The organism is Burkholderia sp. IDO3 (assembly GCF_003366075.1).
In the GTDB taxonomy this organism is placed as follows: domain Bacteria; phylum Pseudomonadota; class Gammaproteobacteria; order Burkholderiales; family Burkholderiaceae; genus Burkholderia; species Burkholderia anthina.
The window spans coordinates 1,194,779-1,425,464 of the sequence record NZ_CP028962.1; the positions used below are offsets into that span (position 1 = coordinate 1,194,779).

General features: G+C 68.0%; 200 protein-coding genes and 1 pseudogene (2 of these 201 cut by a window edge). 123 read left to right on the forward strand and 78 right to left on the reverse strand.

Annotated elements, in window-relative coordinates; all coding sequences use genetic code 11:
- Together DCN14_RS05560 and DCN14_RS05565 are read left to right on the forward strand one after the other, a co-directional pair.
- Window positions 1-814, forward strand: partial view of a LysR substrate-binding domain-containing protein gene (locus DCN14_RS05560; RefSeq protein WP_096499282.1) — the 3' portion only. It extends 83 nt beyond the left edge of the window; 814 of the gene's 897 nt are visible here — the last part of the coding sequence; its start codon lies beyond the left edge, outside the window; the stop codon is at window positions 812-814.
- Window positions 815-1,251: 437 nt separating this feature from the next.
- Complete coding sequence (locus tag DCN14_RS05565; RefSeq protein WP_096499280.1) at window positions 1,252-3,504, forward strand: EAL domain-containing protein; 2,253 nt, start codon at window positions 1,252-1,254, stop codon at window positions 3,502-3,504.
- 58 nt (window positions 3,505-3,562) lie between these two features.
- Here the strand turns inward: DCN14_RS05565 and DCN14_RS05570 are convergent, their stop codons facing one another.
- The 3 genes from DCN14_RS05570 to DCN14_RS05580 all read right to left on the reverse strand — a co-directional run bounded on the left by DCN14_RS05570 (window position 3,563) and on the right by DCN14_RS05580 (window position 6,351).
- Window positions 3,563-4,663 (reverse strand): diguanylate cyclase, encoded by a 1,101-nt coding sequence (locus tag DCN14_RS05570; RefSeq protein ID WP_096499278.1) that lies wholly within the window; start codon window positions 4,661-4,663, stop codon window positions 3,563-3,565.
- A 54-nt stretch (window positions 4,664-4,717) separates the two neighbouring features.
- Complete coding sequence (locus DCN14_RS05575) at window positions 4,718-5,722, reverse strand: chemotaxis response regulator protein-glutamate methylesterase (protein WP_096499276.1); 1,005 nt, start codon at window positions 5,720-5,722, stop codon at window positions 4,718-4,720.
- A 404-nt stretch (window positions 5,723-6,126) separates the two neighbouring features.
- Window positions 6,127-6,351, reverse strand: coding sequence for a hypothetical protein (locus DCN14_RS05580; protein ID WP_011355611.1), 225 nt, complete (start codon window positions 6,349-6,351; stop codon window positions 6,127-6,129).
- Between the two features lie 326 nt (window positions 6,352-6,677).
- On the opposite strand from DCN14_RS05580, the gene DCN14_RS05585 reads away from it, so the two are divergent.
- From DCN14_RS05585 to DCN14_RS05605, 5 genes are all read left to right on the forward strand, one after another.
- On the forward strand, window positions 6,678-7,367 hold the full coding sequence (locus DCN14_RS05585) for a DUF969 domain-containing protein (RefSeq protein ID WP_096499274.1): 690 nt from the start codon (window positions 6,678-6,680) through the stop codon (window positions 7,365-7,367).
- On the forward strand, window positions 7,364-8,314 hold the full coding sequence (locus tag DCN14_RS05590) for a DUF979 domain-containing protein (RefSeq protein ID WP_096499272.1): 951 nt from the start codon (window positions 7,364-7,366) through the stop codon (window positions 8,312-8,314). Before DCN14_RS05585 ends, DCN14_RS05590 begins: the two co-directional genes overlap by 4 nt.
- A gap of 10 nt (window positions 8,315-8,324) precedes the next feature.
- On the forward strand, window positions 8,325-9,347 hold the full coding sequence (locus DCN14_RS05595) for a DUF2891 domain-containing protein (RefSeq protein WP_096499270.1): 1,023 nt from the start codon (window positions 8,325-8,327) through the stop codon (window positions 9,345-9,347).
- Window positions 9,348-9,507: 160 nt separating this feature from the next.
- Window positions 9,508-9,831, forward strand: a complete 324-nt coding sequence (locus DCN14_RS05600) for a hypothetical protein (protein ID WP_096499268.1) — start codon at window positions 9,508-9,510, stop codon at window positions 9,829-9,831.
- 152 nt (window positions 9,832-9,983) lie between these two features.
- Window positions 9,984-11,048: an asparaginase gene (locus DCN14_RS05605; protein ID WP_096499266.1), complete on the forward strand. Its 1,065-nt coding sequence runs from the start codon at window positions 9,984-9,986 to the stop codon at window positions 11,046-11,048.
- 119 nt (window positions 11,049-11,167) lie between these two features.
- Here DCN14_RS05605 and DCN14_RS05610 read toward each other — a convergent pair whose 3' ends face one another.
- A complete protein-coding gene (locus DCN14_RS05610; protein WP_096499264.1) occupies window positions 11,168-12,142 on the reverse strand; it encodes a LysR family transcriptional regulator in 975 nt (324 codons plus the stop codon).
- A gap of 154 nt (window positions 12,143-12,296) precedes the next feature.
- Between DCN14_RS05610 and aspA the strand changes: the two genes are divergently transcribed.
- Both aspA and DCN14_RS05620 read left to right on the forward strand, forming a co-directional pair.
- Window positions 12,297-13,703, forward strand: a complete 1,407-nt coding sequence (gene aspA / locus DCN14_RS05615; RefSeq protein WP_096499262.1) for an aspartate ammonia-lyase — start codon at window positions 12,297-12,299, stop codon at window positions 13,701-13,703.
- Between the two features lie 103 nt (window positions 13,704-13,806).
- A complete protein-coding gene (locus DCN14_RS05620; protein ID WP_096499260.1) occupies window positions 13,807-15,300 on the forward strand; it encodes an amino acid permease in 1,494 nt (497 codons plus the stop codon).
- A 52-nt stretch (window positions 15,301-15,352) separates the two neighbouring features.
- On the opposite strand, the gene DCN14_RS05625 is transcribed toward DCN14_RS05620, so the two are convergent.
- A complete protein-coding gene (locus tag DCN14_RS05625) occupies window positions 15,353-16,042 on the reverse strand; it encodes a phospholipase (RefSeq protein ID WP_096499258.1) in 690 nt (229 codons plus the stop codon).
- Between the two features lie 265 nt (window positions 16,043-16,307).
- Here DCN14_RS05625 and vapB point away from each other — a divergent pair, with 265 nt between their 5' ends.
- Window positions 16,308-16,550 (forward strand): type II toxin-antitoxin system VapB family antitoxin, encoded by a 243-nt coding sequence (gene vapB / locus DCN14_RS05630; RefSeq protein WP_096499256.1) that lies wholly within the window; start codon window positions 16,308-16,310, stop codon window positions 16,548-16,550.
- Window positions 16,547-16,954 carry a type II toxin-antitoxin system VapC family toxin gene (locus DCN14_RS05635; RefSeq protein ID WP_096499254.1) on the forward strand — a complete coding sequence of 136 codons (408 nt, stop codon included), beginning with the start codon at window positions 16,547-16,549 and terminating at the stop codon, window positions 16,952-16,954. The genes vapB and DCN14_RS05635 overlap by 4 nt, the downstream gene beginning before the upstream one ends.
- A 96-nt stretch (window positions 16,955-17,050) precedes the next feature.
- On the opposite strand, the gene DCN14_RS05640 is transcribed toward DCN14_RS05635, so the two are convergent.
- A complete protein-coding gene (locus tag DCN14_RS05640) occupies window positions 17,051-18,538 on the reverse strand; it encodes an aldehyde dehydrogenase (RefSeq protein ID WP_096499251.1) in 1,488 nt (495 codons plus the stop codon).
- A gap of 28 nt (window positions 18,539-18,566) precedes the next feature.
- The gene (locus DCN14_RS05645; protein WP_096499249.1) at window positions 18,567-19,145 is read right to left on the reverse strand and encodes a thioesterase family protein; all 579 of its coding nucleotides are present in this window, start codon (window positions 19,143-19,145) and stop codon (window positions 18,567-18,569) included.
- Between the two features lie 262 nt (window positions 19,146-19,407).
- Between DCN14_RS05645 and DCN14_RS05650 the strand changes: the two genes are divergently transcribed.
- Window positions 19,408-20,538 (forward strand): porin, encoded by a 1,131-nt coding sequence (locus DCN14_RS05650; protein WP_096499353.1) that lies wholly within the window; start codon window positions 19,408-19,410, stop codon window positions 20,536-20,538.
- Between the two features lie 43 nt (window positions 20,539-20,581).
- Window positions 20,582-21,973, forward strand: coding sequence for an FAD-binding oxidoreductase (locus tag DCN14_RS05655; protein ID WP_096499247.1), 1,392 nt, complete (start codon window positions 20,582-20,584; stop codon window positions 21,971-21,973).
- 81 nt (window positions 21,974-22,054) lie between these two features.
- Here DCN14_RS05655 and DCN14_RS05660 read toward each other — a convergent pair whose 3' ends face one another.
- Genes DCN14_RS05660 through DCN14_RS05670 form a run of 3 tightly spaced genes read right to left on the reverse strand, consistent with a single transcriptional unit; the run spans window position 22,055 to window position 26,184 of the window.
- Window positions 22,055-24,184, reverse strand: coding sequence for an acetate--CoA ligase family protein (locus DCN14_RS05660; RefSeq protein WP_096499245.1), 2,130 nt, complete (start codon window positions 24,182-24,184; stop codon window positions 22,055-22,057).
- A 50-nt stretch (window positions 24,185-24,234) separates the two neighbouring features.
- The gene (locus DCN14_RS05665; protein ID WP_096499243.1) at window positions 24,235-25,392 is read right to left on the reverse strand and encodes an acyl-CoA dehydrogenase family protein; all 1,158 of its coding nucleotides are present in this window, start codon (window positions 25,390-25,392) and stop codon (window positions 24,235-24,237) included.
- Window positions 25,393-25,395: 3 nt separating this feature from the next.
- Entirely contained in the window at window positions 25,396-26,184 is a 789-nt protein-coding gene (locus DCN14_RS05670) for an enoyl-CoA hydratase-related protein (RefSeq protein ID WP_096499241.1), read from the reverse strand.
- Window positions 26,185-26,330: 146 nt separating this feature from the next.
- Here DCN14_RS05670 and DCN14_RS05675 point away from each other — a divergent pair, with 146 nt between their 5' ends.
- The 7 genes from DCN14_RS05675 to DCN14_RS05705 all read left to right on the forward strand — a co-directional run bounded on the left by DCN14_RS05675 (window position 26,331) and on the right by DCN14_RS05705 (window position 33,579).
- Window positions 26,331-27,497: an ABC transporter ATP-binding protein gene (locus tag DCN14_RS05675; protein WP_096499239.1), complete on the forward strand. Its 1,167-nt coding sequence runs from the start codon at window positions 26,331-26,333 to the stop codon at window positions 27,495-27,497.
- 115 nt (window positions 27,498-27,612) lie between these two features.
- Window positions 27,613-28,722, forward strand: a complete 1,110-nt coding sequence (locus tag DCN14_RS05680) for an ABC transporter substrate-binding protein (protein ID WP_096499237.1) — start codon at window positions 27,613-27,615, stop codon at window positions 28,720-28,722.
- A 25-nt stretch (window positions 28,723-28,747) separates the two neighbouring features.
- On the forward strand, window positions 28,748-29,623 hold the full coding sequence (locus tag DCN14_RS05685; RefSeq protein WP_096499235.1) for an ABC transporter permease: 876 nt from the start codon (window positions 28,748-28,750) through the stop codon (window positions 29,621-29,623).
- A 20-nt stretch (window positions 29,624-29,643) separates the two neighbouring features.
- Window positions 29,644-30,438, forward strand: a complete 795-nt coding sequence (locus DCN14_RS05690; protein WP_096499233.1) for an ABC transporter permease — start codon at window positions 29,644-29,646, stop codon at window positions 30,436-30,438.
- A gap of 40 nt (window positions 30,439-30,478) precedes the next feature.
- A complete protein-coding gene (locus tag DCN14_RS05695) occupies window positions 30,479-31,207 on the forward strand; it encodes an NAD(P)H-dependent oxidoreductase (protein ID WP_096499231.1) in 729 nt (242 codons plus the stop codon).
- A 76-nt stretch (window positions 31,208-31,283) separates the two neighbouring features.
- Window positions 31,284-31,922 carry a MarC family protein gene (locus DCN14_RS05700; RefSeq protein WP_096499229.1) on the forward strand — a complete coding sequence of 213 codons (639 nt, stop codon included), beginning with the start codon at window positions 31,284-31,286 and terminating at the stop codon, window positions 31,920-31,922.
- 55 nt (window positions 31,923-31,977) lie between these two features.
- Window positions 31,978-33,579: a 5-guanidino-2-oxopentanoate decarboxylase gene (locus DCN14_RS05705; RefSeq protein ID WP_096499227.1), complete on the forward strand. Its 1,602-nt coding sequence runs from the start codon at window positions 31,978-31,980 to the stop codon at window positions 33,577-33,579.
- Between the two features lie 72 nt (window positions 33,580-33,651).
- Here the strand turns inward: DCN14_RS05705 and DCN14_RS05710 are convergent, their stop codons facing one another.
- Window positions 33,652-34,308 carry a TetR family transcriptional regulator C-terminal domain-containing protein gene (locus DCN14_RS05710; protein ID WP_240327274.1) on the reverse strand — a complete coding sequence of 219 codons (657 nt, stop codon included), beginning with the start codon at window positions 34,306-34,308 and terminating at the stop codon, window positions 33,652-33,654.
- 227 nt (window positions 34,309-34,535) lie between these two features.
- Between DCN14_RS05710 and DCN14_RS05715 the strand changes: the two genes are divergently transcribed.
- The 11 genes from DCN14_RS05715 to DCN14_RS05765 all read left to right on the forward strand — a co-directional run bounded on the left by DCN14_RS05715 (window position 34,536) and on the right by DCN14_RS05765 (window position 45,533).
- On the forward strand, window positions 34,536-35,342 hold the full coding sequence (locus DCN14_RS05715) for an ATP-binding cassette domain-containing protein (RefSeq protein WP_096499225.1): 807 nt from the start codon (window positions 34,536-34,538) through the stop codon (window positions 35,340-35,342).
- A gap of 104 nt (window positions 35,343-35,446) precedes the next feature.
- The gene (locus DCN14_RS05720) at window positions 35,447-36,244 is read left to right on the forward strand and encodes a transporter substrate-binding domain-containing protein (protein ID WP_096499223.1); all 798 of its coding nucleotides are present in this window, start codon (window positions 35,447-35,449) and stop codon (window positions 36,242-36,244) included.
- Between the two features lie 48 nt (window positions 36,245-36,292).
- The gene (locus DCN14_RS05725) at window positions 36,293-37,009 is read left to right on the forward strand and encodes an ABC transporter permease subunit (RefSeq protein ID WP_096499221.1); all 717 of its coding nucleotides are present in this window, start codon (window positions 36,293-36,295) and stop codon (window positions 37,007-37,009) included.
- A gap of 49 nt (window positions 37,010-37,058) precedes the next feature.
- Window positions 37,059-37,754, forward strand: coding sequence for an ABC transporter permease subunit (locus DCN14_RS05730; protein WP_096499219.1), 696 nt, complete (start codon window positions 37,059-37,061; stop codon window positions 37,752-37,754).
- Between the two features lie 52 nt (window positions 37,755-37,806).
- Window positions 37,807-38,988, forward strand: a complete 1,182-nt coding sequence (locus tag DCN14_RS05735; protein ID WP_096499217.1) for an aminotransferase class I/II-fold pyridoxal phosphate-dependent enzyme — start codon at window positions 37,807-37,809, stop codon at window positions 38,986-38,988.
- A 31-nt stretch (window positions 38,989-39,019) separates the two neighbouring features.
- Window positions 39,020-40,030: a succinylglutamate desuccinylase/aspartoacylase family protein gene (locus tag DCN14_RS05740; RefSeq protein WP_096499215.1), complete on the forward strand. Its 1,011-nt coding sequence runs from the start codon at window positions 39,020-39,022 to the stop codon at window positions 40,028-40,030.
- Window positions 40,031-40,425: 395 nt separating this feature from the next.
- A complete protein-coding gene (locus DCN14_RS05745) occupies window positions 40,426-42,813 on the forward strand; it encodes an MCP four helix bundle domain-containing protein (RefSeq protein WP_096499213.1) in 2,388 nt (795 codons plus the stop codon).
- A gap of 2 nt (window positions 42,814-42,815) precedes the next feature.
- Entirely contained in the window at window positions 42,816-43,556 is a 741-nt protein-coding gene (locus DCN14_RS05750; protein WP_240327276.1) for a methyl-accepting chemotaxis protein, read from the forward strand.
- Entirely contained in the window at window positions 43,553-44,137 is a 585-nt protein-coding gene (locus tag DCN14_RS05755; protein ID WP_096499211.1) for a hypothetical protein, read from the forward strand. Before DCN14_RS05750 ends, DCN14_RS05755 begins: the two co-directional genes overlap by 4 nt.
- A 22-nt stretch (window positions 44,138-44,159) precedes the next feature.
- On the forward strand, window positions 44,160-45,131 hold the full coding sequence (locus DCN14_RS05760) for a chemotaxis protein CheX (RefSeq protein ID WP_096499209.1): 972 nt from the start codon (window positions 44,160-44,162) through the stop codon (window positions 45,129-45,131).
- Window positions 45,132-45,167: 36 nt separating this feature from the next.
- A complete protein-coding gene (locus tag DCN14_RS05765) occupies window positions 45,168-45,533 on the forward strand; it encodes a response regulator (protein ID WP_060238818.1) in 366 nt (121 codons plus the stop codon).
- 245 nt (window positions 45,534-45,778) lie between these two features.
- Here the strand turns inward: DCN14_RS05765 and DCN14_RS05770 are convergent, their stop codons facing one another.
- Complete coding sequence (locus DCN14_RS05770; protein ID WP_172441854.1) at window positions 45,779-46,660, reverse strand: LysR family transcriptional regulator; 882 nt, start codon at window positions 46,658-46,660, stop codon at window positions 45,779-45,781.
- Between the two features lie 118 nt (window positions 46,661-46,778).
- On the opposite strand from DCN14_RS05770, the gene DCN14_RS05775 reads away from it, so the two are divergent.
- Complete coding sequence (locus tag DCN14_RS05775; protein ID WP_096499205.1) at window positions 46,779-48,227, forward strand: MFS transporter; 1,449 nt, start codon at window positions 46,779-46,781, stop codon at window positions 48,225-48,227.
- A gap of 172 nt (window positions 48,228-48,399) precedes the next feature.
- Window positions 48,400-49,194, forward strand: a complete 795-nt coding sequence (locus DCN14_RS05780) for an enoyl-CoA hydratase (RefSeq protein ID WP_096499203.1) — start codon at window positions 48,400-48,402, stop codon at window positions 49,192-49,194.
- Between the two features lie 201 nt (window positions 49,195-49,395).
- Here DCN14_RS05780 and alr read toward each other — a convergent pair whose 3' ends face one another.
- Window positions 49,396-50,517 (reverse strand): alanine racemase, encoded by a 1,122-nt coding sequence (alr, locus tag DCN14_RS05785; protein ID WP_096499201.1) that lies wholly within the window; start codon window positions 50,515-50,517, stop codon window positions 49,396-49,398.
- Between the two features lie 302 nt (window positions 50,518-50,819).
- Between alr and DCN14_RS05790 the strand changes: the two genes are divergently transcribed.
- Window positions 50,820-51,191 (forward strand): MAPEG family protein, encoded by a 372-nt coding sequence (locus DCN14_RS05790; RefSeq protein ID WP_096499199.1) that lies wholly within the window; start codon window positions 50,820-50,822, stop codon window positions 51,189-51,191.
- Between the two features lie 42 nt (window positions 51,192-51,233).
- Here the strand turns inward: DCN14_RS05790 and DCN14_RS05795 are convergent, their stop codons facing one another.
- Window positions 51,234-52,187 (reverse strand): LysR family transcriptional regulator, encoded by a 954-nt coding sequence (locus tag DCN14_RS05795; protein WP_096499197.1) that lies wholly within the window; start codon window positions 52,185-52,187, stop codon window positions 51,234-51,236.
- A gap of 119 nt (window positions 52,188-52,306) precedes the next feature.
- On the opposite strand from DCN14_RS05795, the gene DCN14_RS05800 reads away from it, so the two are divergent.
- The 9 genes from DCN14_RS05800 to DCN14_RS05840 all read left to right on the forward strand — a co-directional run bounded on the left by DCN14_RS05800 (window position 52,307) and on the right by DCN14_RS05840 (window position 63,441).
- The gene (locus DCN14_RS05800; RefSeq protein ID WP_096499195.1) at window positions 52,307-55,849 is read left to right on the forward strand and encodes an ABC transporter ATP-binding protein; all 3,543 of its coding nucleotides are present in this window, start codon (window positions 52,307-52,309) and stop codon (window positions 55,847-55,849) included.
- A 345-nt stretch (window positions 55,850-56,194) separates the two neighbouring features.
- Entirely contained in the window at window positions 56,195-56,947 is a 753-nt protein-coding gene (gene glnH, locus DCN14_RS05805; protein WP_096499193.1) for a glutamine ABC transporter substrate-binding protein GlnH, read from the forward strand.
- A gap of 15 nt (window positions 56,948-56,962) precedes the next feature.
- Window positions 56,963-57,670, forward strand: a complete 708-nt coding sequence (gene glnP, locus DCN14_RS05810; RefSeq protein ID WP_172441851.1) for a glutamine ABC transporter permease GlnP — start codon at window positions 56,963-56,965, stop codon at window positions 57,668-57,670.
- Window positions 57,667-58,395 carry a glutamine ABC transporter ATP-binding protein GlnQ gene (gene glnQ / locus DCN14_RS05815; RefSeq protein ID WP_014899691.1) on the forward strand — a complete coding sequence of 243 codons (729 nt, stop codon included), beginning with the start codon at window positions 57,667-57,669 and terminating at the stop codon, window positions 58,393-58,395. Before glnP ends, glnQ begins: the two co-directional genes overlap by 4 nt.
- Before the next feature lie 20 nt (window positions 58,396-58,415).
- Window positions 58,416-59,465, forward strand: a complete 1,050-nt coding sequence (locus tag DCN14_RS05820) for a C45 family peptidase (RefSeq protein WP_096499189.1) — start codon at window positions 58,416-58,418, stop codon at window positions 59,463-59,465.
- A gap of 15 nt (window positions 59,466-59,480) precedes the next feature.
- On the forward strand, window positions 59,481-60,815 hold the full coding sequence (locus tag DCN14_RS05825; protein ID WP_096499187.1) for an aspartate aminotransferase family protein: 1,335 nt from the start codon (window positions 59,481-59,483) through the stop codon (window positions 60,813-60,815).
- A gap of 25 nt (window positions 60,816-60,840) precedes the next feature.
- On the forward strand, window positions 60,841-61,395 hold the full coding sequence (locus DCN14_RS05830; RefSeq protein WP_096499184.1) for a carboxymuconolactone decarboxylase family protein: 555 nt from the start codon (window positions 60,841-60,843) through the stop codon (window positions 61,393-61,395).
- A gap of 209 nt (window positions 61,396-61,604) precedes the next feature.
- The gene (gene lpxO / locus DCN14_RS05835; RefSeq protein WP_096499182.1) at window positions 61,605-62,504 is read left to right on the forward strand and encodes a lipid A hydroxylase LpxO; all 900 of its coding nucleotides are present in this window, start codon (window positions 61,605-61,607) and stop codon (window positions 62,502-62,504) included.
- A 169-nt stretch (window positions 62,505-62,673) separates the two neighbouring features.
- Window positions 62,674-63,441: an extensin gene (locus DCN14_RS05840; RefSeq protein ID WP_096499180.1), complete on the forward strand. Its 768-nt coding sequence runs from the start codon at window positions 62,674-62,676 to the stop codon at window positions 63,439-63,441.
- Between the two features lie 135 nt (window positions 63,442-63,576).
- Here the strand turns inward: DCN14_RS05840 and ahpF are convergent, their stop codons facing one another.
- The 6 genes from ahpF to DCN14_RS05870 all read right to left on the reverse strand — a co-directional run bounded on the left by ahpF (window position 63,577) and on the right by DCN14_RS05870 (window position 68,151).
- Window positions 63,577-65,175 carry an alkyl hydroperoxide reductase subunit F gene (gene ahpF, locus DCN14_RS05845; protein WP_096499178.1) on the reverse strand — a complete coding sequence of 533 codons (1,599 nt, stop codon included), beginning with the start codon at window positions 65,173-65,175 and terminating at the stop codon, window positions 63,577-63,579.
- Window positions 65,176-65,298: 123 nt separating this feature from the next.
- Window positions 65,299-65,862, reverse strand: a complete 564-nt coding sequence (gene ahpC / locus DCN14_RS05850) for an alkyl hydroperoxide reductase subunit C (protein ID WP_096499176.1) — start codon at window positions 65,860-65,862, stop codon at window positions 65,299-65,301.
- 535 nt (window positions 65,863-66,397) lie between these two features.
- Window positions 66,398-66,763 (reverse strand): type II toxin-antitoxin system VapC family toxin, encoded by a 366-nt coding sequence (locus DCN14_RS05860; protein WP_096499174.1) that lies wholly within the window; start codon window positions 66,761-66,763, stop codon window positions 66,398-66,400.
- Window positions 66,757-66,933 carry a hypothetical protein gene (locus DCN14_RS38380; protein WP_172441850.1) on the reverse strand — a complete coding sequence of 59 codons (177 nt, stop codon included), beginning with the start codon at window positions 66,931-66,933 and terminating at the stop codon, window positions 66,757-66,759. Before DCN14_RS38380 ends, DCN14_RS05860 begins: the two co-directional genes overlap by 7 nt.
- Complete coding sequence (locus tag DCN14_RS05865) at window positions 66,927-67,145, reverse strand: ribbon-helix-helix protein, CopG family (protein WP_096499172.1); 219 nt, start codon at window positions 67,143-67,145, stop codon at window positions 66,927-66,929. The genes DCN14_RS38380 and DCN14_RS05865 overlap by 7 nt, the downstream gene beginning before the upstream one ends.
- 112 nt (window positions 67,146-67,257) lie before the next feature.
- Entirely contained in the window at window positions 67,258-68,151 is an 894-nt protein-coding gene (locus DCN14_RS05870) for a LysR substrate-binding domain-containing protein (protein WP_096499170.1), read from the reverse strand.
- 177 nt (window positions 68,152-68,328) lie between these two features.
- Between DCN14_RS05870 and DCN14_RS05875 the strand changes: the two genes are divergently transcribed.
- Genes DCN14_RS05875 through DCN14_RS05885 form a run of 3 tightly spaced genes read left to right on the forward strand, consistent with a single transcriptional unit; the run spans window position 68,329 to window position 71,303 of the window.
- Entirely contained in the window at window positions 68,329-69,495 is a 1,167-nt protein-coding gene (locus DCN14_RS05875) for a branched-chain amino acid ABC transporter substrate-binding protein (RefSeq protein WP_096499168.1), read from the forward strand.
- A 16-nt stretch (window positions 69,496-69,511) separates the two neighbouring features.
- Complete coding sequence (locus DCN14_RS05880) at window positions 69,512-70,054, forward strand: L-2-amino-thiazoline-4-carboxylic acid hydrolase (RefSeq protein ID WP_096499166.1); 543 nt, start codon at window positions 69,512-69,514, stop codon at window positions 70,052-70,054.
- Window positions 70,047-71,303 carry a Zn-dependent hydrolase gene (locus DCN14_RS05885; RefSeq protein WP_096499164.1) on the forward strand — a complete coding sequence of 419 codons (1,257 nt, stop codon included), beginning with the start codon at window positions 70,047-70,049 and terminating at the stop codon, window positions 71,301-71,303. Before DCN14_RS05880 ends, DCN14_RS05885 begins: the two co-directional genes overlap by 8 nt.
- An 18-nt stretch (window positions 71,304-71,321) precedes the next feature.
- Here DCN14_RS05885 and DCN14_RS05890 read toward each other — a convergent pair whose 3' ends face one another.
- Together DCN14_RS05890 and DCN14_RS05895 are read right to left on the reverse strand one after the other, a co-directional pair.
- The gene (locus DCN14_RS05890) at window positions 71,322-72,158 is read right to left on the reverse strand and encodes a cytochrome c (protein ID WP_096499162.1); all 837 of its coding nucleotides are present in this window, start codon (window positions 72,156-72,158) and stop codon (window positions 71,322-71,324) included.
- Window positions 72,159-72,348: 190 nt separating this feature from the next.
- Complete coding sequence (locus DCN14_RS05895; RefSeq protein WP_096499160.1) at window positions 72,349-73,344, reverse strand: LysR substrate-binding domain-containing protein; 996 nt, start codon at window positions 73,342-73,344, stop codon at window positions 72,349-72,351.
- A gap of 631 nt (window positions 73,345-73,975) precedes the next feature.
- Between DCN14_RS05895 and DCN14_RS05900 the strand changes: the two genes are divergently transcribed.
- From DCN14_RS05900 to DCN14_RS05930, 7 genes are all read left to right on the forward strand, one after another.
- Complete coding sequence (locus DCN14_RS05900) at window positions 73,976-75,391, forward strand: circularly permuted type 2 ATP-grasp protein (RefSeq protein WP_096499347.1); 1,416 nt, start codon at window positions 73,976-73,978, stop codon at window positions 75,389-75,391.
- A gap of 64 nt (window positions 75,392-75,455) precedes the next feature.
- Window positions 75,456-76,397: an alpha-E domain-containing protein gene (locus DCN14_RS05905; protein WP_096499158.1), complete on the forward strand. Its 942-nt coding sequence runs from the start codon at window positions 75,456-75,458 to the stop codon at window positions 76,395-76,397.
- An 8-nt stretch (window positions 76,398-76,405) separates the two neighbouring features.
- Window positions 76,406-77,383 (forward strand): transglutaminase family protein, encoded by a 978-nt coding sequence (locus DCN14_RS05910; RefSeq protein WP_096499156.1) that lies wholly within the window; start codon window positions 76,406-76,408, stop codon window positions 77,381-77,383.
- 93 nt (window positions 77,384-77,476) lie between these two features.
- Window positions 77,477-80,896, forward strand: coding sequence for a transglutaminase family protein (locus DCN14_RS05915; protein ID WP_096499154.1), 3,420 nt, complete (start codon window positions 77,477-77,479; stop codon window positions 80,894-80,896).
- Window positions 80,897-81,120: 224 nt separating this feature from the next.
- Entirely contained in the window at window positions 81,121-83,727 is a 2,607-nt protein-coding gene (locus DCN14_RS05920; protein WP_096499345.1) for a circularly permuted type 2 ATP-grasp protein, read from the forward strand.
- On the forward strand, window positions 83,721-84,818 hold the full coding sequence (locus DCN14_RS05925) for a transglutaminase family protein (protein ID WP_096499152.1): 1,098 nt from the start codon (window positions 83,721-83,723) through the stop codon (window positions 84,816-84,818). The genes DCN14_RS05920 and DCN14_RS05925 overlap by 7 nt, the downstream gene beginning before the upstream one ends.
- 175 nt (window positions 84,819-84,993) lie before the next feature.
- A complete protein-coding gene (locus tag DCN14_RS05930) occupies window positions 84,994-85,266 on the forward strand; it encodes a hypothetical protein (RefSeq protein ID WP_096499343.1) in 273 nt (90 codons plus the stop codon).
- 63 nt (window positions 85,267-85,329) lie between these two features.
- Here DCN14_RS05930 and pip read toward each other — a convergent pair whose 3' ends face one another.
- Entirely contained in the window at window positions 85,330-86,262 is a 933-nt protein-coding gene (gene pip, locus DCN14_RS05935) for a prolyl aminopeptidase (protein WP_096499341.1), read from the reverse strand.
- Between the two features lie 357 nt (window positions 86,263-86,619).
- On the opposite strand from pip, the gene DCN14_RS05940 reads away from it, so the two are divergent.
- Window positions 86,620-87,771, forward strand: a complete 1,152-nt coding sequence (locus DCN14_RS05940; RefSeq protein ID WP_096499150.1) for an acyltransferase — start codon at window positions 86,620-86,622, stop codon at window positions 87,769-87,771.
- 25 nt (window positions 87,772-87,796) lie between these two features.
- Here the strand turns inward: DCN14_RS05940 and DCN14_RS05945 are convergent, their stop codons facing one another.
- Window positions 87,797-88,615 carry a multidrug ABC transporter ATPase gene (locus DCN14_RS05945; protein ID WP_096499148.1) on the reverse strand — a complete coding sequence of 273 codons (819 nt, stop codon included), beginning with the start codon at window positions 88,613-88,615 and terminating at the stop codon, window positions 87,797-87,799.
- Here DCN14_RS05945 and DCN14_RS37865 point away from each other — a divergent pair.
- Both DCN14_RS37865 and DCN14_RS05950 read left to right on the forward strand, forming a co-directional pair.
- Window positions 88,614-88,865, forward strand: coding sequence for a hypothetical protein (locus DCN14_RS37865; protein WP_143331622.1), 252 nt, complete (start codon window positions 88,614-88,616; stop codon window positions 88,863-88,865). The genes DCN14_RS05945 and DCN14_RS37865 overlap by 2 nt on opposite strands.
- A 144-nt stretch (window positions 88,866-89,009) precedes the next feature.
- Window positions 89,010-89,654: a flagellar biosynthesis protein gene (locus tag DCN14_RS05950; RefSeq protein WP_096499146.1), complete on the forward strand. Its 645-nt coding sequence runs from the start codon at window positions 89,010-89,012 to the stop codon at window positions 89,652-89,654.
- A 328-nt stretch (window positions 89,655-89,982) separates the two neighbouring features.
- Here DCN14_RS05950 and DCN14_RS05955 read toward each other — a convergent pair whose 3' ends face one another.
- Genes DCN14_RS05955 through DCN14_RS05985 form a run of 7 tightly spaced genes read right to left on the reverse strand, consistent with a single transcriptional unit; the run spans window position 89,983 to window position 97,204 of the window.
- Window positions 89,983-91,047, reverse strand: a complete 1,065-nt coding sequence (locus tag DCN14_RS05955) for a 2-aminoethylphosphonate aminotransferase (protein WP_096499144.1) — start codon at window positions 91,045-91,047, stop codon at window positions 89,983-89,985.
- Entirely contained in the window at window positions 91,047-92,234 is a 1,188-nt protein-coding gene (aepY, locus tag DCN14_RS05960) for a phosphonopyruvate decarboxylase (protein ID WP_096499142.1), read from the reverse strand. The genes DCN14_RS05955 and aepY overlap by 1 nt, the downstream gene beginning before the upstream one ends.
- Entirely contained in the window at window positions 92,231-93,904 is a 1,674-nt protein-coding gene (gene aepX, locus DCN14_RS05965) for a phosphoenolpyruvate mutase (RefSeq protein ID WP_096499140.1), read from the reverse strand. The genes aepY and aepX overlap by 4 nt, the downstream gene beginning before the upstream one ends.
- Window positions 93,901-94,668 carry a phosphocholine cytidylyltransferase family protein gene (locus tag DCN14_RS05970; RefSeq protein WP_096499138.1) on the reverse strand — a complete coding sequence of 256 codons (768 nt, stop codon included), beginning with the start codon at window positions 94,666-94,668 and terminating at the stop codon, window positions 93,901-93,903. The genes aepX and DCN14_RS05970 overlap by 4 nt, the downstream gene beginning before the upstream one ends.
- A gap of 36 nt (window positions 94,669-94,704) precedes the next feature.
- Window positions 94,705-95,706, reverse strand: a complete 1,002-nt coding sequence (locus DCN14_RS05975; protein ID WP_096499136.1) for an HpnL family protein — start codon at window positions 95,704-95,706, stop codon at window positions 94,705-94,707.
- Window positions 95,703-96,512, reverse strand: a complete 810-nt coding sequence (locus DCN14_RS05980; RefSeq protein WP_096499134.1) for a 2OG-Fe(II) oxygenase — start codon at window positions 96,510-96,512, stop codon at window positions 95,703-95,705. The genes DCN14_RS05975 and DCN14_RS05980 overlap by 4 nt, the downstream gene beginning before the upstream one ends.
- Window positions 96,509-97,204 carry a CDP-alcohol phosphatidyltransferase family protein gene (locus DCN14_RS05985; RefSeq protein WP_096499132.1) on the reverse strand — a complete coding sequence of 232 codons (696 nt, stop codon included), beginning with the start codon at window positions 97,202-97,204 and terminating at the stop codon, window positions 96,509-96,511. The genes DCN14_RS05980 and DCN14_RS05985 overlap by 4 nt, the downstream gene beginning before the upstream one ends.
- A 683-nt stretch (window positions 97,205-97,887) precedes the next feature.
- On the opposite strand from DCN14_RS05985, the gene DCN14_RS05990 reads away from it, so the two are divergent.
- A complete protein-coding gene (locus DCN14_RS05990; RefSeq protein ID WP_096499130.1) occupies window positions 97,888-99,402 on the forward strand; it encodes an acetyl-CoA hydrolase/transferase family protein in 1,515 nt (504 codons plus the stop codon).
- 53 nt (window positions 99,403-99,455) lie between these two features.
- On the opposite strand, the gene DCN14_RS05995 is transcribed toward DCN14_RS05990, so the two are convergent.
- Window positions 99,456-100,937: a DHA2 family efflux MFS transporter permease subunit gene (locus DCN14_RS05995; protein ID WP_096499339.1), complete on the reverse strand. Its 1,482-nt coding sequence runs from the start codon at window positions 100,935-100,937 to the stop codon at window positions 99,456-99,458.
- Between the two features lie 189 nt (window positions 100,938-101,126).
- Here DCN14_RS05995 and DCN14_RS06000 point away from each other — a divergent pair, with 189 nt between their 5' ends.
- Together DCN14_RS06000 and DCN14_RS06005 are read left to right on the forward strand one after the other, a co-directional pair.
- The gene (locus DCN14_RS06000) at window positions 101,127-101,567 is read left to right on the forward strand and encodes a MarR family transcriptional regulator (RefSeq protein ID WP_096499128.1); all 441 of its coding nucleotides are present in this window, start codon (window positions 101,127-101,129) and stop codon (window positions 101,565-101,567) included.
- Between the two features lie 56 nt (window positions 101,568-101,623).
- Window positions 101,624-102,697: a tetratricopeptide repeat protein gene (locus DCN14_RS06005; RefSeq protein ID WP_096499126.1), complete on the forward strand. Its 1,074-nt coding sequence runs from the start codon at window positions 101,624-101,626 to the stop codon at window positions 102,695-102,697.
- An 87-nt stretch (window positions 102,698-102,784) separates the two neighbouring features.
- Here the strand turns inward: DCN14_RS06005 and DCN14_RS06010 are convergent, their stop codons facing one another.
- Window positions 102,785-103,282 (reverse strand): DUF2938 domain-containing protein, encoded by a 498-nt coding sequence (locus DCN14_RS06010; protein ID WP_096499124.1) that lies wholly within the window; start codon window positions 103,280-103,282, stop codon window positions 102,785-102,787.
- Window positions 103,283-103,422: 140 nt separating this feature from the next.
- Between DCN14_RS06010 and DCN14_RS06015 the strand changes: the two genes are divergently transcribed.
- Complete coding sequence (locus tag DCN14_RS06015) at window positions 103,423-103,848, forward strand: helix-turn-helix domain-containing protein (protein WP_096499122.1); 426 nt, start codon at window positions 103,423-103,425, stop codon at window positions 103,846-103,848.
- 61 nt (window positions 103,849-103,909) lie between these two features.
- Here DCN14_RS06015 and DCN14_RS06020 read toward each other — a convergent pair whose 3' ends face one another.
- Window positions 103,910-104,788, reverse strand: coding sequence for a helix-hairpin-helix domain-containing protein (locus tag DCN14_RS06020; protein ID WP_096499120.1), 879 nt, complete (start codon window positions 104,786-104,788; stop codon window positions 103,910-103,912).
- A gap of 209 nt (window positions 104,789-104,997) precedes the next feature.
- Window positions 104,998-106,560, reverse strand: coding sequence for a sigma-70 family RNA polymerase sigma factor (locus DCN14_RS06025; protein ID WP_096499118.1), 1,563 nt, complete (start codon window positions 106,558-106,560; stop codon window positions 104,998-105,000).
- Between the two features lie 305 nt (window positions 106,561-106,865).
- Between DCN14_RS06025 and DCN14_RS06035 the strand changes: the two genes are divergently transcribed.
- Together DCN14_RS06035 and DCN14_RS06040 are read left to right on the forward strand one after the other, a co-directional pair.
- A complete protein-coding gene (locus DCN14_RS06035; protein WP_096499116.1) occupies window positions 106,866-107,303 on the forward strand; it encodes a hypothetical protein in 438 nt (145 codons plus the stop codon).
- Window positions 107,304-107,336: 33 nt separating this feature from the next.
- Window positions 107,337-108,098, forward strand: a complete 762-nt coding sequence (locus DCN14_RS06040; protein WP_096499114.1) for an SH3 domain-containing protein — start codon at window positions 107,337-107,339, stop codon at window positions 108,096-108,098.
- Window positions 108,099-108,207: 109 nt separating this feature from the next.
- On the opposite strand, the gene ilvD is transcribed toward DCN14_RS06040, so the two are convergent.
- The 4 genes from ilvD to DCN14_RS06060 all read right to left on the reverse strand — a co-directional run bounded on the left by ilvD (window position 108,208) and on the right by DCN14_RS06060 (window position 114,655).
- Window positions 108,208-110,067 (reverse strand): dihydroxy-acid dehydratase, encoded by a 1,860-nt coding sequence (gene ilvD / locus DCN14_RS06045; protein ID WP_096499112.1) that lies wholly within the window; start codon window positions 110,065-110,067, stop codon window positions 108,208-108,210.
- Between the two features lie 284 nt (window positions 110,068-110,351).
- Window positions 110,352-111,374, reverse strand: a complete 1,023-nt coding sequence (locus tag DCN14_RS06050) for an Ldh family oxidoreductase (RefSeq protein WP_096499110.1) — start codon at window positions 111,372-111,374, stop codon at window positions 110,352-110,354.
- Complete coding sequence (locus DCN14_RS06055) at window positions 111,367-112,959, reverse strand: aldehyde dehydrogenase (NADP(+)) (RefSeq protein WP_096499108.1); 1,593 nt, start codon at window positions 112,957-112,959, stop codon at window positions 111,367-111,369. The genes DCN14_RS06050 and DCN14_RS06055 overlap by 8 nt, the downstream gene beginning before the upstream one ends.
- 70 nt (window positions 112,960-113,029) lie before the next feature.
- Window positions 113,030-114,655, reverse strand: a complete 1,626-nt coding sequence (locus DCN14_RS06060; protein ID WP_096499106.1) for an APC family permease — start codon at window positions 114,653-114,655, stop codon at window positions 113,030-113,032.
- Window positions 114,656-115,275: 620 nt separating this feature from the next.
- On the opposite strand from DCN14_RS06060, the gene DCN14_RS06070 reads away from it, so the two are divergent.
- From DCN14_RS06070 to DCN14_RS06085, 4 genes are all read left to right on the forward strand, one after another.
- Complete coding sequence (locus DCN14_RS06070) at window positions 115,276-116,208, forward strand: 4-hydroxyproline epimerase (protein ID WP_096499337.1); 933 nt, start codon at window positions 115,276-115,278, stop codon at window positions 116,206-116,208.
- Window positions 116,205-117,332, forward strand: coding sequence for an FAD-dependent oxidoreductase (locus tag DCN14_RS06075; RefSeq protein ID WP_096499105.1), 1,128 nt, complete (start codon window positions 116,205-116,207; stop codon window positions 117,330-117,332). Before DCN14_RS06070 ends, DCN14_RS06075 begins: the two co-directional genes overlap by 4 nt.
- 287 nt (window positions 117,333-117,619) lie before the next feature.
- A complete protein-coding gene (locus DCN14_RS06080) occupies window positions 117,620-117,853 on the forward strand; it encodes a 2Fe-2S iron-sulfur cluster-binding protein (RefSeq protein WP_096499103.1) in 234 nt (77 codons plus the stop codon).
- A complete protein-coding gene (locus DCN14_RS06085; RefSeq protein WP_096499101.1) occupies window positions 117,850-119,118 on the forward strand; it encodes an FAD/NAD(P)-binding oxidoreductase in 1,269 nt (422 codons plus the stop codon). Before DCN14_RS06080 ends, DCN14_RS06085 begins: the two co-directional genes overlap by 4 nt.
- A gap of 45 nt (window positions 119,119-119,163) precedes the next feature.
- On the opposite strand, the gene DCN14_RS06090 is transcribed toward DCN14_RS06085, so the two are convergent.
- Window positions 119,164-120,108 (reverse strand): LysR substrate-binding domain-containing protein, encoded by a 945-nt coding sequence (locus tag DCN14_RS06090; RefSeq protein WP_096499099.1) that lies wholly within the window; start codon window positions 120,106-120,108, stop codon window positions 119,164-119,166.
- A 164-nt stretch (window positions 120,109-120,272) separates the two neighbouring features.
- Between DCN14_RS06090 and gtdA the strand changes: the two genes are divergently transcribed.
- From gtdA to DCN14_RS06130, 8 genes are all read left to right on the forward strand, one after another.
- Window positions 120,273-121,319, forward strand: coding sequence for a gentisate 1,2-dioxygenase (gtdA, locus tag DCN14_RS06095; RefSeq protein ID WP_096499097.1), 1,047 nt, complete (start codon window positions 120,273-120,275; stop codon window positions 121,317-121,319).
- Between the two features lie 90 nt (window positions 121,320-121,409).
- The gene (locus DCN14_RS06100) at window positions 121,410-122,108 is read left to right on the forward strand and encodes a fumarylacetoacetate hydrolase family protein (protein WP_096499095.1); all 699 of its coding nucleotides are present in this window, start codon (window positions 121,410-121,412) and stop codon (window positions 122,106-122,108) included.
- 34 nt (window positions 122,109-122,142) lie between these two features.
- Complete coding sequence (gene maiA, locus DCN14_RS06105) at window positions 122,143-122,784, forward strand: maleylacetoacetate isomerase (protein WP_096499093.1); 642 nt, start codon at window positions 122,143-122,145, stop codon at window positions 122,782-122,784.
- Window positions 122,785-122,805: 21 nt separating this feature from the next.
- Entirely contained in the window at window positions 122,806-124,014 is a 1,209-nt protein-coding gene (locus tag DCN14_RS06110) for a 3-hydroxybenzoate 6-monooxygenase (protein WP_096499091.1), read from the forward strand.
- A gap of 78 nt (window positions 124,015-124,092) precedes the next feature.
- Window positions 124,093-125,451, forward strand: coding sequence for an aromatic acid/H+ symport family MFS transporter (locus DCN14_RS06115; RefSeq protein WP_096499089.1), 1,359 nt, complete (start codon window positions 124,093-124,095; stop codon window positions 125,449-125,451).
- 112 nt (window positions 125,452-125,563) lie between these two features.
- On the forward strand, window positions 125,564-125,917 hold the full coding sequence (locus DCN14_RS06120) for a metalloregulator ArsR/SmtB family transcription factor (RefSeq protein WP_096499086.1): 354 nt from the start codon (window positions 125,564-125,566) through the stop codon (window positions 125,915-125,917).
- Entirely contained in the window at window positions 125,907-126,341 is a 435-nt protein-coding gene (locus DCN14_RS06125; RefSeq protein ID WP_096499084.1) for a YeeE/YedE family protein, read from the forward strand. Before DCN14_RS06120 ends, DCN14_RS06125 begins: the two co-directional genes overlap by 11 nt.
- A 1-nt stretch (window position 126,342) precedes the next feature.
- Complete coding sequence (locus DCN14_RS06130) at window positions 126,343-126,765, forward strand: DUF6691 family protein (protein ID WP_096499082.1); 423 nt, start codon at window positions 126,343-126,345, stop codon at window positions 126,763-126,765.
- 179 nt (window positions 126,766-126,944) lie between these two features.
- Here DCN14_RS06130 and DCN14_RS06135 read toward each other — a convergent pair whose 3' ends face one another.
- Window positions 126,945-127,295, reverse strand: coding sequence for a hypothetical protein (locus DCN14_RS06135; protein ID WP_096499080.1), 351 nt, complete (start codon window positions 127,293-127,295; stop codon window positions 126,945-126,947).
- 203 nt (window positions 127,296-127,498) lie between these two features.
- Between DCN14_RS06135 and DCN14_RS06140 the strand changes: the two genes are divergently transcribed.
- Window positions 127,499-128,983, forward strand: a complete 1,485-nt coding sequence (locus DCN14_RS06140; protein ID WP_172441849.1) for a PLP-dependent aminotransferase family protein — start codon at window positions 127,499-127,501, stop codon at window positions 128,981-128,983.
- Between the two features lie 144 nt (window positions 128,984-129,127).
- Here the strand turns inward: DCN14_RS06140 and DCN14_RS06145 are convergent, their stop codons facing one another.
- The 3 genes from DCN14_RS06145 to DCN14_RS06155 form a co-directional block, all read right to left on the reverse strand.
- Entirely contained in the window at window positions 129,128-129,403 is a 276-nt protein-coding gene (locus tag DCN14_RS06145) for a hypothetical protein (protein ID WP_096499076.1), read from the reverse strand.
- 97 nt (window positions 129,404-129,500) lie between these two features.
- Window positions 129,501-130,814 (reverse strand): cytochrome c peroxidase, encoded by a 1,314-nt coding sequence (locus DCN14_RS06150; RefSeq protein WP_096499335.1) that lies wholly within the window; start codon window positions 130,812-130,814, stop codon window positions 129,501-129,503.
- 173 nt (window positions 130,815-130,987) lie between these two features.
- On the reverse strand, window positions 130,988-132,460 hold the full coding sequence (locus DCN14_RS06155; protein ID WP_096499074.1) for a metallophosphoesterase: 1,473 nt from the start codon (window positions 132,458-132,460) through the stop codon (window positions 130,988-130,990).
- A gap of 160 nt (window positions 132,461-132,620) precedes the next feature.
- Between DCN14_RS06155 and DCN14_RS06160 the strand changes: the two genes are divergently transcribed.
- Window positions 132,621-133,469, forward strand: coding sequence for a class I SAM-dependent methyltransferase (locus DCN14_RS06160; protein WP_096499072.1), 849 nt, complete (start codon window positions 132,621-132,623; stop codon window positions 133,467-133,469).
- A gap of 86 nt (window positions 133,470-133,555) precedes the next feature.
- Here the strand turns inward: DCN14_RS06160 and DCN14_RS06165 are convergent, their stop codons facing one another.
- From DCN14_RS06165 to DCN14_RS06185, 5 genes are all read right to left on the reverse strand, one after another.
- Window positions 133,556-133,867, reverse strand: coding sequence for a hypothetical protein (locus tag DCN14_RS06165; protein ID WP_096499070.1), 312 nt, complete (start codon window positions 133,865-133,867; stop codon window positions 133,556-133,558).
- Entirely contained in the window at window positions 133,864-134,190 is a 327-nt protein-coding gene (locus DCN14_RS06170) for a hypothetical protein (RefSeq protein WP_143331621.1), read from the reverse strand. Before DCN14_RS06170 ends, DCN14_RS06165 begins: the two co-directional genes overlap by 4 nt.
- Window positions 134,191-134,452: 262 nt before the next feature.
- Window positions 134,453-135,640, reverse strand: a complete 1,188-nt coding sequence (locus tag DCN14_RS06175; protein WP_096499333.1) for a porin — start codon at window positions 135,638-135,640, stop codon at window positions 134,453-134,455.
- A 111-nt stretch (window positions 135,641-135,751) separates the two neighbouring features.
- Window positions 135,752-138,172 carry a glycoside hydrolase family 31 protein gene (locus DCN14_RS06180; RefSeq protein ID WP_096499066.1) on the reverse strand — a complete coding sequence of 807 codons (2,421 nt, stop codon included), beginning with the start codon at window positions 138,170-138,172 and terminating at the stop codon, window positions 135,752-135,754.
- A gap of 27 nt (window positions 138,173-138,199) precedes the next feature.
- A complete protein-coding gene (locus tag DCN14_RS06185) occupies window positions 138,200-139,471 on the reverse strand; it encodes an MFS transporter (RefSeq protein ID WP_096499064.1) in 1,272 nt (423 codons plus the stop codon).
- A 455-nt stretch (window positions 139,472-139,926) separates the two neighbouring features.
- On the opposite strand from DCN14_RS06185, the gene DCN14_RS06190 reads away from it, so the two are divergent.
- From DCN14_RS06190 to DCN14_RS06225, 8 genes are all read left to right on the forward strand, one after another.
- A complete protein-coding gene (locus DCN14_RS06190) occupies window positions 139,927-140,871 on the forward strand; it encodes a MurR/RpiR family transcriptional regulator (RefSeq protein ID WP_096499061.1) in 945 nt (314 codons plus the stop codon).
- Complete coding sequence (locus tag DCN14_RS06195; RefSeq protein WP_096499059.1) at window positions 140,868-141,857, forward strand: isoaspartyl peptidase/L-asparaginase; 990 nt, start codon at window positions 140,868-140,870, stop codon at window positions 141,855-141,857. Before DCN14_RS06190 ends, DCN14_RS06195 begins: the two co-directional genes overlap by 4 nt.
- 27 nt (window positions 141,858-141,884) lie before the next feature.
- Entirely contained in the window at window positions 141,885-143,783 is a 1,899-nt protein-coding gene (locus DCN14_RS06200; RefSeq protein ID WP_096499057.1) for a dipeptide ABC transporter ATP-binding protein, read from the forward strand.
- 122 nt (window positions 143,784-143,905) lie between these two features.
- Window positions 143,906-145,468 carry a glutathione ABC transporter substrate-binding protein GsiB gene (gsiB, locus tag DCN14_RS06205; RefSeq protein WP_096499055.1) on the forward strand — a complete coding sequence of 521 codons (1,563 nt, stop codon included), beginning with the start codon at window positions 143,906-143,908 and terminating at the stop codon, window positions 145,466-145,468.
- 70 nt (window positions 145,469-145,538) lie between these two features.
- The gene (gsiC, locus tag DCN14_RS06210; protein WP_096499053.1) at window positions 145,539-146,459 is read left to right on the forward strand and encodes a glutathione ABC transporter permease GsiC; all 921 of its coding nucleotides are present in this window, start codon (window positions 145,539-145,541) and stop codon (window positions 146,457-146,459) included.
- A gap of 7 nt (window positions 146,460-146,466) precedes the next feature.
- Complete coding sequence (gene gsiD, locus DCN14_RS06215) at window positions 146,467-147,360, forward strand: glutathione ABC transporter permease GsiD (protein WP_096499052.1); 894 nt, start codon at window positions 146,467-146,469, stop codon at window positions 147,358-147,360.
- Window positions 147,360-148,442: a P1 family peptidase gene (locus tag DCN14_RS06220; RefSeq protein WP_096499050.1), complete on the forward strand. Its 1,083-nt coding sequence runs from the start codon at window positions 147,360-147,362 to the stop codon at window positions 148,440-148,442. The genes gsiD and DCN14_RS06220 overlap by 1 nt, the downstream gene beginning before the upstream one ends.
- The gene (locus DCN14_RS06225; RefSeq protein ID WP_096499048.1) at window positions 148,439-149,266 is read left to right on the forward strand and encodes a M55 family metallopeptidase; all 828 of its coding nucleotides are present in this window, start codon (window positions 148,439-148,441) and stop codon (window positions 149,264-149,266) included. The genes DCN14_RS06220 and DCN14_RS06225 overlap by 4 nt, the downstream gene beginning before the upstream one ends.
- Window positions 149,267-149,301: 35 nt before the next feature.
- On the opposite strand, the gene DCN14_RS06230 is transcribed toward DCN14_RS06225, so the two are convergent.
- Window positions 149,302-150,090, reverse strand: coding sequence for an alpha/beta hydrolase (locus tag DCN14_RS06230; protein ID WP_096499046.1), 789 nt, complete (start codon window positions 150,088-150,090; stop codon window positions 149,302-149,304).
- 142 nt (window positions 150,091-150,232) lie between these two features.
- Here DCN14_RS06230 and DCN14_RS06235 point away from each other — a divergent pair, with 142 nt between their 5' ends.
- Window positions 150,233-151,012, forward strand: a complete 780-nt coding sequence (locus tag DCN14_RS06235; RefSeq protein WP_096499044.1) for a helix-turn-helix transcriptional regulator — start codon at window positions 150,233-150,235, stop codon at window positions 151,010-151,012.
- A 462-nt stretch (window positions 151,013-151,474) separates the two neighbouring features.
- Here DCN14_RS06235 and pcaG read toward each other — a convergent pair whose 3' ends face one another.
- The 3 genes from pcaG to DCN14_RS06250 form a co-directional block, all read right to left on the reverse strand.
- Entirely contained in the window at window positions 151,475-152,068 is a 594-nt protein-coding gene (gene pcaG / locus DCN14_RS06240; protein ID WP_096499042.1) for a protocatechuate 3,4-dioxygenase subunit alpha, read from the reverse strand.
- A gap of 3 nt (window positions 152,069-152,071) precedes the next feature.
- On the reverse strand, window positions 152,072-152,779 hold the full coding sequence (pcaH, locus tag DCN14_RS06245) for a protocatechuate 3,4-dioxygenase subunit beta (protein ID WP_096499040.1): 708 nt from the start codon (window positions 152,777-152,779) through the stop codon (window positions 152,072-152,074).
- 285 nt (window positions 152,780-153,064) lie between these two features.
- Window positions 153,065-153,625: a YiiX/YebB-like N1pC/P60 family cysteine hydrolase gene (locus tag DCN14_RS06250; protein ID WP_096499038.1), complete on the reverse strand. Its 561-nt coding sequence runs from the start codon at window positions 153,623-153,625 to the stop codon at window positions 153,065-153,067.
- Between the two features lie 120 nt (window positions 153,626-153,745).
- On the opposite strand from DCN14_RS06250, the gene DCN14_RS06255 reads away from it, so the two are divergent.
- From DCN14_RS06255 to DCN14_RS06270, 4 genes are all read left to right on the forward strand, one after another.
- On the forward strand, window positions 153,746-154,483 hold the full coding sequence (locus DCN14_RS06255; protein ID WP_096499036.1) for a helix-turn-helix transcriptional regulator: 738 nt from the start codon (window positions 153,746-153,748) through the stop codon (window positions 154,481-154,483).
- A gap of 77 nt (window positions 154,484-154,560) precedes the next feature.
- Window positions 154,561-155,544: a pca operon transcription factor PcaQ gene (pcaQ, locus tag DCN14_RS06260; protein ID WP_096499034.1), complete on the forward strand. Its 984-nt coding sequence runs from the start codon at window positions 154,561-154,563 to the stop codon at window positions 155,542-155,544.
- A gap of 147 nt (window positions 155,545-155,691) precedes the next feature.
- Complete coding sequence (locus DCN14_RS06265) at window positions 155,692-156,051, forward strand: type II toxin-antitoxin system RelE/ParE family toxin (protein WP_096499030.1); 360 nt, start codon at window positions 155,692-155,694, stop codon at window positions 156,049-156,051.
- A gap of 58 nt (window positions 156,052-156,109) precedes the next feature.
- Window positions 156,110-156,406, forward strand: coding sequence for an XRE family transcriptional regulator (locus DCN14_RS06270; RefSeq protein WP_096499028.1), 297 nt, complete (start codon window positions 156,110-156,112; stop codon window positions 156,404-156,406).
- A 119-nt stretch (window positions 156,407-156,525) separates the two neighbouring features.
- Here DCN14_RS06270 and DCN14_RS06275 read toward each other — a convergent pair whose 3' ends face one another.
- From DCN14_RS06275 to DCN14_RS06285, 3 genes are all read right to left on the reverse strand, one after another.
- Window positions 156,526-157,800, reverse strand: a complete 1,275-nt coding sequence (locus DCN14_RS06275; RefSeq protein ID WP_096499026.1) for an amino acid permease — start codon at window positions 157,798-157,800, stop codon at window positions 156,526-156,528.
- Window positions 157,801-157,931: 131 nt separating this feature from the next.
- A complete protein-coding gene (locus DCN14_RS06280; protein WP_096499024.1) occupies window positions 157,932-162,458 on the reverse strand; it encodes a DEAD/DEAH box helicase in 4,527 nt (1,508 codons plus the stop codon).
- A gap of 325 nt (window positions 162,459-162,783) precedes the next feature.
- Complete coding sequence (locus tag DCN14_RS06285; RefSeq protein WP_096499022.1) at window positions 162,784-163,308, reverse strand: metal-dependent hydrolase; 525 nt, start codon at window positions 163,306-163,308, stop codon at window positions 162,784-162,786.
- Window positions 163,309-163,704: 396 nt separating this feature from the next.
- On the opposite strand from DCN14_RS06285, the gene ggt reads away from it, so the two are divergent.
- A complete protein-coding gene (ggt, locus tag DCN14_RS06290; protein ID WP_096499020.1) occupies window positions 163,705-165,426 on the forward strand; it encodes a gamma-glutamyltransferase in 1,722 nt (573 codons plus the stop codon).
- Between the two features lie 135 nt (window positions 165,427-165,561).
- On the opposite strand, the pseudogene DCN14_RS38600 reads toward ggt, so the two are convergent.
- From DCN14_RS38600 to DCN14_RS06330, 7 genes and pseudogenes are all read right to left on the reverse strand, one after another.
- A pseudogene (locus tag DCN14_RS38600) lies at window positions 165,562-165,783 on the reverse strand (alpha/beta hydrolase); the annotation flags it as partial.
- A gap of 170 nt (window positions 165,784-165,953) precedes the next feature.
- Complete coding sequence (locus DCN14_RS06305) at window positions 165,954-166,565, reverse strand: ANTAR domain-containing protein (RefSeq protein ID WP_096499018.1); 612 nt, start codon at window positions 166,563-166,565, stop codon at window positions 165,954-165,956.
- A 6-nt stretch (window positions 166,566-166,571) separates the two neighbouring features.
- Window positions 166,572-167,714, reverse strand: a complete 1,143-nt coding sequence (locus DCN14_RS06310) for a transporter substrate-binding domain-containing protein (RefSeq protein WP_096499016.1) — start codon at window positions 167,712-167,714, stop codon at window positions 166,572-166,574.
- Window positions 167,715-167,746: 32 nt separating this feature from the next.
- Window positions 167,747-169,303, reverse strand: a complete 1,557-nt coding sequence (locus DCN14_RS06315; protein WP_096499331.1) for a nitric oxide reductase activation protein — start codon at window positions 169,301-169,303, stop codon at window positions 167,747-167,749.
- Window positions 169,304-169,311: 8 nt separating this feature from the next.
- Entirely contained in the window at window positions 169,312-170,145 is an 834-nt protein-coding gene (locus tag DCN14_RS06320; protein WP_096499014.1) for a CbbQ/NirQ/NorQ/GpvN family protein, read from the reverse strand.
- Window positions 170,145-170,627 (reverse strand): AmiS/UreI family transporter, encoded by a 483-nt coding sequence (locus tag DCN14_RS06325; RefSeq protein ID WP_096499012.1) that lies wholly within the window; start codon window positions 170,625-170,627, stop codon window positions 170,145-170,147. Before DCN14_RS06325 ends, DCN14_RS06320 begins: the two co-directional genes overlap by 1 nt.
- A gap of 70 nt (window positions 170,628-170,697) precedes the next feature.
- Window positions 170,698-171,735 (reverse strand): aliphatic amidase, encoded by a 1,038-nt coding sequence (locus tag DCN14_RS06330; RefSeq protein WP_096499010.1) that lies wholly within the window; start codon window positions 171,733-171,735, stop codon window positions 170,698-170,700.
- Window positions 171,736-172,840: 1,105 nt separating this feature from the next.
- Between DCN14_RS06330 and ppk2 the strand changes: the two genes are divergently transcribed.
- Window positions 172,841-173,791, forward strand: a complete 951-nt coding sequence (ppk2, locus tag DCN14_RS06340; RefSeq protein WP_096499008.1) for a polyphosphate kinase 2 — start codon at window positions 172,841-172,843, stop codon at window positions 173,789-173,791.
- A gap of 118 nt (window positions 173,792-173,909) precedes the next feature.
- On the opposite strand, the gene DCN14_RS06345 is transcribed toward ppk2, so the two are convergent.
- On the reverse strand, window positions 173,910-174,497 hold the full coding sequence (locus DCN14_RS06345; RefSeq protein ID WP_096499006.1) for a YigZ family protein: 588 nt from the start codon (window positions 174,495-174,497) through the stop codon (window positions 173,910-173,912).
- 433 nt (window positions 174,498-174,930) lie between these two features.
- On the opposite strand from DCN14_RS06345, the gene DCN14_RS06350 reads away from it, so the two are divergent.
- From DCN14_RS06350 to DCN14_RS06435, 18 genes are read left to right on the forward strand one after another with little or no spacing between them, the layout of a single operon-like run.
- The gene (locus tag DCN14_RS06350; protein WP_096499004.1) at window positions 174,931-175,617 is read left to right on the forward strand and encodes a beta-ketoacyl synthase chain length factor; all 687 of its coding nucleotides are present in this window, start codon (window positions 174,931-174,933) and stop codon (window positions 175,615-175,617) included.
- A complete protein-coding gene (locus DCN14_RS06355) occupies window positions 175,601-176,395 on the forward strand; it encodes a 1-acyl-sn-glycerol-3-phosphate acyltransferase (RefSeq protein WP_096499002.1) in 795 nt (264 codons plus the stop codon). The genes DCN14_RS06350 and DCN14_RS06355 overlap by 17 nt, the downstream gene beginning before the upstream one ends.
- Entirely contained in the window at window positions 176,370-176,675 is a 306-nt protein-coding gene (locus DCN14_RS06360) for a phosphopantetheine-binding protein (protein WP_096499000.1), read from the forward strand. Before DCN14_RS06355 ends, DCN14_RS06360 begins: the two co-directional genes overlap by 26 nt.
- A complete protein-coding gene (locus tag DCN14_RS06365) occupies window positions 176,672-176,920 on the forward strand; it encodes an acyl carrier protein (RefSeq protein ID WP_096498997.1) in 249 nt (82 codons plus the stop codon). Before DCN14_RS06360 ends, DCN14_RS06365 begins: the two co-directional genes overlap by 4 nt.
- Window positions 176,921-176,931: 11 nt before the next feature.
- Window positions 176,932-177,552, forward strand: coding sequence for a hypothetical protein (locus DCN14_RS06370; protein WP_096499329.1), 621 nt, complete (start codon window positions 176,932-176,934; stop codon window positions 177,550-177,552).
- Window positions 177,549-179,240: an AMP-binding protein gene (locus DCN14_RS06375; protein WP_096498995.1), complete on the forward strand. Its 1,692-nt coding sequence runs from the start codon at window positions 177,549-177,551 to the stop codon at window positions 179,238-179,240. Before DCN14_RS06370 ends, DCN14_RS06375 begins: the two co-directional genes overlap by 4 nt.
- The gene (locus DCN14_RS06380; protein WP_096498993.1) at window positions 179,237-180,943 is read left to right on the forward strand and encodes a glycosyltransferase family 2 protein; all 1,707 of its coding nucleotides are present in this window, start codon (window positions 179,237-179,239) and stop codon (window positions 180,941-180,943) included. The genes DCN14_RS06375 and DCN14_RS06380 overlap by 4 nt, the downstream gene beginning before the upstream one ends.
- A complete protein-coding gene (locus DCN14_RS06385; RefSeq protein ID WP_096498991.1) occupies window positions 180,930-182,540 on the forward strand; it encodes an aromatic amino acid ammonia-lyase in 1,611 nt (536 codons plus the stop codon). Before DCN14_RS06380 ends, DCN14_RS06385 begins: the two co-directional genes overlap by 14 nt.
- Window positions 182,537-182,965, forward strand: coding sequence for a thioesterase family protein (locus DCN14_RS06390; protein WP_096498989.1), 429 nt, complete (start codon window positions 182,537-182,539; stop codon window positions 182,963-182,965). Before DCN14_RS06385 ends, DCN14_RS06390 begins: the two co-directional genes overlap by 4 nt.
- The gene (locus tag DCN14_RS06395) at window positions 182,956-183,624 is read left to right on the forward strand and encodes an outer membrane lipoprotein carrier protein LolA (protein WP_096498987.1); all 669 of its coding nucleotides are present in this window, start codon (window positions 182,956-182,958) and stop codon (window positions 183,622-183,624) included. Before DCN14_RS06390 ends, DCN14_RS06395 begins: the two co-directional genes overlap by 10 nt.
- A complete protein-coding gene (locus DCN14_RS06400) occupies window positions 183,624-186,032 on the forward strand; it encodes an MMPL family transporter (protein WP_096499327.1) in 2,409 nt (802 codons plus the stop codon). Before DCN14_RS06395 ends, DCN14_RS06400 begins: the two co-directional genes overlap by 1 nt.
- Window positions 186,029-187,216 (forward strand): beta-ketoacyl-[acyl-carrier-protein] synthase family protein, encoded by a 1,188-nt coding sequence (locus DCN14_RS06405; RefSeq protein ID WP_096498985.1) that lies wholly within the window; start codon window positions 186,029-186,031, stop codon window positions 187,214-187,216. Before DCN14_RS06400 ends, DCN14_RS06405 begins: the two co-directional genes overlap by 4 nt.
- A gap of 1 nt (window position 187,217) precedes the next feature.
- Window positions 187,218-187,721 carry a hotdog family protein gene (locus DCN14_RS06410; RefSeq protein WP_096498983.1) on the forward strand — a complete coding sequence of 168 codons (504 nt, stop codon included), beginning with the start codon at window positions 187,218-187,220 and terminating at the stop codon, window positions 187,719-187,721.
- Window positions 187,718-188,443 (forward strand): 3-ketoacyl-ACP reductase FabG2, encoded by a 726-nt coding sequence (locus tag DCN14_RS06415; protein ID WP_096498981.1) that lies wholly within the window; start codon window positions 187,718-187,720, stop codon window positions 188,441-188,443. Before DCN14_RS06410 ends, DCN14_RS06415 begins: the two co-directional genes overlap by 4 nt.
- Window positions 188,443-189,672: a beta-ketoacyl-ACP synthase gene (locus DCN14_RS06420; RefSeq protein WP_096498979.1), complete on the forward strand. Its 1,230-nt coding sequence runs from the start codon at window positions 188,443-188,445 to the stop codon at window positions 189,670-189,672. Before DCN14_RS06415 ends, DCN14_RS06420 begins: the two co-directional genes overlap by 1 nt.
- A complete protein-coding gene (locus tag DCN14_RS06425; protein ID WP_096498977.1) occupies window positions 189,669-190,907 on the forward strand; it encodes a beta-ketoacyl-[acyl-carrier-protein] synthase family protein in 1,239 nt (412 codons plus the stop codon). Before DCN14_RS06420 ends, DCN14_RS06425 begins: the two co-directional genes overlap by 4 nt.
- A gap of 32 nt (window positions 190,908-190,939) precedes the next feature.
- Window positions 190,940-191,362, forward strand: a complete 423-nt coding sequence (locus tag DCN14_RS06430; protein ID WP_096498975.1) for a signal peptidase — start codon at window positions 190,940-190,942, stop codon at window positions 191,360-191,362.
- 11 nt (window positions 191,363-191,373) lie between these two features.
- Window positions 191,374-191,808 carry an excinuclease ABC subunit A gene (locus DCN14_RS06435; protein WP_096498973.1) on the forward strand — a complete coding sequence of 145 codons (435 nt, stop codon included), beginning with the start codon at window positions 191,374-191,376 and terminating at the stop codon, window positions 191,806-191,808.
- A 44-nt stretch (window positions 191,809-191,852) separates the two neighbouring features.
- Here the strand turns inward: DCN14_RS06435 and DCN14_RS06440 are convergent, their stop codons facing one another.
- Window positions 191,853-192,572 carry a methyltransferase domain-containing protein gene (locus DCN14_RS06440; protein ID WP_096498971.1) on the reverse strand — a complete coding sequence of 240 codons (720 nt, stop codon included), beginning with the start codon at window positions 192,570-192,572 and terminating at the stop codon, window positions 191,853-191,855.
- Between the two features lie 110 nt (window positions 192,573-192,682).
- On the opposite strand from DCN14_RS06440, the gene DCN14_RS06445 reads away from it, so the two are divergent.
- Window positions 192,683-193,930, forward strand: a complete 1,248-nt coding sequence (locus tag DCN14_RS06445; protein ID WP_096498969.1) for an NAD(P)/FAD-dependent oxidoreductase — start codon at window positions 192,683-192,685, stop codon at window positions 193,928-193,930.
- Between the two features lie 77 nt (window positions 193,931-194,007).
- Here the strand turns inward: DCN14_RS06445 and DCN14_RS06450 are convergent, their stop codons facing one another.
- Together DCN14_RS06450 and DCN14_RS06455 are read right to left on the reverse strand one after the other, a co-directional pair.
- Complete coding sequence (locus tag DCN14_RS06450) at window positions 194,008-196,209, reverse strand: glycoside hydrolase family 3 C-terminal domain-containing protein (RefSeq protein WP_096499325.1); 2,202 nt, start codon at window positions 196,207-196,209, stop codon at window positions 194,008-194,010.
- A 491-nt stretch (window positions 196,210-196,700) separates the two neighbouring features.
- Window positions 196,701-197,960 (reverse strand): oligosaccharide flippase family protein, encoded by a 1,260-nt coding sequence (locus DCN14_RS06455; RefSeq protein ID WP_096499323.1) that lies wholly within the window; start codon window positions 197,958-197,960, stop codon window positions 196,701-196,703.
- 595 nt (window positions 197,961-198,555) lie between these two features.
- Between DCN14_RS06455 and DCN14_RS06460 the strand changes: the two genes are divergently transcribed.
- Window positions 198,556-200,412: an alpha/beta hydrolase gene (locus tag DCN14_RS06460; protein ID WP_096498967.1), complete on the forward strand. Its 1,857-nt coding sequence runs from the start codon at window positions 198,556-198,558 to the stop codon at window positions 200,410-200,412.
- Window positions 200,413-200,543: 131 nt separating this feature from the next.
- Here DCN14_RS06460 and DCN14_RS06465 read toward each other — a convergent pair whose 3' ends face one another.
- Window positions 200,544-201,038, reverse strand: coding sequence for a hypothetical protein (locus DCN14_RS06465; RefSeq protein WP_240327277.1), 495 nt, complete (start codon window positions 201,036-201,038; stop codon window positions 200,544-200,546).
- A gap of 59 nt (window positions 201,039-201,097) precedes the next feature.
- Here DCN14_RS06465 and DCN14_RS06470 point away from each other — a divergent pair, with 59 nt between their 5' ends.
- The 4 genes from DCN14_RS06470 to DCN14_RS06485 all read left to right on the forward strand — a co-directional run bounded on the left by DCN14_RS06470 (window position 201,098) and on the right by DCN14_RS06485 (window position 207,261).
- Entirely contained in the window at window positions 201,098-202,336 is a 1,239-nt protein-coding gene (locus DCN14_RS06470; RefSeq protein ID WP_096498963.1) for a polysaccharide biosynthesis/export family protein, read from the forward strand.
- A gap of 58 nt (window positions 202,337-202,394) precedes the next feature.
- Entirely contained in the window at window positions 202,395-204,677 is a 2,283-nt protein-coding gene (locus tag DCN14_RS06475) for a polysaccharide biosynthesis tyrosine autokinase (protein WP_096498961.1), read from the forward strand.
- Between the two features lie 64 nt (window positions 204,678-204,741).
- Entirely contained in the window at window positions 204,742-206,106 is a 1,365-nt protein-coding gene (locus DCN14_RS06480) for an oligosaccharide repeat unit polymerase (protein ID WP_096498959.1), read from the forward strand.
- A gap of 102 nt (window positions 206,107-206,208) precedes the next feature.
- Window positions 206,209-207,261 (forward strand): acyltransferase, encoded by a 1,053-nt coding sequence (locus tag DCN14_RS06485; RefSeq protein ID WP_096498957.1) that lies wholly within the window; start codon window positions 206,209-206,211, stop codon window positions 207,259-207,261.
- A gap of 58 nt (window positions 207,262-207,319) precedes the next feature.
- On the opposite strand, the gene DCN14_RS06490 is transcribed toward DCN14_RS06485, so the two are convergent.
- Window positions 207,320-208,378, reverse strand: coding sequence for a glycosyltransferase family A protein (locus DCN14_RS06490; protein ID WP_096498956.1), 1,059 nt, complete (start codon window positions 208,376-208,378; stop codon window positions 207,320-207,322).
- Window positions 208,379-208,976: 598 nt separating this feature from the next.
- Here DCN14_RS06490 and DCN14_RS06495 point away from each other — a divergent pair.
- Window positions 208,977-210,239: a right-handed parallel beta-helix repeat-containing protein gene (locus DCN14_RS06495; RefSeq protein ID WP_096498954.1), complete on the forward strand. Its 1,263-nt coding sequence runs from the start codon at window positions 208,977-208,979 to the stop codon at window positions 210,237-210,239.
- Window positions 210,240-210,288: 49 nt separating this feature from the next.
- Here the strand turns inward: DCN14_RS06495 and DCN14_RS06500 are convergent, their stop codons facing one another.
- Together DCN14_RS06500 and DCN14_RS06505 are read right to left on the reverse strand one after the other, a co-directional pair.
- Complete coding sequence (locus DCN14_RS06500) at window positions 210,289-211,869, reverse strand: mannose-1-phosphate guanylyltransferase/mannose-6-phosphate isomerase (protein WP_096498952.1); 1,581 nt, start codon at window positions 211,867-211,869, stop codon at window positions 210,289-210,291.
- A complete protein-coding gene (locus DCN14_RS06505) occupies window positions 211,866-212,450 on the reverse strand; it encodes a drug:proton antiporter (protein WP_240327279.1) in 585 nt (194 codons plus the stop codon). The genes DCN14_RS06500 and DCN14_RS06505 overlap by 4 nt, the downstream gene beginning before the upstream one ends.
- Before the next feature lie 302 nt (window positions 212,451-212,752).
- Here DCN14_RS06505 and DCN14_RS06510 point away from each other — a divergent pair, with 302 nt between their 5' ends.
- A complete protein-coding gene (locus DCN14_RS06510) occupies window positions 212,753-213,976 on the forward strand; it encodes a glycosyltransferase family 4 protein (RefSeq protein ID WP_096498948.1) in 1,224 nt (407 codons plus the stop codon).
- Window positions 213,977-214,666: 690 nt separating this feature from the next.
- Window positions 214,667-216,058, forward strand: coding sequence for a sigma-54 dependent transcriptional regulator (locus tag DCN14_RS06515; protein ID WP_162826177.1), 1,392 nt, complete (start codon window positions 214,667-214,669; stop codon window positions 216,056-216,058).
- A gap of 48 nt (window positions 216,059-216,106) precedes the next feature.
- Here the strand turns inward: DCN14_RS06515 and DCN14_RS06520 are convergent, their stop codons facing one another.
- The 6 genes from DCN14_RS06520 to DCN14_RS06545 all read right to left on the reverse strand — a co-directional run bounded on the left by DCN14_RS06520 (window position 216,107) and on the right by DCN14_RS06545 (window position 223,000).
- The gene (locus DCN14_RS06520) at window positions 216,107-218,584 is read right to left on the reverse strand and encodes a beta-mannosidase (RefSeq protein ID WP_096498944.1); all 2,478 of its coding nucleotides are present in this window, start codon (window positions 218,582-218,584) and stop codon (window positions 216,107-216,109) included.
- Window positions 218,581-219,636: a DUF1839 family protein gene (locus DCN14_RS06525; protein WP_096499321.1), complete on the reverse strand. Its 1,056-nt coding sequence runs from the start codon at window positions 219,634-219,636 to the stop codon at window positions 218,581-218,583. The genes DCN14_RS06520 and DCN14_RS06525 overlap by 4 nt, the downstream gene beginning before the upstream one ends.
- Window positions 219,633-220,607 (reverse strand): amino acid--[acyl-carrier-protein] ligase, encoded by a 975-nt coding sequence (locus tag DCN14_RS06530; protein ID WP_096498942.1) that lies wholly within the window; start codon window positions 220,605-220,607, stop codon window positions 219,633-219,635. Before DCN14_RS06530 ends, DCN14_RS06525 begins: the two co-directional genes overlap by 4 nt.
- Window positions 220,604-221,800: an acyl-CoA dehydrogenase family protein gene (locus tag DCN14_RS06535; protein WP_096498940.1), complete on the reverse strand. Its 1,197-nt coding sequence runs from the start codon at window positions 221,798-221,800 to the stop codon at window positions 220,604-220,606. The genes DCN14_RS06530 and DCN14_RS06535 overlap by 4 nt, the downstream gene beginning before the upstream one ends.
- Window positions 221,797-222,048 (reverse strand): acyl carrier protein, encoded by a 252-nt coding sequence (locus tag DCN14_RS06540; protein WP_096498938.1) that lies wholly within the window; start codon window positions 222,046-222,048, stop codon window positions 221,797-221,799. Before DCN14_RS06540 ends, DCN14_RS06535 begins: the two co-directional genes overlap by 4 nt.
- A 169-nt stretch (window positions 222,049-222,217) precedes the next feature.
- Entirely contained in the window at window positions 222,218-223,000 is a 783-nt protein-coding gene (locus DCN14_RS06545; protein ID WP_172441848.1) for a Crp/Fnr family transcriptional regulator, read from the reverse strand.
- Window positions 223,001-223,916: 916 nt separating this feature from the next.
- Here DCN14_RS06545 and DCN14_RS06550 point away from each other — a divergent pair.
- The 5 genes from DCN14_RS06550 to polX all read left to right on the forward strand — a co-directional run bounded on the left by DCN14_RS06550 (window position 223,917) and on the right by polX (window position 230,074).
- A complete protein-coding gene (locus DCN14_RS06550) occupies window positions 223,917-224,699 on the forward strand; it encodes a Crp/Fnr family transcriptional regulator (RefSeq protein ID WP_096498936.1) in 783 nt (260 codons plus the stop codon).
- Between the two features lie 32 nt (window positions 224,700-224,731).
- Complete coding sequence (locus DCN14_RS06555; RefSeq protein ID WP_172441847.1) at window positions 224,732-226,123, forward strand: undecaprenyl-phosphate glucose phosphotransferase; 1,392 nt, start codon at window positions 224,732-224,734, stop codon at window positions 226,121-226,123.
- A gap of 278 nt (window positions 226,124-226,401) precedes the next feature.
- Window positions 226,402-227,442, forward strand: a complete 1,041-nt coding sequence (locus DCN14_RS06560) for a glycosyltransferase family 1 protein (RefSeq protein ID WP_239007859.1) — start codon at window positions 226,402-226,404, stop codon at window positions 227,440-227,442.
- Between the two features lie 299 nt (window positions 227,443-227,741).
- Window positions 227,742-228,134, forward strand: coding sequence for a TraR/DksA family transcriptional regulator (locus tag DCN14_RS06565; protein ID WP_096498932.1), 393 nt, complete (start codon window positions 227,742-227,744; stop codon window positions 228,132-228,134).
- Window positions 228,135-228,298: 164 nt separating this feature from the next.
- Window positions 228,299-230,074 (forward strand): DNA polymerase/3'-5' exonuclease PolX, encoded by a 1,776-nt coding sequence (gene polX / locus DCN14_RS06570; protein WP_096498930.1) that lies wholly within the window; start codon window positions 228,299-228,301, stop codon window positions 230,072-230,074.
- A gap of 21 nt (window positions 230,075-230,095) precedes the next feature.
- Here polX and ald read toward each other — a convergent pair whose 3' ends face one another.
- On the reverse strand, window positions 230,096-230,686 hold the 3' portion of the coding sequence (gene ald / locus DCN14_RS06575) for an alanine dehydrogenase (RefSeq protein ID WP_096499315.1). It continues 525 nt past the right edge of the window; only the last 591 of its 1,116 coding nucleotides appear in the window; the start codon falls outside the window, past its right edge; its stop codon occupies window positions 230,096-230,098.

The following is a 230,686-nucleotide window of genomic DNA, read 5'->3' on the forward strand; positions in this document are numbered from 1 at the left end:
CCCGAAGTCGACGCTGAGCCGGCGCATCGCCGCGCTGGAGGCGCAATACGACGTGCGGCTGCTGCAGCGGACGACGCGTCATTTCACGGTCACGGAAACGGGCCGCGAATTCTACGAGCGCTGTCTCGCGGTGCTCGTCGAAGCCGATGCGGCGCGCGAGGTGATCGAGCGTCAGCACGCGGAGCCGCGCGGCATCGTGCGCGTGAGTTGCCCGACCGCGCTGCTCGAATATCGCGTGAGCGAGCTCATCGCGCGTTTCATGGCGCTTCATCCGCGGGTGCACGTGCATCTCGAAGCGACCAACCGTCGCGTCGACCTGCTGAGCGAAGGCTTCGACCTCGCGCTGCGCGTACGCTTTCCGCCGCTGGAGGACAGCGATCTCGTGATGCGCATTCTCGGCGACAGCCCGCAGCGGCTGGTGGCCGCGCCGCAATGGCTGGCCAGGCGCGGGGCGCCGCTGACGGATCCGGCCGGGCTGGCGGGCGAACCGAGCCTCGACTGGGGGCCGGCGCGGCATCACGTGTGGCAACTGGTCGGGCCGAACGGCGAGCACGCGCAACTGCGTCACCACCCGCGCTATATCTCCGACGACATGCACGCGCTGCGCGACGCGGCGATTCACGGCGTCGGCATCGTGCAACTGCCGTGCATGGCGATCGACGACGACCTGCGCGACGGCACGCTGATCGACGTGCTGCCGGGATGGGCGCCGAAAGGCGGCGTGATTCACGCGGTGTTTCCGTCGCGGCGCGGGCTGCTGCCGCGCGTGCGGTTGCTGATCGATTTCCTCGCCCAACATATTCGCAAGGATTGACGGCGGCGGCGCGGGCCGCCGCTTTTACCGCCGCCCGTTCGGCCCGCTCGGCGGTGCTTGCGGATCGTCGGGCACGCCTTTTCGCCGCAGCGTGGGCAATTCCCCGGGCATCCGCGCGCTGCCGCAGCAGGGCGGCATCGTGTCGTTGAACAGCGTGGCGGCGCGCGCGTAACCCGGCGACGCCGAATGATGCGGCGCGGCGCAACCATCGGACGAATCGGGGGTTCGGCGCGTGCGGTTGCGACCGCGCGTAAGCCCTGATGCGCGCGGATGCGCCGGTGCGCACGGATTGGTGTTAAATGTACGTTCGCGCATCAGCTGGGCGCGCGATCGGGGGTGCACCGGGACTCGGCGTAAACCCGGAGGGGCACACGGCACGAAGGATTTCTAACGAATCGGGCGCAACAGACCCGGTCGGATTGACGGCAGGATTCATCTTGAATACCGAACCGCAAAGTTCTCGCTACAGCCTGGGGCTCGCCGCGGAAGTCCTCGCGTCCGAGCAGAGCGTGCTGAGACTGATCACGCGCAATACCCCGCTGCCGGAGTTGCTCGTCGAGGTCTGCCGGCGCGCCGAGGCGTTGCTCGGCGATGGCGCGTCCTGCACGATCCTGCTGCTCGACCCGGACGGCGCGCACGTGCGGGTGGGCGCCGCGCCGTCCTTGCCTGCCCAGTACAGCACCGCGATCGACGGCGCGCCGATCGGCCCCGCCGCGGGCTCGTGCGGCACGGCGATGTACCGGCGCCGGATGGTCGCCGTCGAAGACATCGAAACCGATCCGCTGTGGGCCGACTACCGCTCGTTCGCGTTGCCGCTCGGGCTGCGCGCGTGCTGGTCGGTGCCGTTCGAGGACGAAGCCGGCAGCGTGCTCGGCGCGTTCGCCGTCTATTACCGCACGCCGCGCCGGCCGAGCGACGAGGAAACCGACCTGCTGCGCGACATCGGCAACAGCGTCGGCCTCGCCGTGCATCAGGACCGGATCGCGCGGCAGCTCGCACTGAGCGAGGAACATCACCGTCTGGTCGTCAACAGCCTGAGCGAAGGCATTCTCGTCGTGTCGCGCAACGGCATGGTGGTCGCGAGCAATCCGAGCGCGAACCGGATGATGCGCACGCAGGGCGACCTCGTCGGCCGGCGGCTGTCGACGGTGATCCTGTACAAGCTGCGCGAGGACGGCACGCCGATCCCGCCCGACGACTGGCCGAGCCGGCGCGTGTTGGCGACGGCCGCGCCGCTGCTCGACTACACGGTCGGCTTCGGGCTCGCGGACGGCGACGTCATCTGGGTGCGCGGCAACGCGGTGCCGATCGTGAAGCCGGGCGAGACGCAGCCCGAATCGGTGCTCGTGTCGTTCCACGACATCGGCCCCGTGCGCGAAGCGCAGCAGCAGTTGCGCTACATGGCGACGCGCGATGCGCTGACGGGCCTGTACAACCGGCGCTGGCTGTCCGACCGGATGCGCGAATTGTTCGGCAAGCGCGACGCCGCGGCCGGGCCCGCGCGGGTCGCGATCCTGTTCATCGATCTGGTCGGTTTCAAGAAGGTCAACGACACGGCCGGCCACGACGCGGGCGACGCGCTGCTGCGCAGCGTCGCCGCGCGGCTCGCGGCATGCGCGGGCGGCCGGTATTCGCTCACGCGCGTCGGCGGCGACGAGTTCGTGATCCTGGTCGACGACTGCGACGATCCGGACGGGCTCGCCGTGCTCGCGCGCGAGGTGATCGATACGATCGCGAAGCCGTTCGCGATCGCGAACAACGAGTACTGGCTCGGCGTGTCGATCGGGATCAGCGTCGCGCCGCGCGACGGGGACGACGCCGTCACGCTGATGCGCAACGCCGACTCGGCGATGTACGACGCGAAGCAGCGCGGCCGCAACCATTTCACGTTCTTCACCGCGCAACTGAACCTGCGCCTGCAGCGCCGCTTCGCGATCGAGCAGTCGCTGCGGCGCGCGCTCGCGTCGGACACGCTGCGGCTCGCCTACCAGCCGGTCGTCGACGCGCGCAGCGGCCGCACGGTCGGCGCCGAAGCGCTGCTGCGCTGGACGAGCCCGGAACTCGGGCCGATGTCGCCGGCGGAGTTCATCCCGGTCGCGGAAGATACCGGGCTCATCGTCGCGATCGGCCAGTGGGTGCTCGAAACCGCGTGCCGGCAGGCCGCCGAATGGCGCCGCACGATCGCGCCGGACCTGATGCTGGCGGTCAACCTGTCGCCTCGGCAATTCCACGAAGGGCTCGTCGAGTCGGTCGACCGCTGCCTCGCGCAGACGCAGCTCGACCCGGGTGCGCTCGAACTCGAGATTACCGAGGGCGTATTGATGAACGACACGGATACCGTGCTGCCGATGCTCGAGGCGCTCACCGACATGAACGTGCGGATCTCGGTCGACGACTTCGGCACCGGCTATTCGTCGCTCGCATACCTGAAGCGCTTTCCGCTGCACAACCTGAAGGTCGACCGCTCGTTCGTGTCGGGCGTGCCCGATCATCGCGATTCCGTCGCGATCACGCAGGCGGTGGTCGCGATGGCGCACTCGCTCGGGATGAAGGTCACCGCGGAAGGCGTGGAGACCGAAGCGCAGTCGTGGTTCCTGCAGCAGATCGGCTGCGACATGCAGCAGGGCTACCTGTTCAGCCGGCCGCTCGACCCGACCGACTACGCGCGCCGGCTCGCGGCCGCCGCTTAGGTCGCCGCTTAGGTCGCCGCTTAGGTCGCCGCTTAGGTCGCGCGGGCCGCGCGGGCGTTCAGACGAAACCGCCGGTGCCCGGCGGGAAGGGCGGGAAAGGGGGCGCCGGCGTCGCATCGACCGCCACGCGGTTCTTGCCGTCGTGTTTCGCGCGATACAGCGCGCGATCGGCCGCTTCGATCAGCGACGTCGTCGGCACGTCGGGCGCCGGCACGACGGTCGCGCCGCCGATGCTGATCGTCACGTAGCGGCCCGTCGACGAATGCACGTGTTCGAGCCGCAGCGCCTGGACCGCGAGGCGGATCTTCTCGCCGAGCAGCCGCGCGGCGCCCGGCGACGTCGACGGCATCACGACCGCGAATTCCTCGCCGCCGAAGCGCGCGGCCAGATCGCCGGACTGCCCGAGACAGCGCTCGATGGTGGCCGCGATCTGCTTGAGCACGCTGTCGCCCGATACGTGTCCGTACGTGTCGTTGTACAGCTTGAAATTGTCGACGTCGATCATCAGCAGCGACAGCTCGCCGCGTTCCTGCGCGACGCGTCGCCATTCGGCGGCCAGGTATTCGTCGAGGTAGCGCCGGTTCGACAGCCCGGTCAGCCCGTCCGAATGCGTGAGCCGCCGCAGTTCGAGATTGGCTTCGAGCAGTTGCTGCTGCGATTGCCGCAGCGCGCGATAGGCCTCGTCGCGTTGCAGCAGGTTGATGTACGAGCGCGAGTGGTAGCGGATCCGCGCGACGAGCTCGATGCGGTCGGGCAGCTTCACGAGGTAGTCGTTCGCGCCGGCCGCGAACGCGGCGCTCTTGATCACCGGCTCTTCCTGCGTCGACAGCACGATGATCGGCACGTCGCGCGTCGCCGGATTCGCGCGGTACGCCCTCACGAGGCTCAACCCGTCGGTGCCCGGCATCACGAGATCCTGCAGGATCACGGTCGGCCGCGTCTCGATCGCGGTGGCCATCGCGTCGTCCGAGCGCGGGCAGTAGTGGAAGTCGATGCTGTCCTCGTCGACGAGCGCGCGCCGCACGGCTTCCGCGACGATCGTCTGGTCGTCGACGAGCAGGACCATCGCCGGGACGTCGGCGGCCGGCGCATGGCGTGCGTGCGCGGCGTCGGCTGCCGCATGCGGGTCGCCCGGCGGGCGGGTCGGGTCGCGGGTCATGACCGGGGCCGCGTTGCGCAGCGGCTGCGGTGGAGGAGGCGGGGCGTCATCGGTTCAGATCCGCGCGAGTGCAGTCAGCTCGCCCGCGATGCGTTCGAGCGGCAGGATCGCGCGCGCCGCGCCCAGTGTGGCGGCCGCCTTCGGCATGCCGTATACGGCGCTCGTCGCCTCGTCCTGCGCGATCGTGTGATAGCCCTTCATCCGCAGCGCCTTCAGGCCGATCGCGCCGTCGCGCCCCATGCCCGTCAGCAGCACGCCGATCACGCGGCCCGGCCAGTGTTCGGTCAGGCTGTTGAAGAACACGTCGACCGACGGCCGGTATGGCGTGGCGGCCGGTTCGCGCGTGTATTCGAGCGTGCCGGCGCGCGTGATGCGCAGATGATCGTCGGTCGCGGCGAGCAGCGCGACGCCCGGCTGCGGGCGGTCGCCTTCGCGCGCGACGCGCACCGCCAGCTGCGTCTGGCCGTCGAGCCATTGCGCCATGCCTTCGGCGAAGGCGCGATCGACGTGCTGCACGATCACGATCGGCGCGCGGAAGTCGGCCGGCAGGCTGCCGAGGATCGAAGCGAGCGCGCCGGGCCCGCCGGCGGATGCGCCGATCGCGATCAGCGGGCCGCCGTCCGCGCGTGCGGTCGTGCCGGTTGCGCGCACGCCGCCGGGCGCATCGAGCAGGCGGCCGATCTGGTCGATCTTCGCGAGCAGCAGCCGGGTGGTGTCGCCGGCTTCGCCTTCGCCGAGGCGCGGCGTGTCGACCGCGTCGAGCGCGCCGGCGCCCATCGCCTCGAACACGCGCCACGCGTTCGCGCCGATGCAGTTCGTCACGATCAGGATCGCGCACGGGCGCCCGGAGCGCATGATCCGCCGCGTCGCCTCGATCCCGTCGCACTTCGGCATGATCAGGTCCATCAGCACGACGTCGGGCGGCTGCAGGGCACACAGTTCGACGGCCTGCGCGCCGTCGGTCGCGACCCACAGCACACGGTGCTCGGGACGTCGCGCGATCGCGCGGCGCATCGCCTCGACGGCAAGCGGGAGGTCGTTGACGATGCCGATGTTCACAAGCGGGATACTCCGGTCGGTTCGTAGTGTTGGAGGTGGGCCGGGTTCATGGAAGGCGGTGCCGGTCCGGCGCCGGTGGCAGCATCGGCGGACGGACGGCACGGAATTCTTTTCGGTTGGCGACGCCCGCATGCTGTCATGCGCCGCGAGCGGCGGCAATCGAAAAAATTGCGCATTGCGTCGATTCCGACCCTTTCCTCTATCGACGCCGCACTTCGGGTGCCGTCCACGCGGGCAGACAGCCATGTGTAAGGTCATGCGGCGGTGCGGAAGCGGGCCATCGTTGAACGTTTCAGTGGTGATTTTCACGCTGCGGCGATGCAGGCCGAGCACGCACGCATGCGCGGGCGACCCGGCCGCACAGCCAGCGCGCCGCGAACCGCGCAATGCGCACGGTCAGCCGTTCAATGGCTGCGCGCGTACCCCTGGATCAGCGCGCGCATCATCCCTTCGACGGTCGCATCGAGCAGATCGGTTTCCTGCTCGGATTCCTCGACGAGCGCGGCGTACGCGGTGGCGAGCGTCACGCGGTCGACTTCATGGCGCTGCTCCATCAGCGTGACCATGCCGTCCTTCGCCAGATGCGCGGAGAATGCGCGGCTGCCGATGGTCTGGAATACGTCAATCATGGCGGCTCTCCCGTACGTTGCCGATGCTTTCCAGTTTAGTCGGCGTACCCGCGCTTCGCCACGGGCGGCAGGGCGGGAGCAACGACGAAACGGCGAGGAAGCGGCGAGGAAGCGGCGTCCGTCGCGCGCATCGGGATTGTTCCGACGAAACCGCTATCCGGCATGCGGCGCGTGCAATGCCGCGTCAGGTTCAACGTTTACCCGAAACATCAAATTGTCGACTTTTTATCGATAAAGTCTCGTGTTAGATTTTGCGGCCTGAATCCGGTCGAAACCGGGCAGGGGGCGCCCGTCACGGCGCCGCGCATTCGACACAAGGAGGGACAATGCTGGTGCTGATTGGGGTGCCGATCGTCGTGATCGGTTTCGCGCTGCGCTTCAACGCGCTGCTGGTGGTCACGATCGCGGGGCTCGCGACGGGGCTGGCGGGCGGGATGAATCTCGTCGACATCGTCAGCGCGTTCGGCAAGGCGTTTACCGACAACCGCTACATGGGGCTCATCTGGCTGACGCTGCCGGTGATCGCGCTGCTCGAGCGCAACGGGCTCAAGGAGCAGGCCAGGCGGATGATCTCGCGCGTGCAGGCGGCGACCACCGGCCGCGTGCTGATGCTGTATTTCGTGCTGCGTCAGCTGACCGCCGCGCTCGGCCTCACGTCGCTCGGCGGACACGCGCAGATGGTGCGTCCGCTGATCGCGCCGATGGCCGAAGCCGCCGCCGTCAGCCGGCATGGCGATCTGCCCGAATCGGTGCGCCAGCAGATCCGCGCGCATGCGTCGGGCGTCGACAACGTCGCCGTGTTCTTCGGCGAAGACATCTTCATCGCGATCCAGTCGATCCTGCTGATCAAGGGCTTTCTCGAGCAGAACGGGATCGTCATCGAGCCGCTGCACCTGTCGGTCTGGGCGATCCCGACCGCGGTCGCCGCGCTGCTGATCCACTGCGCGCGTCTCGCGCTGCTCGACCGGCGGCTCGCGCGCGGCTTCGGCATGGTCGGGCGGGAGGGCGCGCGATGATCGGCCTCGAACCGTTGTATACGCTCGCCGGGCTGATGTTCGCCGCGTTCGCGTGCTTCAACCTGATGGACCGCACGAATCCGCGCCGCGTCGTCAATTTTGCGTTCTGGGCGATCTACGCGCTCACGTTCCTGTTCGGCGCGCTGCTGCCGCACTTCGTGACGGGCTGTCTCGCGATCGCGCTCGCGGTGATCGCGGGCTCGGGCAAGCTCGGGCGCGGCAAGTCCGACGAAGCCGGCGAGGCCGCGGCCGCGCGGCGCGACGCGAAGGCGCTGCGCTTCGGCAACACGCTGTTCCTGCCCGCGCTGCTGATTCCCGTCGTCACGCTGATCGGCACGTTCGCGCTGAAGTGGGTGCCGTTCGTCGATCCGAAGAGCGTGACGCTGATCTCGCTCGTGCTCGGCACGCTCGTCGCGTTCGCCGTCGCGCTCGCGATGCTGCGCGATTCGCCGGTTCATGCGCTGAAGGAGGCGCGTCACACGATGGACGCGGTCGGCTGGGCCGCGATCCTGCCGCAGATGCTCGCGGCGCTCGGCGCGCTGTTCGCGGTCGCGGGTGTCGGCGGCGTGGTGTCGGGGCTCGTGAAGGACTGGGTGCCGATCGATTCGCCGTTCGCGGTCGTCGCCGCGTACACGGTCGGCATGGCGCTGTTCACGATGATCATGGGCAACGGCTTCGCCGCGTTTCCCGTGATGACGGCCGGCATCGGCCTGCCGCTGATCGTCCACCAGTTCCACGGCAACCCGGCGATCCTCGGCGCGATCGGGATGCTGAGCGGCTTCTGCGGTACGCTGATGACGCCGATGGCCGCGAACTTCAACATCGTGCCCGCCGCGCTGCTCGAACTGAAGGACAAGAACGGCGTGATCAAGGCGCAGTGGCCGACCGCCGTTCTGCTGCTGGCCGTCAACACGCTGCTGATGTATGCCTTCGTATTCCGCTTCTGACGAGATGCCAATGACCGACCGACTCACCCCCGAACTCGCCTCGAAATTCGCGTCGCTCGCGCTCGCGCACCTGACCCGCGAATATCCGAACAAGCTCACACATTCGCTCGAAGGCCCGCACGACGTGCAGGGGCCGCGCGCGCTGCATCCGATCTTCTACGGCAGCTACGACTGGCATTCGTGCGTGCACGGCTACTGGCTCGTGCTGCGCGTGCTCGAACGCTATCCGGCGCTGCCGGAGGCCGAGCGGATCATCGCCACCGTCGACGCGCATTTCACCGACGCGAACGTTGCCGGCGAACGCGCGTATCTCGCGCTGCCGCACAACAGCGGCTTCGAGCGGCCTTACGGCTGGGCGTGGCTGCTGGCGCTGTCCGCGCAACTGGAGCGGCTCGCGCTGAAGGGCGTGGTGCCGCAGGCCGCGCGCTGGGCGAGGACGATGGCGCCGCTCACCGACCTGTTCGTGTCGCGCTTCGAAGCCTTCCTGCCGAAAGCGACGTATCCGCTGCGCGTCGGCACGCACTTCAACACCGCGTTCGCGCTGGCGCTCGCGCTCGATTTCGCGCGCGAGACGCAGCGCGACGGGCTCGCGGCGCTGATCGTCGATACCGCGAAACGCTGGCATTCGAACGACGTCGCGTGCCAGGCGTGGGAGCCGTCGGGCGACGAGTTCCTGTCGCCCGCGCTGATGGAGGCGGAACTGATGCGGCGCGTGCTGCCGGCCGGCGAATTCGACGGCTGGTTCGCGCGCTTCCTGCCGGATCTCGCACGCGGCGAGCCGGCGACGCTGTTCGTGCCGGCGACGGTCAGCGACCGCAGCGACGGCAAGATCGCGCACCTGGACGGATTGAACCTGAGCCGCGCGTGGTGCCAGCGCTCGCTCGCCGGTGCGTTGCCCGAAGGCGATGCGCGGCGCGCGAAGCTGCTCGATGCGGCCGGCCGGCATCTGGCGAGCGCGCTCGCGCACGTGGCCGGCGACTACATGGGCGAGCACTGGCTCGCGACGTTCGCGTTGCTGGCGGTGGAGGCATGACGCGCGAAACCTGAGCGCAACCCGCGCGAAGCCCGGATGAAGCCCGGATGAAGCCCTTGCCGGCGGCAAGGTCATCCGGGCGCGGCTATACTCGCCGCTCGGGCCGCTGCGCGCATCGTGCGTTGCGCACAGCGGCCATCCGCCAGTTCTCCGCTTCGCCATGGACAAGTTGATTGCCTACGTCGCTGCGATCCACGGGCTTGCCGGCCCGGTGTCGATCGTGTCGCATGCCACGTCGCACGACCGCTGGACCGACGACGACGTCGAGGTCACGCGCGACGAAACCGAATACCGCTTCGACAACGGCGCGATCGTGCGCCGCGCGGTCGAGCAGGACCGCGCACCGTCCGACCTGCTGTGCGCCGAATGCTGGATCGACTACGACGTGATCCGCCATCCCGACGCGCAGCCGATCAGCCCGACGCGGTTCACGTTCGACAACGCGTGCCGCGAGACTTTCTGGCTGCGTTACCACCTCGCGTGAGCCCGGGCGTGATTGCCCGGGGCGACGGTTTTGCATCCGGCGCAACACGGCTTTCCACCGACCGACCGGCGCGGCGCACCGGCGAGTCGATACACTGCCGTACCGGTTGCACGGGCCCCGGCGAACAGGCCCGGACGAAGGAGACAGGATAGATGGACACCCAACGCGCAGCGGTCGTGACGCACCGCGGCAATGCGATCGAAAACACTCACGTTGCCGATGTGGCGGTGGTGGATGCCAGCGGCAGGCTGCTGTTCCGGTTCGGCGATCCGTTCCGGACGACGCTCGCGCGTTCGGCGGCGAAGCCGGCGCAGGCCCTGTCGGTGATCGAGACGGGCGCGCCGGAGCAGTTCGGTTTCGACGACGCGGACATCGCGCTGATGTGCGCGTCGCACAGCAGCGAGGAGCGGCACATCGCGCGCACGCGGGCGATGCTGGCGAAGGTCGACGCGCAGGAGTCGGATTTGCGGTGCGGCGGCCATGCGCCGTTGTCCGACGCGGTGTACCGGTCGTGGATCAAGCGCGATTACACGCCGACCGGCGTGTGCAGCAATTGTTCGGGCAAGCACGTCGGGATGCTGGCCGGCGCGCGCGCGATCGGCGCGGCGATCGCCGACTACCATCTGCCGGAGCATCCGATGCAGGTGCGCGTGAAGCACGTGGTGGCCGATGCGTGCGGGCTGCGCGACGACGAAGTCGACTGGGCGATCGACGGATGCAACCTGCCGACGCCGGCTTTCTCGCTCGATCGGCTCGCGCGCCTTTACGCGTCGCTGGCCGATGGCGCGGATACGGTGGAGGCGGGCGGCGACGCGGCGACCGACCGCGTGCGCGCGCTGGCGCGCATCCATCATGCGATGACCGCGCATCCGGAGCTGGTGGCCGGAGAAGGGCGCTACTGCACGGTGCTGATGGGCGCGTTCGACGGGCAGGTGGTCGGCAAGCTTGGTGCGGACGGCTGCTACGGGATCGGCGTGCGCGCGTCGGAACGCACGCGGCAGCTCGGTGCGCACGGCGCGCTCGGCATCTCGGTGAAGATCGGCGACGGCAACATCGACGTGCTGTACATGGTCGTGAGTGAACTGCTCGAACGGCTGCAGATCGGTACGGCGGCGCAGCGCGCGCGGCTGGCCGCGTTCCATCGCCCGCGCATGCTCAATACGCAGGGCGTCGAGATCGGGCACGCAACGTTCCCGTTCGAATTGCAGGCGGCCTGAATGGCGTGAGCGTGCCGATGCACGGCCGCGGCGCGTCGTGAGCGCGGCGTGCGTCGGCGTGCGAGTGCCGCCTGGGCCGCCGCGCAGGCAAGCGCGGCGGCGACCGCAACCGCTGCGCACTACGCGCGCGCGTCGCGAATCTTCATCAGCAGTGCGTCCGACAGCGCACCGATGTCCGCGAGCTGTTCCGCGAGAAAGTCCTTCAGCACGCGCAGCTTCGCCGAGCTGCGCCGGTTCGCCAGATACGCGATGTAGATGTACTCGCCGGTCAGCTTGTTCTGCAGCCGATAGCGCGGCAGCACGGGTTCGAGCCGGCCGCTCGCGAGCAGGTCGCGCACCAGCCAGATCTCGAACTCGGCGATGCCGAGCCCCGCACAGGTCGCCTCGAGCAGCAGCTCCGAATGGTCGGTGACGAGGTTGCCGGCCGGTAGCACGCTGTGCCGCACTCCGTCGCTCACCAGTTCCCAGCGCGGATCGCCTTCGGGATGCACGTAGCGCAGGCAGTTGTGATGCGTCAGGTCGTCCGGCGTCGCGGGCCGCCCGCAGCGTTCGAGATAGCCGGGCGTCGCGCACAGGATGCTGTCGTTGCGCGACAGCCGATGCACGACCAGGTTGTCCAGATAGTTCTCGCCCTCGTGGATGTCGAGGTCGAACCCGCCGGCGACGAGATCGTTGTGGTTGTCGGTGAGCCGCACGTCGAGCTGGATCGTCGGATAACGCATGAGAAACGGCGCGACGAGCGGCGCGAGATGACGGCGGCCGAACGCGACCGGCGCGGTGAGCTTGAGCGGCCCGCTCGGGCGCGCATTGAGCTCGGCGACGACGCGCAGCGTGTCGTCGAGATCCGCGATCAGCGTGACCGCGCGTTCGAGGTAGATGTGGCCGGCCTCGGTCAGCGTCACGCTGTGCGTCGAGCGATGCAGCAGCGCGACGCCCAGCGCTTCCTCGATCGCGGTGATCTTGCGTGCGACGGTGGACGTCGACACGTGCATCTCTTTCGCGACCGCGGAAAAACTGCCCATGTCGACGACGCGCACGAAGGTGCGCATGGCGCCGAGATGGTCGACGCCGGTGTCTCTCGCTGGTGTTTTCATTCGATTCTCGCTGTTGCGTCCCACGCAAAACCGCTTTCGATAATACAGAAGCGAGCTTCTTTATGCAAAGGCATAGAATGCGATCCCGTCGTATCGGGATGCGGTGAGCGCAGCGTGTTTGCCGCGTCGGCACGGGACATTTGAGGAGGGGACCATGACGGAACAAGGCTTCCGCGTCGAAGCGGATCTTTTAGGTAAGCGAAGTATTCCGGAGCACGTGTACTACGGCGTCCATACGTTGCGCGCGAAAGAGAACTTCGATATTTCGGGGCGCACGATCGCGTCGCTGCCGTACCTCGTGATGGCGCTCGCCGCCGTGAAGGAAGCCGCGGCCGATGCGAACTGCGAGCTCGGGCTGCTGCCGGGCGCGTATCGCGACGCGATCGCCGCCGCGTGCGTCGAGATCCGCGAAGGCCGGCTGCACGACCAGTTCGTGGTCGACATCATCCAGGGCGGGGCCGGCACGTCGACCAACATGAACGCGAACGAGGTGATCTGCAACCGCGCGCTCGAAATCATGGGCCACGCGCGCGGGCAGTACGAATACCTGCATCCCAACGAGCACGTCAATCTCGCGCAGAGCACCAACGACGTCTATCCGACCGCGATCCGGGTCGCCACGTGCTTCGCCGTCGAGCACCTGCTCGAGGCGATGGCGCGCCTGCGCGATGCGTTCGCGGAGAAGGCCGATGCCTTTTCGGGGCTGCTGAAGCTCGGCCGCACGCAGCTGCAGGACGCGGTGCCGATGACGCTCGGCCAGGAGTTCTCGACCTACGCGGTGATGGTGACGGAAGACATCGCGCGCCTGCAGGAAGCCGGCTGGCTGATGCGCGAGATCAATCTCGGCGCGACCGCGATCGGCACCGGCATCACCGCGCACCCGCAATACGCGGAGAAGGCGCTGGCCGCGCTGCGCCGCATCACCGGCCTGGATCTCAGCACCGCGCCGAACCTGATCGAGGCGACGCAGGATTGCGGCGCGTTCGTGCAGATCTCGGGCGTGCTGAAGCGGATCGCGGTGAAGCTGTCGAAGATCTGCAACGACTTGCGGCTGCTGTCGAGCGGCCCGCGCGCGGGGTTCGGCGAGATCAACCTGCCGCCGGTGCAGGCCGGCTCGTCGATCATGCCGGGCAAGGTGAACCCGGTGATTCCGGAAGTCGTGAACCAGGTCGCGTTCGAGGTGTTCGGCAACGACCTGACCGTGACCTTCGCGGCCGAAGCCGGCCAGCTTCAGCTCAACGCATTCGAGCCGGTGATCGCGAGCGCGCTGTTCCGCAGCTTCAGCCACCTGACGGCCGCCTGCACGACCCTCACGGACCGCTGCGTGAGCGGCATCACCGCGAACCCCGAGCGGCTGCGCGAAACGATGGAGCGTTCGGTCGCGCTCGCGACCGCGCTGAATCCGTACATCGGCTACAAGCGCGCGACCGCCGTGGCCGCCGAGGCGCACGAGAGCGGCAAGTCGATCCGCGAAGTCGTGCTGGCGCACCGGCTGATGACCGAGGCGCAGCTCGACGAGGCGCTGCAGCCCGAAGCGCTGATCCGCCCGCGCGCGTACTGATTCCGGCCGCGCGGCGCCGGCACGAGCCGCCGGCGCGCCGCGCGCGGCCGTTCCCGCTGCGCCCCGCCGATGGGCGCACCACATCAAGAAACGGAGACACACCATGAAGCACGCCAGCGAGCGCCCGGCCGAGACGGCCGGCGGCGCGAATCCCCGTCATGCCGACCGCGACGCGATGTTCGCGTCGCACGAAGCCGGCTATGCGAAGCAACTGAAGCCGCGGCACGTGCAGATGATCGCGATGGGCGGTGCGATCGGCACCGGCCTCTTTCTCGGCGCGGGCGGCCGCCTGCAGAGCGCGGGGCCCGCGCTGGCGGTCGTGTATCTCGTGTGCGGCGCGTTCGCATTCCTGATCATGCGCGCGCTCGGCGAGCTGGTGATGCACCGGCCGACCAGCGGCGCGTTCGTGTCGTACGCACGCGAGTTCATGGGCGAGCGCGCGTCGTTCGTCGCCGGCTGGATGTACTACCTGAACTGGGCGACCACCGGCATCGTCGACATCACCGCGGTCGCGATCTACATGAAGTACTGGACCGTGTTCACCGACGTGCCGCAATGGGTGTTCGCGCTCGGCGCGCTGGGGATCGTGTCGGTGATGAACATGATCGGCGTGAAGGTGTTCGGCGAGATGGAATTCTGGTTCTCGATCGTCAAGGTCGGCACGCTCGCGCTGTTCCTCGCGGTCGGCGCCGTGTTTCTCGCGAGCGGCCATCCGGTTGCCGGCCAGGCGCCGGGGCTGCATTTGATCGCCGGGCACGGCGGACTTTTCCCGCACGGGATCCTGCCGGCGGTGCTGATCGTGCAGGGCGTGGTGTTCGCGTATGCGAGCATCGAGCTCGTCGGCGTCGCGGCGGGCGAGACCGCCGATGCGCGCAAGGTGCTGCCGAAGGCGATCAACAGCGTGATGTGGCGTATCGCGCTGTTCTACGTGGGCTCGGTCGTGCTGCTGACGATGCTGTTGCCGTGGACCGCGTACAGCGCGCACGAAAGCCCGTTCGTCACGTTCTTCAGCAAGCTCGGCGTGCCGTATGTCGGCACGGTGATGAACATCGTGGTGCTGACCGCCGCGCTGTCGAGCCTGAACTCCGGCCTCTATTCGACCGGGCGCGTGCTGCGCTCGCTCGCGATGGGCGGCTCGGCGCCGCGCTTCGTGTCGCGGATGAATGCGCGCGGCGTGCCGTACGGCGGAATCCTCGTCACGGTCGCGATCAATGCGATCGGCGTGCCGCTGAACTACATCGTGCCGGCCCAGGCGTTCGAGATCGTGCTGAACATGGCGTCGCTCGGGATCATCTCGACCTGGGGCTTCATCGTGATGTGCCAGATCCTGTTCCGCCGCGCGGTCAATCGCGGCGAGCTGAGCCCCGTGTCGTTCCGGATGCCCGGCGCGCCGTTCACGTCGTGGCTCACGCTCGGCTTCCTCTTCAGCGTGCTGGTGCTGATGGCGTTCGATTATCCGGGCGGCACGTGGACCATCGCGATGATTCCCGTCGTCGTGCTCGCGCTGGTGATCGGCTGGAAGCTGGCGAAGCGCCGCGCCGCGCGCGAGGCCGCCGCTGCGGCGCCGGCCATCGGCGATCCGGCGCGCAACGTCTGACGAGTCTGACGAGTCTGACGATATGCACGGGCGGCCTGGCCGCCCGGTGCGCTCAGTTCAACCCGGCACGCGCGTCGACCCAGCGGCCGAAATCGCGCGCCATCTGCGCGGTCAGTTCATGGCCGGCGTCGTACAGCCGCGTGTCGTGCGCGACGCCGAGCGCGGTCAGCTTCGCGTCGGCGGTGTCGGCCCATGCGACAGGGAGCTTGTCGTCGAAGCGGCCGTGCATCACCAGCGCGTGGAGCGGGCTCAATGCGTCGCGCGGCGCGATCAGCGGATCGATTTCCGGCAGGATGCGGCCGCACAGCACGGCGAACGCGGCCACGTCGGCCGGTGACGTGAGTCCGACGCTCGCGCTCATGATGCCGCCCTGGCTGAAGCCGGCGATCACGGTGGGCAATGCGGGGGCGCTGGGTTCGACGTCCCGGGCGCTCAACGCGCGCAGCAGCGTAATCAGCTGCACGCGGCTCGCGTCCGCGCGGGCCGCATCGATTTCCGGGCCGTTCGGGCCGAAGCGCACCGGAAACCACGCATGCTGGTTCGGGCCGAACGTCAGCGGGCCGCGCACGAAGGCGATTTCGATGCGCGGGTCGATCGTGCCGGCCAGGTTCAGCAGGTTGGTTTCGTTGCCGCCGACGCCGTGCAGCAGCAACAGGCGGCCCGCGGGGCGGCCGGCGGCCGGGCGCAGCCGGTACTGGAGGCCGGATTCGGAGTCGGTGGTCAGCGGCTGGACGTCGGTCATTGCGTGGGTCCGGTTGGGGAATGATCCGACAGTCTAGAGCGCGCGGGCGGGGAGGTGAATCGCCGGATGGCGATTGATTGTTTCCTGGCTGGAATGAATTCGGCGCCCGGGTGCTGGATATCGGGGGCAGCTATTCGCGTCGTGACGCGAGAAAATCCGCCGCGCAGTGTCTGTTTTCGTCAGTCAATATGCCAACCGGATGACTCGTCACGGCGGCCCATCGTTGATAAAGTAGATACGTTTTGTAGATATACGGAGTGTAGCGATGGAGACTGCCAAGATTTTCAGGCATGGCGGATCGCAGGCCGTCCGTTTGCCGAAGGATTTCCGCTTCGACACGACGGAGGTACGGATTCGTCGGCACGGCGCGTCTGTCATTCTCGAACCCGTGCCGCAAGACTGGGCATGGCTGACGCCGTTGATCGGCCCGGTTGACGCAGATTTCGAGGCCGCTGCGACGACCGAACCCGCCGCTCAGGAGCGTCCGGGGCTGGACGTCTTCGAATGAAGTTTCTGCTGGATACCAATGCGGTGATCGCCATTCTAAAAGGCGACCCAGCCGTGCTGGCCCGATTGCATAGGCATCAACCCGCGGATTTCGGAATGCCCGCGATCGTCGCGCATGAACTCTATTACGGTGCGTACAAAAGTCAGCGAGTGGAAGCGAATCTCGCACGCGTCGCGGGGCTCCAGTTCGAGGTCGTATCGTTTGACGCGGAAGATGCTCAACATGCCGGTGAAATTCGTGCGCAACTGACTGCGGCGGGAACACCGATCGGTCCATATGATGCGTTGATCGCGGGGCAGGCGCGAGCGCGGAGACTTGTACTCGTTACGCATAACACGCGCGAATTCGAGGGGGTCACTGCGCTGGAGGTCGAGGATTGGCTCGCAGGGCCGCGCGAAAACTGACCGTCCCGCGATCCCTTCCCGACCGGAACGCATTCCGTCCAAGCTGAGGCCGGCTTGCTGCAGGCTTGCCAGGCTCGCAGATTCAGCCCCCGGACCTCACCGCAACCGAATCACCGTCGACTTCAACTCCGTGTACTTCTCCAGCGCGTGCAGCGAGTTGTCGCGCCCGTTGCCCGACTCCTTGAAGCCGCCGAACGGGAAGTTCATGTCGTCTGTTTCCTCGTAGCCGTTCACCCACACCGTGCCGGCCCGCAGGCGGCGCGCGGTTTCGTGCGCGGTCGTCAAGTTTGCCGTCCACACCGACGCAGCCAGCCCGTAGCGCGTGTCGTTCGCGAGCGCGACGGCCGTATCGAGATCGTCGAACGCCGTCACCGCCAGCACCGGCCCGAAAATCTCCTCGCGCACGATCCGCGCTTCGGCGCGCGGGCAGTCGAACACGGTCGGCTCGACGTACTGGCCGCCGCTTTCCGCGCGCGCGCGCCTGCCGCCGGCGAGCAGCGTCGCTTCGTCGCGGCCGGCGTCGACGTAGCCGAGCACGCGCTCGACCTGCGCCGCATCGATCAGGCTGCCCATCCGCGTGTCGGGCGACAGCGGATCGCCGGGCGCGTACTCGGGCGCGATCGCGAGCACGCGCGCGACGAGTTCGTCGCGGATCGCACGATGCACGAGCAACCGCGAACCGGCTGTGCACATCTGCCCGGTGTTGTAGAACACCGCGTGCGCGACGGTGCGCGCCGCGCGTTCGAGGTCGGGGCAGTCGGGCAGCACGATCTGCGGCGACTTGCCGCCGAGTTCGAGCCATACGCGCTTCAGGTTCGAATCGGCCGCGCAGCGCGCGACCTTGTGGCCGACCGCGGTCGATCCCGTGAATGCGATGCAGTCGACGTCCGGATGCCGCGCGAGCGCTTCGCCCGCATCGCCGAAGCCGGGCAGCACGTTGAGCACGCCGGCCGGCAGCCCGGCTTGCGCGGCCAGCGCGGCGAGCCGCAGCGCGCTGAGCGGCGATTTCTCCGACGGCTTCAGCACGACGCTGTTGCCGGCCGCGAGCGCGGGCGCGCATTTCCACATCGCGATCATCGCGGGGAAATTCCACGGCACGACGGCCGCGACCACGCCGATCGGCTCGCGCGTGACGAGCCCGACGAGATGCGCATCGGCCGGCGCGACTTCGCCGCCCGTCTTGTCGATCGCCTCGGCGAACCACTCGGCGCAGTACGCGGTGGACGGAATGTCGATCGTGGTCGTGTCGCCGATCGGCTTGCCGGTGTCGAGCGTTTCGAGCAGCGCGAGATCGTCCGCGTGCTCGCGGATCAGCGCGACCCAGCGCAGCAGCACGCGCTTGCGTTCGCGCGGCGACGCGTCGCGCCACGCGCCGGTTTCGAATGCACGCCGCGCGGCGGCGACCGCGATATCGGCGTCGGCCTGCCGGCAATGCGCGACTTGCGCGAGCACGCGGCCGTCGATCGGGCTCGTGCACGTGAAGGTGGCGCCGTCGTGCGCGTCGCGGAATGCGCCGTCGACGAAGGCGCGGGAATCGATGTCGAGCTGGCCGGCGCGCGTGCGCCAGGCGTCGTTCGTCTGCATGGTATGGCTCCGTCCGGGTTCGGGGTGATCAGCGTGAAGCGGCGGCCGGGTGGCGGATCGCGATCGCGCGGCTCGCGTGCGGCTCGTGCGGCGCGCGCGCATGTTCGGCGTGAATCGCGTCGAGGTGCCGGCGGATCGCATCGGGGAAGGGCGCCGAGCGTTTCGCGCGCATGTCGACGTGCGTGAGCAGTTGCTCGGCGGTCGCGAGCTGCGCGCCGGTGGTCGCGTGATGCATCGAATGGAACACGTGCAGCCGCCGGTCGTCCATGTCGAGCAGCCGCAACGTGAGCCGCAGCGGCTCGCCGAGCATCGCTTCGCGCAGGTGGCGGAGATGCGTTTCCGCCGAATAGATCGAGCAGCCGGCTTCGCGATAGTCGTCGTCGATGCCGAAGTAGCGGAAGAACGCGTCGCTGCTGTCGCCGAACACGAGCAGGTAGCACGACTCGCTCATGTGGCCGTTGTAGTCGACCCACTCGGGCTGCACGGTGCAGCGATGCAGTTCGAGCGGCGTCGCGATCGGCGCGGCCGGGTCGTACGGGCGTGACTTCTGTCCTTCGTAGGCCGAGCGCAGGCGCGGCTCGGCGGCGGGGCTGAGGGTGGTCGTCATCGAGTGCACTCCGGGGTTCGGAACGGGCCCGCACGTCGTCCGCGGGGCTGCCGGTCGATGTTATGACGGGTTGAACGTTTTTTCAATAAAGAAATCGCCGATGCGTGTAAACACCGGTACTGATTCATTCATCAATCGATTGAACATTCATTCAACGAAACCTATACTCGCCAGCGCCGCGATGCCGAAGCGAAGCAGGCGGGCGGCGTTCGATCACAACGAAAAATCGATCCGCGTCGCGCGGAAACCGGAGACACCGAAAATGAAGAAGCGCTTCCTGCTGGCCGGCATGATGTCGGTGATGGTTCATGGCTACGCACACGCCCAGAGCAGCGTGTCGCTGTATGGGATCATCGACGGCGGCATCACCTACGTGAACAATGCAGGCGGCGCGCACGCGTACCTGTTCGACGACGGCATATCTTACGGTAACCGCGTCGGGCTGATGGGCACGGAGGATCTCGGCGGCGGCAACAAGGCGGTGTTCAAGCTCGAGAACGGGTTCCGGCTCGGCACCGGCAAGCTGAACCAGGGCGGCGCGATGTTCGGGCGGCAGGCGTACGTCGGGCTCGGCAACGACTGGGGCACGCTGACGTTCGGCAATCAGTACGACTTCGCATTCGACTTCACGGCCGCATACAACGTCAGCGCGTTCGGCAGCGGCTACGGCGTGCACCTCGGCGACTTCGACCGGCAGAGCGGCGACCGGCTGCAGAACGCGGTGAAGTTCGTCAGCAACAGCTTCCACGGGCTCGTGGTCGGCGGCATGTATTCGTTCAGCAACGACGCGGGCAGCTTCCACGACGGCAGCGCGTGGAGCGTCGGCGCGACCTATACGCACGGCGATTTCTCGGCGGGCGGCAACTACACGCGGCTCAATTCGCCGCGCGGGCTCGCGGCGCTCGATCCGTATGCGCAGATGGGCGTGACGACGATGCTCGGGCAGACGGTCGCGCGCATCGATCCGGCGACGGGCGCCGTGACCGACCTGCACGATTCGACGCCGTTCTCGATCGACTCGCAATCGATCTTCGGGATCGGCGCGTCGTACACGCTCGGCAAGCTGACGCTGAACGCGGACTTCAGCAACACGACGTTCAAGGGCTACGGGCAATCGTCGACGATGCGCGTGTACGAGGCGGGCGGCGTGTATCAGGCGACCGCGCCGCTGTCGCTCGTCGCGGGCTACCAGTACACGACGTTCGAAGGCCATCACTGGCACGAAGTCGCGCTCGGCACGCACTACGCGCTGTCCAAGCGCACCGACGTGTATGCGGCGGTCGACTGGATGCGGGCGTCGAACGGCGTGGACGCGGTGATCGGCTACAGCTTCACGCCGTCGACGAGCCGCACGCAGGCCGCCGCGCGCATCGGCATGCGGCATAATTTCTGATCCTTCCACGCTCCCGGGCCGGGTACGGCCGGCCCCGTCGATCATGTCCGATTCTTCCTCGAACGGCGACGTCGTCGCCGCGCTGCGCGACGCGCTCGGTGCCGATTGCGTGAGCACAGGCGACGCGATCGGCGCGCGCCATTTCACCAACTACGGCGAGGCGGCCGGCGTACGGCCGCGCGCATTGCTGCGCCCGCGCAGCGTCGACGACGTGAGCCGCGCGCTCGCGGTCTGCACCGCGCACCGGCAGACGGTCGTGCCGCAGGGCGGGATGACGGGGCTCGCGGCCGGCGCGGAGCCGGGCGCGCGCGACGTCGTGCTGTCGCTCGAACGGCTGCAGGGCGTGGTCGAGATCGACGCGGATGCGGCCACCGTCACCGCGTGGGCCGGCACGCCGCTGGAGGCGCTGCAGCAGGCGGTGGACGACGCGGGGTTCGCGCTCGGCATCGATCTCGGCGCGCGCGGATCGTGCCAGATCGGCGGCAACGTCGCGACCAATGCGGGCGGCAATCGCGTGATCCGCTACGGCACGACGCGCGAGCAGGTGCTGGGCCTCGAGGTCGTGCTGGCCGACGGCACCGTGCTGAGTTCGCTGAACAAGATGCTGAAGAACAACGCGGGCTACGATCTGCGGCAGATCTTCGTCGGCAGCGAAGGCACGCTCGGCGTCGTCACGCGGGTCGTGTTGCGGCTGCATCCGCGGCTCGCCGCGCCGTCGACGGCGTTGTGCGCGGTGCGCGATACGGCCGCGGCGCTCGCGCTGCTGCGCGCCGCGCGCACCGCATGTTCCGACTTGCTCAGCTTCGAGGCGATGTGGCCGGCGTTCTACGGCTACGTGTGCGAGCACACGCCCGGCATGCGCGCGCCGCTGCCGGCGGACGACGGCGTCAAGGTGCTGATCGAATGCGCGAGCGGCGATGCCGCGCAGACGGCCGAGCGATTCGAAGCCGTGCTGGCCGACTGGCTCGAACGCGGGCTGATCGACGACGCGGTGCTCGCGCAGAATGCGGCCGATGCGCAGGCGTTCTGGACGGTGCGCGAGGGGCTCGCGATCGACGATCTGCCCGGCCTCGTCAATTTCGACGTCGGCGTTCCGCCGCGCGAGACGGCCGCCTTCATCGAAGCGTGCGATCGCGCGCTGAAGGCGCGCTGGCCCGGCGCGCACGTCTTCTTCTTCGGCCATCTCGGCGACAGCAATCTGCACGTGTGCGTGTCGGCGCCGTATGCGGCAGGCGAGCGCGCGCACGACGTCGACGCGGTGCTGTATCCGCTCGTGCGCGATGCGGGCGGCTCGGTATCGGCCGAGCATGGAATCGGACGCTACAAGCGCGACTGGCTCGGCTGCTCGCGCAGCGACGCCGAGATCGCCGCGATGCGACGCCTGAAGCACGCGTTCGATCCGCTCGGGCTGCTCAACCCCGGCAAGGTGATCTGAGCGGCATCGCGTTCCGTATTGCCAATAGACAGCGGCCCGCTCGCATATCGCGCGAGCGGGCCGCCGCGTTTCAGGCCGGCGTCATGCGTCGAGCCGCACCAGCGCATCGACGGCCACCGCGCCGCGTTCCATCACCAGCAGCGGATTGACGTCGAGCTCGACGAGCGTGTCGGCGTGCGCCTGCGCGAAGCGCGCGATCGCCATCACGTTCGCGACCGCCGCATCGAGATCGGCCTTCGGCCGCCCGCGATAGCCGGTCAGCAGCGGGCCGAGCTTCAACCCGAGCAGCGCGTCGCGCACGTCGCTTTCGCGCACCGGCAGCAGCAGCGTCGCGGTGTCGCGGATCAGTTCGACCAGCACGCCGCCGGTGCCGAGCACGAGCGCGAGACCGAAATTCGGCTCGCGCTTCACGCCGACGATCAGTTCGAGCAACGGCGCGTCGGCCATCTTCTCGACGAGGATGCGCTCGACGCGCACGTCGGGCGCGTATCGCGCGACCTGTTCCGTCATCCGTTCGACGGCCGCGGCCACGGCTTCCGGCGAACCGAGCTTCAGCGCGACCGCGCCGGCCTCGGTTTTGTGCGGCAGGCGATCGCTGACCACTTTCACGCAGACCGGAAAGCCGAGCCGCTGCGCGGCGGCCGGCGCATCGGCGGGCGCGACGCATTCGGCCGCCGGCACGTCGAGCCCGTGCGCGACGAGCATCCGCTTGCTCGCCCATTCGTCGTGCAGCGTCGCGGTGCCGTCTCCGCCGTCGCCCGCCCGCAGCACCGGCAGTGCGTTCAGCGCATCGGCGTCGAGCACGCGGCGGCGCGTGTCGCCGTAAGTCATCGCCGCGCCGATCGCGTCGATCCCGTCGGCGAGCCCCTGCAGCGGCGCGATGCCGGCCGCGGCCATGCGTGCCGCGTGATCGGGCGGCGTGAGGTCGGGGAACACCGAGATCACCGCGCCGACCACGCCGTGCTGGCGCGCGGACGCCGCGAACGCGTTCGCCGCGATGTCGCACAGCGGCCGTTCGCCGGTCGCTTCCTGCGGATAGTCGAGGATCATCGCGGCCGCGCCCGGGCGATCCGCGAGCAGCGCGTCGCAGCATGCGCGCATCTTGTCGGGGGCGCCCCACGGCGTCGTCGTGAAGTCGAGCGGATTCGCGATCGTCGCGTATGCGGGCAGCACGGTGCCGAGCGCATCGCGGCCTGCGTCGCCGACCGGCGGAAACGCGATGCCGCGCGCTTCGCCGAGATCCGCGACGAGCCCCGCGTCGCCGCCGGACGTCGCCAGCGCGGCGAGCGTGCGGCGCTCGGGCACGCCGGCGATCGCGAGCAGCTTCAGCGTCTCGACGAGGCCGACCGGGTCCTTCACGCGGATCACGCCGAGCCGCCGGAACAGCGCGTCGTACAGCGCGTCGGAGCCCGCGAGCGAACTCGTGTGGCTCATCGCGAGCTGCGCGCCGAGCGTCGACGTGCCGCTCTTGAGCGCGACGATCGGCACGCCGCGCGCGAGCGCGCGGGCGGCGGCTTCGCTGAACGCGCGCACGTCCTTCAGTCCTTCGAGATGCACGCCGATCGCGCGGATGCGCGGATCGTCGACGAACGCATCGACGAGGCGCGCGACGTCGACCGACGCCTGGTTGCCGACGCTGGCCAGGTAGGCGAACGGCACCGAGCGCGCGCTCATCGACAGGTTGTACGCGAGGTTGCCGCTCTGCGTGATCACCGCGACGCCCGATTCGACGCGCGGCGCACCGTGTGCGACCGGCCACAGCGCGCTGCCGTTCAGCCCGTTGATCAGCCCGTAGCAGTTCGGGCCGAGCACGGCCATGTCGCCGGCCGCGTCGACGAGCGTTTGTTGCAGCGCGGCGCCGTCGGCGCCCGTTTCGGAGAAACCCGACGCGTACACGATCGCGCCGCCCGCGCCGCGTTCGGCGAGCGCGCGCACGACGTCGATCGCCTGGCGCGCCGGCACCGCGACGAACACGGCGTCGGGCGCGGCGGGCAGGTCGGCGACGCTTGCATGGCAGCACACGCCGTCGATCTCCGCGTGATTCGGATTGACGAGCCAGATGTCGCCGGCATAGCCGTAGTCGCGACAGCGCTGCACGGCGCCCGCGATGCCGCGTCCGCCGACGAACGCGATGCTGGCCGGTTCGAGCAGCCGGCGCAGATTGGCCGCGGCGGCCGCGCGGCGGTCCCTGACTGCGGGAGAGGAGGTCATGAGCATTCCTTTCGGAAGTCGCGCCGGACGCGCCGGCGCGACGGTTCGCGTCAGCTGTAGCGGCGGAGGATTTCCTTGGACAGGATATGGCGCTGGATCTCGGACGTGCCTTCCCAGATGCGCTCGATGCGCGCATCGCGCCAGAAGCGCTCGATCGGCAGTTCGTCCATCAGCCCCATGCCGCCGTAGATCTGCACCGCGTGATCGGTCACGCGGCCGAGCGTCTCGGTCGCCAGCAGTTTCGCGAGTGCGGCATCGCCGTCGGTCATCGTGCCCTGGTCGAGCTTCTGCGCGGTGTAGAGCGTGACGAGCTCCGCCGCGCGAATCTCGGTCTGCATGTCCGCGAGCTTGAACGACGTGCCCTGGAAGTCGCCGATGCGCTTGCCGAACTGATGGCGCGTCGCGGCCCATTCGGCGGCCATCTCGAACGCACGCTGCGCGCGGCCGATGTTGTTCGCGGCGACCATCACGCGGCCGGCCGTGAGCCAGTCGTTCGCGAGCTCGAAGCCGCGATGCTCTTCGCCGAGGATCTGCGCGGCGCTCACGCGGCAGTCGCTCAGGAAGATCTCCGACTGGTGATAGCCGCGCAGGCTCGTGCAGTGCGGGCCGCGCCGCACGGTCATCCCCGGCGTGTCCTTGTCGATCAGGAAGCAGGTCACGCGCTTGCGCTTCTGGCCGCGCACCTCCTCCTCGCCGGTGACGGCGAACAGGATCACGAAGTCGGCCGTATCCGCGTGGCTGATGAAATGCTTGCTGCCGTTGATCACGTAATCGTCGCCGTCGCGCACCGCGCGCGTGCGGATGCCCATCGCATCCGAGCCGGCGCCCGGCTCGGTCAGCGCGAAGCAGTCGACGCGCTCGCCGCGCACGGCCGGTTTCAGGTAGCGCTCGATCTGGTCGCCCTTGCACGCCATCAGGATCTTGCTCGGCCGCGCGACGAACACGTGCAGCGCCCAGCTCGTGCGGCCGAGTTCGCGTTCGACGAGCGCCTGCGTCACGTAGTCGAGGCCCGGGCCGCCGGCGCTTTCCGGCATGTTGAACGCGTAGAAGCCGAGATCGAGCGACTTGCGGCGGATCGAGTCGGCGAGCTCGGGCGGCACGTCGTCCGCACGATCGACCGCGAATTCATGAGGCTGCAGTTCCTTCTCGACGAACTGACGCAGCGACGTCACCAGCATGTCCTGCTCTTGGGTCAGCGAAAAATCCATCAATCATCTCCCGACAAAATGAGGTGCGCGACCTTCGACCGACGCACGAAGCGCTTCCTGACCGTCCTCGCTGTGACCGCACGCGACGCAGGCTGCCAGCTCGCCGCGCAATTGCTCGGCAAGGGTATGGGTGAGCGACTGCGCGAGCAGCGCCTTGGTATGACCGAACGCGACGCTCGGGCCTTGCGCGAGACGCGCGGCGAATGCGGCGACGTGCGCCGCGAACGCATCGGCATCGACGACTTCGGACACGAGCCCGGCCGCGAGCGCGTCCTGTGCGTTCCAGCGTTCATTGAGAAAGATGAAGCGGCGGGCGACGTCGGGGCGCGCGATGCGCGGCAGGAACCAGCTTCCGCCCATGTCGGGGCTGTAGCCCATGCCCGTATACCCGCAGCGCAGCGACGCGGCCGTGCTCGCGATGCGGAAATCGCACGCGAAGCCGATGTCGGCGCCCGCGCCGACCGTCGAGCCGTTCAGCGCCGCGACGGTGGGGCGCGGAAACGCGGCCAGCACCTGCACGAAGCGGTGCGCGCGCTCGCTCCAGCCGTACGTGTCGAGTTCGCCGTTGCGCTCGGCCTCGGCCCATTCGTCGACGTCCGCGCCCGCGCAGAACGCGCTGCCGGTGCCGGTCAGCACGAGGCAGCGCACGGCCGGATCGTTCGCGAGCGCGTCGAGTGTCTCGCGCAGAAAGTCGAGATGCGGCCGCGCGAGCGAATTGCGTTTCGCCGGACGGTTCAGGCGAAGGGTCACGACGCCGTCGTGCCGTTCGATTCGGATGTCCTCGATGCTCATGCTGATCACTGTCTCCTGGTTGTCGTGTGTCGGGGTTGTGTCAGAGCCGGCAAGGGTCGCCGCTACTTGCGGACCGCATTTCGGCATAGTATAAGTTCTGTTAAATGAACGTTCAACCCAAATGTGAGTCGGCCAGGAGACACACGATGAGCGTGGTGATGGAGACGTCGGCAGGTGTGGAGGCGGGGCAACCCGCCGCGGAAGCGGCGCGCACGGAAGCGGCGGCGCGCAGTGCGGGCGGGGCGGGGCTGCAGATCGACCGCGTGTCGAAGCGCTACGGCAGCGTGCATGCGTTGCGCGAAACGACGATCGACATTCCGCGCGGCGAGTTCCTGACGATCCTCGGGCCGTCGGGTTCCGGCAAGACGACGCTGCTGACGATCGTCGCCGGGTTCGAGCATCCGAGCACCGGCGACCTGCGCGTCGGCGGCCGCAGCATCGTCGCGTTGCCGCCGGAGAAGCGCAACTTCGGGATGGTGTTCCAGGGCTACGCGCTGTTTCCGCACATGACGGTCGAACAGAACGTCGCGTATCCGCTGATGGTGCGCAAGCAGAAGGGGCCCGACGCGGTGAAGCGCGTGAAGGCCGCGCTCGATCTGGTGCGGCTCGGCCATCTCGCGGATCGCCTGCCGCGCCAGTTGTCGGGCGGTCAGCAGCAGCGCGTCGCGATCGCGCGCGCACTCGTGTTCGATCCCGATCTCGTGCTGCTCGACGAACCGCTCGGCGCGCTCGACCGCAAGCTGCGCGGCGAGGTGCAGGTCGAACTGAAGGCGTTGCACGAACGGCTCGGCGCGACCTTCCTGTTCGTCACGCACGACCAGGAAGAGGCGCTGTCGATGTCGGACCGGATCGCGATCATGCGCGACGGCCGGCTCGAACAGATCGGCACGCCGGACGGGCTGTACGAGCAGCCGGCCAACCGCTTCGTCGCGGACTTCCTCGGCAAGAGCAACTTCATCGAGGGCATTGCGCTCGGCGGCGATGCGACGGCGACGCATTACCGCGTCGGCGATGCGCGTTTCGTCGCGCCCGCATGCGGCGCGCGCGCCGACGACACGCTGCTGTTCGCGCTGCGCCCGGAGAAGGTCGCCGTGTCGGCGACCTCATGTGGCGGCGCGCACAACGAAGTGGCGGGGCGCATCCGTCACTGGAGTTATTTCGGTTCGTCGTACCGCTTCGAGATCGAGACGTCGGCGCTCGGTCGCATGACGGCGGACGTGCCTGCGTGGCGCGGGCTCGCGTCGCCGCGCACCGGCATGGACGTGTTCGTGCAGTGGGAGCGCGACGCGACCTGCCGGATCGCGGCCGACTGACGCGGCGAAGCTTGCATCCCGCGCGACGCGGCACCCGCCGCCGTCGGCGGCCGATTCACCGGCGCCCGGAAACGACGAGACGCGTGCGGGCGCTGTCCAGCCTGGAGGAGACACCATGACGAACCGCTATCTGCAGGACCTGCTCGACCAAGCACGCGACCTTCGACCCGCGACGTCGCAGCGCCGCCGCGATTTCCTGCGGCTGTGCGCGGCCGCCGGCATCGCGCCGACGCTGCTGTCGCTCGGCGCGAAGGACGCGCGGGCGTCGAACCCGAAGGAAATCGTGCTCAGCGCATGGGGCGGCGAAGCGCGTTCGGCGTTCCGCTCCGCGTACATGGATCCGTTCACGAAGGCGAGCGGGATCCGGATGGGCTACGACTCGTCGCCGGAGGACGGCAAGATCAAGGCGATGGTCGAGAACAAGAACGTGATCTGGGACGTGATGGATCTCGACGGCTTCGCGGCGATCAAGCTCGGCAAGCAGGGCTTCCTGCGGCCGATCGACTATTCGGTGGTCGGCCGCAACGCGCTGCCGGGGCTTGCGTCGGATTTCGGCGCGCCGTCGTATCTGCTGAGCTACGTGCTCGCGTACGACGCGCGCAAGTTCGGCGCGAATCCGCCGAAGAACTGGGCCGATTTCTGGAACATTGGCAAGTTTCCGGGCAAGCGCGGGCTGTGGAAGTGGATGGGCGGCGCGCTCGAAGCCGCGCTGATGGCCGACGGCGTCGACAAGGACAAGGTCTATCCGATCGACGTGCCGCGCGCGCTGAAGAAGCTGAAGGATCTGCGCTCGAACGTGCTGCTGTGGGATTCGGGCGCGGACAGCCTGCAACTGCTGCGCAACGGCGAAGTCAGCATGGCGTGCATCTGGCACACGCGGGCGAACGTGCTGCAGCGCGAGAGCAACGGCCGGTTCCGCTATACGTGGGAGCAGGGGCTCGCGTCGTGCGACGTGTGGGGCGTGCCGAAGAACAATCCGTCAGGCGACGCCGTCTGGCAGTTCATCAAGTTCGTGCAGGGCATCGAGCCGCAGGTGCGCCTGCTGTCGCTGCTCGGCAACGGGCCGGTGACGCCGGCCGCGACCGCCGCGGTGCCGCAGGCGCTGCGCGCCGACAATCCCGGCACGCCGGAGAACTGGGCGAAGCAGTGCAAGGTGAATCCCGAGTGGTGGGCGCAGCACTACGAAACGACGCTCGCGCAGTACACCGACCTGATGTCGTCCTGAGCCGCCGCCTCGTGAGCGTCATGCCATGAATACCCTGTCTACTCCCGTCGCGGGCGCCGTCCCGCTCGGCCGTGCGAAGGCCGATCGCTACTGGCTGCTCGTCGTGCCGCTGCTCGCGGTGCTGATCGTGCTGTACGTGTATCCGCTCGTGCGCGTGCTGTGGCTCGGCTTCACCGTGCCGGAGCCCGGCCTGCAGAACTACGCGCGGCTGCTCGACAACCACGGCGTGCATCGCGTGCTGTGGACGACGCTGCGCGTGTGCGCCGTCACGACCGTCTGCTCGGTCGCGCTCGGCTACGCGATTGCGTATGCGATGGCGCATGTCGGCCCGCGCCAGCGGATGGCGCTGATGTTCGGGCTGCTCGTGCCGTTCTGGGCGTCGGTGCTGGTGCGCGCGTTCTCGTGGCTGTTCCTGCTCGGCGAGCAGGGGCTCGTCAACACGTTGCTGATGCGCATCGGGTTGATCGATTCGCCGCTGCCGCTGATGCGCAACGAGATCGGCGTCGTGATCGGGATGATCCACTTCATGATCCCGTATGCGGTGCTGCCGCTGTACGCGAACATGAAGGGCATCGACCCGCAGCTCGCGCGCGCGTCGCAGGGGCTCGGCGCGGGCGCGCTCGTCACGTTCCGCAAGGTGTATTTCCCGCAGACGCGGCCGGGCATCGTCGGCGCGGCGATCCTCGTGTTCATCTTCTCGCTCGGCTTCTACGTGACGCCGGTGATCCTCGGCGGCGGCCGCACGGTGATGATCGCCGAATACATCAGCACGCAGATCCTGCAACTGGTGAACTGGGGCAGCGGGGCGGCGCTCGCGTCGCTGCTGCTGGCGTCGATCCTGGCCGCGCTCGCGCTGCTCGCGCGTTTCGTCGACCTGCGCGAGCTGTTCGGCGCGCGCTGACCCGACTGGAGAACGAACCGATGAAAACCCGAATGACCGCAGGACGCGCGCTGGTGGCCGGCATTGCATGGGCCGCGATCCTGTTCCTGATGTTGCCGCTGCTCGTGTCGGTGCCGGTGTCGCTGACGCCGAACGATTACCTGTCGATGCCGGACGGCACGCTGTCGCTGCGGCACTACGGCGCGCTGCTCGACGACGACGGCTGGCTGTCGAGCTTCCTGCAGAGCGGGCTGATTGCGCTGGTGTCGTCGGCGATTTCCGTCACGCTCGGCACGCTGTGCGCGATCGGGCTGTGGAAGGTCGCGTCGCGGCGCGGCGAGTTCGTGCGTGGCGTGATCCTGTTCCCGCTGATCGTGCCGCCGATCGTGTCGGCGCTCGCGTTCTACCGGTTGTGGGGCGAGCTGGGCATGCTCGACAGTTTCCCGGCCGCGATCCTGTCGCATGTCGTGCTGTCGGTGCCGTACGTGGTGGTGGCTGTTTCCGCATCGCTCGCGACCGTCGGGCTGCGGATCGAGCAGGCGTCGCGCAGCCTCGGCGCGAACGTCGCGCAGACGCTGCGTTACGTGATCCTGCCGTCGATCAAGCCGGGCGTGCTGTCGGCCGCGGTGTTCGCGTTCATCCTGTCGTGGGACGAGCTCGTGGTCACGCTGTTCATCTCGAGCCGTCACGTGTACACGCTGCCGCGCCGCATGTGGGACGGGATGCGCGAGAACGTCGATCCGGCGATCGCGTCGGTGTCCACGCTGCTGCTCGTCGCGACCTGCGTGGCGATCGGCCTGTCGCTGCTGCGCAAGCGCGCGGCCGGGTCCGTCTGAATTCCCCCTTCAACGTTACGTTGCGGAGAAAAATCGCACCATGAAAGTCCTGATCGTTCACGCCCATCCCGAACCGCAGTCGTTCACGACGTCGATGCTGCACCGCGCGGTGAGCACGCTCGAAGCGCAGGGGCATACCGTGACGGTGTCCGACCTGTACGCGATGCAGTGGAATCCGGTCGCGAGCGCGGCCGATTTCGGCGTGCGCAAGAACCCCGACTATCTCGTCTATGCGCTGGAGCAGCGCGAGAACGTCGCCGCGCACGCGATCGCGCCCGACATCGCCGCGGAACTCGACAAGCTCGCCGCATGCGACCTGCTGATCCTGAGCTTCCCGCTGTTCTGGTGCTCGGTGCCGGCGATCATGAAAGGCTGGATCGACCGCGTGCTCGTGTCGGGCAAGGTATACGGCGGCGTGCGTTTCTACGATCGCGGCGGAATGCGCGGCAAGCGCGCGCTGCTCGCCTATACCTGCGGCGGTCGCGACTACATGTTCGGCGCGGACGGCGTGCACGGCGAGATGGACCTGATGCTGCGCCACGTGCTGCGCGGCACGCTCGGCTACGCGGGCTTCGACGTGCTGCCGTCGTTCGTCGGCTATCACGTGCCGTATATCGGCGACGCGGAACGTGCGGCCGTGCTCGACCGGTACGACGCGTACCTCGCGCAGCTCGACCGGCTCGAACCGATGGCGTTTCCGACGCTCGACGATTTCGACGGCGACATGCGGCCGCGCGAACGCGCGGCGCAGGAAGCCGCGCAGGGCTGAGCGAGAGATCTGGCCGCGAGACTGGCCGCGATGGCGCCGCGTTTTTCAACCACCCGACCGCATGCGAGTTCGAACGATGACCCTGACGTCGAGCGACGTGCTGCTGTTCCTGACCGGCCTGCTGACGCTGTTCTGTCCGCCGGTCGCGATCCCGATGTACGCGGCCGTCACCGGGCATTTTCCCGACGTGACACAGCGGCAGATCGCGCTCAGGCTGTTTGCGTGGATCGCGGTGCTGATGGTCGGCGCGGTGTGGGGCGGCCAGTTCCTGCTGCGCATGCTCGGCCTCACGCTCGGCGCATTGACGCTGACCGGCGGCCTCGTGCTGTGCCTGTGGTCGATCCCGATGATGCGCGGCACGGCGAACGACGAACGCAGCGGCGGCGACACGCGGCTCGAATATGCGCAGTGGCGCAACTACATCGCGGTGCCGTTGATTTTCCCGCTGTCGATCGGTAGCGCGGTGATGTCGCTCGTGATCACGACGGCGACGCGCTTTCATACGCCGGGCGACCTGCTGGCGCTGAGCGCGGTGTGCGTGCTGCATGCCGGCGTGATCGGGCTCACGTATGCGTGCTCGGCGTCGTGGTGCCGCCGGCTCGGCGAGATCGGCAGGACGCTGGTCGAGCGGCTGTCGGGCATCGTGCTGACCGCGATCGCGTTCCAGATGCTCGCGCAGGGCGTGCGCGAATTGCTGCCGGGGCTCGCGCATTGACGGCTTCGCCGGCCGGCGCGTGATTCAGAAACCTGTCCTCAACGATGGAAGCGAAATGAAAACAGTAGGCATGTATCTCGTCGACCTGCTCGCCGCATACGGCGTCGACACGGTGTTCGGCATTCCCGGCGTGCATACGATCGAGCTGTACCGCGGGCTGGCCGGCAGCGCGTTGTGCCATGTGAGCGCGCGCCACGAGCAGGGCCTCGGCTTCATGGCGGACGGCTATGCGCGCGCGACCGGCAAGCCCGGCGTGTGTTTCGTGATCACCGGCCCCGGGATGACGAACATCGCGACGTCGATGGCGCAGGCCTATGCGGATTCGATTCCGATGCTGGTGATTTCCAGCGTCAACGCGTCCGGCGATATCGGCTCAGGCAACGGCCATCTGCACGAATTGCCGGACCAGCACGCGTTCGCGGAGAACATCGCCGCGTTCAGTTACACGGTGCCGCGCGCCGATGCGCTGCCGCAGGCGATCGCGCGCGCGTTCGCGGTGTTCTCGGGCGGCCGGCCGCGCCCGGTGCACATCCAGATTCCGCTCGACGTGCTCGCGGCGCCTGCCGACGCGTTACCGCCGGTGCCGGCCGTGCCGCCGCGCATCGCGCCGGGCCCGGCGTCGGCCGGCGGCATCGACGCGCTGCGTGCGAAGGTGGCGGCCGCGCGCGCGCCGCTGATCCTTGCGGGCGGCGGCGCGCTCGATGCGGCCGACGACGTGCGCTGGCTCGCGGAAGCGCTCGATGCGCCGGTCGTGATGACGATCAACGGACGCGGCGTGCTGCCGCCCGCGCATCCGCTCGGCATCGCATGGTCGGCGTCGAGCGACGCGGTGCGCGCGCTGATGCGCGACAGCGACCTGATCGTCGCGCTCGGCACGGAGCTCGGACCGACCGATTACGACCTGTATGCGACGCGCAGCTTCTCGATGCCCGCGCCGCTCGTGCGGATCGACATCGATCCGCAGCAGTTGTGCCGCAATGCGGTGCCGGCGCTGCCGCTGCTCGGCGACGTCGGCGAAACCCTGCGCGCGCTGCGGCGCGTGTGGCCGGGCGACGCGCATGCCCATGCGGATGGCGACGGCCTCGAACGCGCGGCGATGTGCCGTGCGGCGGCGCGGCAGGAGTTGAACGACGAGATGCGGCGCGATCTCGCGTTGCTCGACAGCGTGCGCGACGCGTTGCCCGATGCGGCGATCGTCGGCGACTCGACGCGCATCGTCTATGCGGGCAACGTCGGTTTCGCGGCGCCGCGCCCGCGCAGCTGGTTCAACGCGTCGGTCGGCTTCGGCTCGCTCGGCTACGGGTTGCCGGCCGCCGTTGGCGCGAGCCTCGGCGATGCGTCGCGGCCGGTCGTCTGCGTCGCGGGCGACGGCGGGTTCCAGTACACGCTCGCCGAACTCGGCACCGCGGTACAGCATCGCGCGCGCGTGATCGTCGTGCTGCTGAACAACGGCGGTTACGGGGAGATCAAGCAGGCCATGGTCGACGGCGGCGTCGAGCCGGTCGGCGTGGATCTGCACACGCCGGATTTCGTCGCGATCGCGCGGGCGTATGGCTGGGGTGCGCAGCGGGTCGAAGAGGGCGCGTCGCTGGCCGGGGCGCTCAGCGAAGCGGCGGCGCATGACGCGCCGTATCTGATCGAGATTCGCGCACGCTGAAAACGCGAACGGCCCCGCAATGCGAGGCCGTCGCGTGTGCCGCCGGGCTTCCGGCGGCGATGATGCGCCGCGTTACGCGCGCTTGCGGGCCGTCTTCGGCGGCGGCAGGAACGAGTCGACGACGCGCAGGCAGCTCGTCAGCGCGTCTTGCGCGGTAAACGACGTCGGGTCGCGTGCGAGTTCGAGCCAGAACCCGTCGATCACGGCTGTCAGCGTCAGCGCGGCGAGATCGCTGTCGACGGTGCCGCCGCGCACTTCGGCGATCTGGTCGAACAGCTTCTTCAACGCCTGCCGGTAGCCGGCGTACAGCTCCTTGTGCGCCTTGCGGATCACCGGATCGCTGTGCGCGACGCTCCAGAAGCCGAGCCAGACCTTCACGTTTTTCGGCGCGAACACCGGCGTGGCGAAACACACCCTGATGATCGCGTCGAGCTTGTCCTCGGGGCCCGTCGCATTCGCGGCCGCCGCGCGCGACACGTCGAGCAGGTCGGCGGCGAGCCGCTTGTAGGTCTGCGCCATCAGCTCGTCTTTCGACTGGAAGTGATGGTTGATCAGCCCGCGCGACACTTTCGCTTCCGCGCAGATGCGGTCGATCGTGGTTTCCGAATAGCTGTAGCGCGCGATGCAGCGCATCGTCGCGTCGATGATCGATTGCTGCCGCACGGCGGGCGTTTCGCGAATGCCGCGGCTGCGGGTCTGAACCGGTGCGCTGCCAGGAGTCTTTTTCACGGGGTGACCTTACGGAATCGTCATGGCACCGATTATAGGGGAGTGTCGGACGCTTGTTCAATTGCCGCGGCGGAACCCGCGAAAACCCTTGCTTCCAGATGAATGAAATCTGTTGAACCACTGTTCAACAGAGCCTATACTCGACTCCGCATGAGGTTGGTCGGCCATTCAACAAGACGCCGCGGTCCCGCACGGGACGGGCGTGAGAATTCGACACAGGAGACAGCATGTTGGCGCGGGTGGAGAGCGTGAAGACAGCCATCGAGGAACGCGTGCAGGTGACGGACCTGCACAAGCGGTTCGGCGAGCTGGAGGTGTTGAAAGGTGTGTCGCTGAGCGCGCACGAAGGCGAAGTGATCTCGCTGATCGGCGCGAGCGGCTCGGGCAAGAGCACGCTGCTCCGCTGCATCAACCTGCTGGAGACGCCGACCCGCGGACGCATCGTCGTCGACGGCGAGGAAATCGGGCTGAAAGTCGACCGCAAGGGTCGCACGGTGGCGACCGATCCGCGCCAGGTCGAGCGGATCCGTACGCGCCTCGGCATGGTGTTCCAGAGCTTCAACCTGTGGGCGCACCGCACGGTGCTCGAAAACGTGATCGAGATGCCGGTGCACGTGCTGCGCGAGCCGCGCGCCGAAGCGATCGCGCGCGCCGAGCAGCTGCTCGAGCGCGTCGGCCTTGCCGACAAGCGCAACGTCTATCCCGCATTCCTGTCCGGCGGCCAGCAGCAGCGTGTCGCGATCGCGCGCGCGCTGGCGATGCGGCCGAGAGTCATGCTGTTCGACGAGCCGACTTCCGCGCTCGATCCGGAACGCGTCGGCGAAGTGCTGAAGGTGATCCGCGATCTCGCGTGCGAAGGCCGCACGATGATTCTCGTCACGCACGAGATGGCGTTCGCGCGCGACGTGTCGAACAAGGTGCTGTTCCTGCACGAAGGGCGTGTCGAGGAGAGCGGCACGCCGCGTGAAATCTTCGATACGCCGCAGAGCGAACGCTGCCGGCAGTTCGTCAACGCACACCGGCAACGCCACTGAACCGCGGGCACGGCCCGCGCGTGCCTGCGCGGGCGGCCTGGCCGATACCGGCTGCACCGGTGCCGGTCGCACCGATCCCTATCTTTCCCGCAAGGAGTCCGACCATGAAACGTGTCGTACGCAGTCTGCTGTGCCTGTTGAGTCTCGTTCTCGCGGCGCTCGCGCCGTTCGGTTCCGCGCACGCGTCGTCGGGCGTGCTGCGCTTCGGCGTCGCCGCCGAGCCGTATCCGCCGTTCCTGATGAAGAGCCCGACCGGGCAGTGGAGCGGCTTCGAGGCCGACCTGATCCGCGCGCTGTGCGAGCAGATGAAGGCGAAGTGCGAGATCAAGGAAGTCGCGTGGGACGGCATCATCCCGGCGCTGCTCAGCGACAAGATCGACGTGATCTTCAACTCGATGTCGATCACGCCGGAGCGCCAGAAGGTGATCGCGTTCTCGCGGCCGTACTATGAGACGCCGGGCACGTTCGTCGGCGCGAAGAACCAGAAGCTCACGCTGACGCCGGACGGCCTCAAGGGCAAGGTGATCGGCGTGCAGGGCTCCACCGCGAACGCCGAATTCATCAAGATGGCCTACGGCAAGAACGCGACGGTGCGCCTGTACAACACGCAGGACGACTGCAACGCGGACCTCGTCGCGGGCCGCATCGACACGATGTACCTCGACCAGCTCGGCATCCTCGATTTCCTGAAGTCGAAGGACGGTTCCGCGTTCGAGCTGAAGGGCCCCGGCAGCGTGAAGATGGACCCGGCGATTTTCGGCTACGGCGTCGGCGCGGGCATGCGCAAGGCGGATGCGCCGCTCAAGCAGCAGATGGACCAGGCGCTCGAACAGCTGCACGCATCGGGCAAGTACGCGCAGATCGCGAAGAAGTACTTCCCGATCGACCTCTGGCCGCACTGATCGCACGGATATACGCAGACGCGCGCCACGCACGGAACGGGAGGAGGCATGGACGGTTGGGGATGGGTGAGCTACCTGGGGATGGACCCGGACGGCTGGGGCGTCGCGCTGCTGCAGGGCGCGGGCGTCACGCTCGAGATTTCGCTCGGCGCGTTCGTCGTCGGGATCGTGCTCGGGTTGCTGGGCGCGGCCGCGAAGCTGTCCGGCGTGGGCGTGCTGCAGCGGCTCGCGCAGGGTTACACGACGCTGTGCCGCGCGGTGCCCGAGCTGCTGCTGATCCTGCTGCTCTATTACGCGGGCACCGACGCGATCAACCTGCTGATGACGGCGATCGGCGTCGGTCCGGTGGCGGTCAACGGTTTTGCCGCGGCGGTGATCGTGCTCGGCATCGTGCAGGGCGCATACGCGGCCGAGATCATCCGCGGCGCGATCCTCGCGATTCCCTACGGGCAGATCGAGGCCGCGCGTGCCTTCGGCGCGCCGCCCGCGCTCGTGTTCCGGCGCGTGACGCTGCCGGCGATGGCGCCGTATGCGCTGGCCGGCTTCACGAACCTGTGGCTGATCCTCGTGAAGGACAGCGCGCTGATCAGCGTGGTCGGCTACAGCGAGCTGCTCTACACCGCGAAGCAGGCGGCCGGTTCGACGCGCGAGTACATGCATTACTACCTGATGGTCGCGGCCGTGTACTTCGCGATCACGTCGCTGTCCGGCATGCTGTTCCGCGAGATCGAGCGGCGCTTCGGCCGCTGGATGCCGGCGTCGTGAACCGCATCGCGCCTTTCCACGGATTTTTCGACCGAACCGGATCAACGTCATGGATCTGAGCGTACTGTCCTCCTACGGGTCGCTGCTGCTGCTCGGCGTGCTGACCACCGTCAAGCTGCTCGTCATCTCGGCCGTGTTCGGCTTCGCGCTCGCGATCACCGTCGCGTTCGCGCGGCTGTCGACCAATCCGGTCATCGCGCGCGTCAGCAAGGCGTTCACCGAGGTGATCCGCGGCACGCCGCTGCTCGTGCAGATCTACCTGATCTACTACGGCGTCGGCTCGCTGTTCGCCGGCTGGCCCGCATTGCGCGACAGCGTGCTGTGGCCGTTCCTGCGCGACGGCTTCTGGTATGTCGCGTTCGCGCTGGTGATCAGCGTCGGCGCCTATGTCGGCGAAGTGCTGCGCGCGGGCCTGCGCGGCGTGCCGAAGGGCGAGATCGAGGCCGCGCGTGCGATGGGGATGCGCCCGTCGATGATCGCGCGGCGCGTGTGGCTGCCGCGTGCGATCCAGATCCTGCTGCCGACGTTGGCCGGCGAAACGGTGATGCTGCTGAAATCGACCGCGCTCGCATCGACGGTCGCGGTGATGGACGTGCTCGGCGCCGCGAACTACATTCGCGCGCAGACGCTGCGGACCTACGAGCCGCTGCTGGCGATCGCGGTGATCTACGTCGTGCTGGCGTTCGTGATCGAACGCGCATTCGGCCGGCTCGAGCGGCGTGTGCCGGTGCGCATGCCCCGTTGAACGAACCACTGACGGCGCGGCCGCCGCCCGGGCACCGCGCGAGGGAGAACGCATGAACTATTCGAAGCTGGTCGATCGCCTGCAGGGCAAGCGCACGACCGCATGGGACATTCATTACGCGGCGCAGCGCGCCGTCGCGGCAGGGGAGCCGGCGATCATCCTGAGCGTCGGCGATCCGGATTTCTCGACGCCCGACGTGATCGTCGAGCGCGCGGTTGCCGCGCTGCGCGGCGGCGATACGCACTACAGCGAAGTGCGCGGGCGCGCCGAGCTGCGCGCGGCGATCGCGCGCGAGCATGCGAAGGCGTCCGGGCAGCCGGTCGGCGCCGAGCACGTGATCGTGACGGCCGGCGCGCAGAACGCGCTGTTCGCGATGGCGATGTGCCTGTGCGAAGCGGGCGACGAGGTGATCGTGCCCGAGCCGATGTACCTCACGTACGAAGCGAGCGTGCGCGCATCGGGCGCGACGCTCGTGCCGGTGCCCGTCGACGCGTCGCGCGGCTTTCATCTCGACTTCGACGCGCTCGAAGCGGCCGTGACGCCGCGCACGAAGGCGATCTTCCTGGCGACGCCGTGCAACCCGACCGGCGTCGTGATGCCGCGCGCCGATCTCGAACGGATCGCACGGCTCGCGTGCGAGCGCGATCTGTGGGTCGTGTCCGACGAGGTCTATGCGGAACTGACGTTCGAGCGCGACATGGTCGGCATCGCGGCGCTGCCCGGGATGGCGGAGCGCACGGTGACGATCGGCAGCCTGTCGAAGTCGCACGCGATGCCGGGCTGGCGGGTCGGCTGGGCGATCGGCCCGACCGAGCTGATCGAGCACGCGGAGCGGCTCGCGCTGTGCATGCTGTACGGGCTGCCGGGCTTCATCCAGCAGGCGGCCGTCGCCGCGCTCGACAACAAGGCGGCGATCGTCGCCGACATGCGCGAGCTGTACCGCCGCCGCCGCGATCTGGCCTACGCGCGCCTGCGCGACGTGCCGGGGCTGCGCTGCTTGCTGCCGGAGGCGGGGATGTTCATGATGGTCGACGTGCGCGGCACGGGGCTGGATGCCCACGCGTTCACGTGGGGGCTGTTCCGCGCGAAGCAGGTCGCGTTGCTCGATGCGAGCGCATTCGGCGATACTGCAGCCGGCTTCGTGCGCTTCGGCTTCGTCGTCGACGATGCGAAGCTGGCCGACGCGTGCGAGCGCATCGCGGCATTCGTCGCGAGCCTGCGCGCGGCGTCGTGATGCCCGGCGGGCTTCGAATGGAGGACGGACGATGATCGAAACGCTGACATGGCAGGTGCCGGGCGATGGCGGGCAGCCGCTCGCGATCCGCGCGTGGCGGCTGTCGGGCGGCGACGGGCCGCGCGTGCACCTGCAGGCCGGCGTGCATGCGGACGAGATCGCCGGCATGCTCGTGCTGCACCGGTTGCTGCCGCAACTGTGCGCGGCGCATGATCGCGGCGTGCTGCGCGGCACGGTGACGATCGTGCCGCAGGCGAACCCGCTCGGGCTTGCGCAGTTCCGGCAAGGGCGGCTGCTTGGCCGCTTCCACGATGCGACGCACCGCAATTTCAACCGGCATTTCCACGAGTCGGCTGCGATGCGCCGGCCCGCGACGACGTTCGCCGCGTGGCAGCGCACGCTGTTCGACGCCGCATGCGACGCCGACATCGTGCTCGACCTGCACACCGATTCCGACGCGCTGCCATACGTGTACTTCCACCGCGATGTGTGGCCGGCGGGCCGCGATCTCGCGGCGGCGCTCGACGCCGACGTCGCGATCCTGTGGGACGAGGACGACGACGGCGCGTTCGAAGGCGCGATCGCCTCGCACTGGGCGCGCGGCGGCCGGTTGCGCGAGCGGCTCGTCGCGACCGTCGAGCTGCGCGGGCAATCCGACGTTTCCGATGCGCTCGCCGAGCGCGACGCCGACGGCTTGCTTGCATTCCTGCGCGGCCGCGGCGTGATCGCGGAACCGGCCGGCGTACGCGAATGGCGCGGCGAGGCCGTGCCGATCGCGCACATGGAGACGGTGCTGGCGCCGGTGTCGGGCGTGCTCGTGTACGAACGCGAACTCGGCGCGACGGTCGATGCCGGCGAACGCATTGCGCGGATCGTCGCGCATCCCGGCGTGCCCGGCAGCGAGCATGTGCTGGTCGCGCCGCAGGCCGGGCGCATCGTCACGCGCAATCGCGAGCGGCTGGTCGCCCAGGGCGACGTCGCGTTGAAGCTGACGGGTTCGCGACCGTCGGCCGGGTGGTCGGGCGGCGTGCTCGATCCCTGAGCGACGAATGCGCGGGTTGGCGGCCGCCCGCGCATTCGATCCGTCGTCACGCATAAAGGCATTCGGAATGAATTCGACTTGCGGATGATGCGCAAACGTTTTACCGATATTTTCCCGGATTGAATTGGCGGATCATGAATAAAAGAATGAATATCCGCAATTCGATGCGTTCGGTCGGCCGGGAAGCCTGATGAGGGCGGCAGGCCGGAGGTTAACGGCAAATTCTCGAAAGACTTTAGCTTTTTCTCGCTGCAATTAATTATTGTGATTTTCTCAATGACCGATTGATTTTCGGTCATCGGACAGTCATACACCATCCCCGATAATTCGCCGCTCACATTCTTTCAACAGGCCAAGGGGCGATCGAAGCCGGATCGCTGCGGGGAGCTGTACTCATGACCATCCGTCATCGCATTACGTTGCTAGTCGTCCTGACGTTTTTCGCGCTGTCCGCGATCGGCGTATACGCCGTGTACCAGACGCGCAAGAGCGCGTCCGAAGTGCGTCAGGTTACCCAGGGAATCGTGCCGAGCGCGCTCGCATCGGCGGATCTCGTCGCCGACGTGAAGAACATCCAGATCGCGACGATGACGCTGATCTACGCGCCGGATGCGAACACCGCCGCGCAGGCGCGCGACGAGCTGAAGGCGAAGCAGGGCGCGCTGCGCGCAGCGCTCGACGCGCAGGCGAAATCCGCCGTCGGGCAAGCGCAGGAAGGCCTCGTCACGCAGGCGAAGGACAGCGCCGCGAACTATTTCTCGGCGATCGACGATACCGTGAAGATGAAGACGGACGGCAAGCCGGAGATGGCGCAGGCTTACCTGTTCGCGAACGTCGCGCAGTATCGCGACGAACTGGAAAGCATCGTCGACACGCTGCGTGTCGAGAAGAATCGCCAGAAGGACGACGCGATCCATGCGCTGAACGGGATGCTGTCGACCACGGCGACCGCGATCGCGGGTGTCGCCGGCACCGTCGTCGTGCTGCTGACCGCGCTCGGTTTCGTGCTGTATCGCCAGATCACGCGTCCGCTGAGCGGGATGCAGACGATGATGAGCGAGATCGCGACGAGCCAGGACTTCACGCGTCGCGTGCCGGTGGGCCGGATGGACGAGATCGGCCATTCGATCGTCGCGTTCAACGGGATGATCGAGAAGATCCAGGAGAACGCCGCGCAACTGAAGCAGAAGACGGCCGACATCCAGGCGATGCTGCAGAACATGCAGCAAGGGATCCTGACCGTCGTCGAAGGCGGCGTCGTGCATGCGGAATATTCGGCTTACCTCGAAACCATCTTCGAGACGAACGACATCGCGGGTCGCGACCTGATGGCGCTCGTGTTCGACGATTCGAGCATCGGCCCGGACGCGCGTTCGCAGGTCGAGGCGGCCGTGCATGCGTGCCTCGGCGAGGACAGCATGAACTTCGCGTTCAACGCGCATCTGCTCGTCAACGAAGTCGCGAAGCGGATGCCGGACGGCCGCGAGAAGTGGCTCGACCTGAGCTGGTCGGCGATCACCGACGAGACGGATACGGTCGCGCGCCTGATGCTGTGCGTGCGCGATGTGACCGAGATCCGCGCGCTGACCGCGCAGGCCGGCGAGCAGCAGCGCCGGCTCGAGATGATCGGCGAGATCCTGTCGATCAGCCAGGACAAGTTCCACGACTTCGTGCACAGCGCGAAGGGCTTCCTCAGCGAGAACGAGCGGATGATCCGCCAGCACGAACGCGCGGATCATTCGATCGTCGCGGCGCTGTTCCGCAACATGCACACGATCAAGGGCAATGCGCGCACGTACAGCCTCCAGCACCTGACGAACATCGTCCATGAAGCGGAGCAGGCGTACGAATCGCTGCGCCACGCGGACGGCGGCCCCGAGTGGAACCGCGATGCGCTGATGGACGATCTGTCCCGCGTGCGCGAGGCCGTCGATCACTACGCGACGATCAACGCGGTCACGCTCGGCCGCAACGGCGAACCCGCGCAGCACGGCGGCGCCGACTACCTGATGGTCGAGCGCGCGCATATCAGCGAGAGCCTGCGCATGCTCGACGGCGCGGATCCGGCGAACGCGGGCGACTGGCACGCGGCGCGCGATTCGGTGCGCCGTTTGCTGAGCCAGTTCGGCACGCTGGGCATCGGAGAAACGCTGGGCGGCGTGATCGAGTCGCTGCCGTCGCTCGCGGCGGAGCTCGGCAAGCCGGCGCCCGTCGTGCATATCGACAGCCACGGCCATCGTGTGCGCAGCGAGATCGCGGCGACGCTGAAGAACGTGTTCATGCACCTGCTGCGCAATTCGGTCGACCATGGTATCGAAACGTCCGACGAGCGTCGTGCGGCGGGGAAGGCCCCGGCCGGCACGATCGACATCGCGGTCGACGTCGGGAACGGCGCGCTGCGCTTCGTGCTCGGCGACGACGGTCGCGGCCTTGCGCTCGACCGGATTCGCGGCATCGCGCGCGAGCGCGGCTGGATCGACGACGACAACGAAACGGCGCTGTCCGACGAGGCCGTCGCGGCGCTGATTTTCCGGCCTGGCTTCTCGACCGCGCACGCGGTGACCGAAGTGTCGGGGCGTGGTGTCGGGATGGACGCGGTGCGCAACTTCCTGACGCGCGACGGCGGCGATATCGCGCTGCGCTTCACCGACGACTGCGTCGGCGCGCCGTATCGCGCATTCCAGACGGTCGTGTCGCTGCCCGAGCGCTTTGCGGCGAGCGGCAGCGCCCACGAAGCCGCGCACGTGTCGGCTGGCGTCGCGAACGCCGACGCAACGGAGTGACCGTGCAAGCGTGGATGATCCCGATCGGTGCCGCGCTGGCCGGCGGCCTGGTGGTCGCGGCGCTCGCCGCGATCGTGTGGCGGATGGCGCGCGCACGGCTCGTCGCGGCGATGACGCGTGAAGCGGACGTGTTGCGCGACGCGCTCGGCGCGGCCGCGACGCGCGCCGATGCGGCGGCGGCAGCGCACGTCGACGCGGCCGATGCATGGGCGCAGCGGGAGGCCGCGCTCGAGGCAGCGCTTGCGCACGCAACGGCCGGCGCCGGCGAGCAGCACGATGCGCTGCAGGCGGTCGCGGCCGAGCGCGCCGCGCTGTCGCAGCATGCGACCAGGCTCGCGGAAGAAGCCGCGCGGTTGCGCGGGCTGGCCGGCACGTTCGAGCGCTGGCACGAGCAGATGATCTCGCTGACCACGCAGAACCAGGACATGCGCACGAAGAACCAGGAGCTGTCGGCGATCGTCGCGCACGTGTCGATCGTGTCGCTGAACGCGTCGATCGAAGCGGCGCGCGCCGGCACGGCCGGACGCGGCTTCTCGATCGTCGCGAGCGAGGTGCGCGGGCTGGCCGCGCGCTCGCAGCAGCTGTCGAACAGCTATCGCGACAGCCTGAATCGCAACGATCTCGTGACGGCCGCGACGTTCCAGGACATCCAGGCCGGCGGCAAGATGATCACGGCCGCGCTCGCGACGGTCGAGACGCTCGCGGGGCACCTGCATGCGCGTCTCGAAGGAGCGGCGGCGTGATCAGTGCGCAGGCCCGGGCCGGCTTCGAGCGGATCTTCTTCGATGCGGCGCGCACGCGGCTCGCATCGGGCGGCGCATGCGAGATCCGGCCGGCGGCCGACGACGCACACGGCGCATCGCACGATCCGTCGCGCGCGAAGCCGCGCTCGACGCCGAACGTGCCGGAGCACGTCGCCGTGCTGACGATTTCGGCGCTGCACTTCCGGCTGCTGCTCGCGCTGCGCTTTCGCGACGACGATGCGACGCGCCGTCATTTCGCCGCCGCGACGCCGGGCGCGAGCGCGCAACGGCCGCTGCCCGAAGCCTTCATGGAAATCGCGAACCTGTGCTGCGGCGCGATCAACCAGGCGCTGATCGCGCCGTTTCCCGATCTCGGGATGTCGACGCCTTACCTGCTGAGCGGCGCGAGCATCGATTACCTGCCGGCGCTGAACCCCGGTCACGTGGCGGCGTACGACGTGACGCTCGGCGGCGACGTGCGGATCGGCGCGACGTTGTGCATATGCGCGAACGCGCCGGTCGATTTCCACGTGCCGGAAGCGGCCGCGGTGGACACGGGCGGCGAGCTCGAACTGTTTTGACCGATTCCGAGGATTGAGCGAGATGACCGAAGACCAACCCGTGAGCAAGGTGCTCGTGCTCGACGAAAGCCGCGAGCATGCCGCGACGATCAAGCGTTTCTGCGACGAGCACAACCTGGTCGGCCTGACCGTGCGGCGCAACCGGCTGCTGAAGGTGCTGCGCTCGAACATCGATCTCGGCGCGATCCTGCTCGCCGAGGATTACGGCGGCTCGCCGGCCGAGAGCGCGATCATCGCGACGCAGATCGACGCGCTGCGCCCGGAGCTGCCGATCATTCTGCGCCGCACGTCGCCCGCATCGCGCGACGCGCTGCACGACGGGCTGCCCGATGCACTCGCGCGCGTCGCCTGCGCGGCCTACGCCGGCGACGACCTGACGCCGCTCAAGCACGCGATCGACGAATACCTGTTCGGCCGCGACTACCCGAATGCGCTCGTGCGCGGCATCGCGGAGATCACCGAGGCGCGGCTCGACAGCCTGTTCCCGGGCCTCGCGATCGAGCGCGACACGCCGTGCATCGTGCGCGACCAGATCATCTTCGGCGAGGTGTTCAGCCTGATCGCGCTGGAAAGCGCGTGGTGCCGCGGCTACATGCTGCTGCAGACGAGCGAGCAGCCGCTGCTCGACATGATCGGCGGCACGCGCGACGACGGCCGCGCGCCCGATTTCCGCGACGTGAACAGCGTGCTCGGCGAGCTGACCAACCTCGTGTGGGGCGCGTTCAAGAACCGCTATCTCGGCGACGCGGAGGCGCTTGCCCGCCATCCGGTGCAGGTGCCGCTCGTCGTCAATCACAAGCAGAAGTTCATTTCGTTCGGCGGCGACTGTCCGCAGCTCTGCTTCAAGTACCGGATGACCGACCCGGCATCGGGGCGCTCGGTGCAGCTCGACCAGCGCTTCGTGTTCAGCCTGAGCTGGTCGCCGGAGGATTTCCGCGAATCGGTGCAGGACGTGGGGCCGATGGTCGAATCGGGCGAACTCGAACTGTTTTGAATATCGACGTCGGCAACGACGAAAGGGGAAGAAAGCATGGCAAAGATTCTGGTGGTCGACGATTCGGGCACGGTGCGCGACGAAGTCGCGGGTTTCCTGCGCAATCACGGGCTCGACGTCGCGACGGCGGTGGACGGCAAGGACGGGCTCGCGAAGCTCAAGGCGACGCCCGGCGTGCGCCTCGTGATCAGCGACGTGAACATGCCGAACATGGACGGCCTGACGATGGTCGAGAAGATTCGCGGCGAACTGGCGAACGCGTCGGTCAACGTCGTGATGCTGACGACCGAAAGCAGCCCGGCGATGAAGGAGCGCGGCAAGGCCGCCGGCGTGAAGGGCTGGATCGTGAAGCCGTTCAAGGGCGACGCGGTGCTCGACGCGCTGAAGAAGCTCGCGGGCTGATGCGCGCGACGAGCGCGGCCCGGCAACCGGTTCACGTTCCGCATTCAACGCTGCGGTTCGGGTTGTGCGGCCGCTGTGGCGCCTGTTGCGGCTGTTGCACCGATGCGGGCGAGTTTCTGCGGATGTCGGTCGTCGTGCCGGACTGCGTCCCCGGACTGAACGCGGGCTCATGTCATCCGGAGATCGCGTTCACGACGTGCGTGGGCCTGACCGCGCGCGAAGGCGCTGCCGCCCTTGAAGAGCCTTCAGCGCGGCGCCGGCACGGCGGACGCGAATTCGTCGACGACCGCTTCGATCACGGCCTGCACGCGCGCGGTCTTGTAGAGATCGGCATGCGCGACGAGCCATACGTCGAAATGATTGCAGCGCCGTGCCATGAGCCGCACCAGTTCCGGTTCGGCGTCGGCGCGAAAACACGGCAGCTCCGCCACGCCGAGCCCGGCAATGGCGGCTTCGACCAGCATCATTGTCGACGACGTCTGGAACATCACGCGGCCGCGTGATGTCGGTTCGCCGCACAGCGCTTCCCACATCGTCGGCACCACCGGCTGCTGGTACATCACCAGGTCGTGGCCTGCGAACGCGCTGCCCGGCGCCGGTTCGCCGCGTTCGGCCAGGTAGCCGCGCGACGCGTAGATGCCGGTTTCGAGATGCCCGAGCCGCCGGACGATCAGGTCGGGCGATTCCGGCCGCAACGTGCGAATCGCGAGATCCGCTTCGCGACGTGTGAGGTTGGCGATTTCGGCCGACGTCACGCACACGACGTCGATGCCCGCGTGCTTGCGCCGCAGGCGGGCGATGGCCGGCACCACGAAGCGCTTGCCCAGCGAGTCGGTGGTCGCGATGCGCACGGAGCCGGCCAATTGCTCGTCGAAGCCCATCACGCGCCGCTCGATGGTGAGCGACGCGCGCTCCATCGTTTCCGCCGGCTCGCGCAGCGCTTCGCCGGCGGGCGTCAGTACATAGAGGGTCGGCGTGCGCAGGAACAGGCGCGCGGACAGTTCGTCCTCGAGCGCGGCAATCCGGCGCCCGACGGTCGCCTGGTCGACGTTCAACTGCGTGGCCGCGCCGCGCAGCGTACCGGCGCGGGCCAGGGCCAAAAAGAAGCGGGCGTTGTCCCAGTTCAGGCGCATCAGCGGACTCCGTCAGGCAGGTGGATGCATTTCTGCATCACGATAATGCGAAATTACCACTTTTCTGCATGGTGTGCGGTTCCTAGACTCACGGCATCAGCCTGGAGTTCTCATGACCGATTGCACGTCCCGTTGCACTTCTGCCCGCACCCCTGTACCCGTCGCCGCGCCGACGACGGCCGGGCGGCCGACCGCGCGCGAACGCCGCTTCACGCTGGCGCTCGTCGCGATCGGGATGTTCATGGCCGTACTCGATTCGACGATCGTCAACGTCGCGCTGCCGGCGATGCGCCTGAACCTCGGCGCGACGGTCGCGGGGCTTGCATGGATCGTCGATGCGTACACACTCAGCTTCGCCGCGTTGATCCTCGCGGGCGGCGTGCTGTCCGACCGGTTCGGCGCGAAGCACGCGTATCTCGCGGGCCTCGCGCTGTTCGTCCTGGCGTCGGCGGGATGTGGCTTTGCGCCGTCCGTGACGGCGCTCGTCGCCGCGCGCTTCGTGCAGGGCGTGGGGGCGGCGCTGTTTCTGCCTGCCTCGCTCGCGATCGTGCGCAACACGTTCGACGTGCCGGCCGAGCGGGCGCGGGCGATCGCGGTCTGGGCGAGCATCGCGTCGGTGGCGGCGTCCGTCGGGCCGGTGCTGGGCGGTGTGCTGGTGGAGGATTTCGGCTGGCGCAGCGCGTTCCTCGTCAATGTGCCGACCGGCGCGCTGGCGCTGATCGGCGCGGCGATGCTGGTGCGTGGGTCGGGCCGACGCGCCGCGCGCCGCTTCGACTGGGCCGGTCAGTTCGCCAGCGTGACGGCGCTCGGTGCGCTGTGCTTCGCCGCGATCGACATGCCGACGCACGGCCCGCGCGCGACGGACGTGCTGGTCGCGCTGCTGGTTGCGGCGCTCGCTTGCGCAGTGCTGATCGTCGTCGAGCGGCGCGCCGCCGATCCGATGGTGCCGCTCGCGTGGTTTCGCAATCGCGTGTTCGTTGCGATGAATCTGATGGGCACGCTGGTCTATGTCGGCTATTTCGCGCTGCTGTTCATCCTGAGCCTGTACCTGCACGGCGGCCTCGGGCTGAATGCGCGGCAGACCGGGCTGATGCTGTTGCCGCTCGCCTTGAGCCTGTCGCTCGGCAACGTGTTGTCGGGCAGGCTGCACGGACAGGCCGGCGCGACGCAACTGATGGCCGGCGGGCTGATGCTCGCCACGTGCGCCGTGCCGGCGCTCGCGGCCGCGCTGACGATGCGCGCGCCGTGGCCCGTTGCGTGGGCGGCGATGGCGGCGTTCGGCACCGGCACCGCGTTGTCCGTGCCGCCGATGATCGCGACCGTGCTCGAACAGGTGCCGGCGGACGCGGCCGGTGTCGCATCGGGGTTTCTCAATGCGGCGCGGCAGGCAGGGAGCTTGTTCGGCGTCGCGTTCGCGGGTGCCGCGACGATGCTGTTGCCGAATCCGGCGGCGGCGCTGCGCGCGGTCGCGGTGCTCGGTTTTACCGCGTACGCGGTCGCTGCGCTGGTCGCGCTGATGGCCGGCGCACGGATCGCGAAGCCGGCGCGCGGGCAGACGTGACGCGCGAGGCGTCCGCTTCGCCATGCGGTCGCGCACAAGCGTGCTTCGGATGGCCACCGGTCGGCCCCGCTGGACGTCGCGCGCAATGTGGAGGACGATTCGTGATCGTGTGAGTCGCGAATCGGGCGGGCGCCGCCCGTTTGCGCCGATCGAACCCTGCGAGCGGAGCATCATGGAAACCCGTCACGAGACACCCGAGCCGATCCTGTTGCGTGAAGACCGCGACGGCGTCGTTACGTTGCGACTCAATCGGCCGCAGCAGTTCAACGCGTTGTCGGAGGCGATGCTGGCGAGCTTGCAGGACGCATTCGATTCGCTGGCCGCCGATCCGCGCGTGCGCTGCGTCGTGCTGGCCGCGCAAGGCAAGGCGTTCTGCGCGGGCCACGATCTGCGGCAGATGCGCAGCAAGCCCGAGCTCGATTACTACCGCGCGCTGTTCGCGCAATGCAGCCGCGTGATGCTCGCGATGCGCGCATTGCCGGTGCCGGTGATCGCACGCGTGCACGGCATCGCGACGGCGGCCGGCTGCCAGCTCGTCGCCGCGTGCGATCTCGCGATCGCGGCCGACACCGCGCGCTTCGCGGTATCGGGCATCAACGTCGGGCTGTTTTGTTCGACGCCTTCCGTCGCGTTGAGCCGCAACGTATCGGCGAAGCGCGCGTTCGACATGCTCGTCACCGGGCGTTTCGTCGATGCGGCGACGGCTGCCGCGTGGGGGCTCGTCAACGAAGCGGTGCCCGAGGATGCGCTCGACGCGGCCGTCGCGCGCAAGGTCGCGGAGATCGTCGCGAAGAGCCCGGCGGCGGTGCGTTACGGCAAGCAGATGTTCTACCGGCAGCGCGAGTTGCCGCTCGACGACGCGTACGCGTTCGCGGGCGACGTGATGGCGCGCAACATGATGGAAGAGGATGCCGGCGAGGGGATCGACGCGTTCCTGGAGAAGCGCCAGCCGACGTGGCGTTCGTGACGCGTCGCGCAGCGGCAGGGCGGATGCGCGTTCTCGTCAGAGGGGCTTGCGTCCCGCACGCTTCGTCGCATCGAGAGTCGTGAAGACAAACGGGCCGCTCGTGAACGGCGGCCCGCACATGTGTCCGGAAGATCCGGATGCGCGACGACGCGCGAGCGTGCCGCCGCATCCGCGACCTGCGTGCTTGCGTGCCTGCGGACGTTAGCGCCCGTAGCTGCCCGTGCGCAGCGCTGGCTCGGCCGTCGACGCGCCCGGCGGCACGATCACGACCGGCACGCGGCGCGCGAGCGCGCACATCAGCTCGTAGCCGATCGTGCCGCTGGCTTCCGCGACGTCGTCGACCTTCACCCGATCGCCCCACAGCTCGACGCTCGACCCGATGCCTGCCTGCGGGCACGGCGTCAGGTCGACGGTCAGCATGTCCATCGATACGCGGCCGACGACGCGCGTCATCACGCCGTCCACCGCGATCGGCGTGCCGGTCGGCGCATGGCGCGGATAGCCGTCCGCATAGCCGCACGCGACGACGCCGATCCGCATCGGCTGGTCGGCCGTGAAGCGGCGGCCGTAGCCGACGGTTTCTTCCGGCGCGAGCGTCTGCACGCCGATGATCTTGCTGGTGAGCGTCATTGCGGCCATCAGCGGCGTGTCGGCGATGTGCCGCGCCGCACCGGTCGGCGACGCGCCGTACAGGATCGTACCGGGCCGCACCCAGTCGCGATGCGCGCGCGGATGCCACAGCACGGCCGCCGAATTCGATGCCGAGCGCTCGCCCGGAATCCCGGCGGTAGCCGCATCGAACTGCTCGAGCTGCCAGTCGACTTCGCCTTCGTCGGCGTTCGCGAAGTGCATCATCAGCGTGATCTTGCCGATCGACGGCGCGCTCGCCGCGCGTTCCCATGCGGCGCGGAATGCGTGCGGCCGGTAGCCGAGCCGGTTCATCCCGGAGTTCATCTTGAGTTGAATGTCGATCGGCTGCTGCGGCTTCGCGGCGATCAGCAGGTCGAGCTGCTGGTCGCAGTGCACGGCCACCGTCAGCCGGTGGCGATCGGCGAGTTCGACGTCGGCCGGCTCGAAGATTCCTTCGAGCAGCAGCACCGGCTTGTCCCAGCCGAGCTCGCGCACGCGCACGGCTTCGTCGAGATCGAGCAGCGCGATGCCGTCGGCGGCCGCGAGGCCCGGATAGATGCGCTCGATTCCGTGACCGTATGCGTTGGCCTTGACCACGGCCCACACGCGCGACTGCGCGGCGGTGCGGCGGATGAAGTCGAGGTTGTGGCGGACGGCGTCAGGACGGATATGGGCGACGATGGGACGGGGCATGGGCGGCTCGGGTCGAAAGTCGTTCGGTGCGCGCGGCGGCGCGATTCGGGGCGGCAGGCTCGCGCGGCAACGCACCGAGCCAGTGTTGAGCGCTATCTTATTGGTGTTCGACCAGTTTTAATTAACGTATTTGTCGACGATTTGGTGGAATTTTGGGTGCCGGACCATCGCCATCGCGGCTTCCGCCGGCCGCCGGTGCCGAGTCCCCCGTCTAGAAAACCGGTGCGCGATCGGCGCGGCACAATGCTAAGCTTCCAGCGATCATGTCATTGAACAATGTAATCATAAAGGAGGAGACTTTGATGACGACGTCCCAGCTGTGCCTGTTCATCGTGGCGCTGTTGCCGTTCCCGATGACGTTCCTGGCCAAGGCCCGCAAGGGTTACGACAACCATGCGCCGCGCGAGTACCTGGCGAAGCTCGCCGGCTGGCGTGCGCGGGCACAGGCCGCGCATCAGAATGCGTGGGAAGCGCTGGCGCTGTTCACCGCTGCATTGGTCGTGGCATGGCACAACGGCGCGAACGCGCACCACGTCGACCAGCTCGCGATGGCGTTCGTCGCGACCCGCATCGTCTATGCGTTGATGTATCTGCTGAACTGGGCGTCGCTGCGCTCGCTCGTGTGGTTCGCCGGCATGGCCTGCGTCGTCGCGCTGTTCTTCGCTACGCCGTGACGCGATGACGGGCCGCCGGCACCGGCTTCGCGTGCCGGCCCGTCATGCGCCGCCCGCGCCGCGCGCATGGTTGTCGTTGGATGCGGGCGCAACGATCTTCGCGATATTGAACGGCGGTGCATCCGCTTCGCGATGCAGGAACGCGATCAACGGATCGAGCAGCCGGTGCCGCGTCGACGGATTGCGGCGCAGCACGAAGCGCCATGACGCATCGCGCGCGAGGCCCGGCACCAGCGGCACGAGGCGGCCGCTGCGCAGTTCGGGCTCGATCAGCGGCACGCGGCCGAGCGCGATGCCCGCGCCGCCGACCGCCGCGCCGATCACCTGGCTGAAGCTGCTGTAGCGGACGATCTTCGTTTCGAAATCTCCCGGCAGTCCGAACGCCGACGCCCAGTTGCGCCAGTCGATCTCGGGGCTGTCCTCGTGCATCTCCTGCAACAGCCGCGAGCGGCACACGTACCCCGATGCGTACGGGAACAGCTCGGGGCTGCAGACGGGGAACACGGTTTCCCGTATCAGGATGTCGTCGTCGGCGCGCAGCCGATGCGCGGGCACGTGCACGATCGCAAGATCGACACCGCTGCGCGCGAAGTCCGGTTCGTCGTCGACCACGACGGCGTGCAGCGGCGTTTCAGGGTGGAGCGACGAGAATTCGGCGAGACGGCGCGCGAGCCACATCGACGAAAACGGCGCGTTGGCGGACACCGTGAGCCGTTGCGTGGCGGTGCCGCGAATCTCGGCGCACGCGTCGGTCAGCTTCGACAGCGCATCGCTGACGGCCGGCAGCAGGCGCGCGCCCGCCGGGGTGAGGCCGATGCCGCCGAGCCCCGTGCTGCGTTCGAGCAGCCGTGCCCCCAGCGATTCCTCGAGCGCGCGGATCTGGTGACTGATCGCGCTGGTCGACACGTTCAGCTCGGCCGCCGCGCGCGCGAACCCGCCGAGGCGGACGGCCGCCTCGAAAGCACGCAACGCGCTGAGGGGAGGAAGGTGCGACATGCGGGGTATTGTAGTTGACTCAACACCCGTTGAAAAATCATCTTTTGCCGCGCGTCGGGCGCGCGGGTAGCCTTGGTCCGGTCAATAAAACCGCAACGAAAAACCGACCGGAGGGCTTCATGTATTTCGACCGACGACTATGGGCAATGATGGCGGGATTGCGCGGGCGGGTCGCCGCCGCGGTCGCGCTCGGGCTGCTCGCGATGGGCGTCGGCATCCTGCGTTTCGTGTTTCTCGGCCGCGTGCTGGCGCTCGTGTTTTCCGGCGCACCGGCGCGCGATATCGCCGAAACCGTCGCTGCGACGGCGGCCTGCGTGCTGCTGCGCGCATGGCTCGACCATCGCCGCACGCTGCTCGCGCAGCATACGGCCGGGCGCGTGCAGTCCGCGCTGCGCGCGCGGCTGTTCGACCGGATCGCCGCGCTCGGCCCCGCGTGGTTCAGCGGCGAGCGCACGGGCGGCGTGATGCTCGCCGTCGTCGACGGCGTCGAGCAATTGCAGACCTTCTTCGGCGTTTACCTGCCGCAGTTCGTGATCGCCGCGTGCGCGCCGGTGATGATCTTCGCGGTGCTCGCATGGTGGGACGTGCCGACGGCCGCGGTCCTGCTGGTCGCGGCACTCGTCACGCTCGCGCTGCCGCAGCTCGTGCATCGCGCGGATCGTCGCGCGGCGCTCGCGCGTTCGTCGGCGTTCAAGGCGTTCGGCGAGGAGTTTCTCGATGCGGTGCAGGGCCTGCCGACGCTGAAGGCGTTCGGCCAGAGCCGCGCGTTCGGCGCGAAGCTGGCGGAGAAGGCGCGCGCGCTGTCCGACAGCACGTTCTGGGTACTCGCGCTCGGGCTGCTGACGCGGCTCTTCACCGATCTCGGCACCGGGCTCGGCGCGGCGGCGGCCATTGCGGTCGGCGCATGGCGCGTGCGCCACGGCGACATGAGTCTCGAAGCGCTGCTGATCGTGCTGATGGCCGGCAGCGAGATCTTCCGGCCGCTGCGCGACCTGCGCGCGGTGCTGCATCAGGGGATGATCGGTCAGTCGGCGGCGAACGCGATTCACGCGCTGCTCGACGCCCGCAGCGAGACGCCGGCCACCGTGGCGCCGCGCGTGCCGCAGGTGCGGCCGGAGATCGCGTTCGACGGTGTCAGCTTCGCGTATCCGGGGCGTCGCGCGGATGCGCATGCGGCGCTGAGCTTCACGGTCCGCGAAGGCGAGACGGTCGCGATCGTCGGCCCGAGCGGCGCGGGCAAGTCGACCATCGTGCGTCTGCTGCTGCGCCAGCACGATGCGCAGGGCGGCGCGATCCGCATCGGCGGCCACGACGTGCGTGCGCTCGACGCCGACCAGGTTCGCGAAATGATTGCCGTGGTCGCGCAGGACGCGGCGCTGTTCGACGGCAGCGTCGCCGACAACCTGCGGCTCGGCCGTCCCGACGCGAGCGACGCCGACATGATCGCCGCCGCGCGTGCGGCCAACGCGCACGACTTCATCTCGGCGCTGCCCGAAGGCTACGCGACGCGCATCGGCGAGCGCGGGCTCATGCTGTCGGGCGGCCAGCGCCAGCGGATCGCCATTGCGCGGGCGCTGTTGCGCGACGCGCCGATCCTGCTGCTCGACGAGGCGCTGTCGTCGGTCGATGCGGAGAACGAGGCGCTGATCCAGCAGGCGCTCGACCGGCTCACGCGCGGCCGCACGACGCTGGTGCTCGCGCACCGGCTGTCCAGCGTGATCGGCGCGGACCGCATCCTGGTGCTCGACCAGGGGCGTGTCGTCGACGAAGGCGCGCATGCCGAACTGATCGCGCGCGACGGCCCGTATCGCCGGCTGATGGGGCCGCAGCTCGAAGCGGCGACCGAAGCCGTCGGCACGGCCGCGGCCGGCGGCGGCACGGGTGCACGTGCTGCGTCGGGCCCGCAGGTCCGGCCGCTGAACGACGACGCGGCGACGATCGGCTGGCCGGACACCCTGCGCACGCTGCTGCGGTTCGTGCGACCGTGGACGGGCAAGGTCGTGCTGACCGTGCTGTTCGGGATCGGCCGCGTGCTCGCATTCATCGGCGTCGGCGTGATCGGCGCGCTGGTGGTCGGCGGCGTGTCGACCGGGCATGCGAACGGCGCGCTCGTCACGGCGCTGCTCGTCGTCGCGCCGGTCGCGGCCGTGCTGCACTGGCTCGAATCGTGGCTCGCGCACGACATGGCGTACCGGATGCTCGCGGAAATGCGTATCGCGCTGTTCGCGACGCTCGAACGGCTCGCGCCGGCCGGGTTGCTGCGCCGTCGTTCCGGCGACCTGGTTGCGCTCGCGACGCAGGATGTCGAGACCGTCGAATACTTCTATGCGCATACGCTCGCACCCGCGTTCGTCGCGGTGCTGGTGCCGGCCGGCGTGCTGGTGCTGCTCGCGTCGATCGCATGGCCGCTTGCGCTGGTGCTGCTGCCGTTCCTGCTGTGGGCCGGGCTGGCCCCGGTGCTGGCGCGGCGCGATGTCGACCGGCTCGGCACCGGTGCGCGCGAAGCGCTCGGCCAGCTCGGCGCGCACCTGACCGAAACGATCCAGGGCCTCGCGGAGCTCACTGCGTTCCAGGCGATCGAGCGGCGTCGCGCCGCGTTCGTCGCGCAGGCCGATGCGTACCGGCGGCAGCGCGCGAAGCTGCTCGACGACCTGTCGACGCAAAGCGCCGCGCTCGAAGTCGCGAGCGGGCTCGGCGGGCTGGCCGTCGCGGCGCTGGGCGCGCTGCTCTGCGCGCGCGGTTGGTTCGCGCACGAATCGCTGCCGCTGCTGGTGCTCGTCGCGGTGGCCGCGTTCATGCCGGTTGCGGAGATCGGTCAGGTCGCGCGGCAACTGGCCGACACGATCGCGTCGACGCGCCGCTTGCGTGCGCTCGAGAAGGAGCCGGTGACGGTCGTCGACGGCACGCATGCGCTGTCCGGCAATGCGACCGTGCGGTTCGAGGAAACGGGTTTCACGTACCCGGGCCGCAGCGTGCCGGCGATCGACCGCGTGAGTTTCGAGGTGCCGCCCGGCAGCACGGTTGCGCTGGTGGGCGCATCGGGCGCGGGCAAGTCGACCGTCGCGAGCCTGCTGCTGCGCTTCTGGGATCCGCAGCACGGGCGCGTGACGCTCGGCGGCGTCGATCTGCGCGATCTGCGGCTCGACGATCTGCGCCAGCACATCGCACTCGTTGCGCAGGATACCTACTTGTTCAACGACACGCTCGAAGCGAACATCCGGCTCGCGGCAAACGATGCGTCGGCCGCCGACGTGCAGCGCGCGATCGACCAGGCGGCGCTCGGCGACTTCGTCGCGCGGCTGCCCGACGGACTCGCGACGCGCGTTGGCGAGCGCGGTGTGCAACTGTCGGGCGGGCAGCGCCAGCGGGTCGCGATCGCGCGCGCGTTCCTGAAGGATGCGCCGGTGCTGATCCTCGATGAAGCCACGTCCCATCTCGACACGATCAGCGAACAGCAGATTCGCGCGGCGCTGGAGGACCTGATGGCACAGCGCACGTCGGTCATCATCGCGCACCGGCTGTCGACCGTTCGCAATGCCGACGCGATCCTCGTGATCGAGCACGGCCGGATCATCGAGGCGGGAACGCATGCGCAACTGATCGCGCGGCAGGGCGCGTATGCGCGGCTGGTCTCGCATCAGGCGAGCGGGGTGGCGGCGTGAGCGACGCCGCTTCGAAGCCGCGTTGGCCGGTATTTCCGCTCGACGCGGCGCCGGCTCGTTAAGTGGTGCCGGCAGCGGCCGGCGCGCTCCCCAACCGAACGACCGCATGCGTCGTCGCCTCGCATCCGTTCGCGTTTTCCTTTCTTCCGACTTATCCCTCCAGCCCGGCTCGGGTTTGTCTCGATGCAATTAGCCGTTGCGGATATTTTTGTTGTCGTAGTATCGCCATTGACAACACTTGTTGCACTAAGGTCTAATTCAACATCGCATGTTGCGGTGCGACCAGATGTCGTCGTTCCCCGGCCAGCCGGCCGGTTACATCGCTCAATCATGCGGAGAAATGCCATGAGTCGTCGTTCCTTCCTGAAAGCTGTCGCGGTGGTCGCCGCGCTCGGCGCCAGCATCGCGCACGCGGATACCAAAACGCTCGTCGTCGGGACCGATACGTCGTTCATGCCGTTCGAGTTCAAGCAAGGCGACAAGTACGTCGGCTTCGATCTCGATCTGTGGGCGGAGATCGCGAAGGACCAGGGCTGGAAGTACACGATCCAGCCGATGGATTTCGCGGGTCTGATTCCGGCACTGCAGACGCAGAACATCGACGTCGCGCTGTCCGGGATGACCATCAAGGAAGAACGGAAGAAGGCGATCGACTTCTCCGCACCGTATTACGATAGCGGGCTCGCGGCGATGGTGCAGGTCGGCAACACGTCGATCAAGTCGATCGACGACCTGAACGGCAAGGTGATCGCCGCGAAAACGGGCACTGCGACGATCGACTGGATCAAGGCGCACCTGAAGCCGAAGGAGATCCGCCAGTTCCCGAACATCGACCAGGCGTATCTCGCGCTCGAGGCCGGCCGCGTCGACGCGGCAATGCATGACACGCCGAACGTGCTGTTCTTCGTGAACAACGAAGGCAAGGGCAAGGTGAGGGTCGCGGGCCAACCGGTCAGCGGCGACAAGTACGGGATCGGCTTCCCGAAGGGCAGCCCGCTCGTGCCGAAGGTCAACGCGTCGCTCGTGAAGATCAAGGCCGACGGCCGCTATGCGCAGATCTACAAGAAATGGTTCGGCGCCGAGCCGCCGAAGATGTGAGCGTGACGGCACAACATGGCGCGGCCGGGTGGCCGCGCCGGTCTTGAATCGAACGGGGAGCGACACGTGAATTTCGATTGGTCGGCGATCTGGGCGGCGTTGCCGGACCTGATGGACGGGGTTCGGTTGACGGTGTTCATCGCATTTTTCGGGCTGGTGGGCGGGTTCGTCGTCGGGATGATCGCGGGCATGTTCCGCGCATACGGACCGAAGGCGATGAACGTGCTCGCGCAGGTTTATATTGAGTTGATCCGCGGCACACCGATCGTCGTGCAGGTGATGTTCCTGTACTTCGCGCTGCCGCTGCTCGCGCATATCCGGATCGACGGCCTGACGGCCGCGATCATCGCGATCACGGTGAATTCGGGCGCGTATCTCGCGGAAGTGGTGCGCGGCGCGCTGCTGTCGATTCCGAAGGGGCTGACGGAAGCGGGGCTCGCGATGGGTCTGTCGATGCCGCGCGTGCTGCTGAAGGTGGTCGGGCCGCTCGCGTTCCGGCGGCTGATTCCACCGCTCGGCAACCAGTGCATCGTGAGCCTGAAGGATACGTCGCTGTTCATCGTGATCGGCGTCGGCGAACTGACGCGCAAGGGGCAGGAAATCATCGCGGGCAATTTCCAGGCGGTCGAGATCTGGACTGCGGTGGCCGTTCTTTACCTGCTGCTGACCGGCGCGATGACGCTGACGCTTCGGCTCGTCGAAAAGAGGATGAGGATCCTATGAGCATGATCGAATTCCAGAACGTGTCGAAGAGCTTCGGCCATGTGCCGGTGCTCAAGCATATCGACCTGAAGATCGACGCGGGCGAGGTGGTCGTCGTGATCGGCCCGTCGGGCTCGGGCAAGTCGACGATGTTGCGCTGTATCAACGCGCTCGAAAAAATCACCGGCGGCGAACTGCTGGTCGACGGCCAGAGCGTGCGCGGCAACGCATCGACGATCCGCAACATCCGCCTCGAGGCGGGCATGGTGTTCCAGCAGTTCAACCTGTTTCCGCAAATGACCGCGCTCGAGAACGTGATGTTCGGGCCGATCCAGGTGCGCGGTGCGTCGCGCGCGGATGCGCGCGACCAGGCGATGGCGTTGCTCGACAAGGTCGGTCTCGAATCGCGCGCAAATCATTATCCGTCGGAGCTGTCGGGCGGCCAGCAGCAGCGCGTCGCGATCGCGCGCGCACTGGCGATCCGGCCGCGGCTGATGCTGTTCGACGAGCCGACGTCGGCGCTCGATCCGGAATTGCGCCACGAAGTGCTGAAAGTGATGCAGGATCTCGCAACCGAAGGGATGACGATGATCGTCGTTACGCACGAGATCGGCTTCGCGAAGCGGGTCGGCACGCGGCTGCTGTTCATGGATCAGGGCGGCATCGCCGAGGACGGCCATCCAGTCGACCTGATCGACCGGCCGCCGACACCGCGCCTGAAGGAATTCCTGAAACACGTGTCCTGAACCAAACCGACTCATCCGACATGCCGCTTTCCCTTTCTCCCGTCATCGCCGGCACGCCGTTCGACATCGGCGTGCGCCTCGGCGAACTCGCGCGCCCCGTGTTCGATACGTACATGCAGCAGAGCAGCGCATGGCAGGCCGTGCGCCGCTGGCGCGGCCATCCGTTCGTCGACGCGTTGCGACAGGCCGCGCTGGCCGCGTACCCCGATCTCGTCGCGGAGCTGGACGGGATCGCGGCGGGCGTCGGCTGGCCGGCCGAGGATATCTTCCTGTGGAACTGCCGCGGCGAACTGATCCACAACGCGCCGGACGGCTGCACGACGCTCGCCGGGCGCGACGCGCACGGCACGCGCTGGATCGCGCACAACGAGGACGGCGATCCGTACCTGCGCGAGCGCTGCCTGCTCGTCGACGTGCAGCCGCATGGCAAGCCGGGCTTCATCAGTTTCTATTACCCGGGCTCGCTGCCCGGCCATACGTTCGCCGCGAACCGTGCCGGCATCGCGCAGGCGATCAACAACCTGCGCATCCGTACGCCCGCGGCCGGCGTGCCGCGGATGATCCTCGCGCGCGCGGTGCTCGATGCGCCGTCGCTCGACGCGGCCACCGACGTGCTGCGCACGCATGCGCGCGCCAGCGGTTTCCATCACACGCTCGGCGCGACCGGCGACATGCGGGTGCTCAGCATCGAGGCGAGCGTCGCGCGTTGCTCGGTCGTCGATGTCGCACGTGTCACCGGCCACGCGAACCATCTCGTGCATCCGGGTTGCGACGCGGAAGCGCAGATCGTCACGCAGTCGTCCGGCGATCGCCAGCGGCGGGTCGATGCGTTGACGCCGGACATCGACGCGATCGACGCAGCCGCGTTGCTGCGCGTGCTGGGCGATCGCGCGCCGGAAGGGTTGCCGATCTATCGCGACGACCCGGCCGATCCCGACGACGAAAACACGCTGGCGACCGCGGTGTTCGCGATTCGCGACGCGGCGATCGACTTCACCATTCATCAACACGGCACGCAGCGTTTCGCGACGCGCATCGTGCCGGTCGCGCACGCGCCGAGCGCGTCCTGAACCATGAGGCAACGCATGACGACCGTTTTTCATCGCGCTCCGCGCGCCACCTTGCCCGTTGCCGTTGCAGGCGACGGCATCGAGATCGTCGACTCGACCGGCAAACGCTATATCGACGCGTGCGGCGGTGCGGCGGTGTCGTGTCTCGGGCACAGCAACCAGCGCGTGATCGATGCGATCAAGCGGCAGGCGCAGCAACTGCCGTACGCGCATACGTCGTTTTTCACGACCGAGGTGGCCGAGGAACTGGCCGACCGGCTCGTCGATGCGGCACCGGCCGGCCTCGAGCACGTGTATTTCGTGTCGGGCGGGTCCGAGGCGATCGAGGCTGCATTGAAGCTCGCGCGCCAGTATTTCGTCGAGAAGGGCGAACCGTCGCGCCGCCATTTCATCGCGCGGCGCCAGAGCTATCACGGCAATACGCTGGGCGCGCTCGCGATCGGCGGCAACGCATGGCGGCGCGAGCCGTTCCTGCCGCTGTTGATCGAAGCACATCACGTGAGCCCGTGCTATGCGTACCGCGATCAACTGGCCGGCGAAACCGACGAAGCGTATGCGCAGCGTCTGGCCGACGAGCTCGAGCAGAAGATCGTCGCGCTCGGCGCGGAAAACGTCGCGGCGTTCGTCGCGGAAACGGTGGTTGGTGCCACGGCCGGTGCGGTGCCGCCGGTGCGCACCTACCTGAAGAAGATCCGTGCGGTGTGCGACAAGTACGGCGTGCTGCTGATTCTCGATGAAATCATGTCGGGGATGGGGCGGACGGGTTATCTGTTCGCATGCGACGAAGACGGCGTCGCGCCCGACCTGCTGACGATCGCGAAAGGGCTCGGCGCAGGCTACCAGCCGATCGGCGCGACGCTCGTCAGCGACCGCATCTACCGGACCATCGTCGACGGCTCGGGTTTCTTCCAGCACGGCCATACGTACCTCGGCCACGCGACGGCATGCGCGGCCGCGCTCGAAGTGCAGCGCGTGATCGCCGAAGAGAAACTGCTCGACAACGTGAAGGCGCGCGGCGAGCAACTGCGTGCGTCGTTGCGCGCGCATTACGGCGCGCATCCGCATGTCGGCGACGTGCGCGGCCGCGGGCTGTTCGTCGGCGTCGAACTCGTGCATGATCGCGATACCAAAGCGACGTTCGATCCCGCGTTGAAGCTGCATGCGGCAGTCAAGCGCGAGGCGATGCAGCGCGGCCTGATGGTATATCCGATGGGCGGCACGATCGACGGCGTGCATGGCGATCACATCCTGATCGCGCCGCCGTTCATCTGCACCGCGCAGCAGATCGACACGATCGTCGAGCGGCTGTCCGGCGCGATCGATGCGGCGCTCGCATCGGCCGGCGCGTAAACGACGACCTCACGGAATCCTCACCATGACGGACAGACTGCCTCCCTTCGATCCCGCATCGGCCACCGACGAGCAGAAGGCCGTGCTCGCCGAGATCCTCAGCGGCCCGCGCGGCAACCTGAACGGGCCGTTCCTCGGCTGGATCGCGAGCCCCGAGCTCGCGCAGCACGCGCAACGCCTCGGCGCGTTCTGCCGCTATCGCACGGGCTTGTCGCTGCGCCTGTCGGAGCTCGCGATTCTCGTGACCGCCGCGCGCTGGCGTTCGCAGGCCGAGTGGCACATCCACCATCCGATCGCGCTCGATGCCGGCGTGCCGGCCGCGACGGCCGACGCGATCCGGCGTGGCGTCGAGCCGGCGTTCGAATCGGACGACGATGCGCTGATCCATGCGTTCGCAACCGAGCTGTACGACACGAAGCGCGTGAGCGATGCCACCTTCGCGCGTGCGCAGGCGCGTTTCGGTCACGAGACCGTCGTGAACCTCGTCGCGCTGCTCGGCTATTACGCGCTCGTCGCGATGACGCTCAACACGTTCGGTATGCGCGCGGACGGGCAAACTGTTTTACCGTTTCCGGAATAATCGCCGCGCACACGCGCATCGGCACAGGCCGCGCGTACGTTCGGATTGCGTCGAAAAGCCCGTCTGCACGGGCTTTTCCGCATTTTTGCCCCGGCTCGATCGACAGGCTCGCCGCGTCTTGCTGACGCACATCGCGCCGTCTGCACTTTCAGCGCAGGAAATTTTCCCCGCCCCTAGAATTTCGGCAAACAGCTTACGGGGGAATAACGATGCGCTGGGTCCTGTTGATCGTGTTCATTGCGTGTGTGGTGTACACGCATCGGCGCGGCAAGGTTCGGCACAGGTTGTTCAGGCAACTATCCGATCACTCGACCTTCACTGCACCGCTGAACTGCTTTTCCTACGCGTTCTCGTCGGTGCCGACCACGCCGTTTCTCGACACGCAGCACTTTCCGGAGCTCGCGGCGCTGCAGCGCGAATGGCAGACTTTGCGCGGCGAAGCGCTCGCATTGCGCGACGCAAGCCGGATCAAGGCGTCGGGCGAGTACAACGACATCGGCTTCAATTCATTCTTTCGCAACGGCTGGAAGCGCTTCTATCTGAAGTGGTACGACGCGCCGCATCCGTCCGCGCGGGCGTTGTGTCCGCGAACGGTCGAGATCCTGTCGCGGATTCCGTCGATCAAGGCCGCGATGTTCGCGCAACTGCCGCCGGGCGGCAAGCTCGGGCTGCATCGCGATCCGTATGCGGGCTCGCTGCGCTATCACCTCGGGCTCGACACGCCGAACGACGCCGCGTGCCGGATCGTCGTCGACGGCGAGTCGTATGCATGGCGCGACGGCGAGGCCGTGATGTTCGACGAAACCTATCTGCATTGGGCCGAGAATCGCACCGGGCACGATCGCGTGATCCTGTTCTGCGATATCGACCGGCCGATGAAATATCGCTGGGCACAGCGCATCAACGATACGTTCGGACAACTGCTGATGCGCGCGGCCGCATCGCCGAACGAGACGGGCGACCGCACGGGCCCGCTCAATCGTGCCTTCAAGTACCTGTATGCGATTCGTCGTGCCGGCAAGCGGCTGAAAGCGTGGAATCGAACCATGTACTACATCGTCAAGTGGGTTCTGTTCGGCGGGATCGCGGTTGCGATCTTCTGCATCTGAAGGGCGCAAGGCACACGCAGTCGAACCATCTGACGATAGGGCGGCGCGCTGTTGCGCGGCCCCGGCGACGTGGGGTCGATATCAATGCAACCAAATGTATTCGTGCGGGATCAAGCGCGAACGCACGCGTATGATGGCTCGTTCACGTCGATAAGATCAGTGAGCAAGCATGACGAGTACCCGAAAAACCTTGATGATCGCCGGCGGATTGCTGGTTGCCGCGGCAGGCACCGGCTACGTGATGCTCCTGCGTGCGGACCACCGTGCGATCGCGGAAGCCGGCATCGGCGATTCCGCCGCGCCTGCCGCCGCCGTGGCGAGCGCGAACGACGGTCACACCGCAGAAGGCGCGATTGCACCGCCTGCGGCGGTCGCCATCCCGTCCGCGCACGTGGACGACGTCGTGCCGCAACAAACGCCTGCCGCGCGCACGAGTGCGGCGCCGGCATCCGCTGCCGTCGTGCCGGTGATCGCCGCGCATGCACCACCGGCGAAGCCGAGTGCGCCGCCACCGGCCGTCCCTGTCGTGACGGCGGAGCCGGAGGGCGCGACCCCGCCGAAGGCCGAACTCGCGCAACCGGTGCAATCCGCGCCGCCGGTCCAGGCGGCACAGGCGAGCCAGCCGAGCCAGCAGGCGTATCAGCCGCCGCAACACGCGGTGCGCAAGCGCGATGGACTCGAGCGCCACGCAGCGACAACCACGACCACGGCCAGAAATGCCGAAACGCCGGAAACGGCCGAGCTCGTGCGCGAATCCGCGAAGCTCGATCCGTCGCTGCCGCCGCCGCAATATGTGCCGCCGTCGAACTCCGGCCAGCAGCGCGCGTCGGCGGGCTCGAACGCGGTGGCTGCCGCGATGACGGATCAACTGGTTCGCCAGTCGAGCAGTTTCAAGGCACCGACTCCGGCGAACGCGGGCCCCGCCGTGGCTCGGTAAGCGTGGCTCGGCAAGACCAGCGCGGCCGGCCAGTGCACTCGCACATCGCAAACCGACGCCGGATGAAAAAGGACCCCGCACGCCGACCAGGGCATGCAGGGCCAAGAGAGACGATTCGGTGTGGTGCGTCGCGCGTTATGCGGCGATCGCTTCTTCGGCCTGCGGCGCGGCGGCCGCAGCCGGCGTCGCGTCTTGCCGGATCAGGTAGTCGAACGCGCCGAGCGATGCCTTCGCGCCTTCACCGACCGCGATCACGATCTGCTTGAACGGCACCGTCGTCACGTCGCCGGCCGCGAACACGCCCGGCACCGACGTCGCGCCGCGTGCATCGACGACGATCTCGCCGTGCTTCGACAGGTCGATCGTGCCTTTCAGCCATTCGGTGTTCGGCACGAGGCCGATCTGCACGAACACGCCTTCGAGATCGATGCGCTTCGTATCGCCCGAACGCAGATCCTTGTAGACGAGCCCGTTCAGCTTGCTGCCGTCGCCGGTCAGCTCGGTCGTCTGCGCCTGCGTGACGATCGTCACGTTCGGCAGGCTGCGCAGCTTGCGCTGCAGCACTTCGTCCGCGCGCAGTTGCGTGCCGAATTCGATCAGCGTGACTGCCTTCACGATGCCGGCCAGGTCGATCGCGGCTTCGACACCCGAGTTGCCGCCGCCCACCACCGCGACGCGCTTGCCCTTGAACAGCGGGCCGTCGCAGTGCGGGCAGTACGCGACACCGCGGTTGCGGTATTCGCGCTCGCCCGGCACGTTGATTTCGCGCCAGCGCGCGCCGGTCGCGAGAACGATCGTCTTCGCCTTCAGCACCGCGCCGTTCGCGAGGCGGATCTGGTGCACGTCGCCCGGAATCAACGCATCGGCGCGCTGCACGTCCATGATGTCGACGTCGTACTGCTTCACGTGCTGCTCGAGCGCGGTCGCGAACTTCGGCCCTTCGGTTTCCTGCACCGACACGAAATTCTCGATCGCCATCGTGTCGAGCACCTGGCCGCCGAAACGCTCGGCCACGACGCCCGTTGCGATGCCCTTGCGTGCCGAGTAGATCGCGGCCGCCGCACCGGCGGGGCCACCGCCGACGATCAGCGTGTCGAACACTTGTTTGTTCTCGAGCGACTTCGCGGCACGGGCGCTGGCGCCCGTATCGAGCTTCGCGAGGATTTCCTTCACGCTGCTGCGGCCCTGGCCGAACGATTCGCCGTTCAGGAACATCGTCGGCACGGCCATGATCTGGCGGGCTTCGACTTCGTTCTGGAACAGCGCGCCGTCGATCGCGACGTGGCGGATGCGCGGGTTGACCAGCGACATCACGTTCAGCGCCTGCACGACTTCCGGGCAGTTCTGGCACGACAGCGAGAAATACGTTTCGAACGCGTAGTCGCCGTCGAGCGCACGGATCTGTTCGATCACATCGTCGTCGAGCTTGACCGGATGGCCGCCCGTCTGCAGCAGCGCGAGCACGAGCGACGTGAATTCATGGCCCATCGGGATGCCGGCGAAGCGGATGCCGGCCGGCTTGCCGGGCTCGCCGATCGAGAACGACGGCTTGCGCTCGGCGTCGTCGCGGCGTTCGGCCACGGTCACGCTCGACGTCAGCGACGCAATCTCGTTCAGCAGCGCAAGCAGTTCCTGCGACTTCGCGCTGTCGTCGAGCGACGCGACGAGTTCGATCGGGCGCGTGATCTTTTCGAGGTACGCTTTCAGTTGGTTCTTGAGATTGGCGTCGAGCATGGCGTTTCGGATTCCGTATTGATGATTCTGGTCGGGCACGTCGTGCCGGAGGAGGGCGCGAGCCGCGCGAGGCGGCCCGTGGTGATGCTTGTCGCGCGCCCCGTGCGAGGCGCGCGGCGACCCTTAGATCTTGCCGATCAGGTCGAGCGACGGGGTCAGCGTTTCCGCACCCGGCGTCCACTTGGCCGGGCACACTTCACCCGGGTGCGCCGCGATGTATTGCGCGGCCTGCACCTTGCGCAGCAGTTCGCCTGCGTCGCGGCCGATGCCGTTGTCGTGGATTTCGCACAGCTTGATCTCGCCTTCCGGGTTGATCACGAACGTGCCGCGCAGCGCCATCCCTTCTTCCTCGATCAGCACGTCGAAGTTGCGCGACAGCGTGAGCGTCGGGTCGCCGATCATCGGATACTTGATCTTGCCGATCGTGTCCGACGTGTCGTGCCATGCCTTGTGCGTGAAGTGCGTGTCGGTCGACACGCCGTAGATTTCGACACCCAGCTTCTGGAATTCCGCGTAGCGGTCGGCGAGGTCGCCCAGCTCGGTCGGGCAGACGAACGTGAAGTCGGCCGGGTAGAACACGACGACGGACCACTTGCCCTTGAGGTTTTCTTCGGTCACGGGCACGAAATCGCCGTTGTGGTATGCGGTTGCCTTGAACGGTTTGATTTGGGTGTTGATGATCGGCATCTTGCGAGTTCCTTTTGCTTGGGTGTTGAAGAAGTGTTCCCAGTATCCGGGTTCACCCCAGGTTTGTGAAATTGCTTGTTTCAATCCGCGGCATCGGGAATTTCTATCTGCTTCCGGCCCCTGTTCGTGGCGGTCGATCCGTTCGGCGAGATCGTGCGCGCGCTGTTGCCGGTGATCGGCAGCCCGGCTGTCGTGTCGGCGCTCTGCGCGTTGCCGTCGTGCGGGTGAAGAGCAACGGCGAACAGCGTGGCGCTCGTCGGCGTATCAGGCGTATTGGGTGGGATGGATGAGGCCGCTGGCCACGGGCGACTTCATGCGCCGCGTGATTCAATTGACTTGACGCACGCACGCACGCACGCACGCACGCACGCGACGCTCACGCACCGGGTCGTCGGTATCGCGGTGATGGGCTGCACGGAAATGCCGATCGCCGCATGCGCGCTGCGTCGTTCGCGTATGCGATCGCGCCCGGCTAAGGGGCGCAGCGTGATGCGGCTGGGCATGTGTCCGTCGCGCCCGACGGACACCGCTCATGCTAGATCTGATAAGGCGCGCGGACGCCGGGCTCGGTGACGGGGAAGTCCTTCGTGTTGCGCGACACGAACAGCAGGCCGTTCACTTGCGCGGACGCCCAGATGATCGCGTCGGGCAGGCGCATGCGATGTTCCTTGCGAATCGTTACAGCGCGATTCGCGACCGTGCCATCGAGCGGGATGATGGCGAACGACGAAAGCCACGCGCGGATCGCCGCGTCGTCGCCGGCCGTCGCGCCGACCAGCACTTCCATCCAGGTAATCATGCTGATCGCCCGGTAGTCGTAGCGGGCGAGTTCCGTTCGTGCGGCCTCCACGCCACCCAGGTAGTCGATCAGGATGTTGGTGTCGAAGAGGGCCTTTACCATTCCGCGCGCAGTGCTTGCTGATAGGCGAGCCCGTCGAGCGCGCGGTTTCTCCAGAGGCCGAACACGGTGTCGGCAGATTGCCGCCGGTGCTGCGCGAGGCAGGCGTCGGCCGGATTCGGGCGGCCGGAATGCCGGGCCGCGCCATGGGTGTAGATGAGTGCTTTTACCATTCTGAGCGCAGTGCCTCCTGATAGGTGAGCCCGTCGACCGCACGATCTTTCCAGAGACCGAACACGTTGTCGGCATGCGAACGCTTGTGCTGCGCGATATACGCGTCGATCGCATCGCGAATGATCGCAGCGCGAGGGCGTTGCTCAGTCTCGACGATGGCGGCCAGCTCGTCGAGCTGGCCATTCGACAGATCAATCAGGATACGGCTCATCGCAACCTCCGATATACGATATGCATATCATATATATGCCTGCCGGCACCCGCAAGGCGCCGGCGGGGCAGCGAGGCCCGACAGGGGCGCAGGCAGCCGTCCGTCCGCGCGTTTACGCCGCCATCTTCCTCAGCCATTCGGCCAGCCGTCGTGCGCCGTCCGGCATATCCGCATCCTCGCGCGTGCACAGGTAGTAGTCGCGTCCATCGTCGAGCGCGTGATCGAACAGCTTCACGAGCGCGCCGCTGGCCAGTTCGCGCTCGACCAGCGGCGCGCGCAGCAGCGCGGCGCCGAGATCCGCGCGCGCCGCGCTCAGCGTGAGCTGCCCGTCCTCGAACATCGGCCCGACCGCGTGCGACACATGGCGCACGCCGGCGCCCTGCAGCCAGTTGACCCACGTGCTGCGATCCTCGTCGTGCACGAGCGGGGCGCGGGCGAGGTCGGCCGGCGTGCGGAACGGCCCGTGGCGCTTCAGGAACGACGGGCTGCACATCGGCACCATCGCGCCCGGCAGCAGCCGCTCGCAGCGGTAGCCGGGCCAGTCGCCGGTGCCGAAGCGGATCGACAGGTCCGACGCGTCGCTTCGGTAGTTGCGGTGGTGCGCATACAGCACGGTCACGTCCACGTCGGTGTTGTCGGCGAGGAACGCATGCAGCCGCGGAATGAACCAGCCGATGCCGAGCAGCGGGATCAGGCTGATCGTGATTTGCCGCAGCGACGAGCGATCGCGCACGAAGCGCGTCGCGCTGCGCAGTACCGAGAACGCGGCGCTGATCGAGCGGTAATAGTCGCGCCCTTCGTCGGTGAGCGCGAGCAGCCGGCCTTCGCGCACGGTCAACGGCGTCTGGATGAATGCCTCGAGCAGTTGCAGCTGGTGACTGACCGCGGACGGCGTGATGTCGAGTTCGTGCGCGGCCGCAGTGACCGAGCCGAGACGTGCGAACGCCTCGAACGCGCGGACGGCGCGCAGTGGCGGATCGTGCGGCAATTGTTCGATATTTTTCATGTATCGAATTTTATAGAAAAGTCGGGGTAAGCGATAGTATAAAAATATCCTGTATTTACAGGTAATTACGATATCGTGTTGGGAATCGTATAAGCATCCAACAATTGAATATTTGGGGTGTGGGTGCTGAGTCTTTAATATTTTTCATGTTTTGATCCGAACCGCTGATCCCCGCACATGAAAATCGCTTTCCTTCCCGCCAGCCTCGCATTCTCCGCGGCCACGCTGATCGCGTCCGTTCCCGCCTTCGCGCAATCCGCGCCGCAAACGATCCTGATCGGCCTCGCCGCGCCGCTCACCGGCCCGTCCGCACGGATCGGCAAGGACCTGCAGAACGGCGCGCAGCTCGCGATCGACGACGCCAACGCGAAGCATCCGAGCATTGGCGGCAAGCCGGTCGTCTACAAGCTCGTCGCGGCCGACGATCAGTCCGACCCGCGCACGGCCGTCGCGGTCGCGCAGCAACTCGTCGACCAGCACGTGATCGGTGTCGTCGGCCACTGGAACACGGGCTGCAGCGTGCCGGCGTCGCGTGTCTATCGCGATGCGGGCATTCCGCAGATCGCACCGGCGTCCACCGGCCACCAGTACACGCAGCAGGGCTACGCGACGGCGTTCCGGATCATGGGTCACGACGATGCGGGCGGCAACTTCACCGGCACCTATGCGGTGAAGACGCTGAAGGCGAAGCGCATCGCCGTGATCGACGATCGCACGTCGTTCGGCGCGGGGCTGGCCGACCAGTTCATCAAGGGCGTGCAGGCGAACGGCGGCACGATCGTCGATCGCCAGTACGTGAACGACAAGACCACCGACTTCAGCGGCGTGCTGACCGCGATCAAGGGCAAGCGCGCGGATCTCGTGTTCTTCGGCGGGCTCGATGCGCAAGCGGCACCGATCGCGCGCCGGATGCGCCAGCTCGGCGTGAACGCGACGCTGCTCGGCGCGGGCGGCTTCGTGAGCCAGACCTTCCTGTCGCTTGCCGGCAAGGACGGCGACGGCGTGACGGCGCTCGAACCGGGCCTGCCGCTCGACCGGATGCCGGGCGGCAAGGCGTTCGACGCGCAATACCGCGCACGCTTTCACGCGCCGATCGAGCTGCACGCGCCGTTCGCGTACGACGCGGCCGCCACGCTGATCGCCGCCGCGCAAAAGGCCGGCACGACGCAGCCGGCGAAGCTCGTCGCGGCCGTGCGTGCGATCGACCGTGCCGGCGTGACCGGCCGGATCGCGTTCGACAACGAAGGCAATCTGAAGGATCCGGCATTCACGATCTATCAAGTGCGCGGCGGCAAGTGGACCGTCGTCGACGTGCTCGGCGGCGCGCGCACCGCAGCGAAATAACGACGGAGACGACCCCATGACCGATACCACCCAGGCATCCGCCGCCGCAGCGCCCGAGGACGCGCGCCTCGGCATCCTCGCGCGGCGCCGCATCGAAGCGGAAATCATCAAGCCGATCTACGAGATCATGAAGCGCGAATTCGGCACCGAACGCGCGCAGGCCGTGATCGCGGAAGCGGTACGCGGCGCGGCCGTCGACGCGGGCCGCGCGTTCGCCGCGCAGGAACCCGACGGCACGAGCGTGCAGTCGTTCATCGCGCTGCAGGTGCTGTGGGAGAAGGACGATGCGCTCGACGTCGAAGTGCGCCGCGCGGACGACGCGCACTACGACTACGACGTGCATCGTTGCAGCTACGCGGAGATGTATCACGCGATGGGGCTCGGCGAGATCGGCCACCTGCTGAGCTGCGCACGCGACAGTTACTTCATCGACGGCTACGACCCGCGCATCGCGCTGACGCGCACGAGCACGATCATGCAGGGCGGCAAGCGCTGCGATTTCCGCTATGCGCTGCAGACCGCGCCGCGCGACAACGCACCGGAGCGCGGCAATGCGTGACGACCTCGCGCTTGCGCCGCGCGTCGACGGCGAGCGCCTGTGGGCGTCGCTCGAACGGATGGCGCAGATCGGCGCGACGCCGAAGGGCGGCGTCTGCCGTCTCGCGCTGACCGATCTCGATCGCGAGTCGCGCGACCTGTTCGCGCAGTGGGCGCGCGACGCCGGCTGCACGGTGCGCGTGGACCGGATGGGCAACGTGTTCGCGCGCCGCGCGGGCCGCAATCCCGATGCGGCGCCGGTGCTGACCGGTTCGCACGCGGATTCGCAGCCGACGGGCGGCCGCTACGACGGCATCTACGGCGTGCTCGGCGGCCTCGAAGTCGTGCGCGCGCTCAACGATGCGGGCATCGAGACCGAGCGCCCGATCGACGTCGTGATCTGGACCAACGAGGAAGGCTCGCGTTTCGCGCCGGCGATGATTTCGGCCGGCGTGTTCTCCGGCGTCTATACGCTCGAATACGGGCTGTCGCGCACCGACGGCGCGGGCAAGACGATCGGCGAGGAGCTCGAGCGGATCGGCTATGCGGGCACGGAGCCGGTCGGCGGGTATCCGCTGCATGCCGCGTACGAACTGCATATCGAGCAGGGTGCGATTCTGGAGCGCGCCGGCAAGACGATCGGCGTCGTGACGGCCGGGCAGGGGCAGCGCTGGTACGAGGTGACGCTCACGGGCGTCGATGCGCACGCGGGCACGACGCCGATGGAATTCCGCCGCGACACGCTCGTGGGTGCCGCGCGGATGATCGAATTCGTCGATGCGCTCGGCCGGCGCCATGCGCCGCACGCACGTGCGACGGTCGGGATGATCGAAGCGCGGCCGAATTCGCGCAACACGGTGCCGGGCGGCTGCTTCTTCACGGTGGAATTTCGTCATCCTGACGATGCGGTGCTCGACGCACTCGATGCCGCGTTGCGTGCGGAGCTGGCGCGCGTGGCCGATGCCGCCGGGCTCGGCGCGCAGATCGAGCAGATCTTCAAGTATCCGCCGGTGCCGTTCGCACCGGCCTGCATCGGTGCGGTGCGGGATGCGGCGCAGGCGCTCGGGCTGTCGCACATGGACATCGTGTCCGGCGCGGGCCACGACGCGTGCTATGTCGCGCGCGTCGCGCCGACCGGCATGATCTTCGTGCCGTGCGTCGACGGCTTGAGCCACAACGAGGCCGAGGCGATCACGCCGGAATGGGCGGCGGCCGGCGCCGACGTGCTGCTGCGCGCGGTGTTGCGGAGCGCGCAGGAGCCGGGCGTCTGAGCGGCGCGCCGGCGCGGCTTACTTGCCGGCTTTGCGCCGTGCCATGTAGGTGAGGTAAGCGACGATCTGGTCGAGTTCCCGGTCGCTCAACTGATCGGGCGGGAAGGCCGGCATCACGCGGCCCGGCCAGTCGCGCACCGACGCCGGATTGCGGATGTAGCGGCGCAGCGCGGCGGGCTGGAAGTAGTCGACCGGGTTCATCGGCGTGTTCAGGTCCGGGCCGGCATGGCTGCTGCCCGCGCCGTCGAGCCGGTGGCACGCGAGACATTGCGTGACGAACAGTCGCTGCCCCGCGCGGGCCGGATCGTTCGCCGGCAGCGCCGGATCGACGGCGAGCGACGGCCAGCGCGCGAGCGGCGACGATTCGATCGTGATCCGCACGATCTGATAAGGCCACTGCTCGCCGCGCACCGACGACGCGTCCGGCCCCAGCCACACGAGATAGAACGGCCCGGCGCTGACCGGCTTGCCCGGCAGCTTCGGCCACGGACGAGCGGGGTCCTCGATCGCGAGCCACGCAACGGCGCCGGCCGGCGCGCCGCGGCGCACGAGATCCAGCGGCAGTTGCGCGGCGAAGCCGTCGGCCGCACGCGTTTCGAGCACGCCGGCCGCCGGCAGCGGCATGTCGCCGAGCAGCGCGGCAAACGGCACCGCGCGGAACGTCATCGGCCGGCCGTACGCGATGTCGCGCGGCACATGAATGTCGGTTGCGTCGGGGCGGGCAAGCAGCGCCTGCCGCGTCAGGACGCGCGGCGTGCCGTCGGTATCGAGTTCGAGCGAGGACTGCGCGGATGCGCGCGCGGCGATCAGGCACATCGTCAGCAGCAACAGCGAAAACCACTGGCGCTTCGGCATTCGTTCTCCGTGGAAGGGCGTTCCGGCGGCGACGGGAAGGCGGGCGCCGCGGCCGATGGATGGAATCGGGCGACAGTCTATCCGGTACGGGCGGCGCTGGCGACTTCGGCGCGGGAGCGGCGTAGCGCCAGGGATCGGGCCGAACAGTAACGACGGATGCCGCGCTGCGGCGAAGCGTGCGCGCGCTGCGTTACCGGCTGCCGCCTGCGCTGCGACGCGCGATGCGAACGGCCGGCGCGGGCGCGCGTTCGGCGGCGATCGTGTCGGCGGCCGCGGTGCGCGGCCGGTTCATGATGTAGGTCCACAGCTGTTCGGCGGCGAGCCCGCGCTTGCGCGCCGACCGGTACAGGCGGATCTCGAGCTCGGTGATCCAGTGTTCCGAGCCTGCGCGCACGAGCGAACCTTCCGCGAGTTCCTTCGCGACGCAACTCTCCGGCAGCCAGCCGATGCCGTGCCCGGCCACGACCATGCCCTTCAGCGCTTCGGACATGTGCGTCTCGAAGCACCGATGCAGCGCATACGACTCGGACGCGTTCAGCAGCAGCATCTCCACGACGTTGCCGAGGAACGCGCCCGACGAATACGCGAGCAGCGGCAGCGGCGCGTCCGGCGTGCCCGGCAGTTCGAAGACCGGCTTGCCGCGCGCGTCGGGCGTCGACACCGGCAGGATCCGTTCGACGCCGAGCGTGACGAACGGGAAGTGGTTCGGATCGAGCACGATCGGCAGTTGCGGATGGTGATAGCCGAGCAGCAGGTCGCATTCACCTTCGACCAGCTGCTGCACGCCCTCGGGCACGTTCACCGCATTGACGCGCGCGGTCACGTGGCCGACTTCGCCGTTCAGTTGCTTGAGCCATTCGGGAAACAGCGTGAACACGAGCGTATGCGCGACCGCAAAACGCACGACCTGGTCGCTCGCCGCGAACTGGTCGTAGCCGTTCACGAGATTGCGTGCCGCATACATGCTGCGCAGGATGTCGGCGGCCAGCCCGCGGAACATCTGGCCGGCCGGCGTCAGCGCGACCGGATTGATGCTGCGGTCGACGAGCTTCGCATCCATCCACGTTTCGAGTGCGGCTATTCGTCTGCTGAATGCCGACTGCGTGAGATGCCGATGACGCGCGGCCCGGGAAAAGCTCTTGGTATCCGCGAGGCTCAGGAAATCTTCCAGCCACTTTGCTTCCATTTCGATCTTCGCTTTTTATAGTCGGGCGCCCACGGGGCGGCGGCGCCGTTTCGCTGCACGAACCTTCTAGCCTACCGCGCCTCGTGCATGCCCGGCCGATGTTTTTTTTCGATGGGTGTCAGTCGAAATATGCATGAGCGTTGTCGGCGGCATTACGGCTGCATACGTTTGAGGCGCCGGACCCGGCTAACCGGTTGGTTCATCGCGTCGAACGACGGTGCAGCCGCAGACGGTACTTCCCCAGGGCCGGCCGCGCCGGGTGCGTGGCTGGCCCGCCCTTCGCGAAACCCGTCGCGACGGGCGGGGCACGCGGGCAGGACGATGGCCGGCACGGGCCGCCGCATCGCGCAAGGGCCGCGCGACGCGCGCATTGGTGCAGTGCAGATTGCACACGCGTGACATGCGGGGAAACTATGTTCGACAGGCGCGGCGCCGGCCGCGCGATCGCGGCGCGCCGATGCGCGGGTTCGAGCCACCGTGCACCGTCGTGGTGCGGCGTGGCGCGCAGGCGTGCGCCGATGACGCGAAAAGGGGGAATCGACGGGGGGCAGGCAAGGCACGTTCCTTGCAAAGCAGTGATTACGCCGGTCCGGCATGCGCAATGCCGGGGAGAACGATGGAGAACAATTCGATGAAACCGTTCGATGAAATGTTGCAATCCGGCGAAATGGTCAGGGCGCCTTATGCGCGCCTGAAGCAGTGGCTCGACACGCAGAACCCCGCGAGCCTCGCCCAGAAAGCCCACGACGCGGAAGGCGTGTTCCGCAGGACGGGCATCACGTTCGCCGTGTACGGCGACGCCCAGGCCGCCGAGCGGCTGATTCCGTTCGATATCGTCCCGCGCATCATTTCGGGTGCCGAATGGAGCCGGCTGTCGCTCGGCATCGAGCAGCGCGTGATGGCGCTCAACGCGTTCCTCGACGACATCTACCACCGCCAGGAAATCGTGCGCGCGGGCATCGTGCCGAAGCACCTGATCGCGCACAACGAAGCATTCATCCCGGAAATGATCGATTTCCGGCCGCCTGGCAACGTTTACACGCACATCATCGGCGTCGACATCGTGCGCACCGGCGAGAACGCGTTCTATGTGCTCGAGGACAACGCGCGCACGCCGTCGGGCGTGTCGTACATGCTGGAAAACCGCGAGACGATGATGCAGCTCTTCCCGGAGCTGTTCCAGCAGGTCAAGGTGCGCCCGGTCGAGACCTATCCGCAGATGCTGCGCCAGTCGCTCGCGGCCGTATGCCCGCCGGGCGGCAACGCCGACAATCCGACCATCGCCGTGCTCACGCCCGGCATCCACAATTCCGCGTACTACGAACATTCGTTCCTCGCCGACCAGATGGGCGTGCACCTCGTCGAGGGCAGCGACCTGCAGGTGATCGACGGCCGCGTCGCGATGCGCACCACGGAAGGCTTCCGGCCGATCGACGTGCTGTATCGCCGCGTCGACGACGCATTCCTCGATCCGCTCACGTTCCGCCCCGATTCGGTGCTCGGCGTGGCCGGGATCATGGACGTCTATCGCGCCGGCAACATCACGATCGCGAACGCGCCCGGCACCGGCATCGCCGACGACAAGGCGATCTATTCGTACATGCCGGAGATCGTCGAGTTCTACACGGGCCGCAAGGCGCTGCTGGAGAACGTGCCGACCTGGCGCTGTGGCGAGGCCGACAGCCTCAAGTACGTGCTCGACCATCTCGACGAACTGGTCGTGAAGGAGGTGCACGGCTCGGGCGGCTACGGGATGCTGGTCGGCCCGTGCGCGTCGAAGGCCGAACTCGAAGCATTCGCGGCGAAGCTGCGCGCGCGGCCCGCGAACTACATCGCGCAACCCACGCTGGCGTTGTCCACGACGCCGATCCTGACCGAAGCGGGCCTTGCGCCGCGCCACGTCGACCTGCGGCCGTTCGTGCTGGTGTCGGACCGGATCCGCATCACGCCGGGCGGGCTCACGCGCGTCGCGCTGAAGGAAGGATCGCTCGTCGTCAACTCGAGCCAGGGCGGCGGCACCAAGGACACCTGGGTGCTGGCCGACTGAGCCGGGCACGACCGCGCGTGCCGCAGCCGGCACGCGAACCGAACGAAGACGGAGTGGACACGAGATGCTTCTGGGACGAACTGCGAGCGGTCTCTACTGGATGTACCGCTATATCGAGCGCGCGGAAAACATCGCGCGCATCGTCGATGCCGGGCTGCGAATGGCGCTCACGCGCACGTCCGACGCGCCGGCCGAATGGTCGTCGGTGCTGGTCAGCTCGGGCGCGGACGACGGCTATCGTCAGAAGTACGACGCCTATGCCGCCGATACCGTGACCGACTACCTGCTGCGCGACCGCGACAACCCGTCGAGCGTGCTGTCGTGCATCGAGGCCGCGCGCTCGAACGCACGGATGGTACGCACGGCGCTCACGCGCGAAGCGTGGGAGAGCGTGAACGGTGCATGGCTCGCGCTGTGCGGCGCGCTTGCGCAGCCGGTGCCGGAGAGCGCGCTGCCGGCCGTGCTCGACGAGGTGAAGCGCGAAACCGCGCTGATACTCGGCAGTTTCTACAGCACGATGCTGCGCAACGAGATCTTCGACTTCGCGCAGATCGGCGCATTCGTCGAGCGCGCGGACAACACCGCGCGCATCCTCGACGTGAAATACCACCTGCTGCTGCCGTCGGTGTCGCACGTCGGCACGATTCTCGACAACTACCAGTGGGAGACGATCCTGCGCTGCGTGGCCGCGCACCGGTCGTATCGCTGGGTGTACGACGTGCAGTACAAGCCGATGAACATCGCCGACTACCTGATCCTGAACGGCCGCATGCCGCGTTCGCTGCGCTATTGCTACGGGCGCGTCGTGTCGAGCCTGAACCTGCTCGCGAAGGATTACGGCGTGACACACCCGTGTCACGACACGGCCACGAAGATTCTGCAGATGCTGTCCGATACCACGGTCGAGCGAATCTTCAAGAGCGGCCTGCACGAGTTCCTGACCGATTTCATCGGCCGCAACAACAGCCTCGGGGCCGACATCGCCCAGGCCTACAACTTCGACTGAGACTTGCCATGCGACTCGCCATTCGACACATTTCGCGTTATCAGTTCGACGATCAAGCCACCCATGCGCTGCAACGGCTGCGGCTGCGCCCGCAATCGGGGCCCGGGCAGACGGTGCGCGCGTGGCAGGTCACGATCGACGGCGTCGAGCCGACGCTGTCGTATGCGGACGGGCTCGGCAACCAGATCGATCTCGTGCGTCACGAACGCGGCGCGAAGCACGAGATCGTCGTGGTCGCCGCCGGCGTCGTCGAAACACAGGATCGCGCGGGCATCGTCGGCAATCCGGAGGGTTATGCGCCGCCCTGGATCTTCGAGCGCGAAACCGCGCTCACGAAAGCGGGCGAACTCGTGCGCGAGCTCACGCAGGCGCTGCCGATCGAGCCGCGCAGCCTCGATGCGCTGCACTGGCTGATGACGGAAGTGCACGGCCGCATCGCATATGCGCCGAACCTGGCGGCGGATGCGCCCGTCGATGCCGAAACCGCGTTGCAAAACGGCGAGGGGACGAGCCGCGACCATGCGCATGCGTTCATCGCGGCCGCGCGTGCGCTGAAGGTGCCCGCGCGCTATATCTCCGGCTACGTGCTCGCCGACAGCGCGATGCAGCGGATCGCCGACGCGAAGCAGAGCGCCGGCGGCGAAGACGCGGAGGAAGCGCTCGCGCTGCAGAGCGGCGACGGCATGCAGCAGGTGCTCGGCGCGTCGCATGCCGCGCAGTCGCAGGGTGCGCCGCACGCGGCGCTCGCCGCGCAGCCGCAGGGCGTTGCGCTGATGCAGCAGCCCGCCGGCCATGCATGGGCCGAGGCCTATGTCGAAGGGCTCGGCTGGGTCGGCTTCGATCCGTTCATGAACCGCTGCCCGGACGAGCGTTACGTGCGCATCGCCGTCGGTCTCGACTCTCGCGATGCGCAGCCGGTGACGGGGCTCGGCGCGCGCGCCACCGGCGTCGAGATCAGCGTCGTGCAGTCGCCGGAACTGGTCTGACACGCACCTTCGCCGAACCCGTCGTGCCGTGCCGCCGCAGCAGCGGCGACGCGGCGCGCGCGGGCGGCCCAACCCGAACCGAGCGGCTTCCCCATGCCTATCCACGTCGCGCTGCATCACACCACCCGCTACCGCTACGACCGGCCCGTGAACCTCGGTCCGCAGGTCGTGCGGCTGCGGCCCGCGCCGCACTGCCGGACGCCGATCGTCGCATATTCGATGACGGTCGACCCGGCGCAGCACTTCATCAACTGGCAGCAGGATCCGTTCTCGAACTATCTCGCGCGGCTCGTGTTTCCGGAGCGCACCGAGCACTTCGAGATCACGATCGATCTGGTCGCCGAGATGTCGGTGTACAACCCGTTCGACTTCTTTCTCGAAGCGAGCGCGGAGCAATACCCGTTCAGCTATGACGACGCGCTGAAGACCGAACTCGCGCCGTATCTCGCATGCGATCCGCAAACGAGTGCGGCACCGCTGTTCCGTGCATACGTCGACGGCGTCGACCGCACGCCGGCCGGCACCGTGAACTTCCTCGTCGCGCTGAACCAGCAGCTGCAGCGCGACATCGGTTATCTCGTGCGGATGGAACCGGGTGTGCAGACGCCCGAAGAAACGCTCGAACTCGCGTCCGGATCGTGCCGCGACAGCGCATGGCTCCTCGTGCAGCTGTGCCGGCATCTCGGCATCGCCGCACGCTTCGTGTCCGGCTACCTGATCCAGCTCACGCCCGACGTGAAGGCGCTCGATGGCCCGAGCGGCACGTCGGTCGACTTCACCGACCTGCACGCGTGGTGCGAGGTCTACCTGCCGGGCGCGGGCTGGATCGGCTTCGACCCGACGTCGGGCTTGCTCGCCGGGGAAGGCCATATCCCGCTCGCGTGCACGCCGCAGCCGACCAGCGCGGCGCCGGTCGAAGGGCTGATCGACGAATGCGAAGTGTCGTTCGAGCACGCGATGACGGTGACGCGCGTGTACGAATCGCCGCGCGTGACGAAGCCGTATACGGAGCAGCAATGGGACGCGGTCCGCACGCTCGGCGCGCAGGTCGACGGCGCGCTGACGGCCGGTGACGTGCGGCTGACGCAAGGCGGCGAGCCGACCTTCGTGTCGATCGAGGATCGCGACGGCGCTGAATGGAACACCGATGCGCTCGGCCCGACCAAGCGCGGTTATGCGACCGAACTCGTGCAGCGGCTGCGCGCCGAGTACGGCGCAGGCGGCTTCCTGCATTTCGGGCAGGGCAAGTGGTATCCGGGCGAGCAGCTGCCGCGCTGGGCGCTGTCGATCTTCTGGCGCGCCGACGGGCAGCCCGTGTGGCACGATCCGTCGTTGTTCGCCGACGAGCGCGAGCCGTCCGCCTGCACGACCGGCGACGCGAAGCGTTTCATCGACGCGCTGGCCGCGCGGCTCGGGCTGACCGACGAATTCGTGCGGCCCGGTTACGAGGACGTGTGGTACTACCTGTGGCGCGAACGCCGGTTGCCGGTCAACGTCGACCCGTTCGATTCGCGTCTGGACGACGAGCTCGAACGCGCGCGGCTGCGCAAGGTGTTCGAGCAGCAGCTCGACAGCGTGGTCGGCTACGTGCTGCCGATCAAGCGCACGGAGGAGGCGAGCCTCGACGGTCCGCGCTGGCAGACGGGGCCGTGGTTCTTCCGCGACGAGCGCATGTATCTCGTGCCCGGCGATTCGCCGATGGGCTATCGGTTGCCGCTCGATTCGCTGCCGTGGGTCGGCAGCGCCGACTATCCGTACCTGGTCGAACGCGATCCGTTCGCGCCGCGCGATGCGCTGCCGGACGCGGCGGCATTGCGTGCGCGACACGCGGGCGCCGCCGATGCGCCGCGCTATCTGGCGGGCGTGCATCGTGAAACGTCTGCGCAGACCGTCATGCAGTGGCGCAACGACGGCACGGGAGCAAGTGCCGGGGCCACCGAACAGGGCACGCAGGACGCACATCGTCACCCCGAGCGCTTCGAATCGGCCGCATGGATCACGCGCACCGCGCTGTGCGCCGAAGTGCGCAACGGCATCCTGTATCTCTTCATGCCGCCGCTGGCCGCGCTCGAGGATTATCTCGACCTGCTCGCGGCGATCGAGCTGACCGCGCACGCGCTCGACGTGAAGCTCGTGCTCGAAGGCTATCCGCCGCCGCGCGATGCGCGGCTCAAGCTGCTGCAGGTCACGCCCGACCCCGGCGTGATCGAGGTGAACATTCATCCGGCCAGAAGCTTCGGCGAACTCGTCGATCAGACCGAATTCCTCTACGACGCCGCGTGGCAGTCGCGACTGTCGAGCGAGAAGTTCATGGTCGACGGCCGGCACGTCGGCACCGGCGGCGGCAACCACTTCGTGCTCGGCGGCGCGACGCCGGCCGACAGCCCGTTCCTGCGCCGTCCGGACCTGCTCGCGAGCCTGATCGCGTACTGGCACAACCATCCGTCGCTGTCGTACCTGTTCTCCGGGCTCTTCATCGGTCCGACGAGCCAGGCGCCGCGCGTCGACGAGGCGCGCAACGACCAGCTCTACGAACTCGACATCGCGTTCGCCGAGATCCAGCGCAACAAGCTGCTGTACGGGCAGGACATGCCGCCGTGGCTCGTCGACCGCGTGCTGCGCAACCTGCTGATCGACGTGACCGGCAACACGCACCGCAGCGAATTCTGCATCGACAAGCTGTATTCGCCCGATTCGCCGACCGGGCGGCTCGGCCTGCTCGAACTGCGCGCGTTCGAGATGCCGCCGCATGCGCGGATGAGCATCGTGCAGCAACTGCTGCTGCGTGCGCTGGTCGCGCGCTTCTGGGCCGCGCCGTACACGACGCCGCTCACGCGCTGGGGCACCGCGCTGCACGATCGCTTCATGCTGCCGGCGTTCCTCAAGATGGATTTCGACGACGTGCTGGCGGAGCTGCGCGACGCCGGTTTCGCGTTCGATTCCGCGTGGTTCGCGCCGCACTTCGAATTCCGCTTCCCGCTGTTCGGCCAGATCGCGGTGAACGGGATGCAACTGTCGCTGCGCGGCGCGCTGGAGCCGTGGCACGTGATGGGCGAGGAGGGGGCGCCCGGCGGCACCGTGCGCTACGTCGATTCGTCGGTCGAGCGGCTCGAGGTGCGCGTGACGGGGCTGAACGACAACCGGCACGTCGTGACCGTCAACGGCCGCGCGCTGCCGCTGCAGCCGACCGGCACCGTCGGCGAGTACGTCGCGGGCGTGCGCTACAAGGCGTGGGCGCCGCCGTCGGCGCTGCATCCGACCATCGGCGTGCATGCGCCGCTCACGTTCGACATCGTCGATACGTGGCTGCAGCGCTCGCTCGGCGGCTGCCGGTATCACGTCGCGCATCCGGGCGGGCGCAACTACGCGACGTTTCCCGTCAATGCCTACGAGGCCGAAAGCCGCCGGCTCGCGCGCTTCGTCGCGATGGGACACACGCCGGGGCGGATGACGGTCGAGGCCGCCGCGCCGAGCCGCGAATTCCCGTTCACGCTCGACCTGCGACGGCCCTGATCTCCGGATGAAAGGACGGATGCCGATGCGCGATTCGCGCCTTCCCGGCCCGCCGGCCGATGGCGGCCCCGACGGAGTGCTAGGATGCGGGCAGATTGCACCCGCTCGCCGCGCCTGCCGCGCTCGATTGCCGATGCGGCGGCGCGCGGGCGCCGCCGCATCCTGACGACGGAACGACACCCGTGCCGCCCATTCACCCCGACGATCTCGCCGCCGCCGACGCGATGCCCACGCTCTTCGATACCGGCGCGCAGCCGGACGCCGCGGAACTGGCCGCCGCGCTCGCGGCGCCTGCCGCCGCAGGCCGCTACGACGAACTGCGCGGCAGCGCCGCCGGCCTCAACGCGCCGCCGCTCGCACCGGCGTGGCGCAGCTTTTTCACGTCGATCGGCAGCGACGGCGTGGCCGACCTCGATCGCCGCGCCGAAGCGTTGCAGCGGCGCATGCGCGAGAACGGCCTGTTCTATCAACTGCACGAACAACGCGCGGGCGACGGCGCGGCCGGGCCGTGGTCGCTCGACCTGCTGCCGCTGATCGTCACGCCCGAGGACTGGGTCGCGATCGAGCGTGGCGTGCTGCAGCGCGTGCGGCTGCTGAACGCGACGATGGCCGACCTGTACGGGCCGCAGACGATCCTGCAGCGCGGGCTGCTGCCGCCCGCGCTCGTGACCGGGCATCCCGGCTACCTGCGCGCGATGCGCGGCGCACGCGTGCCGGGCGATACGTGGCTGCACGTCGTCGCGTTCGATCTCGCGCGCGGGCCCGACGGACAATGGCGGATCGTCGCGCAGCACACGCAGGGGCCAGCCGGCCTCGGCTATCTGCTCGAAAACCGGCTGATCGTGTCGCGGCTCTTTCCGCGCGGATTCCGCGGGCTGCGCGTGCAGCGGCTCGCGTCCGCGTACCGTTCGCTGCTGCAGAGCATGCAGGCGCTGAGTCCGGCCGCCCGGAAATCGCGGATCGTGCTGCTGACGCCGGGGCCGCACAGCGCGACCTATTTCGAGCATGCGTATCTCGCGCGCTACCTTGGCCTCACGCTGGTCGAGGGCGGCGACCTGACCGCGCGCGACAACCGCGTATTCCTGAAGACATTGCGCGGGCTCGAACCCGTGCACGGGATCCTGCGCCGCGTCGACGACGCGTGGCTCGATCCGCTCGAGCTGCGGCCCGATTCGCTGCTCGGCGTGCCGGGGCTGCTGCAGGCCGTGCGCGCCGGCAACGTGCTGCTCGCGAACGCGCCGGGCTCGGGCTTTCTCGAATCGCCGGGCGTGCTCGGTTTCATGCCGCGCCTGGCGGAAGGGCTGCTCGGCGAAACGCTGACGCTGCCTGCCGTGCATTCGTGGTGGTGCGGCGAGGCAGCCGCGTGCGAAGACGCACTGCCGCAACTCGCGCGCGGCATCGTGAAGCCGTCGTATCCGCCCGATGCGCAGGCGGGCGGCGCGTTCGATCCGGTGATCGGCGCGCGGCTCACGCAGGCGCAGCTCGCCGAGTGGCGCGCGCGGATTCTGGCGCGGCCCGAGCATTACACGGTGCAGGCCGACCTGCCGCTGTCGCAGGCGCCCACCTGGCCGGGGCACGACGCGCACGATGGCAATGGCGGCGCGCGCATCGTGCCGAAGCCGCTGCTGCTGCGCGTGTTCGCGCTCGCCGACGGCGCGCAGCGCTGGCGTCTCCTGCCGGGCGGACTGTCGCGGGTCGGCACGCGCGACACGTTGTTCAATGCGCCGATGCCGCGCGGCGGCAGCACCGTCGATACGTGGGTGATGACCGAAGGCATCGTCGATTCGACGACGCTGCTGCAGACGCATCTCGGCCCCGACGATCTCGTCGGGCGCCCGCGCGCGATCGCGAGCCGCGCGGCCGAGAACCTGTTCTGGCTCGGCCGCTACACCGAGCGCGCGACCAACCTGATGCGTCTCGCACGTGCCGCGCTCGAACGGCTGCGCGGCGAGGACGACGTCGACAGCCCCGCCCATCTGGAGCTGATCGACACGCTGTGCCGCGACACCGGCCTGATCGCCTCCGACGCGCCGAACGCCGTCGATGCGCCGCGCGCGTTCCAGCACGCGCTGGCGACGTCGCTGACACGCGGCGCGGACCGCACGTCCGGCATCGCATCCTGCCTGTTCGGGATGCGCGGCGCGGCCGCCGCGATTCGCGAGCGGCTGTCGAGCGATCAGTGGCGGCTGATCGACGACGCGACGCAACTCTTTGCCGACAGCGCCGATCACCCGGAAGCCGAGGAGCAGATCGGCAACGAGGCGCTGCAACTGCTGGAACGCCTCGGGCTGCTGCTCGGCGCGATTACCGGCGCGCAGACTGACAACATGACGCGCGACGACGGCTGGCGGCTGCTGTCGATCGGCCGGCAGATCGACCGGCTGGACTTCCTGTGCAGCGTGCTGAAGTTCGCGTTCGAAGAGGGCGCCGTGCACCGGCAGGACGGCTTCGAGCTCGTGCTGGAGCTGTTCGACAGCACGATCACGTTCCGCTCGCGTTTCCAGCGCGGCTTCGACGTCGCGCCGCTGTTGTCGCTCGCGGTGCTCGACACCGACAACCCGCGCTCGCTCGGCTGGGTCGTGCAGGCGCTGCGCGGCCGGCTGACGAAGGTCGAGCACAGCGAAGGCTATGCGCTGTCCGAGCTGGCCGAGACGATTCCCGACGTGCCCGCGTGGTCGCTGCACGAACTGTGCGAAACCGGCGACGACGGCCGGCACGACAAGCTGCTCGAAGCGCTCGATACGACGGTGAAGGCCGTGTGGGATCTGTCGAACCGGATCGGCGAACGTTATTTCAGTCACGTACGCGAGGCGGGCAGGACGCTATGGTGACGCCGAAACACACGGCGAAGATGCCGCCCGCATCCGGTTCCGGCAACGCCACGGCTGCGACGCCGGCGACACGCACCGTGCCGAAAACACCGGCGGCGCCGACCGTGCCGGCCACGCCGGCTGCCGTCGCGCCCGGCCGCTTGCTGCGCGTGACGCACGACACCGAATACCGTTACGCCGCGCGCGTCGAGTCCGCGCAGCATCAGGCGCGGCTGCAGCCGCTCGCGACGCTGCGCCAGCAGGTGCTGTCGTTCGCGCTGGAGATCGAACCGGTGCCCGAAGCGGTCGGCACCGAGATCGACGCATTCGGCAACGCACGGGCGTCGTTCGCGCTGAACCAGCCGCACGACACGCTGTTCGTACGCAGCCGCAGTATCGTACGCGTGACGCCCCCCGTGTGGTCGCAAGGCGCGCGCGGTGCGCCGCCGCCCGCGATCGCGAACCCCGATGCCGAGTGTGCGACGGCCTGGGAAGCCGTGCGCGAGCGCCTGCGGTTTCGTGCGGGGCAACCGTATGATGCCGCGAGCGAATTCGTGTTCGCGTCGCCGCATGTGGCGTGCGATCCCGAGCTGGCCGCATATGCGGCCGAGAGCTTCACGCCGCAGCGGCCGCTCGTGCAGGCGGCATGGGATCTGATGCGGCGGATTCACGCCGATTTCGCATACACGCCGAACAGCACCGACATCACGACGACCGCGCTCGATGCGCTCCGCTTGCGCAAGGGCGTGTGCCAGGATTTCGCGCACGTGATGATCGGCGCGCTGCGCTCGCTCGGGCTTGCCGCGCGTTATGTGAGCGGCTATCTGCTGACGCAGCCGCCGCCCGGGCAGCCGCGATTGATCGGCGCGGATGCGTCGCACGCGTGGGTCGACGTGTACGACCCTGCGTGGCCGGAGGATGGCGGCTGGCTGCAGCTCGATCCGACCAACGATCGTGCACCGGGCGACGACTACGTGATGTTGTCGATCGGCCGCGACTATGCGGACGTGACGCCGCTGCGCGGCGTGATTCGCGGCGGCGGCGCGGACCAGGAGCTGAAGGTCGGCGTGACGGTCGAGCCGCTCGACGAGGATGCGCCTGATACGGCGTGATCGGCCGGCGGCGGTGCTGTTTCGGCGTTTAAGTCTTCGTTAATACTGCACGCCTAGCATGGTCATGCCGGCGAACGGATCGGACCCCGATCCGGCGCCGGCGGCACGCGCGGGTGCGTCGACGTCACGGCGCCGCGCCGTCGCGCGTCGCCATACCCTTGCAACGGCGGCGGACATGATCAAGCACTTCGATTACACGCTCGGCAACGAGACGATTGAGCTTTGCGCGAGCTTCGGCGCGGGCCCGGCGTTCCGCCGCGTGCTCGTGAGCCGCGCGGATTCGATGGAGACGCTGGTGGTGCTCGACGCGCGTGGCTTGTCGGGCCTGCTGAAGGTGGCGACCGAAGAGCCGGAAGGATTGCTCGACGATGCGATCCGCAAGGTCGGGGACGAACAACTCGTCGAGCGCGCGATCAACGGCAGGACGATCGTCGAAGCCGCGCTTTGACCGGGCGGCGCGTGCAGGCCGGCAGGGCCGGCCGCGGCGCGCCGCGTGGTGTCGTGTTGCGGCTTATGCGGCGAACCGGTCCGTCGCCGCGAGCAGCGCTTTCAGGATGCCTGGTTCGTTGTACGCGTGCCCGGCATCCGCGACGATTTCGAACGTCGCGTCGGGCCACGCCTTGGCGAGATCCCACGCGGTGCGCGCGGGCGTCGCGACGTCGTAGCGGCCCTGCACGATCACGCCCGGAATGCCGGAGAGGCGATGCGCGTCGCGCAGCAACTGGCCTTCGTCGACGAACCCGCGATTCACGAAGTAGTGGTTTTCGATCCGCGCGAACGCGAGCGCGTAGTGGCCGTCCGCGAAGTGCGCGGCCAGCGCCGGATCGGGCAGCAGCGTGATCGTGCGGCCTTCCCAGATGCTCCATGCGCGCGCGGCTTCGAGCTTCGCGGCTTCGTCGTCGCCCGTCAGCCGGCGGTGATAGGCGGCCATCAGGTCGCCGCGCTCGGCTTCCGGAATCGGCGCGAGGAAGGCTTCCCACAGGTCGGGGAACAGCCACGACGCGCCTTCCTGGTAGTACCACAGCAATTCCGCGCGACGCATCGTGAAGATGCCGCGCACGATGAGCGCGCTCACGCGTTGCGGATGCGTTTCCGCGTAGGCGAGGGCGAGCGCGCTGCCCCACGAGCCGCCGAACACGAGCCACTGCTCCGTGCCGACCATCTCGCGCAGGCGTTCGATGTCGGCCACCAGGTCCCAGGTCGTGTTGTTGTCCAGACTCGCATGCGGCGTCGAGCGTCCGCAGCCGCGCTGATCGAACAGCAGGATGTCGTAGCGCTCGGGATCGAACAGGCGGCGATGGTCGGGGCTGCAGCCCGCGCCCGGGCCGCCATGCAGGAACACCGCGGGCTTGCCGGCCGGGTTGCCGCAGCGCTCCCAGTAGATGCGATGGCCGTCGCCGGTGTCGAGGTGGCCGTGGGCGTAGGGTTCGATCGGTGGGTACACAGGCAGGCTCCGGTTCAGGGTCGACACGAGGGCGGATGCAGGGCCGGTGTGCGGGCGCGATACGCGCCATTCGCGCCATACGGAAAGCGCATGATGCGGCGCCGCAAAATTCGTTGTGCGGGCATCGGACCGGCCGCCGCCGGACAAGGCTTGTCATTATGCCCATTCATTCCGGCCGCTGCGCGCCGATCGGCACCCGTTTTGCGGGCCGGTATTCCGCGCCGCCGCCGCTCCGGCATTTTTTCGGCAATTTCATTTCGATATTTTTCAGACAGAATCCCGGCGGCGTATCGGCGCCGCCCGTCGCGGGCGCCGGCCTTCACATCGTCCCTCCACCGTGCCAACGGAAGCCCGCCGATGAACCATCGCGTCACGCAGTTGACCGGATTGCGCGCCGTCGCGGTGACGATGGTCGTCGTCGGCCATGCCGAGCACGTGCTGCCGGGCGGCTATACCGGCTGGTATGCGCCGCTGCGGCTGGTCGCCGACGGCCGGCTCGGCGTGCTGATCTTCTTCGTGCTCAGCGGCTTCCTGATCACCAGCGTGCTGCGCGCGGAGTTCGCGCGCACCGGCGGGATCGCGTTGACGCCGTTCTACGTGCGTCGTGCGCTGCGCATCTGGCCGGCCTGCTACGTGTATCTCGCGACCGTCGGTGTTCTCGCGATCGTCGGCTGGCTCGACGTCGACCGCCGCCAGTGGCTGTATGCGGCGCTGCATCTGTGGAACTACTCGGCGTGGTTCGGGCTGACCGGCGACAACGCGCTGCATCCGGACGGCGCGTGGTATCTCGGTCATTTCTGGTCGCTCGCGCTCGAGGAGCAGTTTTACTGGTTCTGGCCGCTGCTGTTCCTGTACGGTGCGCGTCGCCGCGGCACGCGCTGGCTGGCCGCGCTGATCCTGATCGTGCCGCTGGTGCGCGCGCTTACGTATTTCGTCGCGCCGGCGCTGCGCGGGCAGCTCGGGATGATGCTGCACACCGGCGTCGATCCGATCCTGATCGGTTGCTACGCGGCGCTCAATCGCGAACGGCTCGAAGCGTGGATCCGTTCATGGCGAAGCGAGACGTACATCGTGACGGCGCTCATCGTCATCGTGCTGTTCGGGATGCCGCTTGCCGAGCATCGGCTCGGCGGTTTCTGGAATGCTACCTATGGCGTGACGCTGGAAGCCGCGCTGATTGCGGTCGTGATCGTCGTGCTGAATTTCCGCGGCGAGTTCTGGTGCGCGCGGTGGTTGCGGGCCGCACCGGTCGTGTTCGTCGGCACGATCTCGTTCAGCCTCTATCTGTGGCAGCAGCCGTTCGCGAATCCGGATCTGCCGGTCGCGCATGGCTTTCCGCTCGGGATCGTATGGGCGTTGCTGGCCGCGAGCGCCAGTTACTTCGTCGTCGAGAAGCCGTTCCTGCGGCTGAAGGATCGCTTCGCCGCGCGCGAGGCACGACGCGTGAACGACGACGCACGGCGGATGCCGGCGTCGGGCGACGCGATCGGGCCGAAGGCGGTGGAGTAGGCGGGCGGGGTGGCCCACCGCAGTTTTACTTGAAGCGCTTCATCGCGACAGGCGAATACCAGAAGTTTCGGAACATGTCGATTCCGTACGTCTTGCCGTCGTAATGGACGATCGTTCGCGCGGTGCGCTTGCCCGTATCGGCGTAATCGCCGTCCTTGCGTTGCGTCTTCGTGATGTGGGCGGTGATCGACAGGTCCGCGAAGCCGTGGCTCGAAGTCTTCTCGACGGCAATCGTCATGCGTGCCTCTTCGCTGCTCGCGTCGCCGACACCCGGGCCGCAGGCTTCACCTTCGACGGCGACCCATCCATAGCGGTTGGTGCCGAACACCGGACGGATGCGGTTGCCTTCGCGCACCCACAGCGTCAGCTCCTCGCTGGCATCGGCATCGGGGCAGCTCGGCCCGCGGGCGCTGCTCGTGAACACGACGCCGAACGCACGCACGTCGGGCGACAGCCGGTAGGGTGCCGTATCGATCTGATAGCTGTGCTCGCCGATCTCCGTCGCGGCATCTTCCTCGACCACCGACCGTTCGGCCGCCACGACCTTGCCACCCTCGACGAGCGCGACGACCTGCAGCTTGTTGCTGTCGTCCGGGTTCTTGCTCTTCGGAAGCGAGTCGAATGCGGCGGCCACGATCGTTGTTTCCGGCGCGTTCGGCATGGCCTTGCACGCCGACGCGACGACGAGCCGGTCCGTGTCGCGCGCGGCGAGGCGTGCGTTCGTGATGCCGGCCCAGCGGGCGACGGCGACGAGGGTGGCGTCGTCGCAAGTCTGGGTGTCGGCGGCTTGAGCGGCGGGGGCGGCGGCGAGCGCCAGTAGCGGGGCGAAACGCAGGATTCTCATGGTCACGTTGGAAGAGGGTTTCACTGAGTTTTGCGGGTGTCGGTTACCGGTCCGAAGTGGACTGTCGAATTACCGGAAAGCGGTCATTCCAAATCTCGACTTTCGGCGCGCAGGTTTCCGGAATTTTTCCGGTGAAGCATTCGAACGCCGCCAGACAGATACTGCTTCACTTCTTGAGCTTTATCTGCTCACGGCATTTCGTCAAGAAAACACCCCAGAAGCTGGATTGGTGGCTAGCAAAAATCCATAACACGCCCTGTGCATTGGATTGGTGAACGAGAAATACGGTATTCTCCGAATCGCGCAAAACCAGCTCGAGCGCATGCACTTTGTTGTGGGCATCGTCAAGCGTTCAGCTTGGCGACTCGAATAATCCGCTAGGGGTAAAACAATTATGCTGTTGAGTCGAATCGCCATCTATGGCCTCGCCGCGTCCATTCTTGCTGGATGCGCGGTAGGCCGCACAACTGTCGACGTCTCCGCGCCTCAAGGCACAAACCCTGCGACGGGGAAGTACGTGCGCATTGACTCTGTCCAGGACAAACGCACTTTTACCGTCAAGCCTCCCAGCGCCGACATGGCGTCACTGGATTCTGATGAAGATTCTAGCGATGCATCGAAAGCTCGCGCGATCGGTCGGAAGAGAAACAGTTATGGCAAGGCACTCGGCGATGTGGTGCTTCCTGAAGGCAAGACGGTTTCCGGCCTCGTTGAAAGCGCATTGACTACGGGCTTTCAGGAGGCAGGTTACATTGTCGTAAAGCAAGGAGACCCCAACTTTGCCGCCGCCGCTCCGGTAACTGCGCAAGTAATCGAATTCTGGGCATGGTTCCAGCCCGGCTTCTGGTCCGTCACAACCAATCAGAAATCAGAATTGCAATTGTCAGGCGACGTCGGCGCACTTCATGGTGCTCAGGCCGTGAAGACTCACGTTAGCGATTCGAAGCAGGTCGTAGTTTCCAGCGACTGGCAAGAGATCGTGGAAAAAGGCTTGTCGGCGATTACCCAGCGGACAAAGGACCTGGTAAGCGGGAAGTAGCTCCCTCCAAGAGCGAACCATGTCGCTCGTCGTGAAGATGACTGAAGCGTCTGGCTCGCCGGTCCAGAACCGCAATCGGTATTTCGATATCAGATCGACGACGTCGAGCGGGATCCGACGTCGCTCGCAAAAGCGTGAAGACGATAATGCTCCCAGCCAAACAACGAGACGCACAGCTACGAAAGCTCTTTTCGCATAATGATCTACGGCGTCACGGTGAATGCCCCAAAGTGGCCGAACCCGGACAAATGTGCCAGTTTCCCGAAAACGCGAGTTGAACAAAAAAGGCCCGTGAGGGCCTTTTTTGTTCAACGGTGCAGGCAAGAACCTACCGCGTCAACGCCGTAAACCCATCCAGCAACCGATCGACATCGGCCGCCGCAATCGCGCCCATCGTCGAGATCCGGAACAGTTCCTTCGACAGCCCGCCTTGCCCCGCATAGATCACGAAGCCACGCGCCTTCAGCCCATCGTGCAGCGTTTCGTACGTAACGCCTTGCGGCAGCCGGTAAGCACGCAGCACGACCGACGAAGCACCTTCCGGCAGCACGAGCGGCATCCCGCGCGCCGCAAGCCCGGCCTGAGCCTGATCGGCAAGCGCCTTGTAGTGCGCATGCCGCGCCCGCCAGCCACCGGCTTCATCAAACTCGCGCAGCGCCTCGACGAGCGCGTAATACGCATGCACGGACGGCGTAAACGGCGTATTCCGCTGATCCTGCAGCTTCGCGAGACGACCAAGGTCAAGATAGTAAGTACGGCTCGCGGCCTTCGCGAGCGCGCTGCGGCGCACGATCACGAACGCCGCGCCCGGCACGCCGTGCAGGCACTTGTTCGCGGTCGCGGCAACCGCGTCGATCACGCCGCCGGCGAAATCGATTGCTTCGGCGCCAAAGCTGCTGACGCCGTCGACAAGCATCTTCACGCCACGCGCACGGCACACCTCGGCAATCGCACCGAGATCGTTCAATCGGCCCGTCGTCGTTTCGTGATGAATCACCGCGACGTGCGAATAGCCGCCCGCGTCGAGCCGCGCGGCGATCTGCGCGAGATCGGGTGCCTGCATCCATTCGTGCTTCAGCACGTCGTGCGCGATGCCGTATTGCGTCGCGATCTGCGTGATGCGCTCGCCGTACACGCCGTTCTCGATCACGAGCAGCTTGCCGTCCTGCGGCACGAGCGCCGCGACCATGCTTTCGACGGCGGCGGTGCCCGAGCCCGTCATCAGCACGGCGGCCCATTCGGCCGGATCGAGTTGGTAAGCGGCGACGAGGCGCGCACGCGCTTCATCCTGCAGATCGAAGAATTCGCTTTCGCGATGACACAGGTCGGGTTGCAGCAGGCTGCGGCGTACGCGTTCGGTCAGCGTTACCGGGCCGGGGTTCAGCAGCAGCATCAATGCGCTCCTTCGGCGTGGGCTTGCGCCTGTGCGGCGCCGATATGCCGCATCAGGCGGGTCTTCACTTCGACCGGCGTCACGGTCGGGCGGGGCAGGCCGTCGGGCACGCCGGTGCGAATCGCGAGTCGCACGAAGCGCGTGCCGTCGTTCGGGTTCGATGCGCCGAGCGCGGCATCGAGCACGTCGAGCGTGTCGCCTTCGACGGCCGACGCATAGCCGCATGCGGCCGCGACGCCCGCGAACGACACATGCCGCGACACCGTCGCCTGGCCGCCCGTCGATTCGTGCGCGCCGTTGTCGAGCAGCACGTGCGTGAGGTTGGACGGCCCGTAGGTGCCGAGGGTCGCGAACACGCCCATGCGCATCAGCGCGGCGCCGTCGCCGTCGACGGCCACCACGCGCAGGTCGGGGCGCGCGAGCGCGAGACCGAGCGCGAGCGGCGTCACGCAGCCCATCGAGCCGACCATGTACAACTGGTTCGGGCGATCGTCGATCGCATAGAGTTCGCGGCCGCAGAAACCGGTTGACGCGAGCACGACGGTCGAATCGACCGGCGTGTGCGCGATCACGCGTTGCAGTGCGTCCTGGCGGGTCGGCCAGACGGCAGGCGATTCCGCGCGGGCCGCCGACTGCGCGGCGACATGCGCACGCGGCGCGGCCGCCGGGTTCGCCTTCAGCTCATACGGCGCGACACTGCCTTTCTGCATCACGAGCGCGTACGGGCGGCCCGTTTCGTCCATGTGCGCGATCGCGCGGTCGAGCGCCGGGCCGACCTGTTCGGGGTCGGTCGGGAACGTCTCCCACGGAATCTCCATCGTGTCGAGCATCGCCGGCGTGATCGGGCCCATCAGCGCGTGCTGCGGCTCGTCGGACACGCCGGGCTGGCCGCGCCACGTGACGATCAGCAACTGCGGCAGCCGGAACGTCCACGTCAGCGACGTGAGCGGGCTCACCGCGTTGCCGAGGCCGGAGTTCTGCATCATCGCGATTCCGCGCTTGCCGCCGAGCGTGGCGCCCGCGATCAGCGCGACCGCGTCGCCTTCGTTCGCGGCCGACAGATAGTGCAGCGTCGGATCTTGCAGCACGTAATTGATGAACGGCGTCAGGTACGAGCAGGGCACGCCCGCGTACCAGTCGAAACCGCGCTCGCGCGCGGCCTCGACGAACTGGGCCGCTTCGATCATTGCGCGCTCCCGTTGCCGAGCGGCGTCTGGCCGTGCGCGAAGTCGCCCGCGCGGCGGAAGTCTTCCAGATCGTTGACGCCGCGCCAGTGGCCGTGCACGTACTGCACCTCGATCTTCTCGCCGGCGGCGATCAGTTCGTTGAGGAGCGTGGGGATGTCGAGCGTGTCGAAATCGGGGCGCGCCTGCAGCGTCGCGAGCATCGCCTTCAGGCGCTCGACGCCGGCGCCGCGCACGTTCAGCAGGCCGATCCAGCGGCCGTGCGGCGTGCCCGCGGCGACGTCGCTCGACACGCGTTGCAGGTAGGTTTTCTGACCGAACAGGCCGCGGTCGTCCGCAGCCGAGCAGAGCGCGAAATCGCGCACGCTCTGGTTGGTCGGCTCGGTGAGCGACGAATCGACGACGACGCTGAACTCGGCCTCGCTCTCCGCGAGGTCGCGCACGATGTAGCTGCGGAACAGCAGGTCGCCGTACGAGATCACGGTGTCGCCGGTCAGGCGTTCGGCCGCGCACGCGAGCGACGCGAGTTCGCCCGTCTGCGCGTGGCGCTCGTTGACGACGAGCTTGATGCCCGACGTGTCGATCGCGTCGGCACGATAGCCGCCGACCACGGTGATGTCGTTCACGCCGTGCGTCTTGAAGCCGTCGACGAGCCAGCGCAGCAGCGGCTTGCCGGCGACCGGCAGCATGACCTTGGGTTTATCTTCGGTCACGGCTTCGAGGCCCTTGCCGCGGCTCGCGGCGAGCACGATCGCCGCGTTCGACGCGCGCGACGACGACGACAGGTAGATGCGCTCGGCCGCCGAGTATTCGTCGGCGTCCTGCAGGCGGAAGATCTCGTTGACCGATGCGACGCGGTCTTCGACGTTGATCAGCGTCTGGTTCTCATGGATCTCGCGTGCGACGGACTGCATCGCCGATGCCGACGCGCGGATCAGGTGGTTCGCCCAGATCACGGTGCTGATGCCGGCCTGGCGGAACACGTCGGTCGGCGTGCTGTAGTACTTGGTCGGCACGATCACGAGCGGCGCCTTGCCGCTCCATTCGCGCGCGAACTGCAGGATCTCGTCCGGGCGCGACAGCTTGCTGTGGATCAGGATCGCGTCGGCGCCGGCTTCCGCGTACGCATTCGCGCGGCGCAGCGCCTCGTCCATCCCCCAGCCCGCGATCAGTGCCTCGACACGCGCGACGATCGAGAAGTCGGGATCGCTCTGCGAGTCCTTGCCGGCCTTGATCTTGCCGCAGAATTCGTCGATTTCCGCGAGCGGCTGGCGCTCGCCGCCGATGAAGCTGTTCGTTTTCGGGAACTGCTTGTCCTCGATGCACACGCCGGCGATGCCGCGCTGCTCGAGCTTCTTCACGAGGCGGCGCACGTTGTTGAAGTTGCCGTAGCCGGTGTCGCCGTCGAGCAGGATCGGCAGGTCGCTCGCGTCGGCCATGAATTCGAGCACGTCGACGACCTGGGTCCAGCTCGCTTCGTTGTTGTCGCGCACGCCGAACTGCGCGGAGATCGCGAGGCCCGACGCCCAGATCCCCTTGAAGCCGGCCTCGCGGACGATCCGCGCGGACAGGCCGTTGTGCGCTTCCATCAGGAATTCGAGTTCGTTGCTGACGAGCATGCGGCGCAGGCGCGCGCTGCGCGATTCGGAGAAGTTGGGTTCGCGTGCATTCATCGTGCGGCTCCTGCGGTCGTGCGTTGAATCAGGGGGAGGATTTCTTGCGTCGCGCGCGCGACGTCGTTCGGGAAGTCGATTTCGATCCACGGCGAACCGGTGACGTCGGCGACGTCGAACGAATGGCCGCCTTCGAGCAGCAGGTCGCGCACGGCTTCCTCGTGCGGCATGTTCGCGCGGCCGCTGTCGACGTAGCCCGCGACGATTTTCGCGAGGCGGCGCGCGGTGCCTTCGGTGAAGCGGAAGAAGCCGACCGACTCGCCGATCGTGTCGTAGTCGAGGTCGACCGCGAGCTGCTTGCGCAGCTCGACCGGCACGCCGTTCTTCAGGCACAGCTTCACGGGCTCGTCGCCGGCCTCGAAGTCGCGGTCGATCAGCAGGCGGTCGACCGCCTTGTCCTGATCGGCCACCAGCGCGTGCAGGATGTTCTCGTCGTACAGCACGTCGGCGTCCATCAGCAGCACGTCGCCGCCGCGCGTCATCGCATCGGCGACGGTGTGCACGGTCAGCACGCTGCCGAGGTCGTAGCGCTCGTTCAGCACGATCTCGGCGGTGCGGCCGAGGCGCTTCAGCTCCTGCTCGACCTTCTCGGACTGGAAGCCGAGCCCGAGCACGATTTCGTCGACGCCCGCGGCATCGAGCACGCGCAGATGGCGCTCGAGCAGCGATACGTCGTCGAAGCGCAGCAGGCACTTCGGGAACTGCGCTTCGGGCGGTTGTTGCAGGCGCAAGCCGAGGCCTGCCGCAAGAATGATGGCTCGCATGGGTTCTCCAACCAAAAAGCCGGCGGATCTGAACGATCAGTCGGCGAGCGGCTGCGGCGCACGGCGCCGCTGCCAGTTTCTTTCACTGAAATGCAGATAGAGCAGGCCGGGCAGGCCGAGCGCGAGCTCGCGCGCGCGCTTCGCGAGCGACAGCGCGAGCGCCGCGTCGGGCGGCAGGCCGACCAGCGGGGCGAGCAGCAGGTAACCGCCTTCCTGTGCGCCGAGCGAGCCGGGAATCGCGAACGCCGCACCGCGAATCGCCTGGCCGACGCTCTCGAGCAGCAGCGCGTCGAGCCAACTGACCGGGTGCCCGAGGAAGTGCAGCGCGAGCCACACTTCGGCGGTGCCGACGATCCAGCCGACGAGGCTCAATGCGAAGGTCTTCGCGACCTTCGCGCGATCGCGGTACAGCGCACCGACCGCGTCGTCGATCGCGTCCGCGCGGGTCGCCAGCGACGACCAGTCGCGCGGGCCGAGCAGCTTCGACGCGATGCGCAGCCCGCGGCCGAACAGCCCGCGCCGCTGCGCCGCGTAGAACGCGATGGCGAGCGCGCCGAGCACGCCGGTGGCGATCAGCGCGGGCGTGCGCAGATGCGCGACCGAATCGTGCGTCGCATAGAGACTGAACGCGGCGATGCCGATCAGCGCGAACGCCATCTGCGCGAGCGCCTGCATCGTCGTGCCGACGGTGACGGCGGCGGCCGCATCGGCCATGCGCGTGCCGCGCTGCGCGAGATGGCGCACCATCAGCACCGGGCCGCCGATCTGTCCGGCGGGCAGCAGGCTGTTCACCGATTCGCCGACCCAGCGCGCGCGCAGTGCGTTGCCGAGCTCGGCGCCCGGCTGGCCGTGGCGGAACATCACGGAAATCGCCATCGCGTCGATCACGAGCGGCACGACGTGGAATAGCGCGACGAGCGCGAGCCCCCAGCCTGCCGCGAGGAACGTCGACGCGACCGCGCCGACGCCTTGCCACGCGAGCAGGGCGACGAACAGTGCCGTTCCGAGCGACAGCAGGATCAGGCCGGCGCGTGTCATGACCCGCTCGTCCGTCGCGACGCCAGTTGCTTGAACACCTGGCGGAAACCGAAATACGCGATCGCGTCCTTCATGTTCGAGATGAAGCGCTTCCACGGCCGCATGCCGGGGTTCGTCACGTATTCGAACGTGAGCGACACGCGCATCTCGTTCTGGCCGAGCGGCGTGATGCGATGGCGCAGCTTGTCGCCGTCGAACAGCACGATGCCGCCGTCGGCGATCTGCACGGAGCCCGGTTCGTCGGGCACGTCCGGGTTGCGCGTGTGCAGCTCGTAGTCGAGCCGGCACGACGATTCGTCGATCACGCCGATCAGCAGCGTGTAGCGGCGGCCGTCGTAGTACGACGTGTCGTAGTGCCAGCCGATGTGGTCGCCCGGCTTCGTGTAGTAGTACAGCGCGTAAGCGTGCGGATCGTTGTCCGGCGACAGCATCAGCTTGTCGCCGGTGACCTTCTCCAGGAAGCCGAGCAGCGCCTTCGAGCGGTACAGTTCCGCGATGTACGGCGCCTGCTCGTCGATCGTATGACGGCTCACGCTGCCGCCCTGCTTGTGGCCGGGCAGGTAATTGCGGTTCAGGCCGGGCTGCATCGCGCGCGCGGCATCCGCGAGTTTTGCGTAGGCGTCGGGCGGCAGGAACGCGTCCAGATACAGGAACGACCCCTGGCGCGTGTAGTCGCCGCGCAGATGGTCGAGGTCAAGGCGGCCGACGCAGTCGGCCACGGTGCGATCGGGATCGGCCGCAACCGCGCGCGCAGGCGCGGGGCGTGCCGGGCTCAGCACGGAGTCGTCGCGCGTGCTAGGAGTCATTTGGAAGCCTGGATTTCGGTTGGATTCTGCGCGGCCGGGTTCTGCGGGCGGTTGTCGCGCCGCACGACGCGCCACCAGTCGATCACGACCCAGGCAGCGAACAGCGGGGCGCCGATCGACGCCGCGAGCAGAAACGGCTGGACGCCGTTGGTGAGGGTCACGAGCGGCAGCAGATAGAGCACGTCTTCCGTCTCGAAGCCGCCGGCGAATGCCTGCTTGGTGCCGGCCTTGCCCGCGATCGATTCGATCCGCATGCGCAGGAAGAAGATCAGCGCGACGGCCGCGCCGGCCGCCGCGCCGAGCAGCACCGGCGACGCGACCATCCGGCCGCCCTGGGCGACGACGCCGACGCCCATGCTGACGAACAGCGCGACCGTCACGAGCGCATCGGCCGCGAGGTCGTAAAAGTGACCGATCTTGCTGGTTTTGCCGCTGATGCGCGCGAGTTCGCCGTCGGTGTGGTCGACGAAGTTCGACAGCACGATCAGGAACGCGCCTGCGTTGCTCCAGCCGAAGCCGCCGTGCGCAAGGCACCAGGCGCCGGCGAGGCCGATCAGCAGACGGACGGTGGTGAGGTGATTCGGGGTGACGGGTGTGTCGACGAGCGGTCGGACGAGCGAGCGCGCCAGCCGCGCATCCCAGGTGCGTGGCAGGGGGGGCTCGGAGCGTGTTGCGGTTTTTCTTTGGTCCATCGGCGAAATATATACGGAATTGTAATTTGTTGCTTTTTATTCGATCAATGTCCTGACATGCGGGAGTGTTACCGCGTATTCCAGACACCGGCCGGTTGCGAACCGGAGGCGCGAAACGGTGTTCGGGCAGGCGGGCCATACCTGATCCAGTGCGGTGCGTGGCGCGACCGTCAAGGGCGCTCAGGCGTGCCGCACGGGCTCGACGGCGCTTCCATGCGTGTGCGGAGGGGGGCGTTGCGCGCGAGCACGGTTTGATATTGGTCAGGCCGGAAAAAACGGTGGCAGGCGACAATTGGCCGCGGCGATCGCGGGTCGATTCTTGCAAATTCATTACGGTCGTTCGCGCGGACAATGCGCGCGGGTTTCGGGGGATTGACGGTCAGCCGTTCGCAATAAGTGTTCGACCGATTCGCCGCTCGCTTTCGTGCACCTTTCGAGTGCATTCGCTGCGTGCGCAGCGCAGCGCGTCGAGGGTTCGCGCCTGTCACAGAACGGCCGTTCGATACCCGATACATTCGGCAAGTATCTTTTGCATTCGGCGGACATTTCGCGGCGATGCCCTCTGCGATACTCCGACCGTGCCTGTGGTGCCGGCCGCTCCATGCGGCCCCAAGGGCTTCGCGTCGCTCCGGAGACACCCCCCGCGACGTCAACGACAGACCAAAAGCGTCAGATAACCAGCCATGTCTTCTTCACGCATCCTCGCTCCCGCCCTGCGTTCGCTCGTCCGCACCGCCGACGAAGCCGCCGCGCTGATCCGCCCCGGCATGACCGTCGCCATGAGCGGCTTCACCGGCTCGGGCTATCCGAAGGCCGTGCCGGCCGCGCTCGCCGCGCATATCGACGCGGCGCACGCGCGCGGCGAGGACTTCCGGATCAACGTCCTGACGGGTGCCTCGACCGCGCCGGAACTCGACGGCGCGCTCGCCCGCACCAACGGCATCTCGATGCGCCTGCCGTACCAGTCCGACCCGACGCTGCGCGACAAGATCAACAGCGGCGAAGTCGACTACCAGGACGTCCACCTGAGCCACGTCGCGCAATACGCATGGTTCGGGCTGTACGGCGAGCTCGACGTCGCGATCGTCGAAGTCGCGGGCATCCGCGAGGACGGGCTGCTGATTCCGTCCGCGTCGATCGGCAACAACAAGACGTGGCTCGAGCAGGCGAAGCACGTGATCCTCGAGGTCAACTCGCGCCAGCCGCTCGGCCTCGACGGGATGCACGACGTCTACTACGGCACCGCGCTGCCGCCGCACCGCAAGCCGATTCCGCTGACGAAAAGCGACGACCGCATCGGCGAGCCGTACCTGCGCTGCCCGGCCGACAAGATCGTCGCGATCGTCGAGACCGATGCGCCGGACCGCAGCAACGCATTCTCCGCGCCGGACGCCACGTCGAAGCAGATCGCGCATCAGCTGATCGACTTCCTGCGCCACGAAGTGAAGCGCGGCCGCCTGCCGGAAAACCTGCTGCCGCTGCAGTCGGGCGTCGGCAACATCACGAACGCGGTGCTCGCGGAACTGAGCTCGGCCGGCTTCTCGAACCTGACCGCTTACACCGAGGTGATCCAGGACGGCATGCTCGACCTGCTCGACGACGGCACGCTGAGCTTCGCGTCGGCCACGGCGCTGTCGCTGAGCCCGGCCGCCGTGCAGCGTTTCGCCGACGAGATCGCGACGTTCCGCGAAAAGATCCTGCTGCGCCCGCAGGAGATCAGCAACCATCCGGAACTCGTGCGCCGCCTCGGCTGCATCGCGATGAACGGGATGATCGAAGCCGACATCTACGGCAACGTGAATTCGACGCACGTGATGGGCACGAAGATCCAGAACGGCATCGGCGGCTCGGGCGACTTCGCGCGCAACGGCTACCTGTCGTGCTTCATGTCGGCCAGTACCGCGAAGGGCGGCGCGATCTCGCGGATCGTGCCGATGGCGAGCCACGTCGATCACACCGAGCACGATGTCGCGGTGGTCGTCACCGAACAGGGGCTCGCGGATCTGCGCGGCCTGTCGCCGAAGCAGCGCGCGCGCAAGGTCATCGCGACCTGCGCGCATCCGGATTACCGGCCGATGCTCGAGGACTACTTCGAGCGCGCGTCGCGCGAGAGCTTCGGCAAGCACACGCCGCATCTGCTCGCCGAAGCGCTGTCGTGGCACGAACGCTACGTGCGCACCGGCACGATGAAGGCCTGACGGGAGGTTTGACACGACACACCGGGCGCGCGACGCGTGCGCCCGGCGTGCCGTCAATCCATCGCCGCGTGCGAGACGTCGACGCTCGCCGTTTTCTGCGGCGGGCGGATCAGCAGCAACAGCGGGATCATCAGCAGCGTCGCGACGAACATCAGCTTGAAGTCGTTCAGGTACGCGATCATCGCGGCCTGCTGGTTGATCGTGCGGTCGAGCAGCGCGATGTCCAGATGGCTGCCGGCCATCGCCTGCACGGCCGGGTTGAACGGCGTGATGTGGGTCGCGAGGTCGGCGTGCGCGACCTGCGTGTTGCGCGTCATCAGCGTCTGCACGATCGAGATGCCGATACTGCTGCCGATGTTGCGCATCAGGCTGTAGGTTGCGGTGCCGTCCGCACGCAGCTCGGGCGTCAGCGTCGAGAACGACAGCGCGCTCAGCGGCACGAACACCAGCCCCAGCCCGAAGCCCTGGACCACGCCGGGCCACACGATGTCCGCCTCGGACAGCACGATCGTGTACTGCATCATCTGCCATAGCGCGAGCGCGGAAATCGCCAGCCCGGCGAGCAGCAACGCGCGCGCGTCCACGTATTTCAATAATCGCCCGACGAACAGCATCGCGATCATCGTGCCTGCGCCGCTCGGCGCGGTGACGAGGCCCGTCGTCGCGACCGGATAGCCCATCAGGTTCTGCAGCATCGGCGGCAACAGCGCACGCGTCGCATACAGCACCGCGCCGACGACGAAGATGAACAGCGTGCCGGTCGCGAAGTTCGGGTCGCGCAGCAATTCCGACTTGAAGAACGACGCCTTGCCGACGGTCGCCGTATGCACGAGGAAGAACGCGAAGCTGAGCGCCGCGACGAGCGCTTCGATGCGGATCTCGTACGAGCCGAACCAGTCGAGCTGTTCGCCGCGGTCGAGCATCGCCTGGAACGCACCGATCGCGAGCGCGAGCGTCGCGAAGCCGAACGCGTCGAATTTCACGTGCGGGCGCGGCGCGCGCGCGGGCAGGAAGGTCAGCACGCCGGCCAGCGCGAACGCGCCGATCGGCACGTTGATGAAGAACACCCAGCGCCAGTTGTAGCTGTCGGTGAGCCAGCCGCCGAGCGTCGGGCCGAGGATCGGGCCGACCATCACGCCCATCCCCCAGATCGCCATCGCCTGACCCTGCTTCTCGCGCGGGTTGATGTCGAGCAGGATCGATTGCGACAGCGGCACCAGCGCGGCGCCGAACACGCCCTGCAGCAACCGCGCGCCGACGATCTGCACGAGCGATTCGGACAGCCCGCACAGCGCGGACGCGATCGTGAAGCCGGCGATCGAGATCGTCAGCAGCCGCTTCATGCTGAGCCGGTCGGACAGCCAGCCGGTCAGCGGCGTCGCGATCGCCGCGGCCACGATGTACGAGGTCAGTACCCAGGTGATTTCGTCCTGCGACGCGGACATCGTGCCCTGCATGTGCGGCAGCGCGACGTTCGCGATCGTGCTGTCGAGCGTCTGGATCAGCGTCGCGAGCATGATCGACAGGGTCAGCATCGGCCGATTGAGGGCGGGCGGCGAGGCGGCAGCGTCGGCGGCGGGGGGATTCAAGCGGTGTCTCCGTGGAGCGGTCGCCGTGGGCGGCGATCCGGTATGACCAGAATTATAAGCACGCTTATTATATTCGTGCTCATCGCCGTACCTGTGTCGCGCGGGCCATGAACGGCTTGACCCTATAATCGCCCGATGGACAAGACCTACGAGAACCGGATCGGCTACCTGATTTCCGACGTGGCCCGTTTGCAAGGACGCCTGTTCGACCGGCGCGCGAAGCGCCTCGGGCTCACGCGCGCGCAAAGCCGCGTGCTCGCGTATCTCACGTGGAAAGGCGAGATGAATCAGGCGCGGCTTGCGGAATGGCTCGAGATCACGCCGATCTCGCTGACGCGGCTGCTCGACCGGATGGAAAGCTACGGCTGGATCGAGCGGATCGCGAACGACGACGATCGCCGCGCGTTCGTGATCCGGCTGACCGACAAGTCGCGCGCGATCTTTCCGCAGATGCTGGAAGTGGGCGATACCGTGTCCGACGACGGGCTGCGCGGGTTCACCCCCGACGAGCGCGACACGCTGGTGCGCCTGCTCGGGCGCGTGCGCCACAACCTGATCGACAGCGGCGGCGAATGATGCGGGCGTCCGTCTGGACGCACCGTTTGCAACGACAATAAAGAGAACACTGAGAGATGACACAGGCACGACGAATCGGCCGCAAGACCCGTATTGTCCTTTTCACCGCGCTCGCGCTGATCCTGATCCTCGGGATCGGCATCGTCTGGCTCGCGCGGGACGACGATGCGCCCGTGACGTTCGACGAGGCGATGGCGAAGGCGAAGCTCGGCGACCCGGTCGGCGAATACAACGTGGGCGTGATGTACGAGACCGGCAACGGCGTCGAGCGCAATGTCGACGAAGCCGCGAAGTGGTACAGGCGTGCGGCCGATCACGGCGATTCGTCCGCGCAGAACAATCTCGGCACGCTTTACGAAGACGGCACCGGCGTCCCGCAAAGCGCGTCGGAGGCCGTGGGCTGGTATCGGCGCTCGGCCGCGCAGGACAACGCGAGCGCGTGGGGCAATCTTGGCCGCGCGTACGAGGATGGGCGAGGCGTGCCGCAGGATCTGGCGGAGGCGGTGCGGTTCTACCGGCTTGCGGCCGAACATGGCTCGGCCAAAGGGCAATTGTTCCTCGGGATGATGTACGACGACGGCAAGGGCGTGCCGCAGGATTACGCGGAAGCCGCGAAATGGTATCGACGGGCGGCCGAGCAGGACAACCCGAAGGCGCAGAACAGCCTCGGCTATCTGTACGACGTCGGGCACGGGGTGCCTCAGAGCGATACCGACGCATTCGACTGGTATCGGCGTGCCGCGGAACAGGGCAATGCGAACGCGCAGAACAATCTCGGCCTGATGTATGAAAACGGGCAGGGCGTGCGCAAGGACGACGTCGAAGCCGTGAGCTGGTACCGGCTGGCTGCCGAGCAGGGCATCGCATCGTCGCTGTTTCGCCTTGGCCTGAGGTACTACTCGGGTGGCGGCGTCGACCACGATCCGATTGCCGCGAATGCGCTGTTCGGTCTGGCCGCAGCGGCGGGCGATACGCGTGCGCAGGCGTATCTCGATCAGGGCGCGAAACTCACGGCGCCGGCCGATATCGAGAAAGCCGCAAAGCTGAAGGCGGCAATGAGCCGGCCGGGCAAGCTGCTCGACGCGCTCGATCATTACGAGGAAACGGCGCAACGCAGCGATGGCGGGTGACGTCTCGACGGCCGCTCCGCTTCGATGGACGTGGAGCGCGCTTTCTCCGCCGGGCGGCGGTCGCGCGACCGTTTTCGGTCTGGTCCGTCAGTACCCCGGCGCGGACAGCGCGACCGCAGCCAGATAAAGCCCCGCGCCGAACACCAGATGCGTGACGATGCTGCGCCGGCGCGCGATGCCCGGCTGCGGCGTGCGCGATGCGGCGACGCCAAAGCCGAATGCCGGCTGCATCACGAAGAACGGCGCGGCGACGCTGGCCAGGCCCGCGACGAGCGCGGGCACGGGCGTCGGCGTGCCGACCCATTCCGTGCCGGCGATCGCGACGGGCAGCATCGCGAACGCGGCTCCGATCGCGTAATGCGCGACCCAGCCGAACGCCCGTTCGCCCGGCACGGGCGTCGCGGCGGCGATCGACGCGTGCCGGAACCGGCCGCGCATCATGTGGCCGAGCCAGCGGCCGACCAGCGCGTAATCGAGCGACGGAATCCCGAACATCCTGCGCCGGAACAGCGTCCACAAATCCATCAGGAGCGTCGCGCCTGCGCCGATCAGCAGGATGCGCAGCAGGAGGTCGGGCGACGTCATCGCGCGCCTTTGCAGGGAAGGGCGGCGGCTGCGTGGCGCAACGGGCGGCGGGGCGGTTTCGGCGGTGTCATGGCGGTCCGGGCTTGTGTTGAAGGATGCGAGCGACTATCTTGCAACTTCAAGTTCACTTGAGGTCAAGCATGAGTCGTCTGGACATCGCCGATGTCGCGCGCCGCTCGGGATTGCCCGCGTCGACGCTGCGTTACTACGAGGAAAAGGGCTTGATCGTGCCGATGGGGCGTCACGGGCTGCGACGCCAATACGACGAGTCGGTGCTGGAGCGCCTCGCGCTGATCGCGCTCGGCCGCGAGGCCGGTTTTTCGCTGGACGACATTCTCGCGATGTTCGGCGAGGACGGCCGGCCCGCGATCGATCGCGCGAAGCTCGACGACAAGGCCGACGAGCTCGATCGCACGATCCGCCGTCTCGGTGCGGTGCGCGACGCGTTGCGGCATGCGGCCGTCTGCCCGGCGCCGAGCCATCTCGAGTGCCCGTCGTTTCGCAAGCTGCTGCGTATCGCCGCGCATCGTCATCCGGCGCGCCGTGCAAAGGCGGAGGGGGCGTAGGCGGCCTGGCCGGGCAGCATTGCGCAACGGTCCGCCGCACCCGGCGAGTGCGCCGCGCGCGTCATCCCGCGTAATACATGCGGCATTCCATCTCGCGTCCGCGCACGATGCGCTTGCCGACGAGCGTACCGAGCGTTTCGGTGACGATCGTCCGCTGATGCTCGCATTGCAACGCATCGTAGAAGTAGAGCGCGACCCAGTCCGCCGTGCGAACGGCGTCCTGCGGGCGCGCGGGATACGGGCACAGCGCGGTGAAATGCCAGCCGCCTTTCGTCAGGTGCATCACCGGCGGCGACACGCTGACGTCCGCGTTCACGCGCCGGGGCACGAGCGTCGGCAGGATGCCGGCGGCGGCCTTGTTGCGATACAGGCGATCGATGTAAAGCAGCAGTTCGACGGGCGGTTCGGTGCCGGGGTCGGCGTTGCGCGCGTGGCCTTGCCAGCGGCGGCGCCGGGTCAGTACGTCGTCGAGCGCGGCGCGGATGCCGGCCGCGCGGCGCGGGCCGACGCCCGCGATCGCCTCGAGCTGGCCGCTGCGGGCCGCACGTTCGAGATCCTCGAGCGTATCGATATGCAACTGGTCGTGTATTCGCAGCGCGAGCGCGTGGCCGATGCCCGGCACGGCTTCGAAGGCGGATGCGCGTTCCGCTGCGCCGCGCAGCCGGTCGAGCAGGCGCCAGCGCCCGGTCACCAATAGCTCGGCGATCGCTTGCGCGACGCCCGTGCCGGTCTCCGGCAGCGCACCGAGCGCATCGACGCCGCCCGCTTCGAAGCGGGTGCGCAGGCCGTCGTCGAGCGACTCGATCGTGTCGGCCGACGCGCGGTATGCGGCAACCCGATAGGGATTGGCGCCCTGGTCGGCAAGCAGCTGCGCGGCTTCGCGCAGGCATGCCGCGATCTGCCGGTTTTCCTCGTTCGTCTCGCTGACGCTCGTCTGCATGGAGAGGGGCCCCGGAAAGCGCAAACGGAATGGACGCGGCGCGTCATGCGACGGTCTGTCTTGCATTTCAGCACATTGTCGCGGCAAGCGACGAACAAAACTTGATGCACATCAATGGCAAACGTTGCGCGGGCGGAACCGGATCGCGCGCGGCACTGTCGCGTTCGTGCCGGGGTGGGCACCAACGCGCGGCCGCGCGCCGCAACCGGTTACGCGTCGAGGAACGCGTGCGCGCCTTCGGCCTCGGCGGCCGTGCGCAGCGTCGCGAGCGCGCGTTTCTCGATCTGCCGCACGCGTTCGCGCGACATCCCCGCGTCCTGCGCGATCGCGTCGTAGGTGTCGGGCTCGGCGCCGCCGAGACCGAACCGCCGGCGCAGCACGTCGGCCTCGGCCGGCGTGACGGAGCGCAGCAGCGACGTCACGCATTCGTGCATGCGCGTGTTCGCCAGCCGCTCGAACGGACTCGCCGAAGCCTGGTCCTCGATCAGGTCGACGAGGCCGGTGTCCGTGTCGGGCATCGGCGTGTCGAGCGACAGCGGCTCCGCCGGCAGCGCGAGCACGGCGCGCAGCTTGTCCTCGGCCATTCCGGTTTCGGCGGCGAGCTCGGCCGGCGTCGCGCGACGGCCCGTGCGCTGGCGGAAACGCAATGCATGCCGCTGCACGCGCTGGTACTGGTCGCCGACGTGCACGGGCACGCGGATCGTGCGCGAGCGGTCGGCGACCGCGCGCGCGACCGCCTGCCGGATCCACCAGGTCGCGTAGGTCGAAAACTTGAAGCCGCGCCGGTATTCGAACTTCTCGATCGCACGCATCAACCCGAGGCAGCCGTCCTGCACGAGGTCCGGCAGTTCGATGCCGCGGTTCATGTACTTGCGCGCGATCGACAGCACGAGCCGCAGGTTCGCTTCCAGCATCGCGCGGGTGCCGTCGCGCACTTTCTGCTGACCGTCGCTCAGCGCGGCGCCGAGTGCCCGCCGCGCGACCGAGTCGAAGCAGGCGGTGTCGCTGCCGGCGGGCGTGTCCGGCGCATCGGCCGGCGTGGACGCGAGCGTACGCACGACGCGGCTCGCGTCGTCGACGGCCGGTGCAACCCATGCCAGCGTATCGAGCAACGCGGCGAGCCGGTTGCGCGCGTCGCGGTATTCGGTCGAGCGGCAGCCTTGCGCATGCAATGCGCCGCGCACGGCCGCGACCGCGTCGAGCAGCGTGTCGTTGCGCGCGGGGGCGGGCGTGTCGGCGTCCTTGGCGTCCTTGACGTCATCGCCTTCGTCGTCGGCCGCGCCGGTTGCGCCCGTTGCGCCGTGGCGCGCGAGCAGCACGTCGACCGCCGCCGGACAACCGGCGAGCGCATGCAGGATCTGATGGCGGCCTGTTTCGATTTCGCGCGCGAGCACGATTTCGTCTTCGCGCTTGAGCAGCGGCACCGCATGGATGCGCCGCATGTAGAGCGCGAGCGGATCGGTCGACGCGCTCGTGCCGCGGGCGAGCTCGCCGAGCAGCGCGCGGCCCTCGTCGAGCGCGTCGCGATCGACGTCGACCGGCGCCGCGCCCGCGAACGGCACCGGCGCGGCCGGCTCGTCGAGCACGGCAATGCCGATGTCCGCCAGCGCGGCGCGCACGACGTCCAGCGCGTCGGGGCTGTCGCTTTCGGGCGGCAGCGCGTCGACGAGATCGGCGTGCGTCAGATAACCCTGCTCGCCGGCAAGGGCCAGCAACTGGATGATCGGATCGAGGGGCGTGTCCGCCCGGAGTGTGGGGCGTGGCGTAGTCATGTCGATGGCGGCGCGAGCCGCGTTCCTGTCTGGGCGGGCCGAAGTCCGCGGGTTTCAGGCTGCCGGTGCCCGCGAACGCCCGTCCGCGCCGGAAGTCTGACTAGGTTCAAGTTGAGGGCATTCGCGCGAACTTCAACGTCGGCGCGGCAGACGCGAGAGCACGCGGCGTGCCCGCGGCGGCCGGAACCGTCGTTCGGTGCGGGAAACAAAAAGTAACCGATCATACCCGCGGAAATATGCAGGGGACGTAAGCTAGAGGCAGGCGCGCGCCATGCGGCGGCGCAAGGATTCCTGCGGAGCAATACATGAACGCTATCACTGCCGCGAGGCCGATCGCCATGGCACTGGCCATGCTGACGCTGAGCGGCTGCTATTACACGGGGCCGTATGGTTATGGGCCGTATTACGCACCCGTGCCTGCCACGGTGACGCAGCGGGCATTGCCGGTTGCGCCGGCGAGCCCGGCGCCGTCCGTCTCGTCGGCGCCTGCTGCGCCAACAGTGCCGGCCGCTCCGCCGCCGGCGGATGACTATGCGCAGGCCCCGGCCTATGCCGCGCCGGCCTACGTGCCGTACCCGGCCTACTATCCCGCGTATTACCCGGGCTGGTACGGCCCGCCCGTCACGATCGGCCTCGGCTTCTGGGGGCACTGGGGCGGCGGATACCGGGGCGGATACTGGCGCCGCCCGTGGGGCGGCGGCCACTGGGGGGGCGGACATTGGGGCGGTGGCCATCGACACTGACCGGCGCGCGGCGGCACCGCGCGGGAGAGCATCATGAGCAATACCATCATTCGAAGTCTGTGCGCCGTTCTCTTCGGCATCGCGGCCATACCGGGCATCGCCGACGCACAGAGCAGCGCCTACACGAACTCGGCGGCCGAACTGTATGCCGGGCCCGCGCCCGATTACCCGGTCGTCGCACAGATCCCGCCCGGCACCGCGCTGGACGTGTTCGGCTGCCTGAACGACTACTCGTGGTGCGATGTCGCGCTGCCGGGCGTGCGCGGCTGGATCGACGCGGAGCAGCTCGACTACCCGTACCAGGGCAACTACGTGCCGTTGCTTCAGTACGGCGCGATCATCGGCGTGCCGATCACCGGGTTCGCGATCGGCGCGTACTGGGATCGCTACTACCGGAACCGGCCGTGGTTCCACGACCGCGATCGCTGGGAGCATCGCCCCGAGCCGCGGGTTGGCCCGGGTGGGAGGCCGCCGGCACAGGGGCGCCCGCAGCCGGGCGGCCCGATCCTGCACGCGCCGGGCGGTGCGCAGCATGATGCACGGCCGTCGGCCACGCGCGGCGGCTGGAACGGCCCGAACCGCGCGCCGGCGCCGATGCCGATGCCGGGTGCCCCCGGCAATGCGCATGCGCCGAGCCCGCCGCCGGCTGCGCCGAGTGGCGGGCCGCGGATGATGGTGCCGCAGGGGCATCAGGGCGGCGGCGGTTATGCACGCCCGCAAGGCGGCGGAAACGGCGGCGGAAACCACGGTGGCGGTGGAGGAGGCGGTGGTGGCCACGATGAATTCCGCCATTGACTGACGCCGCCGGTGCCGCGGCCCCGCCGGCGCCGGACGAAAAAAAGCCGCTCCGGGGAGCGGCGTCCTGATCAGGCGGGCGGGCCGTTCGCACGCCCGCCGTCTTGCATCAGTCGTCGAGCAGCGACAAGTCGCGCACGGCGCCCTTGTCGGCCGACATCACGAGCTTCGCATAGGCCTTCAGCGCCGCGGACACCTTGCGCGGGCGCGGTTGCGCCGGCTTCCAGCCCTTCGCGTTCTGCTCTTCGCGGCGGCGCGCGAGTTCCTCGTCCGACACCAGCACGTCGATCGTGCGATTCGGGATGTCGATGCGGATCTTGTCGCCGTCGCGCACGAGGCCGATCGCGCCGCCCGCTGCCGCTTCCGGCGAGCAGTGGCCGATCGACAGGCCCGACGTACCGCCCGAGAAGCGGCCGTCCGTCAGCAGCGCGCACGCCTTGCCGAGACCCTTCGACTTGATGTAGCTCGTCGGGTACAGCATTTCCTGCATGCCCGGGCCGCCCTTGGGGCCTTCGTAGCGCACGATCACGATGTCGCCGGCCTTGACCTTGTCGTTCAGGATGTTCTCGACGGCTTCGTCCTGCGACTCGGTCACGTGGGCCGAGCCCTCGAACACGTGGATGCTCTCGTCGACGCCGGCCGTCTTCACCACGCAGCCGTCGAGCGCGATGTTGCCGGTCAGCACGGCGAGGCCGCCTTCCTTCGAGAACGCATGCTCGTACGAGCGGATGCAGCCTTCGGCGCGATCGACGTCGAGGCTCGGCCAGCGCGTGTTCTGGCTGAACGCGACCTGCGTCGGAATCCCGGCCGGGCCGGCGAGGTAGAACGTGCGGACCGCTTCGTCCTGCGTGCGGACGATGTCCCACTGGTCGAGCGCATCCTTCAGCGTCGGCGCGTGCACGGTCGGCACGTCGGTGTGCAGCTTGCCGGCGCGCTCGAGCTCGCCGAGGATCGCCATGATGCCGCCGGCGCGGTGCACGTCTTCGATGTGGTACTTGTTCGTGTTCGGCGCGACCTTGCACAGCTGCGGCACGGTGCGCGACAGGCGATCGATATCCTTCATCGTGAAGTCGATGCCGGCTTCCTGCGCGATTGCCAGCAGGTGCAGGATGGTGTTGGTCGAACCGCCCATCGCGATGTCGAGCGTCATCGCGTTTTCGAACGCCTTGAAGCCGACCGAGCGCGGCAGCGCGCGCATGTCGTCCTGCTCGTAGTGCTGGCGCGTGAGTTCGACGATGCGGCGGCCGGCGCGCTTGAACAGCTGCTCGCGATCGGCGTGCGTCGCGACGACCGTGCCGTTGCCGGGCAGCGACAGGCCGAGCGCTTCGGTCAGGCAGTTCATCGAGTTCGCGGTGAACATGCCCGAGCACGAACCGCAGGTCGGGCAGGCCGAGCGTTCGACTTCGGCGACGTCCGCATCCGAATACGACTGGTCGGCGGCGATCACCATCGCGTCGACGAGGTCGAGCTTCTTCAGTTCGACGGTCTTGGTCACCGGGTTCGCGAGGCGCGTCTTGCCGGCTTCCATCGGGCCGCCCGACACGAAGATCACCGGGATGTTCAGGCGCATCGCGGCCATCAGCATCCCCGGGGTGATCTTGTCGCAGTTCGAGATGCAGACCATCGCGTCCGCGCAGTGCGCGTTCACCATGTATTCGACCGAGTCGGCGATGATGTCGCGGCTCGGCAGCGAATAGAGCATGCCGTCATGGCCCATCGCGATGCCGTCGTCGACGGCGATCGTGTTGAATTCCTTCGCGACGCCGCCCGCGGCTTCGATTTCGCGCGCGACGAGCTGGCCGAGATCCTTCAGGTGCACGTGCCCCGGCACGAATTGTGTGAACGAGTTGACGACCGCGATGATCGGCTTCGAGAAATCGTCGTCTTTCATGCCGGTGGCGCGCCACAGCGAGCGCGCACCTGCCATGTTGCGGCCGGCGGTGGAGGTTTTGGAACGGTATGTGGGCATGGTGATGGCTGAAGAAATATCGCGGAAAAGGGTGGAGGCACGGGAATAAAGGCCTCTCTCGCGCCCGTGCGAACAACCTCTTGAGCTGCGCCCAGGGCAAACTCGGCGATTATCCCACAGCCGATGGGGCAGTGGCGCTCACGGGGCGGGCCATGCGCCGGGTAGGCGGCGCGCAGGCGGGACGTGAGCGGGGCATGGGCGGGGCGCAGGCATCGCCGTACGGAACGGCGGGCGGCGGCCGCACCGCCGTTCCGCCGGCAATGGCCGCCGCTGCCGCTCGCGCGTCAGTCGAGCAGCGTCAGGATTTCGTCGTACAGCGCCTGCGGAATCCGCACGCCGTTCGCGACGCTGCGCGCGCGGGCGTCGAAGCGCCGTTGCGACGGCAGCCGCGCGCCTTGCCCGGTGATCGCGCCGAACATCCGCTCGCCGCGCGCGAGGCCCGCGTCGAGATCGTCGCCGAGGAATACCGTCGGGTCGAATGCGATCACGAGTTCGCCGTGGCACGGCGTCGCGCCGACGCCTTCGTCGAAGTCCATCGACTCCCGGCTCGTCATGTCGCCGATCAGCGCGCCGCCGAGCAGCTCGACCATCGCCGCGAGCGCCGAACCCTTGTGACCGCCGAACGTGCGCATCGCGCCCTGCAGCGCGGCCTTCGGATCGGTGGTCGGCTGGCCGTCGGCGTCGATCGCCCAGTGCGGCGGGATCGCCTTGCCTTGCTTCGCGTGCAACTCGATGTCGCCGCGGGCGATCGCGCTCGTCGCGAAGTCGAACACGAACGGCACGCCGTCCGGGCGCGGCCAGGCGAACGCGATCGGGTTGGTGCCGAACACCGGCTCGCGGCCGCCTTCCGGCGCGACCCAGCTATGGCTCGGGTTCATCGCGATGCCGACCAGCCCTTCGGCGGCGATCGCTTCGACCTCGGGCCACAGCGCCGAGAAGTGGTAGCAGTGGTTGATCGCCATCGCGGCGATCCCGTGCTGCTTCGCCATCTCGACGAGCACCGGCAGGCCGGTTTCGAAGCTCAGCAGCGAGAAGCCGCGATGCGCGTCGACCGCGACGATCGACGACGACAGCCGGCGCAGCGTCGGCACCGCCTGCGGATCGACCTTGCCTTTCTTCAGCGAGCGCACGCACACGAGCAGCCGGTACACGCCGTGCGAGTGGCACTCGTCGCGCTGGCCCTGCGTGATCACGTTGGCGATCGCCTGCGCATGCGCATCGGACATCCCGTTGTGCGTCAGCACCCGCAGCGCGAGTGCATGCACCTCATCGAGCGACAGGACGACTTCGGCGAGCGGCTCAGACATCGCGCGCTTCCCGCGGCGCGGGCACGCCGTCGATGCGTTGCGGCACGTTCAGCGGATTGCCGTTGCGGATCGCGTCGGGCAGTAGGGCGTCCGGCACGTCCTGGTATGACACCGGCCGCAGGAAACGCTCGATCGCGCGTGCGCCGACCGACGTCGTGCGCGTGTCGGACGTGGCCGGGAACGGGCCGCCGTGCACCATCGCGTGACCGACCTCGACACCCGTGCCGAAGCCGTTGACGAGAATGCGGCCGGCCTTGCGCTCCAGCGTCGGGCGCAGCGCGGCGAACAGCGCGGCATCGCCGTCGGCGAGATGGGCGGCGATCGTCAACTGGCCTTCGAGCGATTTCAGCACGCGATGCAGCGTGTCGGCATCCGGGCAGCGGACGATCAGCGAGGCGGGGCCGAATACTTCGTCACGCAGTTCGGGGTGGGCGATGAACGCGTCCGCGGAGGTGGCGAACAGCGCCGCGCGCGCCTGATAGCGGCCGCCTTCGACGCCTTCGGCCAGCGACTCCACGGCTGCGTGATTGCGCAGCGCGGCAACGCCTTGCGCATAGCTCGCGTGGATGTGCGGCGTCAGCATCGTCTGCGCGGCGCTCGCCTGCACGGCGGTGGCCGCCGCGGCTTCGAAGGCGCGCAGCGCGGGGCCGTCGATCGCGAGCACGAGGCCCGGGTTCGTGCAGAACTGGCCGGCGCCGAGTGCGAGCGACGCGACGAACTGCGCTGCGATCGCGTCGTGACGCGCGTCGAGTGCGGCCGGGAACAGCAGCACCGGGTTGATCGAGCTCATTTCCGCATAAACCGGAATCGGCTCGTGGCGCGCGGCCGCGATGTTCATCAGCGCGACGCCGCCACGGCGCGAGCCGGTGAAGCCGACGGCCTTGATGCGCGGATCGGCGACGAGCGCCTGGCCGATTTCGCGCGACGCATCGAACAGCAGCGAGAACACGCCCGCCGGCAGACCGCATTCGCGCACGGCTTGCTGGATCGCGCGGCCGACGAGTTCGGACGTGCCCGGATGCGCGGAGTGCGCCTTGACGATCACCGGGCAGCCGGCCGCGAGTGCCGATGCGGTATCGCCGCCGGCGACCGAGAACGCGAGCGGGAAGTTCGATGCGCCGAACACGGCGACCGGCCCGATCGCGACGTTGCGCAGGCGCAGGTCGACGCGCGGCAGCGGCTTGCGGTCCGGGCGGGCCGGGTCGATGCGCGCATCGACGTAACCGCCGTCGCGCACGAGCGATGCGAACAGCGCGAGCTGGCCGACCGTGCGGCCGCGTTCGCCTTCGACGCGTGCGCGCGGCAGGCCCGTTTCGGTGACGCAGCGCTCGATCAGGTCGTCGCCGAGCGCCATGATGTTGCGGCCGATCGCGTCGAGAAACGCCGCGCGTTGCTCGGGGCGCGTTTCGCGGTACGTGTCGAATGCGTCGTCGGCGAGCGCGCAGGCCGTCTCCAGGTCTTGCAGGCTCGCGCCGCCGAACGCGGGTTCGAGCGTGTCGCCGGTGGCGGCGGCGATCGCGTGGAGGGTGCCGTTCTGTCCGGCGACGGCCGACTGGCCGATCAGGAGCTGACCTGTGAGTTGCATGGTTTTCCTCGGAAAATGCGGGGCCGGGCGTGATGGGCCCGGCCGGAGTGAAAAGGGGGACGCGGGGGCGTCAGCCTTCGTCGTCTTCGAGCTGGAGCTTGTCGGAACGGATGCCGGTGTTGGCGCCCCAGTAGTAGATGACGAGCGCGACGGCCGCGACGACGACCGTGTCGTACGGATGCGCGAGCTGGCCGGTGCCGCCGAAGCCGCCGAAGTACGACAGCACGATCATTGCGGCGTAGAACGCGATCAGCCATGCCGACGAGCGCACCTGCTCGGCGAGGCTCAGGTGCGCGGTCGGCACCCAGCGGCGGCACGCGAGATAGATCACGAACATCACGATCTGCAGGCCGAGCAGCCAGGACACCGTGCTCCAGCCCGACCAGTAGACGATCAGCGCGGCGATCGCGAACGATGCGGGGCCGGTGATGCCGAACGCGACCGCGCGGAACGGCCGCGGCAGGTCGGGGGCGGTGCGGCGCAGCGCGGCGACCGACACGGGCGCGACCGCGTAGCTCAGCACGAGCGCGGCCGACACGATGTTGATCAGCGCTTCCCACGACGGGAACGGCATCGTCCAGAAGATCGCGAGACCGAACGTGAGCCAGAGGCCCGCGCGCGGGATGCCCGACGCTTCGTCGACGCGCGTGAACATCTTGAAGAACGTGCCCGTCTTCGCCCAGCCGTAGACGACGCGCGGCGTCGCGTTCATGTAGATGTTGCCGCAGCCGCTCGGCGAGATCATCGCGTCGGCGACGACCATCACCGCGAGCCAGCCCACGCCGAGCGCGAGCGCGATGTCGCGGTACGGCAGCGAGAATGCCTTGCTCACGTCGTGCCAGCCGGCGGCGAGCATGTCGGTGGGAATGCTGCCGATGAACGCGAGCTGCAGCAGCACGTAGATCAGCGTCGACAGCAGGATCGACAGGATCAGCGCGATCGGGATCGTGCGCTGCGGATTGCGCACTTCGCTCGCGACCGACACGATCGGCGTGAGGCCGAGGTACGCGAAGATGATGCCGCCGGCCGACACGGCCATCTCGATGCCCGGCATGCCGAACGGCGCGAAGCCGTGCACGGTCAGGTTGGCGGGCTTGAAGAACGTGAACAGTACCGCGATCACCGACAGCGGCACGATGAACTTGAAGACGCTGATGATGTTGTTCGCCTTCGCGAACGTCTTCACGCTCGAATAGTTCAGGTAAAAGAAGAAGCAGAGCAGCCCGGCCTGCAGGAGCCAGCCGAGCGTGGTCGGATCGCTCGAGCCCGCCTGGGTCAGGCTCGGAAACCATGCGGCCGCGTACTGGCGCGCGGCGACCACTTCGATCGCGATCAGGCTCGAGAACGCGATCAGCGTGATGAAACCCATCAGGTAGCCGAGCAGCGGGCCGTGCGAGAACACCGGGTAGCGAACCACGCCGCCCGCGCGCGGCAGCGCGGCGCCGAGTTCGCAGTAGACGATGCCGAGCAGCAGCACCGAGAAGCCGCCGAGCAGCCACGAGAAGATGCCGGCCGGGCCGGCGATCGTCGACACGTGACTCGCGGCGAACAGCCAGCCCGAACCGAAAATCGCGCCGAGGCCGATGAACGTCAGGTCGGTCAGCGACAACTGCTTCTTGAACTTGCCGTGACCCGCGTCGGCGGACGCTGGACCGGAAATCGGAACGGACGAGGATGTGTTGCCTTGGCCTGGCATGGGTTTGTCTCCTGGGTAATGTCGGGGCAGGTGCGTCGGGGCAGGTGCGGTTGCGCCGCGCTCTCACGGAGCAGCGGCGCACACCTGCCGGTCGGCGTGCGACCGGTGCGGGCCGCGGGGCCGTTCATGCGCCGCCGGAGGCGGTGACGCAGCGAGCGGGCCCGTACGGGCCATGCCGGACCGGAAGTGACGGCGCGACGGGGGAAGCCGCTGCGCCGCCGGAAGAATCGACCCGCGCGATCGGCGCGGTCAGCGGTTCGCCCGGTTCTTTTCGGCGCGGTGCGTGGTGTCGCAAGCGATGGAAGAGCCCGGTGCAGCCCCGTTGCTGATGACGGGGAAAACTCCGGTCCGCTGGATGGCGTTTCGACTCACTGCAATCTCCTGCTTCGTATCGATCGACGACAGGCGCGTCGATGTGCAACCAGTATCGCCGTGCAAACACCCATCACGCTTGAGCCGTATCGCGGAGCAAAATGACGAAATCGGCATAGTGCGCGGAAGGGCCGCGAAAGGTGCTCCGCACTATGCCGATTTCGTCGCCGTCCTCATCGAAAAGCCACAAGCGGACGGACGCGCGACGGAGGAAGCTATGCTCCTTTCCCCACTTCGGACGGCTCATGATGAAGCGCATCCAGATCATCGATTCGCACACGGGCGGCGAACCCACGCGGCTCGTCGTGTCCGGTTTCCCTTCGCTCGGCAACGGCACGATGGCCGAGCGCCGCGACGTGCTCGCCCGCGAACACGATCGCTATCGCACCGCGTGCATTCTCGAGCCGCGCGGCAGCGACGTGCTGGTCGGCGCGCTGCTGTGCGAACCGGTGTCGCCGGAAGCGGCGGCCGGCGTGATCTTCTTCAACAACAGCGGTTATCTCGGGATGTGCGGGCACGGCACGATCGGCGTCGTGCGCACGCTGCATCACATGGGCCGCATCGAGCCGGGCGTCCACCGGATCGAAACGCCGGTCGGCACCGTCGAGGCGACGCTGCACGACGACCTGTCTGTCAGCGTGCGCAACGTGCTCGCGTATCGCCATGCGAAGGGCGTCGCCGTCGACGTGCCGGGTTACGGCCCGGTGAAGGGCGACATCGCGTGGGGCGGCAACTGGTTCTTCCTGATCAGCGATCACGGCCAGCGCGTGGCGGGAGACAACGTCGCCGCGCTGACCGCCTATTCGTCGGCGGTGCGTGCCGGGCTCGAACAGGGCGGCATTACGGGTGCGAACGGCGGCGAGATCGACCATATCGAACTGTTCGCCGACGATCCCGAACACGACAGCCGCAGCTTCGTGCTGTGCCCGGGCCATGCATACGACCGTTCGCCGTGCGGCACCGGCACGAGCGCGAAGCTCGCGTGCCTCGCCGCCGACGGCAAGCTCGAACCGGGCGTCGTGTGGCGGCAGGCGAGCGTGATCGGCAGCGTGTTCCAGGCGAGCTATACGCAGGCCGACGGCGGCATCGTGCCGACGATCCGCGGCAGCGCGCACCTGAGCGCGGAAGCCACGCTGCTGATCGAGGAAGACGATCCGTTCGGCTGGGGCATCGTGTCGTGAGCGAGACCAGGACCGACGTCGTCGTGATCGGCGCCGGCATCGTCGGCGCGGCATGCGCGCATGAACTCGCGCAGCGCGGGCTGCGCGTGCTCGTCGTCGACGACGCGAGCGGCGGCGCCACCGGCGCCGGCATGGGTCACCTCGTCGCGATGGACGACAACGCGGCCGAGCTCGCGCTGAGTCATTACTCGATCGCGCTGTGGCGCTCGCTCGCCGGCGAGATGCCGGACGGCTGCACGTACCGCAACTGCGGCACGCTGTGGCTCGCGGCCGATTCTCACGAGATGGACCTCGCGCGCGCCAAGCAGGCGACGCTCGCCGCGCACGGCGTGGCGGGCGACCTGATCGACGCGGCGACGCTCGCGCGACTGGAGCCGATGCTGCGTCCGGGCCTCGGCGGTGCGCTGAAGATTCCCGGCGACGCGATTCTGTACGCACCGGTTGCCGCGAGCTGGCTGCTGCAGCGCGCACCGAACATCACGTTGCGGCGCGATCGCGCGGTGGCGGTCGACGGCCCGGGCGTGACGCTCGCGAGCGGCGACACGTTGCGCGCGGAACGCGTCGTCGTCGCGAACGGCGTCGCGGCGCGCACGCTGTTGCCCGAACTGCCGCTGCGCCCGAAGAAGGGCCACTTACTGATTACCGACCGTTATCCGGGCCAGGTGTCGCACCAGCTCGTCGAGCTCGGCTATGCGGCGAGCGCGCATGCGAGCGACGGCACGTCGGTCGCGTTCAACGTGCAGCCGCGGCCGACCGGCCAGTTGCTGATCGGTTCGTCGCGCCAGTTCGACACCGAGGACGCGCGTATCGAGCCGCCCGTGCTCGCGCGCATGTTGCGCCGCGCGGTCGGCTACCTGCCGGATCTGGCCGACCTGAACGGCATTCGCTCGTGGACGGGCTTCCGCTCCGCGAGCCCCGACGGCCTGCCGCTGCTCGGCGAGCATCCGGCGCGCCCGGGCGTGTGGCTCGCGGTCGGGCACGAAGGGCTTGGCGTCACGACCGCGCCGGGCAGCGCGCGGCTCGTCGCCGCGTTGATGGCCGGCGAGCGTCCGCCCATCGACATCGAACCGTATTTGCCGGGACGTTTCCTGACGACGTCCCCCGTAGCCGGAGCGCTGACATGAAACGACCCCCACGCTCACTTCGTTCGCTTGGGAGGGCGCAGTCCCCCCATCCCTCGACGGCCGATTCCCGTACGTGCCGGGCGGCCCGGCGGAGGCTGATATGAAACGACCCCCACGCTCACTTCGTTCGCTTGGGGGGACGCAGTCCCCCCATCCCTCGATGGCCGATTCCCGTACGTGCCGGACGGCCCGGCGGAGGCTGACATGAACCGACCCCCACGCTCACTTCGTTCGCTGCCCCCCGCGGGGGCTGTCAGCCCCCTTGGGGCGGCCCGGCGGAGGCTGACATGATCATTCATCTGGACGGCCGCGCGCTGACGGTGGCCGATGGCGCGACCGTCGCGGCTGCCATCGCGGCGAGCGGCGACGACACGACGCGCGTGTCGTGCACGGGTGCGGCGCGCGCGCCGTTTTGCGGTATGGGCATCTGCCAGGAGTGCAGGATGACGATCGACGGCCGCCGCCGTCTGGCTTGCCAGACGCTGTGCCGCGACGGGATGCGGGTGGAGCGCACGCGATGAAACAGGAACGACTGAGCGTCGACGTCGCGATCGTCGGCGCGGGCCCGGCCGGGCTGTCGGCCGCACGGGCCGCCGCGCGCAGCGGCACCACGATCGCGATCATCGACGACAACCCGCGCGCGGGCGGGCAGATCTGGCGCCAGGCGGCCGCCGCCACGCCAGTGCGGGCCGCCGCCGAACGCCTTGCCGTGCTGCGGCAGCCGAACGTGACCCATCTGGCGGCCACGCGCATCGTCGCCGAAACGCAGCCGGGCACGCTGCTGCTGGAGGACGACGAGCGCGGGCTCCTGCTCGAATTCCGCACGCTGATTCTTTGCTGCGGCGCGCGCGAACTGCTGCTGCCGTTCCCGGGGTGGACGCTGCCGGGCGTCACCGGCGCGGGTGGTCTGCAGGCGCTGATCAAGTACGGCCTCGACGTGCGCGGGCAGCGCACGGTGATCGCCGGCAGCGGTCCGCTGCTGCTCGCGAGCGCGGCGACGGCCCGTCAGGCCGGCGCGCAGGTGTCTCACGTGCTCGAACAGGCGGCGTGGGGCGACGTGGCCGGTTTCGGCGCGGGGCTGTGGCGCTGGCCGTCGAAGGTCGCGCAAGCCGCGAAGCTCGTCACGGCGGCCTACCGGCCCAATGCGCACGTCGTCGAGGCGTTCGGCGACAAGCGGCTCGAACGCGTACGGATCCGGCAGGGCGAGCGCGAATTCGAGATCGACTGCGACCGGCTCGCGTGCGGCTTCGGGCTCGTGCCGAACACCGTGCTGCCGAGCCATCTCGGTTGCCGGATCGACAGCGGCGCGGTGGCGGTCGACGTGCATCAGCGCACGAGCCGCGACGGGTATTTCGCGGCAGGCGAGTGCACGGGCGTCGGCGGCAGCGAACTGGCGATGGTCGAAGGCGAAATCGCCGGCTTTGCGGCCACCGGGCAGACGGCGCCGCTGGCCGCGCTGGTCGCGCAGCGCGCGCACTGGCAGGCGTTCGCCGACGCGGTGCGCGAGCGCTTCGCGATCCGCGAGCCGATCCGCCGGCTCGCGCGGCCCGATACGCTGCTGTGCCGTTGCGAGGACGTGCGTTTCGACGCGGTTGCGCCGGCGCCCGGCTGGACGGCCGCGAAGCTGCAGACGCGCTGCGGGATGGGCGCATGCCAGGGCCGCGTATGCGGCGCGGCCGCGCAGGCGCTGTTCGGCTGGACGCCGCCGGTGCCGCGCACGCCGCTCGTGCCCGCGCGGGTCGGCACGCTGATGCTGGACGACACGGCATCCTGCGACGGCGCGTGATGCGCTACGGCGAGGCGGCCCCGTTCAGGCGGGCCGCTTCGCCGCTTACTCCTCCTTCACTTTCTCCCATCCGCCCACCTGCGGCGCCGCACAAGCGCGCAGGCATTCGATCGCGGCCGCGACGGCCGCGCGGTTCGCACTGTCCGGATGCCAGTACATCGACACCGCGCCCTGGCCTTCGAGCTGCATCGGCAGGATGCGGATCGCGTTCAATTGTTCGAAGCGGCGTGCGGCACGATGCGACGCGACGCCCAGCAGGTCGGTGTTGTTCAGCAGCGTGAGGTTCAGGATCGACGAATTCGACTCGACGCAGTGCGGCGGCTGCACGCGGCCGGCGGCCGTCAGCGCGACCTGCAGCGCGTTGTGCACCGGCGTGCCGGGCGGCCAGACGATCCACGAGTAGGCGAGCACCGCGTTCCAGCCGATGGACGCCGTGCCGACGAGCGGGTGATCGGGCCGCGCGACGAACACCACCGGATCGACATACAGCGCCTCGGCGTGCAGGTGCGGATCGACGGACGCGGACCCCGAGCGGCCCAGGACGATGTCCAGTTCGCCGCGCGCGAGCTGCGGCATCAGCTGGTTCATGGTGCTCTCGGCGAGCCGCACCTGCGCGCGCGGCATCCGCTTCAGCAACTGCGACACCGCGAGCGGCACCGTATCGGCGGCCGCGACGCCCGATGTGCCGATCGTCACGAGGCCGCTGCCGCCTTCGCGCAGCGCGGCCATGTCGTCGCGCGCGACGTCGAGCTGCGCCTCCACGCGGCGCGCGTGCTCGATCAGCGCATCGCCGTACGGCGTCGGCCGCAAGCCGCGCGCGTGCCGCTCGAACAGCGGCAGCCCGACATCCTCTTCCAGTTCCTTCAGCCATTTCGACAGCGCGGGCTGCGTGGTCGCGAGCGCCGCCGCCGACTGGCTCAGGTTGCCCGTGCTGGCGAGGCTCAGCAGCACCTGCAGGTGGCGCAATCGCAGCCGGTAGGTCCAGTCCATCGCATGCTCCGTATCGGAAGGTATATCAAAAATAATATGGATTAGATGATTTAACCATTTTACCGGGTATGTCTGCGTCGAATATAAATTCGTCAACGGGCCGCCGCACGCGGTCCTCGACCGGATACCGCGCCGACAGCGATCGGCCGCCTCAAGGAGACATCATGACCCGCCGACACCCCGATACCACGCGCGCCGAGTACTACGCACGGATCGCCGAGCAGCGCCTCGCGCCGCTGTGGGAGTCGCTGCACAACCTGGTGCCGAAGACGCCGCAGCCGGCCGCGCAGGCCGCGATCTGGAAGTACGCGCAGGTGCGCGACCTGGTGATGCAGGCCGGCAACGTGATCAGCGCGGAAGAAGCCGTGCGCCGCGTGCTGGTGCTGGAAAATCCGGGGCTGCCCGGCAAGTCGAGCATGACGCCGAGCCTGTATGCGGGCCTGCAGTTGATCCTGCCGGGCGAGATCGCGCCGAGCCACCGGCATACGCAGTCGGCGTTGCGCTTCATCGTCGAAGGCAAGGGCGCGTGGACCGCGGTGAACGGCGAGCGCACGACGATGCATCCGGGCGACTTCATCATCACGCCGTCGTGGGCCTGGCACGACCACGGCAATCCGTCCGTGGAAGACGGCGGCGAGCCGGTCGTCTGGCTCGACGGTCTCGACATCCCGCTGGTCGGCAGCCTCGACGCGGGTTTCGCGGAGAACTATCCGCAAGCCGAACAGCCCGTCAGTCGCGCGGAAGGCGACAGCTTCGCGCGCTTCGGTCACAACATGGTGCCGGTGCGGCATCGCGCGAGCGATCCGACGTCGCCGATATTCAGCTATCCGTATGCGCGTACCCGCGAGGCGCTCGACGCGCTGTACCGCAACGGCGAACTCGATGCATGGGACGGCGTGAAGCTGCGCTACGTGAACCCCGCGACGGGCGGCTGGCCGATGCCGACGATCGCCACCTTCATGCAGTTCCTGCCGGCCGGCTTCGACGGCCGCACGTATCGCAGCACCGACGCGACGATCTACTGCGTCGTCGAAGGCAGCGGCACCGCGCACATCGGCGACGACGCGTTCGCGTTCGCGCCGCACGACATCTTCGTCGCGCCGTCGTGGGCGCCGGTGCGGCTGTCGGCGTCGTCCGACAGCGTGCTGTTCAGCTATTCCGACCGGCCCGTGCTGTCCGCGCTGAACCTGCTGCGCGAGGCGCGCGACTGACGCCGCGGCTTTCCCCGCTTTTCCCGATTCGTCAGGTGCGCCGCCCGGGCGGCGCCCATTCCTTCATTCATGCCTACGCTGGAGCCGTTCATGACTTATGTTTTCCCGCCCGAAGCGCCGGTGGCGCTTCCCGTCGCCGGTAGCGACGCCCGTTTCGCCGTCCGCCGCGTGTACTGCGTCGGCCGCAACTATGCCGCCCATGCACGTGAAATGGGCTTCGATCCCGATCGCGAACCGCCGTTCTTCTTCTGCAAGCCGGCCGATTCGATCGTGCCGGTCGCGTACGGCGAAACGCTCGAGCTCGCGTATCCGTCGCAGACGCAGAACTATCACTACGAAGCTGAGCTCGTCGCGGTGATCGGCAAGGGCGGTTCGGACATTCCGCTCGAACAGGCACTCGAGCACGTGTGGGGCTACGCGGTCGGTCTCGACATGACGCGCCGCGACCTGCAGATGAAGATGCGCGAGATGGGCCGGCCGTGGGAAATCGGCAAGGCGTTCGACCGCTCCGCGCCGATCGGGCCCGTGCATCCGGCGAGCGAAGCCGGCCATTTCGAGCAGGCCGGCCTGTGGCTGACCGTCAACGGCACGACGAAGCAGAAGAGCGACGTGTCGCACCTGATCTGGTCGGTCGCGGAAACGGTCGCGGACTTGTCGAAATTCTTCCGCCTCGAACCGGGCGACGTGATCTTCACCGGCACGCCCGAAGGCGTCGGCGCGGTGGTCAAGGGCGACGAGATGAAGGTCGGCGTCGAGCGTCTCGGCGAGCTGACCGTGCGTGTGGTCTGACGCGCGTTCGTCGATTTCCTCGAAAGGTCCCATCGTGCAACTGCATAGTTTTTTCAACAGTTCGACGTCCTATCGGGTGCGTGTCGCGCTCGCGCTGAAAGGGCTGTCGTACGACACGCTGCCCGTGAACATTCGCACGGGCGAGCATCGCGATGCCGGCTACGTCGCGCGGGTGAACCCGTCGGCGTCGGTGCCCGCTTTGGTCGACGGCGATTTCCGTCTCGGCCAGTCGCTCGCGATCATCGATTACCTCGACCAGCTTCATCCGGCGCCGCGGCTCATCCCGCTCGAGCCGCAGCACCGCGCGCGCGTGCTGGAACTCGCGACGCTGATCGCGTGCGACATCCATCCGGTCAACAACCTGCGCGTGCTGCGCTACCTCGATACCGAGTTGAAGGTCACGCCGCAGCAGAAGAGCGCGTGGTATCGGCACTGGGTCGCGGAAGGGATGGCCGGCGTCGAGCGGCTGCTCGCGCGCGCGGACACCGGCCCGTGGTGTTTCGGCGCCGTGCCGACGCTCGCCGACGTGTGCCTCGTGCCGCAGGTGGCGAACGCGCTGCGGATGGACTGCGACCTGAGCGCGTATCCGCGCAGCCTCGCGATATATGAACACGCGCGGCACGAGCCGGCGTTCGACGCGGCGCAGCCGCAGCGGCAGCCGGACTACGTCGCGTAACACACGAAGAAGGAGACAGACATGGACGAGAACAACAACCCGGGCCGACGCGTGCTCGTGATCGGCGGCGGCATCGGCGGGCTCGCGACGGCGCTGGCGCTCGCGCGCCAGGGCATTCGCGTGAAGCTGCTCGAGCAGGCCGAGCAAATCGGCGAGATCGGCGCGGGCATCCAGCTCGCCGCGAATGCGTTCAACGCGCTGGACGCGCTGGGCGTGGGCGAGGCCGCGCGCGGCCGGGCGGTGTTTACCGACTGGCTGCAACTGATGGATGCCGTCGATGCGCGGGAAGTCGCGCGCATCGACACGGGCGCCGCGTATCGCGAACGCTTCGGCAACCCGTATGCGGTGATCCATCGCGCGGACATACACCTGTCGATCTACGAAGCGGTCAAGGATCATCCGCTGATCGCGTTCCGGACCGGCACGCAGGTGTGCGCGTTCGAGCAGGATGCCAATGGCGTGACCGTGACCGATCAGCGCGGCGAGCGTTATCGCGCCGATGCGGTGATCGGCTGCGACGGCGTGAAGTCCGCGATTCGTCATGCGCTGATCGGCGATGCGCATCGCGTGACGGGACACGTCGTGTACCGCGCGGTCGTCGACGTCGAGAACATGCCGAAGGATCTGCAGATCAACGCGCCGGTCGTGTGGGCCGGCCCGCATTGCCATCTCGTCCACTATCCGCTGCGCGGCGGGCGGCAATACAACCTCGTCGTCACGTTCCACAGCCGCGAGCAGGAAACCTGGGGCGTGCGCGAGGGCAGCAAGGAAGAAGTGCTGTCGTACTTCGACGGCATTCATCCGCTGCCCAAGCAGATGCTCGACCGGCCGACGTCGTGGAAGCGCTGGGCGACCGCCGACCGCGATCCGGTCGAACGCTGGAGTGCTGGGCGTGCGACGGTGCTCGGCGATGCCGCGCATCCGATGACGCAATACATCGCGCAGGGCGCGTGCCAGGCGCTCGAGGATGCGGTGACGCTCGGCGCGGCCGTCGCGCAGACCGACGGCGATTTCGAAGCCGCGTTCGCGCTGTACGAGCGTGCACGGATTCCGCGCACCGCGCGCGTGCTGTATTCGGCGCGCGAGATGGGGCGGATCTATCACGCGAAGGGCGTCGAGCGGCAGGTGCGTAACGCGCTGTGGGTCGGACGCACGCAGGCGCAGTTCTACGACTCGCTCGACTGGCTGCACGGCTGGCGTGCGGAGGATTGCCTGAAGTCCGTCGCCTGACGCGCACTTCAGCCCGAATCCGGCGGCACGCATTCCAACGACATCGCGCGCGACCGCCTTCATGGAGGAGACACCATCATGGCCGATACGCTGTCCATCGACGTCAGCGAGTGGATCGACCGGCATCGCGTTGCGCCGTTTCAGGCCGCGATCGTCGCGCTGTGCTTCCTGATCGTCGCGATCGACGGTTTCGACACGGCATCGATCGGATTCATCGCCCCCGTCATTCGAGCGGAATGGGGGCTGTCGCCCGCGCAGCTCGCGCCGGTATTCGGCGCGGGCCTCGCCGGGCTGATGGCCGGTGCGCTCGCGTTCGGGCCGTTCGGCGACCGGTTCGGCCGCAAGCGCCTGCTGCTCGCCTGCGTCGCGTGCTTCGGCATCGCGAGCGCCGCGTCGGCAAGCGCGAGCGGTTTGACCGAATTGATCGCATGGCGCTTCGTGACGGGCCTCGGGCTCGGCGGCGCGATGCCGAACGCGATCACGCTGACATCCGAATACTGTCCCGCGCGGCGGCGCTCGCTGCTCGTGACGACGATGTTCTGCGGCTTCACGATCGGCTCCGCGCTCGGCGGGCTGGTGGCTGCGTCGCTGATCGAGCGCGACGGCTGGCGCGCGGTGCTCGTCGTCGGCGGTGCCGCGCCGCTGCTGCTTCTGCCGGTGCTTGCATGGCGGCTGCCGGAATCGGTGCGTTACCTCGTCAACACCGGCGCGGCGCGCGAGCGGATCGCGGCGATGCTCGCCCGCATCGCGCCGGACCCGCATCTCGCGCACGCGTCGTTCAGCGCGCCGAGCGGCAAGCCGGCCGGCTCGCCGCTCGGCCGCCTGTTCGCCGCCGATCTTCTGCGCGGCACGCTGCTGTTGTGGCTCACGTTCTTCATGAGCCTGCTCGTCATCTACCTGCTGTCGAGCTGGCTGCCGACGCTGTTGCGCACGACCGGCGCGACGCTGCAGATGGCCGCCCGCGTGACCGCGATGTTCCAGGTCGGCGGCACGCTCGGCGCGATCGTGCTCGGCTGGCTGATGGACCGCTTCGATCCGCATCGCGTGCTGGCATGCAGCTATGCGGGCGCCGCTGTGTTCGTCGCGGCGATCGGCGTGCTGGCCGCGTCGCCGGCGGGGGCCGCGCTGGCCGTGTTCGCGGCCGGCTTCTGCGTGTCGGGCTCGCAGGTCGGCGCGAACGCGCTGTCGGCCGCGTTCTATCCGACCGAATGCCGTACCACGGGCGTGAGCTGGGCAAACGGGATCGGCCGCAGCGGCTCCGTCGTCGGCTCGATGGCGGGCGGCGCGATGCTCGCGATGGGGCTGCCGTTGCCGACCGCGTTTGTCTGTGTCGCCGTGCCTTGCGTGATCGCCGGGGGCGCGGTGTTCGTGCTCGGCGTGCAGAGGGCCGGGGCCGGGCGGACGGCGGCCGATGCGATTGCCGGCGAGCAGGCGTAGCGACGGGCGGGGTGGCGCTGCGGGTACGTTCGGACGGCGCCGGCGGCAGCGCTGAGCAACGATATATAAATTGATATAATATCGATTCATTAATCGTTGACCTTCATCCTCCATGAACATCGATCCGTCGGCCGGGCTGCCGCCCGCGCCCGAACAGATGCGCGCGGCAGCAGAATCGGCATGCGCGCTGCTCAAGGTGCTGTCGAATCCCGACCGGCTGCTGCTGCTCTGCGAACTGTCACAGGGCGAGCGCTGCGTGAGCGATCTCGAGACGCGGCTGGATATCCGTCAGCCGACGCTGTCGCAGCAACTCGGCGTGTTGCGGGACAACGCGCTGGTTCGCACGCGCCGCGACGGCAAGAACATCCACTATTCGCTCGACAGCGCGGCCGCGATCGCGGTGATGGGCGTGCTGTACGAGCAGTTCTGCGGCCCGGCCGCGCAGGGGACGCGCGATGCAGCTTGATGCGCTTCATTTCACGCCGTGGCTGTCGCTTGCCGGCGGCGTGCTGATCGGGCTCGCGGCGGCGTGGCTCGTCGCGTTCAACGGGCGCATTGCCGGGATCAGCGGCATCGTCGGCGGGCTGTTCACGGCCCGTGGCGAAGAGCGCGACTGGCGTGCCGCGTTCGTCGCCGGCTTGATTGCCGCGCCGCTGGCGATGCGCATCGCCGGGGCGGGCGTGACGCTGCGGATCGATGCGGGTTGGGGCGAACTGATGGCGGCCGGCCTGCTGGTGGGAATCGGCACGCGGTATGCGGGCGGGTGTACGAGCGGCCACGGCGTCTGCGGGCTGTCGCGCGGCGCATTCCGGTCGATCGTCGCGACGGCGGTTTTCATGGTCGCGGGCTTCGCGACCGTATTCGTGCGGCGGCACGTGCTCGGAGGCTGACATGCAGGCAGGATTCGCGTTTCTGGCGGGGCTGCTGTTCGGCGCCGGGCTCATCGTGTCCGGGATGGCCAATCCGCAGAAGGTGCTCGGTTTTCTCGACCTGGCCGGCCGCTGGGATCCGTCGCTCGCGTTCGTGATGGCCGGCGCGATCGGCGTCGCCGTGTTCGCGTTCGCATGGGCGAAACGCCGGACGCGCTCGTGGCTGGGCCTGCCGATGCAGTTGCCGGCCGCGCGGACGATTACCGTGCGGCTCGTTGCCGGCAGCGCCGTGTTCGGCATTGGCTGGGGGCTTGCGGGGTTCTGCCCGGGGCCCGCGATCGTGTCGATCGGGCTCGGGTCGGTGAAGGGCATCGCGTTCGTTGCCGCGATGCTGGTGGGGATGGCGCTGTTCGAATGGATCGAGCGTCGGCGGAAGGCGGGTTGAGCGGGTGGTGGGTAGCGCGTCGCGGGCTGCAATGGGCGGTGGTGGTCGAGTCGGTCGAACGCGCGCAGGCGTTGGGCCGCATCGCGGTCGTCGTCAGGCGAGGGCGATGCGATCGTTGCCTGGCGACATCGGCGACATCGGCGATCTCCGCGATCCTGGCTCCGGCGCGCGTCGCCGCGTCAGGACGGCTCGCGCGCATGCCGCTCGCCCGATACCCGCCCGATCAACCGGCGTAAAACCACGCGCCACCCGGCGAACACGCCGCGCCCGCCCGCAGGTTCCATGACGGTCGCGCTGGCCGGCCCGGCGCCGCTGGACGTCAACGCCACGTGAGCGCCCGTCTCGATCGTCAGGCATTCGCCTTCTTCGAGCACGCGGCGAACGTATTGCGGCGCATCGGGCAGCCAGTCGAGCCCGCCGTGGCGCAACGTGACCGCGAGTGCGCCGCCCAGCACGATGACCTGGCTACCTTTGTCGAACCACGCAAAGTGGCTTTGTCCGGCGTCGAGCCGGATGTCCTGTGTCCGCATGGCGAGTCCCTTTCCCGGTTGCGCAGCCTCGCGACGGCGAGGCGACAGCGTGTCATCAGGTTAGGGAAACGCGCGGAAGCAGGACAGATTCAGGGGACGGGAATCTGTTGCGGTGCAGCCGGCGATTTTGCATCGCTGTATCGGTGGGTTTGCCCCGAATCTGTATCTGGCGAGCATCCGCGCGCGCGGGCACGATGGCCCGCATGACGCCCATCACCGATCTGTCACGCACGCCTTTGCCGCTGTCCGGCGAGCCGCTTTACGAACGGCTCGCCGAGCATTACCGCCGCATCATCGCGGCCGGCACGCTGTCGCCCGGCGACCGGATGCCGTCGGTGCGCGCGTTCATGGCGCAACACGGCGTGAGTTTGTCGACCGCGATCCAGGCGTTCCGGCGGCTCGAGGATGCGGGCTGGTGCGAAGCCAGGCCGCGCTCGGGCTATTTCGTGCGGCGGCGCGCGGCGGCCGTGCTCGACACGCTGCCGGAAAGCGACGGGCCGCCGCTGAGCGTCGAGCCGCCGTTCGCGGGCCTGCACGAACGCGTGTCGCGCGTGATCGATCGCGCGAACGCGGCGCCCGATGCGCTGAACCTCGGCGGCGCATCCGCGCAGGCGACGCTGTATCCGGCCGAACGCCTGCAGACGCTCGCGATCCGGCTGCTGCGGCGCAAGCCGACGTTGCTGACCGACGCGGGGCCCGTCGGCGGTTCGCCCGAATTCCGGCAGACGATGGCAAAACGCGCGGTGTCGTACGGCGTGACGGTATCGCCGGACGACGTGATGTCGACGAGCGGCGGGGTCGATGCCGTGAATCTCGCGCTGCGCGCGGTGGCGCGCCCCGGCGACACGATCGCGATCGAATCGCCGGCCTTTTTCGGCCTGATCCAGTTGCTCGAGAGCCTCGGCCTGCGCGCGCTCGAGATTCCGGCCAGCCCGACCACAGGGTTATCGATCGAGGCGCTGGACGTGGCGCTGGCCGCGTATCCGGACATCCGGGCCGTGGTCGTCGTGCCGAACCTGCAAAACCCGCTCGGCAGCGTGATGCCGGACGACCGCAAGGCCGCGCTGGTCGCACTGTGCGCGCGCCGCGGCGTGGCCGTGATCGAGGACGAGCCGTATCGCGAGCTCGTCGAAGCGCCGCATGCGGTGAAGCCCGTGAAGGCATGGGACCGCGACGGCACCGTGATCTACTGCCCGTCGTTCAACAAGGTGCTGGCGCCCGGGATGCGGCTCGGCTGGATGAGCGCGGGGCGCTGGCACGCACGCGTGAAGATGCTCAAGTTCGCGCACAGCCGGCACAACGCCGCGCTGCTGCAGGCTGTCGCCGCCGAGTTCGTCGGCTCGGGCGCGTTCGATCGTCACCTGCACCGGTTTCGCGAGCAGCTTCGCGTGCAACGCGATGTGACGATCGACGCGATCGCACGCCATTTTCCGGCTGGTACGCGGATGAACCGGCCGCCGGGCGGCATGCTGCTGTGGATCGCGCTGCCGGAAGGCGTACGTTCCGAAGCGCTGTTCGACGCAGCGCTGACGCGTGGAGTAAGAATTGCGCCGGGCTCGATCTTTTCGAATTCCGATCGCTTTGACGCGTATATCCGGCTTGCCTGCACGCGCGTGTTCGACACCGCGCATGAAGCGGCAATCGAAACGCTCGGCCGGTTGATACGCGATGCAGCAGCGGCCGCGTAACCGGGCTGACCGGCAGGCGGACTGGCGACGGTGCGCCCGAGTGCTGCCGACGCAGCGGATGCGCGAGCCGGCCGATCCGGCACGCCGTCTCCACGTCGGTTTCTCGCCGTGCGACGCCGCACCGGCGATACGATTTCGGCGATTTCATCGCCCGACCGTGTGCGTGGCGAGGTGCTGGCGGATCAACGACAGGTAACGATCGCCGACCGAGAAGTCGCGGGCGGCGCGCGGCCGCTCCGCCTGACGCAGCGTGGCCGGCGCGCTCATGCCCAGATACCGGCACACCGCGGACGGAAACGGCTTGCGGGTATGCCCGAGCTGGCGCGCCGCGCGTTCGACGCGGGCGTCGCCGACCTGCGCACGCAGCCAGGCCAGCACTTGGCGATCGGTGTCGTTGACGATACGGACCAGATGTTCCATCGCGCACCTCACTGTTCATAAATACAGTACTGTAAATATAACCAGTATATGAGGCGACCGCAAGCGGATGTGCTTGCGCCTGGCCGTTCGGCCAGGGTCAGCGCGCCGGCGCGGCGGTTCGGGCTGCGGGCACGGCGGAGGCAGCAGGTACTGCAAGCCTGGCGTAGCGCGCGTCGGTAAGCGTGCCGAGGAACGCGACGATGTCGTCGATTTCCGCGTCGGTCAGTGCGGGCGGCGTGCCGGGCCGGCGGTTCATCGGCGTCGAATTGACGTTGATGTTGCCGCGATAGGCGGCCGGCACGTCGTCGAAGGTTTTTGCGCCGTGATACCAGTAGCCCGGGTCGGTCGAGCGCGTGTTGTAGAACGCGACCGCGTCGCGCAGCGTCGTGAACACGCCGTTGTGCATGAACGTCTGCTTGACTGCGACGTTGCGCAGCCCCGGCGTGCGCAGGTAGCCGCACCATTGCGTCGGTTCCGGCCAGCGCAGCCGCGTGGCGGTATCGCACAGTCCGTTGTCGAAGTGGCGCGGATCGCGGTTCGCTGGCAGCGCGCGGTTGCGCGGCACCGCGATCGCGTCGTAGCCGAAATCGGTGAACAGCGAGCGCTCCGGCCGGCTCGACGTCTCCGACAGCGTATGGCAGGTCATGCAATTGCCCTTGTCCGGATTCCGGAACAGCGCCAGGCCGCGCATCTCGGCCGGCGCGAGCGGCGTGCGCGTGCGCAGGAAGGCGTCGAAGCGCGACGTGAACGGCGCCATCTCGTCGCTCTGCAGATAGGCTTCGACGGCCGAGCCCAATGCGCGCACCAGTTGCTCGGGATCGCGCCGCACCGACGCGCCGAAGCGCGCGGCGAGATCGGGTGCGAGTTCGGTGGCGTCGACCTTGCGCAGCAGCGCGGCCGGCGACCGGTTGTTCATCTCGTTCGGATCGAACAGCGGCCCGCGGATCTGCTCGGCGAGCGTGTCCGCGCGGCCGTCGCCGAACAGTCCGCCGAACGGCGACGGCGCCGGTGCATCGTCGTCCTGGTAGAAGTGGCGGCGCGGCACGTAGCGCACGTAGAGCAGCGACGGCGCGTTGCGCTGGCTGAAGCGGCCGTGACGGCTGCCTTCCGGCACACCGGGCCCCGCCAGCGATGCCGCCGATAGCGTCGGCGCGAACGCACGGCCCGGATCGTGGCAGCCCGCGCACGACATGCCGCGCGGCTCGGACAGCCGCGGATCGAAGAAAATCCGGCGGCCAAGCGCGACGAGCGTCGGATCGGGCGCGAAGTGCGCGGTCGCCGCGTCGACCTTGCCCGTCACCTGCGGCGTGCCGTTGCCGATCGTGGCGACGATGCGCGACGGCGGCGCGCCGGGCAGCAGCGTCGTTTCGGAAGGGGCGGCGTGAGCCGCGAGCGCGACACCGGCGAGCACGGTCGCGGCGAGTACGCGTGCCGTCCGGTGGGCACGGGCTGGAACGGAAGTCGAATGCGACACCGGAAGCGCCGCGAAATCCGCCACCGACACACGCTGCCTCCTCGATCCGGCCATTCTCCGGCGACGCCTGCCCGAACCCGCCACACCGCGATTCACTCGAACTTCGTCACTCACGGCGCGATGAACCCCGTCTTGTCGCAGGCGAGCGTCGTGCCCGACTGGTCGCACGATGCGAGCAGCTTGCCGGCCGCCGAATACGCATGGAACACCCAGCCCGTCGCCGGTGCCGCGCGCCGTTCCATGATCAGGAAACCGAAGCTGTTGTTGTGCGACAGCCGTTCGATCACGGCGCCCGGCGCGGGCGTCAGGTCGGCCGGGAACGGGTCGGGCAGCGCGACGTCGAGGTTGTCGCCGCCGTTGCCGGACACGATCGTCGCCGGATGCCCGGACGCGAAATTGATCGCCTGGAAGTCGTGTACGTGCCCGTGCAGCGCGACGTGGATGCCGGGCGGGTAGTACGCCTGCGCGTTCAGGCTCGACATCACCGACTGCAGCGCGAGATTGCCCGGCGCGGGCGTGCTGCCGGCGATCGGCGCGAACGCGAGGATCGGGTGATGGTTCGTGAAGATCGTCGTCGTCATGCCGGCCTTCGACGCGAGCGACGCCACCGTCTGGAACTGCTTCTGGTAAATGCGGAATTGCGCGTCGGTCGTCTTCAGCGGATTGCGGCCGACCTTCGCGGTATCGAACACGATCACCTGCGTGCCGCCGCCGAGCGACACCGCATACGGTTCCGAATAGTTCGCGTCGTCGTCACGGGCCGGATCGTCGCACGAACGGGCCGCCGAATACGGGCGCGGATCGAGGAAGCGATACCAGCCCTGGCCCGCCCGCGCACATTCCTCGTGATTGCCGCGCACGACCACCCACGGCGCCTTCGCGAATAGCGGCGCGGCCGGGCGGAACAGGTCGGCCTGCCACGTATCCCAGCCGTAGCCCCACGGGCTGTCCTTGCAGCCCGCGATGTCGGGCGGGCACGCGTTCTCGCGGTAGTGATAGTCGCCGACGTGCAGCACCAGATCCGGCGACAGCTTCGCGACGCTCGCCGCGATCGTGTCGAACGGCCAGACCGTCGCGTCGTTGCACGCCTGCCATGCGTTGTCGGCCTTCTTCATCCGGCAGCCGGTGTCGGCGATGATCGCGATGCGCTGCGGCTGGGCCTTCGGCAGCGGCAGCGCACGGCCGGCGACGCTCGCCGTCTGCGCGTCGGCCGGCAGCGTCGCTTCGCAGACCGATACCGGGAAACTCGACGGTTTGGAGTCGGCCGGGTCGCTCGCGGTCGGTCGCTGTGCGACGGTCGCGGTGCCGGCGCGCAGCGTCATGCGCGACAGCTTGCCGTCGACGGACAGTTGCGGACACAGCGGATCGCTCGCGGAAGCCGGACTGTAGTTCGTGATCGCGCGCGCGATCGCCTGGTTCGCATCGCCGATCTCGACCCACGCGGCCTGGACGTTGATCGCGGCACTGGCCGGATCGGCGGGCGTATCGATGTGATTCGAACACGCGGACAGCGCCGCAAGGGCGGCAAGGGCGGCAAGCGGAGCGCAGCGCACGAACAGCGTGCGAGAGAGGAGTCGTCGCATGGGTGGCACCGTGGGAAAGCCGTCAACGGTACGCAACATGAATGTAAGAAATATGAAAGTGGGGCGCGGCGGGCGTGTCGTGGCAGCGCTTGACCTCAAGCCGGCTTGAAGCCGCATAGTCAGGCTCACGATCAACGATGCACACGAAGGGGAATCGACGATGGAATCGCACCAGCCCAACGAAGCGCAGTCCGCGCTATGGAACGGCCCGTCGGGGCTTGCATGGGTCGACGCACGGACGTCGCTCGACCGGATGTTCGAGCCGTTCGAGACGCTGCTCGCGGATGCCGCGGCGGCATTACCCGCGCGCAGCGTGCTCGACGTCGGCTGCGGCACGGGGGCGGTGACGCGCGCGATCGCCCGGAGGCTCGGTGCGCACGCGCACTGTACGGGCATCGACATCTCGGCGCGGATGATCGCCGTTGCGCGGGATCGCGCGGAACGCGAGGGCATCCGCGCAGGCTTCATGTGTGCCGATGCGCAGACGCATGCGTTTGCACGCGATCGTTTCGACCTGGTCGTGTCGCGTTTCGGCGTGATGTTCTTCGACGATCCGGTGCGCGCATTCGCGAACCTGCGCCGTGCGACGCACGCGAACGCGCAACTGCGATTCGTCGCATGGCGCAGCGCGGCGGACAATCGGTTCATGACGACGGCCGAGCGCGTCGCGGCGCCCTTGCTGCCGAACCTGCCGGCGCGGCAGCCGGGTGCGCCGGGACAATTCGCGTTCGGCGACCGGCAGCGGATCGCGTCAGTGTTGTCGGACAGCGGCTGGACCGACGTCGAGATCGAACCGCTCGATATCGCGTGCGCGTTGCTCGAGCCCGTGCTGCGCGACTACATCGCGCGACTGGGGCCGGTCGGACTCGCACTGCAACAGGTGGATGACGCGACACGACGGCGCGTGGTCGATACGGTGCGCGCCGCGTTCGAGCGCTACGTGCGCGGCGCGGACGTGCGTTTCGATGCGGCGTGCTGGCTCGTCACGGCGCGCGCGCCGTCTGCGTGACGCAGGGGAAGCGGGCCGGCGATCCGGCGTTCGCCGTGCGCGTTGCGGCTGGCCGGCGATGAAGCGGCACGCGTAAAGGCGTGCCGTCAGCCGCGCCTTGCACGCACCATCAGCCACGCGCAGCCCGCCGCAACGAGCACAAGCCCGAGCAGCACCGCCTCGACGCCGAGCGCGAAGCCCGACGACATTTCGCCGCTGTTCGGCACCGGCGACAGGTTGACGGTCATCGCGATCGCACCGCCGGCCAAGAGCGCGATGCAGGCGATCCAGTAGAGCTTGCCGCGCGACGCGGCAGCGCGAATTCGCCAGAGCGCGAGGCCGGCGCCGCCGAGGTAAAGCACGGCGAGCGTGACGAGCGCGACGAGGTCGCCGGCGCGATTGTGGAGGAACCCGCTCATTGCGCGGCTCCGTCGATCGTCGCGTATCGGGGCGACGGAGTGAGGGCGATGCGGTTGTTCATTCGGTCCTTGTCTCGTGCGCCGGTACGCGGCGCGCCCGCTCGGCGGTTGCCGAAGCCGTTCGCCGCAACCGGCACCCGAAATACGGCGAAGATGGCGACGGCGAGCGCGCCGGGCAGGCCGAAGCGGGCGACGTCCGATTGCGGGCCGATGAAGAACCATGTGCCGATGACGGCGAGCACCGGCAGGACGACCGGCGGTTCGAATGCGGTTCGGAACAGGAGGCGGGATTCCGGCATGACGGGCATCCAGGTGTGGGGCAACGCGGTGCGACGCCGTCCGGCCACGCGTGTCGCAGGCCGGACCCTGATACGGCGTGCGTCGAACGTACCGCGATGTCAGGATTGCACGAAGGATCGTGCAGGGATCAACCTGACGGATTGTAAGTGATCGGGAGCAAGTGTGCGTACCGCGCGGTGCGCGCACGGCGTTGCAACGGAAGCGGGGAAAGACGGCGCACCCGGGCGATGTACGGAGATGCACATCGTCCGGGGCGAATGGCGGGCAGCACGTTGCCGCCCGCGTTCAGAACGTCACGGCGATCCCGGCCATGCCGACGAACTGGCCGTGCGTGGTCGACGGCGTGAGCTGCTGCGAATCGCCGACGATCGGCGCCGCATCGACGATCTGGCCGGCACCTTGCGCACCGAGCGTCTGCCCGCTCGAATGCGTATACGCCTGCAGCGCGTAGAGCGTCGTGCGTTTCGACAGGCTGTACGACTCCTTCAGCGAATACTGCTGGTAGCGTGCCGCATCCGACACGCCGTTCGCCTTCGACGCGAGCGTGTACGAGAACGCGCCGGCCACCGAGAACGCCGGCGTGAAGCGATACGCGGCAAGCGCGCCGTAGGTGTTGAACACGGCCGTGTCGGTGAACGCGGAGCCGTTGCCGGGCAGATACTTCACGTTCGAGTAGTTCAGGCCCATCGTCAGGTTGCCGAGCGTGTAGTTGCCGGCGGCCGCGACCTGTTCGACGGCCTTGGCGGTCAGGTAGCCCTGGTTGAGCACCGACACCGCGAAGCTGCCCGACGCGGCGGTCGCCGGGTTCAGGAAGCCCGCCGACGAGCCCGAGCTGTTGATGCGCAGGTAGCCGGCCGCGATCCCGACCGGCCCGTTCGCGTAGCGCAGCGCGGCGCTGAACGTGTTGCCCTTGCCGGTCGCGCCGGCGATGCCGCCGAACGCGTACATCGCGCTCGCGGTCAGCCCGGAGAAGGTCGGCGACGTATAGGTGACGGCGTTGTTCACGCGGATCGTCGTGTCGAGGCCGTCGATGTCGCCCGGGTGCGCGCCCGTCGCGCCGGTCAGCCAGCTGCTCGACGCGTACGGGCCGACCAGCAGGAAGTACGGCGTGTACTGGCGGCCGGCCGTCACCGTGCCGTAATGGTCGTTGCGCAGCCCGACGAACGCCTCGCGGTTGAAGATCGTGCCGGCCGCCGACTGTGCGCCCGTGTTCAGGTTGAAACCCGACTGCAGATCGAAGATCGCGTGCGTGCCGCCGCCGAGATCCTCGTCGCCGCGCAGCCCGAACTTCGACGCATACAGGTTGCCGTCGCGCATGTATATGTTCGAATGGCCTTGCTGGTTGTTTACGTAGGCAAGCGAATCGTCGACCACGCCGTACAGCGTCACGCTGCTTTGCGCATGGGCGGCGGACGCGCCGAGCGACGCGGCCGAGAAAATCAGGATTGCATAACTGTTACGCGGGGCTTTCACTTTCATTGTCGATCTCCGAGTCTCTTCAACGGGGCGGGAGGTTGCGAAGCCTCCTCTGTGGTGAGTGGCGGGCCGCGCGAACGGCCCGCCGGAACAGAATGCGAGGCGCGGTCAGTCGGCGAGCGCGACGACGATGCGGCGCCATGCGCCGTCGGGTGCATCGTGCTCGACGCGTGCGCCGCGCACGGCGAGCGGGCCTTGCAGCGACGCCGGCAGCAGGATCTCGACGCGCTCGGCGGGGCGGCGCATGCGGCCGTCCCAGCGCACCGACACGCCGAGTACGCCCGACGCCTCGCGTCCGGTCTCGATGCGCCACAGTCCGTATTCGCCGTCGCGCCAGCTTTCCGTTTCGCCGTCGTCCTCGACGCATTCGCCGTGGGCGACGCCGTCCTCGATGCGCGGCGCGACGATGAAGCCGCGTGTGTCGGCGCGTGCGCCGAACCGTTGTTCGGCGACGTTCAGCGGCAGCACGCGGCCTTCGCGCAACAGCATCACCGGCGTGTCGAGCGGCGCCGGCAGCGTCACGCTCGCGCCGCCGTCGAACGACTGCGCGCTCGCGCAGCACAGCCAGCGCGCGCCGGACGGCAGGTAGACCGTGCGTTCCGTGTGGCCGGGGTCGACCACCGGGGCGACCAGCAGCGCGTCGCCGAGCATCATGTCGTCGCATTCGTCGTAGCAGTGCGCGTCGCCGGGGAAGTCGCCGAAGGTCGGGCGCAGCACGGGTTCGTAGCGCGTGGTCGACAGCCACAGCAGGTGATAGAGATACGGCAGCAGCCGGTAGCGCTGCTTGATCAGCGACGCGATCTGCGCGGTGATCTCCGGATACATCCACGGTTCATTGACGGTGCCGTCGTCGTTCCACGAATGGATGCTGAAGCGCGGCATGAAGATGCCGAACTGCACCCAGCGCAACAGCAGCTCGGGCGACGGCGCGGGGCCGGAGAAACCGCCGATGTCGTGACCGATGTTCGACACGCCCGACAGCGCGAGCCCGAGGCCCATCTTCAGGTTGTAGCGCAGCGTTTCCCACGACGTGTAGTTGTCGCCGGACCAGGTCTGTACATAGCGCTGCATGCCGGCACCGCCGGAGCGCGACACGAGGAACGGCCGCAGCGCCGGCGCGTGCGCGCGCTGCGCTTCGCGCGACGCGCGCATCATCAGCATCGTCTGCAGCACCTTCGCTTCGCGCGCGGGGAACGGCTGGCCGAAGCCGTGCGCGATCGCGTCGGGCGACCAGATCTCGTATTCGTTGTTGTCGTTCCACGTCGACTCGATCCCGTAGTCGAGCAGCGCCGACGTGACCTGCTCGCGCCACCAGCGATAGGCGTCCGGCTGCGTGAAGTCGATATACGCGCCGACTTCGTCCCAGAACTGCACCCACGCCGGCTCGCCGGACGCCGAGCGGATCAGCAGCCCGCGTTTCGCCGCGTCGTCGAATGCAGGGTGATCGCGCAGCAGGCACGGCTTGATGTTCGCGCACAGCCGGATGCCGTGATCGCGGTAGTGCTTCACGAAGCCCTTCGCGTCGGGAAACTTCTCGCGATTCCAGTTGAACACGTAGCGCTTCGCGCCGATCGACGTATAGCCCGACGACAGGTGGAACGAGTCGCACAGGATGTCGTGCGCGTCGCATTGCTCGACGAACTGGTTCATCTGCTGCTGCGCGTCCGGCGCATCGGTGTAGCGCATCGTCGAGCCCGAATAGCCGAGGCCCCATTTCGGCGTGCGCGCCGGCCGCCCGGTGAGCCACGTGAAGCGCCGCGCGGCCGCGAGCGGCGTGTCGGGCGATGCGATGAAGTAGTAGTCGAGATCGCCGTGCTCGGCGACGAAATAGCGGTACAGGCCGTGGTAGTTGTCGAGCTCGCGGCCCATGTCGAACGAGCAGTCCGACAGCGTGTCGTAGAACAGCCCGAAGCCCTGGCAGGCGTCGGGCGACCACGTGACGTAGAACGGGATGTGCTTGTAGAGCGGGTCTGTCTGCTTCGCGCTGTAGCCCATCGCGTCGATGTTGCGCATCTCGAAGCGTGCGCCGGTGCGGTCGAGCCCGCCCGCGCGCTCGCCGAGGCCGAACACCTTGTCGCCGCGCTCGCGTGCGACGTAGTGATACGCGCGCTCGTCCCACCAGCCGAAGTTGTACGCCTGCGTCGCGCGGTCGGCGAGCACCACGCGCCACGCGCCGTCGGCGCCGCGCATCGACCACGTGCAGTGGCCGCCTTGCCGCTTCACGCTGACGCGGATCTGCGCGGTTTCGATGCGCAGGGTGTCGTCGTCTTCGACGAGGTCGTAGGCCGGCAGCGTGAAGCCGCTCAGGTCGAGGCGATCGCGACCGTCGAGCGGCACGTCGTCGAGGCCCGGCGCGATCGTCCACGTGCGCGGGTTGCGCGGCATCGCGTCGGGCAGCACGCGAACGCGCACGATGTCGTCCTCGAGCACGAAGATCTCGAGCGTCGCGCCCGCATCGGACGCGAGCTGCACGCGGTTCGCATGACGGGCGGCGATGCGGAACACGGGCGGATGAAGAAGCGAAGTCATGAAGGCGATTCCTGGTAAGGGCGAAGGTCAGGCGTGCTGGGCGAGCAGGCGTTCCTGCTTCGACTGTCCGCGGATCAGCACCGCGAGCAGCGTGACGCCGATGATGTCGAACAGGCCGAGGCAGGCGAACAGCGGCGCGTAGCCGATCTTGTCGGCGAGGGCGCCGACCAGCAGCGAGAAACCGAGGCCGCCGATCCACGCGGCCATCCCGGCGAAGCCGCTCGCGGTGCCGACTTCCTCGGGATCGAACACGTCGGCCGACAGCGTGTTGACGAGCGCGGAGATCATCTGGTGCGCGAAGCCGCCGACGCAGAACAGCGCGATGGCCGTGTACGGCGACGACACGATCCCGATCGCCGCCGGCCCGATCATCAGCAGCGCGCCGAGCGCGACGCCGGCGACGCGCGACCACACGAGCGGCAGCTTGAACCGTTTTGCGAGGTAAGGCGACAGGTAGCCGCCGGCGATGCCGCCGAGGTCGGCCGCGAGAAACGGCATCCACGCGAAGATCGCGATCTGCGTGAGCGCCATGTGGCGCTCGGTCGCGAGGTACAGCGGGATCCAGAAGCTGAAGGTTTGCCACGCGGGTTCCGCGAAGAAGCGGGGCAGCGCGATCGCCCAGAAACGGCGCGCGGTGATCACGTCGCGAATGCGGCGCTTCGATACGGCCGGCATCGTGGCCTGGCCTTCGCGGATCAGCGTGCGCTCCTGCGGCGTGATGCGCGGATGGTCGGCCGGCGACCGGTATTGCGTGTACCACAGCGCGGCCCACACGAAGCCGAGCGCGCCGGTTGCCATGAACGCGGACTGCCAGCCGAAGCGCATCGACAGGAAGACGACGAGCGGCGGCGCGATCGCGGCGCCGAGCGACGTGCCGGCGTTGAAATAGCCGACCGCGACGGATTTCTCGCGATCGGGAAACCATTCGGCGACGGCCTTCATCCCCGCCGGAATCGCGGCGGCCTCGAACAGCCCGAGCAAGCCGCGCAGGACGCCGAGCGACAGCCAGCCGGACGCAAAGCCGTGCGCGACGCCCACCACCGACCACAGCATCGCGAACAGCGCGAAGCCGAGCCGCAGCCCGATCAGGTCGACGACGAACCCGCACACCGGCTGCATGATCGTGTAGCCGATCTGGAACGCGCCGACGATGTACGAGTACTGCTGCGTCGAGATCGCGAACACATGCTTGAGCTCCGGTGCGAGCACCGACAGGGAATTTCGTGCGAGGTAGTTGAGGATCGTGCCGAGACATACCAGCACGATGATCCACCAGCGCAACGCCTTGATTGTTTTCACTGCTGTCTCCTGATCCGGGCAAGCCGGCCGTCGGCGGCGGCTTGCTGCGTCTTGTTTGTACGATGTCCGATCTTGTTGGGCGTCAGCTTGTCAGCTTTTTGCCGGAATACCCGCGTTCACTCGAACATTCCGATGCGATTGAAAGCCAGTGTTATCTGACGACTGATCATTTTCGAACATCCTATGTTCGAATTCGAATCTGGTCAACGTGAATCTGTATTCGAACGAACTTGTCTGGGGTTTTCCCGGGAGCGGATGAAAACCCGGTGCGCAGCGGTGGCCGCGGGAACGCGTGCGGCATGCCCGCGTAGCGGGTACGGGCGAGGCCGGAACGATCGGTCGACGGGAAGCGGGCGCTTCAGAGGGCGTGAGTGACAACCCTAATGAAAATTTATTTTTTTCCTTGCGATAGATTGTGTAAATTTATTTTCATCTACCTTGCAACGACCCTTCGCATGACGCCTCTCGTTCCGCACGATGCCAGTCAGGATGAACCCGCGATCGCCGAGCGCATCGCGTCGGCGATGCCGTTGATGACCCCGATTCACCGCCGCATGGGCGAGTTCGTGCTCGCGAACCCGTTTCGCGCGGCGACGATGCGCATCGACGAGCTCGCGCAAGCCGTGAATGCGTCGATCGCGACCGCGAACCGCTTCGCGAAAGCGCTCGGCTTCGACGGCTATCCGGCGATGCGCGCGGCGCTCGTGCGCGGCTTCGAGGCGACGCTCGGCCCGGTCGAGCGGCTGCGTTCCGCGCAGGAGCAGGAGTCGGGCGTGCGTGGCGCCGCGTGGATCGACGCGGTGTTCGACCAGGCTGTCGCGAACATCGAGAACACGCGCGCGCAGCTGGATGCGGGCGACGTCGAAGCGGCCGTCGAGGCGATCGTCGGCGCGCGGCGCGTGCTGATCCTCGGCGCCGGTTCGAGCGCGTTTCTTGCCGGACTGATGGAACACGGGCTGTCGGTGTGCCACGACAACGTGCAGTCGCTCGCGCTGCTGGGCGGCCCGTCGCACGCGGCGCGGCGCCTGTATACGGCCGACTCGCGCGATCTCGTGATCGCGCTCGCGTTTCCGCGCTACGTGACGGACACGATCGAGCTCGCGCGCCGGGCGGCCGCGCGCGGCGCGCGCGTGCTCGGCATCACCGACGGGCCCGATTCGCCGCTTGCGCCGATCGCGTCGCTGAAGCTGTACGTGAGGGCCGAGCGGCGTTTTGCGGCGACCTCGGAAGCGGCCGTGCTGACGATGATCGAGGCGCTGATCGACGCCGTCGCGCTACGCACGCACCGTTCCGCGAAGTCGGCCGCCGAAATGACCGAATTCCTGTTGCCCTGGCTGATTCAGCCTCAAGCGGCGCAGCCGGCCGCCAACCCTTCTTCCTCCGGTCCGAAAAAATCATGACTTCACCCGCGATCGTCGCGATTCATGGCGGCGCAGGCACGATCCTGCGCGATGCAATGGATACCGACACCGAACGCCAGTACCGCGCCGAGCTGACCGCGATCCTGCAGGCCGCGCAGCAGGTGCTCGCCGACGGCGGCAGCGCGCTCGACGCCGTCACCGTCGCGGTGCGGATGCTCGAGGACTGTCCGCTGTTCAACGCCGGGCGCGGCGCCGTCTATACGGCCGAAGGCAAACACGAACTCGACGCGGCCGTGATGGACGGCGCGACGCTCGCGGCGGGCGCGATCTGCTGCGCGACGCGCGTGCGCAATCCGGTGCTCGCCGCGCGGCGCGTGATGGAGGCGAGCGAACACGTGCTGTTCGCCGGCGCGGGCGCCGACGCGTTCGCGGCCGCGCAGGGGCTCGAGCTTGCCGAACCCGGCTACTTCGACACCGACGCGCGGCACGCGCAGTGGGTGAAGGCGCGCGCGGCGGCCGGCACGATGCTCGACCACGACGCCGCGAGCTTCACGTTCGGCGGGGCCGCGCAACCCGCCGAGCCGCTCGACCCGGACCGCAAGCACGGCACGGTCGGCGCGGTCGCGTGCGACGTGCACGGCCATATCGCGGCGGCGACGTCGACGGGCGGCATCACGAACAAGCAGCCGGGGCGCGTCGGCGATTCGCCGATCATCGGCGCGGGCTGCTACGCGGACGACGCGACGTGCGCGGTATCCGCGACGGGCACCGGCGAGATGTTCATCCGGCTCGCGACCGCGCATGACGTGGCCGCGCAGATCGCGTATCGCGGCGCGTTGCTCGCCGACGCCGCGCGCGACGTCGTGATGAACAAGCTGCCGCGCCTGGCCGGCCGCGGCGGGATCATCGCGGTCGATGCGCACGGCAACGTTGCGATGCCGTTCAACACGGAAGGGATGTATCGCGGCTACGCGCGCGTCGGCGAGACGCCCGTGGTCGGCATCTACCGCGACGATGCGGCCTGATTGCGGATCGCACGAGGAGACCTTCGCATGACTTCGAGCCGAAACCCGTCCGGACTGGCGCTGCCCGAGCAGCGCGTCGTTGCCGTCGACGACCTGTCGGTGATGTTCCGCCGCGAAGGCGCGACGTTCGATGCGGTGCGCAACGTGTCGTTTCACGTCGATCGCGGCGAGACGCTCGCGATCGTCGGCGAATCGGGCTCCGGCAAGTCGGTCACGTCGCTCGCGCTGATGCGGCTCGTCGAGCATGGCGGCGGCGAGATCACGAGCGGGCGGATCGCACTGCGCCGCCGCGGCGGCGCGCTCGTCGATCTCGCGCAGGCGAGCGCGGCGGCGATGCGCGGCATTCGCGGCGCGGACGTCGCGATGATCTTCCAGGAGCCGATGACGTCGCTGAACCCGGTGTTTACGGTCGGCGACCAGATCAGCGAGGCGATCGCGCTGCACCAGTCGAAGGGCGCGACCGAAGCGCGCGCCGAAGCATTGCGACTGCTCGACCTCGTGCGTATTCCGGAGGCGCGCCGCGTGTTCGCGCGCTATCCGCACCAGTTGTCCGGCGGGATGCGCCAGCGCGTGATGATCGCGATGGCGCTGTCGTGCCGGCCCGCGCTGCTGATTGCCGACGAACCGACGACCGCGCTCGACGTGACGATCCAGGCGCAGATCCTGCAACTGATTCGCGGGCTGCAGGACGAAATGAACATGGGCGTGATCTTCATCACGCACGACATGGGCGTGGTCGCCGAAGTGGCCGACCGCGTGCTCGTGATGTATCGCGGCGAGAAGGTCGAGGAGGGCGAGTCCGGCCGGATCTTCGCGGCGCCCGCCCATCGCTACACGCAAGCACTGCTCGCGGCCGTGCCGCGGCTCGGGTCGATGCAGGGCACCGATGCGCCGGAGAAATTCCCGCTGCTGAAGGTGGACGGCACGAACGCGGCCGCACCTGCACCGGCTGCGAACGACGCCGCTGCGCAGCCGCACGTCGATCCGGCCGCGCCGCCGATCCTGCGCGTGCGCGATCTCGTCACGCGGTTTCCGGTGAAGAGCGGCGTGTTCGGCCGCGTGTCGCAGTACGTGCATGCGGTCGAGCGCGTGAGCTTCGAGCTGCGCGCGGGCGAGACGCTCGCGCTGGTCGGCGAATCGGGCTGCGGCAAGTCGACGACCGGCCGCTCGCTGCTGCGCCTCGTCGAATCGCAGCGCGGCTCGATCGAGTTCGACGGCCGCGACATCAGCGCGCTGAAGGGCGCCGATCTGCAGGCGCTGCGGCGGAACATCCAGTTCATCTTCCAGGATCCGTTCGCGTCGCTGAACCCGCGCCTGACCGTCGGCTTCTCGATCATGGAGCCGCTGCTGGTGCACGGCGTCGCGAGCGGCCGCGACGCGCAGACGCGCGTCGACTGGCTGCTGGAGAAGGTCGGCCTGCCGCCGGAGGCCGCGCGCCGCTATCCGCACGAATTCTCGGGCGGCCAGCGCCAGCGGATCGCCATCGCCCGCGCGCTCGCGCTGAATCCGAAGGTCGTGATCGCCGACGAATCGGTGTCCGCGCTCGACGTGTCGGTGCAGGCGCAGATCGTCAACCTGATGCTCGACCTGCAGCGCGAGCTCGGCGTCGCGTATCTGTTCATCTCGCACGACATGGCCGTGGTCGAGCGCATCAGCCATCGCGTCGCGGTGATGTATCTCGGCCAGATCGTCGAGATCGGCCCGCGCCGCGCGGTGTTCGAAGCGCCGCAGCATCCGTACACGAAGAAGCTGATGAGCGCGGTGCCGGTGGCCGACCCTGCTCGCCGGCACGCGCCGCGCCAGCTCGCGGCGGACGAGATTCCGAGCCCGATCCGCGCGGTGGGCGACGAGCCGTCCGTCGCGCCGCTCGTCGCGGTCGGCCCCGATCACTACGTCGCGACGCACCGCGTCGGCGGTGCGTATTGAGTGCGGCCGGCCCCGTCGTTTCGCGCGACGCTTCCGCAAGGAGCGCGCGCCATGCAGTACGCAGTCGAAACCGAAACCGAAACGCCCGCGAGGCGTCACCGATCCAACAGGAGCCCAGCAAAATGAACAAGCAGCATCCGTTCCCGATGTTTCGTCCGCGCGCAGGCTTCGCCGCGCTCGCCGGCGCGATCGCGCTGACGGTCGCACTGCCGGCGTTCGCGCAGCAGACCGCGGTGATGGCAGTGGATTCGACGTTCACGACGATGGATCCGTACGACGCGAACGACACGGTGTCGCAGGCCGTCGTCAAGTCGTTCTATCAGGGGCTGTTCGGCTTCGACAAGGACATGAAGCTCGTCAACGTGCTGGCGACGAGCTACGAAGCGAGCGCCGATGCGAAGACCTACACGATCAAGCTGCGCCAGGGCGTGAAATTCCACGACGGCACCGACTTCAACGCGGCGGCCGTGAAGGCCAACTTCGACCGCGTGACCGATCCGGCGAACCACCTGAAGCGCTACAACATGTTCCGCGTGATCGAGAAGACCGAAGTGGTCGATCCGTACACGGTGAAGATCACGCTGCGCGAGCCGTTCTCGGCGCTCATCAACACGCTCGCGCACCCGTCGGCCGTGATGATCTCGCCGGCCGCGCTGAAGAAGTGGGGGCGCGACATCGCGCTGCATCCGGTCGGCACCGGGCCGTTCGAGTTCGTCGAATGGAAGCAGACCGACGACCTGAAGGTGAAGAAGTTCGCCGGTTACTGGAAGAAGGGCTATCCGAAGATCGACGCGATCGACTGGAAGCCGGTGGTCGACAACAACACGCGCGCGGCGCTGATGAAGACGGGCGAAGCCGATTTCGCGTTCCGCATCCCGTTCGAGCAGGCGGCCGACCTGAAGGGCAACGCGAAGGTCGACGTCATCGAGCGGCCGTCGATCGTGCAGCGCTACGTGTCGCTGAACACGCTGCAAAAGCCGTTCGACAACCCGAAGGTGCGCCAGGCGCTGAACTATGCGGTGAACAAGGAAGCGCTCGCGAAGGTGGCGTTCTCCGGTTTCTCGACGCCGGCCACCGGCGTGGTGCCGCAGGGCGTCGACTATGCGACCAAGCTCGGCCCGTGGCCATACGACCCGGCGAAGGCGCGCGCGCTGCTGAAGGAGGCCGGCTATCCGAACGGCTTCGAGACGACGCTGTGGTCCGCGTATAACAACTCGACGTCGCAGAAGGCGATCCAGTTCGTGCAGCAGCAGCTCGCGCAGGTCGGCGTGAAGGTGCAGGTGCAGGCGCTGGAAGCCGGCGAGCGCGTCGCGAAGGTCGAGAGCGCGCCGGATCCGGCGAAGGCGCCGGTGCGGATGTACTACATCGGCTGGTCGTCGTCGACGGGCGAAGCGAACTGGGCGATCACGCCGCTGCTCGCCGGCGCATCGGCGCCGCCGAAGCTCGTCAACACCGCGTACTACAAGAACGACACGGTGGACGGCGATCTCGCGAAGGCACTCGAGACGGTCGACCGCGCGAAGAAGACCGAGCTCTACGCGGACGCGCAGAAGCAGATCTGGACCGACGCGCCGTGGATTTTCCTCGTGCAGGAGAAGATCGTCTATGCGCGCAGCAAGCGCTTGCAGGGCGCGTACGTGATGCCGGACGGCTCGTTCAACTTCGACGAAATCTCGCTGAAATGACGGCGACTCGCCCGCCACGCGGTGCCGGCGGCGTACGCTGCCGGCGCGCTGATTCGACCGGTGCTGCCCCATGCTGAATTTTCTCGTCAAACGCCTGTTCGGCCTGCTGCCCACGCTCGCGATCGTCGCGGTGCTGGTGTTCCTGTTCGTGCACCTGCTGCCGGGCGACCCGGCGCGGCTCGCGGCCGGCCCCGAAGCCGACGATGCGACGGTCGCGCTGGTGCGCGCCGATCTCGGGCTCGACCGGCCGCTGCCCGCGCAGTTCGCGAACTTCTTCGTGAAGATCGCGCACGGCGATTTCGGGCGGTCGACGCGCAGCAAGCGGCCGGTGTCGACCGAGATCGGCGAGCGCTTCATGCCGACGCTGCTGCTCACGCTCGTCAGCATGGGGTGGGCGACGCTGTTCGGGATGGCGATCGGGATCGCGTCGGCGGTGTGGCGCAACCGCTGGCCCGACCGCGTCGGGATGACGATCGCGGTGTCGGGCATCTCGTTTCCCGCGTTCGCGCTCGGCATGCTGCTGATGGAAATCTTCTCGGTGAAGCTCGGCTGGCTGCCGGTCGTGCCGGACGGCACGTGGAAGAGCTATGTGCTGCCGTCGCTGACGCTCGGCGCGGCGGTCGCGGCCGTGATGGCGCGCTTCACGCGCGCGTCGTTCGTCGAGGTGCTCAACGAGGACTTCGTGCGCACCGCGCGCGCGAAGGGTGTGCACGAGCCGATGGTCGTGCTCAAGCACTGCCTGCGCAACGCGATGATCCCGGTCGTCACGATGATGGGGCTGCAGTTCGGCTTCCTGCTCGGCGGCTCGATCGTCGTCGAGGTCGTGTTCAACTGGCCGGGGCTCGGGCGCCTGCTGGTCGACTCGGTGACGATGCGCGACTACCCGGTGATCCAGGCGATCGTGTTGCTGTTCTCGCTCGAGTTCATCCTGATCAACCTGACCGTCGACGTGCTGTACGCGGTCATCAACCCGACCATCCGGTTCAAGTGAGGGCCGCATGAACGCGACTGTCCAGCCCGCGGCGCCGGCCGCACCCGCCGCGATTCGCACGCCGTGGCGCGAATTCTGGCGCAAGTTTCGCAAGCAGACCGTCGCGCTGGTCGCGGCCGGCTTCGTGCTCGCGCTCGTCGTCCTGGCGTTCGTCGGCCCGCACATCGTGCCGTTCGATCCGGAAAACTACTTCGACTACGACGCGCTGAACGCGGGGCCGTCGGCCGTGCACTGGTTCGGCGTCGATTCGCTCGGCCGCGACATCTTCAGCCGGATCGTCGCGGGCACGCGCATCTCGCTCGCGGCCGGTTTCTTCTCGGTCGCGCTCGGCGCGATCATCGGCACGTTCTTCGGGTTGCTCGCCGGCTACTACGAAGGCTGGTGGGACCGCATCACGATGCGGGTGGCCGACGTGCTGTTCGCATTCCCGGGGATCCTGCTCGCGATCGGCGTGGTGGCGATCCTCGGCAACGGGATGGTCAACGTGATCTGCGCGGTCGCGATCTTCAGCATCCCGGCGTTCGCGCGGCTCGTGCGCGGCAACACGCTGATGCTCAAGCACATGACCTATGTGGAGGCCGCGCGCAGCATCGGCGCGTCCGACTGGACGATCATCATGCGGCACATCCTGCCGGGCACGGTGTCGTCGGTCGTCGTCTACTTCACGATGCGGATCGGCACGTCGATCATCACGGCCGCGAGCCTGTCGTTCCTCGGGCTCGGCGCGCAGCCGCCGATGCCGGAGTGGGGCGCGATGCTCAACGAGGCGCGCGCGGACATGGTGACCGCGCCGCACATCGCGATCTTCCCGAGCCTCGCGATCTTCCTGACGGTGCTCGCGTTCAACCTGCTCGGCGACGGGCTGCGCGACGCGCTCGATCCGAAGCTGGAGCGTCGTTGATGGGCGCGGTTTCGATGTGGACACAGACGTTGCCGGCCGGGCCGCGCGGCACGATCGCCGACGTGCCGGGCGTGACCGTCGGCCATGCCACGCTCGACGCGGGCGGCGTGCAGACGGGCGTCACCGTCGTGAAGCCGCATCCGGGCGACCTGTACCGCAGCAAGGTGCCGGCCGGCGCGGCCGTGATCAACGGCTTCGGCAAGAGCGTCGGGCTCGTGCAGGTCGACGAGCTCGGCACGCTCGACACGCCGATCGCGCTGACCAATACGTTCGGTGTCGGCATCGTTGCGCACGCGCAGATCCGCGCGGCCATCGCCGCGAATCCGCAGATCGGCCGCGACTGGTCGACGGTCAATCCGCTCGTGTTCGAGTGCAACGACGGGTATCTGAACGACATTCAGGCGTTCGCGGTGACGGCCGCGCATTACGACCACGCATGCCGCACGGCCGCGCGCGACTTCGCACGCGGCGCGGTGGGCGCCGGGCGCGGGATGTCGTGTTTCGACCTGAAGGGCGGGATCGGTTCGGCCTCGCGCGTGGCCGTCGCGGCGGGCCGGCCGTATACGGTCGGCGCGCTCGTGCTCGCGAATTTCGGCCGGCTGCCGATGCTCACGCTCGGCGGCGTGCCGGTCGGGCGCATCGTCGCGCAACGACGGGCGGAGGCGGCCGCGCATGCGGCGCCGCCCGAGCAAGGCTCGATCATCCTGCTGCTCGCGACCGATGCGCCGCTCGACGCGCGGCAGTTGTCGCGGCTCGCACGCCGCGCCGGTGCGGGGCTGGCCCGGACCGGTTCGGTCTACGGGCACGGCAGCGGCGACATCGCGCTCGCATTCTCGACCGCGTACACCGTCGCGCACGATGCATCGACCGTCGCGCTGCCGGCCCTCGTGGCCGATGCGGCGCTCGATCCGCTGTTCATGGCCGCGGCCGAAAGCGTCGAGCATGCGATCGCCGACGCGCTGCTGCAGGCCGTGACCGTTGCCGGGCGCGATGCTCACGTGCGGCAATCGCTGCGCGACGCGGTGCCCGATCTCGATCGCCTGTTCAACGAAAGCAACGAAGGACGCTCGACCCAGTCATGAAGATCCTGATCTCGACCGACATCGAGGGCGTCGCCGGCGTGTTCGCCGCCGAGCAGACGCGTGCCGGCAATCCGGAATACGAACGCGCACGCCGCTGGATGACCGCCGAGGCGAACGCGGCGATCGAAGGCGCGTTCGCGGGCGGCGCGCAGGCCGTGTGGGTCAACGACTCGCACGGCGGCTTCCGCAACCTGCTGCCCGACGGGCTCGATGCCCGCGCGCGCGTCGTGCTCGGCAAGCCGCGCGCGCTCGGGATGATGGCCGGCCTCGAACAGCAGCCGGACCTCGTATTCATGATCGGCTTTCACGCGAAATCGCAGACGCGCGGCGTGCTCGCGCATACGATCAACAGCTTTGCATTTACGCAGGTGTGGCTGAACGGTGTCGAGCTCGGCGAAGCCGGGCTGTACGGCGCGCTGGCCCGCGAATACGGCGCGCACGTCGCGCTGGCGTCGGGCGACGACGTGTTCGCCGAGGAAACGCAGCCGCTGTTTCCGGACGCGCGTTTCGAGACGATCAAGACGGCCGGCGGCGCGTCGAGCGGCGACACGCTCACGCCGGCCGCGTCCTGCGCGCGCATCGCGACCGCCGCGCGCGAAACGGTCGTGCACGCGCTGTCGGCCGGCTGGCGCGCCGGCGCGCATCGGCCCGCGCCGGCCGCATGCACGCTGCGCGTGCAGACGGCCGCGCTCGCCGATCTGTTCTGCGTGCTGCCGTCGATCGAACGGACCGATGCGGTCACGTTGCGTTTCGACGGGCCTTCGGTCGAACATGTCGTGCGCACGCTGAACAGCCTGTCGGCGATGTCGTTCATGCTGCGCTGATGCGTGCCGACCGGATGCCGCGCGTGGGCGGCGCATCACATACGGTTCGCCGGTTCGACGGGGTTCGCTGCCGTGGCGAGCAGGAACGATTCTATCGCGGCGACCAGCGCGAGCGGCGTCTCGTTCATCGGATAGTGGCCGGCATTGCGCAGCACGTCGACGGTGGCGAGCGGATAGCGCCGCAGATACGTGCGCGCCATCAGCGCCGCGTCGAATGCCGGATCGTGTTCGCCGATCAGCACCTTCACCGGATGGCGGCCCGCGATCTCGTCGCTGAAATCCGTGTCGGCCCATGCGCGGAAGTACGCGGCGAACGCGCGTGCCGACGAACAGGATGCCGAATACGCGGCTTTCCACTCGACCCACGCGGCCGGCAGCCGGCCGCCGGTGCTGCGGTCGATGAGGGTCCGGCGATCGGCGAGATGGTCGGCGGCGCGTTCGAATAGCGCGCGCTGCGCGGCGTCGAACGGCAGGCCGCCGCAGGGCACCGGCACGATCGGCACCAGCGCGCGCACCCGTTCGGGCGCGATGGCGGCGACTTTCTCGATCGCCATGCCGCCCATCGAGTGGCCGACGAGGCTGAACGCGGGCCAGCCGAGCGTGTCCGCGAGCGCGAGGGTGTCGGCGGCGATCTCGTCGATGGTGTAGCTGCCGTGCGCGTCGCGCATGCGGCCGTAGCCGCGGTAGTCCATGAATACATAGGTGAAGTGCTCGCGTGACAGCCACGCTTCGAGGGGGTCGAACGCGCGGGCGTCGCCGAACCAGCCGTGCAGCACGAGAACAGGGTGGGGGCCGTCCCCCACGCGATGAAACGTATTGGGCATTTCCGCTCCGATGAAGTTGCTATCCGGCCGATTCGGCCGTCGGGTCTTGCGGCCATCCGGTCGCGCAAGCGTGGAGCGGATCGTAGATCGATCGAAGGTGACCCGCCTTCGATATCGGGTCATTCATGATGGAATTCGGGCCTTGAGAAATACGCTGCTGGATCCCTACGAACATATTCCCCGTAGCGTGGTGGTGACCGCCAACGACTACGCGGCAGGCACGACGTTTCCCGAGCACGCGCACGTGCGCGGGCAGTTCGCGTTCGCGTCGCGCGGCACGATCAGCGTGTCGACGCCGCACGGCCGCTGGCTGGTGCCGCCGCAGCGCGCGTGCTGGGTGCCGGCCGGCGTGCGGCACGAGATGACGATGACGGGGCCGGTCACGATGCTGAACACGTTCGTGTCCGGCGATGCCGCGCAGGCGGTGGGGCTGCCGGAACAGTGCGGCGTGTACGGCGTGTCGCCGCTGCTGCGGCAACTGATCGACGATGCGATCGACCTGCCGGCGATGTACGACGTCGACGGCCGGGCCGGCAAGCTGATGGCGCTGCTGGTCGCGGAAATCGCGACGATGCCGCGCCTGTCGCTGCATGCGCCGCTGCCGGCCGACGCGCGGCTCGCGAAGGTCTGCCGCCATCTGCTCGCGTCGCCGTCGATCGCGGCCGATCTCGACAAGGTGGCGGCCGATGCGGGCGTCAGCCGGCGCACCTTCACGCGGCTGTTTCGTGCGCAGACCGGCGTGAGTTTCGCCGCGTGGCGTCAACAGGTGTGCATGCTTGCGGCGATTACCCGCCTGAGCGACGGGCAGCCGGTGACGCGCGTCGCATTCGATCTCGGCTATGCGAGCGCGAGCGCGTTTACGTCCGCGTTTCGGCGCATCCTGGGTGAGACGCCGAGCCGGTATCTGGAGATTCGCCGGTAGGCGGAGCGGCGGCGGTGCCGGCCGCGCCGGTTTTCCGCGCGCGAAAAAAACGCGCCTGCCGGATTCGGTCAGACGCGCTTAAAGGCACTCGGTCAGAAAAAATGCGCGAACAGCCCTGCTGGCGTGTCGCGCATTGCTCGGGGAATTGTTGCTTGTTTCGATTCAATCCCGTTGGTGTGTTGCAGATAGCCAAGCATACGCCGTGTAACGCGCAAACGATATCGCGGGCGCCGCACAATTGATGTGCTGTCGCAGCATGCGTTTGAATCGCCTGTTCGGTATCGGGGTCGGAAGGTATCGACGAAAGGCTTGGGCGGTCGCGAGCGGGCATGTCGCGATGCAGCATCGAATGATGGTGCCGTACAACGAAAAACCGCCGCACGGCGCGATGCCTGCCGGTATCGCGCCGTGCGGGCGGCTCGCTGCCGGGCCGGCTTGCGCCGGCCCGTGCCGGTTCGTGCGTTACACGTCGAAGAACACGGTTTCCTCGGGGCCCTGCATGCGGATGTCGAAGCGGTACACGACGGGGCGGCCCGGCTGCGCATCGCGCTTGGCGACGAGCGTCGCGCGGCGCTCGGCCGGCACTTCGTTCAGCACCGGATCGGCCGCGTTCGCCGCGGCTTCGTCGTCGAAATACACGCGGGTGAACGCGTGCGTCAGGATCCCGCGCATCATCACGGTCACGTTGATGTGCGGCGCTTCGTCCGCGGCGATGCGGCCCGGCTTCACCGTCTCGACGACGAAGCGCTGCTGCGGATCGGTGCCCGTGCCGACGCGCGCGAAGCCCGTGAAGCCGGACTTCGCGATGTCGTCGCGCGATGCCGGGTAGCGGCCGGCGCTGTCCACCTGCGTGAATTCGAGCACGGCGTCGCCGACGATGTTGCCGTCGCCGTCGAACACCTGGCCGATCAGCAGCACGTGCTCGCCTTCGGCGTGCGATGCGGCGATCGTCGGCGTGAACAGGCTCTTCAGGTCGTAATCGTATTGCTGCGGGCACAGGCCGTAGGCGAAGTACGGGCCGACCGTCTGCGAAGGGGTTTGCTTCAGCGTCGTCATGGTTCAGCGCTCCATCGGGGTGGCGTCACGGCCGCGCAGCACGATGTCGAATTCGTAGCCGAGCGCATAGCCTTCTTCGGTGATGTCCATCGAGAAGCGCGAGATCAGGCGATCGCGCGCGGCCTCGGGCGTGCCCTGGAAGATCGGGTCGTACGCGAGCAGCGGGTCGCCGGGGAAGTACATCTGCGTGACGAGGCGCGAGCCGAAGTAGTCGCCGAACAGCGAGAAGTGGATGTGATTCGGTCGCCACGCGTTCGGATGGTTGCCCCACGGATACGCGCCGGGCTTGACCGTCAGGAAGCGGTAGCGGCCTTCGTCGTCGGTCAGGCAGCGGCCTGCGCCGAGGAAGTTCGGGTCGAGCGGCGCGTCGTGCTGGTCGACCTTGTGCACGTAGCGGCCGGCTGCATTGGCCTGCCACACTTCGACGAGCGTGTTGCGCACCGGCTTGCCGCCTTCGTCGAGCACGCGGCCCGTGACGACGATGCGCTCGCCGAGCGGCTCGCCGTTCTTCACGGCGTTCTTCGTCAGGTCGTGGTCGAGCGCGCCGAGATCTTCCGCACCGTAGACGGGTGCGTACTGGTCGCGCAGCTTTTCCTTCAGCGGGATCATCGGGCGCGTCGGGCCGCGCTTTACCGACGAACGGTACTCGGGGTGGACATACGCGGGATGCGACGGCCAGTCGCGCGGGGTGAGGATCGTGGGGGAATCCATCGGGCGTCTCCTGATAGGTATTTCGCGAAGTGGATGGCAGGACTTTAGCCAATCCGGAAAGTTATGCAAAATGACCTTTTTTCGCGAATCACATAACCGTTCGTTATGTTCGGCCGCGCCAATGAAAATCCGCCGGACAGGAAGCCTGTCCGGCGGAAAAAGCGATCGGGCTTCGCGTCGTCGGTGACGACCCCGTGCACGGCCCTCCAGCCAGCCCGTCGCTGTTTTTTTGATATGTCGTTGTTGTTGTTATCCGGTCTCCCCGAGCGTGCCCGCGTTGCGCCGTTACCGGCAGCCGGGATCGAACACGATCCCGTCGAATTCGAGCGCCAGCGTGCCGCTGCGCAGCAGCGCGGCCGGCGTCGCGGCCTGCTCGGCGCCGAGCACGTCGGTTACGTAGTTCGCGCAGAACCCGCGTTGCGACAGCAGGGTGAAGCGGTTGCGAAGCAGCGCGTCGATCCGCTGCTCGGCCGTCGCATGCACGTCGCGCTGTGCTTCGACGGTCGATGCCGCGATCCGGCGTGCCAGTGCGATGCGTGCGCCGTCGGCGCGGGCGACGAAGCGCGACAGCGGCGTGAGCTTCGTGCGCGCAAACGCGGGCTCGGCGATTAGCGGCTCGTCGCCCGACGTATCGACGACGATCCCGAACCGGTTGGCCCATGCGCCTGCGCTGCCAGCCGCATCGCGGGACGCGCCGGCCACGCGGATGAACACGAGATCGCCGACGTGTGCGCCGGCGGCCAGCGTGCGTACCGTGGCGAGCGGCAGCATGCGACCGGTGTCGCGGGCATCGCGCGAGGCGGTGTGATGCGGGTCGAAGTCGGCGGTTTCGGTTCGGGTGGTCATTGCAGCTCCGTCGATGCGTGACAGGACGGAGCGGATTATGCAGACAAGTATCCAAAAGTGCTTGCCTGGATGCTTCAGTAGCCTAATATCCGACCTTGAGCATCATTTTTCGATACCGACATGACCGAGACCGCCCAACTCATCGAAACGCTGAAGCGCCAGTTGAAGGCGCAGGGCATGACCTATCGCGATGTCGCGCGTGCGCTGGACGTATCGGAGACGAGCGTGAAGCGGCTGTTCGCGAGCGGCCGCTTCACGCTGGAGCGCATCGCGGAGATCGCGCAGCTGCTCGGCTATACGCTCGCCGAGCTCGTACAGGAGGCGTCTGCCTCCGCGCCGCGGCTGCGGGTGCTGACCGAGCAGCAGGAGGCGCTGATCGTGTCGGACGAGAAGCTGCTGCTCGTCGCCGTCTGCGCGATCAATTACTGGACCGTGCAGGACATCGTGTCGGCCTATTGCGTGACGCAGGCCGATTGCGTGAAATACCTGCTGATGCTCGACCGGATGAACGTGATCGCGCTGCTGCCGGGCGACCGGATTCGCGTGCGCGTCGCGCGCGATTTCGACTGGCTGCCGGGCGGCCCGATCCGCCGGTACTTCCATGCGCACGTGCTCGACGATTTCCTCGGCAGCCGCTTCGACGGCCCGGGCGAGACGATGACGTTCTCGCAGGGGATGCTGACCGAAGCGGCTGCCGCGGAACTCGAGCAGGAACTGCGGCGGCTGAGCAGCAAGGCGGCGGCGCTGCACGCGGAGTCGTCGTCCGCGCCGCTCGGACAAAAGCACGGGACGGCCTTGCTGATCGCGAAGCGGGTCTGGGAGCCGACCGGCTTTCACGCATTGCGGCGTTCCGCGTGACGTATCGCCGAATGCTTGGGGCTATCCGGAAAGTTATGCAAAATGGCATTTCATCGACCTCTGCATAACCGCCTGTTATGAATAACCGTATCGCCGACGGCCGCGTCAAATTCCGGCACCTGCAGTGCTTTCTCGCGGTCGCGCAGCTGGGCGGCGTGCAGAAGGCGGCCGAAAGCCTGTCGATCACGCAGCCGGCCGTGTCGAAGACGATCGCCGAGCTCGAGTCGATCCTCGGCGTGAAGCTGTTCGAGCGCGGGCGGCACGGCGCGCAGCCGACCCGCGAAGCGCAACTGTTCATGCCGCATGCGAACGCGTGCGTGCTGGCGCTGCGGCAGGGCGTCGGCTTGCTGTCGCGCGAGGGCGGGGCCGCCGCGGCGACGCTGGAAATCGGCATGCTGCCGACGGTTGCCGCGTCGCTCGCGCCCGCGCTGATGAAGGCGTTGGCCGCACGCTGGCCGCGCGTCGTCGTGCGGATCGCGACGGCCGCGAATACCGAGCTGCTGGAGCGCCTGAAGGCGGGCGCGCTCGAATGCGCGATCGGGCGCCTGTCGGAACCCGAGCGGATGATCGGGCTCGCGTTCGAGCAGTTGTACAACGAGCCGCTCGTCGCGGTGGTGCGCGCCGGGCATCCGCTGCTGGCCAGCGCCGCGCCGGCCGCCGAACTCGCGCGCTATCCGGTCGTGCTGCCGCCGTTCGGTACGTTGATCCGGCAGTCGGCCGAACAACTGCTCGGCGCATGCGGCGCGCCGCCGCTGGATTCGTTCATCGAGGTGCTGTCGGTGTCGGTCGCACGGGTGCTCGCGCTCGAGAACGATGCGGTCTGGTTCGTGCCGCTCTATGCGGCGGAATACGACCTGACGGCCGGTGCGCTCGCGCGTCTGGCGTTGCCGGCCGCGGGTACCGACGAACCGGTCGGCCTCGTGCTGCGCACCGATGCGCAGCCGTCGCCGGTCGCGCGGACGCTGATCGACGCCGTGCGTGAGATCGCGCAGGCGCGGTTCGGCGATGCGCGCGCGCCCAGCACGCCGCGCGGTGCGCGCAAGCCGGCTCGCCGCGGGTGATGCGCGGTGACGCCCGGCGCAAGGCCGGCCCGTCACGCGTCGGCCGGCGGCATTCCCCTCACGGCTTTTCGCTGGCCATTCGGTCAGTAGCGGGCTGCATCGTGCTTGGCATATCGTATCGTTTTTGGTACGCTTCCTGGCAAGACGATGACGAGACAGCAGATTCAGGTCACGCTCGGCGTGCGCTTCTTTCGCACGGCGTGCGGCAACGAGCCGGTGCGTGAGTGGCTCAAGCGGCTCGGGCACATCGAGCGAAGGTTGATCGGCGAAGAGATCAAGACCGTTCAATTGGGCTGGCCGCTCGGCATGCCGCTGGTCCGGAAGATGTCGAAGGATCTGTGGGAGATCCGCGTGATGTTGCCGCGACGAAGCGCGCGCGTGCTATTCACGGTCGTCGGCGACACGATGGTCCTGCTGCACGCGTTCTTCAAGCAGTCGCAGGCGACACCGTCCGACGATCTCGACGTGACCGTCGCACGGCTGAAAGCGCTGACGCGCGCCATCTGAATTCACGGCTTGTGCCGGCGCCGCCGTCAGCCGGCAACGCGATGCATTGGAGTACCTTATGACGACCACGAACAATCCGCATATCGGCAGCGATTTCGATGCCTTCCTCGACGAGGACGGCCATCTCGAAGCCGCCACCGCCACCGCGATCAAGCGCGTGATCGCGTGGCAGATCGCGCAGGAAATGAAGGCGCAGCACATCACGAAAACGGCGATGGCCGCGCGGATGAAAACCAGCCGCGCCGCGCTCAACCGGCTGCTCGACGAAACCGATACGAGTCTTACGCTCGCGACGCTCGCGAGCGCGGCCGCCGCACTCGGCAAGCGGCTCAGCTTCGAGCTGGTGCCGGCGTGACGCACGTCACGCGCACGACGAACCGCTGCGCAGCCGGCGGGCGATGAACGCGTGAGCGCTCGAGCGGCGCGTCGCAGCGATCGCATGCACGATCGCCGGCGCACCGGTGTGCGGCGCCGTCAATTGCGCCGGCCGGCCATCCGCAGATAAAGCAGCGCACCGCCCGCGAGCAGCAGCGGGCACAGCAAATACCATCCCGTCGTGAGGAACAGCCCGGCCACGGCGACCAGCGAAACCCACGCGCAGCGATACGCGATGCTGCCGCGCGGCAACAACTTCAGCGCGGCGGCCGCACCGAGCCCGTACACCATCACGAAGCAACCGGACGTGACTAGCACGAGCGGTTTCGGCCCGACGTCCGAGATCGTCGTCGCGGCCAGTGCGATGGTCGCGAGCAACGCAATCACGCCGAGGCTGCGACGCGGCACGCCGCCGACCTGGCTGCCTTGCGCAAGCCACGCGGGCAGCGCGCCGTCGCGGCCGAGCGCCGCGCCGAGCTTGGCCGCGCCCGCGAAATACGCGTTCATCGTGCCGAGCGTGAGCAGCAGCGCGGCCGCGGCCGCCAGCACCTGCGCGTGTCCGCCGATGCCGCCCGCGATCAGTTCCGCGAGCGGCGCACCCGATGCGCCGGCCGATGGCCCGAGCACCGCGACACTCGCGGCGGCGACCGACAGATACAGCAGGCCGACGACCACGACCGCGATGCCGGCCGAGCGCGGCATGTCGTGCGCGGGCCGGCGAAATTCCGCGGCGAGGTGCGTGATCGCTTCCCAGCCCGCGAAGCTCCACACGAGCAACGCGGCGGCCTGGCCGACCGCGAGCCAGCCGTGCGGCGCGAACGGATGCAGGTTCGCCGCGCGCGCATGCGGCGCGGACGCGAGCACGGCGGCGAGCAGCAGCGTGACGAGCAGCGCCGACAACACGAGCTGCATGCGGCCCGATACGGTGACGCCGAACGCATTGGCGGCGGAGACTGTTGCGATCAGCGCGGCGGCGGTAACGATGACCGTCGTGTGGCCGCCGCCCGTGACGGCCGCGACGTAGGCGCCGCCGAACATCGCGGCGGCGGGCGCGCCGGCCGGCACCGCGAAATAGAAGCACCAGCCGACGATTGCCGCGGCCTTCGGCCCGAATGCGCGTCGTGCATAGGTCGATACGCCGCCGGCGTCGGGGTAGCGCGCGCCGAGTGCGGCGAAGGTGGCCGCGAGCGGCCCCGACAGCACGACGAGCGCGGCCCACGCGAGCAGCGAAGCCGGGCCCGCGACTTCGGCGGCGAGCGCGGGCAGTGCAATGACGCCGGTGCCGAGCACCGCGCCGATATACAACGCAGCGCCCTGGAAAATGGTCAACGAGCCCGCGTGATGAACGGCGGGCGAATCGGCATGCGAAGGCATGAAGGGAAATCTCCGGAAGGCGTGTGTCGGGCGTGGAGGCCCGTACGTCGAATCGTTCGATGCTATCCGAACGCGCGCGACGTTGCAGCGCGGCGTTCAGTAGTCCGCGACGTATCGCCTGTCAGCCGTTGTCAGTAGCGTCGCGCGAGCCGCAGGCGCGCCTCTTCGCGTGCGGCGGGCGTCAGGTCGGGCGCGTAGTGGAACGTGCCCGACACGAGCGATGCGACGGGCATGCCGTCGCGGAACAGCACGCGATTGCCCGAGAGCGCCGGCACCTTGTCGCCGGGCAGCAGCGTGCCGGCGAGGTTCAGCGGATCGGCGCCGGTCACGCACACGTACTGGCCGTCGCCCGGTTGCCGGCGCAGTTCGCGCAGGATCGGGATCGCTTCGGGCAGCGCGAACTGCTCGCCCGCGAGCCCGGCCACGAAGCGTCCGCCGCGAATCTCGCCGCGTGCTTCGAGACGCTGCAGCACGCGCACGAGTTCGCGCCAGCTCGGCAGCCAGTCGGCTTCGCGTTCGAGCAGCCGCCAGAACACGACGCCATAGCGGCGCAGCAGCGTCCATACGATGTGTTCGAGCGCATCGGGGTCGGTCGCGGCCATCCCGCGTTGCGGCGCCGGCGTATCGTCCGGCGGCGTCACGCGTTGCACGAGCGCCCAGCGGCCCGCGTCGTCCATGCCGCCGATCAGTGCGCCGCCGCGCCGCGTGCGCGGCGCATAGGTCGCGCTGCGCTTGACGGCCGGCCGCAGCAGCGCACGCAGGCCGGCGAAGCTGTCCGCGTTCACGAGGCCGGCCGACACGAGTTCGCCGAGCGCCTGTTCGAGTTCGACGGGCAGCATGTGCAGCTCGTCGAGCAGCGCATCGAAGAACATCGCGCCGTGCGCGGCGAGCGCGTCGCGCACCTGCGCCGCGCGTGCGGACAGCGCCGGTTGCGCGGCGGGGTCGCGCAGCGCCTGCCATGCGCCGAGGTGGCGGCGCGGCAGCAGCACGACCGGCGTCGTCTTCACGGGCGTGCCGGCCGCGCGCGCCGGCGCGCCGATGCGGGTCCACACGAGCTTGCCCGAGCGGCACAGCTCGTCGAGGCCGCCGGCCGTGTAGTCGGTCAGCCGCGCGGGCAGCAGCGCGTCTTCCCATGCGCCGGCCGCGGCTTCGTAGCCTTCGAGCTGTTCGACGACGGCCGCGAGTGCGTCGCGGCCCGAGCCGCGCGTGTCGGGCGTCAGGTGCTGCCAGTGCAGCAGGAAGCGCATGAAATCGGCGCGCTCGACCGGTTCGATCTCGCGACGCAGTCGCTTCACCGTATAGCGATGAATGCGCGCGAGCAGGTGGCGTTCGCACCATTCGTCGCCGGTTGCGCCCGGCGTGAAGCGGCCGCGCATCACGTAGCCTTCGCGTTCGAGCGCCGCGAGCGCGGTTGCGATCGCGGAAGGCGGCAGGCCGAGCGGCTGCGCGATCGCATCGAGCGCAAGCGGCCCGAAGCCGGTCAGCCGCGCGCGGATCACGTCGACGAGCGCGGCATCGGCTTCCCACGGCTGCGCGCACGCGGCCGGCACTTTCAGCGCGGGCGCCGTGCGCGCGTCGGGGTGCAGCGCGCGAAGGCAGACCAGCCGCTCGACCGGCACCCATAGCGCCGCGCCATCCGGCGTGACGAGTTGCGTCGCGCGGCGGCGTTCGGCCAGTTCCGCGAGGCGCTCGGGCCAGCCTTCGTGTGCGCGCGCTTCGTGATCGGCGACGCAGGCGAGCGTGAGCAGCGCGTCGTGCATTTCGTCGGCGTCGCGCACGAGCGGCCACGCTTCGTCGCGCACCGCGTCGATCGCGTCGGCGTCGAGCGCGCCGAGATCGTCGGCCGATTCCGGATCGCTCCAGCGGCGCGACTGCACGGCCTGCGTGCGGCGCTCTTCGAGCGGCGCGTCGTCGAGGAACGCGTACGGTTTCGCGTTCAGGATTTCGGCGGCGAGCGGCGACGGCGCGGGCAGGTCGCGCGCGACCAGCTCGATCGCGCCGCTTTCGATCCGGCGCAGCAGCGCGAGCCAGCCGTCGGTATCCATCGCGTCGTGCAGGCAATCGTCGAGCGTCTGGTCGACGAGCGGGTGGTGCGGTATCTCGCGTTCGCCGACGACGTTCTCGAGGCACGCAACCTGATCCGGGAACACGGTCGCGAGCAGATCCTCGCTCTTCATCCGCTGCAGTTGCGGCGCGGTGCGCCGGCCGCCGGTGAAGCGCGGCAGCGCGAGCGCGGTCGTCGCGTTCCAGCGCCAGCGCACGCCGAACAGCGGCGCGTCGAGCAGCGCCTGGATCAGCACGTGCTCGGCGCTGGCCGAGCGCAGGTAGCGCCACACTTCGTCGAGCGCGAAGCTGTGCGCGAGCGACAGCGACAGAATGATCGCGTCGTCGGTCGCGGCCGCCTGCAGCTCGAAGTTGAAACTGCGGCAGAAGCGCTTGCGCAGCGCGAGCCCCCACGCGCGGTTGATGCGGCTGCCGAACGGCGAATGGATCACCAGCTGCATGCCGCCCGATTCGTCGAAGAAGCGTTCCATCACGAGCGTGTCCTGCGTCGGCAGCGCGCCGAGCGCCGCGCGCGTGCGCGCGAGGTAGTCGGCGATCTGGCGTGCCGCGTCCGGCGACAGGTGCAGATCGTCGGCGAGCCAGCGCAGCGCCGGCGCGAGACGGCTTTCGGCGACGCCGGTTGCGGTGGCGGGGACGCTGGCATCGCGTTGCGAGGCGGCGGTGCTCGTGCCGGCATCCGCGCGTTTTTTTTCGTTGCGGCGGGTGCCGGTTTTTCCGGGGGCGTGGCCGTTGCCATTTTCGTCGCCGCCCGCATGCTTGCGCGCACCGGCATGCGCCAGCCGGTCGCCTTCGGCGAACAGCCCGTCGAGCCGTGCGCGCAACCGGCCGACGGCCGCCGACAGCTCGTCGCTGCGCCCGGGCGCCTCGCCGAGCCAGAACGGGATGCTCGGCGACTGGCCCTGCGCGTCCTCGACACGCACGCGGCCCGTCTCGACGCGGATGATCCGGTATGACTGGTTGCCGAGCTGGAACACGTCGCCGGCCAGGCTCTCGATCGCGAAATCCTCGTTGACGGTGCCGACCTGGAGGCCCTGCGGTTCGAGCAGCACCGCGTAGTCGGCCATGTCGGGGATCGTGCCGCCGGACGTCGTCGCGGTCATCATCGCGTTGCGGCGCCCGCGCACCGTGCCGCCGACCACGTCGCGATGCAGATACGCGCCGCGCACGCCGCGGCGGCTCGTGAAGCCTTCGGCGAGCATCTTCATCACGTCGTCGAAGCGTTCGCGCGGCAGATGCGCATACGGCGCCGCACGCGTGAAGCTCGCGTACAGCGCGTCTTCCTGCCATTCCGCGCATGCGACTTCGGCGACGATCTGCTGCGCGAGCACGTCGAGCGGTGCCTCGGGAATCCGCAACGCATCGAGTTCGCCGCGTTGCACGCAGTCGAGCAGCGCCGCGCATTCGACGAGCTCGTCGCGCGACAGCGGGAAGAGGCGTCCCTTCGGCACGCCGCCGACATGGTGGCCGGAGCGGCCGACGCGCTGCAGGAACGGCGCGATGCCGCGCGGCGAACCGACCTGGCAGACGAGATCGACGTCGCCGATGTCGATGCCGAGTTCGAGCGACGCGGTCGCGACGAGCAGCTTCAGTTCGCCGCGCTTCAACCGCTGTTCCGCTTCGAAGCGGTGTTCCTTCGCGAGACTGCCGTGGTGCGCGGCGATCGCGTCCTTGCCGAGGCGGTCGGCGAGATGGCGCGCCATGCGCTCCGCGGTGCGCCGCGTGTTGACGAACACGAGCGTCGTGCGATGCGCGGCCGCGAGCGCGGCGATCCGGTCGTACACCTGTTCCCACACGTCGGTTGCCATCACCGGTTCGAGCGGCACGTTCGGCAGTTCGAGCGCGAGGTCGCGTTCGCGCGTGTGACCGGTGTCGACGATCGTGCAGTCGCGCGGCGCGCCGGCCGGGCCGCCGACGAGGAAGCGTGCGACCGCGTCGATCGGTTTTTGCGTGGCCGACAGCCCGATGCGCGGCAGCGGACTGCCGGTCAGCGCGTCGAGACGTTCGAGCGACAGCGCGAGATGGCTGCCGCGCTTGGACGATGCGAGCGCGTGGATTTCGTCGACGATGACCGAGCGCACGCCTGACAGCATCTGCCGCCCCGATGTCGACGACAGCAGTACGTACAGCGACTCGGGCGTCGTCACGAGAATGTGCGGCGCGCGCTTGCGCAGCGCCGCACGTTCGGCCTGCGTGGTGTCGCCGGTGCGCACGGCGGTGCGGATCGCCGGCACCGGCAGGCCGAGTTGCGCGAGCGATTCGGCGATGCCGGCGAGCGGCGCGTCGAGGTTCACGTGGATGTCGTTCGACAACGCCTTCAACGGCGACACGTACACGACGAGCGTCGCGTCGGGCAGCGCGCCGTCGTGCGCGAGCGCATCGCGCACGAGATCGTCGAGTGCGCACAGGAAGGCGGTGAGCGTCTTGCCGGAGCCGGTCGGCGCGGCGACGAGCGTCGAGCGGCCGGCCTTGACGTGCGGCCACGCGAGCGCCTGCGCACCGGTCGGTGCGGCGAACGTGCGGCGAAACCACGCGGCGACGGCCGGGTGGAACACGTCGAGTGCGCTGGCGGCGGGGCGGGTGGCGGTGACGTCCATCGGAGCGTTGAAATGGGGTGCGAGCGGGGGTGCGAGCGCGCGGGCGACCGCGCGCGAATCGTCAGTGTGCCAGACGACGCGCGTGCGTGCCGGGCCTCGGGCGCGGCGTGAGTGCGTGCGTCGTCTCGCCGATACGGATGAAGATGAGGCGCGACGCCGGCGTTTCAATAGGCGTGCGCGGGCACGGCGCCCGCGAATCGCGGGTGCCGGTTCAGACGGAGGGGGAGGGAAGAAGCCGTCGAAGAAGCGGTCGGCAACGCGCGTCGCGACGGAAGCGAGCGGTTCGCTGCGCAACATCACGCGATATCGCGCGCCCTTCGCACGACTACACGCGATGCAGCCAGCCGAGCCAGGATTCGAGCAGCGGTGCGCGCGTGCACAGCGATTGCGCGAGCCACAGCGTGCCGCCCCATGCGGCAGCCACCACGATCAGGTCGCAATGGCCGCTGTTCCACAGGTTGAGCGAATGACGCCGCCAGATCCACGGCACGCCGAGCGGATTCGGCCAGTCGGCGAGCAGGTGCATCACGCCGCCGCATGCGAAGCCGAACAGCGGTGCGGCCCACAGCGGATACGGATGATGGGTGAGCCCGTGCCATCCGAGCGCGAGCAGCGCGATCCAGCCGATGCCCCAGTGCGTGACGGTGCGGTGCGTGATCCACAAGCGTCGCTTGCGCGACCACCATGCGAGTTCGAGCCAGTCGGGCGCGGTGCCGCCCGCGACGCCTGCCGCGAATGCGGCGAGCATGCCGGTGTGCCAGAGGCCCGTTGCGCCGGTTTGTGCGACGAGGACGGCGGCGGCGACGCCGGCTGCGACGCCGGTCGCATGATGTGCATTGTGTGAAGCCATACGAAGCGAGACTAGAAAACGTGAAGCGGCGCGTGCACGCAACGAATGATGCGGCGTGAAATCGGGGCGCTATCTTCGCAGATACGCGTGTGCCGCGGGCGCTCGATCGCAGGTTTTTTTACGTGCGGCGCGCGTCGTGCGCGCACGACGCAACTTTCGGTTTTTGTGCATTGCGCGATCGCGCGCGACGCATGAAATTTCGACCGGCCCGTGTGGCGGTTTTTACCGTCGGCATGTGGGGCCGCGCACAATTTGCGCGCTTTCGTCGCGCACCGCGTGTTCGACCCTTTTTGTCCCCCTATACTACGAAACCGCACGTGGCTGCCGGCGCGCCAGCGGCCATAAGCGGATCAGGTGCCTTTCCTGCCTGAAGGAGATCCATATGGGGGACATGCAATGACTACGCTGAATCGCTTCAAAACATCCGCCGTCGTGCTCGCGACGGTGGCCGGCGTCGGTTTCCTGCCGAACGCGCCCGTCTATGCGAAGGGCCCGCAGCCGGCGGTCCTGACGAGCTCGGCGGTCGCGGTGGCCGACAAGTACAGCGCGGATGCCGCGGAGCGGATCTTCAAGGAAGGCGGCAACGCGATCGACGCGGCCGTCGCCATCGCGTTCACGCTCGCCGTCACGTATCCGGAAGCCGGCAACATCGGCGGCGGCGGCTTCATGACGATCTACAAGGACGGCAAGCCGTACTTCGTCGACTACCGCGAACGCGCGCCGCTCGCCGCGACGAAGGACATGTACCTCGACAAGGACGGCAACGTCATCAAGGGCATGAGCCTGTACGGTCCGCGCGCGGTCGGCGTGCCCGGCACGGTCGCGGGCATGTGGGAAGCGCAGAAGCGCTTCGGCAAGCTGAAGTGGAAGCAGGTGCTCGCGCCGGCGATCCACTATGCGCGCGACGGCTTCGTCGTCGACGAACAACTGGCGCAGCGCGGCGTCGACGCATCGAAGGAGTTCGGCGGCAAGACCAACTTCGACAAGTATTTCTCCGGCCTGAAGGCCGGCGTGAACTTCAAGCAGCCCGATCTCGCCGACGTGCTCACGCGGATCTCCAACGACGGCGCCGAAGGTTTCTACAAGGGCAAGACGGCCGAGCTGATCGCCGCGTCGATGAAGACGGGCGACGGCAACGGGCTGATCACGACCGAGGATCTCGCGCAGTATCGCGCGGTATGGCGCGAGCCGGTGCAGGCGAAGTGGAACGGCTACGACGTGATCACCGCGCCGCCTCCGAGCTCCGGCGGCATCGGCCTCGTGCAGCTGCTGAAGATGAAGGCCGACCTGAAGAAGGACTTCGAGGGCGTGCCGCTCAACTCGCCGCAGTACATCCACCTGGTCGCCGAAATCGAGAAGCGCGTGTTCGCCGACCGTGCGCAATACCTGGGCGACCCCGACTTCTACAAGGTGCCGATCGCACAGCTGACCGACGACGCGTACATCGCGAAGCGCGCGGCGGAGGTCAACCCGAAGGAGCCGTCGGACACCAAGAGCGTGCAGCCGGGCCTCGGCACGACGATGCCGGAGAAGGCCGAAACGACGCACTTCTCGGTCGTCGACAAGTGGGGCAACGCGGTGTCGAACACGTACACGATCAACGGCTATTTCGGCTCGGGCGTGATCGCCGACGGCACGGGCATCGTGCTGAACGACGAGATGGACGACTTCTCCGCGAAGCCGGGCGTCGCGAACATGTTCGGCGTGGTCGGCAGCGATGCGAACGCGATCGAACCGAAGAAGCGGCCGCTGTCGTCGATGTCGCCGACGATCATGACGAAGAACGGCAAGGTGTCGCTCGTGATCGGCACGCCGGGCGGCTCGCGGATTTTCACGTCGATCTTCCAGGTGATCAACAACATCTACGACTTCAAGATGCCGTTGAAGGAAGCCGTCGGCGCGATGCGTTTCCACCATCAGCTGCTGCCGCCGAACACGATCTTCTGGGAGCCGTACCATCCGATCGAGGGCGAGCTCGCGAAGCAGCTCGAAGCGCGCGGCTACACGCTGAAGGGGCAGGACTTCAGCGGCGACATCCAGGTGATCAAGATCGACGGCAAGACGCCTGAAGCGATGGCCGATCCGCGCGGGCGTGGCGTTACGCGGGTCATTCACTGACGTCGGCGTGAAGCATGCGCGTTCGCGAAAGCGGCCGCGCATGCGGTTCGCATGTGGTTTCGCGGCCGGGTGTTCGCCCGGCCGTGGAATGTACCGTGCCGCTCGCCCGGGCCGGTGAAGCGATGCATCGCGATGCGTCACGCGATCGAGGTCGAGCGCGACGACGAAACGGTCGCGGTTGTCGATAGGGTTCCGCAACCAGTAGTTGCATTCCTGCGGTGTTGCGCTTTTGCCGAATCCCGTGTGATCGGGTGCGATGCGCCGATCAGATGACGAAACAGATCACCCCACGCGGGTTCGCCATGCAGGCACAGGACGGTCTTGCCGTCGCGCGGGTCCTTCGTCGACGCAGTGCATCCGGAACCCGGACGAGACGCACGTGCGTCTCGTCGACCGCAAGACCGGCTGGTTGCCCGTCAGGAAACGGGAGCTGCGCGCACAGGACGGGCGCGTGCCCGGCCCCGAGGATACGGCCATGCTGCCGCCGCCCGACTGACGTACGGTGACGCACGGCGTTCGCGCATGCGTCACCGCTTCAGCAGCGCGTGCGCCTGCACGATTTGTTCGGCGAGCTGGTTGATCGAGATGCGCCGCTCCATCGCCTGCGAGCGGATCTGCTGATACGCCTCTTCCTCGCCGATGCCGTTGTGCTGCATCAGCAACGTCTTCGCTTCCTGCAGCGTGCGCGCGGATATCACGCGCTGTTCGAGCTGCGCGATGCGGCGCCGGTATTCGTCGTGCCGGCGGCTCTGGTGACACGCGAGCGCCATCGCGCTCAACAGCCCGAACGAGCGCACGGGCGTCGTCACCGCGCTTTGCGCGTCGATGCGCAGCATCAGTTCGAGGATGGTCGGGCTTTCATAGGTCGTGACGGCGATCACCGGCGGCCGCGCATCGTCCTCGAGCCACGGGATCGACAGATGCAGCAGATCGGGCCGCACCGCGAGAATCACGAGATCGACGCTCTCCGGCAACTCGGCGGGCGGCGGCCAGCGCTGCTCGCTCGGGCAGCCGATGCGCGACAGCTGCTCGACGATCAGCAGGCCGTTGTCGTCGTCCGGGTAGTACACCATCACGCGAAGCGAACGGAGTTCGGCGAGCAGGCGCGGCGTCGAGCGGATCGGGGTGCGGGCGCGCATCGTCGGCTATGCCTTCAGTTCGTCGGGCGTATGCACGCGATCGCCGAGCGAATGCGTGACGAGATACGGATCGGGATGCACGCGGCGCGTCGCTTCGCGCACGATCGTGAAATTGCCGTCCGCCGTCGCGCAGCCGATGCGCGGATACAGGCACGTGTGCTGCGTGAGCCGGTCGATCTTCACGCGGCCCTGCGGCGCGTCGAATTCCGATTCGGCGAGATGCTCGACGAGCCGGTCGCGCTGGTCGGTGCCGGCGCGCGCGAGCGCGTTCGCGAACAGGTGCACCTGGAAATACGCGGCTTCCCATGGCGCGGACGCGTTCGCGTCGTCGCCGAAGCGCGCCTTCAATTGCGCGATGCAGCGCCGGTTCACGTCCGAGTCGACGGTCTGGAAATAGGGCGACGACGTGTAGTGGCCGGCCGCGGCCGCGCCCATCTGGCCGAGCTCGATCTCGGACGTCGTCAGGCTCGCGATCGGCATCTTGCGCGCGTCGAGCCCGGCTTGCGCATACGCGCGGTAGAACGCAGCTGTGCTGTCGCCGACCAGCGTGCTGAACACGAAGTCGGGCGCCTTCGCGCGGATGTCGGCCACCACCGCCGCGAAATCCTGCTCGGACGTGACGAGCGGCATGTAGACCTCGCCGAGGATCTGGCCTTCCGGATGCTGCGTGACGAGGTCGATCATGATGCGGTTCGACTCGTACGGGTAGATGTAGTCGGACCCGACGAGGTACACGCGCGCGCCGAACTGCGCGGTCATGAACGCGGCGAGCTGCACGCTGTTCTGGTTCGGCGCGGCGCCCGTGTAGATCACGTTCGGCGAGAATTCGAAGCCTTCGTACAGCGTCGGGTAGAACAGCAGCTTGTTCCACTTCTCGACGATCGGAATCAGCGCCTTGCGGCTACTCGACATGTACGCGCCGAACAGCACGTTCACGCGCTCGGTGGCGATCAGGTCTTCGGCAAGACGCGCGTAGACGGCCGGATCCGAGCACGCGTCGCGCACGACCGGCACGATCTCGCAGCCGTTCGCGCCGCCGGCTTCGTTGATCTCGGCGATCGCCTGCAGCGTGCCGCGCAACTGGCTCTGGCCGAGGCGCGACGTGAATCCGCTCTGCGAGAACAAAACGCCAACCTTCACACTGTTCATTCGGTCTTTCCTGTCTCTTCCGGGTAGGGCCGTCAGGCGGTCAGCCGCCCGGCCGCCTGTGCGACGACGGCCGGCAGGGCGTCGCCGTTCGCCGCGTGAACGCAGCTCGGGCCGACGCCAAGTATTGTAGACAAGCCGGGCGGCGCGCCGAACGACAAACCCGCGATCGCGACGCCATGCTGCCGGCCGTGGCGCGCCGCATGGCGTGCATCCTCGACGAGATAGCGCGGATCGAACACGTCGATGTCGGCTGCCTCGCCGTCGCCGATCATCAGCACGGCGGCGCGCACGGCCCCGGTCTCGCGACGCAGCAGCGCAAGCGCGTGGCGCAGCGCGGCGCCGGTGCGCGTGCTCATCCCGGCGTCGGCCGCGAGCAGCGCCGTGCGGCGGGGCGCGTCGAACGCGTCGTTGAAATCCTTGAAGCGCGCGTAGTACACGCGGTGCCGGCCGTCCGACGTGTAGCCGTGCACGGCCCAGCGCCGCCGCTGCCGATCGAACAGGTCGCCGAGCACGAAGGCCGCGCGCTTCTCGAGCGCGGCCACGTGCGCGGCCGTCGACGCGGACAGGTCGAGCAGGATCAGGACGGGCCCGCACGCGTCGTGCGGGACGCGGCGACGGAATATGCGCGGATCGGGCGCATGCCCCGCGTGTCGCGCGATGCGGGCGGCGATCGCCGCATCGACGTCGAGCGCGTCGCCGTCGAGCTGGCGCCCGACGCGTCGCAGCAATTCCGCCGCGCGTGCCGGGCGCAGGTGCCGGGCGGCGCGCCGATCCGCGTCCACCCGCGCGGCGAGCGACGGCGATGGCGCGGACGTGGGCGGCGCGCGTTCGACGATCGTCGCCCAGTCGCGCCGTTCGCGCCGCGTGTGGCAATTCCACTCGGGATAGCGCGGTGCATCGGCGGGTGGCGCCGGTGTGTCGTCCGGCGCGTCGGCGTGGCCGCCGGTGGCGGCAGACGTGTCGACGCCTTCGCTGCCCGCACGCTCGGACGCGGCGGCCGGCTGCGTCCACAGCCACGCGTTGTCGTCGCGATAGCGCAGCCAGGTGCCGTCGTCCGGTTCGAAGCGCACGCGCATCTGGCCGAGATCGTTCGCGAGCCGCGACGCGATCGTGCGACATGCGCGGTAGTCGTCGAGCCGGTCGCGCAGCGCGTCGAACAGTTGCACGCCGGTGTCGACCCACGGATTGCCGTCGCGATACGAACGATCGAACAGCGCCTTCGCGAGTCGCGCGCACAGGCGGCCGAACGTGAGCCCTTCGCGGTCGATCGGCGCGAACGCCGGCGCCCAGAAGGTCGCGAGCCCCGGCCATTCGCGGGCGAGCAGCGTTTCGACGCGTGCATCCTCGATCAGGCCGGCGATCGCGATGCCGATCGGCGTGAGCGTGCCGGCCGGTTCGCCGGACGGAGAGTGCCGCCAGTGCGCGAGGGCGTGTGCCGCCGCGGCGACACGCGCATCGGGCGGCAACGTGCGCGGCACGCGCAGCGTCGCGTGGCCGAGCGTCGCGCGCGGCGCGGCATCGTCGAGCTGCACGCCGGTTTCGCGCGCGGTCATGCCGTGCAGGAAGCGGGCGAGCTGCAGCGCGTTCATGTCGGCGCTCATGTCGCGAAGTGCGCGGCGGCCATCGTCTGCAACGCGGCGCGCGTGTCGGCATCGTCGGTTGCCGCGTCGCTGATCGCGATCCGGCACGCGTCGAGCGGCGCGAGCCCCGCGACGATCAACCGGGCCGCATGCACGAGCAACCGCGTCGACGCGCCTTCGTCGAGCCCGTCGCCGGCGAGCGCGCGCGTGCGCTGCGCGAGATCGACGAGCCGGCGCGCGGTGTCCCGGTCGGCGCCGCTTTCGCGCACGACGACGTCGGCTTCGTGTTCGGCATCCGGATAGCCGAAGTCGAGCGCGACGAAGCGCTGCCGCGTCGACGGCTTCAGCCGCCGGTGGTCGCCGTGATAGCCGGGGTTGTACGAGATCACCAGATGGAAATCCGGATGCGCGTGCACGACCTCGCCGAGCCGGTCGAGCGGCAGCACGCGCCGCGAGTCGGTCAGCGGATGGATTACGACGGTCGCGTCCGGGCGCGCCTCGACGATCTCGTCGAGATAGCAGATCGCGCCGTGGCGCGCCGCGAGCGTGAGCGGCCCGTCGGCCCAGTAGGTGCCGTCGGCGTCGAGCAGATGCCGGCCGGTCAGGTCGGCCGCCGACGTGTCGTCGTTGCACGCGACCTGGATCAGCGGCAGGCCCATGCGCCACGCCATGTATTCGACGAAGCGCGTCTTGCCGCAGCCGGTCGGCCCTTTCAGCAGCACCGGCAGATGATGGCGGCAGGCCGTCTCGAACCAGTCGGCTTCGGCGCCGGCCGGCTGGTAGAACGGTGCATCGGCGATGCGGTGGCCGGCGAGCGGATCGGCGGCGAGCGGTGTATCGCGTGCGCTCATCACCACCTCCCCGTCATCATCAGCATCCCGGGCAGCCAGCACGTGCCGACGCCGATCGCGATCGTGTAGCCGGGCAGGAAACGCACGCGGCGCTTCAGCCCCAGCGCGACGAAGAACAGGAACCACAGGCTCGACCACAGCAGCCACATCGCACCGAAACGCAGGTCGTGCGACGTGCCCGCATAGACGAGCGCGCTGATCGCGACGAACAGGCAATACCAGCCGAGGCCCGCGCCTTGCAGCCCGCGCCACTGGACGGCGGCGAGATACAGGTACGTGAACGCGAACAGCAGGCCGCCCGCGCTCGAGAAATACTGCGGCGGCGCGGATGCCTGCACGAGGCCGGCAAGGTTGATCAGCAGCGCGAGCAGCCCGACGAGCAGGTTCAGGCCGGCCGCATCGCGCGGTTCGATGCGGCCGGTGAGCGCGACGCCGTTGACGACCAGCACCGCGCCGATGAAAAAGAGAGCGACACCGAGCATGATGAGGGCTCCAGAATGAGGCGGAGCCGTTCGCGCGCATGACGCGAACGGCCGGGCAGGGGCTGCGTGCTCAGCGGTGCGCGGGCGCTTCGGCCGGGATGCCCTCGATCGGGCATTCCGGCGTGCCGGGTGTTGCGCGCGTGAGGCGTTCGACGGCCTGGCGCGTGCCGTCCGGGTCGTTCACCCAGTTCGCATAGAACTCGAACGGGCATTGCGCGACGCCGTTCGGCGATTCGCCGGAACCGATCTTGCCGGTGTAGCCGCGATGCAGCAGCTTGTACAGGTGGTTCTGCGACTGCATGTTGCGGCGCGCGTCGCGGATCAGGCTCACCGACAGCTCCGCGTACTGCACGCCGTTTTCCTCTTCGCCGCATTCGCCGAGCGTGCGGCCGTCGAAGCCGACGATCGCCGAGTGGCCGAAATACGAATACACGCCGTCGAAGCCCGACGCATTCGCGACCGCGACGTAGCAGTTGTTCATGAACGCCATCGCTTTCGACACCAGCACCTGCTGATCCTTCGCCGGGTACATGTAGCCCTGGCAGCGCACGACCAGCTCGGCGCCACGCATTGCGCAGTCGCGCCAGATTTCCGGGTAGTTGCCGTCGTCGCAGATGATCAGGCTGATCTTGAGCCCCTTCGGGCCATCGGCGACATACGTGCAGTTGCCCGGATACCAGCCTTCGACCGGCACCCACGGCATGATCTTGCGGTACTTCTGCACGATCTCGCCCTGGTTGTTGATCAGCACGAGCGTGTTGTACGGGGCCTTGTCCGGATGCTCCTCGTGACGCTCGCCGGTCAGCGAGAACACGCCCCACACGTTCGCCTTGCGGCACGCGGCCGCGAAGATGTCGGTTTCCTCGCCGGGCACGGTCGACGCCGTGTCGTACATCTCCTTCGCGTCGTACATGATCCCGTGCGTCGAATACTCGGGGAACACGATGAGGTCCATGCCGGGCAGGCCGCGCTTGATGCCGACCACGCGCTCGGCGATCTCGCGTGCGTTTGCGATGACCTCGGCGCGCGTGTGCAGGCGCGGCATCTTGTACTGGACGACGGCGACGCCGACGGCGTCGTTGCTGCTGGAAATATCGCCATGACGCATGGTGTGCTCCTGATTCGGTTGAGGAAGTACGTTTTCGAAGGACAAAAAAAAGCCCTTGCCTCGACGAGCGAGGCAAGGGCTTCTTTGCCGGTCCGTTCACCCGACAACGCTGTCGGATAACGGGAATGCGGATAGGGTGGCCGCTTGCGGGGCGGCCGGCGCGGCGCGGGCTAGCGGACCCGGGTTGCGCACGATCGTGGGACGTCTTTGTCCGCCGGAATCGATGGGATGCACTCTATGCAAAGTTTTTTCTGGATGCAACACCACGTATACCCCTGCACGGCGTGAAGGCCGTGAGAGCGGGCGGTGGGCCGCCGGGTATGCGAATTGCACGGCGCGATGGCGCAGGGTCGGGGCGAGTTTGCAGGATGTGATGCGGTGACGTGTGGGGGCTTCGAAGCGGTCAGGCGTACGGTGCGCTAAATGGTATTTAGGGAGAAGGTTGTGCGCGCAACTAGATTGCGAGGTGTTGGCGAGTGGCGTGTGACGCTCGATTGCAGCCGGTTCAAGGGGTGTTTTCGGTGAAAATTTTCTGTCTCGCTCAGGGGTTTCTCGGCGGGCTGGATGGACTGTGTTTTCAACCGCAGTTTGCACGTATCGCCATGACGCGACGTACGGATTTTTACGCATGCACGAGGTGTCGCGCTGCTGATCTGGCATGTCGGGCGCCGTGCCGTAGTCAGCGTGCGGATGCGCGGCTGTCGACGCGATGTATTCGAGCCGGCCGGTCGGGAGGTCGGCACGCATCGCGGCAAGAGGCTGCCGGTTCCGGCCGCCGCATTCCCGGCTGACGACCTGAACCCGCGGGACGGGCGGCGCGGCTTCTGAAGGCCGCCGACCCGCTTCAAGGCCCGGGTTCGGTTCGCCGCCGGCGGTATGTCGCCGGCCGAAGGGCGATCGTCGACAGCGGTGGCGGGCCGGGACGATGTCGCGACCGTGCGGGCGTCGCGCCCGAGTGGCCCAGTCCGCCCGCCCAGCCGTGCCAGCCGTGCAACCGGCGGCGGTTGCACTCCCGACGGGGCCCCGCGGGCCGTTTCATCAATTTGACGCGCGACGCTGGGATAATGGCGGAGTTTGGCTGCGTCAACTGAAGGAAGGAGGCCCCATGGGCGACAACACTACCCGCACCGAGACCGACAACCTCACCGATATGGCATCGCTCGAAACGCGACAGCGCCGTTTCGAGGAGGACCTCGTCGACGCTTATGACGAAGAGCTCGAGATGGAGCTCGACGACCGCCGTTTCGACGACGGCGACGACCTGCTGTTCTCTCAGGAGCGCCGCGAAGCGCGCAAACAGTATTTCCGCGAGTTGTTCCGGTTGCAGGGCGAACTCGTGAAGCTGCAGGACTGGGTCGTGGCCACGGGGCACCGGCTCATCGTCATTTTCGAGGGGCGCGACGCGGCAGGCAAGGGCGGGGCGATCAAGCGCATCACGCAGCGGCTGAACCCGCGCGTGTGCCGCGTGGCGGCGCTGCCCGCGCCGAGCAACCGCGAGCGCACGCAATGGTATTTCCAGCGCTACGTCACGCATCTGCCGGCCGGCGGCGAGATCGTGCTGTTCGACCGCAGCTGGTACAACCGCGCGGGCGTCGAGCGCGTGATGAATTTCTGCACCGACGACGAATACGAGGAGTTTTTCCGCTCGGTGCCCGAGTTCGAGAAAATGCTCGCGCGTAGCGGGATCCAGATCGTCAAGTACTGGTTCTCGATCACCGATCACGAGCAGGAGCTGCGTTTCCAGAGCCGGATCGAGGATCCGCTGAAGCAGTGGAAACTGAGCCCGATGGACCTCGAGAGCCGCCGCCGCTGGGAGGCCTATACGGCTGCGAAGGAGGAAATGCTGCAGCGCACGCATATCCCCGAGGCGCCGTGGTGGGTCGTGCAGGCCGTCGACAAGAAGCGCGCGCGGCTGAACTGCATTCGCCATCTGCTGGACCAGGTGCCGTATCACGAGGTGCCGCGTTCGACCATCGATTTGCCGCAGCGCGAGCACCACGAGGACTACATCCGTCGTCCGGTGCCGGACGACATGATCGTGCCGGACTTTTATTGAGCGATTGAGCGGACGAGGCCGGAGACGCGCGCCGTGCAACGCGGCGCGCGCCGGCCGCGGATCGGGCGCGCGGTACGGAGGCGGCCGGCGACGCGGGTCGCCTCCCGGTCGCGCCCGATTACAGATCGGGGAAGCCCGAGCGCCCCTGCGTCAGGTCGAACAGCTCGGCTTTCGCGGCCGCCTCGGCCGTTTCGGGCAGCTTGATCACCAGTTTCACCGTCATCCCGTAAGCACTGTCCACCAGTTCGTAGCCCGCCTGTTCCATCCAGCGGCGCACCCGCGCTTCGTCGGGGTAGCCGATTTCGATCGCGAATCGCGTGTAGCGAATGCGCTCGACGCGCTCGGCATCGAGCAGCGCCGATGCGATCGCGTCGGTATAGGCGCGCACCAGGCCGCCGGCGCCGAGCTTCACGCCGCCGTAGTAGCGGACGACCGCGCCGAGCACGCCGTCCAGATCGTGATGACGCAGCACTTCGAGGATCGGCCGGCCGGCGGTGCCCGACGGTTCGCCGTCGTCCGACATGCCCGACTGGCCGCCCGCGAGCAGCGCCCAGCACACGTGGGTGGCCGTCGGATGCTCGTCGCGCAGGCGCTGCAGCGCGTGCATCGCGGCGTCGCGGTCCTCGACGGGAATCGCGTGCGCGATGAAGCGGCTCTTGCGGATTTCGAGTTCCCGGGTGTAGGTGGTGGCGAGCGAGTAAGTCATTGAACGGGAAGCAGGGAATTCGGCATCGAGCGCATTATGAGCCATTTCAGTGCCGGACCGGCGCAAGGTACGCTGAATCGTGATCGTCTGGATAACCGACGATGCATGACTTTTTCGAGAAATTGATAAATCGTTAAATATCGAAGACGTCACTCGCCGTGGCGTTGATCTTTTGTAACAGCCCTGTTACAGTTTCGCCGCACCGAGATGCCGACCATTCAATCGCAGTGGTTGATAATCCGGCTGCCAGCTTCGCAGGCATGGCGACTTCCATTTTTTTGAGGTATTGCCGCAAGATGGCGAGTCGATTGCGGGCGTCCGGGCGCCAATGCGTGCGGTAGCGGGTTTCACGGAAAAGCGGAGCGCAGCTGCCTTGATTCAGGGCCGCGCTACATAAAAGCATTCAAGAAAAGTCACCTCAACGAGAACAACAATGGCCGATTTGCATTGGACCATGCCAATCGCCAGATGGACGTCGATTTCGACCGCGGGGGTGCCGGGCGTCGAAGCCCTCGATCCGATGGTGCGACGCCGCTTGAGCCGGCTGTCGCGTCTCGCGCTTCAGGCAGCCTATGACTGTGCCGGAGCGGAGCATCCGTTGCGGATGGTATTCGCGTCGCGCCATGGCGAGTTGACACGCACCACCGGCATTCTCGCCGACATCGGCGCCGCAGAACCGGTCTCCCCAACGGCCTTCAGTCTCTCGGTCCTCAACGCGGTCACGGGCATATTCGGAATTGCCAGGCGCGATCGATCGGCTGCGACCGCGGTCGCAGCCGGCCACGAAACCCTCGGCTACGCGTTGCTCGAAGCATTTTCCCAATATGAAACGTCGCCGGCGTCGCCGGTGTTGCTCGTCTATGCGCACGAGCCGGCCGATCCGGTATATGGCGCCGTCGATGACGACCCGGAGAGCGTCGGACTTGCGATGCTGATCGGTGCAGACGAGCCGGCCGGCTATCTGACCTGCGAGATAGCGGCGCACGGCGCGCAAGAGCCCGACGAGGCGGCCGGCACGCACTGCACGGCGGTGCTGCGCTGCCTGTCGGCGCGCACGACAGCGTCATGCCGCAGCCAGCAAGCAATGTGGCGATGGAGCTGGCATGATCGCGCGGCTTGACTACGGCTGGCGCCTGTTCGCGACCGGCGCGAGCCTCGCGTTTTTCGCACTGTGCGGATCGGTGTTCTCGTTGCTGGCGATCGTCGTCGGCATGCTGTGGCCGCACCGACGCTCACGCCAGCGTGGCGTGACGCTCGTCATCCATTATTTCTTCCGCGCGCTGGTCGCGCTGCTGCAGCGCGTCGGCGTGATGAAGCTCGAGTCGAGCGGCGTCGAGGGCCTTGCACAAGACGGCCCGGTAATCGTTGTCGCTAATCATCCGACGTGGCTCGACGTGATGGTGCTGCTGTCGCTGACGCCGAAGGCCTGCTGCGTCGTCAAGCGTGCGCACTGGGGCAACCCCTGTTTCTGGGGTATCGTCCGCGCGGCCGAATACGTGAGCAATGCCGATGCCGTCGATCTCGTCGAGGCCGGGGCACGGCAACTGGCGGCGGGCTACACGATGATCGTCTTCCCGGAAGGGACGCGCAGCCCGGGCGACAATCGTCTGCATGCGTTCTCGCGCGGTTTCGCGCATATGGCACTGCAGTCGCGCAGCCGGATTCAACCGGTGCTGATCGACTGCGATCCTCCGGTCTTCACCAAGACGCTGCGCTGGTATCACGTGCCGTCTCGTGCGTTTCGCATGCGCATCGACGTGCTCGAACCGATGGATCCGAGCCGGCTGGCACCGGGCGCGACGTCGCCGTCGATCGCTGCTCGCAGCATCGCCCGCGAGGTGGAAGTGCACATTACTCAAAGCCTGTTTCAGCATGGATACTTTAAAACTGCAAATTAAGCAGCTTCTGATCGAGATGCTCGACCTCAGCGACATGACGGTCGACGATATCGACGACGATGCACCGCTGTTCTCGACCGACGGGATCGGCCTCGATTCGGTCGATGCGCTCGAAGTCGGCATCATGCTGCGCAAGAAGTTTCACCTGACGATCGCAGCGAACGACGAGCGCACGAAAGCCCATTTCCGTTCGATCAACACGCTGGTGGCTTTCATTGCCGACCAGCAATCGCGTCAGGCATCGCAAGAAGCCATGCTGGAAAAAGGGAGTCATTCGTGACCGATGCAGAAATCTTGGAGCGCATTCGCGCCATTTTTCATGAGAATTTCGCGATCGAGCCGGAGCGCGTGACACCCGATACGCACCTGTTCGACGAGCTCGATCTGGACAGCATCGACGCGGTCGATCTGGCCATCAAGCTGCAGGAAATGACGGGCAAGCGCATCAAGCCCGAAGAATTCAAGTCCGTGCGGACCGTCGGTGACGTCATTGCCGCGGTTCACGCGTTGCTCGCGCGCGCGTGACGGCGACGGGCATGCGCGCGACTACCTGCACCGGCTTGCTACGCTGCGCAGGCGTCGCGGCGAGGGCGGCGCTGGTGGCAGCCTATCCGCTCGTCATCCTGTTTGCGTGGCAACACATGTCGCCGCGTTATGTCGGCTGCCTGCTGGTCGCGTTGCTGTGGCTCCAACGTATGATCGGCAAGGGCACGCTCGCGAAAACGCTCAAACGGATCACAACGCTTGACTGGTGCGTGGCCGGCGCATTGACCGTGTTGTCCGCCGCGATTGCCGTGACCGACAGCGAACGTCTTCTTCATCTTTATCCTGCATGCGTGAGTGCCGGTTTGCTGGTCGCGTTCGGCGCGACGCTCCGGCGCGGCCCGACAATGATAGAGAAATTCGCACGATTGACCCATCCCGAGCCGAGCCTGGAAATCGTCCGGTACACGCGCCGCGTCACCCAGGTGTGGTGCGTATTCTTCATCGTGAACGGCGGTTTTTCGGTCTACACGGCGCTCTGCTGGAGCCGGGCGTCGTGGGCGCTTTACAACGGGCTGGTCGCGTACGTGCTGATCGGCGCGTTGCTCGCGGGTGAGTGGCTGTGGCGCAGCGTCGTCGTCGCGGCCAGACGGAAACGAACGGGTGTCGCATGATCGCTCTGCACGAGATGCTATGTGCCGCGGCAGATGATGCAACGGCGGTGTGTCGCAATGGCGCGGAGGTGCTGACGCTCGGCGATCTGCGCGCTCGCGCGGGGGCCATCGCGCGGATGATGCAGGCGAGCGGCGCGCGACGGGTCGCGATCTGCACGGACGATCCGTACGATTTCGCGTGCGCTTTCTTTGCGGTGGCGGCGCATGGGGAAGTCGTGATTCCGGCGAGCAACGCGCCAGGCTATCTCCGCGATCTCGCCCATGCGTACGATCTGGTGCTCGATGCGCCGGCACTGGCCGCGTGCGAGCACGACCCGGAACGCGAACCTGCCGTCGCCGGTTGCCCGATCGACGCGGCCGTCGCGGTGACGCTTTACACCTCCGGCAGCAGCGGCACCGCGAAGCCGGTGCGGAAGTCGCTTGCGCAGTTCGATGCCGAAGTGCGTACGCTGCAACGCGAATGGGGCGACCGGATCGGTGCGGCCGTGACGCTGTCGAGCGTGCCGCATCACCACATCTACGGGCTGCTCTTCAGAATCCTGTGGCCGCTGGCGGCGGGGCGCGCGTTCGACCGGACGCCGGTGCTCGAGCCGCTGCAACTGCAGCAGCGGCTCGCCGCGTATGGCGTCGTCGTCGTGGTCTCGACGCCGTCGCAACTGATGCGCTGGCCGGCATTGTCCGGTTTTCCGATGCAGGAGCCCGCGCCGTGCGCGTTCTTCTCGTCGGGCGGCCCGCTGCCGGCCGATGCGGCAGCGGCGTATTCGAACGCGTTCGGCGCCGCGCCGCTCGAGATCTTTGGCAGTACCGAAACCGGCGGCATCGCATGGCGGCGTCAGGACGTCTCGCCCGCGTGGCAGCCGCTGACCGGCGTCGACGTGCGCTGTGACGACGACGGTGTGCTGTGCGTTCGCTCTGGCCATCTCGGTCACGATGGCTGGCATAGCACCGACGACACCGCGCGATTCGACGCACAGGGGCGCTTCGCGCTCGTGGGACGACGCGACCGCGTCGTCAAACTCGACGGCAAGCGCGTGTCGCTGCCGGAACTCGAGGCGCGGATACTCGCACATGCATACGTCGAACAGGCGGCCGCGGTGGTGGTCGACGGCACGACGCGCGCCCATGTCGGCGTCGTCGCGGTATTGAGCGCGGTGGGGCGAGACGCGCTGGTCACGGACGGCCGGATCGCGGTCGCCACGACTTTGCGGCATGCGCTCGGCGCCTATGTCGATGCGGCCGCGTTGCCGCGCTACTGGCGATTCCTGCACGCGATGCCGTTCGATACGCGCGGGAAATTGCCGGCGGCCGTGCTGGCGGCGGCCTTCAAGGTCGCGCCGGAGGGTTTCGAGCTGCTCGCGTCGTGGCGCAGCGACGATGACGCGCTGCATTATGAACTGCGCGTGCCGCCCGCACTGGCGCATTTCGAAGGGCATTTTCCAGGGCTGCCGATCCTGCCCGGCGTCGTGCAGATCGACTGGGCCGCGCGGCTTGCCGGTCGCGAAATACCGGGCGTGCGGGAAATCCGCTCGGTCGAACACCTGAAATTCAAGGCACCGGTGCCGCCCGGCGCGGTGCTGGCGCTGCGTATCGCGCACGATCCGGCGCGCGGATGCGCGCGCTTCGCGTTCCGGTGCGGCGGCCGGGAATGCACGTCGGGCGTGTTGGTCTATGGCGCGGCGGCGAGATGAGCGGTACCTGCATCGTTATTCCGATCTACAACCATCGTGACGCGATCGGCGGAATGCTGGCGCGCCTCGCCGTGCACGGTCTGCCGATCCTGGTGGTGGATGATGGCAGCGACGAGTCGACCCGTCGAGTGCTGGCCGCGCTGGCCGAGCAGTACGCCGCGTCCATGACGCTGCTGCAATTGCCCACCAATGGTGGAAAGGGCGCGGCGGTCATGGCCGGATTGCGCGCCGCGCACGCACGCGGCTATCGGCACGCGATCCAGATCGACGCCGACGGCCAGCACGACGCCGCTGATGTGCCGAAGTTCGTGGCGGCTGCTCAGATCGAGCCGGATGCCGTGATTCTGGGGCGGCCGCGTTTCGACGATAGCGTGCCGAAGGCGCGTCTTTACGGCCGCTACCTGACGCACGCATGGGTGTGGATCGAAACGCTGTCGCTGGATATCCCCGATGCGATGTGCGGGTTTCGTCTTTATCCGGTCGATGCCGTCTGCGAGCTGATCGACGCGGTGTCGATGCCGACGCGAATGGCTTTCGACAGCGAAATCCTGGTCCGGCTTCACTGGCGTGGCCTGGCGTTCAGGACGATCCCGACGCGCGTGGTCTACCCGGCCGACGGCGTATCGCATTTCGACGTCTGGCGCGACAACGTGCGCATCAGCATGAGTCATGCGCGGCTCGTCGCGGGGATGCTCGTGCGCGCGCCGATGTTACTGACGCGCCGGCTCGTCGAACGACGCGACGCGTTGCCGGCGAACCGCACGCGCGCATGGTGGCGCATGCCGGAACGCGGCAGCCGTATCGGGATGGCGTTGCTGGCGCTGAGCTGCCGCTGGTTCGGCAAGGGCTTCACGTCGTTCTGGCTGCATCCGGTCGTCGGCTATTTCTTGCTGACGAACCGCGCGGCGCGCACCGCATCGCATGCGTATTTCGCGCGCCTGCGCGAAGCGCAAGCGGTGGCCGTGCCGAAGCCGGGCTGGCGCAGCGCGTATCGGCACATGCTTGCCTTCGCGCAGGCGGGATTCGACAAATTCGTCGCCTGGTCCGGCCGTCTCGACGAACTCGACGTGAGTTTCGACGATTCGTCCGCATTCGATGCGCTTGCCGCGAGCGGACGCGGCGCGCTCGTGATCGGCGCGCATCTGGGCAACCTGGAGATGACGCGGGCGCTCGCGTTGCGCGATGCGCATGCGAAGGTGACGGCGATCGTCTATACCGAGCATGCGAAACGCTTTACCGGCGTGCTTGCCGGCGCGAACCGGGAATTCGGCAAGCAGCTCGTCGAGGTGTCCGACTTCGGCCCGGATACGGCGATGATGATGCAGTCGCGGATCGATGCGGGCGAGTTGCTCGTGATCGTCGGCGACCGCGTGCCGCCGCACGATTCCGGTAAAACCGTCGACGCGCGCTTTTTCGACGCGACGGCCTCGTTCGCGCAGGGCCCGTACATCCTCGCCCACGCGCTCGGTTGCCCGGTCTACCTGTTCTTCTGCCTGAAGGAGCAGCACGGCTACCGGCTCTATTTCGAGCCGTTCGCTGACCGCATCGAGCTGCCGCGCCGAGAGCGCGCCAGCCATGTCGCCGCGTGGGCGCAGCGCTATGCCGCGCGGCTCGAGCACTATTGCCGCAAGGCTCCCTATCAATGGTTCAACTTCTTCGATTTTTGGGCGCGGCCCAACGGAGGTCCGCGTGGCCGAACATGACATGAAGAACGTCGCGGCAACCGCCGCGGTGGATACGGACCGGCCTGCCATCGTGATCGGCGACCGGCATCTGACGATCGAGGACGTCGTCGCGATTGCCCGCGACGGTGCACCGGTCGCGCTGAATGCGGGGCCCGCATGGCGTGCGCGGATCGAGCGCGGCGCAACCTGGTTGCGTGACTATCTCGCGAACGGCGGCACCCTGTACGGTGTCACGACAGGCTATGGCGACGCGTGCGTGGTCGAGGTGCCGCCGCCGCTCGTCGAAGCGTTGCCGCTGCAGCTGACCCGCTATCACGGATGCGGGATGGGCGACTGGTTCGACGCGACGCAAACGTTGTCCGTCATCGTCGCACGGCTCAATTCGCTCGCGTTCGGCTACTCGGGCGTGCGATTCACGCTGCTTGAACGGTTGGCCGATCTGGTGAATCACCGTATTCTGCCGCGCATTCCGTCGGAAGGCTCGGTTGGCGCAAGCGGCGACCTGACGCCGCTGTCCTACGTCGCCGCGGCCCTGATCGGCGAGCGCACCGTATCGTTTGCTGGCGACGAGCGGGACGCGGGGGACGCATGGCGCGCGATCGATCGCATCCCGTTGACGCTCGCGCCGAAGGAAGGGCTGGCGCTGATGAACGGCACGGCGGTCATGACCGGGCTGGCATGCCTCGCGTTTGCGCGCGCCGATCACTTGACGCGAATGGCGGCCCGCCTGACGGCATTGACGACCGTCGCGCTCGACGGGCGGGCGGGGCACTTCGACGCGCGGCTGTTCGACGCGAAACCGCACGCGGGGCAGGCCGAGGTGGCCGCATGGATACGGGCAGATCTGGCCGGGCGCGACGAATTGCCGGAGCGTCGCCTGCAGGATCGCTATTCGGTCCGGTGCGCGCCGCACGTGATCGGCGTGGCGCGCGACGCATTGTCGTGGATGCGCCGCGATATCGAGAACGAGCTGAACAGTGCGAACGACAATCCGCTAATCGATCCGGACGAAGGATGCGTCCTGCATGGCGGCAATTTCTACGGCGGTCATATCGCGTTCGCGATGGATGCGCTGAAGACGGCGGTGGCCAATCTCGCGGACCTGATGGATCGTCAGCTCGCGCTGCTGGTCGACGACAAGTTCAGTAACGGACTGCCGCGCAACCTGACGGGCGCTGCCCCGGAACGGGCCGCGATCAACCACGGGTTCAAGGCCGTGCAGATATCGTCGTCCGCATGGACGGCCGAGGCGCTGAAACACACGATGCCGGCGAGCGTGTTTTCGCGCTCGACGGAGTCGCACAATCAGGACAAGGTCAGCATGGGAACGATCGCCGCGCGCGACTGCCTGCGCGTGCTGGCCCTGACCGAGCAGGTTGCCTCGGCGCACGTGCTCGCGACCGTGCAGGCCGTGCGGCTGCGGCTGCGCGACGACCCGCGGACGCAGCTTTCGCCCGCGCTTCGCGCGTTCATAGACGACGTGGGCCGCCAATCGCCGCCGGTGGTCGAGGACCGGCCGCTCGAGGCGGAGTTGCGCGCGCTGACCGCGCGACTTGCGGCATGCGGGCCGATCGGCGATCCGCTTGGCGGATGCCTTCACGGGGAGGCCGCATGAGCGAGACGCATCCGCTGCTGACCGCGACCGCACGCGTCGAGGTGCTGTTTCACGATGTCGATGCGATGAACGTCTGCTGGCACGGCCATTACCTGAAGTACTTCGAAAGCAGCCGCGCGGCGTTGCTGCGGATGATCGACTACGACTATCCGGCGATGCTGGCGTCGGGCTACATGTGGCCGGTGGTGGAAGCGCATCTGAAGTACGTCCGCCCCGCACATTACAGTCAGCAGCTCGACGTGCGCGCGACACTGCTCGAATTCGAGAACCGGCTGAAGATCGGTTACGAAATCGTCGATGCCGCTTCCGGCGAGCGTTTGACGAAGGGTTACACGGTGCAACTGGCGATCGACGCGACGACACGCGAACTGCAGTTCGTGTCGCCGCCGGCCCTGATCGAAAGGGTGTGCGCGCAATGGGCGTAAAGTTGAACGACGGACGGCTTGCGACGATGATGCTCGTCGCGTGCGTGATGCTCGCCGGCGGCGACGCGATGGCCGCGCCGGCGCCTGCCGCGACTGTGCGGCAGGGAAATGCCGCGCTCGTTTCCGATATCGCGACGCGGCTGGCGCGAATCGGCGCGATTCGCGCGGATTTTCGGCAGACCCAGACGCTGTCGGCGATGAAGCAGCCGCTCGTCAGCACCGGTTCGATGTTGTTCGATCGTAACTCGGGCGTCATCTGGCGAATCGAAACGCCCTACAAAGCCACTTATGTGATTACCGACGGCGGCGTGCGCGAGGTCGGCACGGACGGTCGTCTCGTCGCGCCTGGCGGCGGCGGACGTGGCGTCGCGCAAGTGTCGCGCATGATGCGCGACATGCTCGGCGGTGATCTGTCGGCACTGTATGCGCAATTCGACGTTGCGGCGAGCGGCGCGCCGGAGCGGTGGCGGATGGTGTTGCGGCCGAATCAGCCGCAGCTCGCACAGGCGATCCGCGTGCTCGAAATGAGCGGCGGCGCGTATCTCGGCAAGCTCGACATGACGTTCGCGAACGGCAACGTGACCGTGCTCGAGTTCGCCCGGCCGACGCCGGTCGACGCGCTCGCGCCGGTCGAGCGCGGGTGGCTGGAGGCCCGATGATGAATACGGCGCGCGACGTGATCGCAGCATCCGGAGAGCGTGCTCGCCGGCGCGCGCTGTACGCGGCATGGCTCGCCGTCGCGCTGGTTGCGATCGCGTACATCCTGTGGCGCTTCAGCGGGTCCGCGCCGTTGCAGACGAACCTGCTTGCGTTGTTGCCGGCGACGGAAGCGAATCCGGTTGCAGAACGCGCCGTCGACATGCTCGGCGATGCGCTCGGCAATCGCACCGTCTATCTGGTGACCGACCGCGACGCCGCTCGCGCCAAGGCGGCCGCAAAGCAGCTCGGCGCGCGGCTCGACGCCAGCGGCGCATTTCGCTCGGTGACGGTCGAGGTGCCACCGTTCGATCTGTCGCAGATCGCAGCCACCTACATGCCGGCCCGCTTCGGTCTGCTGACGGGCACGGATCGCCGGTCGCTCGAACAGGGCGACGCCACGCTCGGCGACCGGCTCGTCCGGCGGCTCTATGCGCCGCCCGTCGACGGCCTGCAGACCAGCGTGGCGGACGATCCGTTCGGCTGGCTGCAGCACTGGCTCGGCGAACTGCCGCTCGCGGCGTCGAGCCTGTCGCTCGAAGACGGCATGCTGGTGTCGCATCGCGATGGAGCAACGGGCGTGCTCGTGATGACGTCGCTGCCGGGATCGGCCTACGAAACGAAGATCCAGCACGCGGTTCGCGTCGCGACGCTCGATGCCGAGCGCGCGCTCGCGGCGGATTTCCCGGGCGTTCGCGTCGACCGGGCCGGTGCGGTGTTTTATGCGGAAGCGGCGCGCGCCAGCGCCGAGCGCGACGTGCACGTGATCGGTGCGGCGTCGCTGGCTGGTATTGCGCTGTTACTGATGAGCGTATTCCGTTCACCGCGCCTGCTGGTGCTCGCGTTCGCATCGACGGCGTTCGGCATCGTGTGCGCGCTGGCGGCGACGCTGCTCGTGTTCGGCAAGCTGCATCTGCTGACGCTGGTGTTCGGCGTGAGCCTGATCGGCGAGGCCGTCGATTACTCGATCCAGTATTTCGTCGCGTACCTGTCGGCCGGGCGGCAATGGGATGCGCGGCGCGGCGCGGCGGCGGTGCGGCCTGCGCTCGCGGTGGCGCTGGCGACCAGCTTGCTCGGCTACGCGATTTTGATGTGGGTGCCGTTCCCCGCGCTCAAGCAGATCGCATGCTTTGCTATCGTCGGGATCCTCAGTGCGTTCGCGGCCGTAACGGGCTTTTTGCCGCTCGTGCTGACGCAAGGCCCGCGGCGCGTGCCGTCCCGCGTTTTCTCGGGTGCCGCCCGCTTGCTGGGCGGATGGCAGTCGCTGCTGGCCGGTCGGCGCGCGGTGGCCGTCGCCGTGCTGGTTGCGCTGGTCGCGATTCCGGGATGGGCCGTGTTGAAAAGCGACGACGACATTCATCTGCTGATCCAGCGCGATGCGAGCCTGGCGCGACAGGAAAACGATATCCGTGCGGCGGTCGGGCTGGCGAACACCGCGCAGTTCTTCGTCGTCCAGGGCGCGTCGCAGGAAGAAGTGCTCGAACGTTCGGAAGCATTGATCGCGGCGCTCGACCGGCAGCAGGCCGGCCGCGTCCAGTCGATCGCGACGTTCGTGCCTTCGGCGCAACGACAGGCCCGCGATCGGGCCGTGCTGGACAAGCGCGTGTTTGGCGATGCCGCGACGCTGCGCGCGGCACTCGTGCACGCGGGCTTCCGTGACGAGGTTGTCGACGAGTGGATTCACGCGTTTTCTCGCCAGACGCCTGCGACGCTGTCCGTCGACACGTGGCTGGCAGCACGCTGGTCCGCCCCGTTCCGACATCTGTGGCTCGGTCGAATCGATGGCGGCGCCGGTCCCGTCGATGCGGCATTGGCGATTCCGGAGCGGGTCGACGCGACGAATGCGGCGACGTTCGCCGCGCTCGCGCGCACGCTGCCGGGTGTGTCGTGGGTCGACAAGGCCGCGAGCGTGTCGCGTCTGTTCGGCGCCTACCGGGTCGACAGCGGCCTGTGGCTGGCCGGCGCGCTCGTCGTGGTCGCCGCGCTGCTGATGTGGCGATACGGTGTGCGCGGCGGCATCGCGACGACACTGCCGGTCGTGTTCGCCATTGCACTGACGCTTGCGGCGTTCGGCTATGCACGGGTGCCGCTCACGCTGTTCAACTGGCTCGCGCTGATGCTGGTGCTTGGCGTGGGCGCCAACTATGCGGTGTTCCTTCGCGAAGGCTGCATGCGGGACATGGCCGGTCTCGGCGCCGTATGGACCGGCGTGCTGCTGTCGGCGGCCACGACGTTGCTGTCGTTCGGCATGCTCGGGGCGAGCGCGATGCCCGCGCTGCGCAGCTTCGGCACGACGCTCGCGATGGGCATCGTATTCTCGGTGCTGTTCGCGCCGCTCGCCACGCCATCCGGGAAGGAGTGTCGCGCATGAATTCGAAACAGACGCCGGTTTATCTGTCCGCGCCCGGCATGATCAATGCGCTTGGCGCGACGACCGACGAGATTGTCGACGCACTACGCATCGGCGTCGCAGCGGGCATGGCTCCGCGCACCGATGTCGCCGGTGGCGGCTGGGTCGGGCGCGTGCGGTCGAGGCTCGAGGTCGCGCCGCCTGTATCACTCGCGCATTTCGACTGCAGGAACAATCGGCTGTTGCTGGCCGCGCTGGCGCAGATCGGATCCCGCGTCGATGCGGCGATCGCGCGTTACGGTCCGCGGCGGATCGGCGTCGTGATGGGCACGAGTACGTCCGGTATCCAGGCGGCGGAGCGGGCGTTCGCGCAGCGCGCCGCGACGGGCGTGATGCCCGCCGGATTCGATTATCGACAAATGGAAATCGGCACGGCCGCGCCGTTCGTGCGCGCGGTACTCGGTGTGACCGGCCCGGCCTACACGCTATCGACCGCCTGCACGTCGAGTGCTAAGGCGTTCGCGGCCGCACGGCGACTGCTGCGGTTGAAGCTATGCGACGCGGTTGTCGTCGGCGGTGCGGATTCTCTGTGCGAGCTGACGTTGCAGGGTTTTGCATCGCTCGAATCGGTCAGCCCGGACCGGACCAACCCGATGAGCCGGAACCGCGACGGCATCAATATCGGCGAAGGCGCCGCGCTGTTCGTGATGAGTCGCGACGAGGCGGAGGTCCGGCTGGCCGGCGTCGGCGAGTCGAGCGATGCGCACCACATCTCGGCACCGGACCCGGTGGGCCACGGCGCGGAGGACGCGCTGCGCGCCGCGCTCGCGGACGCCGGCGTCGCGTCGTCCGCGATCAGCTACGTAAACCTGCACGCGACGGCGACGCGCCTGAATGACGAGATGGAAGCGAACGTGACGGCGCGGGTGTTTCCGCACGGCGTGCCGGCGAGCGGGACCAAACCGTTGACGGGTCACATGCTCGGCGCGGCGGGTGCGACCGAGTTGGGGTTCGGCTGGCTGGCGCTGGCTCGCGGGATCGCGCTGCCGATGCACGTATGGGACGGTGAGAACGACCCGGCGCTACCCCCACTGGATCTTGTCGACAGCGAGCGCCATCTGACTGGCGATGCAACTGGACGTTATGTGATGAGCAATTCGTTTGCTTTCGGCGGCAGCAATGCCAGCCTGATTCTGGGAGGCTGACATGCACGCCAGACCATTGACCGACGCGCTGCACGGCGGCGCGGACATTCCCGTCGGCAACGTGCGGGACGTGTTGCCGCATCGCGGCACGATGCTGCTGCTCGACGCGATCGAACGCTGTTCGGAAACCGGCATCGAGGTGAGTGCGCGTGCATGCCGCGATGCGTGGTACGCCGACGGTAACGGCGCGATGCCGGCCTGGATCGGCATCGAGCTGATGGCGCAGGCGATCGCCGCGCATGTCGGCCTGCTTGCCGCGCAGGCGGGCGGTCGTGCGAAGCCGGGTGTGTTGCTCGGCGCGAACCGCTATGTCGCGCATCGCGCGGCGTTCGACGCCGGCACGGTGCTGCGCATCGGCGCGCGGGAACTGCTGCGCGGCGACGAGGGACATGGCGCATACGAATGCGCGATTCATGCCGAAGGCCGGTGTTGTGCGGAGGCCGTCGTCAAGGTGTACCAGCCGAACGATTTTCAATCTTTTATCGAAGGGAGCTTCAATTCATGACTCGGCGAGTTCTCGTGACAGGCGCGAGCCGCGGCATCGGCCGCGCCGTGGCGCTGCGGATGGCATCCGACGGCTTCGCCGTGACGGTGCACTGCCGCACCGGCCGCGATGCCGCCGAAGCGGTGGCCACGACGATTCGCGAGCGGGGCGGCACGGCAAGCGTGCTGCAGTTCGATGTGCGCGACCGCGCGGCGTGCCGGCGCGAGCTGGAGGCCGACGTCGACACGAACGGCGCGTACTACGGGATCGTCTGCAGCGCGGGCGTGACGCGCGATGGCGCGTTTCCGGCGCTGTCCGGCGAGGACTGGGACATCGTGATCGAGACTGGCCTGGACGGTTTCTACAACGTCGTCCATCCGCTGACCATGCCGATGGTGCGCCTGCGTGGCGGCGGCCGCATCGTGACGATCGCGTCCGTGTCGGGCGTGATGGGCAATCGCGGCCAGGTCAACTACAGCGCCGCGAAGGCCGGGTTGATCGGCGCGACCAAGGCGCTGGCGGTCGAGCTGGCGTCACGAAGGATCACGGTCAATTGCGTCGCGCCCGGGTTGATCGACACAGGCATGCTCGACGACGTGCCGCTCGACCATGCATTGAAGACCGTGCCGATGGGCCGCGTCGGCCAGCCCGACGAAGTCGCGGCGGTGGTCGGCTTCCTGATGTCGGATGCGGCGACTTACGTTACCCGACAGGTGATCGGCGTCAACGGCGGGATGGTGTGATGAAGCGAGTGGTCGTGACGGGGATGGGCGGTGTAACCGCCTTCGGTCAAAGCTGGCCTGAAATCGACGTGCGTTTGCGCGAAGGGCGCAACGCGGTGCGGCGCATGCCTGAATGGGACTGCTACGAGGCACTGCATACGCGGCTCGCGTGTCCGTTGCCGGCATTCGAGCTGCCGCGCACGTATCCGCGCAAGAAGACGCGTTCGATGGGGCCCGTGTCGATGTATGCGGTGCGTGCGAGCGAGTTGGCGTTGCAGGATGCGGGACTGTCCGACGATGCGTCGATTCGGGACGGCCGGATGGGCGTCGCGTACGGCTCGTCGTCTGGATCGGTCGAGCCGATCCGCGCATTCGGCACGATGATCGAGACGGGCTCGATGCGGGACGTCACGTCGAACAGCTATGTGCAGATGATGCCGCATACCACGGCAGTCAACGTCAGCCTGTTCTGGGATCTGAAAGGCCGGATCGTGCCGACATCGTCCGCGTGTGCGTCCGGCAGCCAGGCGATCGGCTATGCGTACGAGGCGATCGCGACGGGCAAGCAGGTGCTGATGCTGGCCGGCGGCGCGGAGGAGTTGTCCGGCCCGGCGGTCGCGGTGTTCGATACGCTTTATGCGACCAGCACGCGCAACGATGCCGCGAACCTGACGCCACGCCCGTTCGATGCCGCGCGTGACGGTCTGGTCGTCGGCGAGGGCGCGGCGACGCTGGTGCTCGAGGAGTACGAGCATGCGGTCGCGCGCGGCGCGACGATTCATGCGGAGATCGTCGGCTTCGGCTGCAATTCGGACGGTGCGCACATCACCCAGCCGACCGCGGAGACGATGGCGATTGCGATGCGTCTCGCGCTGAGCGATGCGACGCTCGGTGCCGGCGCGATTGCCTACGTGAACGCGCACGGCACGTCGACTGATCGGGGCGACGTCGCTGAGAGTCATGCAACGGCGTCGGTATTCGGCGAGCGCATGGCGATCAGTTCACTGAAAAGCTACGTGGGCCACACGCTCGGCGCGTGCGGCGCGCTCGAGGCGTGGTGGACGATCGAGATGATGAAGCGCAACTGGTATGCGCCGACGCTCAATCTCGATACGGTCGATCCGGCCTGTGCGCAGCTCGACTACATCATCGGCGATGCCCGCCGTATCGATGCGGAATTCGTGATGAGCAACAATTTTGCATTCGGCGGCATCAACACGTCGCTGATCTTTCGGCGGGTCGTCGCGTGACGGCGCCCGGTAGAGCGGCGGCGCGCGTGGTGATCACGGGGATCGGGATCGTATCGTGCCTCGGTAATTCGCTCGGCGAAGTATCGGACGCGCTGCGTACCGGCCGCTCGGGCATCAGCCGCGTCGACGCGTGGCGCGAGCGCGGCTTCCGCAGTCAGATCGCCGGGGTTGCGTCTGTCGGAGTGGCGCCGCGATTCGCACGCAAGCACGAGCGCTTCATGGGCGATACGGCGCGTTTTGCCGCGCATGCGACCGCGTCGGCGCTCGACGATGCGGGCCTCGACGCCGGCATGTTGCATTCGCCGCGCGCGGGCACGATCGTGGGATCGGGCATCGGATCGATGGCCGATTACGATGATGCGATGGCGATCGCGCACCATCGCGGCATCGACAAGACGCCGCCCTACGTCGTCCCGAAGGCGATGGGCAGCACGGCGTCGGCATGCGTTGCGCAGTTGTTCGGTATCGAGGGCGTGTCCTATACGCCGTCGTCCGCCTGCACGAGCGCGGCACTGGCGATCGGGCAGGCGGCGCAATTGATTCGCGCAGGGTGCCAGGACATCGTGCTGGCCGGCGGGAGCGAGGCGCTGCACGACAACATGACGCTGATGTTCGACGCGATGGGGGCGTTGTCCAGCGGATTCAACGACACGCCGGACCGCGCGTCGCGCCCGTATACGCTCGGTCGCGACGGCTTCGTGATCGCATCGGGTGCGGGCATGCTCGTGCTCGAGTCGCTCGAGCATGCGCGTGCGCGCGGCGCACGCATCTACGCGGAGGTCGGCGGGTTCGGCCAATGCACGGACAACGCTGGCATGGCGACGCCTCATGCGCCGGGGATCGCGCGCGCGATGCGCGCCGCGCTCGCCGGCGGTGGACGGCGGCCCGACTACGTCAATACGCACGCACCGTCGACGCCGCGCGGCGACCTCGAGGAGCTGAAGGCGCTCGGTGACGTATTCGGCGGCGATGTGCCGGCATTCTCGTCGACGAAAGGCATGACGGGGCATCCGCTCGGCGCGAGCGGTGCGCATGAAGCGATCTATACGCTACTGATGATGCGCGACGGTTTCGTCGCGGGTACGGACGTTGGTCATGAACCGGATCCTGCGCTCGCGGGCCTGCCACTTGTGCGCGCTGCACGCGAATTCGTGGTCGAACGCGCGCTGTCGGTGTCGTTCGGGTTCGGCGGCAGTTGCGCAAGTGTGTTGTTGGACGCCTGGAAGGGCGATTGAAGTGAACCTACTGAACTGAGGGGACGATAACAATGAAGCATAAAGGACACCTGGCCGGCATGCTGGTCGCCGCATCGCTGCTGACGGGCTGTGGTACCGTGGTGCGTTCGCTGCCTCTGCCGGCGACGGCAACGGCGCCGGACACGAACGGCGTCGCAATCTATTTCGGTGCGCAGCCGCACCCTGACGTCAAGACCAGCATCGGTCCTCGTTCGGAATCGGTGCGCGTGCGCCGCCTGGAAAGCGAGCAGCCGACTTGCGATCAGGCGCTGGCCGAAGCGCTGAACCGTCTTCGCATCTATGCGAAGAATCATGGCGGGAATGCGGTCATCAACGTGACGACGCGTTTTCATGAGAAGCGCTCGGACTCGACGACCGAATATACGTGCGGCGTGAGCGGTAGCGCAGGCGCGATCGCCGTGTCGGGCGAGGTCGTGCAATTGAACGCGCAATAACGGGGGCACATGTGAAATACCGCATTGCACTCGTGCTGCTCGGCGCGACGCTTACAACCTCGATCGCGCACGCACGGGATACGATCAGAGATTATCCGATCGCGGCCGCGCTGAAGAGCGAGGCGGGCAAGCTTGATGACGGCGTTGTGCTCTATTTCGGCGACCAGCCGCATCCGCGCGTGATCAAGTCGTACGGATCGTTTGCGACCAACAAGAAGACCAACGCGTTCGGCAAGAGCGACGAGGCAGCGTGCGAGCACGTGTTCCTGTCGGCCGTGATCGAGCTTCAGGCGCGCGCACGCAAGGAAGGCGGCAACGCTGTCGTTGGCATCAGGAGCAACTATCGCAACGTGTCGCGCTCCAGCACGACCGAGTACACGTGCGGGGCCGGTGCGATCGTGGCGGGTGCGGCGCTCACGGGCGAGGTCGTCACGTTGGAACCGTAACTGGCGCGTGGCGCAAGGGGCCGCCGAACGGCGGCCTCCGTTGTTCAGGCAGGCTTGCGCGCGGCAACGTTGACGAGCGTTTCGCGGCGCTTGCCGGGTTTCGGTGTGTACAGGCCCATGCGTTCGAGGAGTCCGAAGTCTTTCGCACGGCTCCACCACAGGTACGGAAACGATACGTTGCGGGCATCGAACGCGAATCCGCCATCGCGGAGCATCGCAAGGTAGCCGTCGGCGCTTTTCTGCACGTCCATCGGATGACGGAACAGCAGCCGGATCACCCACGACTTGATGTACGCGTCGGTCGATTCGGCGAACAGCAGCAGCCCGCCGGGTTTCAGCACGCGGTGAAAGTCGGCCAGCGCATGCTCCTGGTCGACGAGATGATGAAAGGTCTGATGGCAGAACACGATGTCGACGCTCGCATCGGCGAGCGGGATCTGCGTGCAGTCCGCATGATGCAGTTCGACGGGCGCCGTGCAGCGCCGCGCCGCTTCCGACGCATGCACGAGCGAGTCTTCGTGGCAATCGATGCCAACGATCTTGCCGGGCGAGAACGCTTCGCCGAGCAGGCGGAACGACTTACCCTGTCCGCATCCCGCATCGAGGATGACGGGGGCCTTCGGCAGCGGCGCGGCGATGAGCTGTATCAGATCGTTGATGGCGACCCTAAGCACGTGATGCTCCCAGGTATGCGTGCGAAGAAACCAGATGCCGAAGCGGGTTTCGGGAACATAGGCGGGGGCGTGCGTGCGGCAGGACGTCATGGGCCTCTCGTCGGAATGTTGGATTTGTTGAGCGGCTATTGTAGTTTGCAACGCCAGATCGTGGCGCGAGAAACGCAAGATAACCAGTCGATCGATATGGGTTGGCAAGCATGAGTGAAATGAAATCGAATTCCATTGACGTCGCGATCATCGGGGCGGGACCGTCTGGCGCGGTCGCGGCCGCGCTACTGCGCCGGGCGGGCCGTTCCGTGCTGGTGCTCGAGCGCCAGCATTTTCCGCGCTTCTCGATCGGAGAAAGCCTGTTGCCTCAGAGCATGCAGTATCTCGAAGAGGCGGGCATGCTGCAGGCGGTTGTCGAGGCCGGCTTCCAGTTCAAGAATGGTGCGTATTTCGTTTATCGCGACCGGATATCGTCATTCGATTTCCGCGAGAAGTTTTCCGAAGGCTGGGGAACAGCCTATCAGGTGGAACGCGCAGCGTTCGACGATCTGCTGATCCGTCGCGCGGCGGAGCAGGGCGCGGACGTTCGATTTGGCCATGCCGTGCACGCTTTCCAGCCCGGCGACACGCCGCGGCTCGATGTCGTCGATGAAGCCGGCCATGAATATTCCGTTCACGCGTCGTTCGTGCTCGATGCGAGCGGATTCGGACGCGTGTTGCCGCGGTTGCTGGATCTCGAGGCGCCAACCGGCTTGCCGACACGCGCAGCCATTTTTTCGCACGTGGAAGACAGCCTGCCGGCCGGGGAGACTGATCGCGACAAGATCTGCATTGCCGTCCATCCGGAGCGACGCGACGTGTGGTTCTGGATGATTCCGCTGACGAACGGGCGTTCGTCGGTCGGCTGCGTGGCCGATGCCGCTTTTCTGGACGTCCCGCAAGCGCAGCAGGAAGCGTGCTTGCGCGAATTGCTTCGGAGCGAGCCGACGTTGTCGCGGCTGATCGGTAGCAAGCCGTTCGTGATGCCGGTACGCCGCATCGCGGGCTATGCGGCGAATGTCGAGCGCCTGCATGGCCCGGGGTATGCGCTGCTCGGCAACGCAGGCGAATTCCTTGATCCGATCTTCTCGTCGGGTGTGACGATCGCGCTGCGGTCGGCCCATCTGGCGGTCGCCGCGCTCGAACGGCAGTTGCGCGGCGAGACGGTCGACTGGGTGCGCGATTACGACGTCGCGTTGCGCAAGGGCATCGACACGTTCCGCGCCTTCGTCGAGCGCTGGTATTCCGGCGCGCTGCAGGACGTCGTGTTTCACGAGGACAAGGCATCCGACGTGAAGCGCATGGTCTGCTCGATTCTGGCCGGCTATGCGTGGGACGAGTCGAATCCGTTCGTCAGGGAGCCGGCGCGCGGCCTCGACGTGCTCGCCGAATTCTGTCGCTCCGGCGGCCTCGGGTAATCGACGCGTCAGGGTGGGCGCCGAGCGATGTCTCGCCCGGCGCCCACCATTGGCTTACCCGCTCACCTACCGCTTGCTCAGCGACCCTGCAGCCGGATATCGCGCGACGACGCGCCGACATACACCGTCCCGCCCGGCACGACCTTCCAGCCGTTGCGCGACGTGTCCCACACGCTCTGCATCCGTGGCGACACGCTCACGTGCACGTGCCGCGCCTCGCCCGGATTCAGCCGGACCTTGTCCCAGCCGACCAGCCGCTTCGGCGGTTCGTCCTTGTACGGCACGCCGAGATAGACCTGCGGCGTTTCCGCGCCCGCGACACGGCCGTCATTGCGCACGGTAAACGCGACGCTCAGCGAGCCGTCCCGTTGCCGCGACACCGACAGCCCCGAATACGCGAAGTGCGTGTACGACAGCCCGTAGCCGAATTCGAACATCGGCTTGATGTTGCGCGCATCGTACCAGCGGTACCCCATGTCGAGCTTCTCCGCGTAGACGGGATCGTTCTCGAACGTGCCGTTTTGCCCCCACGTCGGCGTGTCCTGGTCGCGCGCCGGGAACGTGACGGGCAGCTTGCCGGACGGATTGACCGCGCCGAACAGCACGTTCGCGATCGCCTTGCCGCCGGCTTCGCCCGGATACCACGCGTCGACGATCGCCGAGACGTTGTCCTTCCACGGCATCAGCACGGGATTGCCGCTCTCGACGACGACGATCGTGTGCGGATTCGCACGCGCCACGGCTTCGACGAGCGCGTCCTGATTCGACGGATTCGCGAGGCTCAGGCTCTGCAGATCGCCGAAATCCTCGCCGGCCGGCTGCGCGACCACGACGATCGCGACGTCCGAGCGGCCGGCAAGCGCCGCGGCCTGGTCGATCTCCTGCTGGGTGTACGCGCGAAACGGCGACTGCTGATCGCTGTTGCCGGCGAACGTGACCTGTGCGGCAGGGGCGAGCGCGCGGATCGCCGCGACGATCGGCACGTCGACCTTGAGCCACGGATTGCGCCACCAGCTGCAGCCCGTCGACGACCCGAACGTGAGGCCGCCGCAGCCCGCGAACGACCCGGTGACCGGATCGCGCGTATTGCCCGAACCGCCGCCGGACAGCACGGCCGCATCGGCATGGCCGCCGATCACCGCGATGCGCGACAGCGCGGAAGCCACGAGCGGCAACTGGTTGCCGTCGTTCTTCAGCAGCACGATCGACTGCTCGGCGACGCCCTGCGCGAACCGGTTCGCGGCCGCGAAATCGATGGTGCCGCCGCCCTTGGCCGGATCGTCCATCACGCCGACGCGGATCATCACGGCGAGCTTGCGGCGCACCATGTCGTCGAGGCGCGCGGTCGACACCGAGCCGTTCGCGATCGCCTGCTTGACGGCGGCCGGCGTCAGGTAGACGGTCGGGCCGACGTCCTCTTCCTCGTCGAGTCCCGCGTTGATCGCGGCGGCGGTGCTGTGCGTCGCCCCCCAGTCGGACTGCACCTGGCCCTGGAAGCCCCAGTCGTTCTTCAGCACGTCGTTGAGCAGGTGATTGTTCTCGCAAGCATACGCGCCGTTCAGGCGGTTGTAGCTGCACATCACGCTGCCGGGTTGCCCGCGCTTCGCGGCGATCTCGAACGGCAGCAGGTAGAGCTCGCGCAGCGTGCGCTCGTCGATCTGGCTGTTGCCGCCCATCCGGCCATGTTCCTGTTCGTTGCCCGCGTAGTGCTTGATGGTCGCGATGACCTTCTGCCGCTGCGTGCCGAGCGTGCGTTCGGCGAGCAGATCGCCGGCAAGCAGCGGATCCTCGCCGAGATACTCGAACAGCCGGCCGCCGCGCGGTTCGCGCGCGAGGTTGGTGCCGCCGCCCAGGCCCATGCCGAACCCTTGCGCGCGCAACTGGATCGCGATCTGCTTGCCGTAGTCGTACGACAGCCGGCGATCCCAGCTCGCGGCCACCGCGATCGTCGCGGGGAAGGTCGTGCTGGCGAGCGACGTGCTGCCGGAGCCGGTCGACGAGTCGGCCATGTTCAGGTCGGGAATGCCGAGCCGCGGCACACCCTGGATATAGCCGGCACCGCCGCCCGGCACTTGAGACATTTCGTATTGCGAATGGATGAACTGAAGTTTCTCGTCGAGCGTCATCTTGCGCACGAGCAGGTCGGCGCGCCGCTGCGCGGCGGACGACGCGAACGCGTCGGCGGCGTCGCCCGGTGAATTGAAATCGGCGTTGCCCGCATAGACGCTGGTGCAGAGGGTCGCTGCCAGCACGGCGGCCGGCCAGAGTGTGTCCCGCATGTTGCTCTCCATGATCGTATTGCCGGTTGTTCGAATGATGTCTGGAGCTGCGCAGGTCCGATGGATTCGCATCGAACGCATTCGGCTGGCGATGCAGGGTGGTTGCGCGTCGGCATGCCAGGCCAGGCGGGGAATCGTTACGGCCGGTTGGGCCCGATCGAACCATGCGGACGGCGACGCGGACCGCCCGACACTGCCGAATCGGATGTAGCGATTCTCTGCAGCGACTAATCGTACGAATGTAGTTTGACTACAGCATCGGTGTTTCTACTGATACGTACGATCTTTATTCGACGGGGTGGCGCGACGCGGGAAAAACGCGGTCATCGTTCCCGATGTGCGTGCGCAGCAGAGTAAGAAGTACCTGCGCGCAAGCGTTCGGAAGCGGGCGACGAGAGGAGCGGCAGGCAACGGGCGAGCATATCCGCATGCCACGCTCGTTGCGTGCGCATCGAATGCGGGCCGGCGGGATGCGGGCAGCCGTCCGGCGGCTACGCGCGTCGCGCGGCGGGACTGCCGGGCAGCGGAATGCCGGCGCGGTAGACGACGGTCGCGAGCGCGGCGGCGACCGCGGCCTCGGCCAGCAACACGGCGGCGGCCGCGCCCAGTTCGGCGAAGTACTTTGCGAGCACCGGCACCAGCACGATGTTCACGACGCCGGACGACATCAGGATGCGCGTGAATGCCGACTTCATGCCGAGCGGCAGCATCGTCTGCACACCGAACAGATCGGTCATGCCGGCCATGAACGGGATGAACGCCATCCAGCGCAGCACCTGGACCGTCGGCTCGTACGACGGGCCGTACAGGATGCGCACGGCGAGCGGCGCGCCGAAGAAGATCGCGAGCGAGATGCCGAGCACCATCACGACCTGCACGACGAACAGCTTGCGCAGGAACGAGAACGCGTCGTTGCGCGCATGCCGCATCAGATAGTTGATGCGCGGATAAGTGGCGGCCTTCAGCGGCTGAAGCATGCTGAGCGCCGCGCGAATCAGCTTGTCGCCGGCGGCGAAGTAGCCGGCCGCGACGTTGCCCGACACGAAGCCGAGCAGCACGGTGTTGGTCGACGCGTAGAACGCGATCGACGTCGATGCGAGAAACACCTGCCAGCCGCCCTTCAACGATTCGGCGATGTCGTCGAAGCCGACGCGAACGAAGTCGATTTCCCGATGGAAAAACAGGTAGAGGGCCAGCGCGACCGCGGAGAGCGTCGGCACGGCGGCGTTGACGATCATCGCCCGGTCGATGTCGGCCGGGCTGTGCACGAGCGCGAACATCGCGGGCAGGCTCAGGATGCGGCCGACGAACAGGATCACGCTCAACGCGCGCAGCTTCTCCATCCCCTGGAAATACCAGCCCGGCGTGAACGCGACGCCGGCCACCATGCCGAAACCGATCAGCAGCAGGTCGCGATCGTCGCCGAAGCGCCGGACCACGAGCGTCAGCACGACCAGTACGATGAAACAGAGCACCGCGATGCCGATCTGTGCGTACAGCGTCGCCCAGAAAATACGCGAGCGTTCGGCGCGGTTGTCGCGGGCGAGCGCGATGCGCGGCGTGGCGGTCAGGTCGAAGCTGTAGCTCGTGCAGTTGGTGAGATACGCGATGACGGCAAGCGAGAACGCGAGCTGTCCGTAGCCTTCCGGGCCCAGCGCGTGCGTGAGCAGCGGTGCGATCAGCAGCGGCACCGCATACATCGAAATCTGCAGCGTCAGCAGCAGCAGGAAGTTCTTCTTGAGGTTTGACATTCGCTCGGTCGGCGCCGTGGGTGTCGCATGGCGGCGGATCGGGGCCGCCGTGCGCTCGCGCGGCCGGCCGGCCTGACGCGGCTGCGTGGATTCGCGGCCCGCGCCGACAGGCGCCGGTTTTCGTCCGGCGACGCCGGGCACGGCCACATCGTCTGGCGGTCATGATACGGGCCGACGGATGCGCCTGTGTTCGCGAGCCTACCGTTCGTCGATTCCGTGCGTGCGCGCGGAGGCAATCGTGCCGGCGAGTATGTCGTTGTGTCGCGACAGTGGGGAATGCATTTGTAAGCTGGCGCACCGAAGCCCGCTCGGGCCGGATGATCTAATCAACGCACTGTTTTCGTTCATGACGGACAGCGTGCACGGCTACGGCCGGCACGCGCGAGTGCGCAAGACAAGACGCTTCCGCACTGCATGAGCAGGACGGCGAGCGCATGAAGCAGGGCAGGCGGGCCGCGCAGGGGCGCGGCGGCTATCCGTCGCCGTGCTGCCGTGCGTTCGTCCGGCAGCCGCATGAGCGGCGGTGTCGCGCATTCCGATGGGGCCGGAACGCGTACGCGTATCCGATAACAAATACCGATCCGAGGAGTACCGATTGAAGCCGATAACGTTCGGCAGCTGCGTAGGGTGGCTGCACGAAGGACAGACGAGACAAGGCGTGATCCTGTGCGAATCGCTGGGTCACGAGGCTTCGTGGACGCACAAGCTGATGCGGGCGATGGCCGAGCGTCTGGCTCGCGAGGGCGTCACGGTGATGCGATTCAACTATCCGTGTACCGGCGACTCGGCGGGCGACGACCGCGATGCAGGCCGGCATGCCGCCACCCTCGACAGCATTCACGATGCGATCGACCTGTTGCGCGACGAGGTCGGCGTGACCGGGCTCACGCTCGTCGGCGTCCGCGCGGGCGCGCTGTTCGCGATGCTGGCCGCCGCGGGCGTGGGCCCGCGCCCGCCGCCGCGCGTCGACGGGCTGGTCGCGCTGTCGCCGGTCGTGCGCGGCCGCGCCTACCTGCGCGAGCTGTCGTTCGTGCATCGCCAGTGGCTCGATACCACGTCGCCCGCGATCCGCGCCGCGCATCGCGACGAACCCTGCATGAACGTGCTCGGTCATCGCTTCCCGAACGATCTGGTCGATGCGCTGAAGGCGGTCGATCTGTGCGACGTGGTGCGCGATGCGCCGACGCTGCCCGGCGCGATGCTGCTGATCCAGCCCGACCAGGGCGACGGGCCGGCATTGCATGACGCGCTGCTCGCGCGCGGCGTGAACGTGACGAGCGAACCGTTTCGCGAGTGGCCGACGACGATGCTCGACGGCACCCGCTCGCGCCTGCCGCTGACGGCGATCGACACGGTCGTGAGCTGGATCGTCGAACGCTCGCTGAGCACGCCGGCTGCCGACGAAACGCGCGCACACGCGGATCCGGCGTGGAACGGCGAGTCGGCCGTCGCGCTCGACATGAACGACATGACCGAGCAGGTCGTCGCGGTCGGTCCCGACCGGCTGGTCGGCGTGCTGTGCCGTCCCGCGGACACGCGGCCGGCCGCGCCGGTCGGCCCGGCGGTCGTGATCGCGAACACGTCGACGAATCCGCGCAGCGGCGAAGGGCGTTTCAGCGTGCGCCTCGCCCGCACGCTCGCGCGCGTCGGCGTGACGACGCTGCGGATCGACGTGCAGGGCGTCGGCGACAGCGGGCGCATTGCGCTGGACGATCAGTCGGGGGTCGTGTACTCGACGCAATCGGTCGACGACGTGGCCGCCGCCGCGGACTGGCTGCGCGCGCTCGGTTATCCGGAGGTGGTCGCGACCGGCATCTGTTCCGGCGCATACGCGGCGCTGCACGCGGCGGTGAAGACGCCGTCGCTCGGCGGCGTGATCGCGGTCAATCTCGCCCGCTTCGTATGGCCGGCCGGGCTCTCGCTCGAGGCGGTGCAGAAGCAGCGGAACAACTCGGTGCGCGGTTACTGGCTGTCGGTGCGCGACTGGCGGAAGTGGAAACGATTCGTGCTGGAGCGGCGCGACCTGCGGCCGATCGTGCGCGCGGTGGCCGCGAATGCCGTCGCGCGCGTCAGCGTGCCGGTGATGGAAATCGCGGCGCGCGTCGGCTGGAAGCCGCGCATCGACACGCCGCGCGGGGTGATGCGCGAACTCGCGCAGCGCAACGTATGGACGATGCTCGTGTACGGCGCACTGGATCCCGGCATCGACGACGTCCGGCGTCACTTCGGCGCGATCGAGCACGCATTCCGGCGCTCACGCCACGTGCGCCTGCACCTCGATGCCCAGGTCGACCACGCGGTGTACGGCGCGGTGGGCACGGACGTCGTGATCGATCTGTGCACGCAGGCGCTGGCACACGAGTCGGACTGGCCGGTCGCGCGTATCGCCGATCAGGCCGCGCCGGAGGCGGCCGGGCGGTCGTACGCAGGGGTGCCGGTCGGCCGGTCGTGATGTCGGGCGCGATCCCGGTTCGGATGGAGATGGGCGTTCGGTGGGGTCGCTCACAAACGCGCGAGCCGGCGTGGTGTCCAATCCGGTATGGATGCACGCGCGGTCATGCGAGGGCATGACCGCCACGGGCGTCAGTCCGGATCGCCGGGTTGCTCGTACGGGGATTTCGCGTAGGGCGACGCGTACAGCGTGTCGCTGCTCCATGCATCGCCGGCCGGTGCGCTCGCCGCTTGCGGGCGGTGCGGTCGGTCTGCCACGAGCGGTCGACGCAGTGCACTGCGAGGGCGCGATTCGGATTGTGCCGCGGCGCGGGTGGCGGGAAGCGGAAACGCGAAGCCGGGCGCCGCGACACCGGATGCAGGTGTGTCGGATTCCGCGGCAGCGCCTCGCGCGGCGGTTTGCGCCGAACGTTGCAGCACGAGCGGCGCGGGCAGCGTCGACGATGCGGAGACCGGCGCGTCGGCCGGCGCGGCGGGCGGCGTTTGCGCAGCGGCGGCACCGGCAAGGCAGGCCGACACGATGCAGACGAGCGACGAAAGCGGCGAAGGACAGTTCATGACGAATCGTACGGAATGACGTGCGGTGAAGAGGGAGGCGCGGCACTGCAATGCGAGCCGCGCTGCCAAGCGTAATGCGGGAATCGGTCGGGTTCGGCGGGTTACCGCACAGTTTCGGAAGGGCACGAATGTCAACCACCACGCAAAAGAGATCGACGCTCGCGACGCGACGGCCGCAGACGGCCGCCGTCGGTCGCGCGCCGTGGCTGTCGCGCATGGCGATCATCGCGGCTGCATGCGCATTGAGTGCGTGTGCGTTGTCGCCGGGCATGACGTATCGGGGGCCGGCCGAACGCGATGCGAATGCGCGCGTCAGCGCCGACGCATCGGGCTCCGGCGGCCTCGACGGCGTGCAGAACGTGTCGAGCGAGGATCTGATCGAGATCACGCCGGCACTCGTCGCGCAGCACCATGGCGCGCCGCAAGGCGTCAACGCCGATGCGGAAATCCGCCAGCTGTTCGGCAAGCCGCATCCGTACACGATCGGCCCCGGCGATGTGCTCGGCATCGTCGTGTGGGATCACCCGGAGCTGAACCTGCCCACGACGCAGATGACGGGCGGCGGTGCGGGCGGCGACGGCGTCGGCGCCAGCTCGGTTGCGACGGGCTATACGGTCGACGCAAACGGCAACGTGCAGTTCGCGTATGCCGGCCTCGTGCACGTGGCCGGGCTTGCCGAGGCACAGGCGAGCGCGCTGATGTCGAGGCGGCTCGGCGAATACGTGCGCAAGCCGCAGCTCTCGCTGCGCGTGCAGGCCTACCGCAGCAAGCGTGTGTATCTCGACGGCGAAGTGCGCTCGCCGGGGCTGCAGATCGTCAACGACCTGCCGATGACGCTGCCCGAGGCGATCGACCGCGCGGGCGGCTTCACCGCGACGGCCGACCGCTCGCAGGTGTCGGTGACGCGCGGCGACAAGACCGTGAACGTGAGCCTGCCGGCACTGATCGCCGCGGGCGTGAACCCGTCGAACATCCTGCTGCGCGACGGCGACCTCGTGCGCGTGCGCGCGGCGAGCGACGCGAAGGTGTTCGTGCTCGGCGAGGTGTCGCGTCCGGCGACGCTGACGCTGACCGACGGCCGGATGAGCCTCGGCGAAGCGCTCGGCGACACCGGCGGCGTGAGCCAGTACACGTCGGACGCGCGGCAGGTGTTCGTCGTGCGTCGCGGCCCGGGCAACCGTCCGCAGGTGTACCACCTCGACGGCAGTTCGCCCGCGTCGTTCGCGCTGGCCGACCAGTTCCCGCTCGAGCGGCGCGACGTCGTGTTCGTCGATTCGTCGTCGCTGGTGCGCTGGAGCCGCGTCGTCAACCTGCTGATTCCGTCGTCCGCGCAAGGCGCGCTGACGGCCAAGGCGATTTCGCCGTGACCTTCGCGGCGAATTCGTGATCGCGACCGCGCGTCGCGCCCTACGGGACTGATGCTGTATGACTTCTTCGACCTTGCCCGACCCGTTCGACGGGGCCGCCTTGCGCCCGTCCTTCCCGGTTCGCCGCTACTGGCGCATGCTGTACGGCAGCCGGCGGCTGATCCTCTGCACGGCACTCGCCGGTGCGGTCGTCGGCACCGTGTATGCGCTGTGCGCCGCGCCGGTCTACCGGTCCGACATCCTGTTCCAGGTCGAACAGAGTCCGACCGATTCGAAACCGACGGCGCCGACCGGCGATCCGTCGTCGGTGTTCGACCTGAAGACCGACGCATCGACGGAAATCGAGGTGCTGAAATCCCGCGCGGTGATGGCGCGCGCGGTCGACAGTACCAACCTGCCCGTGAACGTCCGGCCGCACTACCTGCCGATCGTCGGATGGCGGCTCGTGAGCGGCGCCGACGGATTGTCGTCGCCGCTGCCGGGCGGGTACGTCTATGGCACGGAGCGCATCGACGTGCCGACCTTCGACGTATCGAAGCGACTGCTCGACAAGCGTTTCGCGCTGACGCTGGGCGATGACGGCGCGTATACGCTGCAGCGCACCGGCTTCTTCGGCAGGAAGGGGCCGGTATGGCAGGGCCGGGTCGGCCAGCCGCTGCACGTCGAAACGCCGCAGGGGACGATCGACCTGTTCGTGCGCGACGTGGCGGGCAAGCCCGGTGCGCGCTTCGACCTGACGCGCTACGGCGACGAAGAAGCGACGACGTGGCTGCAGAAGAACGCGCTGATTTCGGAGCGCGGCAAGCAGTCGAACATGATCGGCGTGACGCTCGACGGCACCGATCCCGCGCACGACAGCCGGGTGCTGAATGCGATCGGCGATGCATACCTCGCGCAGAACACGCAGCGCAAGTCGGAAGCGGCCGACAAGCTGATCCGCTTCATGGATGCGCAACTGCCGCAGTTGAAGGCGCAACTCGAAACGGCCGAAAGCCGCTTCAACGCATACCGCGCGTCGCATGGCACGGTCAATACGAGCGATGAGGCGCTGGCGTTGCGCCAGCAGTCGGTCGACATCGAGACGCGCGTGCAGACGCTGCAGCAGCGCCGCGAGGAGTTGCTGACGCGCTTCATGCCGAAGCATCCGGCGGTCGTGGCGGTGGACGCGCAGCTCGCCGACGCGCAGCGCTCGCTCGACACGACGCGCAAGCAGATCCAGCAGCTGCCGACCGTCGAGCAGGGCGTGCTGCAGTTGCAGCGCGACGTGGCCGTCGATACCGCGCTGTACACGAACCTGCTCAACACGCGCCAGCAGATGATCCTGGCCCGGGCGAGCAAGACCGGCACCGTGCGGATCGTCGACGTCGCGAAGGTGGCGGAGGTGCCGATCGGGCCGCATCGCGGGATGATCGTCGTCGCGTCGCTGATCGTCGGCCTGCTGGCAGGCGCCGCGATCGTGGTCGCGCGCCAGCGCGTCGCCGGCACGGTGGGCGACGTGGACGAAATCGAATGGTCGACCGGCTTGCCCGTGTTCGCGACGGTGCCGCACAGCCCGGCGCACGCGCAAATCAGTGCGCGCGCAAGGAGTGGCCCGAGTGGGGCGAGCGGTGCGAGCGGCACGCGCACGCCGGTGCCGCCCGTCGCGGCGCAGGACGTCGCGCTGGAAAGCCTGCGCCATTTCCGCACGGAGCTGCAATTGTCGATGCGCGATGCGCCGAACGCCGTCGTGCTGATCTCGGGGCCGACGACGGGCGTCGGCAAGTCGTTCGTTGCCGCCAACCTCGCCGCGTTGATGGGCGCGGCGCGGCGACGGACGTTGCTGATCGACGCGGATCTGCGCAAGGGATCGCTGCATGAACGGTTCCGCTACAGCCGCGCGCCGGGCCTGTCGGATGTGGTGGCCGGCACGCACGGAATCGACGAGGCGATCCGGCACGGCGTGACGCCCGGCCTGGATTTCCTGCCGATGGGCAGCGTCGTTCCGGATCCGGGCGAACTGCTGCTGCAGCCGACGTTCGCGGAGCTGATCGAGCACGCGGCGTCGCAGTACGACATGGTCGTGATCGACGGGCCGCCGCTGTTGCCGGTTGCCGATGCGCTGCTGCTCGGGCGTCTGGCGGGCACCGTGTTCCTCGTCGCGCGCAGCGGCGTGACGACGCTGACGGAGCTCGACGAAAGCGCACGACGGCTCGAGCACGCGCATATCGCCGTGCGCGGCGTGATCCTGAACGACTTCAAGGGCGTGCCGGGGCGGTACGGCTACGGGTACAACGACACGAGCACGCATCAGGCGATGTCGGGCTACGCCGACGTGATGGCGGCGCGACCGCCGGCGCGCTGAGCGGCGCATGCGTCGCTCCGGCGGCTTCGCGCGATTCGCGCATCGAAAGGATGGAACGGGCATCATGAACGATCGACCGGCGGCCGGCGTGCGCATGCAACGACGACAGCCCGGGCCCGCCCGCCGGGCCGCGGCGGCGCGCGCCGCGCGTGCGGCCGGATACCAGGCTTACTGGTGGGAGGATCCTGCACGGCTCGTGCTGATCTTCATCCTGCCGTTGTACGGGATGCTGTCGATGGGCCTGCTGGGCGACCAGAAGTCGATCGCGCGCATCTATTTCGACGGTTATTACGCGATCGTCGGCGCGTTGTTCCTGCTGGTGCTGATGGCGGCCGCGTGGTTCGCGTCCAACGACGCGCAGGCCCCGCGCGCGCCGGCGGACGAAGCGGTCGAACTGTCGCCGCGCGTGCTCGATTTCGTGTTCGCGCTCGCGCTGTTCGGCTACCTCGTCATGATGAGCGGCATTCTCACGCATCCCGCCGTCCTGCTGTCGTATCTGCGCGGCACGGCCAACACGTTCGAGCTGATCGACCTGAAAGGGCGCGTGACGGGCCTGAGTACGTTCACGCAGGCGACCGCGCCGTTCGTCGCGCTCTATTTCTACGTATTCAGGACGCCGGTCAAGGGGCTGAACCGCTACAAGATCTATCTGGCCGTGCTCACCGTGCTGACGCTGCTGCGCAGCTTCATCTTCGCGGAACGGCTCGCGATCATCGAAGTGGTGTTGCCGTTCGCGCTGATGGTGGTCCGGTTCCGCTTCGGCCGTTCGGGCTCGCGCTCGCGGCTGCTGACGCTCGGGCCGTATGCCGCGATTCCGCTGCTGCTCGGACTGTTCATCGCGAACGAATACAACCGGTCGTGGGAAACGTACTACATCAACATCTACGACAACATCTTCGATTTCGCGCTCGAACGCCTGGGCCTGTACTACTCGACATCGTTGAACAACGGCGCGGGGATCCTGAGCGTGCTCGGCTGGGACAGCGGACACCCGATGTTCACGTTCGACTGGCTGCTGCATTTTCCGGTGATCGGCTCGATGGTGCAGCCGTGGCTCGACTCGGGCGACCGGCTCGACCTGTTCCTGAACAGCTATGCCGATCCGGAGTTCAACAACCCGTCGGGGATCTTCGTCCATTTCTACGAGTGGGGCTGGTTCGGCTTGCTGAATGCGGCGTTTGCCGGCTGGGTGTTCGGCCGCGGCTACGCGGGCTGGCGGAGCGGCAACGGCTTCTGGTGCTGCGCGCACGCCGTGCTCTATGTGTCGCTTCTGGAGATACTGCGGATTCCGAACCTGTTCAGCGGACGGAATTTCGTGCCGGTCGTGCTGCTGATCGTCGTGTTCCAGTGGTTCTCGAAGCGAGTGCGACCCGTTGCGCCGGCGCGCTCGCGTATCGCGGCGGTGCAGGCCGGTTCCGATAGCGTCTGACTGTCGCCCAGCCCACTGTTCGTCCGCGCAAGCGCGCCTACAGTGTAGCGATTCCCACTTGCGGCGCGCACGGGCTTCGACGAAGCCGCGCATCGAACAGACATGACAGCACGCGAAACCACCCTCGACGCGGCACGCGGCGCAGGGATCATTCTTGTCGTCTATGGCCACGTGTTGCGTGGTGTCATCGGATCGGATCTCGTACCGGCGGGCCTGCCCGCTACCTTGCTCGCGTGGAGCGACTACGTGATCTATACGTTCCACATGCCGCTGTTCTTCTTCCTGTCCGGGCTGCACGTGTGCAGCTCGCTGCGCCGCGCGCCGGAGCGGTTCATCGGCGCGAAGATCAGGACGATCGCGTATCCGTATCTGCTCTGGTCCGTTCTGCAAGGCGGCGTGCAGATCGCGATGTCGTCGCACGGCAGCAATCATCCGTTCACGCGGGACGATCTGCTCGCGATCGGCTGGCGGCCGTTCGCGCAGTTCTGGTTCCTGTATGCGTTGATGCTCTGCATGCTCGCGGTGTGGCTGGCCGCACGCCATGTGCCGACGCTCGCACGCGTGCCGATGCCGGCGCACACGCGTGGCGGGCTGGTGGCCAGCGCGGTGCTGGCGCTCGCGATCGGCGCGACGACGCAGTGGGGCATCCTGTCGACGACGCTGATGAACTGGCCGTTCTTCGTGGCCGGCATCGTTGCCTCCCGCGCTTTGCCGGGCTGGCTCGAGCGCTACGGCCATCGATGGGTGAGTGCGGTGACGGCGGCGCTGTTCGTCGTGGCGATCGCATTGGCGCACGGTCGGGGCAGCGCCACGAGCGTTTGGGCCATTCCCGCCGCATTCGCGGGCATCGCGTTGCTGTTGCAGCTCGCATACCGGCACGCGTCGTTTCCCGCGCGTACCGGATGGCTGGCGATGGTCGGCTACGCTTCGATGCCGATCTACCTGATGCATATTCTGGTGATGGCCTGCGTGCGCATCGTGCTGGTGCGCGTCGGCATGACCGATCTCGCGACGCACCTCGTCCTTGGCACGCTCGCCGGCGTCGCGATCCCGATGGCTGTCTATCTGGTCGCGTTGCGCATGGGTATCGCCGGCATGGCCGGGTTCCCTGCGTGGCCCGGGCGCAACCAGGCGATTCGCGCGCAGACGACGTGAGGGCGCCGCCGCCCCGGCTCGATGCGCGCCTGATGTTATCCGACGCGCAAGCCGATGCTCAACGTGCGGTGGCCCGTCGATCGGGCTGCCTGCGCACCCGGGCGAGTGGATTGGCGAGATAGCGGATCGCGCGGTCGCTGAGTGTGGTCGACGGCAACAGGCACGCGAGCGACAGCCCGGCGACGGAGATCTTCTTGAACGGACGCCAGAACGGATTGCGCAGCACGGTGTGCCAGTAGCCTGCCGACTCGCACAGGAACCAGCGCCAGCGGCGCGCGAATGGCGCGCGATAGAGCGTGCTCGCGAAGCGGGCCTTCTCGATCGCGAAATCGAACGGTGCGATCGGCAGCGATTCGTGCAGCCGCGTGCCGGCGAGCGTGCGCAGCGTGGACCAGCGACGTCGCGCCTTCAGCGCGCCCGTGGCCGCATCTTCCGAATTGGCCAGCGCCAGACCGGACACGCCCGGGTTCGCGTCGCCGGCCGTCGCGGCGGCCGGCCGATGCACGCGGTAGCCGCCCAGCGTCGCATCGATCATGTGCACGTCGCCCAGCAACGCAATGCCGTAAATCGCGTAGAAATCGGCGCCGTGCAGGTTGTCCGCGGTGACGGGCACGGGAAAGATGCGCTTGAGCGCGTCGGTCCGATATGCGTTGCCCGACGCCGGCGGCGACGGATACAGCCAGCCCTTGCGCAGCAGGCGCCCGCAATCCGTGTCGACCACCGATTGCGGCACGGTGGCGCCGGTCGGCACGCCGTCGGGCGCGACCACATCGAGCCGGAAATGCACCTTCACGAAATCGCCGGATGCGAATGCGGCGAGCACGCGGGTGGCCGCATCGGCGTAAAGCAGATCGTCCGCGTCCAGTAGCAGCACATACGGCGTCGTAACCTGCTCGATCGCGCGGTTGTACGCGGCGACCTGGCCGCCGTTCGTCTGGAAGATCGCCGTGATGCGCTCGCCGTACGAGCGGATGATGTCGCGCGAGTCGTCGGTGGAACCGTCGTCGATCACCAGTACGTGGATACCACCGGCCGTTTGTCCGAGCGCGGAATCGATCGCAGTGCGAAGGTATGTGCCGTGGTTATAGTTGCAGATGGCAATGGTCAGGTCTGTCATGAGCACCTTCGGGCGGGCTGGGTTCGGGCGATCCGGTTGCTGGCGGGAGCATGCACGGGACATCGCCCGGAAACGTGCGTGATATCGGGTGGCAGCGGCGGACCGCGTCTGGCCGGCACGTCGACGACTTCGGCCGCACGGGTCGACGCCCCCGCAATCGGCTTCGGCATGCACGCGCCGGCCAGCGGCACGCGGCGACGCACGTGCGCTCTCCGCACGTGCGCTCTCGACACGCCGGAATCGGCGGCCGGCGGCGATTCGCCCGGCATGCGGGCGCGAAACCCTTCGCCATCCGTATCAGGTCAGAGAGCAGCTCATGATATGCGCGCGGCAGCGCAGGCTCTGTTCGCGAACCTACCATTCGCGGCTTCGCGGGTCTTGCCCGGTGCAACGGCCAGCCGCGTGCGATGCAAGTCTGCTGGCGCACCGAAACCTGCCGGACCGGGTGCTCTAATCGGATGCATCGCTTCGCTTGTTCCAACGGGGCCGTGAGCTGCCCCGCGACTGGCGGACATGATGGACCTGTCGTCGAATCGCGCAACACGGAAATCGTGGCGTGTCGCGGCGGACATCTTCAGACCCGGGGGATCGACTCGATATGCACAGATTGCGATGTCTGCCCGCTACGTGCGCGGTGCTGGTCGGCATGCTGGCGACCGGCGGCGTGTCGTGGCCGGGAATTGCCGCGGCCGTATCCGGAGCGTCCGCACCGGTCGCACCTTCCGCGAACCTCCCCGACGCATCCGTTCATCCGGCATCCGACGCGGCCGATCAGACCGACGCACTGCAACGCGCGCTCGATGCATTGCAGCCGGGCCAGCGGCTCGTGTTCGCGCCGGGGCGCTACACCGTCAGCCGTTCGCTGATCGTGCGGCAGCCCCGCGTCATCCTGTCGGGCTATGGCGCGATGCTCAACGCCACCGTCCCGGACGACCAGACGATCGAAATGCGCGGCGACGGTACGACGATCGTGGGATTCCGGCTGACGGGAACCGGCACGACGCGCCTCATGAATCCGGAGTCGACGAAGATCGAAGTGACGGGGCGCGACGTGCAGGTGCTCGACAACGTGATAGACGGCGGTGGCGGCGGCATCTTCGTGTTCGGCGCGACGGACGTCGCGATCGTCGGCAACGAGGTGATGTCGACGCTGGCCGACGGCATCCACATCACGCACGGTTCGCGCAACGTGCTCGTGCGCGGCAATGTCGTGCGCGGCACCGGCGACGACATGATCGCCGTGGTGAGCTATCGCCAGGACGGCGCGCTGAGCGGCAACGTGCTGATTACCGGCAACTCGCTGGAGGGCAACCCGTGGGGGCGCGGCATCACGGTGGTCGGCGGCGAGAACGTCACCATTTCGAAGAACATCGTGCGCAACGTGCAGGTGAGCGCCGGGATTCTCGTCGCGCAGGAGGACAGCAGCCGGACTTTCGGCGCATCCGACGTCCGGGTCGAGAACAACGTGATTACGGACATCCAGACCGCGCCGGGCCGGGTCGATCCGCGTCCGCTCACGCAGCAGGCCGCGATCGACGTCAGCACGTGGTCCGGTTCGGTCACGCGCGTGGCCGTGATCGGCAACCGCGTGTCGCATGCGCGTTTCGACGGCATTCGCTTGTGGGGAAACGTGTCGGACGTCCGGCTCGAACACAATCAGCTATCGGAGATCGGCGGATTGCCGGTGCGCATCGGTCCCGCGCCAGGGTGCGCGGCCGACCCGGAGAAGGGCGCACTGTGTGCCGGGGCGCGCCAGCCGCTGTCGGTTGCAGCCGATGCGGTCGGCGCGGATGCGTCGTTGCTGCCGCGTGTACGCGAGTCGCTCAGGCGGCCGCGGTGGTCGCAGGGCAGGATCGAGTGACCGGGCAGTGCGATGGCTTGCCGGGCACGCGAGCGTGCCCGGCGCATGCTCACCGGGCGGCCGTGCGCTCCACGGCTTCGTCGCGCGGTTCGCGCGCGGCGCGTGCGGTTGCCGGTTTCGGCGGCAGCGTCTGGACGACGGTGCGGCCGTACTGATCGTCGAAGCGGACGATGTCGTCCTCGCCGAGATAGTTGCCCGATTGCACTTCGATGATTTCGAGCGGAATCTTGCCCGGGTTCTCGAGTCGATGCACTTCGCCGACCGCGATGTACGTCGATTCGTTCTCGCTGAGCAGGAACGTCTCGTCGCCGCGCGTCACCTTCGCCGTGCCGCGCACGACGATCCAGTGCTCGGCGCGGTGGTAGTGCATCTGCAGCGACAACTGCCTGCCCGGTTCGACGACGATCCGCTTCACCTGGAAGCGCTCGCCGAGATCGATCGAATCGTAATGCCCCCACGGCCGCTGGACCTTGCGATGTTCGCTGGCCTGCGGGAGCCGGTCGATCTTCAGGCGCTCGACGATGTTCTTCACGCGCTGCACGTCGTGCTTGTTCGCGACCAGCACGGCATCGGCCGTCTCGATCACGACGACGTCCTTCATGCCGACGCAGGCGACGAGCCGGCCTTCGGAGCGGACGAAACTGTCCTGCGTGTCCTCGAACACGATCGGGCCGCGCGCGACGTTGCCCTGATCGTCCTTCGGCATGATTTCCCAGATCGCGTCCCAGGTGCCGATGTCCGACCAGCCGGCCGCGAGCGGCACCACGATGCCCTCGATGCCGAGCTCGGGGTGTTCGGTCAGGCGTTCCATCACGGCGTAGTCGATCGAGTCGGACGGACATGCATCGAATGCCGCCGCATCGACCCGGAAGAACGATTCCTCCGCGACGCCCGCGCGCCAGGCCGCCTCGCACGCAGCGTGGATGGCCGGCGCGAGCGTACGGATCGCCTTCAGCCAGACCGACGCGCGCGTGACGAAGATCCCGCTGTTCCACCAGTAATCGCCCGAATGCAGGTAGCGCTCGGCGAGCGCGACGTCAGGCTTCTCGACGAAGCGGCCGATCGAATAGCCCCCTTGTCCGCCGAGGCGGCCGGTGCGCTGCGCACCGACCTGGATGTAGCCGTAGCCCGTTTCCGCGCGACGCGGCAGCACGCCGAGCGTGACGATCGCGCCTTCCTGTGCGTAGTGCGCCGCGCGCCCGATCGCGTCCTGGAAGGCCGCGACATCGCTGATGATGTGATCGGCCGGCATCACCGCGAGCACCGGATCTTCGTCGAGCGCGCTCGTATCGAGCGCGGCGAGCGTGAGTGCCGGCGCGGTGTTGCGCGCGGCCGGCTCGAGCAGGATGCGCGGCGGCGCCGCGCGGCCGACGACCTGCGCGGCGCTCATGATGCGATGCTGTTCGCCGCACACCAGCAGCAGCGTATCGCCGAGCGACGCATTGCTGATGCCGTTCAGGCGGCGCGCCGTTGCCGACAGCGGCGATTCGTTCGAGATCAGTTCGATCAACTGCTTCGGATGGCACTCGCGCGACAGCGGCCAGAGCCGCGTGCCCGAGCCGCCGGCGAGGATCACGGGCAGGATGCGCGGCAGGTCGGGCTCCGGAACCGGGAGAAGGGTGGGGGTCATCGATTGACTCCGGTATCGGTGGGAAGTCGGTTGTGCACGCGGCTGTCGGTGCGGGCGTCGGAGTCGGGCGCGTGCGGCGCCGACGCGACCCGGGACAGCAGGTTGCGCAGGGCTCCGGCGGTACGGTCGACCGGCCGGATCAGGCCGATGAACGGCGTGCCCTGTTCCAGATACGGGCCGTAGGCCTTGCGGAATCCGAAGCGTTTATAGAACGCATGGCGCGGCGCCGGAACGTGCGTGCGCACGGCGACGTCGGGCCATGCCGCGTGCGCGGCGGTGAGCGCGCGTTCGATCAACCGCTCGAGCGTATCGTCGTCGCGACGGGCCTCGCTCGTGAGAACCTTGTCGATCACGATTTCCGGATCGATGTCGTCGCCCGGCAGGAGACGTGCGTAGGCCGCGATTTCCACCGTGCTGCCGTCGCGTACGCGCGCGAAGACGTGCAGTGCGTCGGCGTCCTTGCCGTCGATGTCGAGATGCGTGTGGGCGTCCTCGACGACCAGCACCGCGTTGCGCGCGCGCAGGATCGCATAGAGATCGACCGAGCTCAGATGTTCGAATTCACAACAATGCCATTCCATGATGCCGTCCTCGCGTGATGCCCTCAGCAGGCCGTGTCGCATGGACGCGTTCGTCCCGGACGTCACGGCTGAAGACATGATGCTTACAAGCCGCTCGCCGGTCTGTTCGAAAGCGTACTCAGGCTTTCGGTCATGCGTGCGCTGCAGCAGCGCATGCGATGCACGTCGGGCAAGAGCCGGACAATGTGTGGTAGCACACATCGGCGCCGCGACCGCTTTTTCATAATGAGCGGGTTGGAGCAGCCGGCGCGACGCACGGCCTGCCCGACGCGAACGTGAATGAAAATCCGGGGAGGCGGTACTTGAAGATTGCGATCGTTCACGACTGGCTGGTCGTGCAGGGCGGCGCCGAACGCGTGCTCGCGCAGATGATCGACTGCTTTCCGCAGGCGGATGTCTACAGTCTTGTCGATTTTCTCGAGGATCGCGCGTGTCTGCGCGGTCACGACGTCCACACCTCCTTCATCCAGAAGCTGCCGTTCGCGCGCAAGCACTATCGCAGCTATCTGCCGCTCTTTCCGCTGGCGATCGAGCAGTTCGACCTGTCGGCCTACGACGTCGTGCTGTCGAGTTCGTATGCGGTCGCGAAGGGCGTGCTGAGCGGCCCCGACCAGTTTCATGCGAGCTACGTGCACTCGCCGGTGCGCTATGCGTGGGATCTGCAGCATCAGTATCTGGACGAGGCGGGCCTTGCGCGCGGGCCGAAATCGGTGCTCGCGCGTGCACTACTGCACTACATCCGCAACTGGGATGCGCGTTCGGCCAATGGCGTCGATCGCGTGATCGCGAACTCGCGCTTCATCGCGCGACGCATCCGCAAGGTCTACCGGCGCGACTCGACGGTGATCTACCCGCCGGTCGACGTCGACCACCTGTCGCTGCGCACCGACAAGGAGCCGTTCTACCTGACCGCGTCGCGGCTCGTGCCGTACAAGCGGATCGACATGATCGTCGACGCGTTTTCGCGCACGCCCGAGCGCCGTCTCGTCGTGATCGGCGACGGACCCGACATGGAGAAGATTCGCGCGCTCGCGGGGCCGAACGTCAGCTTGCTCGGCTATCAACCGTTCGACGTGCTGCACGATCACCTGCAGCGCGCGCGCGCGTTCGTGTTCGCGGCGGAAGAGGACTTCGGCATCTCGCCGCTCGAAGCGCAGGCCTGCGGGACGCCGGTGATCGCATACGGGAAGGGCGGTGTGTGCGAGACGGTGCGCGCATGGCCGGGCGAGCGCGCGACGGGGCTGTTCTACCGCACGCAGACGGCCGACGCGTTGCTCGACGCGCTCGCGCGCTTCGAGGCGCTGCCGCGCGGCACCTTCGATCCGCACGCGTGTCGCGGCAATGCCGTGCGCTTCGGCGCCGCGCGCTTTCGCGACGAGCTCACGCGCTTCGTGACCGAAGGTTATGCCGCATTGCAGAACGAGATGGCCATGTCCGCGGACTGCGAACCCGGGGGCGATGCGGACGAGGCAGGCGAAGCGGATCGTCCGGACGACCGGCGTGACGCTGCCGCGCTGCGTACCTGAGCCGTCGCTGCCGGCCAGATCGTTACGACGATGTAACAGGCAGCGCGGCGGAGGATGCGACCATCGCCATATCCGGGCGGCCGGCCGGGCGCCATTGCCCGCCAAACGGTATGGCCGGTAGGGTTTTGTGTATATTTAAGCGACATATGTTGGCAATGAGCGACGCCAATCGTGAGGAAAGGTTAGATTTACCACCGACGGACGGGAATCGTCGTAGATAATCAAACGACAGTCTTCAAAGGGCGGTTTCGCGAATTTCGTCGGCAGCGTAATTGAATGATTCGGGGCTTACTTTTCGGTAACAGAGCCACTCCAAACGACGTGTAAGTTCAGGAGTGGAAGAAATGAGGCGGCCATTTCGAACGCGGGTTGGCGGCCATCCGGTTCAGCATCGGGCGCGGCTGTCGTGTACGACGCGACGCAAATGCGGACGGAATTCGCGTTTGCCGGCGTGCCGGTTTGAAGGTGCGTCGCATCAAAGCCGGAATGCCGCGGCGCCTGCAGCCGCGCATTCCCTTCGAGTTCGATGAATACGAGACCGGATGACGTCCGTCTCGATCTCCGGGGGCTTTTCGCCGTGTGTAATTTCGATCTTCGCCCAGGCTGTAGAAACGCAGCGCGGATAGGCGGCCATGCACCGCCGGCACCGTGCGCGAACGGTTCGCGTAGTGGAGAAAGTGATGGTTCGTTATGAATATGCCAATAACGCGCGATAAGAGCGCCGGCGAGGGGAGAACTAGCGGGCAGCGTCCACTGATTTACTGGACGCAGACGCCGTCCGTCATGCTTCGCAAGGAACTGGCGCGGCGCGACTGGAAAGTGTCGATCGTCGCGCATGCCAGCGAGTTGCGCGACACCTCCGGTGAAATCACCTGCGGCATCCTCGACCTGAGCGGCGGCCACGCCGACGCGATCGGCAGCATCGCGTCCACCTGCGCATCGATGCGCGACGTTGTCTGGGTCGCGCTCGTCGAGGCCGGCCAGACCGCTTCTCCGAACGTGCGCGCGCTGTTGCGCGACTACTGCTTCGACTACATCACGTTGCCCGCGTCGCACCAGCGGATCGCCGATACGGTCGGTCATGCGTATGGAATGGAATGCCTGTTCGCGCGCGACCGGGAGCGGCTCGAATCCGAGGAACACGGCATCGTCGGCACCTGCAGCGCGATGCTGCGACTGTTCGATACGGTGCGCCGCTTCGCGCGCACCGATGCACCGGTGTTCGTGTTCGGCGAAACCGGAACCGGCAAGGAACTGACCGCCGTCGCGATCCACCGGCATTCGGAGCGACGCAACGGCCCGTTCGTCGCGGTCAACTGCGGTGCGATTCCGTCGCACCTGCTGCAATCGGAACTGTTCGGCTACGAGCGCGGCGCCTTTACCGGCGCGAACGCACGCAAGATCGGCTACGTCGAGGCCGCGAACGGCGGCACGCTGCTGCTCGACGAAATCGGGGATCTCCCGCACGAGAGCCAGGCGAGCCTGCTGCGCTTCCTGCAGGAGCGCTCGATCCATCGGCTGGGCGGCAGCGATCCGGTGCCGGTCGACGTGCGGATCGTCTCGGCGACGCACGTCGATCTGCGCGAAGCGATGGAAGAAGGGCGGTTCCGCGCGGACCTGTTTCACCGGCTCTGCGTGATGCGCATCGACCAGCCGCCGCTGCGCGCACGCGGCAAGGACATCGAGCTGCTCGCGCATCACATGCTCGAGCGCTTTCGCGGCGATGCGCGTCATCGCGTGCGCGGCTTCTCGACGGATGCGATCACCGCGCTCTACAAGCACGACTGGCCCGGCAACGTGCGGGAACTGATCAACCGCGTGCGTCGTGCGGTCGTGATGACGGAAGGACGCCTGATCACCGCGCAGGATCTCGAGCTCGAATACTGTCTCGACGCTGCGTCGCCATCCGTTGCGGACATCCGCAAGTCGATCGAACGCGAAGCGATCGAGACGGCCCTGCTGCGTACCCGCGGGCGCGTCGCGGCTTCCGCCCGCGAACTCGGCGTGTCGCGCGCGACGCTGTATCGCTGGATGGAAGCCTACGGAATCGAACGGCCGCGCGGCACGGGCTCGTCGGACTGACGGGCATGCCGCGCGGCCGCGGCTGTCGCAGGCGCAGGCGCGGCCGCGTCAGTCGGCCGGTGCGGCGCGCACGGTTCGCGCCGCGTTGAGCGCGCGGATCTCGACGACCGGCGGCGTGCCGGCCGCCACCTGGGCACCGGCGTTTTCCAGCTGCACCAGCGCGACGCGTGCCGGCGTGCCGGGCGCGAGATGGAACCAGTCGTCGTGCGGGACGAATCCCGGTGCATCGATCTGCACATGGCGCGCGACGTGACGCGTGTCGATATCCACGTGCCACGTATCGCCGGTGCGCGAGACGCACGCTTCGATCCCCAGCTCGCGCCGCACGAACACGGCAGGATGCGTGCGGGACGGGAAGTAGAACGCCTGCGACAGCAGCGTGTCGTCCTCGGCGCGCAGTGTCGCGACGACGGTGTCGTGCTCGCACGGCCCGAATCGATACGCGTAGGTCCAGTCGAAGAAGCGGCCGAGCAATTCGGCCGAGCCGAGCCGCACCGCATCGTGCGCGGCGATCCGGACCGGGCAGCCGGCACGCGCGACCGGCGTGCGGCCGTCGCGCAGCGCGACCAGCTCGACGGTGGCCGACAGCGGCGCCGGCCGTTCGTTGAGCACGTGCACGTCGAGCCCGTTCAGCCCTTCGTCGACGAGCAGCACCTGCACCGGCTGAAGCACCTGGCGCAGCGCATGCCAAACCGATTTCGGCCGATGCGTCGCATCGATCAAGCCCCATCCCGCGCCCGGCATCACGTCCTGGAACTGCCAGACGAGCGCGCCGGCGCAGCGCGAACCGGCACGCCGCCATTCGGAGAACGTGTCGCGCATCACGTCCGCGATCACTGCGCGCGACAGCTCGAAGTAGCGCGACGGGTCCTCGCGCCGCAGGCGGTCGGGCGACACGTCGTACAGCGTCTGCAGGTAGTGGTCGCGAATGTCCTCGAAATCCCACGACGTGCCGGGGTCGCGCGGCACGGCCGCCTTCCAGCGCGGCTCGTGGATGCCCGGCCAGCCGAGACTGTCGAGCATCGCGTTGTCCGGCACGTTCGCGAACGCGAGGCATTCGCTCGCGAAGCGCACGTCGGCGCGGCGCGCGTCGTCGAGCGGGCGCAGGTACGCACCGACGCCGTAGTAGTGCGATACGCGCTCGCGCGGCATGAACGGCAGCACGCCGCCGTCGGGCGTGTCGGGCATGTAAATTGCGTCGGGCCGCCGTGCCGCCGCGTGTCCGGCAAGGCGCTCGGCGGTCAGTTCGACGAAGCGCTGCTTGGGGCCGAGGCCCGACATTGCCGCCTGCTGCGCGATTTCGCTGCCGCCGCACAGCACCGCGAGCGACGGCGACGCCCGGTGACGCGTGAGGAACTGTTCGGCTTCACGGTCGACGGCATCGGCGAATGCGCGATCGGCCAGCGCATAGTCGAAGTTCGCAAACATGAAGTCCTGCCAGACCAGCAACCCGAGACGGTCGCACCACGCATGGAACGCATCGGCCTCGTAGGTCATCGTGCCGCCGACGCGAATCATGTTGAAGCCCGCGTCGCGCGCCAGCCCGAGCAGGTGGCCGTAGGTCGCGTCGTCCGCATGCAGCGCGAGCGGTGCGGCGCTGCTCCAGCACGCGCCGCGCGCGAAGATCGGCACGCCGTTCACGCGCAATCCGAATCCCTTGCCGTCGTCGCCGGCGTCGTGCTCGATCGTGCGGAAGCCCGTCGCGCCGAGCGGCCGCTGTTCGGCGTCGATGTGCAGCGCGACGTCGTAGAGCACCGGTTCGCCGTGCGTGTGCGGCCACCAGCGGCGCACATTGGGCACCGCGACGGTGGCATGCAGCCGGTCGGTGCCGCAGCGTTCGAGCGTCGCGTGATGTTCGCCGCACGACAGCCGGGCCGCGAACGCGTCCGGCAGCGGCGCGGCGAACGCGAGCTTCGCGTCGAGCCAGCCGGTGTCGCCGTCGATGCGCGCATGCAGGTCGCAATGGACGAGCACGGGGCCGAGGGCCGGATCCAGTACGTCGACCGGACGCCACGGGCCGGTCGGCACGCAACGCGGAAACCAGCCCGGCATGTGCCCGAGCAGCGACGTGCGCACGGTGCGCAGCGTCGCCGGCTCGGCAAGCCGCGTGCGCCAGCGCGCGCGGCGCGGCGCACGCGCGTCGCGCAGGTGCGGTGCGAGGGCGCGGAAGCAGACCAGCAACCGGTGCGTGCCGTCGAGCGACACGGACACGTCGTGCGTGACGAACATGTTGTCCGATCGCAGGATCGGCGTGTCGTCGAGCCACGCTTCCGCCAGCGTCGCGAGACCGTGAAAGCGCAGCACGCGCGGCCCGTGTCCGCGCAGTTCGACGCGATACCAGTGGTCGCGCTCGTCGTGCGATGCCGCGTCGTCGGGGCGGCCGGCCAGCGTGAGCGCCTGCGCGACCGTGCCGGGCACCGGCGCCGCGATCCACTCGGCGGCGGCGGGGAGGTCGCGCGGCCCGTGGGCGGCGCCCGCGGCCGTTGCGACCATCGTCCACGCGGGCACGGCGCGCGTGCGCGTCACCGCATCATCGGCACGGGTGCCGCGTTGGCGCGAACGGGCGCCGCCGGCTGCAGCGGCGGGGCGATCTGCCGTGCGCCGTCGACCAGATCGGCATAAGCCGCTTCGATCGCGTCGAGCGTGGCATCGCCGCGCTCCTCCTTGCCGCGCGAGCAGGCTCGCGCGAGCCGGAACTCCAGCACCATCGCCTCGGACGCAATGCGATCGCACGCGGCGCGGATGTCGGCGAACGGGCCGACGCAGCCGCTCGCCTGCAGCCAGCGCGCGTAGTGGCCGAACAGTTCGAAGTTCGCGCCGAGCTGGCGCACCGAATTGAACGAGTACGCGTGGAAGCGTTCGAGCGGCGAATCGGCGAGCGATTTCGTGTCGATCCGCAGCTGCCGCCGGAACGCCGCGATCGGATTGACGATCGGCAGGCGGCGCAGGTGCCGCTGCAGCGAGGCGAGCGACGCTTCGCACAGCGAGCGTTCGTCGAGCGGCGTGAAGCGCCGTTTCGCGCACTCGACGTACGGCGGCAGCGGCATCGGCGAACTGCCGCCGACGAGCCCGTTGTAGTCGAAGTCCTCGGCGACGTAATAGCCGCTGTTGTGGAAGTAGCCGATCTGGCGCCGGGTGCGGTCGATCGCGTCGATGCCGATGGTCGTCTTCGTATGCTGCGTGCGGTACGCGCTGCCGCGCGTGTCGGGCAGGAACCACGCGTCGACTTCGACGATCATCAGATGACCGCGCGCAACCTGCGTCTCGACGTGCTGTTCGAGCGGTTCGTAGATCGAGTGTTCCTGCACGACGATCCCGTAGAGCCGCTCCAGTTCGTCGTGCGGAAACTTGAAGAACGTGAACTGGTCGCCCTCGAAATCGAGCGCCACCGTAAACGGCAGCGCCGCGTACGGATTGAGGCCCCACCACCGGAGCACCTCGAGCCACATGTCGACGTAGCAGTTGGTCTGTTTCCAGACCATCTCCTGACTGTGCAGCGGGTGCGGCCGGTAGTGGCGTGCGCGGTGGCGCACGTCCTCGAACGACGCTTCCTCGCCGTCGCGGGACACGAATTTCATCGCGTTCCCCACAGCACGTCGCGCACGTCGGCCGGCCACGCTTCGATGTCGAAGCCGTGGTGGCGGAACAGCGCGAGCGTCAACCGTTCGAGACCGAAGCCGACGCAGCCGGTGTGCGCGACATCGTTCGTCGCGGTGCGGATGTCCCACAGCAGCCCGAAGTGATCCATGTGGTAGTTGAAGCTCAGGCACGCGGTCTGGCGGCCGTCGTGCTCGATCGGGATCAGCAGCTCGAACTTCAGGTTCTGTTCGCGCTGGCTGTTCGCGACGATCTTGCCGCCGCGTCCGAAGAACGGATCGTTCGCGAGATCGATCGTGTTCGGCAGGCGCAGCGCCTCGATCATGTGCGTGCCGCGCTCCATCCACGTTTCGCGGAACGCGACGATCTGTTCGGGCGTGCCGATGCGAACGTATTCGCGCATCCGGAACAGCTGCATGCGGGTCGGATCGAGCGACGGTTCATGGCGGAAGCAGTACGAGAACACGTCGAAGATCCGGCCGTCGTCGGGCAGCGCACCCGCGCGCGCGACGACCGGGTAGACCGGATAGCACGCGGCCGGCGTCATCACGACGTAGGTCGGCTTCTGGTTTTCGGTCCAGTCCTCGCCGCGATCGAGGCACTGCAGCACCCGCTGATGCCGCTGCTCGTCGCCGCAGAACGCATGCACGCTGCCCGCGAGTTGCGGGAAGCTCTTCATGTACTCGCTGCGCTCGAACTCGGTGCGGCTCATCGCCGGCGGGAAGCGCAGGACTTCGGCCTGCTGGTCGGCGCCGAGACGCGTGACGAAGGCGTCGAGCGCTTCGACGACGCGCTCGAACCGTTCGCTGCGGCCGAACAGGCCCTGGATGCCGGTCGACACGAGCAGGCCGGCGTCGATCAGTTCGTCGCGCAGCGGGTTGACGCCCGCGCGGTCGAGCGGTGCGTCGGACGGCGCGGAAGCGGTGGAGGGCACGGAGAGGCGATCGTTCACGAGTGTTTCTCCAGCGTCGCGGGACGCAGTGCGAGCAGCAGGCTCGAAGTGTTGGCGGCGATGCGGTCGTTGCTGATCATCAGCGGCGCCGCGTGCAGGTCGCGCAGGTGACGACCGATGCTGAACGGCGTGCCGTGCTTGTAGCCGGCCATCCCGCAGATCATCATCGCCTGCTGCACGACCTCGAGCGCGGTCGACGACACATAGGTCTTCAACGTGTTGATTTCGGCGGCCCAGGCCATGCCGGCCGACCACGAGCGGGCCGATGCGCCGGCATGGAGGCGCAGCACGTTGTCGACGCGGGCCTGCATCGCCTGCATCAGCGCGAGCGATTCGGCGATGCGGCGCGACGCGGGCGACGGCGCGCCGTCGGTCTGGCGCGCCTGCGCGCGGAAGAACTGGTGCGCGCGATGGAAGGCATCGCCGGCGACACCGATCCATACGGCGGCCCACAGGATGTGCGAAACCGGCACCATGGTCTGTTCGGCGATCTGCGCGAACGGCACCGGCAGGCATTGCACGGTCGCGCCCTGCGCGTCGAGCACGAAGCCGTTGCTGCACGTGCCGCGCATGCCGAGCGTGTCCCATTCGCCGCGGCGCGTGAGCGTATAGCCGTCGCGCAGCAGCGTGACGAGCACCTGCTCCGATGCAGGCGCGTCGGCGTCGCGTCGCGCGGTCGCGAGGATGCCGTCGGCGTAGTCGCCGTACGAGATCGTCGGTGCGGACTTGTGCAGCCGGAATTCACCGCCGTTGCTTTCGATCGCGCACTGGCTCGCGCGCAGGTTGCCGCCGACGCCGTCTTCGGACGTCGCCGAGGCGAGCAGCCACTGGTGCCGCACGAGTTGTTGCAGGAACAGCTTGTGCCAGCCCTGGTCGGCCGCGTGATCGACGATGCAGGCGACCTGGATCTGGTGCATCGCGAACACCATCGCCGACGACGCACAGGCCTGGCCGAGAATCGAGCATGCCGATGCGACATCGGCAAGCGACGCGCCGGCACCGCCGAGGTGGGTCGGCACCATCGCGCTCAGCAAGCGGCGGGCGCGCATCGCTTCGATCGCCTCGACCGGGCAGCGCGCGTCGCGATCAACCGCATCCGCGTGCTGGGCGGCGATTTGCGCGACGGCGCGCGCGGCCTCGTCGAGCCGATGCGCTTCGTCGTCGGCCGCGAGTTCGGGAAGCAGCGCGCTCATGCGGAATGCTCGGCGCGTTGCAGGGTGGCGATCGTTTCGGCGAGCGCATCGACGCTGCGGAACAGATTGCGGTTCAGCATCTCGTCGGGAATCTCGATGTTGAACTGCTTTTCGATCGCGAGCATCAGCTGGATCGTATCGAGCGACGAAAGGCCCGCTTCGTAAAGGTCGTCCCCGTCACCGATCGAATCGATCGTGGCTTCGAGATGGGCGACGTGCTTGAGGATGGTTCTGATTTCGTTTTTCACGTGCGGCTCCGGCGTGTGTGGTGTCGTCCGCGCGGGCGGACGCGCACAACGCGCTGACATCCCCCCGGCAGTCCGGCATCAGTAGACCATTCGCGGGCACTGTGTTCTGTTCGCCACCCTACAATCTGCTGACCCGGCCCCGCATCGGCACGCCGGAGTGCCGCGTGAATCACGCGCGCGCGGCAGCCGTCACGCCGGAGTCCGCCGACAGGATGCGCTTCATGTCGTCGCGCACGATCGCGCGGCAACCGCACGACAGCTTCTCGAGACCATCGAGATCGGCGAGCTCGATCGAGCTGCGGTACTGCCGGATCAACCCGAGCTTCTGGATTTCCCCCGCCGCGTCCGTGACCGTTTCGCGCCGCACGCCGAGCATCTGCGCGAGCATGCTGTGGGTGACCTGGATCTCGATGCTGCGCGAACGATCGTAGGCGAGCAGGAACCATCTGCATAACTGATGTTTGAGCACGTGATGGCGGCTGCAGAACGTGATCTGCGAAACCTGCGCCATCAGCAGCCGCACGCACACGAACACGAGATGTCGCATCACCGGCGACGCGTCGAAGGCCGTGGCGAACACGCGCCGGTCGAGCCGATAGACGAAGCCGTCGCGACAGGCGACGGCGCGGCAGGGCATTCGGCCGCTGCCGCCGATCACGTCGTCGCACACGATGCTTTCGCTGCCGATTTCGGCAACCTCCAGCGTCATGCCGCCGGACGACACGTACTGCAGCGAAATCGCCGTCGTCACGGGCAGGTAGACCGCGGCCAGCATTTCGCCGGGTTCGCAGAGCACCTGCCCCGATTTCAGGTGGACGAGCTGGAGATTGGCGATCAGCGTGGCGCGCTCGTCGCGGTCGAGCGCCGCGAGAAACCGGTTGGCGTCGAAGCTGTGGGAAAGTTCGATCATGCCGGTCGCGTGGGCGACGGCGTCGTTGGCCTGTTGAGTCACGGCGCATCCTCGTAGCGTGGCGGTCGCACATCGCGCGATGTCATCCCGACGGGATTTAGCACGTACGTGCGAATATTGTGTTCAACAAAATTCGAATGCAGATAGCCGGGAAAAGGCTAGCACGCAGTTGAATCGAGTCAATTGCGTATTACGTCACTTCACAAAGTTTGACGGTTTTGAATGTAAGCAAACGTTATCCGGATTTAAAGTTCCTGTTTTCAGGCATTAAACATCCTGAAAATAATCGCGTGCCGATCGGCAATTCGACTGCGATCTGGAATCAATGGCCAGCGACGTGCATCGTACAAGGAAAAAATCCCGGGCGCATTGAACATTCTTTGACATTTGAGATATCGCGACTCAATTTCTCAATGAAATCAGTGCTCTGCAAGCGATGTGTGCGTTTGATTACAGAGCGGTGAATTAATGTCGCGATCCAAATTTGAGACAGTTTCAAACGCTCATTCGAGATGCAAGATGGCCGTCGGACGTCGTGCGGAACGTCACGGAAACAATTGAAAACATCCTGTAAGTCGTTGAACGATAAGACTCGCAGGCCGCTACAGGCGCCTGCCGCCGGGCATGTCGGCATTGTTCAGTTGATTCACCTGCGGTGTCCGCCGCATCGGTGAGTGTCCGGAAATGAGACGTTTTTTGCCGGTTTCCCGCCGGCTATTCAGCGTTCTAAAACGGAAGCCGTTTATATATTAAGGACAGGCAGGTATTGGCACGTAAATCGCTTATTCGGGCCGGCGAGTCGAAACGAGGCGATCGATTCGATCCGGCGGCGAGACGCCGAAGGTCGATCGGATTCAGGGTTGTGGCCGCAACCCGCATCACCTTGAGGACGCGCATCGCGATAACGCGTTCCACAGACGCGGCGCCTGCGCCGCGGACAATAAAGAGGGATACAGACATGCTACATCTTCACTCGAGCTATTCGGCGAACGCCATCCTTGCCGCACTTCCGGAGGACAGCGTCCGCGCCATCGCACCGCACCTCGAACTGGTCAGGATCAAGGCCGGCATGCTGGACCGGGTCGGTGAACCCATGCGCCACCTGCATTTCCCGACCACCGCCATGATGTCGGTGCAGCACCTGATGGAGGACGGTGCGATGGTCGAGGTGGCGGTGGTCGGCCGGGAAGGCGCGGTCGGCCTGGCGACGCTCGTCGGCGGCGCCACGGTATCGAACCGGGTCGAGGTCCGCATCGGCGGCATGGCCTATCGCGTGCCGGCCTGCGTGATGCGCTCCGAGTTCGAACGTTCGCCCGCGACGTACCGGCTGCTGCTGAACTACTGCCAGGCGATGATGGCGCAGATTTCGCGCAGCGCGCTGTGCAACCGGCATCACTCGGTCAGCGAGCAACTGAGCCGCTGGCTGCTGCTCGCGCACGACCGGATCGACGGCGACGAGCTGGCCGTCACGCAGCAGACGATCGCGAACATGCTCGGCGTGCGTCGCGAAGGCGTGACGGAAGCGGCCGGCAATCTGCAGGAAGCCGGGCTGATCCGGCAGCGTCGCGGCCGCATCACGGTGCTCGATCGCGAGGGTCTCGAGCGCAATTCGTGCGAGTGCTACGAGCTGATTCGTGCGGACTATCGCCGTTTGCTCGGCCCGCGCGAGAGTGCGAGGCTGATGCCGGTACTGTCCCGGATGCCTGAAATGCATGGCGGATTTTCCGCGCGCGGTGCATGACGATGCATTCGATGTCCGGAGGAACGAATGCAATGCGTCGCGCCGCGATTGCCGCGGCCGACGGTGTGCTGGTGCTGGCCGGCGCACTCGCCGCACAGGTCGCGATGGGGCTGGCGTGGCGCGACTTGTCGGATGCGCAGCGCGGTGCGATCGCATTGCTGTGCGTGCTGACGGTCGGGTTGTTGCCGCGGGGCTTGCGAGCGGTGCGCGGCGGGGCGTCGACGTATCGCGTCGAGCCCGTGCTGACGCGCACGGTGGTGGCGATCGTATGCGCGAGCACGCTGACGGCGGCCGGTGCGACGTGGATCATGAATCGCGGCGGCACGATGACCACACGCTGGATTGCCCGCACGGTGCTGTCCGGCGACGCGGCGTTGCTGATCGGCAGGCTGGCGCTGTGCGCGCTCACGTCGAGGCGCGGCGATCCGCGCGCACGGCAGCGGCGGGTCGCTGTCGTCGGTGCGACGGCATACGGGCGCGTGGCGATCGAACGGATGCAGTTCGAACCGGACGGCGCGTTCGCGGCGGCCTGCGTATTCGACGACGATGCGCCGGCCGCGACTGCGTCGGACGCGATCGGCGGCGTGCCGGTGATCGGCGACTGGGCCGAGTTGCGCCGCATGATTCGCGGCGGCGAGATCGATGAAGTCTGGCTTACATTGCCGATGTCGCACGAGTGGCGTATCCAGCGCATCGTGCGCGAGTTGCGCGACGAGTTCGTCGAGCTGCGGCTGTTGCCCGACGTGCGGCAGATGGCCGTCGTCGAACGCTCGGCGACCGACGTGCTCGGCATGCCGGCGATCAACCTCGCGACCACGCCGCGCTCGGCGCCGGAGCTGTGGGCGAAGTTCGCGTTCGACCGGCTGTTCGCGGTCGCCGTGCTGATTCCGCTGCTGCCGTTGCTTGCGGTGCTGGCGATCGCGGTGAAGCTGTCGTCGCCGGGGCCCGTGTTGTTCAGGCAGCGGCGCAAGGGCGCGGACGGGCGCGAATTCCATATCCTCAAGTTCAGGACGATGCACGCGCATCGCGCGCAACCTGGCGTCGTGCGGCAGGCGTCGCGCAACGATGCGCGCATCACGCCGGTCGGCGCGTTCCTGCGCCGCACGTCGCTCGATGAGCTGCCGCAGTTCTTCAACGTGCTGTTCGGCCAGATGTCGGTGGTCGGCCCGCGTCCGCATGCGATCGAACACGACGACTTCTATCGGCAACTGATCGACTGCTACATGTATCGCTACCGCGTGCGGCCGGGCATCACGGGATGGGCACAGGTGAACGGTTATCGCGGCGAGACGCGCAAGGTCGAGGCGATGGCCGCGCGCGTGAAGTTCGATCTGTTCTACATGCAGAACTGGAGCTTCTGGTTCGACATGAAGATCATCCTGCTGACGATCGTGCGCGGCTTCATCGGGCGCAACGCATTCTGAGGATCACGAAGCGATCGTCGAATCGAAAGATTGTGCGGTCGAACGTACCGACCGCATCGACACGGATCGACACACTGACGGCATAGGAGCATCCCGCGACGCGGGGTGTCTGGCGGCGCGATTGCGTCGCAGCCATCGGAGTGATCATGTCAACGTCGATTCGGGAAGGTCGTGAAACCGCGCTGCAGGACGGGCGTGCGGAACGGGGCGCCGGGGCGGCCGCGCGCGTTGCGCGGCTGAGCGGCATCGCGGTCAACGGAAAATTCACCGCGCAGCGGATGACGGGCGTGCAGCGGGTCGCCTATGAACTGACGGCCGAGCTCACGCGTCTCGCGAATCCCGGCGATGCGCCGGCACTGGTCGTGCCGGCGGATCACGATCCGGCGGCGTTGCCGGCCGGCGCGCGCAGGCAGGTCGCCGGCGGTTTGCGCGGTTCGCTCTGGGAGCAGTTGACGCTGCCGCGTGCGACGCACGGTCGAATGCTGCTCAGTCTGTGCAACGTCGGGCCGCTCGCGAAGCGCGATCAACTCGTCCTGATCTACGATGCGGCGATTTTCGATCTGCCCGCCGGTTACTCCGTCGTATTCCGGATGTGGTATCGCTTCGCGTTCTCGGTGCTCAAGCGACGCGCTCGCCACATCGTCACGATTTCGCACTTCTCGCGCGCGCGCCTTGCCGCGAAGCTCGGTGTACCGCCTGCGCGCCTGACGGTCGTCCCGGCGGCCGTCGACCATATCGACCGGATCGATCCCGATCCCGGCGTGCTCGCCCGCCTGAATCTCGAGACGGACGGCTACGTGCTGTTCGTCGGCTCGCTTGCGCCCGGCAAGAACCTGGTGCGTGCACTCGAAGCGATGCAACTGATGCGCGCGTCGCATCCGACGCTGCGTTTCGTGATCGCGGGGGGCGCCAATGCGAAGATCTTCGGCGGGAGCGTGCCGGGCCTGCGCGCCGACGATCCGTACGTGACGTGGGCGGGCTACGTGACCGACCATGAACTGAAGGCGCTGTACGAGCATGCCGGCTGCTTCGTGTTCCCGTCGCTCTATGAAGGCTTCGGGCTGCCGCCGCTGGAAGCGATGCGGTGCGGCTGCCCGGTGATCGTGTCGCACGAGGGCGCGTTGCCGGAGGTGTGTGGCGGTGCCGCATTCTTTTGCGATGCGTATTCGCCGCCGGACATCGCCGCGGCGATCGCGCGCGTGATGGACGATGCCGACCTGCGCGCGCGGCTGCGCACGGCGGGCCGCGAGCGCGCGCAGCATTTCAGCTGGCAACGCTCGGCGCGCGCGCTGCTCGACATCGTGCGCGCCGACGTGTAACGGCACATCGACCGGCCGAGCCGGTCGGGTGTTTGTAAGACGGCGCCGTCGCGGCGGCGGTATATGGCGTATTCGCGTCCGTCCCCGGATCCCGCACCGCACCGTCGGCGTTCATGCGGCTGACGACGATCAACACGCGCCGGTCCATTGGGTTTATCCTGCGTCGAATGCGCCCGCTGCACTGTACGGCCGGGCGCCCCGGTGTGCGACGGGCGGATCAAGCATGCTCGCCGCACACCGGCGCGACAACCGCGCGCCGCATGCCTCATTGCGCGGAACCCGGAAAAGGAGAGACGGCGATGGCGCTCGACCAACAACAACGGCAGACGCTGCAGCAGCGGCTGACCGAAAGCGAGCAGGCGCTGCGCGCGGAGATTCGCACCAGCGAGGACCAGCGCGCGTCGGAGTCCTACGCGGATCTCGCCGGCGCGGCGCCGGACGAGGGCGACGAGGCGAACGCCGATCTGTTCGTCGACATGGATCACGCATTGATCGGGATGAAGCTGGCCGAGCTGCGCGCGATCGGGCGCGCGCAGCAGCGCATGCGCGACGGCAGCTATGGCGAGTGCATCGATTGCGACGCGCCGGTCGGCTACGAGCGTTTGCTCGCGCGACCGAGCGCCGAGCGCTGCACGCATTGCCAGTCGGTATACGAGCGTCGCTACGCGACGACGCCGCGCGCGTCGCTGTGACACAGGCGGCGCCGCGATGTCGGCGCGCCGCGTGCCGCACGATACGCAGAGCCGGTGCAGGATGACCAACGGGCGCCCGCCGCCGTCGACATGCGGCCCCGGGCGGGCAGACGTCGTCGCGCCAGCGCACGGCGCCATCCACGTGGAAGGGAGCCACGCCGATCATGCCGATCCACAATGCCGAGTGCGCGGCCGTCTTCGCCGAAATCGCCGACATGCTCGAGATCCAGGGCGCCAACCCGTTCCGGGTGCGCGCGTACCGTAACGCGGCCCGCACGATCGCCGACTACGGGCGCGACGTCCCGACGCTGATCGCGAACGGCGGCGATCTCGGCCGGATTCCGTCGATCGGCCCCGATCTCGCGTCGAAGCTGCGCGAGATCGCGGCGACGGGCACCTGCGAACTGCAGCAAACGCTGCGCCATGCATTGCCGGGCGCGATCGTCGAACTGCTCGACGTGCCGGGGCTCGGCGCGAAACGCGTGAAGGCGCTGCATGATGCATTGCACGTCGATTCGCTCGAACAGTTGCGCGCCGAAGCGAAAAGCGGGCACGTGCGCGCGCTGCCGGGTTTCGGCGCGAAAACCGAAGCGCATCTGCTCGACGCGATCGACGACCGCCTGCAACGCGAGCCGCAGCGATTCCTGCTGCCCGATGCCGCGCAATCGCTGATGCCGCTGCTCGAGCGGTTGCGTGCGGTGCCCGGTGTCGGCGAAGCGGTGCCGGCCGGCAGTTTTCGGCGCGGCCGCGAAACGGTCGGCGATCTCGACATCCTCGTGACCTCGCGCGATCCTGCCGCGGTGGCGGACGCGTTCGCCGGCTACGGCGACGTCGCGCGCGTGCTCGCGAACGGCAAGACGCGTTCGAGCGTCGTGCTGCGCAACGGGTTGCAGGTCGACCTGCGGGTCGTCGATGCCGACGCGTTCGGTGCGGCGCTCGTCTATTTCACGGGATCGAAGGCGCACAACATCGCGCTGCGCCGGCTCGCGCAGGCCGGCGGGCTGAAGATCAACGAATACGGCGTATTTCGCGGCGACGAGCGGATTGCGGGCGCGACGGAGGCATCCGTGTACGAGGCGATCGGCCTGCACTGGGTGCCGCCCGAACTGCGCGAGGATCGCGGCGAGATCGATGCGTCGCGCGCCGGCACGTTGCCCGCGCTCGTCGAGCGCAAGCACGTTCATGGCGATCTGCACGCGCATACCGACGCGTCGGCCGGTCGCGACACCCTGCGCACGATGGCCGAGGCGGCGCGCTCGCGCGGGCTCGCTTATCTGGCCGTGACCGACCGTGCGCCGACCACCGCGGGCGGCCGCGCCGGTTGCGACTGGCTCGTGCGGCAGATCGACGAGATCGACCGCATCAACGCATCGTTCGACGACTTCGTGTTGCTGAAGGGCGTCGAGGCCGGCATCCGCGAGGACGGCAGCCTCGATGTGCCCGACGACGTGCTCGGCCGGCTCGACCTCGTCGTCGGCGCGGTGCATGACCATTTCGACTTGCCGGGCGATGTGCAGACCGAGCGGATGCTGCGCGCGATGGACCATCCGCATTTCACGATTCTCGCGCATCCGCTCGGCCGGCTGCTCGGCGAGCGCGACGCATGCGAACTCGACGTGCCGCGCGTGATCGCCGGGGCCGCCGCGCGTCGCTGCTTCGTCGAACTCGACGGCGATCCGCGCCGGCTCGATCTTCCTGACATCTGGTGTCGCGAGGCCGCAAAAGCCGGCGTCGCAGTGGCGATCGGCTCGGATGCGCGATGCGCGGACGATCTCGACCGTCTTGCCTACGGCATCGGTCAGGCGCGGCGCGGCTGGCTGACCCGGCAGGACGTGCTCAACACGCGCACGCTCGCGCAACTGCGGCCGCTGCTCGCACGCACGATGGGCGATAGCAGCGCGACTGGCGCGTCGAGGCACAGTCGCTCGAAGGGCGCGTGACGGCGTGCACGCGCGCCGATGTCAGCGCAGCACGTCTTCGGCCGGTACGTACGGCAGGCCGAGCGCCAGCGCGACGGCTTCGTACGTGATGTGTCCGTCGCACACGTTCAGCCCCGCGCGCAGATGCGGATCGTCGCTCATCGCGCGTTTCCAGCCCTTGTCGGCGAGCGCGAGTGCGTGGCCGAGCGTCGCGTTGTTCAACGCGAACGTCGACGTGCGCGCGACCGCGCCGGGCATGTTCGCGACGCAGTAGTGCACGACGCCGTCGACGACGAAGGTCGGCTGCGCGTGGGTCGTCGCATGCGAGGTTTCGAAGCAGCCGCCCTGGTCGATCGCGACGTCGACGACCACGGCGCCCGTGCGCATCGTCGCGATCATGTCGCGCGTGACGAGGCGCGGTGCCGATGCGCCCGGCACGAGCACGGCGCCGATCACGACGTCGGCGTCGCGCACGGCTTCGTCGATCGTGTGCGCGTTCGAGCAGACGGTCGTGATGCGGTTCGCGAAGAGCAGGTCGAGCTGGCGTAGCCGTCCGACGTTCGTGTCGAGCACGGTGACGCGCGCGCCGAGGCCGACCGCCATCTGCAGCGCACCGGTGCCCACCACGCCGGC

Coding starts and splice junctions, on each gene's coding strand:
- DCN14_RS05570 (WP_096499278.1), bottom strand. CDS start 4,663: ATGACCCGCGACCCGACCCGCCCGCCGGGCGACCCGCATGCGGCAGCC.
- DCN14_RS05580 (WP_011355611.1), bottom strand. CDS start 6,351: ATGATTGACGTATTCCAGACCATCGGCAGCCGCGCATTCTCCGCGCAT.
- DCN14_RS05585 (WP_096499274.1), top strand. CDS start 6,678: ATGCTGGTGCTGATTGGGGTGCCGATCGTCGTGATCGGTTTCGCGCTG.
- DCN14_RS05590 (WP_096499272.1), top strand. CDS start 7,364: ATGATCGGCCTCGAACCGTTGTATACGCTCGCCGGGCTGATGTTCGCC.
- DCN14_RS05595 (WP_096499270.1), top strand. CDS start 8,325: ATGACCGACCGACTCACCCCCGAACTCGCCTCGAAATTCGCGTCGCTC.
- DCN14_RS05600 (WP_096499268.1), top strand. CDS start 9,508: ATGGACAAGTTGATTGCCTACGTCGCTGCGATCCACGGGCTTGCCGGC.
- DCN14_RS05605 (WP_096499266.1), top strand. CDS start 9,984: ATGGACACCCAACGCGCAGCGGTCGTGACGCACCGCGGCAATGCGATC.
- DCN14_RS05610 (WP_096499264.1), bottom strand. CDS start 12,142: ATGAAAACACCAGCGAGAGACACCGGCGTCGACCATCTCGGCGCCATG.
- aspA (WP_096499262.1), top strand. CDS start 12,297: ATGACGGAACAAGGCTTCCGCGTCGAAGCGGATCTTTTAGGTAAGCGA.
- DCN14_RS05620 (WP_096499260.1), top strand. CDS start 13,807: ATGAAGCACGCCAGCGAGCGCCCGGCCGAGACGGCCGGCGGCGCGAAT.
- DCN14_RS05625 (WP_096499258.1), bottom strand. CDS start 16,042: ATGACCGACGTCCAGCCGCTGACCACCGACTCCGAATCCGGCCTCCAG.
- vapB (WP_096499256.1), top strand. CDS start 16,308: ATGGAGACTGCCAAGATTTTCAGGCATGGCGGATCGCAGGCCGTCCGT.
- DCN14_RS05635 (WP_096499254.1), top strand. CDS start 16,547: ATGAAGTTTCTGCTGGATACCAATGCGGTGATCGCCATTCTAAAAGGC.
- DCN14_RS05640 (WP_096499251.1), bottom strand. CDS start 18,538: ATGCAGACGAACGACGCCTGGCGCACGCGCGCCGGCCAGCTCGACATC.
- DCN14_RS05645 (WP_096499249.1), bottom strand. CDS start 19,145: ATGACGACCACCCTCAGCCCCGCCGCCGAGCCGCGCCTGCGCTCGGCC.
- DCN14_RS05650 (WP_096499353.1), top strand. CDS start 19,408: ATGAAGAAGCGCTTCCTGCTGGCCGGCATGATGTCGGTGATGGTTCAT.
- DCN14_RS05655 (WP_096499247.1), top strand. CDS start 20,582: ATGTCCGATTCTTCCTCGAACGGCGACGTCGTCGCCGCGCTGCGCGAC.
- DCN14_RS05660 (WP_096499245.1), bottom strand. CDS start 24,184: ATGACCTCCTCTCCCGCAGTCAGGGACCGCCGCGCGGCCGCCGCGGCC.
- DCN14_RS05665 (WP_096499243.1), bottom strand. CDS start 25,392: ATGGATTTTTCGCTGACCCAAGAGCAGGACATGCTGGTGACGTCGCTG.
- DCN14_RS05670 (WP_096499241.1), bottom strand. CDS start 26,184: ATGAGCATCGAGGACATCCGAATCGAACGGCACGACGGCGTCGTGACC.
- DCN14_RS05675 (WP_096499239.1), top strand. CDS start 26,331: ATGAGCGTGGTGATGGAGACGTCGGCAGGTGTGGAGGCGGGGCAACCC.
- DCN14_RS05680 (WP_096499237.1), top strand. CDS start 27,613: ATGACGAACCGCTATCTGCAGGACCTGCTCGACCAAGCACGCGACCTT.
- DCN14_RS05685 (WP_096499235.1), top strand. CDS start 28,748: ATGAATACCCTGTCTACTCCCGTCGCGGGCGCCGTCCCGCTCGGCCGT.
- DCN14_RS05690 (WP_096499233.1), top strand. CDS start 29,644: ATGAAAACCCGAATGACCGCAGGACGCGCGCTGGTGGCCGGCATTGCA.
- DCN14_RS05695 (WP_096499231.1), top strand. CDS start 30,479: ATGAAAGTCCTGATCGTTCACGCCCATCCCGAACCGCAGTCGTTCACG.
- DCN14_RS05700 (WP_096499229.1), top strand. CDS start 31,284: ATGACCCTGACGTCGAGCGACGTGCTGCTGTTCCTGACCGGCCTGCTG.
- DCN14_RS05705 (WP_096499227.1), top strand. CDS start 31,978: ATGAAAACAGTAGGCATGTATCTCGTCGACCTGCTCGCCGCATACGGC.
- DCN14_RS05715 (WP_096499225.1), top strand. CDS start 34,536: ATGTTGGCGCGGGTGGAGAGCGTGAAGACAGCCATCGAGGAACGCGTG.
- DCN14_RS05720 (WP_096499223.1), top strand. CDS start 35,447: ATGAAACGTGTCGTACGCAGTCTGCTGTGCCTGTTGAGTCTCGTTCTC.
- DCN14_RS05725 (WP_096499221.1), top strand. CDS start 36,293: ATGGACGGTTGGGGATGGGTGAGCTACCTGGGGATGGACCCGGACGGC.
- DCN14_RS05730 (WP_096499219.1), top strand. CDS start 37,059: ATGGATCTGAGCGTACTGTCCTCCTACGGGTCGCTGCTGCTGCTCGGC.
- DCN14_RS05735 (WP_096499217.1), top strand. CDS start 37,807: ATGAACTATTCGAAGCTGGTCGATCGCCTGCAGGGCAAGCGCACGACC.
- DCN14_RS05740 (WP_096499215.1), top strand. CDS start 39,020: ATGATCGAAACGCTGACATGGCAGGTGCCGGGCGATGGCGGGCAGCCG.
- DCN14_RS05745 (WP_096499213.1), top strand. CDS start 40,426: ATGACCATCCGTCATCGCATTACGTTGCTAGTCGTCCTGACGTTTTTC.
- DCN14_RS05760 (WP_096499209.1), top strand. CDS start 44,160: ATGACCGAAGACCAACCCGTGAGCAAGGTGCTCGTGCTCGACGAAAGC.
- DCN14_RS05765 (WP_060238818.1), top strand. CDS start 45,168: ATGGCAAAGATTCTGGTGGTCGACGATTCGGGCACGGTGCGCGACGAA.
- DCN14_RS05775 (WP_096499205.1), top strand. CDS start 46,779: ATGACCGATTGCACGTCCCGTTGCACTTCTGCCCGCACCCCTGTACCC.
- DCN14_RS05780 (WP_096499203.1), top strand. CDS start 48,400: ATGGAAACCCGTCACGAGACACCCGAGCCGATCCTGTTGCGTGAAGAC.
- alr (WP_096499201.1), bottom strand. CDS start 50,517: ATGCCCCGTCCCATCGTCGCCCATATCCGTCCTGACGCCGTCCGCCAC.
- DCN14_RS05790 (WP_096499199.1), top strand. CDS start 50,820: ATGACGACGTCCCAGCTGTGCCTGTTCATCGTGGCGCTGTTGCCGTTC.
- DCN14_RS05795 (WP_096499197.1), bottom strand. CDS start 52,187: ATGTCGCACCTTCCTCCCCTCAGCGCGTTGCGTGCTTTCGAGGCGGCC.
- DCN14_RS05800 (WP_096499195.1), top strand. CDS start 52,307: ATGTATTTCGACCGACGACTATGGGCAATGATGGCGGGATTGCGCGGG.
- glnH (WP_096499193.1), top strand. CDS start 56,195: ATGAGTCGTCGTTCCTTCCTGAAAGCTGTCGCGGTGGTCGCCGCGCTC.
- glnP (WP_172441851.1), top strand. CDS start 56,963: ATGGCGCGGCCGGGTGGCCGCGCCGGTCTTGAATCGAACGGGGAGCGA.
- glnQ (WP_014899691.1), top strand. CDS start 57,667: ATGAGCATGATCGAATTCCAGAACGTGTCGAAGAGCTTCGGCCATGTG.
- DCN14_RS05820 (WP_096499189.1), top strand. CDS start 58,416: ATGCCGCTTTCCCTTTCTCCCGTCATCGCCGGCACGCCGTTCGACATC.
- DCN14_RS05825 (WP_096499187.1), top strand. CDS start 59,481: ATGACGACCGTTTTTCATCGCGCTCCGCGCGCCACCTTGCCCGTTGCC.
- DCN14_RS05830 (WP_096499184.1), top strand. CDS start 60,841: ATGACGGACAGACTGCCTCCCTTCGATCCCGCATCGGCCACCGACGAG.
- lpxO (WP_096499182.1), top strand. CDS start 61,605: ATGCGCTGGGTCCTGTTGATCGTGTTCATTGCGTGTGTGGTGTACACG.
- DCN14_RS05840 (WP_096499180.1), top strand. CDS start 62,674: ATGACGAGTACCCGAAAAACCTTGATGATCGCCGGCGGATTGCTGGTT.
- ahpF (WP_096499178.1), bottom strand. CDS start 65,175: ATGCTCGACGCCAATCTCAAGAACCAACTGAAAGCGTACCTCGAAAAG.
- ahpC (WP_096499176.1), bottom strand. CDS start 65,862: ATGCCGATCATCAACACCCAAATCAAACCGTTCAAGGCAACCGCATAC.
- DCN14_RS05860 (WP_096499174.1), bottom strand. CDS start 66,763: ATGGTAAAGGCCCTCTTCGACACCAACATCCTGATCGACTACCTGGGT.
- DCN14_RS38380 (WP_172441850.1), bottom strand. CDS start 66,933: ATGGTAAAAGCACTCATCTACACCCATGGCGCGGCCCGGCATTCCGGC.
- DCN14_RS05865 (WP_096499172.1), bottom strand. CDS start 67,145: ATGAGCCGTATCCTGATTGATCTGTCGAATGGCCAGCTCGACGAGCTG.
- DCN14_RS05870 (WP_096499170.1), bottom strand. CDS start 68,151: ATGAAAAATATCGAACAATTGCCGCACGATCCGCCACTGCGCGCCGTC.
- DCN14_RS05875 (WP_096499168.1), top strand. CDS start 68,329: ATGAAAATCGCTTTCCTTCCCGCCAGCCTCGCATTCTCCGCGGCCACG.
- DCN14_RS05880 (WP_096499166.1), top strand. CDS start 69,512: ATGACCGATACCACCCAGGCATCCGCCGCCGCAGCGCCCGAGGACGCG.
- DCN14_RS05885 (WP_096499164.1), top strand. CDS start 70,047: ATGCGTGACGACCTCGCGCTTGCGCCGCGCGTCGACGGCGAGCGCCTG.
- DCN14_RS05890 (WP_096499162.1), bottom strand. CDS start 72,158: ATGCCGAAGCGCCAGTGGTTTTCGCTGTTGCTGCTGACGATGTGCCTG.
- DCN14_RS05895 (WP_096499160.1), bottom strand. CDS start 73,344: ATGGAAGCAAAGTGGCTGGAAGATTTCCTGAGCCTCGCGGATACCAAG.
- DCN14_RS05900 (WP_096499347.1), top strand. CDS start 73,976: ATGAAACCGTTCGATGAAATGTTGCAATCCGGCGAAATGGTCAGGGCG.
- DCN14_RS05905 (WP_096499158.1), top strand. CDS start 75,456: ATGCTTCTGGGACGAACTGCGAGCGGTCTCTACTGGATGTACCGCTAT.
- DCN14_RS05910 (WP_096499156.1), top strand. CDS start 76,406: ATGCGACTCGCCATTCGACACATTTCGCGTTATCAGTTCGACGATCAA.
- DCN14_RS05915 (WP_096499154.1), top strand. CDS start 77,477: ATGCCTATCCACGTCGCGCTGCATCACACCACCCGCTACCGCTACGAC.
- DCN14_RS05920 (WP_096499345.1), top strand. CDS start 81,121: ATGCCCACGCTCTTCGATACCGGCGCGCAGCCGGACGCCGCGGAACTG.
- DCN14_RS05925 (WP_096499152.1), top strand. CDS start 83,721: ATGGTGACGCCGAAACACACGGCGAAGATGCCGCCCGCATCCGGTTCC.
- DCN14_RS05930 (WP_096499343.1), top strand. CDS start 84,994: ATGATCAAGCACTTCGATTACACGCTCGGCAACGAGACGATTGAGCTT.
- DCN14_RS05940 (WP_096499150.1), top strand. CDS start 86,620: ATGAACCATCGCGTCACGCAGTTGACCGGATTGCGCGCCGTCGCGGTG.
- DCN14_RS37865 (WP_143331622.1), top strand. CDS start 88,614: ATGGTCACGTTGGAAGAGGGTTTCACTGAGTTTTGCGGGTGTCGGTTA.
- DCN14_RS05945 (WP_096499148.1), bottom strand. CDS start 88,615: ATGAGAATCCTGCGTTTCGCCCCGCTACTGGCGCTCGCCGCCGCCCCC.
- DCN14_RS05950 (WP_096499146.1), top strand. CDS start 89,010: ATGCTGTTGAGTCGAATCGCCATCTATGGCCTCGCCGCGTCCATTCTT.
- DCN14_RS05955 (WP_096499144.1), bottom strand. CDS start 91,047: ATGCTGCTGCTGAACCCCGGCCCGGTAACGCTGACCGAACGCGTACGC.
- aepY (WP_096499142.1), bottom strand. CDS start 92,234: ATGATCGAAGCGGCCCAGTTCGTCGAGGCCGCGCGCGAGCGCGGTTTC.
- aepX (WP_096499140.1), bottom strand. CDS start 93,904: ATGAATGCACGCGAACCCAACTTCTCCGAATCGCGCAGCGCGCGCCTG.
- DCN14_RS05970 (WP_096499138.1), bottom strand. CDS start 94,668: ATGCGAGCCATCATTCTTGCGGCAGGCCTCGGCTTGCGCCTGCAACAA.
- DCN14_RS05975 (WP_096499136.1), bottom strand. CDS start 95,706: ATGACACGCGCCGGCCTGATCCTGCTGTCGCTCGGAACGGCACTGTTC.
- DCN14_RS05980 (WP_096499134.1), bottom strand. CDS start 96,512: ATGACTCCTAGCACGCGCGACGACTCCGTGCTGAGCCCGGCACGCCCC.
- DCN14_RS05985 (WP_096499132.1), bottom strand. CDS start 97,204: ATGGACCAAAGAAAAACCGCAACACGCTCCGAGCCCCCCCTGCCACGC.
- DCN14_RS05990 (WP_096499130.1), top strand. CDS start 97,888: ATGTCTTCTTCACGCATCCTCGCTCCCGCCCTGCGTTCGCTCGTCCGC.
- DCN14_RS05995 (WP_096499339.1), bottom strand. CDS start 100,937: ATGCTGACCCTGTCGATCATGCTCGCGACGCTGATCCAGACGCTCGAC.
- DCN14_RS06000 (WP_096499128.1), top strand. CDS start 101,127: ATGGACAAGACCTACGAGAACCGGATCGGCTACCTGATTTCCGACGTG.
- DCN14_RS06005 (WP_096499126.1), top strand. CDS start 101,624: ATGACACAGGCACGACGAATCGGCCGCAAGACCCGTATTGTCCTTTTC.
- DCN14_RS06010 (WP_096499124.1), bottom strand. CDS start 103,282: ATGACGTCGCCCGACCTCCTGCTGCGCATCCTGCTGATCGGCGCAGGC.
- DCN14_RS06015 (WP_096499122.1), top strand. CDS start 103,423: ATGAGTCGTCTGGACATCGCCGATGTCGCGCGCCGCTCGGGATTGCCC.
- DCN14_RS06020 (WP_096499120.1), bottom strand. CDS start 104,788: ATGCAGACGAGCGTCAGCGAGACGAACGAGGAAAACCGGCAGATCGCG.
- DCN14_RS06025 (WP_096499118.1), bottom strand. CDS start 106,560: ATGACTACGCCACGCCCCACACTCCGGGCGGACACGCCCCTCGATCCG.
- DCN14_RS06035 (WP_096499116.1), top strand. CDS start 106,866: ATGAACGCTATCACTGCCGCGAGGCCGATCGCCATGGCACTGGCCATG.
- DCN14_RS06040 (WP_096499114.1), top strand. CDS start 107,337: ATGAGCAATACCATCATTCGAAGTCTGTGCGCCGTTCTCTTCGGCATC.
- ilvD (WP_096499112.1), bottom strand. CDS start 110,067: ATGCCCACATACCGTTCCAAAACCTCCACCGCCGGCCGCAACATGGCA.
- DCN14_RS06050 (WP_096499110.1), bottom strand. CDS start 111,374: ATGTCTGAGCCGCTCGCCGAAGTCGTCCTGTCGCTCGATGAGGTGCAT.
- DCN14_RS06055 (WP_096499108.1), bottom strand. CDS start 112,959: ATGCAACTCACAGGTCAGCTCCTGATCGGCCAGTCGGCCGTCGCCGGA.
- DCN14_RS06060 (WP_096499106.1), bottom strand. CDS start 114,655: ATGCCAGGCCAAGGCAACACATCCTCGTCCGTTCCGATTTCCGGTCCA.
- DCN14_RS06070 (WP_096499337.1), top strand. CDS start 115,276: ATGAAGCGCATCCAGATCATCGATTCGCACACGGGCGGCGAACCCACG.
- DCN14_RS06080 (WP_096499103.1), top strand. CDS start 117,620: ATGATCATTCATCTGGACGGCCGCGCGCTGACGGTGGCCGATGGCGCG.
- DCN14_RS06085 (WP_096499101.1), top strand. CDS start 117,850: ATGAAACAGGAACGACTGAGCGTCGACGTCGCGATCGTCGGCGCGGGC.
- DCN14_RS06090 (WP_096499099.1), bottom strand. CDS start 120,108: ATGGACTGGACCTACCGGCTGCGATTGCGCCACCTGCAGGTGCTGCTG.
- gtdA (WP_096499097.1), top strand. CDS start 120,273: ATGACCCGCCGACACCCCGATACCACGCGCGCCGAGTACTACGCACGG.
- DCN14_RS06100 (WP_096499095.1), top strand. CDS start 121,410: ATGACTTATGTTTTCCCGCCCGAAGCGCCGGTGGCGCTTCCCGTCGCC.
- DCN14_RS06110 (WP_096499091.1), top strand. CDS start 122,806: ATGGACGAGAACAACAACCCGGGCCGACGCGTGCTCGTGATCGGCGGC.
- DCN14_RS06115 (WP_096499089.1), top strand. CDS start 124,093: ATGGCCGATACGCTGTCCATCGACGTCAGCGAGTGGATCGACCGGCAT.
- DCN14_RS06120 (WP_096499086.1), top strand. CDS start 125,564: ATGAACATCGATCCGTCGGCCGGGCTGCCGCCCGCGCCCGAACAGATG.
- DCN14_RS06125 (WP_096499084.1), top strand. CDS start 125,907: ATGCAGCTTGATGCGCTTCATTTCACGCCGTGGCTGTCGCTTGCCGGC.
- DCN14_RS06130 (WP_096499082.1), top strand. CDS start 126,343: ATGCAGGCAGGATTCGCGTTTCTGGCGGGGCTGCTGTTCGGCGCCGGG.
- DCN14_RS06135 (WP_096499080.1), bottom strand. CDS start 127,295: ATGCGGACACAGGACATCCGGCTCGACGCCGGACAAAGCCACTTTGCG.
- DCN14_RS06140 (WP_172441849.1), top strand. CDS start 127,499: ATGACGCCCATCACCGATCTGTCACGCACGCCTTTGCCGCTGTCCGGC.
- DCN14_RS06145 (WP_096499076.1), bottom strand. CDS start 129,403: ATGGAACATCTGGTCCGTATCGTCAACGACACCGATCGCCAAGTGCTG.
- DCN14_RS06155 (WP_096499074.1), bottom strand. CDS start 132,460: ATGCGACGACTCCTCTCTCGCACGCTGTTCGTGCGCTGCGCTCCGCTT.
- DCN14_RS06160 (WP_096499072.1), top strand. CDS start 132,621: ATGGAATCGCACCAGCCCAACGAAGCGCAGTCCGCGCTATGGAACGGC.
- DCN14_RS06165 (WP_096499070.1), bottom strand. CDS start 133,867: ATGAGCGGGTTCCTCCACAATCGCGCCGGCGACCTCGTCGCGCTCGTC.
- DCN14_RS06180 (WP_096499066.1), bottom strand. CDS start 138,172: ATGACTTCGCTTCTTCATCCGCCCGTGTTCCGCATCGCCGCCCGTCAT.
- DCN14_RS06190 (WP_096499061.1), top strand. CDS start 139,927: ATGACGCCTCTCGTTCCGCACGATGCCAGTCAGGATGAACCCGCGATC.
- DCN14_RS06195 (WP_096499059.1), top strand. CDS start 140,868: ATGACTTCACCCGCGATCGTCGCGATTCATGGCGGCGCAGGCACGATC.
- DCN14_RS06200 (WP_096499057.1), top strand. CDS start 141,885: ATGACTTCGAGCCGAAACCCGTCCGGACTGGCGCTGCCCGAGCAGCGC.
- gsiB (WP_096499055.1), top strand. CDS start 143,906: ATGAACAAGCAGCATCCGTTCCCGATGTTTCGTCCGCGCGCAGGCTTC.
- gsiC (WP_096499053.1), top strand. CDS start 145,539: ATGCTGAATTTTCTCGTCAAACGCCTGTTCGGCCTGCTGCCCACGCTC.
- gsiD (WP_096499052.1), top strand. CDS start 146,467: ATGAACGCGACTGTCCAGCCCGCGGCGCCGGCCGCACCCGCCGCGATT.
- DCN14_RS06220 (WP_096499050.1), top strand. CDS start 147,360: ATGGGCGCGGTTTCGATGTGGACACAGACGTTGCCGGCCGGGCCGCGC.
- DCN14_RS06225 (WP_096499048.1), top strand. CDS start 148,439: ATGAAGATCCTGATCTCGACCGACATCGAGGGCGTCGCCGGCGTGTTC.
- DCN14_RS06230 (WP_096499046.1), bottom strand. CDS start 150,090: ATGCCCAATACGTTTCATCGCGTGGGGGACGGCCCCCACCCTGTTCTC.
- pcaG (WP_096499042.1), bottom strand. CDS start 152,068: ATGACGACGCTGAAGCAAACCCCTTCGCAGACGGTCGGCCCGTACTTC.
- pcaH (WP_096499040.1), bottom strand. CDS start 152,779: ATGGATTCCCCCACGATCCTCACCCCGCGCGACTGGCCGTCGCATCCC.
- DCN14_RS06250 (WP_096499038.1), bottom strand. CDS start 153,625: ATGACCACCCGAACCGAAACCGCCGACTTCGACCCGCATCACACCGCC.
- DCN14_RS06255 (WP_096499036.1), top strand. CDS start 153,746: ATGACCGAGACCGCCCAACTCATCGAAACGCTGAAGCGCCAGTTGAAG.
- pcaQ (WP_096499034.1), top strand. CDS start 154,561: ATGAATAACCGTATCGCCGACGGCCGCGTCAAATTCCGGCACCTGCAG.
- DCN14_RS06265 (WP_096499030.1), top strand. CDS start 155,692: ATGACGAGACAGCAGATTCAGGTCACGCTCGGCGTGCGCTTCTTTCGC.
- DCN14_RS06270 (WP_096499028.1), top strand. CDS start 156,110: ATGACGACCACGAACAATCCGCATATCGGCAGCGATTTCGATGCCTTC.
- DCN14_RS06275 (WP_096499026.1), bottom strand. CDS start 157,800: ATGCCTTCGCATGCCGATTCGCCCGCCGTTCATCACGCGGGCTCGTTG.
- DCN14_RS06280 (WP_096499024.1), bottom strand. CDS start 162,458: ATGGACGTCACCGCCACCCGCCCCGCCGCCAGCGCACTCGACGTGTTC.
- DCN14_RS06285 (WP_096499022.1), bottom strand. CDS start 163,308: ATGGCTTCACACAATGCACATCATGCGACCGGCGTCGCAGCCGGCGTC.
- ggt (WP_096499020.1), top strand. CDS start 163,705: ATGACTACGCTGAATCGCTTCAAAACATCCGCCGTCGTGCTCGCGACG.
- DCN14_RS06305 (WP_096499018.1), bottom strand. CDS start 166,565: ATGCGCGCCCGCACCCCGATCCGCTCGACGCCGCGCCTGCTCGCCGAA.
- DCN14_RS06310 (WP_096499016.1), bottom strand. CDS start 167,714: ATGAACAGTGTGAAGGTTGGCGTTTTGTTCTCGCAGAGCGGATTCACG.
- DCN14_RS06315 (WP_096499331.1), bottom strand. CDS start 169,303: ATGAACGCGCTGCAGCTCGCCCGCTTCCTGCACGGCATGACCGCGCGC.
- DCN14_RS06320 (WP_096499014.1), bottom strand. CDS start 170,145: ATGAGCGCACGCGATACACCGCTCGCCGCCGATCCGCTCGCCGGCCAC.
- DCN14_RS06325 (WP_096499012.1), bottom strand. CDS start 170,627: ATGCTCGGTGTCGCTCTCTTTTTCATCGGCGCGGTGCTGGTCGTCAAC.
- DCN14_RS06330 (WP_096499010.1), bottom strand. CDS start 171,735: ATGCGTCATGGCGATATTTCCAGCAGCAACGACGCCGTCGGCGTCGCC.
- ppk2 (WP_096499008.1), top strand. CDS start 172,841: ATGGGCGACAACACTACCCGCACCGAGACCGACAACCTCACCGATATG.
- DCN14_RS06345 (WP_096499006.1), bottom strand. CDS start 174,497: ATGACTTACTCGCTCGCCACCACCTACACCCGGGAACTCGAAATCCGC.
- DCN14_RS06350 (WP_096499004.1), top strand. CDS start 174,931: ATGGCCGATTTGCATTGGACCATGCCAATCGCCAGATGGACGTCGATT.
- DCN14_RS06355 (WP_096499002.1), top strand. CDS start 175,601: ATGATCGCGCGGCTTGACTACGGCTGGCGCCTGTTCGCGACCGGCGCG.
- DCN14_RS06360 (WP_096499000.1), top strand. CDS start 176,370: ATGGATACTTTAAAACTGCAAATTAAGCAGCTTCTGATCGAGATGCTC.
- DCN14_RS06370 (WP_096499329.1), top strand. CDS start 176,932: ATGCGCGCGACTACCTGCACCGGCTTGCTACGCTGCGCAGGCGTCGCG.
- DCN14_RS06375 (WP_096498995.1), top strand. CDS start 177,549: ATGATCGCTCTGCACGAGATGCTATGTGCCGCGGCAGATGATGCAACG.
- DCN14_RS06380 (WP_096498993.1), top strand. CDS start 179,237: ATGAGCGGTACCTGCATCGTTATTCCGATCTACAACCATCGTGACGCG.
- DCN14_RS06390 (WP_096498989.1), top strand. CDS start 182,537: ATGAGCGAGACGCATCCGCTGCTGACCGCGACCGCACGCGTCGAGGTG.
- DCN14_RS06395 (WP_096498987.1), top strand. CDS start 182,956: ATGGGCGTAAAGTTGAACGACGGACGGCTTGCGACGATGATGCTCGTC.
- DCN14_RS06400 (WP_096499327.1), top strand. CDS start 183,624: ATGAATACGGCGCGCGACGTGATCGCAGCATCCGGAGAGCGTGCTCGC.
- DCN14_RS06405 (WP_096498985.1), top strand. CDS start 186,029: ATGAATTCGAAACAGACGCCGGTTTATCTGTCCGCGCCCGGCATGATC.
- DCN14_RS06410 (WP_096498983.1), top strand. CDS start 187,218: ATGCACGCCAGACCATTGACCGACGCGCTGCACGGCGGCGCGGACATT.
- DCN14_RS06415 (WP_096498981.1), top strand. CDS start 187,718: ATGACTCGGCGAGTTCTCGTGACAGGCGCGAGCCGCGGCATCGGCCGC.
- DCN14_RS06420 (WP_096498979.1), top strand. CDS start 188,443: ATGAAGCGAGTGGTCGTGACGGGGATGGGCGGTGTAACCGCCTTCGGT.
- DCN14_RS06430 (WP_096498975.1), top strand. CDS start 190,940: ATGAAGCATAAAGGACACCTGGCCGGCATGCTGGTCGCCGCATCGCTG.
- DCN14_RS06440 (WP_096498971.1), bottom strand. CDS start 192,572: ATGACGTCCTGCCGCACGCACGCCCCCGCCTATGTTCCCGAAACCCGC.
- DCN14_RS06445 (WP_096498969.1), top strand. CDS start 192,683: ATGAGTGAAATGAAATCGAATTCCATTGACGTCGCGATCATCGGGGCG.
- DCN14_RS06450 (WP_096499325.1), bottom strand. CDS start 196,209: ATGCGGGACACACTCTGGCCGGCCGCCGTGCTGGCAGCGACCCTCTGC.
- DCN14_RS06455 (WP_096499323.1), bottom strand. CDS start 197,960: ATGTCAAACCTCAAGAAGAACTTCCTGCTGCTGCTGACGCTGCAGATT.
- DCN14_RS06470 (WP_096498963.1), top strand. CDS start 201,098: ATGTCAACCACCACGCAAAAGAGATCGACGCTCGCGACGCGACGGCCG.
- DCN14_RS06475 (WP_096498961.1), top strand. CDS start 202,395: ATGACTTCTTCGACCTTGCCCGACCCGTTCGACGGGGCCGCCTTGCGC.
- DCN14_RS06480 (WP_096498959.1), top strand. CDS start 204,742: ATGAACGATCGACCGGCGGCCGGCGTGCGCATGCAACGACGACAGCCC.
- DCN14_RS06485 (WP_096498957.1), top strand. CDS start 206,209: ATGACAGCACGCGAAACCACCCTCGACGCGGCACGCGGCGCAGGGATC.
- DCN14_RS06490 (WP_096498956.1), bottom strand. CDS start 208,378: ATGACAGACCTGACCATTGCCATCTGCAACTATAACCACGGCACATAC.
- DCN14_RS06495 (WP_096498954.1), top strand. CDS start 208,977: ATGCACAGATTGCGATGTCTGCCCGCTACGTGCGCGGTGCTGGTCGGC.
- DCN14_RS06500 (WP_096498952.1), bottom strand. CDS start 211,869: ATGACCCCCACCCTTCTCCCGGTTCCGGAGCCCGACCTGCCGCGCATC.
- DCN14_RS06505 (WP_240327279.1), bottom strand. CDS start 212,450: ATGGAATGGCATTGTTGTGAATTCGAACATCTGAGCTCGGTCGATCTC.
- DCN14_RS06515 (WP_162826177.1), top strand. CDS start 214,667: ATGAATATGCCAATAACGCGCGATAAGAGCGCCGGCGAGGGGAGAACT.
- DCN14_RS06525 (WP_096499321.1), bottom strand. CDS start 219,636: ATGAAATTCGTGTCCCGCGACGGCGAGGAAGCGTCGTTCGAGGACGTG.
- DCN14_RS06535 (WP_096498940.1), bottom strand. CDS start 221,800: ATGAGCGCGCTGCTTCCCGAACTCGCGGCCGACGACGAAGCGCATCGG.
- DCN14_RS06550 (WP_096498936.1), top strand. CDS start 223,917: ATGCTACATCTTCACTCGAGCTATTCGGCGAACGCCATCCTTGCCGCA.
- DCN14_RS06555 (WP_172441847.1), top strand. CDS start 224,732: ATGCGTCGCGCCGCGATTGCCGCGGCCGACGGTGTGCTGGTGCTGGCC.
- DCN14_RS06560 (WP_239007859.1), top strand. CDS start 226,402: ATGACGGGCGTGCAGCGGGTCGCCTATGAACTGACGGCCGAGCTCACG.
- DCN14_RS06565 (WP_096498932.1), top strand. CDS start 227,742: ATGGCGCTCGACCAACAACAACGGCAGACGCTGCAGCAGCGGCTGACC.
- polX (WP_096498930.1), top strand. CDS start 228,299: ATGCCGATCCACAATGCCGAGTGCGCGGCCGTCTTCGCCGAAATCGCC.